Consider the following 230,686-nt stretch of genomic DNA (forward strand, 5'->3'; position numbering starts at 1 on the left):
TGCAAAATTAGTATGATTAGTGGTTAAAGCGTTTATTAATGTAAAGAATTCTTCGCGTAATTCCTTATTTTCATACTGTCCGTTTAGTACTTCAATCCCTCTGCTGGATAGGGAATGTAAATCACCGCTTTGGTCCATCTTTTCATAAATTTCATTATTAACTATATAATGGGTTGATTCAGGATGTTCACGGACCGCTCTTAAAAAATCACTAACCTCTCTGTAAGTTTTTACTGAATATAAGGTTTCTTCTCCTGTCTCTGGGTTTACTGCAATAAGGTCATCATTAGGATGATTTCGATTTTCAAATAAATTAACGTTGTACCCTTTCTCCTCTAGGAACTCTTTTGCTAAAAACTCTGCTTTTTGGCCAGCAAAATGACTTGCATAAGTAGTTTGGGAATTCTCCATTAACCTATTCCCAATACTCATGAGGTCCATATCTCCGAACTCTTTATTGTTTCTATATTTAAGAGTTTCAATTACTTCCTGGTTCGCCTGGATAAGCTGCAAGTCCGAAGCTTCCTTACTATCCAACAGTTTCATCTCAGACTTTTCTTTTAGAAGATTTTTATAATCTTCTAATAGTTGAGCGGTGTCTTTGTCGCCATAAGCTATTAACTGTTCATATAGATTTTTACCATCTTGTGACGAATCAATTTTATTTATACAAGTTTTAAGTTCCTCCTGATTTATATGAATTTGATATATATCGTAAAGGGTATGCCCCCCTGAAACTCCCCCAACCGCACTTGCAAAAAATAAATTTTCTTTGAACGAGTTATTGATTCCAATTACTCGTTCGTGTTTTTTGTTTGCATTAGATTCGATGTCAATATGAATAAATTCCCTTAGATAAGTTAATCGTGCATTTTTAATTTGAATAGATTTGGAATATAATTGTTCTTCAATTTTTTGAATTTTTTTATTTAGTTCTACCACTTTTTCCAACTGTTTTTTCTTTTGAAGTCTTCTATACCTATATAAAATGACTGCTGAAGTGCACAAAGCTATGAACACCAATGTAATAAAAATAACTTTCAATTTAGCTATACCCACCCTTTAGGAAATAGTAAAAAACCAAAATTATTATACCACCCCAAATGGTTGATTGATGGAAAAGATAGAAAATAATAACTGGTTATATATTCCACATGGAGACTAACTACGGATGTTTCGGTTTGCTGAAAGGTTCCGTGTTGGCAATAGGTGCATGGAACCCCTTTTTTATTGTTGTTTCTTCTGAAATAAGGGCTGCTCATGAACTTTTTCCAGATAGACGCATATTCTACACTATATAAAAACCAGGGGATTGGTATGGAATGAGCCGAAATCGAATCAGGAACCGGGTAATCGTTGATCGTATTGATGTGAATTCCATTGATACAGCCTCAGGAATTTTTGTTGGCGTCAATTATGCCAATAACTGGTCCTCCCATCGCAAAACAAATTACGGTTTTGGATCGATATCCAACTCCAGAGTAACCGGCAATTCTAGTTTTTTAAACGACAATGATTTAGTCGATACCCCAATCAACAGCAATGCCGTGACCATTATGGAACGCCAGCCGGAAAGCAGCCTTAATCATGTTGATGTTGTAGGGATTAATGTAAATGTGCTTGATACGTGTGCGGCTCTGGCGGTTGGTGAAAATGACCTTAATGGTTGGAGCTCGCACAGCAAACGGAATAACGGTCAGGGAAGAATGATCGGCAACATAAAAAACGAAAGAAATGCTACCTATATTTCTGACCAGGATATACTTGATTCCCAAATCAATCAATTCACACAATCCTAATTTTCCACTGGCTTTCAAAGGAGGGATGTAGGTGGCAATTACCTTCGGAGTTGGAGCCATTAATATTAATTCCCAGAATACGAATTCAACCGTCTCAGTTGGACAGAACCAACTCCCAGGCTGGGCCGCCCACAGGAAGGTTAACAATGGGCAAGGATTTTTCGCCGGGAATGTGTTTAATTCAGCTAATGGCTCTATTATTAACGACCTCGACTTCATTGATGGCCAAATGAATAACGCAAACATTTCACCAAGCGGGCAAGGCCAGACAATTTAAAAGGAATAGACCGAAAAGCAGCCAAGCTCAGGAACTACTGGGCTGCTGCTTTTTTATAATCTCGGAGTCGTGCGTTTTTTCAATTAAACATCGTATCTATCAGCATGAAGAGCCTTTTTTTACATATAAGTAGTAGTGGAATCTTTTCATTTGAAAGGTTGTGTACGTGTGAGGAAAAAGGGACACCGTTCCCGGATTGAAAAAACACTGGGCAGTGATTTCATGGAGCTCCTGGCGGAAGTCGCTCCTCTGATTGGGCCTCGGATTGATTTTTTCCATACGGTAGATACGTTTTATATTATAGCTGACCTCGCAGGTGTAAAATCTCAGGACGTAAAGCTGGATATGATAGACGGCAGTATGATTATCAGCGGAGTAATTCATCCTTTGTTCGACGAATTGGATTGCAAGTTGCTTCGCCAGGAACGATTCTATGGCCCTTTTAAAAAGAAAATCCCACTCCCGAAAAATTGTTTACCAGAGCAGATGACGGCAAAATTGGAGAACGGCATAGTAAAGATTTCTATCCCTTTTTATATCCAAAAAAGTGATAGCCCGCAAGGAGGATCACGATGACGCTCATTCGATACAAAGGACTTAAAATTAACAGGATCCAGTCTTCATCCGGTTTGTTTATAGGAACAAACATTCAAAATGGCAGGATCAGCAGAAACGAAATCAACGAGGGCTTTGGTTCAATCAATGGTCCGGGAAGCAAGGTTTCCAATAACCATACCCTCTTTCGCCACGATAATAAAGGACTCATAAAAGGATCTGAGGGCAATGAACAGAGAAAAGATCAATAAGAATCTCGATGATTTTGCAGAAAGATTGGACAGGCTTGAAAAGAGTTTGAAAAACTCCACCAACGCCAAATTTCATTTTACTATTCACATAAACGATCTTCATTTAAGTGAGCTGAATCTTGAAGAGCTCGCGTTTCACTTAGAGAAGCTGGATATTAAGGAATTAAGCGGAATGCTGAACCTTGGCAACACCTTCTCCCCGAACGTGCAGACGAAAAAGAAACAGGAGGACCTGCAAGTCCAAACAGCTTTTGAAACAGCGAAAACAGAATCCAGTAAAGAGGATATTCAAATACGAATCAATGGCAAACCGGTTTCATATTCCATCATTGACGGAAAGGAAAAAAACAATGAATAAATTCTCCCCTTCCTTTTTCATCGGCAAAATCAACATCGGAACTGTTGAAGGCGCTTCTTGTGTTAATCTCGGGAACAACCTTCCAAGTGGATTCACCAGCTACAAAAAACATAATCAGGGATTCGGCACAGTAAGCGGAGACAATGCCGATATACACGACCTTTTTGCATCTCTGGAGGAAAAAGAGACAAACGACACATTCAACCATGAATTCGGTGAAGATTCAGGGCTTGATGCCATCAATCAATTCGCCCAGGGAATCATCGAGCATCAGGCCGTTGATATTGAGGAGGTTGCCGAGGAAGACGATGGATAAAGAATAGCAATATGTACTCTTGTTACAAAACAGTAAAAGCCAGCGACTTTTCGACGCTGGCTTCTTCGTATACGTACTATAATCGATGAAATTAAGAACAGGATAATGGCTCTCGTATCTCTGCTCATTTCCGATTCCATTATTCCCTCATCCATTTTCCTCGTTTTTCCTAAAATATCAAACTTTCTTCCCTTCCCTCAGCTATCACTGACATCGAAAAAATTCTAGTTCTCTGATATGAACAACCCGATTTGGGCTAGGAGGGCGCTTCCGACGTAGGTTCCGATGAAAACGAAGATGGCGACAATCGCAACTTTCCACGATGTTTTCCGAAGGTCTGCAAGTCGGTCGACTACAGAGATTCCAGCGAAGGCCAAGATAGGTGTTGTGATTGACAAGAAGTCAACCGCGCCAATTGCTTTAATGAACCAATCACTCATCGAACAAAATACTAATGAAGTAATCGCCACCCAGCCGAGTACAGGAAAGTCCTGCACAAATTTTGCCGGAACTTTTTTAACTAAATCGGAAATCAGAATTCCAATAAACGAAAATAACCATAAGACAGACAAACCAGCGAAGGTCATTATTGAAATCGGAGTCGAATCTGGATTTTTAATCAATTTGATTTGCTGCGTAAACAGGATGAGTCCAATACTGAGCAATAAGATTAAGCCAAATTTAACGTATTTATTTAGTCCAACGGCCATTAGTTTTCACCCCTAACGAATAAACGATACATGAAACGCTGCAACGGAACCGCCAGGAACACCATTGTAAAGGTCCCGATGAAGCTTGTTAATAGCTGGCTGGCGGATGCATAGGCCAATATTGTGCTTTCCATTTCAGGGACTTTTGCCACAAGGCTTGAGGAAGAAGCCGTCATCATACTGGCAGATCCCATTCCTGACGCTATCGCCAGTGCTTCGACACGGAAGCCAAGGTCCAAAAGGATCGGGGCCAAAATGCTGAAGAAAATCGCCCCAAACAATGTTCCGATGATATATAGAGACAAAACGCCGCGGCCTTCTCTTGAATCAAGTGTGTATTTTTCAGTAATGTAGGCAAGCTCCCCTTCACGTCCGAGCCCAAGTGTGGCACCGATTGCCTCTCGCCTTAAACCAAGAAGCAATGCAACTGGTAGGCCAAGCAGAACAGTTCCCAGATTGCCGATTTCCTGAACAAGGAACACCCAGCCAATGCTGAATATTTCCTTCAAGTGAGGCGCAACGTCCGCCCCATACCTTGCCATCAAAGGCAGCATGATAAAAATCAAATAGTTGCTTGAAAATTTAACATTTTCAGGGCTGTATACTTTTTTTAATATCCCTTTTCTTAAAGCAGGAATCCCGAGTACCATCGTTATGACAATTGCAAACACGAGCGGCAAAATACCGATGCTCACTGATCCTATAGTGATTGCCTGGAACCCGATAAACTCCGCTGCAATAATGACCAGCAGGACAAAAACGAGTAGATAGATGAATTTCGATTTCATAATTAGCCTCTCCCGAAGTGAATTTACTCTACAATTGTAGAAATGAGTTTTTCATATTCTTCATATGACCGTTTATACAGCTTGTCACGGTCAATCTTGCCGTTCATTTCCTCAAGCACCTCTGACAGGAACCTTGGAAATACTTCATAAATATACTCAGGGTCGATATCAATAAAATCATCGCCGTGAATTGTACCTGTAAATCCACTGTAGCCAATCTGAATGCATGGGAACATAAAGGAAAGGTCACCAATGTCACCTGCGGCACTGATTGGATTATTATTCTTGCAAGCAGCAATTTCCTGATTTTTTTCAAAAGCAGCAATTACAAATTCTGATAAATACCGGTCCTGTTTAAATGGAAGGTAGCCCATCTGCGTTTCGATCTCTACTTCCCCCTGAAGGGCGTGGGCACTGCCAATAGCAGCATCGTCCATTTTATTGACGATTTCCTTCATATAGTCAACGCTTTGAGTCCGCACATCTGCCCCAACTGTTATCGAATTCGGAATTACATTCGTGGACATATCCGATTCCATGACAATTGGATTGATTCTAACCATCTCGTCATCCTTCAACTGCTGGCGGCTAAGCCCAAGCGCAACATTAAATAACGTCGACATACTGTATGCATTTTTTGCCGAGAATGGGTCGAACCCGGCATGAGTTGCTTTCCCTTTGAATGTGTACTTTTTATATAAAAATCCTGCCAGGTCGCAGTTGACCTCGATTGTCCGCTCGGGAAATTCCCCGCCCATTGCGTGGATGTGAATTGCCAGATCAATATCGTTGAACACACCAAGTTTCATTGCTTCCGGCTTTCCTCCGTAGTAGCTGATTTTGTTTTCAGCCATCAGCTGTGCGCGGTATGATAGGTCCAGATACTCCTCCGCCGGTACAAAAATAAACGTAACCGTATAATCGAAATCCTTGTATGCCTCCGAATTGTAAAGATAACTGTACAGCGCAAGCGCTATGCCTATCTGCGTATAATGTCCGCAGTTATGGGCGGCGCCGGTTGACCGGTCAGACCATTTATGGCTTGGAGCATAGACCGCATCTAGCTCAGCCAGAAAGGCGATATTCAGTTCCTTTTGGTCGCCCAGCGACGTTTTTAAACCAGTCGTACTGAATTCTTCCAGTTCAATAGAGGGATTGACCTTTTTCAGGAATTCAACAACCGCTGCCTTTGTTTTGAACTCTTTGTAACCCAATTCAGGATGATGAAAAATTTGTTTTGATAGATCCGCAATATCTTTGAATTGTTTTTTAAATAGCATTGACATAAGCCCCCGTTTAAAAATTGGAGTATAAAATTTAAGACTTTACTATAGTAATCAATTAACACATTGCAGTCAATGCGAATAATTGGATAATTCGATTATTTATAGTTCGTTTTTAAGGCAATTTCCTTTAGTGAATACTGATATATAAACAAATATACACACCAACCTCTAATTTTAAAAATTGTTCAAAAATATTTTCAGTCATTAAGTGAATGCCTTTTCATTTAGTTTTAACTATATTCAACATTTAATAAGTGATTTTCATATATGAAGTGATACGGATGGGTCTTCCTAACGTCGAAGAAATCGAGAAGCCGCTTTCTAAGGAGGATAGAGTAATTGGAAGAACTTATGATGAAAACTGTGGAAAACAGAATTGAAATCCGATCACCCGAGAGATTTTCAGGAGAGGAATAAGGACTGCCAGCTTGCCCTCCGCAGAAATATTTGTTTCAAGCCCCTCTATTCACATTTCAATATTATGGTAAAATGAAAGAACGTTAGATATACTAAAACCCATCAGGGGGTCAAAAATGGCAGCGATTCTCTACACAGTCATTTTACTAGCTTGTTTCTTTTATTTTGGGAGTAAAAATGAAGAACCAGAGCCTTATTTTCCATTAAAAATTATAGGATACTTAATACTCGGTTCGTTTGCTTTTCACTTCAACCAGGTTTCTTTGCCGCTCGGATTTATAGTGTATCTGGCTTTTTTTCGCCCCAAATTGAATGTACATATTAAGCGGAGGGTTTCCATTTTTGGTTTCTTTACTTTCATTCTCGTTCACTGGCTTTTTCCATTTGCAATTCATGAATGGGAAAGCCGTCCTGTGTCAATTGAACATAATCTAAGTTCAGTCTATTCGATAAACTTCCAAGATGAATATGAACGGATCAGGCAAGAGTTAGCCTTGGAGAATGACAGTTTGAAGCTCGAGGATTTTGCAGTCGAATATAGGAAAAACGGCAATATTCTTGAGTTACACTGGCAATTAGTATCAAGCCAAAATGAAGATGGATATACTCTTTATAAAATCGAATATGACACTGAAAAGAAAAAATATCGGGTTGTTCAAGAACAACTTGATAGCTGGCTTCAATATGACCGTTTAGTTGAGGCTGACCTTTTCTTTAAGAATCTTAGTGTGCTTGATATTCAAGAGATAACAAAATCCAAAGGGGATTTTCCTTATTATGTTGTAAGGAGTTCAGGGGAACGGATCGAATATGATGCTAAAGACCAAGCCGATTTTATAGTAACAAACGGAAAAATAGAAGTATTTGATCAAGAACAGTTACCAGTTGAGTGTTACTATGTGACCGCCTTCGCAATGAAGAAAACTCATGAAGAAAAAACTGAAGAGGGAAACATTATTGAAGAAGGCTATGAAGGTGCCGAATCAACTTTTTATCTATTTGAAGTGAATTTTATAGAAGAATAAAAGAAAACTAGGGACGGTTCCTATCTAATTCAGATGAGAACCGTCCCTAGTTTATACACCTACATTTTGAATTTCCCGAATTTTGTTGGCTAATGCAAGCGTGAATTCTTCCGTTGTTTGAGGAACGAAATTTTTAAATTCTGTTAACCATCGGCGCCTTTGCTCCACGCGCCGTAATATCAAGGCAGCCGGTCATTCTTGTGGAGCCTTCATCCAGCTTTTCCGCTTCAAAATAGCCGTTTCCAGCAAATTTTTCCGACAGCCCTGTCAAATCAAAAGTGACCCGAGTAGGGCTCCTCCCACTTCCTAATCTCCACTTTGAATTCAACAGTTTTCTTCATAAAACCAAGATCTCCCTTAAAGGCCCAGGTAGATTCCCTCTCACTAACAATTTCGTGTTCAAGATACCCTGGGACAAGCGGTGCCCAATTATTAATCGAACTAACAAAACTCCACACTTTTTCAATTGGTACTTGAAAGTCAACGCTATGTACTCCGCTCGGCATGTTAAAACCTACTTTTCTCTTATTATCCCATGCTTACAATATATTCTTAAAACCTCCTTGGCATGTGTTGAACTTACGTTAATAATCTATTGCCTAATTAGATGAAACTTACTCCTAGGTTTTTAATCGAGAACGATGGCCTCACATGATAAGGTTACCTATTAATCTAAAAATACAAATCATTTTAGATAGAAATATTCATATCATTTTTCTCAGTTTCAGTGCCCTTTTTCCTAAAAAATTGCACCTCAATGGGAATTGAATACCATTTTTTCCAAAAATATATCAAATTATTTGTTATTTCGATTTCCTTCCCATAAAATTGTAAACGTTCACAATCTTGATTGAGGAGGAGGAAAACGGATGAAGAAATTTATTGTTTCGATTTTGTCGTTTGCTTTCTTGATGGCGGGTTATGCGAATGCAGCTTTTGCAGATGAGGACAAAGATTGTGGTGATTTTTCAAGCAATCAGGAAGTTATGAACTTCTGGCATTCTAATGGTTACAGTGCAACAAATGACCCTCATGATTTGGACAGGGATAATGACGGTCTTCCTTGTGAAGTTTCTAAGTCGGAATACGATGATTTTGTCGCAACACAGACTTCTAGCAATAATGATAATTCTAATGATACTTCTGGTTCAACAGATTCTGCTGCTGAAGGTGAAGCACTACCAGAAACAGCTTCCAATTCCGTTACAATGATTGGACTTGGGGCAGTGTTAGCCTTAGTGGGCTATCTGTTAGTTTTCCGTAAAAAACAGACAAGCTAAAAATTGTACACAAGGAAAAACGGCAACTGATTATTGCCGTTTTTCCAATGAGGTGACTAAAGATGATTAGGGTAATTCTCGGATATACTCTTATCGCAACTGGAATAGTGATGGGAACTTTTCATTTTTTCGAATGGCATATAGGCAGATCAGCGGCTGAAGAAATGACAGATGAGGAGCTTTCCGCTCTAAATAATCCTGAAACCATCTTACCTATGAACATAAAAGGTGCTGAGGAGGTTCTTCCGAATCCTTCAGGAATTGAGCCAAAAGACAAAGCACCTGCCGTACACGCAACCAATTTTTCAAAAGGTGACAAAGTCGCTTATCTCATGATTCCAAAGCTTAAACAGAAATACTCCGTATTCTTGGGAACCGATGATAGGACTTTAAAAAAGGGTGTTGGCATGTTTACCAGCAAGCTCACCACCACACCTGATGGCGGTGGACATACAGTTCTTAGCGGCCACAGAGATACTGTCTTTTACGGGCTGGACAAGTTAGAAAATGGGGACCTTTTAACCGTTTCATATCATGACTCCATTTACACCTACAAAATCAACAAGATTTTCATTACCGACCCAGAAGATCGGAGTGTCATTGTAAAAAAGGACACTCCCACACTTACATTGACTACCTGCTACCCCTTTAACTATGTAGGCAGCGCTCCCGAACGCTACATTATCCAGGCTGAGCCAGTAAACTAAAAGGGATGGTTCCCGCTTTTCACAAACGGGACCATCCCTTTTTACTATATTGCCTCTTCGATTGGCGTTTCCCCTGATACTAAATCAAATGACTTATTAAAAGTGCTTTCCTTGTCGAGGACAGTGAGGATAGTCTTTGCCACGTCCTCCCTCGGAATTGACCCTCTTTCCAGGTTTTCCGCTATCTTTACCTTGCCTGTTCCTGGTTCATTAAGAAGGCCGCCTGGGCGGATGATTGTGTAAGACAAGCCGCTATTGGCGAGCATCCTATCTGCATAATGCTTTGCCACATAATATGGCTTGATTTGTTGATTCCAATTCTCCCTGTTATTGGCCTGAAGCGCACTAACCATAACAAACCGCTTTACTCCTGCCTTTTCAGCAGCTTCCATCATCTTCACCGCACCATCAAGGTCGATCAGCAGCGTCTTATCAAATCCCGTGTGCCCGCCTGACCCTGCTGTGAACACGACTGCATCACAGCCCTTCACTGTTTCCGCAAGATCATCGACGGAACCTTCGAGATTTCCCAACACCGCCTCTATCCCGGTTTGTTCAAACTCCCTTGCCTGCTCTTCCTTTCGCACAAACGCCTTCACGCTATGCTCACTGCTTTCATTTAATAAAAGCACCACTTGCCTGCCGATTTGTCCGTTTGCTCCAACAACTACTACCTTCATGATAGCTACCCCTCTCTTTAATTTTTACCAATCTATACTAATCTACCCTTAAAGCTATTTTCTAAAATAGTATTTTCAGCCTCGCCTAAACTGATTGTGTAAATTCCGTTCTTTATAAGGATTATTAAAAAGGAAGCAAGTCTTGGAACAAAACTGGGGTTTATGGTACCGTAGATGAATATGTGCAATTTTATACATACATTTTAAGCTACATTTTTAATGCCTGTGGCAGGAAACAGAACCCGAGTTACAAAATTACAGCCTCTTTAAAAGAATGACAATCATCTTATGAAAATCAAAAGAATAAAAACCCTTACAACATTAATAGAAATAGGGACGGTTCTCATTTGCGGCAGATGAGAACCGTCCCTTTTTTACACCCCCATATTTACACTTTCCCGGATTTTATTTGCAACTGCAAGCGTGAATTCTTCGGCTGTTTGGGGAACGGAATTCTTCAGAATACTGTTAATCATTGGCGCCTTTGCTCCACGCGCGATAATATCCAGGCAGCCAGTCATCCTAGTGGAATTTTCATTCAGCTTTTCCGCTTCAAAATAGCCATTCCCCAAAAATTTTTCCGAAAGCCCAGTCAGGTCAAAGGTGACATGGTTAGGCTCCTCCCATTTTGTAATATCCACTTTCAATTTGACAGTTTTCTTCATGAAACCAAGATCGGCCTTAAAGGCCCAGGTCGATTCCTTATCACTTATGATTTCGTGTTCGATATACCCAGGGACAAGGGGCGCCCAATTATTAATCGAACTTACAAAACTCCATACTTTTTCAATTGGTACCTCCAAGTCAACGCTATGTACTCCGCTCGCCATATTAAACCTCCTGCTCTGTATTATTTCGCTGCTTCCACTATATTCATAAACCTTGCTTGAAATGTATTGAACCTCTGTTAAACAATCTATAGCCCAAATAAATGAAGCCTACTCCTCATAGCCGTTTTTGGAGAAGGTTCCGTAATTAGGTGAATCGGTTATAAGTCCATGCCTCCCCTTTTCAAAAATGGTATGATAATGATTAGTATTTTATAAAATTGGAGGACATCATGAAGAAGACAGTTAAAGTTGTAGCCGCCATTATTGAAAATGAACAAAAGGAGATTCTTTGTGCGTTACGCTCCCCGGAAATGTCGATTCCGAATATGTGGGAGTTTCCAGGCGGGAAAGTCGAAGCCAATGAGGATTTATTCCAAGCTCTCACGAGGGAAATCAAGGAAGAACTCCATTGCGAGGTTGAGCCTACGGAACTACATAACGATATCGTTCATGAATATGAAACGTTCATCATTAATTTGATTGCAATCAAATGCAAAATTGTTAGCGGAACACCAATCCCTACCGAGCATTCGAAATTGATCTGGCTAAAGCGTGAAAACTTAAACTCTCTTGTTTGGGCACCAGCTGACATACCGGCAGTCGAAAAGTTGATAACCGAAAAAAGTATAGTCCTTTAACGACTATACTTTTTTCGTAAATTCGATATAAAGATTGTAGGGGAGCTCGTTTTCAAGTTCCATTTGAACCGTAATCGGCTTGTTCCCTTCAAAACCAATCGTGTTGCCTTTTCCAATATAAATGAACGGTTCATTTTTGCCATCGATCACTTTGTATTTCCTGATAAACAAATGCAGATTAATTCCTCTGGCCTTGTTATAGATAATATTCTGCCCGGTATTTGTATGCTGGGAAGTGGTGTGAGGCGTTTGCCACTGGAAATGCCGGGTGTCAACGATTTCATCTTTATAAGCAAGCTTTTCCTCAACGTCTGCGTCCTTATGCAAGTCAATATACAAGAAGTAGTCATTTCCGTTGGTCAGCAGGCCTGACCCTCTAAATGAACTATGGATTTTTCTAAAATTGGACAGCGAGGCTGCATCGGCCATTTTATACTGCTCATACAGCTTAAAGTGGGGAATACCGTAATACTCGTTGTTAAATTCTTTTTCGTAGCGAAAAATGCCGTACATCACAATGTCTTCGATATATTTCCGGTACTCCTTATTTCTAAGTATTTTTTCAAAAATAGCCGTCTTGGCCAAAATTCCATCCTGAAAATGAAACAGCTTCAAATTCCGGCTCATTTCCCCACTGTCATAATAATCCTGATTTAAGGTTTCGAACGCGTGAAGGACACTATCATCGTCCACAAACTGAATCCATTTTAAAATCTCATGTTTCGCGGCCGCTAACGAAATATAATCATGATCCAGCAGATACTTGATTACCACAAACTCATACACTCTTTTAAGCGGCAATTTGCCTGATAGTTCCTTCATTGCCTTCTCAAACGGATCATCGCTCAATAAAGCTTTCAATCGCTCCGTCTTCTCCACTTTGGCCACAAACTGCAAATACGTTTTCTCTTTATCGATGAACTTCACCGGGTCAGGCGCCCCGTCATACTTCAGGTAATCCAATAGAAAATATGGAATCCTCCACTGATTGAGCTTTTTGAACTCGAAGTACTCTTCCTTTAGATACTTCATCGAATTGAAGTTTTCCTGGTCGATTTGCTCAAGGATCCGATCCTGCGAAATTTTGTCCATTTGAATATGCGTGCAGCCAGGAATATTGGCAAAGCCCGTTGCCACTGCCACCTTCAGGCTTTCTTTGTCATAATAACGGCTGCCATTCAGGGCGAGAGCAATCAGGAATGTTTTATTATGATTTCCGATAAAATCAAGCACTGTAAGAAAGCTCTTATTTGCATGCTTCCGCAAACCGCGGCCAAGCTGCTGGATAAAAATGATTGGGGAGTTGGTCGGCCTCAACATAAGGACAGTGTTCACAGAAGGAATGTCCACTCCTTCATTAAAAATATCGACAGTGAAAATAAATTCCAGTTCGTCATGGTCATTTTCTAAACGGTTAATCGCCTGCTGGCGGACATCGGAGGAATCACCGCCATGCAGGCAAGTACTCTTATAGCCTCTCCGATTGAACTCGACAGCCATATACTGGGCATGCTCTATGCTCGCACAAAAACCAAGACACTTGCGCTTCTCTCCATCATGCCCGTAGAATTCCATCTTCTCTATAATAAAATCAACCCGTTCATTCACTTTAAGACGCTTTGTCACCTCGGCAATGTTATCAATGGAAACATCACTCAAATCAATTCCCTCTATATCGGTGATGCCAAAGTAGTGGAACGGAATGACCAACTCGTCATCAAGTGCCTCATGGAGGCGCACCTCAAGCGCGACATTATTATCGAAAAGGTCAAATACATTGTACCCGTCGCTTCGCTCAGGCGTAGCAGTCATTCCGAGCGTAAACTTAGGCTCAAAATAATTCAAAACGGCTTGATAGGTTGAACTCGTCGCATGGTGGGCTTCGTCGATAATAATATAATCGAATTCATCCTTCCTGAACTCATGATAACAATTAGAGATTGTCAGGTTTGTAGTAAAAATATAATCTGCGTGTTTTTCTTTGTGATTACCTGTCAACAAGCCAAATGTGAGATTTTCATTCGGCAGCAGCTTTTCAAACGTTTCCTTCGCTTTTCTAAGAATCTCTTCCCTATGTACAACAAACAGCAGCCTCTTTGGCCGAAAGCTTTTTACATCAAACGCGGACATATACGTTTTTCCGGTTCCCGTTGCCGCAATTACCAAAGCCTTTTTTTCTCCAAAACTGCGGAGTCTGGCAAGATTATCGATTGCACGCCGCTGCATCCGGTTCGGAGTAATGTATTCCGGTTTTTCAAAAATCAATTGCTGTGAAGTTTGGACAGTTTTAAGAGACTTTAAGAATTCCTCATATTCTGCAATCAGTTTATCGTCAGCAACCTGGGACCGTTCCCATAAGGCATCATATTCTTTCAATACTTCTTTTATAAATGAAGCATCACTTTTTGAAATGACCTCCACATTCCATTCAACATTGCTTTTCAATGCACTCTGCGTAATATTGGATGAACCGATGATGACCTTATAGGAATCCTCATACTCAAAAATATAAGCTTTTGTATGGAAGCCAATCTCCTTATCGGTCACAAACACCTTTAACTCCACATTCGTAAACTCTCTGATTTTCTCGAGTGCTTTCGCGTCTGTAAAATTAAGATATGTAGAGGTAATAATCCTCCCCGTTACTCCTTTTTTTCCAGCCTCACCTAACGGATCAAGGAGCAGCTGAAGCCCGCTGAAATTAATAAAGGCAACACTAAAATAGAATCTCCTGCACTCATTCATTGAATCTACCAATTCCTGAAGCAAATTCCCTTTATCTGAATTGACAATCAACCGCTTTTCACCCTGCATAATTCTACTCCTGTCGACAAATTCATTGTTGCTAAAATTTTACTATATTGGCAGGAAAGAAGAAAGATCTTAGTATCTTCCGGGCTGACAACCGGTATTCTCTCCTTTCCATTGATCCTTCAATTGTAAAAATTTCTGGGCAGTCTGCTAAGAAATTGAACTATACTTCTCCTAAAACATTTGATAGGTTTGTAGTATCGAGGTGGAAATAAAATGTCTCTTACAACAGGATTACTATTGCTGGCGGTAGGTATGCTTGCAGGAGGATACGGCACCATAGTCGGTGCCGGTGGCGGATTCATCTTCGTTCCAGCACTTCTCTTGATTTTCGACATGGACCCTGTCATTGCAGCAGGCTCAGGGATTGTCATTGTCTTAATCAATTCGTTATCAGGTGTACTAGGGTACGCTAAACAAAATAGGATTGATTACCGTACGGGTATTATATTGAGTTTGGGTGCCTTCCCTGGTTCCTTGTTGGGTGTAAGGCTGCTTCAAATCTATTCATCGAACTATTTTTACATCGTGTTTGCCACCCTTCTCACTGCACTGGGAGTTTTCCTATTTGCTAAAAACTCGCCTTTTGCTAGTTTTAAAAAGAGAAAGGTGCCAATTGGCGAGGAAAAGGGAAATCGCCTGGCCCAGAAAATGGACCTCCCTGTCAAATGGCTTGTGCCAATTGGTTTCTTTATGGGAATTCTGTCTAGTTATCTTGGTATCGGAGGCGGCTGGCTGCTTGTTCCGATCTTGATTTATGTCTTTAAGGTATCCACTCATTATGCAACGGCGACCTCCCTTTTTTCACTCACACTTTATTCAACGGTTGGCGCCATCTCGCAAATAGTCTATAGCAGTATCGATTGGTCAATTGTTTTTTGGGGCGGCATAGGTGTAATTATCGGATCACAAATCGGAGTTTTCCTTTCACAAAAAATTCCGGGCAAGGTGATTATACAATTGCTATCCGTTCTTCTAGTCGGAATTGGATTTCAGATGTTTTTTTACTAAAATGTCTCCTGCCCACCAAGCCGGTTTACTTCAACGACTAAGCATACGTAGGTGTTGCGAATTTTCATGTTTTCCTTACTTGTCCTTTATGGCTTTCGTAGTTTTCTTTTAGGAAGTATCCTTATAAAGGAAGGTGTTTGTGTTGTCTGCTGGTTTTTTTATAGATCCTTTCACAGGGCTACAAACAATGGGAGCGAAAAATCTGTCAGGGCTTACAAAAAGTCAGGCTGGCACTGTGAAGGTGATGTCCTATAACATTCATCATGGTGAAGGCTATGACGGAGTTTTGGATTTGGAACGAATTGCAAAAATCATTGAGGTTGAAGAGGCCGAGTTGATCGGACTTCAGGAGGTAGACAACCATTGGTCGGAGCGAAGCAATTTTGAAGACCAGGCAAAGTGGCTGGCAGAACGGCTTGGAATGTATTATGTGTATGCAGCTAACCTGGACCTAGAGCCGGCAACTGATGGGGAGCCACGCCGCCAATATGGAACAGCGATTTTAAGCAGCTATCCCATTTTGAAGTTTGAAAATCATCCTCTTACCAAAATCGGAAATACAGAACAACGAAGCCTCCTGGAAGCGACCATTCATGTAAAAGGCAGTCTGATTCGTTTTTATAATACGCATTTGGCTTTAACCGCCGCAGAACGCGAACGACAGATTAAGGAAATCGTTTCAATAACTGAAGTATCCGAAGGCCCGAGGGTCATTGTCGGTGATTTCAACACGGTTCCCGAGAGCAGTGAAATGCAGCACATGTATATCGATTATTTTGACGTTTTTAAGGACAATCCGGAGCCAACATTTTCCGCTAGCAAACCGACGCAACGAATCGATTATATCTTTACTTCAACGTATGTGAAGACCATAGAAGCAGAAGTCATAAAAACAGACGCCTCTGACCACCTGCCAATAACGGCGGAAATCGAAATAGAGTAAAGTGGCTTTAAAAAATGATAGGAATTAAATATGGATTACACTAACCCCGTCCCAAAAAGGAACGGGGTTAATCGTGTTGGGATATTGGAAGGTCCTTCATTCATACTTTAGGAGCTAACGTTAAATGGCAGTGCAACCTCCATTAGTTCGATTTGTCCTGAATCTTGGAAAATCTGTCCTGAAGAGCTTAAAATTTGTCCTAAATAATGCGGGAAATGTCCTATAAACTTGGGAAATTGTCCTGATTGATCCAAAACATATTCAAACCGACCCCGCTCCCATACCTATAATCAATTCAACACAAAGGGACGATCCTCCATTCCATTCAAAAGTGGAGAACCGTCCCGATTTATCTCTATTTCATTCAGCAATAGCGAACTATCCTTGTTTCCATTGCCTAGGCTATTCGGCAAACGGCGTACCGTCCGTCCCTCTATACTATTCCTTCACGACGAGCTTAAGCGGTGCCGGGATGTTTTCTTCAATTTTCTTCCCTTGAACGACGTCGATGCCGGCTTCGACTGCAAGTTTACCCATTAACTCTGGCTGCTGGGCAACAGTGGCTTCCATATTGCCTGCCTTGATTGCATTGAGTGCATCGTCGTTGCCGTCAAAGCCGAGGACCATAATGTCTTTACCTGAGCTGTTTATCGCTTCAATCGCACCCAATGCCATTTCATCATTATGGGCGAATACCGCCTGGATATCAGGGTTTGCCTGAAGCAAGTTCTCCATGACAGTTAACCCTTTGGTGCGGTCGAAATCAGCTGATTGTTTTGCGACGACATCGAGTTTTTCATCAGCGATATTATGGAACCCTTTCCCTCTTTCACGGGTTGCGGATGCGCCAGGGACACCTTCGAGCTCAGCAACCTTGGCATTTTCGCCGAGTTTCTCGACAATGTATTCGGCTGCCATTTCGCCGCCCTTAATATTGTCCGATGCAACTAGCGTTTCGACCTTCCCCTTTTCAGCGGAGCGGTCCAGCGTTACAACCGGGATTCCGATAGCATTTGCTGATTCAACAGCTGTGGAAATTGCTGCGGAATCGGTTGGGTTGATTAACAGAAGATCGACCCCCTGCTGGATTAGATCTTCTACATCGTTGATTTGTTTTGCGGAGTCATTTTGGGCATCGACCACCCTCACTTCTACTCCAAGTTCCTTTGCCTCTTTTTCTACTCCATCTTTTAAGGAAACAAAAAACGGGTTATTCAAAGTGGATACGGAAAGACCAATTTTTATATCTTTTACATCATCCTTTTTTGCAGGCTTCGCCCATTCAGGCGGCTGCATCGAACATGCGCCCAATAACAAAAGTGATAGTGATAGGATAAGCAAAGCTAATTTTTTCATGAACAGTTCCCCTCCCTATGCTTATTTCTTCCGGTCTAGTAACACGGCAATGGCAATGACAATCCCTTTTACGACCATTTGATAGAATGAGGAAACGCCGAGAAGGTTCAAGCCATTATTTAACGTTCCGATGATTAACGCACCAATCAGTGTTCCAACAATCCGTCCCTTCCCGCCGGAAAGGCTTGTCCCGCCCAACACAACCGCGGCAATCGCATCCAGTTCATAGGATGTACCGGCTGTTGGCTGCGCTGAATTCAACCGGGATGTCAAGATTGCCCCTGCCAAAGCAGCCATTAAGCCAGACAGAGCGTAAACCATTACTTTAACATTCGGAACCTTAATCCCCGAAATGAGTGCTGCTTTTTCATTCCCGCCAATCGCATACGTTTTTCGGCCAAACGGTGTTTTGTGAAGAAGGATATATAATAGAACAAACGTAACAATCATCGTAATTGCAGGGACAGGAATTCCAAGGAAATAGCCCCGACCAAATAGTTGGAATAAGTAGTTATCCCCGAGCCCGGTAATCGGATTCCCATCCGTATAAACAAGGGTCAAACCTCTAAAAATCGTCATGGTTGCCAGAGTGGCGATAAATGGAGCCATTTTCCCTTTTGTGATCAAGAGGCCATTAACAGTTCCCATAACCGCGCCGAGAACACAGCCGATGACGATTGCAAAAATCGGGTCCACACCGGAAACGATCATCCCAGCAGTCAATGCACTGGATAAAGCCAGAATCGCACCAACAGATAAATCAATTCCGCCTGTTAAAATAACAAACGTCATCCCAAACGCAATGAGCGCGTTGATGGCTACCTGGCGCAGCAAGTTTAATATATTCAAAGGTTCAAGAAAACTAGGATTGAGTACAGAAACGATCGCAACCAGAATGATAAATCCTAGCAGCGGCCCAAGTTTTTGGGTTACATTATTCACATAATTCCCTTTTGCAGTTTTTACAGGTAAATTGGTTGCATTCATCTTACTGACCTCCTGTTGCCATTGTCATAATTTTTTCCTGGGTCGCTTGATCACGTTCTACTTCTCCGCTAATTTTGCCTTCATGAACGACAAGAATCCGGTCGCTCATCCCAAGCACTTCAGGCAGTTCCGAGGAAACCATGATGATTGCCACGCCCCGGTCCGTCAATTCATTCATAAGCTGGTAAATTTCCCGTTTAGCGCCGACATCTACTCCTCTAGTCGGTTCGTCGAGAATCAGCACTTTCGGGCCAATTCCAATCCATTTGGCGATGACCACTTTTTGCTGGTTTCCACCTGATAGATCCCTGACCGCAACTGACCGGGATTCTGTTTTAACGGTCAGGCGTTTAATCAGCATATCAACAAAGTCATTCTCGCTTCCTTCATTGATGAGGCCTTTTGGAGCAAAACTATATAGAGAAGGCAGCACAATATTGTCTTTAATGGAAAAATTGAGAATCAACCCTTCATCTTTTCGGTCTTCTGTAATAAAACCGATTCCAGCTTTGACTGCCTGGTCAGCTGATTTAATGACTGCTTTCTTTCCATTCAGCAAAATCTCCCCACTGTCAAAGCGATCAAGACCAAAAATGGCACGCATAATTTCCGTCCTGCCGGCACCCATCAGTCCTGAGACGCCAACAATTTCCCCGGAGCGGACTGAGAAACTCACATCTTCGAAGACGCCGCGTCTAGTCAATCCTTTCACTTCCAGGACAACTTCGCCTGGTTTGGATGTCCGTTTTGGAAATCGGTCTGTTAATTCCCGGCCAACCATTTTCCTTACAACTTCATCGAAATTCGTCCCGGATACTGCTTTCGTATCGACTGTCTTTCCATCCCGCATGACTGTAATCCGGTCACAGATGGCAAAAATCTCTTCCATTCGGTGTGAAATATATACAATCGAAACGCCATCCTTTTTGAGAGAAGAGATGATATCGAACAGTTTGCTGATTTCCCTTTCTGTCAAGGCGGCAGTCGGCTCGTCCATAATGATCACCTTCGCATCGGTCATCAGCGCCTTGGCGATTTCAATCATCTGCTGCTCTCCAACCGAGCAGAGGCCGGCTTCTTTTTCCATAGGAATGGTCACATTCAGCCGTTCAAACTGTTTCCTTGCGAGAGTTTTCATTTCTTTTGTATTAAGAAGCCCAAGCGGGGTCCTCAATTCTTTTCCGATAAACAGGTTCTCCAACACCGTCATATCCGGCCAAATATTTAGTTCCTGGTGGATAAAGGTAATCCCGTTTTGCTCAGCTTCTTTTGGATTATTAAAATAGGTCTCTTTTCCATCAATAAGGATTGTGCCGGAATCACGAGAATGAAGCCCTGTCAAAACGTTCATCATCGTTGATTTCCCGGCGCCGTTTTCACCCATTAACGCGTGTACTTCTCCATCGAGCAGTTCAAAATCCACACCCGTCAAAACCTGATTAGCTCCAAAGGCTTTATGAATGTTCTGCATTGAAACTCGCATGTTCTACACCCCTTTTATTAAAAAAACACACCTGATTGTAAAATACAGTTTGCATAAGGTGTAATTTCACCTGTGCGAATGACAGCCTTAGCATTTTTCGTTAACTGCTTAAAATCCTCGTGTGTAACCCGTTCCACATCAATGTCAGCAAATTTTCCGGTAAGATAGTCATTTACTTGGGGATTATGCGCCTCGATTTCCGACGCAATTACACACTTTTCAATTACCATATCATCCGAGACTGCATCGACCACTTCCTGAAAAGAAGGCTGTCCCGGAAGGAGAGCCAAATCAATTTTGGCTACTCCCTCCGGAATCGGCAATCCGGCATCGGCAATCACAATGAAATCAGTATGGCCAAGATCCGTTAGCACTTTCGCAATATGGCTGTTCAATATCCCATGCCGTTTCATGTTACATGCTCTCCTCTACTTCTTTTCGGGCAGGCATTCCACCCTGTGCACCGAACTTTGTAACTGAAAGGGAAGCTGCCCGGTTCGCGAATTTCAAGCTTTGCTCAAAGCCTTTCCCTTCAGCAAGCGCAACTGCCAAGGCTGCGTTAAAGGTATCGCCAGCACCAGTCGTATCAACAGCTTCGACTATATAGGAAGGAACAACAATCTCCTGTTCCCCATCATGGAATCGGACGCCATTTTTGCCTTCAGTGATAAATAATTTGTTTGGATATGCTGATAAAGCTTCATGCAAATCTTTGCCCTCAAATAAAATGGATGCCTCCAGTTCATTCGGTGTAATGAATGCAGCCCTTTCAATTACTTCCTTGCTGATCCTTCGTGCTGGTGCAGGGTTCAATAGAAGTGGAACATCAAACTCCCGGCATTTTTCACTAACATACTCAACCGTTTCTTCAGGGATTTCCTGCTGGATAAGGATAATGTCCGAGTCACGAATCACATCCACTGCCTTTTCTACATAACCAGGAGTTACATAATCATTTGCGCCTTTTACAACGATGATGCTATTGTCGCCCTCGGCAAGCGTAATATGGGCGGTGCCGCTCTCCATGCCTGTAACCGGTTCCACATATGTCGTGTTAACACGATTCTTTTTAAAATTTTCTAGGATCTCTTTTCCGAATGCATCGTCGCCAACACATCCAACCATGTAAACTTCTGCACCTAATCTAGCTGCGGCAACCGCCTGGTTTGCTCCTTTGCCGCCTGGTACCGTTTTGAAGGATTCACCCAAAATGGTTTCCCCTTTTTCCGGCCTTTTAGGAGCGGTTACAACCAAATCCATCGATGAACTTCCGATTACTGTTATTTTAGCCATGGTCCTCCACCTTTCTTGTCGTCTGCCTTTCAACAAATGTAACTGGCAATTGAATATTTTTTTCTTCAACGATTCCTTCTTCAAGTAGTTGAATCAACAGTTTTGCCGCCTCTCTTCCCATATCATAGGCAGGCTGCCGAATCGTCGATAACGGCGGGAACAGCAAACTGCTGAGAGGTATATCATCATAGCCGATAATTTGCAGGTCATCCGGAATTGAAATGCCCCTTTTTAGTGCTTCATGCAAAATCGCTGCGGCACCCAAATCATTTCCGGCAATCACTCCATCTGTTTCAGGAAATTTTTGAAACAATTCCTTTGCTGTTTTCTCAGCATCAGCGAAAGTGAATGAGTCAGTGGTCATCACATTAAAATCGACATTGGAGTTAGTAAGTTCATCCAACGCTCCTTTGAAGCGGTCCTGGGCGGGCCTCATTTCAACAGGTCCCCTTAGCAGCGTGATTCGCCTGCTTCCCCTCTGGATGATTTCTCTTGCTGCCATCTTTCCCCCGGTGAAGCCATCCGCATAAACCGATGGATGCTTGGTGCTTGTCCGGTCAAGAAAGACAACGGGAAACGAAAGATTTTCATACGCACCTGCTTCATTCCGATTGGTTGCCGAAATGATGCCGATTACATTATTTTGTTTAAATGTTTGGATATAATCACTTTCTTTTGCTGGCTTTTCATCTGCATTGCCAATAATCAGCCGAAACCCCTGCTCCTGCATCTCGTCCTCTACACCCCGGGCAAGTTCAGGAAAAAATGGGTTCCGTATATCCGGAAGCAGCAAACCGATGAGCCTTGATTTCTTTTTAAAAAGCGACCTTGCCACTTCATTCGGTTTATAATTCAATTCCTCAATTGCATTGTTTACTAGTTTCCTAGTATCTTCATGCACATATCCTTTGTCATTCAAGGCTCTGGAAACGGTCGCAACCGATACTCCAGCCCGTTTGGCAACATCCCGGATCGTAACCATTTGTTTCACCTCTAATGTGTAACCGTTTACACACCTAGAGTAGCACAGGATATTTTTTCGTGCAACCCAAACGTTTCTCCAAGGAAGTTAAAAAGTTCCATTCGATTTTTTAAAAAGAAATAGCCGCCCGTGGGCAGCCAAGTTCTGTCGTAACTGAGAAGATTCCTAAAATATCTTTTTTTGATTACGTTCTTCTTTTAATAGTTCTACCGCTTCACCGTAACACTACCAGCGGACAAAAACTTGTTACTCCACCCGCTCCAACATACTAAAAGAGCTTTCCGGAAAAGAGCAACTCTTCTTATTACGCCGTTGATTACCACTGAATGAAAGGATGATCATACATTTTTCACTAATCTATTTTTGGTTTTTATAGAGGAAGGTCTTTTTTAAAAAAAATCAATGGAAAGCAGAAACATAAGGATTGATCCAATTAATCCTTGAGAAATTAGTACATTTAACATCTTTGGTCGAATTCTAATTGACCTTGGTAAGGGCGCCATGCATCAAAGAAAATAACAAACTTATAAGTTTCTTGGGAAAGATGAAATCTAGAATTATTTATATTTCAGCTTTGTTTATGTTAACTAAATTTCATGCTAATTTTATGCTTGTTTTATTTAAACTGTCTAGATTGGACAAATTCTTTTTTATTTTCTGTTCAAATAATCCAATGACAGTTCTCAAATTTTAAAATATTATAACAGTTAATATATTGGAAACCCTTACAAAAAAGGGCCACGACAAGGGGGTAGTCATCTTGGCTGAAAATGAACAATTGAAGAAAAAAGGTTTTGAGTTGCCGCATATTTATGTCATTTTGTTTTTATTTAGTGCAATTGCGGCAGTAGCAACTTACTTTGTTCCTGCAGGTACATTTGAGAGAATTCCGGGACCAGAGGGAAGAACGACTATTGATCCAAATTCATACACACAAGTTGAATCAACACCGGTAGGACTGAGCGATTTTTTAACTGTCATACCAAGGGGTTTAATTGATGCCGGGGAAGTTGTTTTCTTTACGTTTATAATTGGCGGAATGTTCATGGTTCTTAGACGTACAGGGATTATTGAAATTGCTGTTGATAACTTATCGAGGAAATTCGCCAATAATAGTGTATTACTCATTCCGATTTTAACCACTGTATTTGCGATTGTAGCAACACTAATTGGCACACCGGAATTATCCTTAGTATATATTCCAGTAATATTGCCGCTTATGATTGCATTAGGATATGATTCGATGGTAGCGGCAGCTATTGCTTTATTCGGTACTGTTATAGGATTTACTGCGGGTGTACTAAATCCGATAAATACAGGACTAGCCCAAAAAATATCCGGTTTACCAGTGTTTTCTGGGATGGGACTCCGACTTATTCTTTTTGTTATAGCTGTAACTATGGGAGTACTCTTTCTTATGCGATACGCAAATAAAGTGAAAAATGACCCAAAGAACAGTTTAGTTTATGAAGATGATAGAGAAAAACGAGAAATGTATCAAAAAGTTGGTAATGTAGAAAAAATTAATGCAACTCCAAGACAGAAATACGCAGCATTAGCTACACTTGTTTTCTTTGGTATTTTAGTATACGGGGTTATCGGGCACGGCTGGTTTATGGTCGAGATGTCTGGATTATTCGTTGTCATGGGAATTGTGGTTGGTTTAATTGCCGGACTTACAACAATGCAAATTTGTGAAGGCTTTAATCAAGGTTTTCGTGATGTGTTAGTAGGTGCGATTATCGTTGGGGTCGCTAGAGCAGTTGCTGTTGTTCTGGAAGATGGACAAATAATGGATACAATTGTTCATACTCTAGGTTCATTGGTTGGGGATTTACCAGCCGTATTCAGTGCTGTTGGCATGTATGTTGTTCAGTTAATGATCAACTTTATTATCCCTTCAGGCAGTGGACAAGCACTTGTGACAATGCCAATAATGGCGCCATTAGCTGATATGGTCGGTGTTACAAGGCAAACTGCTGTACTTGCTTTCCAACTAGGTGACGGATTTGCCCATATTCTATATCCTACCTCAGGATACTTTATGGCAGCATTAGTTATTGCCGGAGTTCCTTATCAAAAGTGGTTTAAGTTCTATATGCCTCTATTTGGACAATTTGTTACATTTTCTATTATTTTGCTAATCATTGCTCAATCTATCCAATGGACAGGCTGATAATAGATAAAGAGGTTTGCCATTATGGATGGTACACCTCGAACATTGTTGAAAATATTTACATACCACGGAAAGCCTCTATTAGATGAAACATGGGAATTACTAACGGAGTATATAGGCCTTCCAGTCCTTTAAATAAAAAGCACGTAGAGAGTAGCCTCTATGTGCTTTTTTGCTTTTTTATTTTTTTGTCCATTTATCCCATAACTCTTTCCACACCGGATTCATTTTTAGCATAACAACCCAGCAAAGTGCCAAAATCATTATACTCAATGTGCCTGGCAATAACCTAAATAAGAGAAATACAACTAAATAAGAAATTGTCAAACCTAAAGTCATAGCAATACTCAGGACAAAAAGATAAAAAGCGAATTTCATAAAAAGCCTCCATGAAGTTTTAGTAGTTACATTAGGTGTAACCCCCTAATTTAATAGGGACTCACTCATCTCGGTGACAACTCATGGAGAATTATGCAATTTGTTAATTTATTCAAATTATATCATGAAACTGGCGAGTTATTATATAAAAAACTAGCATATCTTAATATGTCCATTCACTTAACAAGCGGGTTGCCTTAATATTTCGGCCAGTTTTTTTATTCTTTATAGTCAATACCTCAACAATACCAGCACTCGCCAAAATATCCGAAATTATATTCGCAGTCCTCGTATCTGAGTTCATTGTATTTTTTATCCTTAAATCCAGTCCGTCCGGAGTATGGGCTCTAATTAGATTTCTAGCATGCTGAGGCAGCATCCTGTCCGGAGCATCATTAAGTATTTCAATTGTAGCCTTAATCAGTTCCTTAGAAATCTTAATACCACGACATTTAAATGGAAGCTGTACCCCAAGCCTACTAATTGCTTTCTGAAGAAGTTCATCAGGAATCGTTTTGTGGGAGTATTTCATCTTAATTCCCTAGCCTTTCGTCATGATGTATCTTGAAAATAAATTGTTTTAGCCGACTCTTGGAAGTTTATTTGCCGTTTGCATATAGTAGGTATAAAGCTGAAATGCACCCCAAGAGTTAGATAAGTCTAATACTTGGTGGTGCATTCTTCTTCACATCTTCATTAAGTAACCCTTTGAAAACTTACTTCCTCTTCCCGTTCAAATCAATCCCAATCGCCGCACCATTTCGGCTGGAGTCGGCAACTCCTTTGAAGATTCCTTTTTCATGGTCAATGAGAATGCTTTGCACATTGCCAATAGTGGTTGGTGACGGCCCAAATCTATGGCCCATTCCATTCAGCCGCGAAATAATATCTTGGCCGATTCCCTCTTCATAACGATACGAATTGATGTTGTTCGTGTAAATCCGCGGCTGCTCTACGGCAGCTTTGAGCTCCATGTCATATTCAATCGTATGGAGAATCGTCTGCAGGACGGAAGTGATGATCGTCGGCCCACCCGGTGAACCAACGGTCAAGACCGGCTTGTCATCTTCAAACACGATCGTCGGGGTCATGCTGCTCAATGGCCGTTTGTTCGGCTGGACTTCGTTCGCTCCGCCAGGAACAGCATCAAAATCGGTTAACTCATTGTTCAGCATTATTCCGTAGCCAGGAACCATGATGCCTGTCCCGAAGAGCTGCTCGATTGTCGTTGTATACGAAACAACATTTCCCCACCTGTCCGCTACCGTAAAGTGGGTTGTTTCTCCATATTTTTGGTCATTTGGCTGGCTTGTTGGAGAGTAATTGGCAGAACCATTTTCATATTTCCATGGATTGCCGGCTGTTACATTCTTGTTCACAGTGTTCAAACTAATAAGCGCTTGGCGTTCCTTGATATAGTCAGGATGCAGCAATCCATTGATCGGCACGTTGACAAACTCAGGGTCGCCGGCATACGAAGCACGGTCAGCATATGCGAGATGCATCGTTTCAGCTAGCAAATGATACTTTTCAACTGAATTAACATCGTATTGAGACAAATCAAACCCATCGAGAATTTTCAGCATTTGCAAAAGGAATACCCCACCGGAGCTTGGAGGCGGCATACTGGCAATTTGGTAGCCCTGATAATCTCCCCAGATTGGCTCATCGATTGTTACGTCATATTTTTGCAAATCACTAACCTTCATGGAACCACCGAAATCCTGGACAACATCCGCAATCGCTTTTGCTATTTCCCCTTTATAAAACGCATCGGTCCCCTTTGCGCGGATCAGTTTCAAGGTTTTGGCCAAATCTTCCTGGACTAGTACATCACCTTCCTGGAGTGGCTTCCCACCCGGAAGGAATACATCTTTGGCAGCCGTACGTGACAGCATGGCCTGGTTGTCCGCTATCGCTTCGGCAAGGACAGAATCAATCGGGAACCCTTGATGAGCAAGCTTTACGGCAGGCCCAATCAGTTGCTCCATGTTTTTCGTTCCCCACATCTCAAGAGCTGTTTCAAGCCCCTTCAATGTGCCAGGCACACCTACAGCTGTCCCGCCAGTCGAACGGGTGGCAAACGGAATTGGATTCCCGTTTTCATCGAGGAACATATCAGGTGTCGCACCAGCAGGGGCACGTTCGCGGCTGTTTACGATGGTTGTTTCTTTCGTTTTCCCATCATAGACCATCATGAACCCACCGCCGCCAATCCCAGACATCATCGGTTCAACGACATTTAGAGCAAACTGAATCGCTACAGATGCATCAATCGCATTGCCGCCTTTTTTGAGCACGTCTGCACCAATTTCAGATGCTAGCGGATGGGCTGTTGCTACCATCCCATCCTTGCCAAGGTCAACCTGACTGTAATTGCCATAGCTGAACTTTGGATTTTTCGCTTGGCCGCTGAGCGGCAGTGTCCCAACCAATAAAAGAACAGAAAGTAATGCAAACAAACCAGCTTTCCAAACTCTCTTCATCCTACTCCCTCCTCAAAATTAACTCACTTATATGGTAAGGAAAAGATTAGAAGATTAGCAAATTTTTAACTGAATGTTTCGAATTTTGAATATATAGTCCTAGTGTTTCCTGGAGAATAGGGTATAAAGGCTTGCTTGCCTGCTAGTTGGTTTGTTGGGAAAAAGGTTTCTATCTATTTCTAATTGTCTGGGAATATATATCGCCCTGAATGAACTTTTTTTATCCCTTAATCACATTTTTATCACCCTCAACGAACGATTTATCGCCCCTATTAACAATTCAGACACATCCGGGGACTCGTAAACTCTACAGAATGAATGGAAACACTATTAAAAACCCATCCTCTAGCCAGAACAAAATAAAAGAGACGGTCCTCCTTTTATTTACCAAAGGAGAACCGTCCCTATTCGTTATGAATTTCTTGTTTTCAGGTATGTTTTCCAGAATTCTTTGGCGATTGCTTCATATCCTTCTTGGCTAAGGTGGATATCAGCAGGGTTTGGAACGTATTGCGTTTCGTACTTTTTAATCAGATCAGCCGTCGGTACAAATACATCGCCGTTCGCCAAGGCCACACTTTCAATCACCTGATTAAGACTTGATAGCAGTGGCAGGAGTACAGCCAGCTCTTGATTAGACCGATGTGGGAAGGGATTGTAGTAGCCCATTACATATACCTTTGTTCCTGGCTTAATCATATCGATCTGCATGAGGATCGCTTGCAAGTTTCCGCCAATTGATTGTATCACCCCAGGGGCAAGTGACGGGTTTTGCTGTATTCTTGGTAAGTTGCCCAGAAGATCATTCGCACCAATATCAATAGTTACCAGCTCAGCTTCTTTAATTGATTCCCTTAATGAAGCATACTTTTGATTGGCTGGATTAGTTAGTTCTATTAATATATTCGTAGTCCTATATCCCGAAACCCCAAAATTATCCAGTTCAATATTATATTGTGACTGAGCGAATCTGTCGGCCAGAAAATCTGCATATCCATCTTTCAATTCCCTATAAGGCGTTTGCCCGGCCGCAAGAGAATCCCCCAACGCAACATAATCAAAATCTTGCTTAACAGGATTCTTGGCCGAGGCAGCAAAAGGCAGTGACAAGATTAAAGAACTGATTAATAAACTGCTAGAAAGTAATCTTTTAAACTTCAATACAATCCCTCCTTTTCATCTCATTATATTCTCTATTAAGAACTTTTACCATCTTTAAACGGAACAAAAAGAACTAAATCCAGTTAGATGCTTATCAGAAACTATATAAAAAATACCCCCCACTTCGCCTGGCTCTGTCGAAAGGAACATCGTCAGAAACAGGGAGGCGGGCAGGCATTTATCCTTCATTGTTCTTATAAATCAATTTGTCATTTGGCAAAGGAGAAACCTCCCTCTAGTTTACCGGGATGATTACGACGTTTGGTTTGGTGATTTGGCGGCTCGGCAGATTGTATTTTTTTCAAGATATAACTAATCCCGTTCTCCCTGTTCCTCATTAAGGGCTTTATTATCGAATTCTCTTTCGAGGTAACATCTAATTATAAAATCTGCACTATTATCCTGCCAACATATTAAACTAGTCTTATCTTTTAATTGAAAAAGAATTCTTGTGCTTCACAAACTGTTCAACCTCTGAAAAACTTAAAAGATTTGCATCGCCTTCAACGGTGTGTTTCAGAGCGAAACAAGCAGTTGCAAAATCAACGGCTGCTTGCGGTTCAGTTTGATTTAGTAATGAGTAGATTAATCCTGTTGAAAAGGCATCTCCTGTCCCAACCCGATCAACGATGTCGACATCAATTTCAGATGATTGATAGAACTCCGTGCCATCGGACAGAAGCGCTTTTAGACAGTGACGATTGACTGATAACTGATTTCTATAGGTCATCGCGATATAGTGAACACCAAATCGTTCATGCATGATTTTCATAATCTCTTTATAGTCTTCCGGACCGGGCTGTTCAGGCAGAAGCTGATCTTTCAGGTCTTTCCCTTCACCGTCCAATAATTGAAGAGGTTCGACTCCGATACATACATCCACGTCCTTCATTAGCTCAGTCATCTTCCATCTTGCTTCCTCAAAAGACCACAAAGAACTTCTATAATTAAGGTCGCAGCTTGTTGTTACTCCTAGCTGCTTAGCCGTCGAAAGGGCTCGCCTCGTTAACTGAAAAACTTCCTCATTTAATGCTGGTGAGATGCCGCTAATATGGAACCAGTCCGCATCTTCAAAGATTTTGGCAAAATCATATTCAGATGTTTTCGATTCAGCAAAAGCAGACCCGCTCCGATCATAGATAATTTTCGAAGGTCTGATCGAATAGCCTTTTTCCAAAAAGTAAATTCCAATCCGCTCGCCGCCAAAAAGCATATGCTCTGTTTCAACGCCATAGCGATTTAAAAATTCAGCGGCACTAGTCCCAAGAGCATTATCAGGTAATTTACTAACAAACGAACTGTTTACTCCCAATTGCGATAATCCAATTGCTACGTTCGCTTCCCCGCCGCCATAATGAACATCAAAAATTTGCGCTTGGTTAAACCTCTCGTGTCCAGGGGTTGATAAACGAAGCATGATTTCCCCCATTGTTACAACTTTTTTCATAATCGTCGCCATCCTTGTGAAAATTCCCCGTATTTATTATTGCTACTTTTTCTAGTTCTGCTCATATAAAAAACAAAATAATGCAGATATGTGGAGTAACATATCTGCATCATTTGAACTATAGTGATGGTTCCAAATTAATTCTTATAGCCAAAGTTTGGAATGCTATTCCAGCGTTCACTTAGATAGCGAACCACCATTTTTGGTTCCCTCGATCTAGTAAAGACACCTTTCTTATTCCCTTGAACACGCATAATACCAAATTTCGTTTGGAAATCGGCAAAATTCCATAATTGTTCACCAACAAAGTTTGAAACTTCATCAAATACTTTGCTGTTCATTCGGTAGTAATCCTCTTGATATTCTTCACTGAACGGTTCACCGTACGGACTATGGAAACCTGCTACTGTATCAGCACCATATTCTGTATACATAATTGGTTTTTCCGGGTATTTCTCCTGCCATGCCAGCAGCTCTTTACGCGTCTCTTCTTCTGCTGCCTTTAAATCACCTGTTTGGAAATACCAGCCATAATAACGGTTTAAGGCAATGACATCTACCAGCTCTGTACATCTGTCTTCCTCTGGTGTTGCCATCATAATATTAACAAGCGTGCAAGGACGTTTTTGCGGATCTAACTCACGAGTTAACTTGAATAGTGGTTCAAAATATTCGTAAGCCCCATCAACATGCTGAGCGGATTCATTCGCAATCGACCACATAACGACACAAGCATGATTTTTATCGCGGCCAACTAATTCACGGATAACCTGCTCATGTGCTTCGGCTGTTTGAAGAACGTTCCAAGTATCACTTGTTTTCTTTTCACCGTTTAGATCAAAACCAAAGCCATGGAACAAACCAACTGCAGGCGTTTCATCAATGACAACAATTCCTTCACGGTCACAGAGCCGCATCATTTCTTCAGAATACGGATAGTGGGATGTACGGAAGGAGTTCGCACCCATTTGTTTCATCAAATTAATATCAAGCACATTGTATGCTTCGTTCAAGCCACGCCCTTGTACAAACGTGTCTTCATGTTTACCAAAGCCTTTGAAATAGAACGGTTCTCCATTGATTAGGAACTTGCCGTCCTTCACTTCAACCTTGCGGACCCCAAAGGACTCTTCATACACATCAACTGTTTCTCCACCCTTTATGCCTTCTACTTTAGCAGTATAGAGATAGGCATTTAATGGCTGCCACAATTGTACGTTTTCGATGGAAACATGTAGCTCACTTCCTGAAGATTGAGCGATTTGCTGCCCTTGTTCGTCTAAAATTGTCACTCGTACTTCATCGAACTCTCCGGCTGTTTTTGTATAAATTTGTACTTCTGCCTTTTTAGCAGCCAAATCTACATCCGGAACAATCACAATATCCTCAATGTAGTCACGTGGAGTGGAGTAAATTTTCACAGGACGATGCAAGCCTGCATAGTTAAAGAAGTCAAAGTTTTCATCCACTTTGCGAACAATGCGGCCATTTTCATCTTTCTCTTCGCTATAGTTGCCTACTGGCAGAGTGGAATAATCCAATAAATTGCTTAAACGGACTGTTAAACGGTTTGATCCATCAACTAAAAAGTCATTGATTTCGACTTCAAATGGAGTAAAGCCGCCTTTATGATGAGTGATTTCCTTGCCGTTTAAGTACACCCACGCTTCATGCGTAGCAGAGCCAAAGCGTAACACTAATCTTTCATTGCGCAATTGCTTTGCAACAGTAAATTCTTTTTCGTACCAAATATATCCGTTGTGCTCACGGATTTCTTTTGTCACTGTCTGGTCATTAAATGAAGCAGGAACAGCCACAACATTATTGGTTGATAATGGTTGTGATACTTCAATCGGTTCAACTTCTTTATCAATCATGAATTTCCAAATGCCGCCTAAATCTACAACTACACGACTTTCCGTAGCTACTGGATATAACATATGAATTCCTCCGTTCATGTAATGTAATGAAGATTTTTGCTGTCAAGATAGATTCTGTAGAATCTTTTCATTTAATCCCCTTTTTGAAAAGGCTTTAATTACATTATAATGAACTTAGTTTATTTTTTATCGCATTATTTTTACTTAATTCGCATTTATATTACCTCTTATTTTTTAATTATGAAAATTTTAATTTCCACTTCGCTTCTATTGGTGCTCCACCAGTTCTATGAAGACGGGAATAGCAAGAAAAGAGTGGTCTTTCCCTCCTTCATTGGGTATGAAGACGGGAACAACCGGGAAAAAGAGATCTATCCCTCCTTCACCGGGTCTATGAAGACAGGAACAGTCAGAAAAAAGCGGTCTTTCCTACCTTCATAGGGTATGAAGAAGCGAACAGTCAGAAAAAAGTGGTCTAGCGAAGGATGTCTCTTTGTACAGTTAGCATAAAAGACGGCCCTCCTTTCATTTTGGGAAAGGAGAACCGTCCCTATTAGTTTCCCTTTGCTGAACGTGGATGAGGACAGAGTTTGTGGCAGCTTCGCTGGTTGTATTTCTCTTCACCGACTTTCATGTCATTGCTACACAAGGCGAAAACTATATTAAAAAAGCATTTTCTTTGACTATATTTTTATTTCGGTTTACGATTATCTCAAATACAAGATATTTTAATTTCAATATTATTGTGTTGTTTTTATAGAAAGGGGATTTTATATATGGCAAGATTAGAAGGAAAAGTTGCGATTGTTACTGGCGCAGGCTCAGGAATGGGACGTGCCACTGCAAAGCTGTATGCAAAAGAAGGAGCTAAAGTTGTTTTAGCTGAATATAACGAAGCTTCCATGAACGAAACACTGGAGGAAATCAAGCAAGCAGGCGGTACAGCCGTTGCCATTAAAACAGACGTTTCAAAAGAAGCAGACATTGATGCAATGATCCAAAAAGCCCTCGACGAATACGGAAAACTGGATGTCCTGGCCAATATTGCTGGAATATTTGACGATATGAAATCCGTTGAAAACACAAGCAATGAACTATTTGAACGCGTTATGGGGGTCAATTTAAACGGTCAATTCTATGCAGCCCGTTCCGCAATTAAAGTATTTAAAGAACAAGATACAGGCGGCACAATCGTAAACGTAGCCTCCATCGCCGGTTATCTAGGCGCACGGGGCGGAGCAGCTTACACTATGTCAAAACATGCAGTGATTGGCCTTACAAAAAACATTGCAGCATTTTACGGACGTGATAATGGCAAAATCCGCGCCAACGTCATCGCACCAGGTTCAATAATTACTGGTATGACTGCCGGAATGGGAACATTGGATCCACTTGGTGAAGCAACGTTTGGTGACCTTGGACCATTTAACAGCGGGGAAGCAGAAGACATCGCAGCAACCGCATTATTCCTCGCATCTGATGAATCCAAGTTTATCAATGGTGAAGCTATTACGGTTGATGGAGCCTGGACTGCACGTTAATTAAGGAAAAAAAGAAAACGCACCACACGGGAGAAGCCGCGTGGTGCGTTTTTTCTTTTTGGTATCAAATCCTTACATACTCTCGACTTTTTTCTCCAGCTTCGCCAGATGCCGGTACGTCTTGAACGCAAATTGGATACCTTGTCTGACATAGCTGTTATTGTTGAAATTGCCTATCACATATGCATCCATTTGAGGGTTGTAAAGCATGAAAGACGCGATCGAACCCAAGTGTCCCCAGCTTGTATATTTATCCGTAAACGGCAGCATCCGGATTCTCATTAAACCTTGGCCAAGATCGATTCCGGTTAATCGCTTTTGCCAGCTTTGCATCGAGGCAAGTGTTTCTTCCTTAAGTATCCGCCCTTCCCGCAGTGCCTTCATAAACGTTAATAAATCCTCCGAGGTGCTAACCGTCTGTCCCCCGGCATAAATGCTCTTGAAACTGTGGCACTCACTGAAAACCGTTTCCCGATTGGCAAGTACGATAGTCGCATCAGGCAAAACACTTTCCTGAGCCGGTTTCGAATACTGCGACAAATACGTACGGTCCATGGACAATGGTGTAAATAGATAGTGATGCAATGCTTCGCTGTACTCCATTTTAGTCACATTTTCAATGATCAGCCCAAGGAGGTTATAGCCATAGTTCGTATAATGCGCACGCTTTCCCGGTTCAAATTTTGGACCCAAGTATTCCTTAGAAAAACGGACCGTATCTAAAGCGGTCCATTCCTTCCCTGGCTCTTCCAAAAGAAGTTCAATAAACCGTTTCCCATTCTTTGGCTTTTCCTCATAAAAGTCAGGCAGTCCGGACGTATGCGCCAGCAAATGTTCAATCGTAATATCACTTGTGTAATCCTTATCCTTGTAAACATGCAGGCCTGCTGTAACCTCTTCGGGCAGATAACGGATGATTTTGTCATTCATGTTTAGTAATCCTTTTTCGGCGAGTAGGGCAATGAGGACAGCAGTAAACGTTTTGCCAATACTGGCGGTATGATAGGACTGATCAGGATGAGCTTCATTGTCTCCAGTCCGCCCATAGGCCATATTCCAGTGGATATCATGCCGGTCCGAGTGAACCAGCAGGTACACGTTTTTCAACTTTTCATTCGACAGGACACTCTTCTTTAAACTAGCTTCAATGGCTTCCCTCACAGCTTCTTTCCCCATTTTCTTGCCCCTCTCGCCTCTAAAAGGATTATGAAACCTTAGCTAAATCCGCAAAAAACTCAACATGCCGTTTAATTTTCTCCATTACTTCTTTAGTGCTTTTCCCTTCATTTAGAAGCATATTGTATTCTAGAATCAAAGATATGGATGAATACTGATATTCGGTAGCCATTATCCTTGGATGAATATCCTTCATTTTTCCCTGCTCAATCATCTTCCGGAAAACCAACTCCAGGCAATCGACCGTCTTTTCCATAATGCCGTCACGATAAATCTCCATGGCCATCGGGTTGCGGAAAATCTCGATATACATAATCCGATACACCCTCTGTATCATTATATGATCAATATGGCTAAGAAAATTTTCAGTCCCCCTTTCAAGAAACTCTTTCAAACTCATAGATTCAGCTATCTTATCAAGCAATTCCATTGGTGGAAGCAGCTTTTCCGTCTCTAGTTGGAAGTTAACAAAAATCGTTTCTAAGATTTCATCTTTATTTTTAAAGTGTTTATATAGCGAGCTCTCCTTAATCCCAACTTCCTTTGTAATGTCCCGAATCGAGGAACCACTGAAACCATTCTTGGAGAATAGTTCAATTGCCACTTCAAGTATTTTTATCTTCGTCGTATTTGTGATCACTTTTCCGTCAGAGTCCACTAACCCTGGTTCAGATAAATTGTTCATTCTTTCCTCCTGATTTTAGCTAACAGTCGTTATCCTACTTCCACTATAGGATAACGACTGTTAGTTGTCAACTGAATTTATAAAAAAAAGAAACAGGGAATCCCTGTTTCCGTAAGTTGAACATCAATTACAATTGCAAACTGTCAGTTGTTTAAAAATTGGAACGCTGCAGTAGAATGGACTTTTATTGGCAAACGGTATTTCTGTACCGATCATCCGCACCATCTGATACTCCTGTTCCCTTAGTTGCATCGTCTTTTCGATAACATATACATCCTCGTACATACTATCCTCTCCTTATTTCCTTGATGTCTTTATCATAGTTGTTCTGCCCTTTTTAAACATTGGACCTTTCGGTGAAAAGACATACAACTTTAGGAGTAGTTTTGCTGCTTCCCCGACAGGAATGGGTGCCTTCTTTGACTCTTCCATTCTATAAAGTTCAAAGAAGTTCATGGATGGTCCCGTACGGTTGAATGGGCTTGATGGAATATTGACTATGTATCTTGTTTATTTACCAATGCTTTCGTGTCGCGTTTTCGTTGGAAACGCCATCACGCTGGCTCAAATATAAACATAAACCATCGAGTACGATGTGAACACTTTGGTCGAACAAAGAACTTAGCAATTGGATGGATTTTCTGTTATCCCCCTCGTCCCCTTTTACAGTTCCAGGCACCAATACAGACACATCTGCACTGCCAGCCAGATCGGATTCCAAATTGCTGGTAAACGCTAAGACTCTTGCTCCTTTTTGTTTTGCTTTTTTCGCATCGGATACCACATTTGCACTTTTACCCGAACCCGAAACCGCAACCACTACATCATTTTCTTTAATAGCTGGTGTTATCGTTTCACCGACTACAAATACTTCATAGCCGAGATGCATGAGCCTCATGGCAAACCCTTTCGCCATAAGCCCTGAACGGCCTTCTCCTACCACAAAGATTCTCTTATCCTTCGTAATATCCGCAGCGGCATCTGCCAACGATTGCTCATCGACTTTCGAAACGACCTCATTTATTTCTTTTAAAATGGAATCAAGCAAGTTCATTTTTCTCCCCCACTAACGATTTAAATAGTTTTGCAGATTCACGAATGGACGCGGATTTCGTTATGCTGCTGCCGACAATCGCAATTTCAAAATTTGCCTTCTTAATTTCAGCAACATTTTCAGGCTTGATTCCGCCAGCTACAGCCAATCTTGGAAAATCATGAATCTGCGCTAACGTGCTTTCGATTAAAGCTTGTAAACCTGTGTTTTTATCGGACGGAAGATGAACACAAAGGATCCCGTCTGTAAACTGTTTCAGCTCTATTTGTTTTTCAGGTGACGTCTCAAGCAAGTCTATCATATAATCTTTCTTATATTTTCGGGCGACCTGCTGGCAGATTCTGATTGTTTCCAGCGAAGCAGCGCCAAGAACGGTTGCAATATCGGCCCCAGCCTGATAAATAGCTTCAAATTCATATTCAGCTTCGTCGACTGTTTTAATATCCGCCAAAATGACCTTGTCCGGAAATTCCCGCCTGATTCGCTTGACAGATTCAAGGCCAAAATCCTTAATCAGCGAAGTACCAATTTCGATAATATCAATATCGTTTTCTGCCTCACGGATGATTTCTATCGCCTTTTCAATTGGTACCCGATCCACTGCTAATTGAAGTTTCATTTTCATGTCTCCTAATAAATTGGTCTAATTCTTTCCTCGTTGGAAGGCCTTCATTATCACTAACAAATGTGACTTGAATCGCACCAATCGCATTTGCACGGGTAATCGTATCCTGAATCGATAGGCCCTCCAATTTACCGGTAATGACGCCTACTGCGAAACCATCTCCGGCTCCGACTGTGTCGATTACCTTTTCCACTTTAAACCCTTCTTTATAGAAGCTTTCGGATTGGGTCTTTACGTAAGCACCTTTGCAGCCAAGCTTGATAACGACTTCTTCTGCACCCAGCTCCTGATAAAAGTCAGCAATTTCCTCAGGGACATCCGTGCCAGTCAAAATCTTTCCTTCAGAAACCCCAGGCAAAATCAAATTTGCATGAGCAGCCAATTCGTTTATTACGTTAACCATTACTTCTTTGCTTTCCCATAAGCTCGGGCGAAGATTAGGATCAAACGTAATGTAGATGCCGCGCTCTCTCGCCCGTTCCATTAAACGGAAAGTTGCTTCACGGCAGCTTAATGATAAAGCCGGCGGAATCCCTGTTACATGTACGAGATCAATGCCATCTAAATTGATCTGATCAATATATTCCGCACTTACATGGGAAAAAGCCGACCCCTTGCGATAATAGGCGACGACAGGATCTCCTTCGGTCACTTTACTCTTTAATTGAGTTGCTGTTTTATAAATAGGGTCAAAGGTTACAAATTCAGTACTAATGCCTTCCCGATTTAAAAAGTTCTTAATATAAAGTCCCATGGGATCTTGTCCAAGTTTTGTTACATAAGATACGGTATGGCCTAATCTGGCAAGCCCTGTGCAAACATTCACCTCTGCACCAGCCACTGACTTTCTAAATAAGTCGACCTCTTCCAGCGGTCCTTCAGTTTCCGCTGTGAACATTGCCATAGGTTCACCGAATATCAGAATTTTACTCATTTCGATTAACTCCTTATGATAGTTGTTATTTCTTTGAATAACTGATTGGCTTTCCCTTCATTATGTGGAAACAACATTAATACATCAAAAACGAATGGATTAAAGTGAACCGCCAGCAGGTCTTTTGCAAACTGCATCGCTGCAATCTCACTTAGGGCCGTCAGCTGTGATTTATATTGGAATTTCCCGAGTTTCCAAAGAATTATTTTTGTGGATTTTGTGAAAATATCATCCTCGTGTTCTTCAATAAAATGAAACAATTCATGAGCAATTAATAGCTCTTCGACATCAACCTGATCCAGCATCGACCCGAGATGATGTTCCGGAATAAATTTATTGACTAGTTCAAGATTATCTTTAAATAACGTAATGCTGTTTGGACTGTTATAACAAGCAAACATTATAAAATTTTCTGTGCCATATGACTCTTTAAAACTTATTTTTGTGTTCATCCATGCTGCTATTTCCTTTACGGAATGAACGGGATATTTTTGCCTTACTTGAACAGCTTGCTGTTTGCCGCATTCAATTGCTTTTTCAATCAGTTCTTGTTTTTTAAAATCCGGCACTTTACGGTTGAGGGGGTCTCTGCTGAACGCATATTGACCCCACTCCTGATCCGATATAGTTGTTAAAAAGTTAATCTTTTCGTCGATCATAGATCATTTTTTGCTCCGACAATAATGATTTCTTCATGCGGTTCCATCGTGGCTAATTCTGTATCAACGACCATGAATAACTGGTCTTTATCGAGCATGCCGGTATAATCCAAGACTTTTCCGCCAATACATAGATAAATATCTGGGCTTAATTTAATATCACTCTTGAAGATAGCTAATGTTTCCCACATTTGGGCAATCACTTCTTGCGCCTGTGCGACTGTACATTTTTCAGCGACTGCGTCACCGCGTTGTACCTTAATGAAGCCTTTTTTGTCGATGATCCTGACTTGTTTCGCGCCTTCTTTCTTTCCTTTGGCGGAGAAGACATAGATGACATCGCTCTTCGTAATCAATTCCGCTTCCCCAATTGGAACACCCATTGATTTCGCAGCGATTTCTTTCGCTTCGTCTTCGCTTAAGGCCATTAACAAATCTGTTGCTTGAACTTCCGAAGAACCCATTGCAATCGCAGTCACTTTATTCGTTTGCGAATCGATTTCAATTTGAACCTCGACGGAATCAGGGACGGCTCCGTTGGCAATTGCCATACTTGCCGCTTCTTTCTTGAGATCCGCAATATCTTTTTTCGTTGGTGTTGGGATGACCCTTTCAACGACGTCACGAATCATTGCCAAGGCCACACCAATTGAAGAAATCACTTCGGCGTTTTCCGGAATGCTGTATTCCAGCTCCATATTTTTGGCGGTAAATGGCAGCAGCGAAGCACAGCCTCCCCCGACGCCAACGAGAGAAATCTGGTCTTTTTCCAGCTTATATTTCTCTGCAAATTCTTCAATAACTGGCTTAATTTTTTCATACGATTTTTGCAGAATCTCCAGAGCGACTTCTTCAACTGTCTTATTCATATAGTTGGCGAGCGGCTCCATTGCTTTCCTTGCAGCCTCAGGGTTTCCATATGCATAATGTTCAGGACCTACATATCCCAATACGTTCGCCGCACAGCTATTTGTAATCGTAATCTTCTTGCCGTTTTTAAGTTTGATATAAACATAATCAGCCGGATCGCCATCTTTAGGCGTGAAAAACTCAACTTGCGGGTCGACGATTTCTTCAATCGGTGTAAAGACGGCGTATGGCATCCCGCCAATATGGGCACTTCTTGGCCCGACGTCAACAATACCCTCTTTGGATGCACGGACCATACTCCCTCCGGCTACCCCCAAAACGCGTACATCCAAGGAGCTGATATACGTTGGATGGCCCCCAACGATTGAGTAATCAACAGCCGGACGTCCATTTTTGATAACGCCGATGTTCGTACTCGTTCCGCCTACCTCAAAATAAATACCGTTTGATGCCCTTAAATACATCAAGGCGCCAACCACACTGGCAGCAGGGCCTGACAGCATTGTTAAGACGGGACGCTTTCTCATCTCGTCGATTCCCATAACCCCGCCATCACCACGCATGATCATTAACGGAACCTGAATCCCGGCTTGCCGAACGCTGCCTTCAGTACTGTTTGCAGTTTCCAGCATTTTTGGCAAAATGCTCGCATTAATGGTAGCTGTTCTCGTTCTTCGAGTCAGACCGTACAGTTTACTAATTTCAGAGGCAACCGATACAGGAATGCCATGCTCGTCAGCAAGTTTTTGGATTTCTTTTTCCTCGGTCAGATCATCGACACCGAATGCCTTGGAAGCAACAAAAACCCCCGCACCTTCATCTTTTAATTCCGTGATTGTTTTTTTGACTGTCTCGTGGTTTACCTGTTTTTGTTTCATGTAACGATGGTGTGTCTTAATGATTCGGCCGGTACCTAAATCAATATCATCAATTTTTGTTTGTTTTTTAGCAAGCCAGCCACCAAGGCCGCCACTGCCGATTCCAATTACCCCAACCTCGGCAACGTCGCCCTCTAACAGCGCGTTTGTTGCTTGAGTTGTACTGTGTGCGATAAAAATGACGTCTTCAGGATTAATATTGTTTTTTGTTAAGCATAATTTAAACGCTTCAATAACACCTGCTGCCACGCCACTTGGATGGTCATGGGTGGTCTTGACGGAGCCTTTACCGATGATTTCATGTGTTGCATTATCAATTGCGACTGCTTTTGTGTGTGTTCCTCCAACATCTATACCAACGCGAATAGCTGTTTTCACCATTATTACTCCTCCATCTCTAAAACATTATCATTTGGTTCATCTAACCATCAGTACGATCTTGCTGACGGAAGATTCACTTTATTGAAATCGGCTGTTCCAGCAATGGGAACAACCGATTTCTTGGTATTTCTTAACCGAACATCAAATAGGCAATAGCGATATTTATGATACAAACGCCCCATGCCCATGGTACACCTGAAAGCAAGAAGCTTCTTGTATCTGTTTTCGTATAGTTAATCGACCACAAGTTCCAAGATTGAGTTGGACAAGCTGAAATATTCATTGAAATCGTTGGGATATACATTAATGGGAATAAGAATGCCAATGGGAAGTCGCCTACTCCTGTTAAAATCCCGATTGTTGCAGCACCGGCACCAAATACGGTTAATGGACCACGGAATAGTCCAAGCGGTGCAATGACCATGAAGAGAATCGCAACTGTCAATGTGCTGGTTGGCATGATTCCGCCCAAGATACTTTCAAAGAATGGTGAAACTGCACCTGATACTTTGTTGAACATTGGAAGAATGAATAAGAAACCAAGTAAACCTGCAACGTCCACTACACCATCATAGAACGTTTTCGAAATAACTTTTTCAGCATCTTTATACGATCTGATTTTCCCAGTAACAAATAGTGCAAATAAAGCGGCTACAATAAACGCCGGAATCGGCTGCCAGTCAAATCCGATTGCAAGGACAACCGGTATTAATGGCGTGATAAGGGCAATTGCTGGTACGTTTTGATTATCACTGCTTGAAGCTGTTGCAGCCCAAGCGCGGCTAACTTTTGATTTACGAAGTCTAACAGACAACATAAGAATGACAATGAGGATCTGAACTGCCATCGCTGTAAAACCGAATTTCAAATAGTTTCCATCGTATGCGAAGTCTGTAAAGATCGCTTGCATTTGCTTAAATAACACGATGTTGACATACATACCAGAACCGACTGACATGATGTATGAGGAAACAGCCAGGGATTTCGGCACACCCAAGGATAATAGAATTGGAAGAACAATGACCCCAATGGCTACAACTGCTCCTGCACCAAAGGTACTTGTAAAAATTAGACCGGTAACGACAGACAATAGCACTGTTGTAATGAGAGGCTTATCCCCGCCAAGTTCAACAGTCATTCGGATAATCTTTGAAGCAACACCTGTTTTGACCAACACCTGGCCAAACCAGCTACCAAATACAACGACAACGGCAGTAGGCCCCCAGCTTTCCGGTCCACCCTGGAATATTTGGGTCATCGCCTGATCCCAAGTAATTTCCCCGCCGATCATTCCGAGTGTTGACCAAATAACTGCCATAACAAGGAAACCGATCATGAGGTTTCCGCCTTTAACTGCATAAACGATAAATCCAATAAACGTCAGTAATAAAATGATACCAATCGTTAATGCCATTATGTATTCCTCCTAATAAAGTTTGAATGCTTACAGGTTACATGTCGATAAAAGTATGTGTTGTTTGGAATCACCTCCTAAATTTCTTCTAGTTTATGAATCTCGGAAACTAGCACTTCTTTGGTGGAAATCGGATACTCCAGGGCAACAGGCAGATCCTTTGGCAATATCTCCATGATTTTTTTCCAATCCACTAGTCCGTCATTCAGTAGTGTTGTATTTTTCTCACGGTCAATATCCTTTAGATGAATATAGGTGACAAACGATCGCAGCAGCTTGGCATTTTCAACCGGTTCTTCCCCCTGGAACAGCCAGTTCCCGATATCAAACGTAAACGTAATCGGCCCGCCAAGTCGTTTAACCTCGGTCAAGAACTCAACGATTTTTTTGGATTTCCCATTGGTTTCTGTCTGATCATTTTCAACCGTGAACATAACGTTGTATTGTTCAGCCAGGCTAGTAATCGCTTTCAAATCTTCCTCAGTGATTTGGCCATAGTCGCCAATAGTAAGTTTTATCGCTTGGCCATTCATGTCGTATACTTCCTTGCAATACATTTCCAGCATTTCATAGTTTAGTTGATGATTTTTATAGAGCACATCCGGTACGGAATAAAAGACGTTCATCCCATACAGTTTTGAATTGTTTTGAATATCCTGCAGTTCCTGGCGGTCCTTGATAAACTCTCTTCTAACTTCGATGGTTTTTAACCCAAGTTCATGAACCCATTCGAGCATGTCACTTTGAGGTACACCAGCTTTTAAATCTTCAAGATAGACAAGTGTATTAATGACGATTTGATCCTTTTTCACGTTTCTCCACTCCTACTGCAATGCGTGTAAAATCTTTTCACATCGTTGTTTTAATACATCCAGGTTGCCTGCATGAATGCCTTTGGTTAAATAACCGCCTAATCCGACTGCAAAGGCACCGCTTTTAAACCACTCTTTAATATTCGAATCATCCACTCCCCCGGTCGGCATCATATCAATAAATGGCATTGGCGCTTTAATCCCTTTGATCATCTTCATTGATACGCACTCACCTGGGAATAACTTCACCACATCGCTTCCAGCCAAGTAGGACTGATAAGCCTCGGTTGGGGTGGCAGCCCCCAATGAGCAAAAAATTTCATGCTCTTTGCAATAGGCACCAACCTTTTCAATGACACAAGGAGAAACAACAAAATCTGCACCATGCGAAACAGCGAGTTCAGCTTGTTCCTTCGTTAGAACCGTACCTGCTCCAACGACCGCATCCGGGAATTCCGATTTAAGTATCCTGATTAGTTCCTCTGCGTTCGGAAGGCTGAAGGTAATTTCCAATGTAGTAATTCCCGAGTTTATGAGGGTTTTACTGATTTCCTTTGCCTCTTCAAGGTCATTTCCGCGAATGACAGCAATGATTTTTCCTTCCAGCCGTTCCTTCACTTCCTGTTTATTCATTTATTTTTGGCCTCCATTAAGAACTTCGGATTTGTAGAGCCACGTTTAATAAGTTTAGCCGGCAACTCAATATACTGTGGTTCGATTTCTCCTGAATCTTTAATCCGCTCGAGTAATAGCCTGGCAGATTGAACTCCGCACTCATAGGATTCCTGGGTCAGGGTAGTAATTCCAGGAGGGATCAAAGACGCCCAACCCCAATCATCAAAGCCGCATATGCCCAACTGTGGTGAGATTTCAATATTCAGCCGCTTCATACCATGCAGAACCGATAATAACGTCACACCGTTAATCGTAAAAATGGCAGCAGGCTCATCCTTCGAAGCGCTTACAAATTCTCTTAAACTATCTTCTGTATCCTCGGAATCATCAATATTGATAACATATGTAGTCGAACTTCCATCCTGATTAAAAAACTTTTTCATCGCATCTTTAAAACCGTGATGGCGCTGGTAACGGCTGCTAATAAACGACATATCCTGGGTGAAAAACGCTACTCGTTTGTAGCCGCTCTCGTGCAAATATTTCACCAAATCAAAAGTTGCATCATAATTATTCGTCGCTACCGTATCCAGCATATTAGGAATGCTCAAGCTACGGTCAGCCAGAACAATATTGATTCCTTCATTTTTTACTGATAAAAGATAGTCATCATTTTTGCCGGTTGTGTTAATAATTAAGCCATCTACTTTGTTATCCAATAGTGATTGAATGCTTTCTTTCTCTTTCATCGGATCATTCCCGATGTTTGCGAATAGAACGCCGTACCCCATTTGATTGCAATAATCACTTACTCCTTTTAAAACGATCGAAGAAAAAGGGCTTCCAATATCGGCAATGATACAACCAATCACACCGGAATTCTTCGCTTTCAAGCTTCTTGCGAGATTACTGGGGCGATATCCCATTTGGTCAATGACGGTTGCTAACAGTTCCTTTGTTTCTTCCGACATATACTCATATTTTCCATTTAAATATCTGGATACGGTCGTTTTGGAAACGTTTGCTTCTTTGGCTACATCATTGATTGTAATCCGAATTTTTTCCGTTCTAGCCTTATGGCTCATATCATCCACCCACCTCCTTTCCATAATGTGTATACCGATTTAGTTGACCGGTTAACAAAGAAACAATTCTTTTACTTCCTTCACTACTAAGTAGAGAGGAACAGGAATTTTAAAGGATGCTTGCCAACCTGGATAGTAGAAACGGGTTAACATAAAAATGAAATCTACTTGATTGAGAGTGAGAACTGAGAAGCGATGGTTCGAGTAAAAATGAACAATTACCAGCATGGAACTCAAATGAATGCTGTTTAGAAACCGGTTAACAAAAACGCGAAAAAAAGAAATCTATTAGATGAAAAGTGAAAAGTGAAATCTGAGAAGTGAAGTTTTAATAAAAATGGATGATTACCAGTATTAAACTCAAATGAATGACTGTTTTTAGAAACCGGTTAACAAAAACCCCAGAAAAGAAGTCTACTCGATTGAAGGTGAGAACTGAGAAGTGAAGTTCGAGTAAAATTGGACGATTGCCAGTATTAAACTCTAATTTATTGATCTGTTTAGAAACCGGTTAACAAGAGCGTCAAAAAAATATTCAAGCTTGTTACCGCTTTCATGAATTAAGTTTATCGCTAGAGTTTCGAATAGTCAATAAGAACTATGGAAATTTTGTCTATTTTTTTCTAAGTTTTAGATTTTTTGTCGAAAAGGATAGATCCTAGAAGAAAATAGACTACCTTGCCTTCGGTTTGAGTATCGACTTCTATATAAATTAAACTTAAGTTTCGGCCCTCCGCTTCAATCAATAAATTTTCGACATTGCAGCAAGTCTTTAGTTAACTTAAATAGTAAAATTTCTTACACCTAAACTTCGAAGATAAATCTTTTATTAAGACGAAAGAAAGCATAACCCTTTTTGTGGTGTTATGCTTCTCTTAAAAAGCTATGAACGTCCGTGCAAGTGATGATGAGATGGGCTGTAAGTTCTTAGTTCGTTTGCTCAACTTGCGTTAAAACAGTACTAGCTTATAGCCCTCCACAGTGTGGAGAATTATTCTTATCACCCTCGGCGAAATCTCTGCCTTGTGCAACTGATTGGAGTCCATTAATTGTGTTGTTGATCTCTATAACCGATTCGTCTTGAACGTTGGTTTGGGTATCCCGATGTTTTTCTTTGTTGTCTTTCATTGTTTTTCCTCCAGCGTTTTTTGTAGTTTTCTCTTTGAGGAATATGCTTATTCATTTAAAGAAAATGGGACGGTTCTCTACGCTATCATTAAAACGCGTGAGAACCGCCCCTATTGCTTTATTCTTCAACAAAAATTCATTATTCTGTTCCTCGAGGACAATCCATATAAATAACACCTTACCTAACCAGGCAACGGTCTGCCAACCGATAGATGGCTAATTTTTATTCACCAAATTTATACTTTTGTACTCCATTTGTTTTGCTTCCTCTAACTGTTGCTGGTGAGTTATGCAATGAACCTTCTCCAACCACAAACGGCTCATCTGATTTTTCTCCTCCTCGTATAAATACATCCTTAAGCCCTTCTGAAGATAAATCAATAAATGCTCCTGGTGCAACTAATTTCCCATTGCCAGTCACTTTTAGATTCTCTTCAGTAACTGCGCCTGCACCGCTAGGTTTGTTCGCTACATAGCAATAATGGGCAGATGTTGCTGCTGCAAATGAAAAGGTAAACACTGAGGATAAAAATACCACGCGGATTAATCCTTTCGGCTTTTTAATCATTCCCTTTTCCCCCACAATCGTATTTTTTGAAGAACGTCTGTGTTCTTCTGTAAGAAATATATACTGCGTATTAAACATTAATTCCAACATTATATTTATTAAGCAGAACTGAACTTTTTTACATTTCCTTTAAAATATTTAATTGCTTTAGGTTTTTCTCTGGCTAGTAATGTAAATTTCGACTTGTGAATTTACAAGAACAGACCCGGTTCGCCCACATTACAGTTTTTGTAAATTATTGAGGAAAAAAAGCTTGTACCGTCTTAATATTCAGAATACTATTTGATAGTAGTAATCAAATTTTGGGGGGATAATGTTTGAAGAAGCTTTGGAAAACCAGTTTAACATCCGTACTGCTTGCCGGAACTGTTTTTGCCAGTTCCGCCGGGGCCTATGTTCCGAAGGATTCGGTTCAGCCTAAAGCTGCCGCCTCCAGTTCTTTTGCCAAAAGCACACTTGATTTGGCAATTGTAAACGACGAAAAGTTGATCGAGTCCTTCATTAAAAGAGGCCTACTCTCAAAAGATGCCAGTGATGCAGAAAAACAGCGGTTCCTCAAGAATTACCTGCAAGTGAAGGGTAAAGCAACAGCATCAAAAGGCAGTGATCCTTTAGCTGCGAAAGTGAAAAAGGCAGAGGCCACCAAGCAGAAGAAATTTAAAGGATTCAACAACGGGCTTTTGAATGGTTCCGGTGAGAAGAAGGGTCATCTGAAAGGCAACCCTGATCCGGTGAAGGAAACCAAATATACAGGGACAGCCCGAAAAGACAAGGTGCTTGTACTAAACGTAGAGTATTCTGATTTTACCCATAACAATATTAAACCGGGAGAAACGGACAATTACTATAAAGACTATACTCTTGGACACTATGAAGATATGATTTTCGGCGAAAACGGGGTCAAAGGGCCAAATGGCGAAAACCTCGTTTCCATGAAGCAATTTTACGAACAGCAGTCAGGCGGTACCTATTCAGTTGATGGAAAAGCGTATGGCTGGCTGAAAGTACCGGGAACGGCGGCATTTTACGGGGCGGATGCGAAAAACGGGCATGACAATGTGAGCCCCGGGGGGTCTAAGCAGCTGGTAAGGGATACGCTTGTTGCCGCAATAGCTGCCGGGGTACCGCTTCAGGATTATGACTTTGAAGATCCACATGATCTCAATGGGGACGGAAACCTCCTTGAGAAAGACGGCCTTGTCGACCATTTGATGATTATCCATTCCGGAATGGGACAGGAAGCGGGCGGAGGATCGCTTGGCGACAATGCGATCTGGTCGCATCGTTCCGCAAGTTTCTATGATCCGGATGGTTTAGGCAAAGGTCTTCCCGGATTTTACGACTACACCATGATGCCTGAAGACGGAGCTGTAGGTGTATTCGCCCACGAGTACGGCCATGACCTTGGCCTTCCTGATGAATACGATACGATTTATTCAGGAACCGGTGAAGCGGTTGCCTACTGGTCGATCATGGCGAGCGGTTCATGGGCCGGCAAAATTCCAGGAGCAGAGCCGACTGGGTTTTCTCCTTTTGCGAAGGAATACTTCCAAAGTTACCTTGGTGGCAACTGGTCGAATGATATGGTTGAGTTGGACTTGGAAGATGTGAGCGCAAAAGGAACTCAGTTTATTTTGGACCAGGGCAATTCACCTAATGGCAAAAATCCGAACATGGTGAAAGTCAACCTTCCTCAAAAGTCTATTTTCGTTAACAAACCAGCGAATGGCGAGTATGAGTATTGGGGCGGCCAGGCTGATGAAATGGATACCAATATGGTGACTAAGGTTAACCTGACAGGAAAAACATCTGCCGCCCTTACTTTTGACACCTGGTATGATATTGAAGAGCAATGGGATTTTGCTTTTGTCCAGGTTTCCGAAGATAACGGTAAAACGTGGAAATCAATAGGAAACAACAACACACGTTCCGACGCTACATCTCAAGCATACCCGACCATCCTGGATTCACTGCCTGGTTTCACCGGTAACTCCAATGGCTGGAAGCCTGAGACATTTGATTTAACTTCCTATGCAGGAAAAGATATTCAGCTACGTTTCCGCTATGCTACCGACTGGGCAACCTCTCAGGAAGGTTTCTATGTTGACAACATTAAAGTGGTTGCCGACGGCCAGACACTTGTTGATGATGGTGCCGAGAGCAACTCTCCGTTTACCTTGAATGGATTTAAGAAATCAAATGGGTATAAGTATGGGGACCACTACTATCTCCTTGAATGGCGTAACCATAAAGGCGTTGATGAAGGTCTGGCCCATATCAAACGCGGCAATTCAATAATGAGCTATGATGGCGGGCTGGTTGTCTGGTATGTAGACCCGACCTTTACGGATAACTGGACCGGCATCCATGCTGGTGAAGGATTCTTAGGTGTCGTCGATTCTCATCCGGCAACAAACCTGTTGTGGAATATTGTCGGAAATGATCCGGTCCAGGCATCAACCCGTTTCCATATCGCCGATGCGGCATTTGGACTGAATCCGACATCCGGCCTGGACATATTGTATCCGAATGTTCAATCGCTGAACCTGTCTCCACAGGAAAGAGTCACCTTGTTCGACGACAGCAATTCGTACGAAAATCCATTCATGGATGATGCCGGCCGCAAGCTCGGCAAATACGGCCTGAAAATCCGTGTAAATGGCCAGGCTGTTGACAAATCGACAGGTGGAATCGTTATCTACAAATAAGAAGAGCGCCCCATTGCAATCCTTTACTGCAATGGGGCTTTTATTTTGCTACGATAACGCCAGCCGGCATCCATTTTACATGAAACAGACTGGCAGGTTTCATGAATGGCGAACTTTGTTCGCAAAAAATCCTAAAGCCATTAAGCTTTAGGATTTTTTGATATGATTACTGCTGAGGTCAGACTCAGGAATGTAGTTTTCTTGGGACCAACAATCGCTAATCTTCAACAGAAGTATCCAGAGTTATTGCCATTTCTCCCATCCTTGTCTCCCGCCACTCCAAACGTTCCTTCTCTTCAATTTGCTTTTCAAGCGTTTCATCCCAGCGTCCCAACCAAGTATTCCAGACACGTGCGTAAAATGTATCCTGCTCTTTGTTATAAATCTGAAATTCCAGGCATGGGATGTGTTCGGCTTTCTGCTGGTCGAAGCGATTTACAGCGGTAACGACTGTTTGAAAACCGTCTTCCTCCTCGCCGTTTTCCATCTCGGAAAGAACGGGCAAGATTTTCTCGTCATCAATTTGACTCTGATGATCAGCATAGCGATAAAGAGGCAGTTCTTCATCCGTTTCAGACAAAGGGTCTTTCATCTCTGGCCAGACCTCATCATGGAAAGGACTATATGAAAGCAGTGCCGTCTCTTCTTCCTGTTCCTCTTCCATGATTCCAGTTTTCAGCTGTCCATGCCCTTTCGGTGTTAAAATGTACGTTCCTTTTTCAAGTGTGATCAAGCCCATCCGCTGCATTTTTTTCAGTAAGTCTTCAATGAACAGCTCCTCGACGAGCAGCAGCTCGGATAAATTGGCTGCGCGGCGGATTTGGGTCTGCTCCAAGGTGAGCAGTATCATTTTCATAAGAATGTCCATTTTCGATCGCTTTACACGACTGAACGCAACCGAATACGTAATCACCGGGATATACCAGACCAACGCCTTCTTTATTTGCACAGCTGAATTTTTTAGTAATTCAACACGCAATTTCTTTTTTAATTTATCCAAGCAGACTCACCTCTTCAAGGGCTCGCAGTCCATTATGGTTTTTAACAGACTCGAAAACGTGGGTATACATTTCTCTCGCCCCAGAATGTTTTGTTCGTTCAGTGAACATCGTTGTACTGCCAATCATAACAAGCAGCTCTCTTGCCCTTGACAACGCGACATTTAGCCTGCGGTAGTCTTTGGCAAAACCGATATCATCCTGCTTGTTATCGTGATTGCGCACCATGCTCAGCAAAATCACATCCATCTCCATGCCCTGGAATCTATCAACTGTCCCGGTGCGAATCGTTAAGTGAGGTAAGTGCAATTCCTGTTGAAGAAGGCGGTCAATTCGTTTCACTTGCTCTCCGTAAAAACTGATTACACCAATGCTTTTCTTCTCATCCGGTTCCATTCTTCCTGCCTGCTTCGCTTCAGCTGTCGCTTGATTCAATTCAATCAGCAGCTCTCCAATCCTCTTCAGTTCAGCGGGGTTATACAGGCTTTTGCCGCCTTGCATTCTTTCTTCAAAAAAAGCAGGCTCATTCGGCATATCGAGCCAAAGAAGATGATTGTTGCGTTGAATGAGCGGGGATTCAAGCTTGTGGTCCCGGACCGAATCGGAGTCGATCAAGCCGCATTGAAGCCGCTCGTTTTCCTGCATGTAAAAAGGCGTAATGGTTTCCATAATGGTTTCATGCATCCGGTATTGAATCGCGAGCATCGTTTTATTGCTTTTCGGCAGATTTTTAAACAAGCGCTCAAACAGCGACTCCTGCAACAGCTTCTTCAGTTCAGTAATTCCTTCAAAGTCTTCATTTTCTTTCATCATTTCCTGGAGTGTTTCCTCAAGCGTATCGTTCCCCAAAAGAGGCGGCAGCTGATGATGATCCCCGACGAGAATGATTTTCTTCCCTTTTAGCATCGGCAAAAGGAGTTCCGGTGGCGTAGCTTTTGACACCTCATCAATGATCACAACATCAAATTCCGGATAGTTTTCGATAAAGTCCTTGCGGGCCGATGCCACACATGTCGTTCCAATCACATTGGCATGCTTCACATAAAGCTTGCGGATTTCATTCAAGTCATGGTCCGTTGCTTCCTCAAGCAACGATCGCCACATTCCCTGAACCGACTGGAACAACGGAAGCCGCTTCTTTTCCTGTTTCAACGACTCACGTTTAAAAGAAATACTTGCAAGCTTCTTTAATACCTCTTCATGCTCCAGTTCCGGCTTGGAGGATATGATTTCATTTAATGGAATGAGTTCAGCTTCTCTTTCGTTGAGGATACTGGAGAGTGTTGCAAGACGGTCTCCATTTTCGGTATGTTTCTTCTCTATTTCCTGGAGCTGAAGAGCTTCTTGCTCCCGTTTCTGGCGATTCATTTCAAGCCGATGCCTAGTCTGCTCAACCTGGTCTATTTTGTTCTTCAGTTCAAGCGCTTGGGCTTCTTTTTCAAAAAGCAATTCCTTCGCATTCGGTATCAATTCGGCGGACTCCATCATTTCCTTTTGCTTCGTTTGTAAAAAAGAAACTTTGGCGTCCTGCTCCTCCATCTGTCTCTGATACTTGTGGTAATACTGTTTATATTCATCCTGGACAGGCTTAAGCTGGCCTATCAACTCCTGCTTCAACAGCAGAAGTGCTTCCTGGGCCATTCGTTTATCCGCATCATTCAATTTTAACTTATGCGCCTTAAGCCAAATATACTGTCTTCTGCCATATAACCCTTCAAGGAACCGTACAAGTCGATGAATTGTAGATTTACCCTTTAATTCACTTCTCAGCTGAGTTAAAAATTGATCAATTTCATTGCCAGTCGTCGGCAGTGGGGACGTGTTTTTCAATGGTTCGTACTGGTTCCCCAAAAGCTGTTCAAGATATCCGATCGCAGCTTGTAGTTTCTCGTTATATTTCTGGAGCTTATCAAGTTGGTTCTTTCTCTCACGAAGATGTTCGAGCTTTGCGATAGATGACTCGATTTGCAATGAACGAGTAAAGTTTTGTTCGAGCATGATCCATTTTAGAGAGTCGATTTTCTTGGCCGCGGCGATTCTATTTACCAGGGCAACTTTCTTTTCTGAAGCTTCTCTCCATTTCTCGCATTCGGCAGTGCTTTTATCGATCGCCAATTTCACTTCCTGTATCTCGTTTTCAAGCTCCAGAAGTGCCACACTTTTTTTGAGACCCACAATTTCTTGCTGGATGACTTCTAACTCGGATAGAATTTTATCAACGTCAGGCTCTTCAGCAAGAAATCTTTCATCATTTTCAATAGACTCCTTCAACGAATGAAGCGACTGTTCGATTTTCTGCAAAAGCTGCTGAATCGTTTGCCGTTCTTGCTCAGCAGTACGTATCTCTTTTTTATACTGATCAATAACCGACTGAATTTCGGCAGCCTTCTCCTGGGCTTTCTTTTTTGCTTCGAGCTCAGCCACGACTCGAACTAGCTTCTGCTGGAGTTGCTCATGTTCCTGTTCATTCGCCGTCCATTCCGTTTCGATTTCCTTCTCGCGCAGCTTTCGTGTTTCAACTCCAGTAGAAACTTCCTTAAACGTGTGGTCTTTCCAATACTGGCCGACATTTTCCTCAATGAACTTCTTGCCTTCTTCTTCAATACTTTCGGTACGGCCGACACGGAGAATTCGGATATCCTTATTTGCAAGCAAACGACCAAGGGCATTGTCGACCGCCAAATTCGATTGTGACGCCACAAGAGTACGCAGCCCTGCCTTGGCATTCTGCAGGCAAATTTCCGAAATAACGGTTGTCTTTCCTGTTCCGGGCGGCCCTTGGATAACGTATAAGTCTTCAACAGACATAGCTCCAGTTACAGCTGCCTTCTGGAACTCATTCAGACGGTTGTGGAACTGCAGCTCAACCTTCTTTTTCACCGCTTTAACTGGCGGCTTGTTCTCAAATAAGAGGCGTTCTAGTTCAGGATTGGCTGCCAGGCCGTTTTCCAATTGCTTGAATCCTTGGCGAAGCCTCTTCACCTGGCTTAAGGTCGCAAAATTACTAAAAATCACTTCTCGAGGATGCTGGTCAAGCCGTTGGCTGCGGGCCTGTTCTTCCAAATATGCGGGCAATTCGACTTCAACAGTGGAGGCCGCGCGATTCGCTTTCAGGACTTTGCCGATATCCTGGCAGCTTCCCTTCAGCTTGACGCTCATATCCTTGAGTGACTTCCATTCCTTTTCGCCCATCTGGCAGCCAGTTATTTTCACCCGGCTAAAATCAGCATTGAAAATTAGCGCAGAATAGCGGGAGGTAATATCAGGAATGTCCGCGGACTGCTCCTGAATTTTCAAATAGCCTTCCCAGCTTCCAATCCGCTTCTTCACATACATCGAACTTTCCTGGGCAACCGGCATCGTGTGGATTAAATTCAGTAACTCAAACGGCAGTGGTGTTCCGCCTTGAGCATTCGAGTCAAACGCCAGATTTGCCGGACGCCGCCAATTGGAAGCCAGAGTGATATGTACTGGCCTTGTCGTCACATTCGTTACAACAAACCGGTCCGGCTTCACCAAACAATGCAGGACGATTATAAACTTTCTGTACTTGTCCGCAAGCGTTCCATTCTTCTCACGGTCAAAAAACAAGGCAGCCGAGACAAGCCCGTCTGCCGATTGAGGATATTTTTCTATATAAACATGAAAGGATTTTTCCAATAAAAAAAACGATCGCTCATCCAACCCAAGCTCTCGCATTTTATCCTTCACCTTATTGGTCAAAGTAATCGGACATCGATATGCAGTTTTTTGTGTTTTCATCATATGTCCACCTGCTTTACTTACACATCCAAAAAATTTAACAACTTAGCAATTATAGCACACTATCCTTCCTACACTCGTACCATTTTAAAGTAAAAATAAAAAGAATGTCCGGCTAACTAGGGCCAGTTTGTTTAAGGAAAAACGAAATAGGAAAGATAAATGTATATACTAGTTTCCTGTTGATTCAGAAACTGTTACAAAGGTAGTTCTTACCCTAATACTCGTTCCGGAAATCAAACTATGTTAGACTAAATGTTCGAAAAAAGAAATGAGGTATCCAATGTTTAAAAAAATCTTGAAACAAATTAAGCAACTTTCGCAAGGCAGCAGTGAGCGAAGACATCGCCATTATCGAAGAGGCAGCAGCAGTGAACGAGGCTTTTATCCTCGAGGAAGCAGCAGCAGCCGACGCTATAAACAATCTCCAATGAGTGGAAGCAGCTACTACAAACGGAGAGGTCGAAGCAGCAGTTAATCCCCCTTCCTATCATTTACTTTTTATTTGCTATAAGTGCAGCATGAAGATCGATTGAGATTTCACTACTATTTAAGTAAGGTTCTTTAATTTGCAGTAACCTCTTTAGCAAATTAACAGTTTCTTTTTCTAAAGAAAGTTCTTCCGTCCAAGGAAGAGCTTTTTTGTTTTTGGAAGAGTACGTCGTATAAAGCAAATATAATATTATTTCTCCTAAATCATAGTAGTCCTGTTGTTTCAGCTCCTGGATATTTTTTTGTTTGTTAGGAGAAGGATGGAATGGGTCAACAGCAGTTTCGTGCTTTGCCAAACCAAAATCAATTAAGAATAGTTCCTTGTCCTTTAGCAGGATGTTTGGAATACGTAAATCTTGATGATAAATATCTTTTTCGTGAAGATACTCGACTAATTCAAGCAAGTGAGTAAGAACCAGTAACGACTCTTCCTCATTAAAGGTCTTTTTATGAAAAAAAATCTGTTCTTCCAGGTTATCGCCTTCAATAAAGCTCATCACATAAAAGAACTGCCCGTTAGTTGAAAAGGCATCAAATAGCCTCGGCAAATTTTTATGGTTAACCATACGCAAAACAGAGATTTCATTTTCAAACATTGCCACCTCTTGTTTGTTGCGTCGCTTACTTGGACGAAGCTGTTTCACTACTATAGTCTTGTTTGTCTTTGTGTCTTCACACAGATAAACGATTCCATAGCTTCCAGCCCCTATTACGTTCAAAACTTCGTACTGTTCATTCAAAACTGTTCCTTTTTTAAAAGGTTTGTCCACAAAAAATTGATAAACTTTTCTAATTCTACGGAAAAATGATACGTTCATCTTCCCCTCTCCAGACTATTGTTGTGATTGATACCTATTTAGTTCTATTAATTAGCTCTATATATTGTGAATCCCCGTAGCCTACTTCCGGGAACTGATTAAATAGCTCTTTTAATAAGTCTTTTGTTGATATATCTTTATTTTTTTTGATAAAGTTCACTACTGCATTATCTTCATTTAGCATATCTAAATAAATGTTTATTGCCTGGGACATAACCGGATATAGTTCAGCTGATGGTTTCGTATGGTTAACCAACACTTCTTTATATACAGAGTCATAATGCCCTAATTGAAGTTCGGTATGAGTAACTTTAAATTCAGCATCCTCCCTGAAGCTATTTAAGAACACTTTCCCCTTATAGCCTGACTGTTCGAGATAGGAAAGCATGGTTAGAAGGTTCATGTGACAAAACATATCTTCACCGAACCATAAAACGATGCATTCATACTCTTTATCAAATAGATTGGCTAAAGGAGTAATAACCTTTTCGATATATCCCTCTTTTGGTTCATGATGGCCAGCCGCTCGTGTGTTTATAAACTCTTCATCAAAAGTATGTTCAGTAGTCGCGTTCACACACATTGCTTCATTAAAAGGAGCATAATCAGACTCTCCCATTAGTTTGTTAGCTTTAAACTCTTCAAACATCATTTGACCGTTCAAAATGTGCATTACCTCTATGTCGAACAACTCTCTCTGCGCATGATGTAACTTTTCAACCTCGCTAGAAATATTCATTTACTATCATTCTCCATTTTTATTAAGTAATTTTTACTGTATCTACGTTCACATCAGTACATTCGATTAAACATGGTAACACCTAATCTCTAACTTTCACTTTTTTGTATGTTTTTCTAAACTCTATTTTCTTGTTTATCTTCATATCGAAAAAAACCCCTTCCGAGATTTATTGAAGATTAAAGAACTTTTTTTAGAAAAGGAATATACGTCTGTGAACCAATGCCCCGATCCATTGTTCTATAAAGATATTTCACTTCATGTTCAAACTGGCTAAATACATCAAGTGCATCATAATAAATTCCCAAATCTAATACTTTCTCTCTATTAATATGGTATTCATATAAGATACCACTTATTTTAAATAGCAGCTTGAATTCATCCTCAGTAAAGGAATAATCAATGATTTCCCCTTCTTCGTCTCCCCTTGAAATAATCCTTTCCAGCTTTTCCTTCAACTCAGCCAAACCGCATTCCCCCAAAGTAAAAAGTAAAAAGAACTTGTAAAAAACCGAACCGTTAAACAGGAATCCTGTAATGTCTATTGGATCTATAGGTATTCATATTCCTTTAAATCACATAACTATCCTTACTTCGGATTCAGATAAGACACCAACTTACTATACAATTTTATCTAAATGCCATCACCATTGATTTTCTGAAACCCTGTATTTCATTTATCCTATCGTATAAAGAAGACGCCGTATTATTAGGAACTAATTGCATTCATTACTGATCTTAATTAAACACAGTTACCCAGGAGTTGTACGAACAGGCAAAGAAAAAAAGCACAAAAAAACTTGGCATTATACCAAGTTAGGGGTGCTCTTATGCTTATTTTTAAGTATTCGTTCTGTAATAAATCCGACGATAAAACCAATTATAATAGGAACAGTCGAAAATCCAGCTTCAAAAGTTACACCTTCGGATGGATTCTCTAAATGAAAATTCCAACTTAAAAGTAAAATATTAAATACGTTTCCGATTGTATATAACACAACCATTGACAATATTGACGCTAACAAAGGAAACCAAAATAACTTCTTTTTCACGGATGGCACCTCCCTTTCCTTCATTTTACTATCAAAACCATAAATGTCAATTTTTTCCGATTATATAAGAACTATTGGTTGACTTTTATTTATCGTATCCTACTATTGTTCATATGTAGCGGACAGCTTACTCGGCAAAGGTGAACCGTTCCCCCTTAGCGGACTTCATCAATTGATTTGGCAACAGTGTGGGCGATTGGTTTCCATTCGACGTCTTTAAATAGGGCAACGATGGAAATCGGTATGTAGGTGAACATAAAGATTGGAAAGGTAAACAAGTAGGCGATTTTTTTCAAAGCCGGTGTATGGATTTTCTTCCATTCTGTTATTGTCGTGATCAAGCCTATAACAAAGATGATTCCATACGACCATCCAATCGATTGTAGAAGTTGAATTGTCATTGTCTCAACAATCTCATTACCTTCAATCAATCCAAGTAGGGTTGCCAAATAGACGAATCCGTTTACTAGAATACTAAAGCCTGTCACGACGACGACCAGCATAATCGTCATAGCCATATCGTAGTAGGAGAGTCTGTTTTGTTTCTCCTGAAAAACCTTGCTAATCAGCTTCCCTCCATATTTAGCAAAGACCTGATAAAATCCCTTTGCCCAACGCATTCGCTGATGCCAGGATTGTTCAAAGGTTATTGGCTGTTCGTCAAAGAAAATCGCATCTCTGCAATAGCCGATCTTCTCCCCTTTAAGAATTTGAGCAACTGAGAACTCAATGTCTTCAGTGAGAAGATGATACGTCCAACCTCCATTTTCCTTCATCAACCCCGCATTCACAAGGAAGCCTGTGCCAGAAACAGCACAGCTTGAATTGAGCACCATCCTTGGCAGGTTCAGGTATTCAGCCTCGTGCAGGAACCAAAGAGCATAGCCTGAAGAAATCCAATTCTGGCCAAAGTTCTTTGAATTGCGATAACTGGTGACGATCCGATATCCCTCGTTGAAGGTTTTATTCATTTCCGCAACATAATTTTCACTCAGGAGATTATCTGCATCAAACACAAAATATCCATCGTATTCATTGGCAGAGTACTCACTTTGAATGACTTTTATCATATAATCTAGTGCGTATCCCTTCCCAACCTGCACCTTATTGAAGCGCTCTCTGACAATCGCTCCAGCTTGCCTTGCCAATTGGGCTGTATTGTCGGTGCAGTTATCTGCTACAACAAATATATCAAGCAATTCTTCTGGATATTTCTGATCTTTAATACTGCTAATCAGCTGTCCAATCACAAGCTCTTCATTTCGGGCTGCAATAATAACTGCAAATTTGTGGAGATGCGTATCCTCCACCGCTCGCCTAGAAGTTTTCTTCGCTTTGAATGCAACCAGCATGTAGACGAGATGATACGAATACAACAAAGTGAATAAAAGAAACAAGGTTAAATTGAAATAATTGACGAACTCGACGATGGACAAATCCAAATTCATACCTCCACGGCTATACCTTTATTTTTTCAACAACTGTAAAGCAGGGTTTTTATATGTATTAAAACTTGGAGCTTTGTAAAAAATTAATATTCATTTATTTTTATCCTTCTAATTTAAAAGGATATAGCACGAATACAAACATCCCATTAACATCTGGTAAATCGTTAGTAAATGTTTGTTAAATTTTGTTTTTTATAAAACCAGGCTGCTGTCCACAGGAGTGGCCCTCTTTTGGCTCACTCATTTTTTTTACAAAAATAAAAAGGCGCGGGTTGAGCCACCTCTTTGTCTCATCACAACACCTTAACATTTTTAAATTTAGTAAAAGACTTATAACGATAGTTGAGAATACCGGAGTTTACCGTCGACTCTCTCAATTTAACTAGTATATCGACAAACAGTTACAAGTTTCTGTAATATAGAGAAAAAAGTATCTACCATAGATAAGGAGTGAAAGCCCATGTCCGATTGTTATCCGCTCTTTGGCAAACATTTCGATACTACTGAATATAATTCAGATAAATTATTAGATTTATTCCTTAATAGTACAGTTGACGGTGTTGCAATAGTGGACATGGAAGGCCGCTTCTTACGAGTGAATCCTAAGTATTCATCGATCTTTGGGTACAGTAAAAATGAACTATTGGGGCGTAACTATGAAGAATTCAGTAATTTGGAAAAGGTTAGAGACTTTGTAGAACAAGTTAAAGCTGGGAAAACCTTCTCAAACTTGAACGTCCAATATAATCATAAAAATGGAAAAATCCTTGATATTGCGGTCTCTTATTCTCCGTTTCGAAACACTGCGGGAGAAATCATTGCGATGATCGGTATTTTCCGGGATATAACCCAGCAAAAGAATTTAGAAAGGGAATTGAAGGAGAGCCGGGAACTTTACAAGCTTATTGCAGAAAATACTACTGACTTAATTAATATTGTTTCTAATACTAAAGAAAGGACGATCATTTACGCGTCGCCCTCTCATGAAAAGATTTTTGGGCTGTCTCCTTCTACTATTATCGGAAGAAGTTTATCGGAATTTATTTCAAAAAAAGAATCAAAAATGTTAAAGAGAAAAATAGTTCAGTGGAAAAATACTCGCGATCCAATCCTTTTTGTAAGGGAAATAAAATCTAAAGAAGGTGAAACACTTTTCTTTGAATATAATATCTCACCTATTTTCAATGAGTCAGGTGATATCGGTTCGTACTTGTCAGTTGCTCGTAATATTACCGAACGAGTTAAAAATGAATCTACTATTCGCAATTTGGACAGGCTCTCAATCACTGGCCAGCTGGCAGCGGGTATAGCCCATGAAATCAGGAACCCTCTTACCGCCTTGAAAGGTTTTTCAAAACTGCTCTCCAAAAACACAGACATAGAGAAACAAGGTCAGTATCTTGACATTATCCGAGGCGAACTCGACCGGATTGATATGATTGTCAATGAATTCATGTCGCTGGCTAAACCGCAGGCTGCACAATACGTTAAGGCAGGACTCCTATCAATCATTGAAAGTACGATAAGCATTCTGCAGCCGCAGGCTCTTCTTCACAATGTCCAGATAAAGACAATACTCCCTACTAGGGATATTGAACTTCTTTGCAGTCCGAACCAGCTTAAGCAGGTTTTTGTTAATTTCTTAAAAAACGCAATAGAGGCAATGCCGGACGGAGGCAATGTTTATATAAAGGTAGAGCATCTAAATCCCTCGTTGGTCCAGATAACATTCACAGATGAAGGCATAGGGATTGCTCCGGAGATTATTGGCTATCTTGGCACTCCATTTTATACAACAAAGGATAAAGGAATTGGGCTCGGTCTGACAGTAAGCAATAAAATTATTCAGGAACACAACGGAAAGATGGAAATTGAAAGTCAGGCTGGTATTGGAACAACCATTCGCATCGAACTGGAATGCCTGGTCACTTAAGACAGCCGGGGGATTTTAAAAAAAGCTTGGTAATACATCAATTCAAAATCCATAAGGTCAAATAAAGATAGCTGCCCCTCTAGGCAGCTATTTTTAATATCTAAATAAAGTCACAAATTCTTTCTACCTCAAATAATTCACGCCTATACCAACATCCAATTAAAAAGCGGCGCCATGGTCCTCCAACCAACCATTCGTCCCAGTAAAAGTCTATCGCTCTATGCCTTAAGTATCTTTCAATCCACATACTGAGAACATCATGAATATGGACATAAAAAGAGCCTGCAGGAAATCTCCAGCAAGCTCAAAATTATTAATAGTAAACTTTAATCTTCACCGTCTTGACTCCCCACTGGAGAGCTTTGTTCTTGTCAGAGATGAAAACATCAATTTTGTTTCCGCGCATTGCCGATCCCCTGTCACCCGCGATGGCTTCGCCGTATCCTGGCACATATACTTTTGAACCAAGAGGGATCAGTTTAGGATCAACCGAAATGACTTTTGCGTTCGGGTTCTTTTTCAGGTTGATGCCTGTAGAGGTAATGCCGCTGCAGCCTTTGCAGCTTGCAGTGTAGGCAGTTGCCTTAACGGTGATTTCTTTATATCTCTTTTGTGCCGGTGCTTTATTGGCAACTGGCTTTTTGGCAACCGGTTTTGCTGCAGCTTTTTTAGCCGGTGTCGCATTCGCCGTGCCTGTTAATTTTAAAACCTGATTTGGATGGATTTTGTCTGACTTTAAATTGTTCCATGATTTTAGATGCTGGACGGTTACTTTATTCTTTTTAGAAATGCCCCAAAGGGTGTCACCTTTTTGAACCTTATATGTATTTCCAGCGGCTAAAGAAGCATTCGAAAAACTGAAAAGCACTACAATGGCAGTTACAAAACTTAGAATCGTCTTTTTCAAGTTCTAATCTCCTTTACTTTTTAGCTAGGAACATAATACCAACTCAATGTAACACCCACATTACAGAAGGAAACTATTTCTATTACAAAGAAATGGAGATTATTTCAAGACTGTAATATTTTAAGAGTAAAAGACTAGTAGAGTTTAACTGTACTTTATTAAAATCTCTATGAATGCCAGTTTTCCATAGGCAGCTACTGCTGTATCTCCATTAACGACTGTGCACTTTACTATTTAGTCGCAAGGTCGTTGATTGACGACTGTACACTCTACTTTTTTACACGTAGGGTCGTTAAGAGCTATTGACGACTGTGCACTCTACTTTTTTACCTGCAGGGTCGTTAAGAACCTCTATTGACGACTGCGCACTCTACTTTTTTACCTGCAGGGTCGTTAAGAGCCTCTATTGTCCAACACCCATTCCATTTTCAACCCTTTTGTTCCATTCCGTTCCCCCATTAATCCTGCACATACACTAAATAAAGGCAGTTTTCTTGTATGCAAGAGAGACTTCCTTTTGTTGTTATCCTATCATCATTCGCTTTGAGTCCTGGCGGCACCGATAAGATTTCCAGGTAGGATTCTGCTCACAGTCAAACAATCATTTAGCTATGTTAAATAATAGTGTTGCTAAATGATCATAAAAAAAGGACCCGTTCAGCAGGTCCTTTTTTTCTATCAGTTCATTAAAAACAGACTTGCAAGCTGCCACACTGAAATCGCAAGTGGAATGATGGAAAGGAGTTTTAACCACCTTTTTTTCGTTGCAAAACCAATCAATAACATAAGTAATCCTATTATAAGAACCACAATAATTGATAAAAACGTCATACTTCTTTCCTCCCCATAATTTAAGTTCTAAATGGGTATTTTTTTAAAACTGCTTAAAACAGTCCCAACAGTTTTTTTCTGGGCATAATGGGTTCAAAGACATGGACATCCTTGTTGGCAACAAGAAGTTCACTGTTTTCAAGGAACATCGTATAATAGTCGGTTCCGAATACCCATTTTACTTCATCAAGCGCTTCTTTGAGTAAGAAGGATCGGGATGTTGTGTTGTGGGCATCAGTGGCAATAAAATGGGTAAGGTTGGCTCTAATCAGTTGATGAGAGAATTTTTGAATATTGCGCCCAAACGTACCTTTTACACTTCCTGCAGTAATTTGAGCCAAAGCTCCCTGTTTAACAAATTCATATAGTCTGAGAGGGTTCCGAATCAATTCCCCGTTTCGCTCGGGATGGACGATAATCGGTACATAACCGGCTATAAGAAGTTCAAAAAGGATTTGTTCGGAATATTGAGGTACATGGCCAGTTGGAAACTCGACAAAGAGGTATTTAGAATGATTTAAGGTCAATAGCTCCTTGTTTTTTAACTCTTTTACGATATCGCCATTTAGCCGTATTTCCTGGCCAGGCAGCAGGGTTAGCGGAATTTGTAGGTCTTTCAGTAGTTTATTGAAAATCGAGACATGGAGTTTAATAGTTTCAGGGGTATTTTCATATCTTCCGTTTTTATGATGAGGCGTTGCAATCATAGTTTTTATTCCATTTTCAACAGCAGCGTTCGCCATTGCGATTGCATCTTCTTCCGTCTTTGCCCCATCATCCAAACCGGGAAGAATATGTGAATGGATATCAATCATTGGACTCACATCCTTATGAAGAGACTCAAATTTAACTACTGTTGCGAAGCTTTAACATTTCGAACCCTTTCCCCAACTGCTTTTCCATAAGTTTCAAAGAACAATTTCTTCCATTTGATAATCATGCTTCTCTTCCTTTTCATCGATTATTTCCAACGCGATCTCATCCATGTTCCTGCTCCTGAACCCATATGTTTTTTGCAAAAACAGAAAATGCTCCAAAATAGTCTTCAAGAATGCCAGATTTCCGGTAATATTTTTTCCAAAATCGTGAGGGTGCCACCAGAGGTGATAAACCTTTCCATGTTGTGCAGCGTAGGTCATGTCACTGAGGATTCGTTTTAATCGCAAGCCTTCAAGCCACTTCAACCTTTCCGAGCATCTTGCTAAATACCTGCTTGAGGGAATATTGAGCGGCAAATCTTTAGAAGCATGTGTAGGCAGATCAAATGCCTGGTGGCCAAAAATATTCAAATATCGGTCGAGCAGGCGCAAGGCTCTCTTTACATATCTTTTTCGCTCAGTAGATTGTAAACGATAAACCCAACTTTCCTCATTCCCCCGGTACGACCTCAGCCCCTGCCGCTTACATTCCCGCAAATATTTTTCGTTTACTTGATTACGAGGAAATACGATCGAATTGTTTTGCCGGCCGGTTTGCAGACTAGTCGTGTGGTTGGCCATATATAAATCTGCTGCAAACTGTTCCAACTTTTGCCCCTCTTCGAGACAGTAGTAATGGGAAAATGTATGGGTCGCAATCTCTTGGTTTGGAGTTGAGGAAATTCGTTCAATTAAATAAGGAGCAAAGAATAGTTCCCGGTCTTTTTCAGTGATTGGATTACGGTCCATGTAATGATAAGAAGAAAATTTCTCATTGTTATAGGTTGGTTTCTGTTGTGGAATGGCATATTTTAGCTCTTCCAGGTTTTCAAAATAAATCATGCCGACAATTGCCCACGTCGCATGAATCCCATAGTCGGAGAACATGTCCAATAGCGAAAGAACTACATCATGCGCCCCTCGGACATTTTTCTCGTATTGTTCTCTTGTATACACATCATGAACTCCCCAAAACAGTTCAAAATCGAGGGAAATAATAAACGTACCTGTGGTATTACGTTCCATACTAAAACAGCTCCTTTAATCCCAACCTCAATCTTTACTAGTTCATGCTTCATCAACCAGACACCATTATGTTCCGCCAGGGTATAAACTTTTTCCTATGGCCAGAGCATTCTTACAGTCCATGCATTACCTTAGGCTTTTTCAACCGATTTCCCCTTTAGAAGAAAAAGCTTTTTTATACACTGCCTCATAATAACAAAGAGCGATTAGAACCCAAAAGTGTCTCCAGTGGAGAGCATCAACAACTAAAATATTCACCAGATTACCTGCCAATGAACAGAGGAGAACTAACGATAAATTAAAATCCTTTCGATCATGTAATAGCGTATCTTTGAATAATATGCAGGCCAATAACAGAAAGACCATTAATAACGATAAACTAGCGACCCATCCATATTCGGCAAATAATCTTAAATAAGTATTATGAGTGTCCATGTAATAAATGGATGTGATTTCACCTGGTCCGATTCCAAAAGGATGGTTTTCGGCAACGTTTATAGTAAATAAGTTAGCGTCAAACCTCTCGGTGTCATACGATTGGAGTGTTGTTCTTTCCTTTAACAGTCCCATAAATTGTCCTGTTAAGTCCGGGAATAGATAAGGAACTGACACTAACACAGAAAAAGGAATGGCGATAATCGTAATGAGAAAACTAGGCTTCAACTGGCCCTTTAACAATTTAATAACACCGTAAAGAGCAATCGCGAAACCGAAATTGATCCATCCTGCACGCGACATCGCCAAAATAAGTGCACCTAGCATTAAAACAATGGAAAAAACTTTAAAAAATGTCGATTTGAACAATTTTGGAGATAAACTGTCCTCAATAACTAACAGGATCGCAATGACAATATATGGACTAAAGATATTGGGATCCTGAAAGAAAGCTTCCAAGCGGCTTCCGCCGTTCTGGCTTTTGCCAATTAGATACGCGATCATCCCAAATAAGCTATTCGCAATAGCTCCAAATACATATCCTTTTAAAAATAAAGCCATTTGCTTTTTATTTTTAATGATACATACGAGAAAAATGGCACTAAGAACGAGATAAACTGTGATCATGTGCCATGAAACTGCGTTCTGAAAATCTTTTGCAAAGAAGATTGAAAACGTGCCAAACAAGATAAAGAGAACAAGCATAAAAAAAAGAGTATTATTCAACATGTTTCGATTGAAGGGAATTCTTTTTACCAATAACAGAAAGATCATTAAGCAAAACATGATTTCATACGGGGATGGATCATATAGTTGGAAACCGGTACTAAAGGCAAACAGGAAAAGCAAGTACTCCCATTTTAAAAGAAACAGGATGACCAGCCCTGCTGAGCCGGCCATTAAAACTATGATAACTGCATACATATTTTGAATGGCCAGATTAACTAGTGATGTGAGGGTGAGAGCCATACTTCCAATTAGGAAAGACAACAGACTAATAAGAATCGATTTTGACAGATAGTTTTTCAATGGGTACATGATTTCAACTCCGTTATGAGGACATCCTTTACCATATGTCTGGGTGTGGTTACCTTTGATAAACCTGTTCCAGCCTTTGAATCATATTCTTAATATGAAACCTTTCTTTAAAAAGCTGATAACTGTTTTTCTGGAGCCTTTTCATCTCGGTTTCATCATGAATCAATTTAGTTAACCAAACTGTTGCTTCCTCAGTGTTTCCAGGTGGATAGAGATATCCATTATACCCATGATCAACCAGTTCATTATTCCCCTCCACATTTGATGCTACAATTGGCTTCTTCATAGCCATCGCCTCTAGTATGGAGTAAGGCATTGCCTCATGCAGTGATGTTGACAGGTAGATATCAATCTCTTTTAGGAATAGGTCGATAGAACGAACAAACCCGCAATACTTAATTTGGGGAATATGCCTTATAGCTTCTAAAAACTGCTCTTTAAAAAATTCCCCCTCCCCTGCCCACCATACTTCAACATTAGGATTGCGGCTCACAATCAATTTGGCTATTTCAAGAAAAGATTCGGGATCCTTCGCCTGATCGAATCTCGCTAAAGTCCCAATTACGATTTTTCCATCTTTCTTGTCCGGTTCCTCTAAAGGTTCCTTTTCCTCGACTCCGTTATAAATTACTTCGCTCTTGTGAGTAGCAAAAACATCATAGCGAAGTCCGACAGCCTGCTCCCCCTCTGATACATTAATCGTATAATCTGTAATGTAGCCCAGATATTTTTCAATTAGGCCAAACACCTGTCTTTTTTGCTCCGTAACGTATGGGTATTGCATGATATAACCGTGCGGTGTATAAAAAATCTTCCTGGATTTATAAAAAAGTGCAGCCAGCCTGCCAGCACCCCCTGCCTTTGAGCTATGACAGTGAATAATTTCCGGTTGGAAATCTTTCATAATCCTGTTTAATTGAAGAATCGTCCTTAGATCTTGTAAAAGATTTATTTCTCTAACCAAAGTATCAATCGGGTAAAATGTAAACCGGTGTTTATTTTTATGTTCAAACTCCAGAAAAAGTTGATCCGCCCTCCTTTTCCCGTAAGCTATCGCAATTTCAAATTTCTCCTCCGAAAGATACTGTAAAATATCGATAATATGTTTCCGGACGCCCCCACTCAAGGTTTCACAAATAAGTAGTACTTTTCTTTTCATCATCAATCCTCAACTTCTTTTTTTAATTAGTAGGCACCTTTTTTCGAAATCACAACAAATAAGGTCTGAATTAATATTTTTATATCCAAAAAGAAAGACCGGTGATAAACATAATAAAGTTCAAGATCTACTCTTTCCGGATAACCGACATCACTGCGGCCACACACTTGCCAGTAACCAGTCATTCCAGGTTTTACAGCCAGCAGCTCATGCCGTCTGTGCTTGTACTCTTTCAACTCTTCCTCGACAATTGGCCGGGGACCGACCAAGCTCATCTCCCCTTTTAAGACATTGATGAATTGAGGAAGCTCATCGAGGCTAAATTTTCGTAAAAAAGAACCTGCTTTCGTGATTCTCGGATCCTCATCCTGTTCGAGCTTGTAACTGTTTTGAATGTATTTTTGATATAAAACCTCATTTTGCTTTAGAATCTTATCGGCATTCACTACCATGGATCGGAACTTATAAATGTAAAAAAGCTTCCCATTTTTGCCATATCTTTGCTGTTTAAAAAATAATGGACCTTTGGATTCACCAAAGCAGTACATAAAACTAATAGCGAGAAATAGCGGGGAAGAAATAAGTAAACCTAAAATGGCTCCGATAATATCGATACTACGTTTTCCGAATGAATAAATTGGGGAGACTGTAACGTTTTCTAATACTGAAGCTGGTGTATTGGAAGGAGCGGATTTAATCTTGGAGGTTTCTGCATTCAACTGAAAACTCACCCACTGTCCTGAGTATTTTGCCCGATTAAACTATATGGTTTTACATCAAGGTCTTCTTTGTTGGACGTAAAGAACAATCTGTTTGCTTTTATATAATTTTCATCTTGACGGTTAGGTGAAAATCCTTGAATAGCATCGTGACCTTTTCTTCTGCACCATCGATACGGGTTACCTGCAGCCCGATTCCAGAAGAGCGGTGCCTGTAACAAAAACCATTTGCCTTAATCATCCGCATCCCCCCAATTTAGTTGCTAGGAACATTTGACCATTCCAGTTTATGAAGAAAATTTTCCCAATATGACAACATAACCCTAATCGATAAAAAAGCGACCTCAACAATAGCTGAAGTCACTGCATAGGTAAATGAAGAAGGATTAGTAATAGTAATTGGTTTCTTTGCTGCTTGTACCATTTAAAACCGTCCCGAGCACCTTTCCCTCCGAAGCCTTAAGAACTTCAATGGCTTTTTGGGCATCCTCCAATTGTGTCACTTTATTTCGGACCACGAGAATAGAGCCATCACATAAATTGGCAAGTATTTGGGTGTCTGTTAGAACTAAAACTGGCGGTGTATCAATCAAAACGATGTCATAGTGGCTTTTTGCTTCCTGAAGCAACGTTTCCATTCTTTTTGAATCAAGCAGTTCAGATGGATTAGGCGGAATGGGCCCGGACGTTAAGATATCAAGATTTTCAACCTCGCTTGCAACGACGGCCTCTATCAAGGTTGCCTCACCCACGAGAATATTGCTGAGCCCCCTATAATTCTTGACACTAAACGTATAATGGACAGTTGGTTTCCGTAAGTCAGCATCTATTAATAAAACAGATTTGCCATGCTTGGCAAATACAACTGCAAGATTGGCGGTGGTCGTGGACTTGCCTTCCCCAGGAGATGCCGATGTAACCAGTAAAGTCCGTACATCAGCATCAGCAGAGGCAAACTGGATATTTGTCCTCACTGTCCGATACTGTTCAGAAATATAGGAGCGTGGGTGTAGTTTTGTAATTAAAAAACGGGGGCTTGTTTTAGACTGGGCTTTTTCACGACTCAACAGAAGCTACCACTCCTTTTTTTTCGTTTGCAGAATCCTCATCTTTATACATTTCTTTCTTTCCGACATGAGCAATGACACCCAAAACTGGAGTCTTTAATTTTTGCAGAATATCTTCTTCTGTTTTAATTTTGTTGTTTAAATTTTCAGCCAAAAATCCAATGCCTGTACCTGCCATCGCCCCTAAAATCAATGCAACAGCAATGTTCAGCACTTTGTTTGGTGAAACGGGCTGTGGATTAGAAGGTACTTTCGCCTCGGATATTACCTTTACATTGTCCACATTCATTAACTCGGGCACTTCCGACTGAAAAATGGAAACCGTCGTGTTAGCGATTTTGGCTGCCATTTCCGGATCATGGTCACTTGCCAGGACCGTAACGACCTGTGAGCTTTCCCCACTTGATATCTCGACTTTTTCCGCTAACTTTTCGGTTGAAAGATTTAACTCTAATTCCTCTGCAACACGGTCCAAAATAATCGGGCTAAGCAGTATGGCCTTATACGTATTGATTAACTCCACATTTGTCCGGATGTCGTTCTCTGAGAAAACCTGGCCGGGGACAGGATTCTTCTGGACGACTAAAAACTGCGTGCTGTTTTGGTAAACAGGCTTTAGGACAAAGAAGCTGAGAATTGCTGCAATAATCGCTGAACCAACAGTTAAAGATAGAATTAGCCACATCCACTTCCTGATTATTTTTACTCCCTCTCTTAGGGAAAATCTTTCTTCCATGGATTTACCTCCCTTTAAGTAAGTACGATTTAGAGTGCTATGTTCATAGTTATGTTCGTCCATTTCATTTCATGAATCCTGTGGAAGAAAAGCTCATATTTACCTATTGGGAGGAATAGAAATAAGGTGTGGCATTGGACATTAGCATTGGCGGAATATCCGGAAATGCTTTAAGGAAGGGATATGGAGGATGAAAAAGGCAATAAAAATCTTCATCATACTGTTAGGTGTTATAGCAATTGGAATAGGGGGGTTCGTCTTTTATGTCTATGATTCCGTAAAAGATACAGCGGACCAAATGCATGAAGACATAAAGCTGAACAGACCCGAGAGTAAACCGGTCATCACCCAAAATAGCCAGCCATCAAATCAGCAGACTTCACCATCCCCTCAGCCCATCAGCATATTAATTATGGGGGTAGACGAGCGAGCAGGCGACAGAGGCAGATCCGATACTTTAATTGCCATGACGTTGAATCCTGAAAAAGAAACGATGCAAATGGTAAGCATACCGCGGGACACAAGAACTGAGATTATCGGCCGCGGAACCATTGATAAAATCAATCACGCTTACGCGTTTGGCGGGACAAAAATGTCAATTGAAACTGTTGAAAACTTCACTGGCGTAAAGATGGATTATTTTATCCGAGTGAATATGAGTGCTTTGGAGACCCTTGTTGATGCGGTAGGCGGGGTGACTGTCCATAATGATTTGGACTGGTTTGATGAGGGATATTATGAACAGGAACAGGGATACCATTATAAGAAAGGTGAGATAGAACTCAACGGGGACATGGCACTAGGGTATGTCAGGATGAGATATCTTGATCCTGAAGGCGATTTCGGCAGGAACAGACGGCAGCGGCAGGTTATCGAGGCTTTTATAAATAAGGCTGCTTCCGTAACTTCAATAACCCGGTTTAAAGATATATTGGCAGCTCTCGGTGATAATGTAAAAACAAACATGACATTCGACGACATGATGGCTATCCAAAAGAATTACCGCGCGAGCAGGAACACGATTACCCAGTATCAAATCCAGGGCACAGGCAAAAAAATAAATGGTATCTATTATTTCATTGTGTCCGATCAGGAAAGAGCAAAAGTAACCAGCCTTCTGAAAGGGAATCTGTAGTATATCAATGCGAGAAAAAAGCAAGTACCTGGGAATATCCTGGTACTTGCTTTTTATTATCCTTTTTCCAATGCTCTATTGAATAATGTCACCTAAACCACTGGTTTGTAAATATATAAGAGGAACTTATAAGTTTAGCTTTTAATTTTCACTACAGGCGCTTCGCTTTCCGTGGGGCGGGCGGTGAGCCTCCTCGGCGCAAGCGCCTGTGGGGTCTCACCTGTCCCGCTGCTCCCACAGGAGTCTTCGCGCCTTCCGTTTCAATTAAATTATTTTTCTTTGTTCCTCTTATATATATTAGTTTGAGTGCACTTCGAAGGGTAACATCCAACTCTGGTATTCCGGTTGCAAATCCCCTTGCAATTATCCCCAAAATACGAGGTCTCCCATTTGGATCGACTCTATGCCTCTTTCCATGGCGAAAAGTATGCTGCCCATTCTTAAGACAGATGGCAACCCTCCACACCCTTTCTTATGATTGATTTCAAATATTTGTTATATAAAAGAAAAAGAGAGAAGTGCTGATAACACTTCTCTGGTCGAATACCGGAATTATTATGATCAAATTCGAACTTTTATTTCTTCTTCACCATGATAGTCGATGTTGTCACAGTCGAGTTCCCTGCATTGTCGGTTGTTTTATACGTAATCGTATAAATTCGGTCCCCGCCGCTGCGTTCATCCCTCAAATAAAAGTCAGTATCTGCCGTTCCATATACCGCGCCCTGGATATCCGGTTCAGGTATTTTTCCGCCCTTTATTACATCAGGCTGGCTGCTTGTGATGGATGCGAGTTCAAACGAAGCAATTCCGGATACCGCATCGCGGGCATCGACAGTTGCTTTCACATAGACAAGCTTACCGGTGCCGCCAACAATGACAGATGGATTAAAGGTGACATTCAACACTGGCTTCGTTTTGTCAATTTTCACTTGAACTGTTTTTATGTCCTCTGCATTACCTGCATGGTCCACGCTTCGGTACTCCAGTTTATTGATTCCTTCAGAAGATACAACAATGCCTCCTGTATACGTTGCCCAAGCACCGCCGTTCAGCCTGAATTCAGTCTTGGCCACACCTGAATGGGAGTCACTGCTTATAAGGCTTACCGTTGTGTCACTGTTAGACCAGCCTTCCTTAACGGAAGAAGTGGTCGTTGGTGCGGTTTTATCAACTTTCACTTGCACCTGCTTGGTTGCTTCCACATTGCCTGCCTTGTCGAAGCTTCTATACTCAAGGATATTTACACCCTGCCCGCTCATCGTGACCGGGCCAGTGTATGCAGTCCAACTTCCTCCATTTAGCCTGTATTCCGTCTTGGTTACATCTGATAGTGAATCAACAGCTGTCAGGATTACTTCTGCATCACTGTTGAACCAGCCATCCTTGACGGAAGAAGTAGTCGTTGGAGCGGTTTTATCGATGATGAACTCCACCTTCTTTACATCCTCGACATTGCCCGCGATATCAACACTTCGATAGTCAACTGTGTTTTTGCCTTCCGTTCTAACATAGGTTGGAGTGAGATAGTGTGTCCAGGTTCCGCCATTCACTCTGTATTCTGTTCTTGCTATACCGGACGTTCCATCCTGGGCAAGGAAGGATAGCGGTACATCCACCTTGACAGGATAAGAAGGAATATCACCAATCGCTGTCACCGGTTTTTGGGTGTCAATCTTGATTGTGTTGGATTTAACAATTTCTTCATTGCCGGCTTTGTCGATGCTCATATAGTCAACCGTCGCTGTTCCGTCAATTAAAAGACTAAATGGACCTGTGTATTGTTGCCATTCCCCTCCATTGATTCGGTAAAGAGTTTTTTCAACACCGGCATCATTGTCGTTAGCAGTTAATGAAACCGACACACTAGAACCAAACCATCCGTTCGTTCCAGTTTTGCCCTGGACATCGATCGATGTTACCGTGGCAGAAGTATCCGGCGCCTTCACACTAATGTTGTATTGAGATAAATCCCTGTGTTCAAAGGTTCGGCCTTTTGAATCCTCCAAACTATTATAATAGGTAAAGAAATTACCTTTGTTATCAACCACTTCGATTGCATAGAGCGGCCAGGTGCCGGCTGGGTCGGATACGCTTATCGCCAATACCCCTTCATACCTGGAAGTCTCAGGATTATAGGATAACTCTAAATCCCTTGTAACGTAGCGGCCAAGAGGAGTTGAATAATAAACAAAGACTTGCTCCACCCCGGACAAATCGTCAACAATGTCCGCCGACAGATGTACCTGTTCCCCCAGCATGATAGTAGTTTGAGAAACTGAAAATCCGTTTAACTGCGGCGGTGTCGTATCCCCTACAGTTCCTATAACTTCTATATTATAAGCGCTTAAATCTTTTACTTCGTAGTAACCACCTTGATACGGTGTCTCCCCATTTCGATAAGTATAATGGTTATTTAACTTATCCCCCATTTGGATAGTGCCAATCGACCAAATGCCAGGCAAATCGTAAGGGTCGGCATAGAAGCTGCCTTCAAATTTTCCGGTTTCCTCGTTATAGGCCAGTTCAATCGGTTTGCCGCCTTCACTATCCCCACTCGGCGGTACATAGCTTACGTAAACATACTCAACCCCAGACCCTTCTTCAATAATATCTGCTGATAATGTAATGGACTCTCCGCCATTTGCCCTTGTTGAGGATAGAGAAAAACCACCTAGCCTCGGAGCGGTATCATCGACCAAGGTGCCATACACTTCAATCGTGTAGCCAGATAGATTCCGATATTCATAGGTTGATCCCTTATATGGAGTTTCCCGATGATAAATCCGATATCCATTCCCCTGTCTGTCCTTTAAATAAAGCGATGAAAGTTTCCACTGGCCCGCATCATCATATGTAGAAACATCGAATGTTCCCTCATAGTTTGCTGTCTCTTCATTGAAGTTTAAATAGACAGTTTTTGAGCCGCCTGTTGGACTACTATAATAGGCATACGCATAATCTACACCCGATTCCTCTTCGAACAATTCCGCACTCAGCACAATTGATTCGCCAACAGTAGCTTGGGTCCCAGATAACGATAAACTTGTTAGCTTTGGAGGCGTCACGTCACTTGTTGCAACCCCTTCAGCGACCGGAGATAATAGTGAAACCACCAGAAACAAGATTGTTAACCTAGACAGCCATTTTCCCCTTTTGCTTGTAAAATTCAATTCTCTCCCACACCCCTAATGTAGTATTTAATTACTACTTAATTTTACCTTAATTACCCAATATTGGTATATATAAAATTCTCTACAAAAGAAACTATATGTTCTTTTAAAAGAACATATAGTTCAATGAAGAAACATTAAAGAAAACATCCTAGCACTTCAAGAGCACAAAACTTCCAGATACACCGAAAAACCGGAAGGCTACAAAATTTATCTGACCCCCAGCAGCGGGAAAATTATTCTGAAAATCTATTAAACCGGGTTTAAGGCGAAAAAAATAATCCCCTTCTACTTGTAGAGGGGGATTATTCCGTAATAAGACCATTCCGTAAAAATCAAGTGGCGTCTGGACCTGCTGGAAAACAGTTTCCACGTTAAAGGCTGTTTTCGCAAACTTTGTTGCTAATAGAAAGGACAAAGGTTTACTATCCTGTAGTTGATTGGAGCGGAAGGTGCGAGACTCCTGCGGGAGCAGCGGGACAGGTGAGACCCCACAGTCGCTTTAGCGACGAGGAGGCTCACCGCCCGCCCCGCGGAAAGCGAGCATCCTGGAGTGGAAATCAACTACTACAAAAAACAACAATTTTTTTAGAAAACAGCCTAACTAAAAAAGACCAATGCAATTGCATTGGACTCATTCTTTATCTCTCAAAAAACTTTGAATATGCTTAAAGAAAGTGTATGGATCCACTGTAACAAAGCTGCCCTCCGGAATAAGCAGATTTTTTCTTAGATGGATTTCTAACTCCTCCAGTAGTGGAGCTAAAACCGATCGTTCTGTTTCATCAAATGAGAATTCTACCCCATATTGGTGAATGTTGGACCTCATTTCCCTCATCCATACAACTGATCCAACCATATTAACCTTGCTGCCCAATATCTCCGTTTCAAATTCCAAGATGATATCGCGATGAACGGGCAATCTTATATTTGACAGGAACCGTAAACCTCCCAGTCCTAGATCTTGGATCAACACTTTTGTCTTTCCAAGTTCCACGTTTCTGCCATGAATTCGTATTAAGGCCATCGATGCACGTAAAGGAAAGTCAAGATTAACTCTAGGGAACTTTCGTTTCTCCTCAATAACATGTTTTTCCTTATCGTGATTGTGAAGATCTATTTTCCCCTTTTTTAATAAAGCAGCAAACTCATCCGCAGCGACTGGTTGGGAAAATAAATACCCCTGAATTATGTTACAGTTGTATTCTTTCAATATTTCCAGTTGTTCCACTGTTTCTACACCTTCAGCGACCACATCCATTTCGAGATGTTGTGCCAATTCAATGATCGTTTTTGTAAAAAAATTCGAGTTGTCTACGTCTGTTCTGCTTAATTCGTTAATAAAGGAGCGATCAATCTTTAACGTATCAATTTTTCCTTTAAACTTTTTAAGGGAAGAAAGCGACGAATAACCTGTACCAAAGTCATCCATGAGAACTTTAATGCCTATCTTCCTTAATTCATCCAGCATGGAGAAAACCACTTTCTCATTTTCAAGGAGAGAGGTTTCGACTATTTCAACTTGAAGATAGCGTGGATCAAGCTGGGTTTTTGCTAAAGTTTCTTTAATATTTTCAAGTAATTCCTTTTGTAAAAAGCGATGGGCCGAGAGATTGATTGATACAGGAACCGCCGGCAAACCAGCATCCTGCCATGCTTTATTTTGACTGCATGCCGTTTCTTTAACCCACTTTCCTATCTCCAGAATAAGCCCGGTTTCCTCTGCGATTGGAATAAATTCAACAGGAGAGACGATTCCCCATTCTGGGTGATTCCATCGAATAAGCGCTTCGGCACCAACAATTTCATGAGTAGCCGCGGAAATTTTCGGCTGATAATATAACTCCAACTGATTCATTTCCAACGCTTTTCGAAGGTCAGATTCCAGCATAAATTGTTTATAAGCTTCTGTATTCATGGCAGGGTTGAAAATTTGATATGTATTCCTGCCTTTACCTTTCGCTTTATATAGAGCAGAGTCGGCATGCTTCATGAGGGTTTCAGTGTCCTCTCCATCTTGTGGGAAGGTGCTGATCCCAATACTTGCTGTAATGAATAGTTCATATTGTTCAATATCGAAAGGCTGCTCCAAAGATTCTATCATTGTTTTTGCATATTCTATAACGCGATCGATATGGCCTGTATTTGGCAATAAAACAACAAATTCGTCTCCACCCATCCGGGCAAGGACGCCATCATTCCCAAGACAATGGCTTAATCTTTTAGAAACCTTTTTAATCAATTCATTCCCTATCGTATGGCCAAGTGTATCGTTAACATACTTGAAACGATCCAAATCCAGCACCATGACAGTCACTTGCTGATGGGATGTTAGACTGTTGATTAATTCTTGTTCCAACTTTTCATAAAATAACCTGATGTTCGGAAGGCCCGTCAAAAAATCATGATACGCCAAATGTTCATTCAATGCAGTTGCCTTTTTGTGTTCTGTTATATCTTGAAGTGAAGCTACCATAAATGGCTTCTCCTGAAGATAAATCTTTTTGGAATGGGACTCGATTTCGAGGATCGCTCCATCGTTCCTTATGATCCTGAAGGTATGAGTCCTGCCTCTTTCACCATTCATTAACTCTCTACTGAGAGAGATTAAATCAGACAAATCGTCTGGATGAACATAATCTTGAAAAATGACCTTGGTTCCTTCTGCTATTCCTAACATTTCGTGAAATCTTTTATTTCCATATGAGACAGTTCCGTCTTCCGAAACAATATAAATTCCGGCAAGGGCTTCCTCTACAATACTGCTAAATTTCAATTCAGATTCTGCGAGCATCCGTGCAGATTCGTGGATATCGGTAATATCCTTTGCTATCCCAAAAATACCAATCACTTTTTCTTCAGATTTTACAGGAATGATAGTTAATAGAATCAAAACAGACTGCCCATTTTTATGTACTAACGTCGTGCAAGCAGATTGTTTTTCTCCAGTTAGAGCCTTTCTAAAAAGCTCCTTATAATTTGACATTTCATTTAATGAAACAAATTGCTTTAACGGCTTTACTATCATTTCCTCTTGAGTGTATCCGAGGGTTTCAGAAAATAAGTCATTTATTTTCACAATGATACCAAGATTATCCAAAAAGAAGATCATATCAGGGTTATGTTCAAATAACGAACGATAGAACATATCAACATCCTCGGTTAAATTTGTTCTAGAGGGGACATTCGCTGCGTTATCAATTGATTTGTTATCCATGATCCTCCTCCTCAAAAATCAATTTTTTAATTGATTTCACTATTTTTTCTTTTACCGATTATACCACATTTTACCTTTCCTATAGTAGAATAATTTCATATCTGCATTTTCCTAATTAATCCGATTCCAACAAGAACCCATAGGGGCTGTTGCCAGGCAATTGAAGCTACTAGTCAACGCAACGTAATACATGATATGAAAATGGCTTAAAGAACTGTATCACGTGTTACAGCTATGATCTTCTTATGAAAAAACTGCCACGGATCTGTTCCGCAGCAGTTTTAATTATTTATCCTTAAGCTCCTTAAGTTCGTTCATTAACTGATCGGTACGCTTTGCATTTCCTTCTGCGAAATTTTCGAGCCGATTCTTAAGTTCAGCGTCGTCATGGATATTGTCGGCTGTGATTAAATACGTCCGCATCAGGTCCTCTTCCACTTCGAGTGTATGTGACAGAACTTCCTCCAGCTTTTTCTTATCATCATTCATGCTTCCGCCTCCTTTACAAGTATCATTCTCTAACCTTATTCCCATTATCCGCCACGCAAAAACAGCAAAAGGCACCCAGCTCACGGATGCCCTCTTTTACTGTGCAATATGAAAAAAGACCAGTGCTATCTATTACAGGACATCTTAGATATACACTTTTATGCTATATGTAACAACCGGTGGACATATTATATTTAGGCTGTTTTCGTTATACAGATATATTTAGTCGTTAAATTACCCATCCCAAAGGTTCAAGAAAGTAATAGGGTCGTTGATACATGGTTATCAACGACCAAAAAGCCTGGGAGAGAGTAAAAAGGTCGTTGATACATAGTTATCAATGCCCAAAAAGCCCGTGAGAGAGTAAAAAGGTCGTTGATACATAGTTATCAATGCCCAAAAAGCCCGTGAGAGAGTAAAAAGGTCGTTGATACATAGTTATCAACGACCAAAAAGCCCGTGAGAGAGTAAAAAGGTCGTTGACCACCCAAACCGAAGTCTTCCGCCAGGTCTCATCCATTACTTCCCTGAGAACCAACCGTACTAGCAGGCTCATTTAGCTGTATGGTCGAACGTATCCCCTGGGCATCAAGCAGTTCGATAACCGTCTCGAGCTCCTTCTTTTCAGTAACCACCATAAAATTCGATGTCATAAGCTTCTTATTATATTGAAAACTTAGCTTATATCCATAGTTCGCACGGGAGTCAAGCCCATATAAAGCATGCCAGCGGACAATCCTCTCAACAGAATATTCCTTTATATCCGAAGTAGCGATGAATTTGCTGTCCAGAATGATTCCATTGGGCACAATATAAAAGTTGGCGGGGTGCTTGACTGCGTTTAGCATCAAAAAGAACAGATAAGCAAAACTGAAGAAGGAAGGAGAAAGCCAGTCGGTAAAGAATACAATAACTAGCAAGGCTGCCAAAACAATGAGGGCCGCACCTGTTCCCCATTTAACAATTTGATAAGATCTTGTCCGCTTCGAGAGCCTCGCTGTATTTTTCCATTCCCCAGCAAAAAGAACACTTGAAAAATGCTCTTCTGTCACAGGGAACAACGCATTTTCCGACAGGTCAATCGCCTTCTTAAGATTCACGAAATTCCGTATTAAATAATAAATACCAATTATTAAAATGGCTGAAAAGATTATAGTATTCACAAGGCACCTCCATTTGTTGCTTCGTCTAAGCAGTTGTTCTTTCTTCACAATTTGAATAGTAATCTATATAATGGATATATAAGTAAAGAGAGAAGTGCTGGTAACACTTCTCCCTGCAACCCTACCGTCAGGGTGGTGGTTGTCACCGGTTAAGGCTTATGAGAACCACCCCTTTTGCTTCCGACGGCGCGGGGTGGTTTTCTCGTTTTCAAGAACGTTTTTCCGAAAAAAATGTGCAGATGTCTCCCGCACAATCCCTTTCAGAATTTCACGAATGAATTCAAGAAATATTTCCATGGCATCACCTCCTTTCCGAATTGGAAAGAAGAATGACAACCAACCACCCTCACCATATACAGTTGCAACTCTATGGTACCATATCCCCTATTGCAAAAATGAAATCAATCTTCGACAAAATTCGCAAGCTCCATCCACCCGAGTAGACCCCTTTCACTTCTTTTTAGTGGAACGACTTCGATACTCCTGCTATCTTCCTAGTCTTTCTGACCCTTCCCACATCTGGTAAATGCGTCACCTTTAAAGGCAAATAATTAATCATTAATATCACAGAATTTTATAGTAATAAATTTATATCTTTCGATGTATCATTTATAACAAGGAGGGGTTGTGATGGAAATAAAAGAAATTTTACTTAGTATTGATCAATCATTAAAAAGCATTTCTCAATCAATGGAAAAACTTACTGTTACTATGGCCAATGGTACTTTTCAAAAGAAGCAAGAGCCTAAGCCCGAACGGAATTATGATGGTGAAATTGATTTAAATAGCAAGGAATCATTGCTTTTTATGAAAATTACCGATGTTTATATTGCTGAAGAAAGGGCTCGGATTGAATCAGGAAAAAGTAAAAAAGCAGCGAGAAGACTATCTGTAAATATTGGAGAAGAACTTGTAGAATTCTTTTCAAAGGAACTATTTTCGTTAAGAATCGAAGTTGAACGCTCAAAAATCGGTGGGTTGATTGTTTTTAGCTGGAATGGCACGCCTTTAGCTGTTTTAAAATACTTAACAGACTTAGGCTATTCAAGAAGTGAACGGTTCTATGAATTTATCAATGAAGTTCAAACTCTAGCTGAAGAGGAATTTGCAGTTGATAAGGAAAATGTGTACTTCCTAATTGCCTCCCTGCAGAACGGTGTTGAAAAAAGCTATGTTGAGAATATACTTGGAGAAGCAGTTGAATCCATTCACGACTTTCTAATTAACAAAAAACAGGTCCATAATTTTATAGAATCCTATATCTCCGGTATCCCTACCTACACACATCCCAAATCGAATGTATACATCCTAGCCTCAGACCTCCATCCAAATGTCCTTGCAAACCAAATTTTAGATGACCTTGAAAGAGATTCCGGACTACCAGACTATTATCTTTTTATTGATAACGTCAATAATTACGAATGGCAATCCTGGATTGGCGCATTGGTTCATCAAATTAAAACCCTCTTTAAAAATGAGATTGAGGAGTTGAAAAAATAATGGATACAATACTTTCTCTTGCAAAGGCTTTTAGCGGTTATAAAATCTATCCCAAAGAAAAGTTTACCTCCGGTACACCTGTTGCTGTATTTCAACATTTATATCCAAGCAATTACTTCACAAGGGATGTAAAGGCCATGCTTAACCATCAGAATTACCCCTCAATAAAAAAAGGAGCCGATTTGCCCTGGTGGGGTGAAAATGTTTTTAATGAACAGTGGAAGGGACAGAGAATCATGCTGATTGCACAGGATTCCAATGCATCTGATGCAGGAAGTGTGGTTATGTATTCTCCATTATATACCGAGATAACCAACTATTCGGAGGTTGCCTACAATAGATATATTGATCTGCTAGAGACCAAAGACCTGTTCAAGTATCACAGTTGGAAAAGAGCTCTCCTGCAGATAAAAAGCTGGGGTTTAGATCTAAAATCAATTTACTTCACAGATGCAAAAAAGGTCTACAAGGATCGTATTCCAGGAAAAAAGGATACCTTCGACAACTATCAATCAGCAAAGCTCTTGGAGAAGGAAATAGAAATTGTAAAACCGGACTACATTATTACCTTAGGGAAGCAGGCTTTTGATTTACTGGGTAAAACCACGTTCTTTAAAGATAATAGAACATATGGTGAAGCAGTTGAATGTGGTGAAGTTATTCCCTTAACACATGGAAAACTCATCGTATCCCCTTTTATTACTGGACAATGCCATACTTCAACAAACTTTCAAAAGCGAATAAAAATTGCAACTGAATTAATCCAAAAAGAAATTAGTAATGAAGAGTAACAACACTAGAAATAGACTCATATTAGCTTGGTAAACACAGGGGCGAGCAGTATGAATAAACTGCTCGCCCCTTCCTTCTATAAGCATTTAATATAAATAAATTAATTTTCCTCCACGACTTCCTTTCCAGCTAGTGCCAGTGACAATTCAAGATGATAATCTAGTTTTTCACCTGGCTCTAAAAAACATAACGTCCCTCTTTCTCTTTCTTTTACTCTGCCCTCGACATAACAATTGGATGGTTCAATCCCTAAAACATTCATTCCTTCTGCATTGGCTTTCCATTGTACCAATTTAGGGAGTGTTTTAGCAGACCAGGTTAAGGTAGCGGTTAAAGGCATTTTTTCATTTAATAATGGAAACGTTGGATTCGTAATCGACACAGTTGTGTTACCTCTAACATCCACATTAAGATTTTCATGATAATAGACTTTTTCCCTGCTATTGTTCGCCGGTTTTTCCCAGCGCTGATAATCTGCCAGAGAAGTGTCTGAATCTCTTGGAGTTACTTTATTAGAAGGAAAATCGATAAAAGTCTCTTCATTCATGAATGGAAATCCAAAATTAAAATGATATAGAATCATATGTGGAGCAGGTTCAAAACCTTTATTTTCAACAATATCTCTAATAGTGAGGCGATTTTCTCCCGCGAAACTTGTAATTTCTCTTTTCATCTGGAGATTAACACCGAATATAGAGGTCTCTTCCATTACAGCGGAAGCCTTTAAAACATAGTCATTTTCTACCCATTCTGCACTTGTACAAATGTTTTTCGCTGGAATATGATGAATGTTCCCATGTAAGCCGAGTTCTTCATCACCATCCTTACAAGGGGAACCTACTTGGGTGAGCCCGCATGTCATTAATAATCCTCCAGCAGCAGTTTTGAGCCATCCCTTTCCTTGTTGCTGAAAATATCCTGGATGAGCAGGCCCATTGGGAGAAAGCCATGACAAACTGTTACCTGCAAATTCAGCAGAAACAATATCAAATCCTCTTGAAGGGGAAATATAATACGTAAGTCCAGCTCCAGTTCTAACCTGGATTAATTCAGTTCCAGCTTCTTTGCCCTCCGTATATTTCAGTCTGGCAATCCCGCCAATTTGGTCCATTTTTCCGACAAGAGATTCTAATTCCCGCTTAATCCATCTTTTCCCATAAAGTTTCATTCGGGCACACTACTACACTTCGTTTTCCGCTACAGGAATCCGTACGATTCGCGGGTCAGTGAACACATCGGCCTCGTCGCTGCTTGTACTTGAGAATTCCGAAATGATTGCACCTTCATCTCCTGCCTGGAACCAATGGAGCGTATTAGGTGGAATGGTAAATTGCTCTCCGGGATTTAATTCGATCTCGTGAAAGACGGTATAATATTGTTCACTGCCCTTCGGTACTGTTGCCTTAATGGCTTCTGTCTTTGGCCCCTCAATATATAGCCAAACCTTACCTGACCTGCAGCGGAAAGTTTCCATTTTGCCGGGATTATTTTCTATTGGGGGATGGCGATGTTCCGGACAAGTTTGTCCTGCAAACAAGACTAAATCTTTCGCACAATAACGATCAGTATTAATGTAGGTGAAAAGCTGCAAACCTTGGGTAGTCAGTTCATTTAATCCAAAATCGGCAACTTCCACTTTCTCCTTTTCCTGGTCAGTAAGCAGGATCCCGGCATTTTCAAGAACTTCGATTGTTTTTTTGCGTGCCTCGCTCTTTTTCATAAATTTTCCCTCCAATCAAATAGGGTGGTTATAAAATTTATCCATAATTCCTAAGTAATTACCGTCACGAAACGTAAAACACTCCAAATTCACTTTCGGCTCCAATCTGTTCCAGCCATTGCGAATTCTTTTTTCGACAGATTCCCAGTCCGGTATATTACTGGTTGCATCTGCTTCCTCTACACAAAAGGCACCAACCGCACATGCATATTCGGCTGTTTTTTCCGGCGGCAATCCCTTAATGATTCCTCCTAAAAACCCTGCGATCGTACTATCACCTGCACCTGTGGTACCCTTTACGTTCACATCAAAACAAGGGGCAATGAATTCCCGGCCCAGCCAATTAATTACATTCGAGTTTTCGCCAATGCTTGCCAACTTTAGGCGATTTTCATCACGCGTCGTTTTTACATACAGTCCTGAATCCCCCAGCTTAATCGCAACGATGGCTGCCCCAAACTCAATAAGTTTATCTGCCAAAGCCGCTAACGTTTCCTGATTTACAATCGTCTGCTGTTTCTCCCTAAATAGCGTTAACATGGCCGAATCCATCATAAATAAAATTTCTTCCAGGCTCGGTAAAAAAATATCGGCAAAAGGCAGGGTTTCCTGTAAAAATGCTTTCCAATCAATTCGGCCTGCCTCTGAATCAGGATCAGGGAGTGCCATATCAAGTGAGGTTGTCATTTGGTTATTTTTCATTTTCTGAAAGAGGTCTTTTACCTCTTTTCCGTTATTTTCGTACATCTTTTTCATTAAAGGCGGATAGCCAAAATGAAAAAAGGAATAGCTTTGAATTTGCGAATCATCTATGTCTAAGGCTGAAAACGTATCATTTGCACCGGGACAATGCAGAAATATCCGATCCGATCCTGGTGGATTCAGGACGACTGAATAGGAAGTAACAGAATCGGGATCAACAATCATTCCAGAGCTCAAAGCGGGGTTTTCTGTTTCCAATCTATTAATTATTTCTGCACCAAACGAATCTTCGCCGATTTTCCCTATCAATCTAGTATCAAAACCCAACCGATGAAGAGCCAATCCTGTATTTGAAACCGCTCCTCCAGTTGTCATTAAAGGAGGACCAACATGATATAAGCTTCCTGGTAATAAAGATACTTTTTCTTCAGTTGTAAATGGCGGAATAACATCCAGGCAGATATGTCCGGCTACAATTACTTTTTTTGTCATTTAATGAACAACCTCGGTTTTATTTAAGTGAATCGTCTCTCCCGTTTTATTGGAGCGGAGGGCTGCCGTGAATAGTTGGTGACTTAGCTTTGTCATTTCTGGTGTTGCGCAATAAAATGATTGTTCCTTTTTATCTCTACTTGCAAGTTCATCGCAAAAAGCCGCCCACATTTGTATAATTGAATCCGAGAAACCAAATTCAAAAATGGGGCCTGTAATCGTTTCAAAGGCAGATTTGTACGGGACATCTTCAACACGCCATGCCTGTGATCCGCTTGAATCATATGGCAGATAACGTACCTGCTTTGGATATTTTGTTGAAAACTCAGCCGAAAAGGATGTTCCCGAAATTCGTATAAACCAAGTGTTTGCATGGCCTGGTGCTATTCGCTTCATGGACAAAATCATCGGAAAGGACTGATTCCCAGTTTCGACATCACAAGCTAAAATCGCGTTATCCCACGTTTCGCAAGGCACCATTCTTCCTTCGTGATTTGGCCTCTCCGTAACGATATTCGATAATAATGCCCTAACCGACTTGGGCATCCAGCCGAATGTAAATGGCAGATGGACAACATGCATACCAAGGTCTCCCATGCAGCCGTATTCTCCATTTGTCTCTACTATCCGCTTCCAATTAATTGGTTTATTCGGGTTTAAATCGCTGCTATGGTAAAATCCTGCTTCCACCTCAATAATCGTTCCGAACTTCTCTTCCTTCACCCAATCAGCAATTTGGAGTGCACCTGGAAAAAATGGGAATTCCGAAGAACATCGAACAACAACGTTTGGATGATTCCCGATCACTGTTAGTATTTCTTCATTTGCCTGTTGGTCAATCCCAAAGGGCTTTTCCCCCAGTAAATGCTTTCCCGACTCGATAATATCGATATACATTTGTTTATGAAGGTGGTGGGGTACTGCACAATAAACAGCATCGATTTCATCGCATTCCAGCAATTCCTTATAATTAGTTGTTTGAATCCGTACCGATGGGATATGATCATGAAACCATTTCAGCGCATTTTCATTGGCATCACAGACTCCGACAATTTCAGGTTTAACAGCCATATTTTGAAGATGGCACCAACGGGCAGCTGCACTGGCAAATTCACGTCCCATTAATCCACAGCCAATGATTCCGAATCGAATAACCTGTTGCATTTTTATTATTCCCCTCTCAAAATCGACATGGCCATGTCTGGATCTGCCTCTTGATGGACAATTGCCATAAATGCTTTTGTCATTAATGCCGGATTAGGATGCTGGACAACATTCCGTCCATAAACAATTCCGTTTGCCCCCTGTTGCATAAGCTCATAGGTACGGGAGAGGATTTCTTCATCAGCAGCTCTTCCGCCGCCTCTAGGCAAAACCGGTTTGCCGGAAGCTGCTTCAATCACTAAATGATAATCTTCCAGATTGTCACAAGGGTCTGCTTTGATAATATCTGCTCCCAATTCAACCCCTTGGCGGACGAGCGGAATAATTTTTTCTTTATCCCCATCCACCATATATCCGCCGCTAATTTCGTTTGGCAGCATCACTAAAGGCTCAACCATTAAAGGCATCCCGTACTTTTCACATTCGGGTTTTATTTTGCAAATATTATCGATACATTGGTGATAGATTTCCGGCTGTTCAGGGATAAGAAATAAATTGACCACCACACAGGCTGCATCCAGGGCCAGCGCCTGTTCAACGGGCCGTTCTATCAATTGGCTAAACAGGTATCTGGGCAATTGTTTACCATATACATTCGCAATATCAGTACGAAGTACGAGTGAAGGCTTTTCTTTACCTGGAATCGCTTGTAAAAGCTTTGCTTGCCCGGGACTTAACTGAATCGCATCAGGATTGGATTTTACAATGACTTCTATAGCATCTTTCATATTTTCTATTCCTGCCAGGAATGAAAATTCATTAAACATACCGTGATCTATTGCCACATTAAAACATTTTCCATCCTCGGCAAATAACCGATTGAACCTAGGCAATATTGACATCATCAACTCTCCTTTATTGAACTTGAAAAAGCGATTTTAAACGTTTTAATTTCATATGGCTTAACAAGGACATTCATTGTGCCCGTTTCCTGTATATCTCCAATTGGATTTTCGAGCAAATCGCATTCCTGCCATGAAAGAATGGGTCTCTCACTGTTCAGTTCAACAACCTCTCTTCCTCCGGAGAAATCATGTATTCTTATCAGAACGGAATTGTTATCCTCGGCCTTTTTCAAGGCATCTATCATGATATTTTCATTTGGAGTCGTAAATAATGAAAGCTGTTCTGCTTCCATTTTCCGTTGATAACTTGTTAAAGGTTGGTTTAATGACCAGGCTTCCTGAACAGTACGTCCTTCATACCAATCTCCTTCATGCGGATAAAGTGAGTACGTAAACGTGTGGTTTCCGATATCGGCGTAAGGATCCGGATAGGTACTGGTCTTGATCAGTGTTAACCGCATAACATTGTCTTTTATGTCATAGCCATATTTGCAATCATTCAGCAAACTGACTCCATACCCTTTCTCTGATAAGTCCGCCCATTGATGGCCAACCGACTCAAATCGGGCCCAGTCCCAGCTTGTATTCCAGTGTGCAGGTCTTTTAACATTGCCGAATTGGATGTCATAGGTAGCTTCGGTTGCACGGATTTGAACTGGAAAAGCTGCTTTTACCAGTTTTTGAGGCTCCTGCCAATCAGCGTTTGTTTCAAAATCAATTCTGGTCGAGTCAGCATATAGCCGCATTTGTTGTTCTATGGTGGAATTTTTGTATTTCCAAGTAAACGCTACGGCAATGGACAGCGGACCCTCCTCGACTACCTGGCAGCTGACAAGGTCCGTGATTTCCTCCATTTTTTGCTGATAAAATATGTCAATGTCCCATGCGTCCCACCTGACGGGCTTATCCTCAAAAACTTGAAGAATATTACCTCGTTCATGTTCAGGAATAACCTCCCGTTTGTGTTTTTTATCATACAGTTTTTCAATTTGGCCATGGCGATTCCATTTGATATCCAGCAGCGGTGTTTCAATCCTGTTTTCACCAATAACAAAAGGGCAATCCTGTGGAACCGGGTGTTCCTCCTGTTCAAAATAAATGGTCGTATATCCAACCGAAGGGACAGTTACCCGAATCTGCCATTCATTCTTCACCAATTGTGATTCAAGGATTTCACCTCTGATATCCATCCACTTTCCCCTGGTGTTCGCCAGTGTTTTAGGAATTTTCACGATTTCGTTTCGTTCCCATGGAGCACTATTAAATACTGTGTACACTTCATTTTCATTTTGTTTAAATGCCGTCCAAATCTCATTTGCGATTTTGGCTGCTTCCTGATATTCCAATCTGCTATCTTCATAAACCTCCCTTATCGAGGAGCCAGGAATGATATCATGGAATTGATTACGGAGAATAATCTTCCAGCCTTCTTCGAGCTGCTTCTGCGGATAGTTGCTCCAGCTAGTTGCCAGAACGCTTTCGAGCACACTTGTCCATTCGACTTCGCGATACAACAGCTCCAATTTCCGATTCATCCGCTTATTATAAGCCTGACTCGTATAGGTTCCGCGGTGGTACTCTAAATAAAGCTCTCCATCCCATGTGTGGACATATTCATCTGTATCGCTTACCGTTTGATGAAGGGTTTCAAAATACTCATCTGCACGGCTCTGTTTCACATGCGGCAGTCCAGGGATTTTGTCAAGACGCCTTCTCATTTCAAGCATTTCCCGGTTAACGCCACCACCGCCATCCCCATAGCCATAGGAAAGTAGAAGGTCTTGATTAAACCGCTTATCACGATATGTGTCCCATATCCCTTTTACCGTTTTCGCCGCAATGTGGCCGTTATAGTCATATCTCCATTCACTATTCCCATTGATATAAGGAGTGGTAATAAAATGGGATAATACTTCCGTGCCGTCTATTCCACGCCACCGAAAAGTATCATGCGGCATTCGATTGTATCGATTCCAGCTGATTTTCGTTGTCAGGAATGTATCGATTCCCGATTTCTTCAGAATTTGCGGTAAAGCCCAGCTGTATCCAAACACATCCGGAAGCCATAAATACCGGGAAGTATGTCCAAATTCCTCTTTCATGAACCTTGTTCCATAGAGGATTTGACGAACGAGCGACTCTCCAGAAGGGATATTGCAATCGGCCTCAAGCCACATCCCTCCATCAATCTCCCAACGCCCTTCCTTAATCCGTTTCTTTATTTGCTCATAAATATCAGGGTAATCAGATTTAATATAGTCATATAGCTGCGGTTGGGACTGCAGGAACAAATAATCCGGATACTTCTCCATTAGCCGCAGGACAGTAGAAAACGAGCGGGCAGCCTTTTCTCTCGTATGTTTTAAACGCCATAACCAGGCAACATCAATATGTGTATGCCCAATACAGTGAACGGTGACTGGATGGGTTTTTTCAAGATTGGCCAGCTCATCATGAATTTTCACTGAAGCGATTTTCATGGATTCATAGAATTCCTCTGATCCCGGTTTTGACCAATTTACCGACTTGAACACCCTATCCAAAGCATTCAATAGCTGAAAATATTCAGGTTGGTTTTTATCCAATACATGAAGGGTTTCAATTATTGCTCTGCTCGTAAAATAAAAGTCATCTGTGGCTGGGTCCAGCCATGCAAGCAGGGCTGTTTTAAATTGATGCTCCTGCACTTGCGGTTCCCCGCCGCCTTCAAGCCCTGACCATAAACGAAAATCCAAGTCGATGTTTTTTCCGATATGTTCCTGCCCAAAAAACACTTCCTGATGATTCATATCAACACCCTGATAGGGAATCTTGTTAACATACAGAAGCGATTCAAAGCCTGAATTCGTACAAAAGTCTGTTTTGCCGAAATCGAATAAGCCTATAATTTCTTTGTCTGACCAGTTTTCCGGGATGGTTATTTGGGTTTTCAGCCAAATATATTGGTCTCGCCCTCTCCAATAATCCCCGATCCTCATTTCTTTCCATACACCCTTTACCGGCGGCCGCTCCCCTACGTTCCCATCTTCATCCTCCTGCACGAGAAAAGAACCGATAGTAATAGGGTCCCGATACCGGAATAAAGAAAGTTCATGCACCTGTTTGGTTAGCTTTTCCTCTGTAAAAAACATGTCCGCCCGTCTCCTCATTTTCCTAATCTACTAACCTATTTATCTTAATAGCCTGCGCATCCGCCTGCAGCGTATCCATTGTGGCATCTAAAATCGCCTGATGGGTGATGCTATGGGCGTTCCCTTCTATCCGGTAAATGAAATCCGCGGCTAAGCCTGAATCAGGTTGCTGCAGCGCTATTTTCTGTAACGCTTCCTGATGGCTTCCATACAATAAAAGGCTCTGTTTTTCAATAAATGGATCTCCTTGCAGCCTAAGTTCTGCACAACCCTCCGTACCGGTTATAAAAACTCTGCCATCTCCCCAGGTCCAACTTGATGAAGGGGTATGCCAATCAGCATAGAGCTGGACAGGCAGCCTGTTAGTAAGCAGTACGGAAAAAGAAGCCACATCATAAAAATCCTCATATTCCGGCAGAATATTTTTGGTCATATACCCATTGATTTTTGTTGCCTCCATCCCGGTAAGCCATCGAAGAAGGTCAAAATCATGGATCAAAAGGTCAACAACAATCCCCCCGGATAAGGATTTTGAAAAAAACCAGGGCTCCCGTTTCGCTTTCCCTAAACGATGCGGTTTTTTTACCGATATATGGGTAATGTCTCCAAACCGTCTTTCATCCATTAATCTCTTAAGTGTTTGAAAAACGGGCTGAAAACGTTCAGTGAGCATCATGCCAACTTGAATATGGTTCCTTGACATTACCCGTTCCAAACGTTCATATTGTTCAAAGCTAGTCACAATAGGCTTATCTGCCATAATATGAATTCTATGTTTCTCACACCATTCAACTACATCGATTTTCCTGGAATTTATATCGGAACAAACAACAATATCCAAGTTTTCAGGCAAAAGGTCGTTCAGACTTCCAAACGATTTCACTAAGTATTTATTTGTAATTGTGTCCCGATACGAACTATTTTCAGATTCATAGATTCCTGCAAATTGATGGCCTAACTTTATCATTTCATCGATGAACTCGAGTATATGAAAATGGCGGCACCCTACAACAGCAAATCGGTATGGTTTCACTTTTTGCTCCTTATGTAACTACGTTTCTTTTAATATGGCTCAAAATTCCTTCTTTCGAATACCATGGGTCATTCTTGTCTACTGGAAAGGTGACAGATTGATTGATGCTGGCTGATTTATAAATACCTGTAACCAATTCAATACTTTTTCTGGCCTCCACACCGTTTACAACAGGTTCCCGGTTATTTTTAATCGCGGAAATCATATCCGAAATCGGTGCAAAGTGATCGTCCCTGCCTGCCGGAATTTCCTCGCCTTTCATTTTCAAGGCCTGGAAGCCTTCGTGATCAAGGACGGGGAAACCCCCAGGAGTTTCAGAAACGGCATGAAAAGCCATCGGCCATTCGATTGCTTTTGTTTTTCCTGAGAGGCTAATCTTGACTCCGTTGTTCACTGAGTTGATAGTAGCCAGAATATGAACTCTTACCCCTGCCTCAAATTCAATCACTGCAGTGATAAAATCCTCCACTTCCACATGATGAGAAATGGTATCCATTTCGGCTTTCACGGATTTTACCCCGCCCAGCAGGTCAAGTAATAAATCGAGAGGATGAATGGCCTGAGTCATTAAGATCCCGCCGCCTTCCTTTTCCCATGTGCCTCTCCAATCCTTTTTGTAATAGGCATCCCCGCGCCAATAAAGTCCTTGCATTTGAGCAAATACAATTTCCCCGAGCATTCCGCTTTTTACAATATGCCTGACCCGTTTGAAGTCCTCGCCAAAACGAAGCTGGAGAGTCACACAAAGCTTTCTGTTAAAATGTACTGCCGCGTCAATCATGGCATCACAATCCGCCAGGGACGGAGCGAAAGGCTTTTCACAAATGACGTGCTTTCCTTTAGATAATGCCTCGATGACTTGTTCTTTATGAAGGAATGGCGGCGTGCAAATCGATACTACCCCGATATCTTCCCGCTTTAAAAGTGAGCCGATATCATCATACATATCAATGTGCCCGGGAATTTCTCCAGCCAGCTTCTCTGCACTCCCTGGCTGAATATCTGCCACCGCCCTAATTGTGCAATCCTTCTCCAGTTCCAGGTAGGCTTTAACGTGGGCCATTGAGACGGCTCCGCATCCGATGATTCCTACTCCAATCTTCTGTTCAGCCATCCTTACCCCTCATCTTGATTGGTTTTATACTGAATGAATGCGTTCAAAAGAAAAACCCTCAACAGTTATCTGGAATGGTTTGTTTAACTTTTTATTAAACAGTTCTATTTTCACCTTAGACCCGGAATGATTTAAAACCAGGAGATGATTGGATTGAACATGGATTTCTACATTCATATGTTCAAAATCCTTTGAAGAGAGTACCCATTCACTGACATAGTACCCGCTTTGATAACCTTGAAGGGTGGTTTCCCATCTGTACATTCGCTGGCCTAGTTTATTGACACCTTCGAAAATATAGATCGACTCCTTTGTTATGAGTGTACGCCCACTTACCCAGGCAGGAGCCTTATTGAAATTGATATAAATTAAATAATCCTTAATTATCAGCAGTTGTGTATTTTCGGTTTCGCACGTTAAAAAGTCATGATTTTTATGGGCCTGCCTCGTTTCCTCAATGGTTTGGTTCGGCATGGCCAAGACAACAAACGGCTCGAGTGTGCCAGGCGTTGTCAGCCTATCCGGATCCATATCATTTAAGATCAGCTGGTCTTCAATGCCTTTCCACCGGTCATATTGATGCCGATTGATATAGGTCACTCCGTGTGACCCTTTTAAGATAAAGCCAATTTTCGAATCCAGGTTTACATAGTCTGGGGCTTTCCAGCTCTTTTTCCTATCCGGTACCGCTGCCAGATACCCATCGAAGGTTTCCTCCGTTTCAGGCAAATAGAGCGTCCGTTTGCCTGGAGCTAAATCAGGCATTCCTTTGTAGTTTTCATTTCTTACACCAATAATCCCTGTAGCAGCCCTCTCCAAATCACAGTCTTTAAGGACCTTCACCTTTTCATAATAGGCGGTATATCCGTTCGGCAAGGAAACAACGGCCACCTCCTGGGCAATCTCATCATCTCCCCTTAAGATTACGCCCGTGGCGCCAAAGCCATTTTCATATTGATGAATCCGGCATTCGTCCATATGCCTGATGGATTCCTGATTCGATAGTGCTTTAACAGCCTTTGTCTGTTTGAACGTAAACATACCGGTATAGCTATGGAAGAGCGGAGTGATATTCCACAAGCCTTGCTCAGGTAAAGTTAATAAAGTGACATTGTTTCGCCAGCTGAAGCTCGTAAAAGCATCCTTTGTCCGGTTTATTATGCTGCATCCAAAAGGATAATAATGGACCCCGGCCAGCTCATCAGCCAGTTCTTGATACCGGGCTGGCTCCGCTTCATCACCGCCAAAAATATGTAATAAATAGGAGTTTACTAAGTCAAGGGCAGAACCCGGTTCGAAATCCTTTGATGATTGGGCATGTACAGGATTAAATACATATTCTTCTTCCTCCAATAAACAGCCGGATGGATTGCTCATCTGTATTTTCTCAATGGTCTCCAAGCATCGCCTTTCAAACAGTGCAGCTGATTTGTTCTTATGGACCACGTTCAATACTGCATGGGTAAATTGACGTTCATGATGCCGGTTATACCACCAATCCTGGCCCTGGATCGGAACGGCAAGGCCATCGAATTGCGCCCAGATTTTAACCGTTTTTTCATACAGTTTCTCATTATTAAAAATCGCACTCGAATTGACTGGTTCTCCGCTCATATATGCTAAAATGGCGTGAACGGCACGCAAATTGATTCCTGCACAAAGATAGCTTGGATGAACAAAGGCATGATTTTCTGTCGTGTAATCCGGCAGGAAGTTGATCGTTTTAATTTCATGATTATCTGTTTTTTCAATAAGGCCTGACCTTGACGTCAAACGGTCCCAAGAGGTTGTAATTGTATTGATTCCCCAATTAACAAAGCCGTCCTTCCAGCGCTCATGATGCGGATGTTCCGGAAACAATGCAACTGCTGCGGCAAGCCCCGCTGTGGTCCATGCATCCTCTTCACATTGTGTATCATAAAAACTGCCGCTTCTTGGCGGTTCTTCACAAAAACGGTCAGCATAACTAGAAACCACATTTTGGACGAGAGTTTTTGTTTCATCATCCAAGTCATCCCAAAGCAGCCAGGCGGCAGTTGCAAAAGAAGAAATAGATCGTCCATTTTGGCTGGCCATAAAGAAATGGTCATCTTTACCGCCCCATTTTTTCCCGGCAGTATAGTGATTTCGTCCATTCACCCGTATACAATCTTCTGGTCCAGTATCGTGAGTAAAGCCCATGTAACGAATCGCTTTTATCGCTTTTTCCTTTAATTCATCCCTATCAATCCCGGTGACTTCACGGCTGTATTCACCTAGCTTTGCAGCTACAGCAAATACAAGAGCCGTGGACGCGCTTTCAGAGCTATACCAGAAATCACCGCCAAAAAAATGTCCTGTATCCGGGCGCACATCCCACTCCCTGAATTCCTTATTGGCGTATGGAATCCACTTCAGTAATACATGATAAAACCTTCTGGACATTTCATTTTCTTTGGCCCGGTTCCAGTCAATCTGTTGAATTTTCCACACTTGCCCCTCAAGAGCTGAGTTCATGCTTTTTCACATCCTTATGACACACGGCCTTTATGCACGGAATGCCAAAAACCACTTCAGTTTCAGAATATTGGGCTTCATTATCATGATGGAGTGGAATGTAAACAATGAAATCGTGTATGGTCCCATCCGCATCAAACTCTACCTGGCCATCCGTAACGCTCGTAATAGTGATGGATCTTTTTAACCGTTCCCACTTGTTTACTTCATTTCCTGTCCAAAATTCAAATTGCCGTTTTTTCATTTCCTCAACTACTTTAAAAAAGGCCTCGCGTACTTTTTCATTTCTATGCAAATGAATTTGGTGAAATAAGAAATGGGCTACACCATCCACATTTTTCACCGTTTCCAGGAATGGCACGATGATTGAGGTATCACCCCATTTACCTGTATTGATGTCGGGTGTTAAGAAGGGTAGTTCAACAACATCGTAAAACCGGTTGTGATCGGTCCCCCATGCAATCGGAAAATAAGGGTGGCAGGTACCAAAAGTAAAACCCAAATTACCTTTTTTACTAGGACCAACGGTTTGGTCGGATTTGATTCCACATTGTTCACACCATTCGAACAGTTCTCCCCATCCTTCATACCTGGTTAAATGATTTTTATTGGAAACAATCTCTACACCAGGCAAATCCTTTTGCATTCGGGAAAATTGCTGCTTGAATTCCTCCTCGCCCCAGAAGCCATCGTCTACATCAACAGCATTATAATGAAAGGCCAGTTCATGGCCATCCGCTTTTACCCTTTGATAGACGTCCTGGCTATATCCGGGAACCATCATGCACCATGTTGATCTGACACCAGCTTCTTTTAAGAGACGGAGAGTCGTATAGGCATGTTCATCCTCGTTATAATCACTATCATGGGAAATGACGGCTACACCTTTTACTCCCTCAGGCCAATACCAAACAAACGGCAAGGTCAATTCTTTCGCCAAACTCAGTTCTACTAAATAGTGAACAAATACTTCTTTCCAGAGGTCCGCATAAGGATAGGCAAAATAAGGCTGGTTGGTTTCGGTTCGTTGCCGGTCGTGCTCCCAATCCATCTCACACATATCATCCACTTTTAGCACATAATCATTAATTTCCGCTGTTCCGTCCGGGGCCGGTGTACCGTCATGAAATAGAGGCTGCCCTCCCTGTTGGAGCCTTACGACAGTTTCTGCTATGTCAACCGTACACCTTGAGAAGATACCCTTTTCCAGAGGAAACTGTTGAAATAGCGGTGCTTGACTGTTCAGTAGGCTGCCTGTTTGTTTTTCTGCAGTATTTTCCCCCGCAGCAGAATGCCACGGTTTTGCTTTTAAATAACGGAGCTTTTTGTATTTTTCCTGGTCATACGAGGCATACCCTGCGCCGAGTGTTTCTCCCTTGCGGAAACCGAAATATGGTGCCAGCTGGTCAAGATTTGCAAGGGATAAAACCGCGCCGCCCTTTTTTACAAAATCAAGTATTTTCTCGCCAACAGCCTTAGTATCTGGAACAAAGGCTGCGATAATGATATCGAATTGCCCGGAGTCCAGATGCTCACCGCTCGTAACCATTTCATATGGAATCCTCAACCTGCCTAAAATGTCTTTCAGATACGTTGCAAATACATTTTGGCCATAGCTCCAATACCGTTTAGATAAGTCTTCATCTATATATAAACCTAGTCTTGCTAGTTTCATAACTTCTCACCTCCCTTTTATATCCGGTAAGAATTCATTACCTTTTTAATGGCTCTTGCAATATCATCCATATCTTCTTCTGTTCCAAGCAATACACGCTGCGGAAGCCAAATAATTTCCTGTTCACAGGCAGTTTCACTAACTGGACAGTTATAGATTTTTTCTTTCCCCAGCCATTTTTTCATTTCATTGATCACTGCCCGATTTTGATTTAAAGATACATATCCCCCGGTTACAGGAATCCCTTCCGCATTCATCTTTCGAATAAAGTCTTGTTTATCGACGGTTTCAGTCATTCCTTTTTCAATTCTGAACATGTACATATGGTACGCATGTCTTGTAACCCTTGGATCCCTTCCTGTCGGTGTAACCCCATCAATATGAGATATATACTGATTTAATAGAGCAGCATTATGTTCCCGGGTCTGGCATTGTTCTTCCAGGCGGGTTAATTGCGCAAGCAGAATGGCTGCCTGAAATTCAGACATCCGCAGGTTCCAGCCGATTCGTTCATGCTGATACCAGGCACCTGTTGGGATACGGCCAACATTGGCGAGAGACCAGGCCTTTTCGGCAAATTCCTTGTTATTGGATAAAATCATCCCTCCTTCACCGGAAGTAATGTTTTTGCCTGATTGAAAACTGAAGGAAGCCAAATCCCCCAGTGCTCCTGCTCTTTTATGTTCCCACTCAGCACCGACAGCTTGCGCGGCATCCTCAATCACTACCAACTGATGCTTTTTCGCAATCCTATTGATTTCGGTCATATTAGCCGGTGCACCTGCAATATGGACAGGAAGGATCGCTTTTGTTTTACTAGTGATCGCCTCTTCAATTTTTTCAGGATCAAGTGATAAGGTATCTTCCTCCACATCAACAAAAACAGGAATTGCTCCGAATATAAGCGCAGCGGTAGCAGTTGCTATAAAAGTGTAAGGAGGCATAATGACCTCATCCCCCGGATTTACCCCGGCTGCCTGCAGGGCAACAGTAATCCCTAATGTTCCGTTAACGGTTGAGATTGCATACGCTGCCTGATGTAAGTCGGCAAACTTCCTTTCTAGTTCCGGCAATTTATTGCGGTTGGTGCCTCCCCATTTTCCGGAACGGACAACTTCCAAAATCATTTCCTCTTCTTCCTTCCCAAAGATGGGCCAGTCAGGAAATGGTTTTGTTCTTACCGGACTCCCTCCGCTAATGGCGAGTTTATCCAAACTTGTTTCTGTCATTTCTATTCCTCCATTAGCGTCGAATCGACGACCTTTTTATTCTTGACATCCAATAAAAGTGTTTTTATTTCGAAGCCCTTCATTGAAAGTTCCACTGAGATATTGACTAGCGGAAGATGAATAGAAAATGTTCGACCTTTCCCTGTAGGCTCAAATAACCTTATGAGGTAATCGTCCGTTTTCTCCGCCTTTTTAAAAGCGGATAATTGAATGGACGGATCATCAATTTCCAGTAATGAAAGGGGCAATTCTCCTTCGCCAGATGGAAAATAAGTGAGTGCATAAGGTTTTTCATTATGTATATGGGCTTCCCGGTCAATGTTTTCGAGTCTCTTGTCCATTGATGAACCGTTGAACCAAAACCTAAAACTGCGTTCACCTTGATCCATTCGTTTTGAAAAACGGTCCTGAGGAATGACAGAGGCTTTTTCTCCCCCAAGCAATGCCGAGTAGCCAGCTGAACGAAGCAAGGATAATCGAATCTCTCCATCTTTTTCATCTGATCCATAGGTTCCATCATTAATACAGGAAAACGCCAGTTGCTCGTTTTCAGAAACAACAGCACTCCATTTCTGCGCCACAGCTTCCTTATGGTTCTGAGGAAGTTCTTCCCTGCCAAACGCTACCTGCCCGATATACTTATTGGAAGAAAAAACAGTCGGAACAGACAGCTTTAACATTTTGTCCTTCTCCAGCCAATGGGCAGTAAGTTCAACTTCGATTTCTGTCCCACGCTTAGGAAGATGATAACGCTGGCAAATTTGCGAATCATTGTACTCGAACAACACCTCTATAATTGAACGCACTTCCCCGTCCTCGATGATTCGGACTGCTGGCAGTTTTTCTGTCACACCGGAAACACGGGTTGCCTTTTCGGAATCCATGAGCTTGAACTCGCCAATTTTATCCGGAAAGCTTTTCACATGAGATCCCCATGCATCTTCGTTATCGTTCACCACAATTGGCATGAATGCGTTTGGTTTTAAATAATCCTTCCCGTCTATCCTATATTGATCAACATATCCGGTTTGGCAATTAATAACGACCTCCAAGTCATCTGTCACAAAGTGTATTTTCCCATCTTTTTCAGTGAGGCTTGGCTCCGGTTTACTAGGAATCAACTCAACCGTGCAATCAAAGCGGTTTAATTGTGCGGGCTTTAATTCCGCTGTAAAACTGACCTTTTTTCTCCAATCAATATATAAACTGCTTTCTTCTTCCTCTACTTGAGAAGGAATTCTTTCCCCGTTCGAATAAACGACAGGCAGGGCAAAGTGACCTTTAGAGGATTTAGGAAGCTGAAATTCACATTCAATAATCATGTTTACCGCATAAGGATGAGGGTTATAAACAAAAATCGGAATCTCCCCTTCGCCAGCTTGCTTCTGGCCGCTTGTTAATGCGAAGAATAATTTCAACCTTTCTCTCGCAAGGATTTCCAATCCATGATCCATCATCCGGATCGAGTTCTCCTCCACAGCCTGAATCGAGGTTCCTGCTAAAATATCATGGAACTGGGCAATCATCAGGTCTTCAATTGCTGCATTAATCGACTCTTGAGGATACGTTGCTAATTGCTGTAAAGCTGCGGCAGATGCCATCTTTTCCAGTGAGTAAATTTCATTTTCCAACTGCCGGTGTTTTTGTTTAATCCTGATTTGTGATGTATAGCAGCCAGGTGCCCACGGGTTTAAGTCCCCTTCATGTTTCTCTATCTCCTGATTTCCTTTTAATTCAGCAAAATAGGCTTCCGGAGTGGAATGGAGTACCTCAAAATCCTTCGTTTTTTCCTTAAGTTCCTGCAGGTTGTTTAAGTCAATTTTTGACGGTCCGCCTCCATGGTTCCCGATTCCCCAAAGAACAAGGCCAACCTCTTTTTCCCTATGTAATTCCATCCATTTGGTTACCTTTTCATGGGCTTTGCCCCTCCCTGATAAATAGGCATTAAACGCACGATGGCCCAGGACTTCGGAACCATCATAGCCCACCCAGACAAAGTCATCCCCAGGAAGCGGGCAATCCTGTTGATCAGGTCTGCACACTATATAAGAATCAAAACCGGATTTGTTTAAAATTTGCACTAAACCTCTCGTATGGCCAAATGAGTCAAAATTGATTGCAGTGGTAGGTTTCTGTCCGAATTTTTCTGCAAAGTAGTTTCTGCCGAATAATATTTGCCTTATAAAAGACTCTCCACTAGGCAAATTGCAGTCTGGCTGCAGGTACCATCCCCCCATGATATGCCATTTACCCTCAGCTACTAATTTTTGAATCCGTTTAAAAAGAACCGGATCAAAGGTCTCCACCCATTTGTAGAGAAGTACCTCATTATGATTAAAGATGAAGCCATCAAATTTCTCACAAAAATCTGCGGCAATTCTAAAAGTGGATAATGCTTCCCCTGCGCCTTCCTCGAGTTCCCATAACCACGCAGGGTCTAAATGCGCATTACATACTAAATGTAATTTTTTCACCGTTTTCATCTCCTTCCACTTGATGCAATTCGGCTACCCTAGTGCTGCGATTGTTAAGTTAATCTTTATGTAACAAGCTGTAATCCTTTTTTAAGAAAATAGCCCCCAGATGGTTAGATCCAGGGGCTATTGACTATTACTTGCGGTTTTCCTTATACCATTTAGTAGCTTCATCAATAAGCTTATCTCCGCCGCGTTTCTCCCAATTTGCAACAAACTCATCAAATTTATCTACTGATTCTTTTCCAGTTACTACTTTTGCAGCAAATTCCAGCCACAGGCCATCATAGGCCAGTTCAGGCCGTGCCTTTAATGTTTCCATTGCAGGCATATCCGCACCATCGTCGATTAAACCTTCTTGATTCGCAACCTTCAGGGAGTCATAAATCAACTCTCCATGTACTTTGTTCTTCACGAATTCTTCATTTGTTAAATATTCCTTAGGACCTGTAAAATGGATCCATTGCTGGTACATGAATTGTCTTCCTGCTTCTTCATTGGATGTTGGATACTTATAGTTGATTTCTCCATTTTCCACGGTATGATCTTTTCCCTCTAAACCATATAGGAAAAAGTTATCGGCCTCTTCGTTCCCTTGCTGATAGAACCAATCAAGGAATTTGATTGTTTCCTCCGCATTTTTTGAACCTGCTGGGATCGTCCAAACAAAGTCGGAAACACTTGAACCAAGTGGATAAACTCCTCCAGGTTTTCCACCCGGAATGACTGGTGATGGAATAATGGCAATTTTAGCATCGGGATGACTTTCATTTATTTTGGTCAGCCACGAATCTGGAGCAGCAGATGAGTGTGCCCACATTCCTACAAGTCCGGCTCCGATAATTTTGGCATCCCAGTCTTTCCCCTCTTGAACGAGGAACTCATTATCAAGCAGTTTTTCTTTATAAAGAGTCCTATACACTTTTAGTGCTTCTTTCATTTCCGGCTTAATGAAATTAGGAACCAGTTTACCGTCCTGATAGCTCCATGCTTGCGGCTGTGCATCATATGCACCAAAAAATGAATATCCAAAAGAGAAGTTTTTACGTGCAGAGAAAGGAATTTCATCCTGGATTCCATTTCCATTGGGATCCTTCGTTTTAAAGGCGCGCAACACTTCGATATATTCATCAACCGTCTTTGGAACTTCCAGCCCTAATTTATCTAACCAATCTTTTCTAATATACGTAACGGTCGAATTCAAAACAGGATTCTCTTGCGGGATCCCGAAAATTTGCCCATCTTTACTTACGCGGGGGTTATCCCATGATTCTTTCGGAATGGCCTTCAACAAATTTTTTCCATGTTTTTCAAGAAGATCATTTAATGGCATCAATACGCCTGCATCTAAAGCTGGTGCAATTTCAGGACGATTAATTCCTTTCGTTTGCAATAAGTCAGGCAATTCGCCTCCAGCTAAAAGAAGCTGCATATTTTGCTCATAATTTTCATGAGGGAGGACTTCAAGTGTAAGGTCGACATTCGCCAATTTCTCTAAATTTTTTACATATTCATCATTATTGATATCTTCATTCCCCTGAACATAGGCAGCCCCGCCTGTTTCCAATGCGACCTTTAGTTTAGCTGGTTCTTTTGCTTTTGCTTTTTCGGCGGCTTTCGGGTCTTTTTCAGTAGATGCCTTTTCCCCATTAGATGTACATCCGGCCAGGGCAATGAGAAGTACAAGCAATACGCCAATGAGACTCTTAGAAAATTTAATATTCATTCCTTTTCCCCCTTATTCGTTATTAATATATTCATCCTTTGATCGAACCCAGCATTGAACCTTTCACAAAATGCTTTTGGACAAAGGGATAAATAACTAGAATTGGAACCGTTGCTACTAAAATAGAGGCCATTTTGATTCCTTCAATCGATTGCACGGTAAGTGAGGCTGTTTGCAGCATTTGCTCTGCATCACTTTCGACAATTAGCTGCCTTAGCTTCACTTGAAGCGGAAACAATTTTTGGTCCCTAATGTACAAGAGAGCTCCAAAATATCCGTTCCAATGCCCTACTGCGTAGAATAATCCAATGGTACTCAGTGAGGGTAATGAAAGGGGCAGGACAACACTCCAGAGTGTCCGGTATTCCCCGCATCCATCCATTTTTGCTGTATCAAGCAAATCCCTTGGGATATTTTGAAAGAAGGAAATCATGATGATTAGATTGAATGCACTGATTAATCCCGGAATCATCAGGCTCCATAATGTATTCAGCATCCCAAGCGACTTTACAATCAAATAAGATGGAATCAACGGTGCAGAAAAGATCATTGAAAACACAACCATAAAGATAATGATTTTTCTGCCCTTCAAATCCTGCTTTGACAGGCCATACGCCATCAAAGAGGTAAAAATCAGATTCAATAGGGTCCCAAAAACAGTAATATAGACCGTCACTCCAAATGAACGCCAAATCTCTTTGTCCAACAATACTGCGCGGTAATTGTCCAGTGTAAAATCCACTGGCCATATGGTCACCCGGCCCTCCATAATCGCTTGTCCTGAACTAAATGAACCTGCAAAAATATGTACGAAAGGAAGCAGCATGGACAAACTAAGAATGGTAAGAAATATATAATTGAAGATACTGAAAGTCTTTTGTGCAGGAGTTTGTCTGATCATCCATCTTCTTCCCCTTTCTAATAGATTGAGTTTCCTGTCATTCTTTTACTTAGCTTATTTGCCCCAACTAACAACAGCAGGCCAACAACTGATTTAAATAGACCTATAGCGGTCGTATAACTATATTGCCCGCCAAGTAATCCGACTCGATAAATATACGTGTCAAATACTTCCCCGGTATCCCAAACTAGTGGATTTAAAAGCATATAAATTTGTTCAAATCCAAGATCAAGGATATTGCCAATTCTCAGAAGCAACAGCACAATTATGGTTGGCATGATGCTTGGTAGGGTAATGCTTATTGCCTGTCTCAATTTCCCCGCTCCATCTACCTCAGCGGCTTCATATAATTCAGGATTGACTCCTGCCATAGCTGCCAGATAAATAATCGTACCCCAGCCAATTTCCTTCCAAATTCCTGAGCTGACAACAATACTTCTGAAGAACTGTGGTTCCTGCATAAAGAAAATCGGTTCCCCGCCAAACCACTTAATCACTTCATTCACCATTCCTGAAGTCGGAGATAAAAAACTAATGACCAAACCTCCGACTATTACCCAGGATAGGAAATGGGGCAGGTAAAGAATTGTTTGGATCGTTTGCTTAAACTTCATTTTCCGGACTTCATTTAAGAGGAGTGCCAATATAATCGGTGCCGGGAATCCTAAAATTAATTGATAGAGACTGATCAATACAGTATTGGTTAGAATTTCATAGAACTCAGGGTATTCAAAAAGATTGATAAAGTGTTTTAGTCCCACCCAAGGGCTCTCAAATATTCCCCTATATACGTTATAATCCTGAAAGGCAATGACAATCCCACCGAGGGGAATATACTTAAATACGACAAAAAATATAAATCCCGGCAGAATCATCGAGTATAGCTGCCAGTGCTTTAAAAAGTAATTTTGTTTCTTTTGAATGGGTACCATTTTTATATCCGTTTGTACTAAATCAGGTTTCTTAGCTGATACATTCGGTTGCAGCATCTTATCCCCCCTATATAGGATTGATTTTAGAGAATTTTCAGATAAATATCCATGTCGTTTTTTATGATTTGTTGTGAATTTATTACTCTAATCATTTTTGCAAAGAGCATCCAAGAATAAAAAAGCCCTATATCTTAATCAGATATAAGGCACTTTATCATTTTTAAGAAGGCTTCGATATTCTGATGGCGACATTTTATAGTACTTTTTAAACGTTTTTGTAAAATGCGGATAATCATTATATCCAGCCAATTCAGCAATCTCATATGTTTTTAAACGAATATCCATTAGCAGTTTTTTTGTTTGCTCCATACGCAATTCTGTTAAATATTGAATGAAGCTCTTACCATATTCGTCTTTAAATTGCCTGCTGAAATAGGCTGGGGACATATTCACACTTTCCGCTACGTGCTGCAGTGTTAAATTGGGATCCGTAAAGCGGTCCTTAATAAACTCGACTGCTAAATTTATCTTAACGGAACTTCCCCAATTTTTAGATTCCTGAACATGGTTTGTTATTGTAGTGAACCAACGATTTATATGTTTAATAATATCTTCTATCTCGTGATTAACCGGGCCGGCCTCCAATTCCTCACAGATCAGTTCCCGGCCGAGTCTGCTGCTTATACCCCTTTTAACAAAATGATATAAATTAAGAAATAATTCCTTAACGAGCATGGAATTTACTTTTTTGGCTGTCATCTCCTGATAACAGGCCAGAAGCAATTCCTCACATTCCGACTTTCTGGCTCCCCACAAATATGTAATGAATTCCTCACTATATTCCTTACATTTTAAAAGCCACTCACTTGATTCCTCAGTCAATGACTTCTGGCTTTTTAATTGATTCTCCACTTTTTCCAGCATTTTATAAAATAGTTCCGGCTTTATCGGCTTTAATAAATAATCAATTGCCCCATGCCTTAATGCATGCTGTGCATATTCAAATTCATCAAACCCCGAGACGACAACGATTTTACTGTCAAACCCCATTGTCTCGACAGTTTGAATAAGCTCAATTCCATCCATTTCGGGCATGCGTATATCTGTGATAATAAGATTAGGGCGTAAATTCCTGGTTAATGTTAATGCCTCTTTGCCGTCCTGTGCATAACCAACTACCTTAAAATGAGGAAACTTCATTTCTATCAGTTTAGTTAAACTCTTTTTGATGATTGGTTCATCATCAACAATGATGACAGTAAACATAGTCCTCCTCCTATTCCCCGATCGGCAAAATGACCCGGATGATGGTGCCGTTTTCATTTGATTCCACTAATTTTAAGCCATATTGATCCCCAAAGGTTAACCGAATCCTTGTGTGCACATTCCATAGTCCTATCCTGTTTAAATGGTTCTGTTTGGTTGTAATTTCCTCTGAGCCTTTAAGGGAAAAAGCGTTTTGATACATTTGGAAGATCGTATCTGGCATGCCCTTTCCATGATCGATAATATCCAAAAAGAAAGCATCATTTTCCTTCCTCCCGCTCACGGCCAAAAAGGAAGGTTTAATCTTTTGGTTTTCGTAGCCATGCTCGAAGGAATTCTCGATGATTGGCTGTAAAATTAATTTTACTGCCCTTACTTTTCCTATCAATTCTTCGGGATAATCCAGGTGGACTTGCAGTTGTTCATATCTTTCCTTTTGGATATCCAGATAGGATGTAACATGCTCCAATTCATCATTGAGTGTGACGATATGGTTTAAATCCGATATATTGTAACGGAACATATCTGCCAAGCTTGTTGCCATCTTACTCACAATCATATTCCCTTCAAGAATAGCGTGTGAGTTGATCAGTTCCAAGGTATTGTATAAGAAATGTGGATTGATTTGAGATTGCATCGCCTTTAAGGAGGAATCGCGCTGCTTGATTTCCATTTCTTTTTCTTTTAATTCTGCTTTATGAACCACTTGTACCAGTCTTTCAAGCTCATTAACCATTTTATTGAAACTGCGATTCAACTTCCCGATTTCATCTTTTCTTTTCTCAGAAGCCCTTATTTGAAAATCACCCAATTCAGCTTTTTTCATTAATGCTTGTAAATGCGATAGTGACCTTGTTAATGATAATGAAAAGCCTCCGACTAACATGAGGGCAAGTGTGATTAAAGCGATTGCAATCGCAATGGTGATAGACCGGATTGAAACAAGCTTGCCTATTAAATTTTTCAAGGGAACTTCAGTCATAACCGTTAAGTTCGTTATTGGTGAAGTATGATAGGTTATGAGCCGTTTTTCTCCCTCGACTTCGATAATAAAGGAATCCTGGCTTTTTTTAAAAATGTCCTTTAAATATGCTCTATCCACCTTTGTTCCAAGGCTTTGTCTATCAGGATGATAGAGAATTCTCCCATTTTCATCTGTAATCCATATAAAGCCGGTTTCACCTATATGTTCCTGATCACTGATTTCTTTTAATTTCTGTATTTTTAAATCAATGAGAAACATACCACTGGTTTTATATGTATGATAATCCAAAAAACTGCGGGTCAAGGTTATAACCGGCTTGGAATCTTCATAGTTTATTCCTCTTAATTCAAAACCTAATAATTTTGGAGCATCTTCATTTTTGAATTTTTCAAACCTCTTATATGCCGAAAAGGTGGTTCCAATTTGGTTGTTTGAGGCTACATTAAAGGAAATGACATCTCCCCGGCTATACAGCTCGGGAGCGATTTCCTTTTCAATTCTTTTTGAAAGGAGATAGGTTTCAAAATCATCATCAGGGCTTAAATTAATGTATTCCTGAATAACGGGATGGATAATGACAGGTTTAACTGTTCGTTCCAGTCCCTGAAAATAGTCATCCAAATTATTGTTCTGCTGCCTGACTAATTGTTCACTATCATTTATGGCATTTGTTTCAATAACCTTGGTGGACTGGCTGTACCAGATATAACCGAAAAACAGGAAAGGAAATAATAAAAATAAAATAACTAATAAATACAGCTTTGTCTTAATCGACAAATCAACCAGCCGGCTAATCATGTATATCCACCATTTGCCTGATTTCGTTTTTCTTCCAGCCGTTTGAAACTAAGTTGAGCAAAGTAACTGATTACATAGGCGGGTAGACTGATCCCGAGAAAAGGAAGAAAACCCGGTACGATAGTGAAAAAAATAGTACAAAGTATAAGGCCAAGTACAATCAGCAAGGTTTGTAACGGAGCAAATACAGGAAATAAGAAAGAGTTTTTAAAGGACTCAGATGTTTTCATTTGAAAGTGTGAACAGATTGGAAACACATAACAAAATGCCAGGCCAAACAGAATGAAAAGAATCGTAAAAAAACCTACAAGTATCTCGTAAAACATCCCCTCAAATTGGCTGAAATAGCGGATGTCAAAATAAATGAGCAAGCCAATTCCCGTATAGAGGAAAGACAATTTTATGCCTCTTGAAAAATTCAGTTTGAATTCTTCTTTAAAAGCATGAAAAATCTTTACATCTTCATCAAAAACAATCATTTTCCTTAACACTGCAAACAATGCCAGTGTCGATGCTCCAACACCAACTATCACCAATCCGGCTAAAGTAAATAGAATCCACACTATATTTAAATAGGCAAGCCTTACTACCCACAAGGAAAAGCGATGAAAAACCCCCATGAAGCCGTTCATTTCCATTCTTTAATCCCCCTATTGAAACCAATTATGTATAGTATAGCAATAACAAGAATATTTTGAAATGTCTCATAATATAGAGGTTAATAAGAAAATTGAGAAAACAGAAGATTTTCCAAGCCCGATATGCTATTTAGTTAAACTGGTTTTCCTGTATCCTTATAAAAAACTCCTTGAGATAGAGTATCTAAGTAGACCCCAAGTAAAAAAAGCACATAGGTTTAGCCTTACCGGCTGCCTATGTGCTTTTATTATAGTAATATGAAAGTTTTAGAATCAGTCACTTCTGTTATCTCAATTCATAAGCCTTATCAATACAACTGGTTATTTGGCCTAATTAATCTACCCACTCTAATCTACTATATACCTCTCCAGGAGTGAGCCTTAAATTATCTGCCAGGTTTAGGAACAGTCCGTTCCACGTTGTCTAAAATAGGTTCCTAGTATCTACAACATAGCTCGCTTTCCTTAAAAGAAAAAGTTTATTTCACAAACGTATTAGGTATTAGGTATTAAGATTGCAACTACCTCGCCACGGGCACAAAGAACATCATTTGCAAATACCTCTGTATGTACTCTCCATCTTTAGGATGAATTTCTTCAACAGTTCCAATTGCTTTTGAACGATCTAATACTTCCGCTTTCTACACCATAGAAAGATCCCGCTATAATTTTTAAAATAGTTTGACGTTTTTGTGAGATAATGATATAAAAGCTATTAACAAAGATGGCTACAACTAAGAGGTGGAGGTTATGGAGATGGGAAATAACTGTAAAATTTTGGACTGTACAATTCGAGATGGAGGGCTAGTCAACAATTGGGACTTCAGCGTCGAATTTGTTCAAGACTTGTATAATGGCCTAAGTGATGCAGGCGTTGAATATATGGAGATAGGATACAAAAATTCTCCTAAACTTCTAAACGCAACTGAGCCCAATCCTTGGAGGTTTCTTGACGATAACTTCCTGAAAGAAATCATCCCTGAGAAAAAATTCACGAAACTATCGGCACTCGTTGATATTGGGAGAGTTGACCCAAACGACATCCTGCCGCGTGAAGAAAGTGTATTGGATATGATTAGGGTCGCCTGCTATATTCGCGAAGTGGACAAGGGCCTCGAGCTTGTGCAAATGTTCCATGATTTGGGCTATGAGACTTCTCTCAACATCATGGCTTTATCAAGCGTCCCTGAACAACAGCTCATTAAAGCATTCGAATTGGTGAAAGCAAGCCCTGTCGATGTGGTCTATATCGTTGACTCCTTCGGCAGCCTGGATCCCGCAGACATCGAGCATCAGGTGAACAAGTTCAAAGCCATGCTTCCAGACAAACAGCTTGGAATCCATACCCATAACAACATGCAGCTCGCATTCGCCAATACGCTGGCTGCCTTACAAAATGGGGTAACCTTCCTCGATTCATCCGTCTACGGCATGGGCCGAGCCGCCGGTAACTGTCATACAGAACTACTCGTTGGCTATATACAAAAGACAAGCTATGAGCTTAAGCCTGTCCTTGGCGTGATTGAAAAGCATATGCTCGACATGCGCCAAAGGTGGGAATGGGGCTACATCATCCCCTACATGATTTCCGGTATCCTGAACGAACATCCACGCGTCGCCATGGCCTACCGTGACAGTGCCAACCGGGATAAATTTGTTGATTTCTATGACAAAGTAACAACTCCGGAAGCCACAATAGCATCATCTGAAAGTCGGTAAGATTACATACTGAAGGTGGAAGTAAACACTATATAATGTAAGGTTACAAATGCTGGATTTTATGAGCCAACAGGAACTGTCGACGCACAGTTCCTGTTATTTTTTATGTAATCGGGTTCAATGCTGGAAACATCTTCACCACAAATTCGGTTTCACGACCATGAACCAGAGCATCGACATCAATAATATGATGTAGGTCCAGATGGCGCGCTTCAATTTTGCGGTGAGTGCTAGTTTATTTGTTCCTTCTTCGGCAAATTCGCGAAGTGTTGGAGAGAATGCCCGGGCCAGGAAAAAGAGGGAGGCGAACAGCAGTGCCAGGGTTCCGACAATCCATGGCGTTTTCCATGTCCATGGTCCGAGGATGACGAGCAGCACTCCTGTTCCAATCAGCACATGGCCGGCGTGTTTTGACAGCCGCACGACTGACTTCAGCAAAGCCAAATGGGCATCCAGCTCTTTCTTCTCAGCATCAGGCAGTTTTTTCACAATGGGCATCAAAATGAAGAAGGGCCCTATGGACGCAATCGCGCTTGCGACGTGAAGATAAATAATGATACGGTACAATAAGTCCATTTCTTATTCTTTAACAGGACTAAATTCATGCACCCAGACACGCATTTTCGGAAGCCATGGCATTCCCGGGTGATACGATAGAATCGACTGTTTGTACGCTTCTACATTCTCAAAGCCCTCGCGCTGCGCATCTGCATCTGTCAATTCTCCAAGTGATTGAGAATAGACATTGTCCACGACGAATTTCTTTCCTTTTAACTCCATGATTTCGCCTACATCGGCATAACGGCCGTTACGGCGCGTAGCAGTTTTCTTGTCTGCCAACACTTTATTGACGTCGTCTTCCATTGTGACAAGACGCTCAACCTCACATGTTTTGGGCGGCAAAGCATTGTTCTGTTTTGTCATTGAAAAAAACTCCCTTCCTTTTGCTCCTCTATAATATTACATATAGAAAGAAAGAACTCCAATGCAAACAATCGTACCCATGTCAGGGACACAATAAAAAGAAGATTAAGCAGATATACCAAGAAGCAAATTTCCAGCCTGAGGAGACTTTTCTCAATTTGCCGTGATGCGCGAATAGCTGGTCCCCACAGCCGGCTCCTTTTTTAAAGTCAACTGTCCACTTCTATAGAAAAGTTGCTTACTGATTGATGATTACTACAATAAGTAGCATTCAACAGTTCTCTATGGTCCCCCAGTAAATAACAGAAAGGCCTGCCACATGTAGCATGGGCAGGCCGTCTTATTAGGTAAACGTGACATGTACCGTATAACCAATATTCTCGAAAAATACTTTTAACGCCTTTTCGGCATTTTTCTCTGCAGTATCTAGTAAACCAATAGAGATAGCTTCTTTACGAATTTTATCTTGTGCCTCAGCGGCCTTCTCAAACCCTTCATCCATTTTAATATCAGTACGGAAAAGCCCATTACTGTCAACGGCCTGTATTTTATCCAACTGTACCGCTGGATCCTGGATGAGCTTTGCATGAGGAAGAGTAATATCTATTTCTTTTGTTTCTTTATTAATAACCATGTCCTCAGAAGTAACCTTTTTCAAATCAACACCGGCAATAACCGTCGCAGGTACAACCAATAGAAGTTCTCGCTTTGTTCCTGGCAAATCAAGAGGGATGTCTTTCCCGAAAATCTTATTATCCTTTTCTTTTATAACCGTCTTCATATGTGCTTCAGCTGTTGCCAATGTGGCTAGCTCTTGAACACTTTCAACAAATGTGACAGACTCTTTTTTGGTGTTACCGCCTGCAAATTGCCAAATTACTACTGAAATGATTAAAAGAACAAGGATGGGCAAAATAACTTTAAATACTCCAGCTCTAATAAAGGACTTAGAAATTCGTTTCGGTTCAGATACATATCTTGTGTTTTGACCTACCGCAATTGTTGCAGCACTTTGCTGTCGTGCTTCCTTTAATTCTATTAATAGTCTTTCTAGCTGTTCAATTTTTTCGTCTTTTTCTTCAAAAATTTCTCTATTTGTACCCATATTTCCACCTTCCATTTCACTCATTACAATATTTAAAGTTAAAACTCTTTTCTTTTAGTCTCTTAAAACAGTTTCATCATCACCAATATTTCACTGCGTTTTCATCTTCATCTATTTCGAAAGCAAGTAACACCTGACCGTTCAGGTCCTGCCTATCTATACACTTTTTATCGAGATTCTTGGTATATTCTATTTCCTGTCTAATTGGTAGTTCCAAGTATGCCTTCCATTCGGATATCCATCAATAAAAAGAATTTGATTGCCTTGCATTTCCCTCCATTTCCAATAAATATCAACGAATATAATATGATAAATTTAACATAAACATTTAAGATGATGTAGAAAAATCAGGACTTTTATCTGATATTGTAAAATTTACTAATAAAACAAAAGACTCTATCCTTGTTCACGATGAACTACTCATAGTAGCTCGAGATTCTTTAGAGTTGCCGGACAGGACAAGCTTATGTCCATAAGAGACTAAAAGATGCACCTAACGTTCTCTCCAACCAGAAAAGCCACCAGGATAGTTCCGGTGGCATTAATACGTATTTAATAATATCTTTCTGGTGGGCTAAGCTGTTCATTTTTCAGCCCAGCCTATTAAACACTCTACCGGGACGGTTCTTCTGGCATTTAAGAGCCACCAGAACCGTCCCCATCGCTTCATTTTGTGAAAGTAGCGGGCAATACAACCGCAACGACCTCGTTTCCAATACCCTTCTCATTGTCGTACAATATCTGTAGTAGGATTGGTGCAAGGGCCTTTTTAAAATTTATTGCCCTAAATAACCATCAAATTGCAGTCAAATAACCTTTAATTATTTACAGACGGTATGGATTAGGAATAATAATAAGGTGCTTAGAAACCACACACATTATAACTTCCGTATTACCCCCTCTTTAATTCCAGTAATATAATCCCCGTATATATTCCTTATTAAAAACTCATTTTGTAAACCTAATCTCCATTTTTCATTTGAAGCAGCAATATAATACTTAAACATATCTTCAACATGTAAATTACTAGACTTTTTATGATAATTCTCATAGCTACTAAATGAACTTATATACCTACAAAATATTTCAAAAAGGAGAGTTTCGTCAAAATAACTATCCCCTATGAAACTGTAAGTATTGTCATTTCCAAAAAAGAACTGGCTCATTTTTAAAATTAGGTCAAACTGATGTTCTTCTAAAACAAACCACTCTTTATCAAGATGTTTAGGCTTTCCTGGCTCAGCTTTATCATAACGAATTGCAGATATTAGTTTAGAAATGTAACTACCGGTTATTACCACCAACATATCTGTTATTTGTAATCCAACAAAATCTTTAGAATCCAGGTCTACTAGCACTTTCCCAAATCCAATCTTTTCAAATGGCTCAGAAGGGATACCTTGGTCAAGAATTAACGTTGACTGCTCAGGTTGCCATATATCTTTTAACTTGTTCTCGGACAACCATAAGTCAACATCGAAGCTCACTTTATCCCAATCAAATGATACTTTTTCAAATAGTAAATTATCAGCTAAGTGTTTCCCCTTCCCAATTATATTTATCATATTTTTATAATCTTTTAATTGATATTTCATTCTAGCGTTATTTTTGTGCTTTGCTACGAATCCTTTCAAATCATTTTGAATAGAATATAATATTTCATTAATTTTTTTCTGTGGATCGAAAAGAGTTTTAATGACCTCTTCTGATGCTTCTAATTCACAATATTTTGTGAGAGTATATTTCAACAATATGGCAGATTTAATAAATCTTTTAGATTCAAGTTTTAGAATCCATGGTGTGAGTCTGGCATCAACAACCATTGACATTTTATTTACTGAAAAAAGTAAGTTAGAAACGTTTGCCTCCAGCAGGATATCAAATAACTTAAGATAGAAATCACTATTAACTTTTTTTATACTCGCAATGCCAAATTTGAAATTCCCCTTTAGAATATCAATTCCTTTTAGTTCTTTTTCGACTTTATTTCTTTGTTCTTCTCTATACTCTTCAACAAGTTTAGAATATTTTTTGATAATATCTTCAAGAGAACTTTCAGGGATATAAAGTACATCAGCAACATAAGATCGCATTAAATCATCACCAAGATTTATTCTTCTATCATCACTATAGTTTCTTGAAATTCTAATCGTTTCCTGTGGTCCCTTTTCATCAATAAAAACTTGTCCCATAGTTAATCATCCTCAACTTCAATTTTAATCAAATAAACTTTTTATATTTTAAACTGATATCTGTATCTACTAAATTCCTAATAGGTTCTATCTTTTTAGATTCGATATTTACTGAAATCCCCATCTGTAGATAAATCAATAAAACACCCTTAACCATCTATTTTAGCTATAATTAGTTTTGTGTGACGTTGCCCATCCCATCTTTTATTCCGTTAAATGGCCTGATTGTAGAACTCCTACCCGATAAATAAAACCTTTTTAATAAAGTTGTCATAAACGAAATTATTTGTTGCATAGTAAGATTTTATTGCCCAGTAGTTGTTACAAAAAAAGAGGCGTAAGACAATTTGACTTCCGCCTACTTCATATAATGTTAGCTTTCGAAAAGGAACAATAGATTAAAAACAGACATTACATTTGCTCCATTTGTTTCTTGTAACTCTGTTAGCCTCTTGTTCTAACTCTTTATAATCTATGGAACATATTTTTTCATAATTTGTCCTTGAACCTTGATGTTTTAATGTTTGTAATGTGTAACAAGTAGCATGATGCATTTTAGTCATTTCAGCAGTACCGAAATGATTAAAAACATAACCTGGTTTGTTATCAATTAGCCATTTCTCATATCCGTTTTCGTCCTTATAGAATTTATATATCATTTAACCCCTCCTCCTTTAATTGATTAAAAATTTCTATGAGTATAAATGTTAATATAGAATATATTAATTGCGGTTATATACTATAAGGATCTTTGGATACAATGTTCGACATGTATTGAAAAACCCCTTCAAAACAACCTATAAAATGTAAATATAAAAAGAGTGGTTACTTCTGAAACCACCCTTTATCTGTGTAATATTATGAGTCTAATGACAATCACTCTAATTGAATTAGGTGCCTTTTATGCTGCTCACGTTTCTTCGTGAGTAATCTTGCATATTTAAGTGTGGTATCTGGCGAACTGTGACCTAACAGTTCTTGAATAGCTACGATTTCAGCTCCATTATTAAATGTTAATGTAGCAAATTTATATCTTAAAACATGAGGACTAACTTTGTCTTGTAAACCAGTTTTGTAAGCTATCATTCCTATTTCCCTTTGGATTCCTCGCTTAGATAATCTTCTATAAGGTTTGTACAACTCTTTTAAAGCTGCCACTAAATCTAATAATATTTGCTCTCCTTGATTGATAAAAATCAACACTCCTTAGTTAAGATTGGTAAACTAAGGATTATCCATTCAAACACCCAAAATACAAAGTAGTATGGCTACATCCTTTTTCTATAACATTTAGCCTTATAGTGACAGAAAAAGACGATTACTTTTGGTGTAATCGTCTCCTATTGATTGTGTATTGCAAGTATGGTTGTACTATGTAGTTATAGTTAACAAAAATGAGTTGGAAGCCATATTAATTGTTTATTACACCTAGCTTTTACTACTTCTCGTGATCACGCTTTGGTTTATTTTCTCGATTTCCTTGGTGTAGGGAAACTACCCACTTATTTGGTTCTTTATTTCCATCAGGTCTTGGAACCGTATTGAAGTATTTCATTGTGTTTTGTTGGTAATATTCGTGAGGAAATTCGACTCCTGCAAGAAGGTTATCAAAATATACAAGTCGCTGTGCTACACCCTCTCCTTTAAGATTCCGATCTGCTAGTTGAGGATATTCTTTTATCAATCTTTTTCCAAAGTTGATAGTTATTTCTTTTGTTTTTGCTTTTGTTTCATCCTGGACAAAATAACGATATTCTTTAATATTGTCTATGAAAATTTGGTTTTGCTCATCATTATATGTCTGACCACTCATACTCTTCCCTCCTAAACAACCATTCCTCAGCTTCATATATCTCTAGCTCTTACTTTAGACCCAAATAATATTTTTGATAGTCTTCCGAGCCTCCATACTAAATTCCTCAAACTTAAAGGGCAATTGATTCTACTTCTGGACTTATTGCTGGACCTGTATTTTTATCTCGACGACCTGGCACTACTCAAGCTCGAATAAAATCCATTCAACAAGCTTAAGCAGCGCCAGGCATCACTTTATTTTGTAAAAGTAGCGGGCATTATAACCGCAACGACCTCGCCACGGGCACAAAGAACATCATTTGCAAATACCTCTGTATGTACTTTCCATCTTTTAGGATGAATTTCTTCAACTGTTCCAACTGCTTTCAATGGAACATCCTGCGGAGTTGGTTTAAGGTATTCCACATTGAGACTGGCAGTTACAAATCTAGGAGGTTCTGTGCCATCTCCTATTTCGTTTCCATTCTTGCGGTGCAGTGCAAGTGAGGCAGACCCGGTTCCGTGGCAATCAATTAGTGAAGCGATCATCCCGCCATATATAAACCCGGGAATTCCCATGTATTTGGATTCAGGCGTATAGATTGTAACTGTCTGGTCACCTTGCCAGCCAGTGCGAAGATGATGGCCATCTTTATTTAATCGGCCGCACCCATAACACCAGGCAAAATCATCGGGATAGATATCCTGTATTGCGTTTTCAATTGTTTCTCCCATGTATAAATTCTCATTCCTCATGGCCATCCTCCATTCCAAAACTATGTGAAGATTATCGAAAAAGTCAGGTGCCGCTAGAAGGGGAGTGAAGTTTGCCGCTTATGCATTATTACTTCAACTACTGCTGCACCCACTCCGTCTAATGATGTGCCACACATTAAGCCACCTATAAAGCTTACAGTTTTCATGGCATTCCCCTTCTAGGAATTAATTAAGTTGAGAACGAATAATATTATGCAATCTAGGTCTTAGTCTTAAAATATGTGATTGTCGTCCAAAATGAACTCGATTTGTTAATAGAATTACGTTTAACTCAGCTTCAGGGTCAAACCACATACTTGTACCTGTAAACCCAGTATGGCCATATGATGATTGGGAAAATAAATCACCACAAGAGGACAGTGTAGGACCTTTTAAAAGCCACCCCAATCCCCTATACTCTTTATCAAAAGGGGTATAGTTTCTCTTAGATAATTCAATAACCGACTCAGATAAGATACGTTTCCCCTTATACACACCATTATTTTCAATCATAGATGCATAGTTTTGTAAATCTTGTAATGTTGAGAAAAGACCAGCATGACCACTTATTCCGCCCATGGTTTCAGTATTTTCGTCATGCACTATCCCTCGCTTATAATCCTTTAACTTCTCATTATATTCGGTAGAGGCAAAACGATCTATATCATAAGGAGGATTAAATCCTGTTTCATCCATCTCCATAGGCACAAAAAATTCTCGCTTTAGAAACTGATCGAATGTTTCTCCAGTTACCGTTTCTATCACTCTATAAAGAGTAATTAAACCAAGGTCACTATAAATTACTTTTGTGCCAATCTCATGTTCTAAAGATTCATCATATATTTTTTTTACTATCTGATCCGTATTTAAACCTTCTCGGTAATACTGCCTATAGGAAGGCAATCCCGATGTATGCGTTAACAAATTCCTCAAAGTTACAGATTCTTTTCCGTTTTTAGCAAACTCCGGCAAAAAAAAAGAAACAGCATCATCTAACCTGATCTCCCCATATTCAATAAGCATCAAAAATGCAGGTAATGTCGCAACTACTTTCGTGAGGGAGGCAATGTCAAATATAGTATTTAGTTCCATTGATAGTTTTTCTGGATAAACAGATTTAAAACCTATTGCTTCTTCCAACAATACTTTTCCCTTATGAGAAACGCTAATCGCAGCCCCTGGTATATGTTCTAGATCTATCTCTTTCTGCAGAAAGTCTAGTACCATTTCTCTCATTAATAAAACAACCCTTCAATTTTTAAATATTCTTTTTATAAGAATTATAGCTTTTCCAAACTTCATACCCTAACTTACCATAGAAATCGATCAATCCTGTCCAGTCAATGACAATTGAATTCACGTTACGATTTCTTAAATAAACAATACCTGCTTGAACAATTGCTAGTCCGTATCCGTTTTTACGTTCATTAGAATCAATTCCCAGCGGTCCAATTCCACCTAATTCTTCATTAAACAATGGTGCCCAATAGACATTTTGAGCTATGATTGGAGAATTAGAGTCATTCATTCTACAGAAGCCAATAATTTTATTCTCCTTTTTAAGTACGACAAACTCTCTGCCAGTACCACCCTTTTCAAAATAATGAATAGCTTCATATTCCCACCTTCCGGGAAAACATCGGTTTAGGAACTGTAAAAAGGGATCTTTGTCCTTTATATCTAAGACTGAGAACTCTACGCCTTCAAACTTCGGAAAAGCAGTATCACTACCTGAATTATATTTACACAAAACATCATAGTCACTCCCAAGCTTGTTATACCCCTGCTTCTCAAACCAACTTGATACATCATCATATTGTTGGGGTATACCTGGAAAATAGTGCCACGGGTCTCTACCTAGTACGATCGAGTTGATATTATTATCCATAAAGATTTTTTCAGCATGCTTTAACAAATTTGTTCCTATACTTTGATTACGGAAACGGTGGTCTACTAATAATACCTGAATCCACCCCATATTCGGATTCATTCCTACTTCTAATTTTTCTTGCCACCTCTTTGCAACTAAGAACCCGATAACATTGTTATTTTCATCTAATGCTATACGAGAGGCTTCAAAAAAAACATTATCATCTCTGAAACTATTTTGTTCAAATAACTGCTTACGCATAGGAAAGTCTGTACCTAGTTCTCTGTTCCAAAGTTCTACTAGTTCTTCTAATTTGTCTATACTCCATGAGATAAACCTCATATTCTTACACCGTCCTTAACATTTTATGTAACGGTTGAAAAATTCTATAAAACTATCATCGATTTTTATTTTTTCTTCTAACAAAGCTGCTATAATTGCTCCGCCTACAGGGGGAATCTCAGGAATAACAATGGTATAATTTATCCTATTCTCGCTCAAGACATCCTCAATGCTGTTTTGGAATAAATCAAGTCTATTGAAAAGCCCTCCAGTAAACACGATATTTATACCCATTTGTTTTTCGGTTGTAGAAAAAAGCCGATTAATTAGGCAAGAAATAGATTCTCCTACATATAACCCATTTTTTTCAATAATTTTCATAGCAACACGATCACCCAAATCAGCTGCTTTAACTACAAGTTTACTTAATGAGGCAATTAATTCTTTTGAGTTTTTTGATTGATAAACGGTGTGTACTAAATCTGGTAGTGACTGAACTTGAAAGTGTTCTACAATAAGTTCCTTAATTATTGTTGATTTCCCAAGTCCATCATGTTCCAAAAACGCTGCACGTAAACCTTCACTGCCAAGAGAATAACCACTGCCTTTCTCACCAAGTAAATAACCCCAACCTCCAACACGGTCAAAAATTCCCCTGTCATTCAAACCGTATGTAACCGAACCGGTCCCAGCAATTTGGATAATTCCTGGCTTACCCAAAGTACCAGAATATAATGCTGTAATTGCATCATTATTAACTGTAACATTTACCCCTTTTGGTAATAATGAAGTCAAGATATCTTGCATTTCCTTCCTTGCAGAAGGATGATCAACACCTGACATCCCAGCGTAGACAGTTTTTACTTGTGAAAATAGATTGTCGCTTTGTTTCTTTAATGAGTCTATAAGTTTAGATAACTCAATTTCCAATTCATCATGTGATACACTGTTGGGGTTGGAAGCGCCAGATATAGCTTCAGCAATAATTTCCCCATTTGAATTGGCTATGACTCCTTTGGTTTTTGTACCGCCACCATCGATTCCTAAGACAAACATAAAAAAGGCCTCCACTATAAGCATATTAACCATATATTAAAGAAACCGCCCCATTCCCGAGCCAGCCCCTAAATACTTGTTTTACTTACAACTTTCTTTCTATTATTCCTAAGAAAACCAACAGCCTCTTTTGTTGCATCTAAATGTTTTACTGTTTCTTCATATTGTAAAGAAGCCACACACATAAATAGAATATCAATTACTTGCAATTGAGCAATACGAGAAGATGTAGCACCACTTCTGAAAGTTGGCTCACTGGCTGCAGAAGTATATAAATGAATATCTGCGTTCTCATTTACTATAGAATTGCCATACTTTGTTAAACTGATCGTAGTGGCATTTTGTTGTCTAGCCAGTTGTAATACGTTAGCAACTTCAATCGTTTCACCGGAAAAAGAGATACCTACTACAACATCTGACTCATCAGCATTTGCAACCAGAGTAGATGCCATATGCATATCAGAAAATGTATATGCATCCTTATTAATTCGCAGAAACTTTTGTTGTGCATCCTGAGCAATGATACTAGAAGCTCCTATCCCTATAAAATGGGTTCTTCTAGATCTTCGTAATGCCTCAACTGCTTTCTCCAATTCATCGACATTTAGCAATGCAGCAGTTTCACGTATGGTTTTTATACTATTATTTGTCATCTTTTCGATAACAAATCTAGGTGGCTCATTTGGTTCTATATCCCGGTATCCAGCATCACTTGTCTTTTGAAGGTCTCCTGCAATTCTTAATTTCAAATCTTGAAGCCCTTTCAAATTAAGTGATTTACATAACCTAATAACAGCCGCCCCACTAGTTGAACTCCTCTTTCCAAGCTCTATAGCTGTTAATGAAATTGATTCCTTTGGATTTTCAATAATATATGTAGCTATTTTTCTTTCGGATGGAGGTAATAATGGTAACATTTTGGAAAGTATTAAAAGTCCTCCTGTAGTTGACATGTTATCAGCTCATCTCTAATTAAATCTTCTTCTTCACATAAAACCCTACACAATACAAGCTTTCTCTTTTTCACTTGTTGCAGTTGATATACAACTAGTTATGTTTTGGAGCATATGTTTTTCATCACCTAAATTAAAATAATTAAAGGTTATCATATTCATTACTCTCATTTAATGCAATGTCGATTGCTTTTCTGACATACCCATTTGCTTGTTCTATATACACTTTCGCATCTTGTAGAGTTACTCCTGTTTTTATCATAACTATAGCCGGTTTGATCTCATAATTTGTTTTTTCTAAAACTTCTTCAGCTTTTTGGTATTGTATGTCAGTTATAGCAGAAAGGATATTCTTAGCTCGTTCCTTTAATTTATAATTACTAACTTTCAAATCTATCATTAGATTTTCGTATACCTTGCCAATTTTGATCATTGAAGTTGTTGTAATCATGTTCAAAATTAGTTTGTGAGCAGTAGCTGCTTTCATTCGTGTTGAACCTGTTAATATCTCAGGGCCTGTTATGACTTCTATAATTACATCAGCATACTGGCTGATATCCGAGTTTTCATTACAAGATAGACTAACAGTAGTTGCACCTATACTTTTTGCATATTTTAGTGCCCCAATAACATATGGCGTTCTCCCACTTGCTGCAATTCCTACCACTACATCCAATTCAGTTACGTTTCTTTCCTCCAAATCTTTAACAGCTAATTGCTCGTCATCCTCCGCTCCTTCAACAGCTTTTTCAATTGCCTTAATTCCACCTGCCATTACTGCTTGAACTAGATCTGGTGGTGTACTAAATGTTGGAGGGCATTCTACAGCATCTAAGATTCCAATTCTCCCACTAGTCCCTGCACCAACATAAAATAATTTTCCTCCTTGTTTCAAGGAGTTATATACTGCAGTAACAGTCGTTTCTATTTCAGGCAAAACCTTTTGAACACTATTTGCAACTGTCATATCTTCCCTATTTATCAGGTGTAAGATTTCACCAGTGGACATATTATCTAAATTTATTGAATTCATATTTCTTGTTTCAGTTGTCAATGTTGATATTTTATTCATCTATTATCCATCCTACTTGTATATAAGATATGGTTCTTTTAATTTTTGGAAAGATCCCACCTGTTCTTTGCAGTGCAATAAAAAGCCGGTTGATGTTTTATTTAACACGTGCTTCCTTAATTGCTTTGTACCAGCTAAGAGATCAAAAAAATACTTCCCACTGTCATTTCTAATAAAGTTAAAGTCATTTGGATACATCTCAGCTATGATTTCTAATAATGCGATTCCAGCTTGCAAGGAATTAAGTTTGTTTCGATCAGTTACATGTAATTGTATACCTCCACAAACTTCATCTTTATGCTTTTGATACGTTGGAATAAACGACGTCGTCCGTGCTATCAACCCTGATATTTTTCTATTATTGAATTCCTTTGAAAGTTTTTGGCCATCTATAAAAGGAGCTCCGACCATTTCAAATGGCTTGGTTGTTCCTCTTCCTTCAGATAAATTTGTGCCTTCAATTAAACAAGTTCCGGGGTATAATATGGTCATGTCTAAATTTGTTGTATTTGGAGACGGAGGTACCCAGAATAGAGCAGTTTCGTCAAAATACATATTCCGTTTCCATCCTTCCATAGGGACAACCGTTAATTCGCAATTTATACCAAACTCATATTTATAGAGTTGTGCAAGCTCTCCGACCGTCATTCCATGCCTATTCAATATAGGATATAATCCAACAAAGGAACGAACATCTTCTTCGACCAAATTTCCTTCCACTTTTTCACCTGTAATTGGATTCGGCCTGTCTAAGACAACAAAGTGTTTTTCATTTTCAGCACATGCTTCCATCACATAAGCCATCGTATAAATAAATGTATAGTATCTGGAACCAATATCCTGAAGATCAAAAACAATGACATCTAAAGAATCCAACATTTCTATACTAGGTTTCCTATCTTTTCCATAAAGACTAAAAACGGGAAGACCGGTTGCTGGGTCAATAGAAGATTCTACTAATTGTCCCTCTTTTGCATCACCGCGAATACCATGTTCAGGCCCAAATAATGCTGTTAATTTAATCCCAGGATGCTCAAAAAACAAATCAATAGTAGGTGTAAGCTTCCCGTTGACCCCTGTCATGTTGGTTACTAATCCAATTCGTTTATTTTTAAATTGCCTAAACCCTTTTTCCAGAAAAATGTCCAGCCCAAGCTTCATTTGCTCACTTCCCTTAAGAAAAACACATTCTTTTTAGTTAATAAGAGCTAGCCCAATATAGGGCTAGCCCTCACAATATTACTTTTTTATCTTGTCCAAATTCTCATGCCATTTGTTTGTTTGGAATTTCAATAATTTTTCTTGACCCACATCTTTGGCATCCTTTCGAGCCTGTTCTATTAAATCACTTACTTCATCTTCACCTGCTGCAAAGAGTATTTTCGCAAAAGCTTCATCAAAAATATCTTTAATTCTTTGAGCAATAATACCTTCTTCAGACTCTGGCAGTGGAGACAAGTTAGTAAACTCCGTAACATCTTTAGCTGTTTTCCAAGTAATCTCATTTTGTGCTACTGTAGTCCAGTCACGCTCTCCTTCTGGACGCATATATTCAATTTCAGATTTGGCATTATCGATAAACACAGTATTTCCAGCCCAGTTAAACTTTTCAAATTTAATCATCGTATCACCACGAACTTCGGCTGAATCTGTTTTATATTTTTCATTTGGAACTGGATAACCATTTGCATCAACTTCATCCCAATATAAACCTTTAGGCCCAAAGAATAGCACTCTTTGACCTTCTTCTCCTACAATCCAGTCAAAGTAAGCAAAAATTGCTTCCGGATTATCTGCATTTTTTGTTATAACGTTTACATTCCATCCCAAAGTAACATAATCATCGATCCAAACTTTGTTCTTGTCGACACCTTCTTTATGGATTGGCCAGATCATGTCATATCCAGCTTCAGGATCCTCTGCTTTTAAACTGTTGTTACCAACTCTACCTAAATCTGCAGTACTTGCAGTAAATACTACCGCTACTTTCCCTGTATTAATTTTTTCTTTTACTTGGTCCATTGTCTGAGACATAGCATCTTGTGTAATAAGTTTTTCTTTAAATAATTTATTTGCATAGATCATTGTTTCTTCAAAAATCTTATCTTCAAAAATAGACTTTAATTCATCACCAACTGGATACGCACGATTTCCTATAAAAGTTCTAGATAAATCTTCTCCAAACCCTGTATACAACATTTCAATACCTTGTCCACCCACACCAACTTCTAAAGGTACAACATCTGGATACTTTTCTTTTACCTGTTGAAGATAGGAATGTAAGTCAGCGAAAGTTTCTAGCTTTGGAGATCCCAATTCACTATAAATCTTTTTATTGATCATCCAACCACCGTTACCTCTTGGCTGAGTACTATACCAATTAGGGATTTGGTAGATATGGCCATCTTCACTGCGTAGCATATTAAGAGTTTGTTCTCCAACCCATTTTTTTATGTTCGGATATTTATCGATGTAATCATCTAACGGTACTAATTGTTCAGCTTCAACCAATCTTTGAACATCTGGTCCTCTATTTAAGTGAATAACATCTGGTAAATTTTTCGACGCAATCATCGAATTCAACTTTTGAACAGATTTTCCGCCAGATTGTATTGGTTCTACTTTTACTTTTAAATTTTCATTAATCCATTTTGTCGCTTCATTTTCAGCCCATGGATCAGTAGTCATCCAATCATAGTGTCCATAAAACGAAAATGTTAAATCATCTTTTCCAAAAGCTACTTTTTCTTTGGTACTTGCTTTTTCATCTGAACAGGCAATAAGAACAAAGGCCAAGCTTAGAACAAATAGACCAACTAAAAATTTCTTCATGGTATTTCCCCCCAATTTTTTAATTAAATATTTATTGCTAACGTCTTCATAAATTATTAAATTATAATTTTAGTCAACGGTAGAAATACTAGTTTTGTAGAACCAGCCTAAAAACTTTAATCTTTCAAAGATCCTATTAAAACCCCTTTTACAAAGTGTTTTTGAATGAAAGGATAAACTAAAACAATCGGTATAGTAGCAACCATCATTGTTGCCATTGTCAATGATTTTGTCGTGATGCTTTGTTGTTTTGTCATATGTTCAAGTGCAATTGCATTCCCTTGAGCTGCTTGGGCCATTTGATCGGACATAATGTTAGAATTCATTATTTGCTGTAATAAAGTTTGAATAGGAATGAGATCTGCATCAGATATATAGATACTTGGGAAAAACCAATCATTCCAATGGAACACAGCTGTGAAAAGTGACAATGTTGCTATAACTGGACCTGATACTGGAAGGACAATTCTGAAAAATACTCCGAAGTCAGAACACCCATCAAGCTTTGCTGATTCTTCTAACTCAGCAGGTAATCCATTGAAAAACGTTCTAAATACGATCATATTCCATACATTGATAATAGTTGGAATGATAAAAACCCAAAAACTGTCCAATAAACCTAAGCCTTTAATTAATAAGAAGGTTGGGATTAATCCTCCACTAAAATACATTGTAATGACAAAAAATATCATCATGTATTTTCTTCCTATTAATTCCTTTTTTGTCATACCGTAAGCTAATAAAGCTGTGAAAAATATCGATACAAACGTACCTATAACTGTTCTAAGAATAGTTATCATAAAGGCTTGTGTAAGCCGTGAATCTTCAAAAACGATTTTATAATTATCCAGTGTAAACTCCCTAGGCCAGAAGGTTATGCCTCCCATAGCTGTATCTGCACCAGAGTTAAAGGATATTACAATCGAATTCCAAAAAGGGTACATAGCCACAAATCCCAAAACTATTAAAAAGGTATAAATAAATAGTTGGAGGATTTTATCTTCAAAACTTAATTTCATCATAAACCCCCCTCTTCCATAATGAGCTTCTTACCATAGACTTGAACCCATTCTTCTAGCAAATCTATTAGCAAGTACTAAAAGCCCAACACTAATGATCGCCTTGAATAAACCAACTGCGGTAGCGTAAGAAAATCTATTATTTAAGATACCTACACGATAAACATATGTATCTATTACATCTGCCACATCTCTCAATAAAGGGTTTGATCCTAGTAATAGTAAATCTTCAAATCCAGCACTAAGTAGGCTACCAATCGCTAATATTAAGAAAATAAGTATGACTGGCATGATACTTGGTATTGTGATCAGGAAAATTTGTTTCAGCCTTCCTGCTCCATCAATAGCAGCAGCTTCATACAATTGAGGATTTACACCAGCGATTGCAGCTAAGTACACTATGGATCCAAAGCCTATTTCCTTCCAAACCCCTGTTGTTACAATAATGGTCCAAAAGTATTCAGGTATGGATAGAAAATTGATAGGCTCATCAATAACATTTAATTCTTGCAATAAAATATTTAAGCTGCCATTATCCGTGGATAATATAGAGCCTGCAAATCCAGCTACAATGACCCAAGATAAGAAGTGTGGTAAATAACTAACTGTTTGAATACTTCTTTTAAACAATTGATGACGAACTTCATTCAACATTAATGCGAGAATTATTGGTGCTGGAAAACCTATTAATAGTTTTAATAAGCTAATCACGACAGTGTTTCGCATTACAGTGAAAAATTCTGGAGATTCAAAGAACATTACAAAATGTTTAAAACCAACCCATTCACTATTTAACATTCCTTTAAATATGTTATAGTCCTGAAATGCCATCAAGACCCCATACATCGGTATGTAAGCAAAAATAAATACTAAAATAATGCCCGGCCACACCATTGACTGTATTTGCCACTGATTTGCAATTAACTTTTTTATTTTATTGCCTTTACCTGTTGGAGGCTTTTTCCTAGATAGTTGTTTTTGTTCTGTTACTACTTCATTGATAACTTCTCTTTCAGCAATCATGATTGATTCCTCCTTTCTTTAAGTAATTGAGGGTTTGTTCAAAACGTTATCAATTGATCGTTTTGCGAACCACATCCAAATATATCCAAATACGCTGCCAATAAATAATATCAATATCGGTAAATCATTCAGAAGCGATATACCGAAGTAAATAATAATACCTAAAGTTAAAGAGTAAAGTGGGTTAGCCAATCCAATAAAGCAGCTATATTTTACGGTTTGAAAAACTTTCAATTTATGCTGTGCAATGACTGGAAACACATAAATTAAACTACTAATTGCTAAGATAGATATAGTTATTAAACCTACATACATTAGAATGGAAATAACTCCAGAATTAAGGTTTTGTATATACTGAAAATCAATGTACAACACATACAAAGCCCCTATAAAAATCCACCCAATAACATTAGATTTCAAAAAATCTCCAAAGTATGCTTTCCAAAATAGTCGAGATATGTTTACATCTTTTTCTTCAATCCATTTTCTGGAAATAGACAGAATCGCTACAAAACTAGGAAAAACACCTAAAACTACCCCACCTAATAAAATAGATAAAACCCATAGTAAATTTAAATAGAATAAACGCGGGATCCAATAGGATATTTTATAAAGGCCTCCGGCTAATCCATCTAATTCCATCGTTATCCCCTCCTTCTTTTCTACTTTTGAGAACACCATTTCCTTATTCTTTCTGCAGCAACCTTTATTGCTGCGTATGTATATTCATAGGTTGTAATGGATGCAGAAACCTCTGGAAAACTTTTTTGTCACCGCTTACAAATCTAATAATTATTATCAATATAAATATTCGGATTATTTACCTATTGATGATGCTAATATAAAAATTAAGTATTAATATTTCATTAAACTACATATTTTAATGGAGGATCTTCCCCAGTAAAGATTTATTTAAGTTAAAGTTCCTGCCGTAACAATTCTTCTATAAATGTTTCGGCCAATAGAACCTTCTGGCATTGGATATGGTCCCTCAAAATGAAGACGCTCTTCTTCCAACTCTTCTATTGTTGAAATTGTTCCCTCAAGCCATTCTTGAACACGATGTTTTGCCGTTTCAATTCTAGCCATTAATCCACCATAGCGTAAGTCTATAACCTCCCATCCAAACGGCTTATTCATAGAGAACCATAATTTTCTATGTTTTTGACGCAAATCATTAGTCATGTCTTTTAGTTCTATTAGTTCCATCAGATAAGAATTTACCGTTTCTTTATCATCCACTTCATATGACTTTTTTAAATTAATTCCCATTTCAGATTTAATGCTAAGAACTTTTGCTAACTGTTCATAGAAATCAAACATTAATTTCCATTCCTGATTATTTTGTTTGGCACTATCTAACTGAGATGTTAATCCTTTGTAATGTTGATTCATTGATAGGCCACGAATGTTTTCATCATACAATCCTATAAGAAGATCCTGCCAAAGAAGGAACTTGGATGGATTGGATTCATGTAAATTATCTTTTGATACGCCAGGGGTTTCATCAAACTCATTTAAAATCATAAAGTCAGAAAAATTCCCACCGGTACAGTAATTAAACCGCGCTTCCAAGTGTTCTCTTGTTACAGTTTTGTGGTAGGAATGTTCAGCAAACAACTGAAGTACCGGCAAAGCTGTTACTAATGGGGTCTCTGCTCCATTATCTCCCCACATGGTCGCAAACACCTCTCTTACCCCCTCTTTTTTACATGCCATTAAAGCAGCCTCAGAAGTAACCATTGCTTTCCCGTAGTTAGGAGCAATTCCATTCCAAGTCCAAACTCCTCCGGCAAAAATAGGATTTGAGCCCAGTTCTTTATGTTTTTGTATAAACGTGCGATAGAAATCTTCATCTGCATGATAATAATCCCAATACACAAGTTGAGTATTTGGAATCGAAGAAATAACTTCTTCAGGAATCTCCGCTTCCAGGTCATAGTACCCGCCACTTTTTGATCCTAAGCGAAAGTACATGTCACTCCATATCATAGGTTTGAGACCTTTTTCTTCTGTAATAGAGATGACTTTTTTCAAATGCCCGTTCATAATATTAAATCGTTCTTCGTAACCATTTCTTGATAAATATTTACCTAATCCAAGCTGAAACGCTTCATCCATTCCAATATGTATTCTATTCGTTTTGAATGGTCTCGTAGCTGCAGTAATGATTTTTTCTATAAATTTGTATGTCTCAGGTTCACCAACCAGCAATATGTCAGCAGTGTCTCTGATGTTTGCTGCATAGTTCCATTTAAGAGCTTCTGTAAGATGTGCCAATGTTTGAATACAAGGAATCATTTCTATTCCTAATGCTGAAGCATATTGATCACATGTTTCTATCTCTTTTTCAGTGTACCGGCCACGCATATAGCCGAAATATGGATAATCTTCCACTTCGTATGTATCTTCTGTATAAACCATTAATACGTTTAAACCCATAATGGCCATTTTCCTGAGTAAATCTTGGATACTTGGAACACTTAACACTCCATTTCTAGATGCATCTAACATTGCTCCATTCATATCAAACTGAGGCGATTCTGTGATATCAAAGTCTCCCAGTTTAGTATAGTTTTCAATCCATAATCCTAAAGCACGAAAAAAGTGAATTTTTTCTTTATAAATTATACTTCCTTTTCCATTTTCATTTTTCACTTCTAAATTCCCAACTGCTTTTTTTGTAATATGAATTGGGTAACCATTGTTAGTTAGCTGAAGATCCATTTCATCTGCAATCAGTTTTAATCCTTCTGATAACTCAGCAGTGTCACCAGTAAAATTAATTTTCACATTAAAACCTCCGAGGTTTAGGGATATAATAGCGCTTACAAAAATGTTCAAAAAAATATTTTTGTAATCTTTACCAAATTTTAAATTTAAACCCAATATACCATAAATACCAAATTAATGAAATATAAAATCACAAATTATTTAAAAATTTTGAATTTATATTTTATCACTACTTTTTTCATGGACTTTATTTTATCCTTTTCTTCTATTTCTAATCTACGGTAATTAAAGTAGACTATCCCTAAGCCAATTAATACTTAAAAGAAGCATGGGGTACGTGCTGTACCCATTACAATAAAAACACCCCTCCTTCAACTTATTAGTTAAAAGAGGGGCGCAGTATTTCAATTATTTTATTGGAGAGGGATTTCTCCTAAACACTTCGACTATAAAGTATTCAGCTCAGCTAAAAAAGCTGATAATTCTTCTGTTGATTGAAATTTAATTGGGTATCCATAATGAATGGGCTGCTTCCCGGTGTTCTTCCTTTTGGGAAATTGATTTAAAGCAGTACTATGATAATACTTACCTACTTTGTCTTTAAGCCATCCATTCTGTTCAACAGTTTTAGGATTTAAAACAATAGTAAGTTCTTTATTAGGCAACAAATAAACCACTTCTCTTGTTTCCATATTTTCATACTCATTGCCCTTAGTGGTTTCTTTCGTGACCTTAAAGTTATTTTCTTTTAATGCTTCGGCTCTCTTGTCCATTGATATGCCCCTCGCTTGCTGTATGGTTAATAATTTCAATCACCCGCTCATGAATGACTTTCCAACCTCTATCCAAATCGACTGTAAACCTTTTGTGCGAGCATAACGTCACCCTCTCTTCATTGCCATCTTCACCGATTATAAAGACAAATTTCCCAGTTACATACCCTGTAGCCAATTAGTTAACACTAGTATAATAAGGTTGCCATGTTTTCATAGTTCCCTGCCATTCTTCCGCTTGTATACTTTGCTTCAATTACCCAGACGAATGACGGGGTTTCTATTATAATATCAACCTCTGTTTTACCCTCTATTCCGGTATTTGGGGGAGGGGGAAGCTTTTTCCACAATGTAATAGAAGGCTTCATATTTTCATAAAGGATATCTGTACCAAAGGCTTGGCGAAACAGTATAGGAAGCCAGATTTGGGGATCCAACTGCCCGATAGACTTAAATACATTCCAAGTCATTGCATCTTCACTTTTTTCGCTGCTAATATTTTTTTGCTTTTTCTGTGCGTCAGGATGATGCCGGTCGATAATCAAATGATCCTTGTAGTCATCAAACTTGAACACACCAGTCTGTGAATAAGTTCCTTTTGGAGCAGTATCAGTTCTATTATGACTCAGTAACTCTATATCCTTTTTTAACCATATAATGGCCTCCTCGACACTCTTGATACCCAGCTCATTTTTTGAAGTCCACTTTCCTTTTGAATATAAAATAAAACTGGTCCCATTTGGATTGATATTTCCGATGACGTTTTTCCTCCTGCCACGCTTCCTGGTAATACACTCTCCATTAATCAATTCACTGTTCGGGTGCTTAACCAATCTGATTCCCTTTAATTGTGACAACTTTTCCAGCAAGATTTTATTATCCATCGTTCCACCCCACTTTGTTTAAATTCTGTTCTTTCAATGCTATTATTGTTACTTTATTTTTTAGTCCACTTATCCCATAATTCTTTCCAAACAGGGTTAAATTTCAACATCATAACCCAGCACATGGCCAACAGCATGATACTTGTATTGCCTGGCGTTAACCCGAATAAAAAGAATACAATTAGATAAGAGATTGTCATTCCAACAGTAAAAGCAATACTCAAAACAAAAAGGTAAAATAAAAATTGCATAAAAAAACCTCCATGAATTTGTTGTAATTACATAAAAGTAACCCCTTCTATAAAGGGATTACTTTCCTGATGACAATCTTCATGGAGATAAAAATAATATATGTAATTGTATTTATAATACCATGATATTCTATAGCTTAAAATAACTTATTCCCATTTTTTGAAAAATCCGCCGATTTCTTGTCTGAACTTTTCCCTTTTATCTTCAATCGATACATTTCAGGAGCCACATGCTCAATCACTCGATATTCCTCATGCCCCCCGAAGAATTATTCCCCCAGTCCCTATAGGAACCATCTCAGCAAGGTTAGTACCTGCGAATTTCCCAGAGTTCGGATTTCGCTCCTATTGCAGTTCTTTCATAACTTTTTCAGTAAACGTTATTTTATTTTTGGTGGATTGAGCATTTAATGGTTTAAACTAAAATTGTTTCTCTTTTTAAAAATAGGTCCGGTGATTATTAAACCGAACCTTATTTGGTTGTCACTGTCTTTTCTTACATTAGGTTTAATTTTACTCTATTAGCTTAACTGAACGGCTAAAAAGCTTTGTCTAGAACTTGGGAAGGTGCACTAAAGTCCCAATCTATGATACTTTTTCTATGAATTCCTTCATTTCATGCAAAATTTGTCTGTCAACCATTTCAAACCCTTTTAACATGGATTCATTCTTATCTATTTTCAATAGTAATGAATCATTTTGTATGATACTCAGATGGTCTACACTCCCCCTAAGTTTATTAACACCCTCTTCACTATATAAGGAGCGTTGCTTTCCTTCAAAAGTAAAAGGTACTGTTACAAAAGCCGCTGTAGGCAATTCTTTCTGTTGGGCTGCCTTCGCAATAACATGAGCAGCACCTGTTCCTGTACCTCCACCCATTCCTGCGACTAGTAATACTATTTCCGCTCCTACCAGGAGTTTTTCAATTGAATCTATATCCTCAACTGCTGCTTTTTCACCCAGAGTTGGATTCATGCGGGCTCCAATTCCCCTGCATACATTTTTTCCAATTAGAATTTTGGTTTCTGCCTTTGACATATCTATAGACTCATAGTCTGTATTCACAGCAATATATTCCACGTCCTGAATTGGATCACTAATCACCCTGTTTATAAAATTGTTTCCGCCCCCGCCAACGCCGAATATCTTAATGTTTCCTTTACTCACTAGAGAATGCCTCCTTTTTTTAATATTCTTTATTTAACTCTGATTCTAAACTAGTAGTATTCTTTAAAACTTTACCATACCTCTATATTTGGGTAATTTATTTCCTTTCCATTATCCATAAAAGTTATTGCCCTCACTGTAAAATAATCCTTTATGATATTCTTTAATTCTCTTTTCTTTTCTTCTAGTACATGGTCTTCACTTTCACTTATTTTATCTACTATTAGTTTAAGGGCATTTTGAGCTGGATAATTCTTATAGTTTAAATCATTAATACTAAAATTTACTTTTATATCTCCTAAAAACTCACCATCTTTGAAAAGACTTTTAACTTTATTATTTATTTCAAAGCGTAATTTATTTATTGTTGCATCGTAGCATTGTCCATAAGCCCCTTTTACTATATTTCCAATTTCAGGTGGTGTGTCAGCAAATTTATCTGCTTCATCGTTATATATTTCCAAAAGATTTCTCTCAATCACAGGAATATTCTTAAGTTGATCGATGGATAAATAGGCTATTGGTCTTCGTGTACTTTGGTGGTTAACCAATTGGTTTAATTCTGATACTCTTTTATTTAATTCCGAATAAACCTCATCAAAGCTAAATATAATAGGGCCTAATGCCTTTCCCTTTGTAACTGCTTCTGATATAGAAATCTTATATTCCATATAAAAACCTCCTAAGAAATGTTAAAGATTAATTTCCCTAAATCACTCTAATCTTTCAGTCGACAACTTTTTATCACATAATCTTAAAATTTGTAATATTTAATCTTTCCTTCTAAGAAGTGTTAACTATGTATGTTTAAATTAAAGGACGGTTCCTGTGGTTTTACTATAGAAGTCTACATAGGGTTATGCTGCGCATTTTTGATTCCGGATCATGTCCTGTTCATCTTCTCCGTAAGGCCTGTTAGTCCTATTGGTATTAATAATGTACGCTTTCCTCATATTCGCTCCCCCTAAAATAGACTCTATCTAACTATAAATTCTGTTTAGTAATTGGAAAATCCTTCATAAACAAACAAAAAAGAACAGCCGTCAAGACTGCTCTTCAAAGTGGGAAAACGCGACTTCCCGGTTTATTTTATTTAATTATATTGCAAAGATTTTCATATATATTTCCCCAAGTTTCATCCAGGTTTATTGTAACGACCTGCATCTGAATCCGCTCATCCCATTGAAATACTTCATTTACTTCTTTCCCGTTATAAGGATAGATTAGAACACCCTTAACTTTTAGGTTTGATGGCTGATGCATGAGGTAAGTGTAGAGCTGGTACATGTTGTGGCTGTGAAAGGTTGATTTCCCGTAATTCTCTTGGAATATGTTTTTATAAAACTTGGCATCGATAACAATTTTTTCGTTGCCGGTTTTGTGTGTTAAAGAAACATCGGTTTTCATTGATGGCAAGAGTGCCGGGTTGCCAATCAGGCGCCATTGCATAATTTCAGAAGATATCCGATACTCCCTTTGCTCTATTCGATAGAAATTAAATAGGAATTTCTCAAAGAGCTGGTTAAGGGATTTCTCATCGAGTTCTGCTGTAAACAAGGTCCAATTGCCTTGCTTATGTGATAGAAGGACAAATTCATGCAGAAGCCTGGCAATATGAATCATCCGTTTGTAGTGAATGGTGTGCCTGCCAAATTGCACTCTGTTAAAAATCCCCATCGTCAGTGCAGGAGTTTCTGTTTCAGCCATTGCCTCCATTAATACAAAGCTTTGTTTCCTAATTTCTTGGTTTATAAGGCGATTCAAACTGATTGCCTTTAACGTCGATTTCATTATTTGATTAGACAAGATATCTGGGGAGTAATAATCTTTTTCACATACAACAACAGGTTTTTTCGCAATGATATACGGCATGGATTGGTCCATCAGCATTCTTCCGCTCAAATTCTTCGTAGGTGCTACCCGGGAGACATAATTTCTGACCATTCGATGCTGAATCAACTCTTCTGCCTCTTTTAAAAACTGAGCGGCTATGAAATCATAGGTAATCATTTCTTCATCAATAGCGTTCATGCTTTTAATAAGTTCGGGCATGTCATTCGCATAACTAAGCAGGCAGAACAGATTCCGGATTGGTACCTTAAAGATTTCCTCCATCTTATATTCCTTCCAGCAGATCCCTGGCTACTTCAGGCCGGTCATAAAAATACTCTTCCAAAAGAGGCCTAATTTCAAACGTAATAATTCCTTCATACCAATCGTTTTCGTTCAGTTCAGCGGGTTTAGAAGAAAAGAACGAATGGCCAATGGCATAGCCGGCACCCAATTGATAATCCTCAACAATTTCATTGTTTATTTTCCGGACTGTATAAAGGATTCTATCTATCATTGTTTCAGATATCCCCTGACGGAAAAGTGAAAGCTTCCATTTTTCATTAAAGGCAGGCTCAAGGGATACAAAGGCAAAACGCCTCCGGAGGGCAACTTCAAGTTGTGCTAGTGACCGGTCTGCTGTATTCATGGTGCCAATCAGAAACACATTGGCGGGTACAGTAAATTTCTTTTTGGAATATCCCATTGTTACATATTCATCACGCTTATCACGTTCTATTAGCATGAACAATTCGCCGAAGATTTTGGACAAGTTGCCTCGATTGATTTCATCAATAATGAAATAATAGTTTTTGTCCGGGTTATCCAGAGCCAATTGGCAAAAATCATAAAATATCCCAGTTTGCAGAGAAAATCCTTTTTCATCCGGACGGAAACCCATGACGAAATCCTCATAAGCATAGTTTTGGTGAAATTGAACCATCTGTACTCTCGATTCATCCCTAACTCCCATAAGAGAATAAGCAAGCCGCTTTGAAACAAATGTTTTACCAACACCCGGAGGCCCTTGCAGGATGATGTTTTTCTTATAAAGAAGCAAATTGGCGATTGTATTGTATTTCTCCTCATACATAAAGACTTCACTTAAAAAGTCTTCTTTGGTATATTCTTCAATGGTCGGGACTACTTGAATTTCCTCGATAAGTTCCGCTAGAGCTTCCTTCAATTCAGGCTTCAGTATCCATTTAAACGTACTGTCTTCCAAGTACTCACCGTCAAATGGAACACACCAGTACCATGGATCTCCATTTTCCCTTTTTGGGACAGGAATACCGGTAGCAGTAATTATCCGTTTTGCCAAATATACAACTGGTGTATTAAAGGAGCTGAAGTGCTTATCCAATGCATCGGCCAGCTGTGTAGCGCTTGCTCCCCCACCTAACTCATACATTTTAAAAAGATATTCCAAATCGCTTTTCTTGATTACTGTTTCATCGCGGAGTAACTCCGCCCATCTTTCCACCGTTATTGGAATAGGAATGATATATTTTTTTCTTTTTTCACTATTCTCCTCAAGCTCATCTTCTGGTAATTGATTCTTATACTGATTCATTACAGAGCCCATATTGATACTAAATTCCTCATAAGTAAAAGATTCACTATCAGTGGTATATAATGAATCTTTACCCCTGTCTTGATGTTGGTCGCCGTACAAAAACCCATAACGAACTCCATTTTCATCAATTCTTACAAAGAATTGAGGTGCCGTCCTATGAGTAGCATGACCCTTTTCATACACTGCAAGCCAGGAATCAGGTCCGCCGAAGTTCTGGTTCCAGCTGAATCCATTTAGAGTTTTATCTTCAACAAACTCCAAACCGTGAGCCTCGTCCAATTGCCGGATAGCTTCATGGATTTTTCTCTGCTCTTCACTAACTTTCTTTTTCTTATCAAAATAGAAGATTTGAAAAAGTATGGTGAAATTGTTCCAAGCTTGTAAGATATTTGTTTCGTATCTTTGTTTTACGTCTTCCTTTATTTCCTCCATTTCTTCCAAAGAAATGTGTCCAGCGTCGATGATTTTGTCGATTACCTTATATTTAATTAAGTTGACCTTTTCGGAGTTGTGATACATTTTTCTCAACGTTTGGAGGTTTTCAAGGTCCAAAGCGGAAATAGCTTCAAGCATTCGTTCCGGGTGTTCTTTGTATAAAAAGAGCTCAACTGCAAGTTGATACAAATATTCAACAGCACTTTCCACTTTAATTTTATGATATTGGGTGCTACAGAAAAAAAAGTCCTGGATATCGAGCATAGTTAGTTCGGGATGATTAGTCCGAAGGTGTTCAAGGGCTATTTGACACAAAGTATAGTACGTTTCATAATTGCTTCCAACAGTTCCAAGCTTAAGTTCAATCCCATAACTTCTCTTTAAGTCAGTAAATACTTCCTGCTTATAGAGCGGATATTTTCCATAGTCAACTGCAGCTAATAGATAGCCAAACAACGGAGCTCCAAGCGAAATTTGTAGGTTAAATGCTTTCCCTGCCTCACGAAATGACTCTATCCGCTCTTCCAGGGATAAAGGAGATTCATATAACTGATTCCACAGTTCGGCTACTTCGGCTGGACGCTCATCAGCATACTTTACCAAATCGCCAGTATTGCTCCAATGAACAAAGCTCCCTGAGGAAGGATTCTCCTTTTGAATTTTCCTGGCAAGGTCAGTTACAGTCTCTTCAGTAATTTCCTGCCTATTCATAAATTCGTTCAAGCGTGACAGAATCTCAAGCTTATAGGATTCGTCATACTGATCGGTTTCTTTGAAGGCTAGATATTTTTTATAGGAAATATCCAGGTAATTGTCTTTAAGCAATGTTTTTTTCAATTCGTCATAATCCATAAAGAGGTCAACTCCTTATTCTGCATCAGTTATCGTGAGCCAAATTTGTATTGCTTCGTTATTGCCTAGGGCTTTAGAGGAATTATATAAATTAATCCTCTTAATCTTCCGAGTATTAATCTATTAGGTAATATCTAATAACCTTTGTTGAGCTCTTCCCGCTTGGCGTATCATAGATAATTTCATATCTGTAAATCCCAAGTGATTCCATTGCATTGCAAACTGGAGGCATCCTATTTACCAACCCCATTTGCTTATGAATATCACCGGACCGCAAATCAACATATTCCGCTCCTGCCTCTTTTGCTTGTTGCAAAATTTTTCTTATATAAACTCTGATTTTTTCGGTTAAACCGGAATTGCTCATTTTGAATGACTTTCTAGTTGAAAAGACTTCTTCCCCCTTGTTTAATTGGTTCATCAACGGTTGCTTCTTTACTGTTCCTACAACTCTCCCCTGCTCTTTCAACCATTTCCCAAAGCTCCATAAGGCATTATCGACCTTTTTACTATATTCCAAGTTTTGCTCCCGACCATTGATAAACGATTGAAAGAAACTCTGATATTCAATATAGGAATCAATATTCAAACTGCTGCTGGAAAAATGAATCTGCTGTGCTAGAAACGCTCGCTTAGCCCGCTCAACATGCTGGTCATAAAGTGGATATATTAAAGAATTCAAACAATGAAGTATAAAAGCTGGCATTACGATGGCATTTTCATGGTAGAGTTTGAATCTGCTTCGGAATTCTTCCACCTTGCTTTTATCAAAAGAACTAAGAGTGGTCACTTCCTTTGCCCATTTAAAAAACGCTTGTGAAACAAGAACTTCATAATGTTTCTCAACGTTATATGTATTTGGTTTGATTTGGGATAGGGAGTAACCTTTAGCTGCTACCTTTACCCCACCCGTGTCATCCCGTCTTACTTTGCCATCCTTCCAATAAAGCATAGCGATAATCGCTTCTCCTAGTTCTTTAGGGGTATTCGCATTTCTGATTTTATCTAGATGATAATAATAGTAATCCATCGGATATGTTTCAGAACGGAATTCTGAACTCCAAGAGTCTATAAACAATTCCATTTCTAACACTCCCTTTCAAAATGATGTGACTACTTTTTAATCTTCTTGCTTTTTCCTTAATTCATCTAGTCCTTTCCAGAAAACCCAGCCATTTTGGGAAACACCGGAACAAAGTTCAGCAGGTGCGCTTGGACTAGTATATTCAACATCATCTATGAGTTTGGCAGTGGTTTCATCGATTTTAATAGCTTTACCGGCCTCAATGAGCTGTTTGTATTTTTTTAACGCCCTTTTATAAAATGCACCTTCATTACTCCACTCTTTTGTTCGTTCTTCAGGCATTTTTATTTCAGAGTTTGCCAAAAGAATATACTTACCATCACGTAATGCAATAGATGCATTAAATAGGGGTTTCGCTTCAAATATTTCATTATGTAACTCTTCTTCCTCTCTATCAGCAGAGGCTGGATTAAAAGAAATACCCATGGCTTCCAATAGAAATTGGATTTGCAGAGCAAAGGATGTCAGGGTTGACTTATTAAAGACGTTTACATTTGGCGCTACTGTACGTAAATCACGATTTTCAAGGCTGTACTGAGTACTAGAAAATGCTTGAATAAAATAATACTCCAAATAATCAATGCTTAACTTATCGAAACTATTATTATCCGTTACAAAAAGAATTCCATATTGCCAGAAATCCTTTTCTCTCAAATGAGACTTGATTCGGTTAATTCCATTTACGGACTGTCCTATATAAACACTAGCTTCATCGGCTTCTGAGAAAAGAAAATAAACAGCATGGTTATTTGCATAATCAAGCATTTCAACTTTGTTGAGTTGGCTTTTAGTAAAATAGAACCCCCTAATTTGGCTCGTTGGATCTTGAAAAATCTTTAAAGAAGACGCATGATTTGCGTCGGGGAAATATAGCATTAAAGTACGATCGTTCATCGTTAGTCTCCTCTTTTAGTACATATATTTATGTGTGAAAATTGTGCTAATTATATTTATAGTTTACCATCTACTGAATCTAATTAGGAGAATAAGGAATGGAACACTAAATCTATCTCATTACTATCTAGTAGATCTAGGAGTTATTTATCAGTAAACCTTCTTTTGGGACAAAATTGCCTAAAGGAGAATTCAGCGTTTAATAGTCAAAATACTACAAAACCTCTCATTGATAGCGTTTTCACTGTGTGTATATAATTAACCTGAATCAATATTTAGGAGGGAATTGTATTGAGGAAGATTAGTAAGGTTTTATGTACCTCGGTTTTGATTGGTAGTTTAATGGCTGCATCAGTACCTGCTTTTGCTGAGACAAAAGAAAATCCATCTCAGCAAGCCTTTGACAACAAGATTGTGAAACGGATTGATGTAGAAAAGATTTATAGTAATGTTTCGTATTTGGCAGAAACGATAGGCCCGCGGGTGGCTGGTACCGCAAAAGAAAATCAGACCGTAGAGTACATATCTGCTCAATTTAAGCAATTTGGCTATGATAATGTGGATATTCAGCCATTTCAATTTGTAACAGGATATAAAAGTCCTACTGCCACCTCTTTTAAAGTAGATGGAACCAGTTATCAAGTAACCCACTTTGGCTACTCCCAAAATACCCCGAATGGCGGTTTGACCGGTGATTTAGTTTATGTTGGCCTCGGAAGTGCTGAAGAGGTGGCCGGTAAGGATTTATCCGGAAAAATCGCTTTGGTCCATCGCGGTGGCGGTATACCATTTGCAACAAAAATGATGAATGCTAAAAATGCAGGGGCCAGTGGAATCGTCATCATCAATAACGTAGCGGGGTTACCTCCAACCAATCTATCAGCTACTGATACCAACCTTCCAACTTTATATATGACTAAAACAGAGGGGGATGCATTGGTTTCCTCGCTTGAACAGGCCCCATTAAAGGGTACGATGCAGATTGAAGGTGCGGAGTTTATCAAGGCCACTTCCCATAACGTGGTTGCTACAAAGAAACCACAAGCCAATAAAGATACAAAACAAATTATCATGGTTGGGGCCCACCATGATTCGGTAGCAGCTGGTACTGGTGCAAGTGATAACGCATCCGGCACATCAATAGTACTAGAGTTAGCAAGAGTACTAGCTAATACCCCTACCGATACTGAAATTAGGTTTATTACCTTCGGAGCCGAGGAAAGAGGGTTACTGGGATCCTACCATTATACAAGTCAACTTTCCAAGGATGAAATTAACCGGACAGTAGCCATGTTTAACATGGACATGGTTGGCAGCAAAAATGCCGGCAATTTTGCCATGTTTACAGTAGATGGCAAGCCAAATACCGTTACAACATTAGGAAACTCTGCTGGAACCAGATTATACGAAGCCATCCAATATAATCAAGTCGGACGGAGCGACCACCAGCCGTTTACGGAGGCCGGAATTCCTGCAGCTGTATTTACCTATGCACCTCTTGAACCAGAGTACCATTCCCCTGGAGACAAGATTGAGCTAATCAGCAAAGAGAAATTACTAAAAACCGCTCAAGTACTAGGCGCCGCCATTTATCAGGCAGCACGCCCAGATACACCAGCTCTTGAACGTTCGAAAGTCGCCCCTGTCCCTATTGAAGCAGAATTTGGAGAAGATTTGCACCTTTAAGAAACAAATATTAAATAAGGCTGCTGCTCACTCTAGAACAGCAGCCTTATCTGTTATCCCTCGGAACTATTCCCTCAGGCATTTAGAACCGTAATTCCATAACGTACTAATTTGTAAAATTAAATCGATAAATATTTATTGATGCTAAATATATGATCTCAGCTACTACAAATTACTTTTAAATCAATACCCGTCGTTTCTTTAATATAATTCTCAGTAACACCGAGTAAGTTTAAAATATCATTATTAACATTCTTTTTGGAAATACTAGGTTGGACAATGAATATCTCATATGACATAGGCATTCTTTTTTTTGCTTTATCTTTAAGGATTTCTAATTCTTGTTCTGTTCCCTTCACAATACGACTGCATGAAGATTGGTTATGATGTTTTATCTTTCTTCTCAAGAGATGATTAAAAAATTCTTTTCCATCTTTGTATTTCCATTGGGTTGATTTTTGAGCTTGCCCACAAACCTGGTATAGATTATCTATATCATTAGAAACATTTCCACCTTTAGCATACTTTAGGTGATACATTTGAATCTTTATGATGTTACCCTCTTCCTTTATAGTTAGAACATCGGAAATTTCTCCTTTACCATCATCATCATAAATAATATGGTAGTCTTCTAATTTTAGCTTCTCAATAAATTGATATTGTATTGAATCAGTTCTTAAAGGTTTAACCTGCTGTGATTCTTTTGCAATATCTGTTTGTGACCAATCATATGGTATTAGTAGCTCTCGGTCATATAAATTTATTACGTGTTTTAAATGTACATATTCATTTCCAGTAAGAGCTGAACCATCGGCAAACCAAATAGTAGGTTTATATGTTTCTAAAAATTGAACCAATGAATATATTTTTGTTCCATAATGTACTTCAACCTTTTCATCTGACAAAAGTTCAAATTTAAAATCTGCATATAATACGTCAGACTCTGTACCTTTAAAGACTGTATATTTAATTGGAATCGTAAAGATATCTGATTTCAAGGCTATGTTTATCTCTGATCCTATATTATATTTTTCAATTGAAAGCTCTACTTCACCCAAGTTACGTTTAGAGGATTTTCCATATTTAAACTCACATTTAGTTTCAGCTTCTCTATAAACCTCATAATCCCAATCAACACTTATTGGGACCGTCTTTGGCATTTCAGAAATCATAGTTGGAACAAGGCATTCCTTTAGAACTTCGTTTGAATCAATATTTGGATTTATTAATTTCTCTCCCACATTAATACACCAAGCTTTAAGGTGTTTTATGTTACCTTGTAGCTTTGTCCAGATTCTCCCCTTGTAAGCGCAACCAATATTTACGGGGTTTCCATCTTCATAGCCGGCACCTACTATATACGCTTTCTGACTGCGTTGTTTTTCAGTTAATGGCAATGCTTCACCGATATCACTACCTACACTCATTCGATATCGTATATCTTTTCCAAGGAATAGTTTTAATCCAACATTTTGCAACTTAATACGCTTAATATTATGTAAGGCCTTAAAAACATCCATTTGATTAATTAAAACTGAATTTGGTACTACAGTTTCAGCTAAGTCTTTATATAAACTTTCATTATCTGAACTATTGATAAAGAGTAGTCTATGCTTAGGTTCCCAAATGAGAATTAATAAACTCCATGTTAAGTTGAAGGCATTTTTGTCACTAAGCCAATCTAATTTATTTCTTTTCGCATAAACGATAACAGCTACATTCTCACTTTCATTTAGGTCGAAGAAGGTATATTCAAGATTAGGATTTTCCAAATACTGGTCCTTCAAGACTTTTGGGTTCCATTTGTTTGTTTTGCTTTTATAAACTACTGTACTTAATTTAGGTTTAATGTTTTGAAAGGAGAAGCTGGATGAATTTAAGTTGTTAAAACCTTCTAGAAACTCTTTGTAATTCACTTCACTTTCAATACTCTCATTACTATAGTTAGATAACAGTTCATTCCAGTCAGCATCGCTACTATATAAATATTCTAGCGACCCTGATACATTTAAGTCCGCAATGTTTGCAATAAATGCTGCATTACCTAATTTTCTATCATGTTTAGTTCTTGTAAATCTCCCCGTAAATTGTAATGTAATAGGTAAGCTTTTTTTTATGTCGTGGAGTGCTGCTACCTTTAATTCAGGTAGATCAAATCCTTCTCCTAGCATATCGACACACACAATAATTCGATGTTTCTTTTGTTTAATGTCTTCTAGAATTACTTTTTCATTCTTAATATTTGAATAAATAATTACTGGATTTAAGTATTTATATTTTGTATATATTTGAAACACAGATTCAGCTCTATTTTTATTTTCACATCGAGCCATTAAGATATGCGGTAACCCTTTTTTAATATCAACTTCAAGTCTCTTGACAGCTTCCTCAGCAATCATAAAATCCGCTTTCTGACTATTATATTCTTTCACAGGTATAAATTCGATTTTGGTAAAGTACCCATCCTTTTGTGCTTCACTTAGGGGGAAATTAAATATTATTTTACCGTCTAAATTTTTACCATCGTTTCTAAATGGTGTGGCGGTAAACTGAATTACTTTTCTATTATCAAAACTTTTCCGAAAAGAATCCCATGTCCTTGCTTTAACATGATGAGCCTCATCTATAAACACATTAGTACACTTTTTTGAAAACAACTCTTTCATTTCTTGATTTATTGATGTTAGTAACTGCATTGTAGTAACAATAACATTACAATTATCAAGGAATATTTCTAACTCTTCTAGTTCCCTAAAACCTTCATAAATAATGCCGACTTTAGGATATTTTGCGCTATTCCCTACTATCTCAAAATCTTTTAAAAGACCTAATGTTATAAACTTGTCAGAGGTTTGAGTTCTTAATGCAGCACTTGGTACTGTTACCAATAATCGTTCACATTGAGCTGCAATCATAGTTGACATCATGGTTTCTGTCTTGCCTGTACCAGTTGGCATTACAACTGTGGCAATTTCTTTGGAGACTTTCAGGTGACTAAGAATAGAATATAAAGCAGCAATTTGCGGTCTTCTTAAGCCTTTAATTTCTTCGTCATAAATTTCTTCTTTAAAATTGAATTGGTTCCGCCAACTTTTTAAAATATCTTCGTTAGAATCTATACTTTCATCTTCTGGATGTTTCAGCCATTGCATAACTTCAATGTTCTGAATTATACTTTCGGATAGGTTTATCTTATTTATAAGTAATATATTTGGTACAGTATCATCTACATACTTTTTATCAGTAGTGAAACAATAGAGGTTACCTTCACTTTGTATTGAAAAATATTTTTCATTAGCAAATAGTATATCTCCTTCAATTGTTTTTTCTTTGCAAATAATTTGTTTAATAATATTTTTGTTTCCTGGTTTCTTATAAATAGCCTTTTTGTAAGCAGGAAGATTTACTTTCATAATTCACTACTCCAGTTCGTAATGAAATTAATACTACATTCATTTTACCAAAAATTTCAATTTAAAACGACGAAATATTATGATTCATTTCAATATTTTGGTCATCTGGTCATTTATGGTTAATAGAATGGCGGCTCTCTGAAGAAACATCTGTAGGCACATTAGGTGACTTATCAAAAAACGCAGGAGTCAAATTATTAAGTAAATTTCAATGCTAATGTAAATTTACCAATTGGTATAGTTACCATACAGAAAAACGGCCTGAACTAAGTCCAGCCCGTTACCCTAATTAATAGCTTTCTCCAAGGTTTGTTCCTTCTTTATAACTCCTTCACCCTCTGATCAATTCTTTCAATCTCTGCTAAAGGGTTCTTTCTCCAGTTCTGGCTCCATATGCTCTCAATCGTCCAGCCTCGATTCTCAAGGAATAGCTACCTATAGATATCTGGTTCTTTGGTATTCTTGGATCCTATGGTCCATTGCACCATCACATTCATTCCTAATATATATCTTGATGAATCTTTAGGATGTACAATGGCATATCAATACGATTCCCGAACATTCCGACCTTTGTTGCAACTTCATAGCCCAGGTTGCGCAACTGTTTATAAACTTGTTCTTTAAATGGAAAATCAAAGTACAAATCCAATTTCTGAACATGGGTGTTTGCATTTTCATTAATCTCCTGAATGACAGCGCTAATTTTGCACCTTTTTCTATTCGTCTAGAATCTATCAAATTCCCTTTACTATTCTCGATCACTAAAAAATTCCTGCTTTATATCAAACTTTCAATAAATATGAATACATGATACTTGTAAAAAACAAACAGGTTCATGCCAATTATCTGGACGAAAAGCTCTTGCCAAACTTAATCTTACAAATTTACGTGAATTTTCTCCATAATTAAATGTATTTATAAAATCATTACGATTTTGCCAACCATTTTGTTCGATAGAAACATAAGGAATATTTGAATAAAAATTCCCTAACATATCAGTAAAATCAACTTTTAATTTCCTATTATTAAAATTGTCTTCATATAACCTTACATAATCAACTTCAATTGTACCTAATGACCTTATTCCTTGGTTAGGACGAACATAAAATTTACCTCTATATTCATTTAAATATGGTTGTCCCCAAAAATCATGACCAAAAATATCCAAAACAGAATTTTCAGATATATCCGACAAAAACAATTCTTGTTCTTCTTGGTCTAACCTCCCTATCTCTCTGAATATGGGAGTATTTTGAATATGAACATCCTCTATGTGGGGCAATGTAGCTAAAACGCCCTGTGGAATTGGGACAAGATTTACAATGGAGAATGGTCTTATATTTTGTACCGTATATTGCGTGATTCTTTGTTGAGATATAGGTCTTCGGTAACATTGGGCCTCTGTATCGTAAACACTCATACAAACTCGTTCACCACTCATATTAGTTAAACCGGTTACCACAAACATTAAAACTACCCCTTTTATATATGTTTTACATTAAACCTATTCTCTCGTAAATATTTAGCTACGATACTACGATGGCAGGCTTTATGGTTAGATTCAACACAGAACAAAACTACTTTATGAGCATTAGGTCCTAAAATATCTAAAAAATCATTTAAATTAAAAGACTTTAGACATTCTTGTTCATATGCAGTAATAAAAGCAGCCCCCAGTTCTGTCCTTGTCTGTTTATTAACCCCGGTTTTAATATCTTCTAATTTTTGTTGTTCTCTCACATATTGAGTAGGAGCAAGTTCTTTAATATGAATGTAATTAATATTCAATTGTTGTAATTTATTTTGTAGGTATAAACTGTTTACAAACGAATATTTTTTTCCCCTCATACCTCTCCTAAGCCTTATATCAACAAAAGTATCAATATTATTTTGTTGTAATTGATAGAAAAAGGCCTCCTCGGTATAACCATAAACCCCTATGGTTAAGAAATCCATAAATACACCATCTTTATTTATATTGTTTTCTTGAAGTATAAACTTCATCAAATAAAGCTAATTGTCCACCAGTGAGGCGTTCTATAACTTTTTCTTGACTTAATAAGCGGCCTATTTCATCAATATGTTTAACATTAATATTATTTGCAGTCAGAGTTTCACCAATCAATTTACTTCGGTGACAAGATTCTGGTTTTAATTCGCTGCACATCAGAGCTACTCTTAAGTTCTTTTCATAGGCAGTAGTTAATCGTTTAATACCTTTAAGATAAAAAGGTTGTGTTGCAACTTTCTTGTAGTCAACCTTTCCGTTTGTATAACACTCATCTTCAGGGGGCAAACCACCTAACAAATCTCCCATAAAAACATATCGTATTTTATAATCTTGGAGTACTTCTGATAAATTATTCCTTATAAATGAAGCATCATAACTGGACTTAGGATTAGTTCTAACATCAATTAAAAAATCTATCTCATATTTAACTAACTCGTCAATGAATGTTTTAATAGTACGGTTGCCGTAACCAATTGTGTAAATGGGGAATTTTTCCATAATCGATTTCCTCCTTTGATATCACTCCTCCTTTATATTATAGCATTCAACAAAACCTCATACCTTTATGCCGAAATACTTTAGTGCCAACTTTAATTTTCATAGTAACGGAACAAATTATCCCTTTATTTTTTAAATTTAAACCTATACACAGGAAAGATAAATATTAGTTATAGTTATTACTATTTTTACCTTTTATGTAAATTTTATTTTATTCCAATAAAATAATCAATAGATGATTAAGTTAAATAATGAATTAATGATCAAGTTTTTTTAAAAACTTAAATTAATTTAAAGTACTAGACTAAATTCTAACAGCAATATAGTTAAAGTAATTTAAACGTTATTCGAATATAGCATTGCTTTTTGGCATTAGTTAAAAAGAACAATTCAAGCCAGCAAAACACTATTTTAATTCAAAATGCCAATCCCTTTAACCTTTGATAAAGTAGAATGATTTAAATATTTTTAATCTATTTACATAAAAAGACCCTGTGTAGCGACATTTTTAATGTGTCTTCTACACAAGGTCAAGTTAATAAATATTTTTAATGATAATAAACTAACAATTAAGGTACGTACCTCAAGAAGCATATTTAAGAGTTTTTCCACTATTTTTATTTACTAATTTTTTATTTCTAATTATGGTCTATTTTTTAAAGTTTTCTAATACCTTTATTATTTGCATGTTATTCATTATAAACTTTCCTTTTCCTTATCCTAATATGAGAAGGAGTATAGGATAATGGAAGAAAAGTTTAATTATGAACCATGCGTCAGTATTTTCCTTCTTCACCTATCTGAAAGGCGGATTAGTTTTTCTTGAAAATTTCAGTTTATAGATTCCTACCATCTTCCAATTCATTTTTCAACCTACCCAGTTTAGATAGTAGCCATTATAAGGATACACTGTTATCAGCTTTATTGAAAACAAATTAGTCATATCAACGATAAAAACCAAATCCTGACTTATTACTTTTGATGCCTGTTTTCCTTTATACTTTATTGGATTAATCTCTTGATTCAACAGTGCTTTTCGGCAGAATTGTTTAGCAGCCTTTTTATTAGCAAATGGCTTTATCCTTTCTTCCAGCCTTTCCATAAAATGATCTGTTAATTGGAATTCTGCACTCTCTGGAATACGGAATATATCCCGCCTGTTGAAATGCCTGTTCAGCCTTTCAACTCCTAATTCTAGCACGTTATTGTATTTTCCCATTTTTAAAATTCCTCCATATCTTTCCTCCTTCCATATTCCATTTACTCCTTCTCACAAATAATTATAAGGTTTTTAATGGAAGTTTGTCTATATTCTGTCAAAAGGAATTTTAGACAATAAGCATGCGAATTCGACAATTTTTATCAAATAATTCTTTTCTCGATTTATAGAGAAAAAGCTAAGAACATCGCAATCTTTTTACATTGTTCTTAGCTTAAGTGTGATTTTTCTATTTAATTGTTTCTATTACTTCCCAGCCCTCTTTAAGGGCTTTTTGATATAGATTATAAAGAACTTTTGATTGTTTTTCCGATGGCACTGGTATTTTACCTTCTGTAAATTTTCTCAAAATATCGATTTGAGTAGTAGATAGTGATCTAAAATTATTGTTGCTCATATAATAGCCGAATAACTGAATCCACATTTCAAAATCGCTTTGAATAACAAACATTTGGATTTCAATACCATTGTCCAATTGCTTTTGTTTCTTTTCTGTTCTTTGCTCTACCTTAGCCTCTTCAGTAGTAATAACCATTTTATTTAAAGGTGTTAAATCGATCTCGATATCTCGGACCTCTTTCCAGCATTGCTCTTTTTTACACCACTGGGCTATATTTGCAGAGCCGGGAGGAGGGTTGGTAATATTCTCATAGACTTTTTCTGTAATTACCTTCATAACTTTTTCCAGCTCAAGTGGCAGTCGCCTCTGTTCATTCCATATTGGTCCAAAATCTAAATATAGTTTCCGTTTTTGAAGAGAATAAGAGAGCAATGAAATTGAATAAGCAACTGTTTGGGCTCTAAATGCATTTTCATACCATGGAGCTTTTGAAACAATCTTTTCCGTAGCACGGAATAAGATAACTCGGGAAACAGCATCCTTAAAATAGCTCTCGGTTATTGCTAATTCATTTTTTTCTAGAGTATCTGTTACCGATTTCGCAAACTCCTCAAAACTGTATTGAGCTCCTTTGGAAACAATATGCGGTTTCTGATTCCAGGAATTCTCACTTTTCGCGAGGAATGTCTTATCAATAAGCTGTTCTTTCGGGTTTTCTAATTGGAATTGTTTTTTCTTAGCCGGTGTTAGATAGGCCTGTTCATTTAAATATTCCCCGCGTACCCTTTCATAGAACCAGTGAGTCCGTTTTTGAGCTCCTCCTTGAGCAGCTACCCAAATGCGTTTAGAATAATCTTTCATTTCTTTATGGAAAGGACTATTAGAAAAGAAATCAGATTTATTGACCTTATTTTGTGTGTTAGCATACTCAGATACACTGGAAACAAACTCACTTTTCTTTTCGATGTTGTTTACAACGGATAACTTCATTTGAACAGATACTTTGGAAACATCTAGTTTACCAGTCTTTTTGGCTGCATAAATTGCAGAAGTTGTTTGCCCGCCATTTACAATTTGAAAGTCTGTTATTTTTGTGATATATCCATTTCTGGTTTCAACGTTAGTGGCCGTTGCAGTAATACCATTATTATAGGCGAAAAACATATCCGGCTTATATTGAATGGTATTTCGTATTCCCTTATTAACACCGCCTCTAAATTGCAAAAAAGTACGCACATTTTGCTCAAGTAGTTTTTGCCCGTATTCGTCATAAATTTTATATAATTCTTCTCCGTCTATAATTCCTAAATAGGATTTATATTCAGTCGATGTGTTGTTTACTTCTAAAAAGGGTATGTTAGTCTCAATGGTGTACGATCCTGAACTGTTTTGGGACTTGTAAAAACTAAATAGGTAATCTATATCGATAATTTTATGCTCGCAAGTAATACCTTCAATAGTTTCATTGGGAATATGCGATATATTTTTGGACATCTTCCCATCAGTTAAGATAAGCAAACGGAATTTATCAATCAATTTATTTTGAACGTGGCGATTAATATTAAACGCTAAAGAAAAGGCGTCTGAAGTTTCCTCTAAGTCATAATGAAGTCCTTTGATGCTTAACTCTGCAAATTTCTTTAAGCGATTAAACTTCGTAGATACCAGCTGCTTTGTTAAGGTTTCAATAGTATCTTCTTGAAAGAATTGAAAGTTAATTAAGGTAAATAATTTTCGACCTTCATCAAAATCATATCCATAAACCTCGCAGCCTGTCTTAACAAATTCGGCCATTTCATAATTATGAGTTAAATCACCCATTTGCATTAAATCTTCGCATACTAACTCAAAAAAAGATTGCCCTTTCATTAATCCACGGCTTTCTGAATCCGAAAGTATAGATTGTAAAAAATCCTGATGGAACTCTTCTAGAGTTGCCATAACAATTCCCTCCGTTTAAACCAAAATATCGGTTAAGTTCACTTTAAAATCTTGGCAGCCAGATAAATCAATTTTATAATTTACAGTTCTAATTAGCGGGGAAATATTTTCAGTAGAAATTTTGGGAAACCCTTCCCTAACTTCATACCCACCAACTTCTTCCAGCTGGAAGCTTATCAGTGAATTCTTTTGTATTTCAGGAATATATCCGTACTGTTCCACCTTGTGGTTAAAATCGTTCAAGATTTCCTCTGTTTGAATTTGTTCTGTAATAGATTCTACTAATTCCTTTACCGTTTCCCCTGTTCCAGCTTCGTTCAAAGCACAGGCAAATAAGTATAATGGACTTTTATCTGAATTTAATTGTTCAATAGAGGATATCCATACTGATTTCCCTGATGTTATTCTATAAGACTTCACTTCAATTGCTAATTTTCTTAAGAGAAAATCTTGTTTGTCCCCAAGTGCTCCTACCCAGCTCCGGATACCCTCATCCCACCCATATACAGGAATAATGTAATCTCTTAATATGAGTAATTCACTAAATAAGCCCATCTGCTCCTCTTTGGACATCACTTTAAGTGATGTTCTTTGAAGAAGTTTCTGCCATCGTTCCAGCCTTTTCATAACTTTTCCAATAATATCTCTATCATTATCCCTAATAACAGAGATTAAATCATTGCATAAGACTAAGAACAGTTCCCAATCTTTCATTTCTTTTAGTATCAAAATTAACTGATTAGGTATAGAAGAGTTATCAAGTTTTATATCAATTCCTTTTAACCTGAAATTTCGTATAGAACGAGTAAAATCTTTATCGCACTGGATCATGAGGCCATACTGATTATTGGCATCAATAATCCAAAACACATCATATTTAATATTTTCTCGGACCCGTATCTTATTTAACCGATCTAACCCCTGCCATGGATTATTCATCATATCCACTATCTTCACCAACTTCGTCTTTAAATGCTTCTTCAAGCTGCCGTTTATAAACTGGATTAATTTTGACTTTAATAGTATTTATTTTGGTATCTTTTAAGACTGGGAAACTAATTCCAAAGCCAACAGCGTTAACTTTCCTTCCTTCCTCATCTTTGAGTTCAAGGGCATGAAGCATGAGAAGTGGCTTTTTCAATTTCTTGCGCATTTCAAAAGAATTTAATTTTTTAAATTCCTTTGGCATAATAATGCTCTCCGGCTTCGCACGCGAAAGCTGTCTATTTATAACTTCAAAATAGCCTTGTTTTTGTTTAACTGTACGGAATTGACGTGTTACCTCAATATTATCTTCTTGGAAAGTTTCGTCACCTTTACCGTTGAAAAGAACAACATCCCAGTTCTGTTTGCTGTTTATAATATATTCTTTAATAAATTCTATCGGCATTCTCGATCTTATACCTAATGGATCATGTATATATAAACGATAATTCTCCACGAACTTTTGAATAATATTTTTATCTACATCTTTCCATACATGGCTTTTGTCGTGAAGATGTTTATAACCACCTAGTTTCAAGGTATTAACCGTTTCACGCAGAAGGACTTCATTTGCAGCTAAATCCTCCTTTTGGTTGCTTAGCCATCTAGTTTCTTTTATATGTCCGTCTAAATTCATTTCCAAGTACATATCTTCCGTGTATTTAGATTTATTTCTAGCAGTTACTTGAAGGAGACTATCAGGATGCAGTTGCACAGCTAATCCAAAATCCTTCGGAGTTAAATTTTCCTGTCTCATTTCGTTTAACCTGCTTATTAAATCATTGGTAGCCTCAATAATAAACGCAAATTTATTAAATAAATCATCAGTCAAATACACCCTGCAAATATCCTCATAACCTATCCTATAGCCAAACCAGCGGCCCATCTGCATTAAAGTATCATAATAAATTGTCGTTCTTAAAAAGTAACTTACACTTAAGCCTTCAAGAGTAAAGCCCCTTGATAAACTTAACCCCCCAATAACGATTACATTTGACTGAATATCATCACGATATGCCAAAGGTGTTTTTGCTCTTTGATGTACATCACGAATCAGCACCAAGTCTATTACTTCACATATTTCTTTGAGAATAGCATCGAAATCTAATTCAATCCCATTTAATCTTATCTGGAAGGTTTCCCTCATCGCTTTTAAATGGAATGAGAACCGATATGGATCCTGCAGAGCACCGTATGCTTTTATATCCTTTTTAAGTTCGTCAAAATAATCCTCAACTAGGTCTTTTACCTTCATGTGGACATTAGTAAACCTGGAAATGTGGATCAGCATACTGTTATGTTTTCTTTGATTCCGTAAATTCCTTATTGCAATATTTATAATAAATAGACGAATTGCATCTTTTAAACTTTCGGGAAGCCGTTTTAAATCCGAATCATAATCCTTTTTATGCTTTATTACAAACGGTTCTTCATTTGGCAGGTATTGAACCTTTTCATCCAGTTCATATACAGCCTCTGTTTCAGGTATCTCAACTATAAACTTTTTATTGTCTTGACCAAAAATCTTTTCTGCACCAAAATAATTGGAAGGCGCATCCAACGCATAAATAAAATCACGTGGAAATAAATCACTGCCGACTGTCTCATTTTTTGCCTCATGGTCTATGAAAATATTTGCATAGGGTGTCGCCGTATAAGCAACATAGGCACTCTTTTTAAATTTCCTCAATAAAAGTCGGATTTTTCCATTAATTATTGTTGGATCTTCTTCATTCTTTGTATTGATGGATGCATAATCCGACTCATCATCTATTACTAGCATTGCTTTGTCAATTTCATTCTTATAATGCTTGTCAAGCCATTCCAATAAATTTGACAATGATTTCGGATGTTTTTTGATAACAACCAAAATAGGAAGCTGCATATTTTCAAAGTTGGTAGTACCGCTTGCTTTAGCTGTTTCAATTTTAAAATCGTATTCAGCATTTGTAAGGCTGAACGGCATTTTTTCCCTCAAAAATCCAGGAAGCTTTCCAACACCTTGATAATTTGCTCCAACAAAGACTTCATCTAAACGCTTTTGCGTCTGATCACGAAGGTTATTTAAACCACCAGCAATAACGACAATAAAACGATAACCAGCATCTGCAGCTTTACAAATTAAATGAGCATAGTTAGAAGTTTTTCCGGATTGGACATGACCTACTACCAAACCGTAAATTGCAAAGTCTTCTCCATCGGGGTCTGCCAAATTATTCATTACCGCATCGGTATCTTCATCAGTTGTACTTAGAACATCTGGAGGCAAACTTTTCGCCATATAATTCATATAGTTCTTTGCATAATAATTATCTGATTCCAATTGTTTTTTGCTAGTCCACCAGGTTAAATCTCTAGTCCTTTGCTCTTCACCTGTTACAAGTATCCCCGTTTCAATACGGACTATAAAAGATTGCTCCAGCTCCCTTTGAAGGTATAGCCATGCCTCGTCAGATAATTGTTGTATATCACCGTCATTTTCTATTCCTAAAATGGTTTTAAGCAGAAAGGGAGGTGTCCCTTCAATTACTCTTTTCCATTGCTCGATTTGCTGCTGAATAGTTTCTTCTTTTAAAACGCTTTGTCCTGAAAGATTGTCTGCAATCTTATCTTTAAGATGATTATACATAACATTTTGCTTAGTTTCTCCTGCTATAGACATGCTCAAAATATTCCCCCTTATTTTTAAAGACCTCTGTCTTTAATAGCTCTTTTATAAAATCATCATTAATACTACTCGATTTCCAAGTATCAATCAGAGCTTTTATTTCATCTTCATTGATTAATGATTCCTGTTTAACACTTAGAGGGTTTGTATTCAACTGTGCTACTATTGCATCTAACGGCAAGTACCCTTCCAATCCCATTAGAATCACATTTAAAGAATGCTGCTGTTCATCATTTAAAGAATTTATTAAGTTTCTAATAATCGGATGATTGCGGTTTATAGTAAAGTTTATTTCATTTTTATCGGCGACCAGCTCCCAAAAACGAGTGGTACTCTTGTCTTCAATCTTTTTCCCTCTGCCTGTGAATGGCCTAGATCCCTTTACAGTTACCTGCTGAATTATACGCCGTAAATCCCGTTTGATTTCACTTACTGGATTTGCAGTGGATTTCTTTATATCAATGCCCCAAGCAGAATCTTGGTTATTGGGTATATCAATTTTAATCCTTACAAGCTTATGAGCATCATTTGTTCTATGCATCCCCCACCATGTTCCATATATTAAAAGGCGGTGTGCACGGTATAAATAGAATCCTTGAGATTTGGTATAACCCTCTTTTGTTGCGTACTTTTCAAACTCCTGCTGTGACAATTTTGAATGGTGCGGTAATATAAAAGGCTGTACGATAATTTCTGAATCATAATATTTTATCTTCTCAGGTATTAATTGCTGCGTTGCAATATGCTTTGGATTGAACGGGTTAAACGGTTCTAGCTTATGGCCATTAACTGAAATTTTTAATGCCTTTTTCCCCGGAACTACTCCTTCTAAAAAGCAGTGAAAAACTAAAGATAAATGACTGCTAAGAATATCGATTTTATTAGGTATATCTGATTCTTGAAAAGTATCAATCCCGCGCCATACAACTAGGGTTCCGCTTTCTTGTTCCATAAACTCGTCAAATAGAGGTATATCCTTATATAATTTAAGATCTGGAGTAATTAATAGCCATTCATTCTCTTTAGAAATATATTCAAGGTCCCACTGTTTAATGGAAATTACATCATCTTTTTTTGATAAGACAGTCAAGTCCGTACATTGAGAAAATGAAGCAGTCTTTAAACCTAATCCAAAACGTCCTAAGTCCGATTCTTCTCTTTCTGAATCTGGGTCCTTCGCTGATAAGCGCATCGCATCAATTAGTTCAGAATTCGTCATGCCGGTACCGTCATCTAATAAAGTAAAAACTGTTTTTGGATTTGGAATACAAGAGATTTGTATATTATTTGCCTTTGCTGTAATGCTATTATCCAAAACATCAGCAACCGCTACTTCAAATGTATAACCTATATCTCTTAAAGACTTAATAAAATTTGATACTACTGGCTGTACAACCTCTGTTTTCATTAATTCACCATCTTTATCGTATATATTCTAAGGCTGGGTAAAATTACCCTCTATCCTATTCTATAATAAAAAAAGAATATTCGGTCGAAAATAATGATTTTCCATTATTTTTCCAAAAAAACACAGGGAAATAGAGTACTATATTAAGTTCAAAATAACGGTGTATCTATAAATTCCCTTTAGAATGTTTTATTTTAAATAAATTGGGAAAAATATTATATAATCTCAAATAGGCTGGTTGAAATGACAGATAATTTAACAAAAGAACAAAGAAGAAAAAACATGCAAGCAATAAAATCAAAGTCAGCCTTGGAAAATAAAGTTTCAAAGGCACTTTGGTTACAAGGCTTTCGATTTAGAAAGAATGTAAAACTTTTTGGGAAACCAGACATCGCAATTAAAAAGTTCAAAATTGTAATTTTTATCGATTCATGTTTCTGGCATAATTGTCCACTTCACGGAAATATCCCCAAGTCAAATCAAGAATATTGGATTGGAAAATTAGAAAGGAATAAAAGGCGAGACATTGAGGTCAATGAATATTATATAAAAAATAATTGGAACCTCTTACGAATATGGGAACATGAATTTAAAAATGATTTTGATTCTGCAATAGAAAAAATAGGTAGTTTTATTACTGAAAACAAAAAATAAGCGGTACCCGCTATTAAATGGGGTACCGCTTATAATTTATTCTTTAACTTCAAATTTGTATCCCACACCCCACACAGTAACTATCATTTGAGCAGCATGTTCAGATACCGCATTCATTTTTTCTCGCAGCCTTTTTACATGTGTATCAACCGTACGAAGGTCTCCAAAAAATTCATAATGCCAGACTTCTTTTAGAAGCTGTTCTCTAGCAAAAACCTTATCAGGAGTTTTTGCTAAATAACTAAGCAATTCATATTCTTTAGGGGTAAGATTTACCTCTTTTCCTTCAGCCATAACTTTGTGTGCATCATTATCAATAGTCAGGTATTTATACTGAATAACATCTCTTGCTTCAACATCTGTTGTTAAATAACTTGTTTGTGATGATCTTCGAAGCATAGCTTTAACTCGCAATACTACTTCCCGAGGGCTGAATGGCTTAACAATATAGTCATCCGTACCCACTTCAAACCCCTGAACACGATTTATCTCTTCCCCTTTAGCAGTCAGCATAATAACCGGAGTTGATTTTTTCTCCCTTAATTCCCGGCAAACTTCAATACCGTCTTTACCCGGCATCATTAAATCCAGAAGAATAAGATCAAAATTATTATTTAATGCTTTATTGAGAGCTTCAATTCCATCCTCGGCTTCTTCAATTATATACTCCTCACGCTCAAGGTACATTTTTAGCAATCTACGAATTCTCTCTTCATCATCAACCACTAAAATTTTCGGTTTAGTTTCCAAAGTTCATTCCCCACTTATTACCATTTTAACAGTGAATAGACATCTGATATTTTAAACATAACAAAAAGATGTGAAAAATTAAATAAATATTTAAAATAAAATCTTATAACTGAAAGCATTTCCATACTAATATACATTTTATCTTCTTCACCTTACAAAAAATGAATTAGTTTACTTTTAGTAAACTTATGACTAATACTCGTATTTCTAATGGTAATATATAGCAACAAGGAGGCCTACTATGATTGAGTTCCTAGGGGATAGAATACAAAATGCAAGAGAATTAAGAAACTTAAGCGCTAAAGAAGCCTCTAAGCTTTGTAATGTATCCAAAAGCAGCTGGTCATTATATGAAAGCAATAAAAGAACACCGTCTCTTGATGTTTTAAAACATATCGCCAAAAAACTTAATGTATCTGCCGATTATTTACTCGGTTTATCTGATGATATAGACCTTAAACAACGTATAAAGGAGTAATAATTGATGATATTTACAAACCAGCCAAAGGAATTGCAGAATTTGTATTTAAGAATGCTTCAATCAGCTGGATCATTATCAAATCTTTTTTCAGATAGTGTCATCCCATACATTGTATCTCGAAATGTAGAAAATGCATTTTGTGAAGCTTTTGGAGCTGAAAATTTAGGTAGATCAGATTGTTCCGCAGATGCGTCTTTTAATGGTGATGGTATTGGTATAAAAACTTTTATTCATGGTAATGGGAGAACACTCCAAAAAGTAGCTGAATTTAATAAAGATGCAGATCTATATCGAAATTTAAATCCAAAAGATTTAATAACCACTGTATCTGAACTTAGGAATGAACGGATTGATTTTACGATGCGTACTTATGGATTAAGTTCCATGATTTACCATTGTGTAACACGACTTCCTGGAAAAATATTAATTTTTGAATTACCAATGGATAAGATTGATATATCAAATATTAAAAAAGTCGAAATTAGTAACAAAAATACAATAACCTTTGAGGATGGAAGAAACGAATATAGTTTTAATCTTACAAAAAGCACTTTATATAAACGATTTTTATTAGATAGGCCTGTAGGTGAAATAAATGTAAATATTATTGAAAACCCTTACTTCGTTCTTTCTAATTTTATATCAAGTGAAACCAAAGACCTAAAAAATATTGACTTGATTTATTTCGACCCACCTTATTTTTCCGATTCTTCAAAAGCTATAGATGTATTTAGCGGAAGTGGTACAACTTACTTTACGAAAAATATAAATTATTCAAGGTCACAAAGTGATACTGATAGTTTAGATTACGTAATACTACCTCTTTATTCTGATCGCGGGAACAAGCGGCATGTTCCAGAAAAAAGCGGATTAAATCAATGGAACGCTGGTGGCAGAGCCAGACATCACGATGAAGTTTATATAACAATCCCGAAATGGATTCATGATGTATTTCCCAGCTTCTTCCCTCCTCGTGACCAGAGTTTTCAATTAAAGCTACCTGATAAATCACTTTTATCAGCCAAGGTTTGTCAGGATAACAGTAAAGCTTTAATGAGTAACCCTAACCGAGAACTAGGAGATTGGTTATTACGAAAAGTTCTGTGCTTATCTGAAAGAGAACTATTGACATATGAAAAACTAAAAATATTGGGAATAGATTCTGTTATCATCTATAAAAATTATAATAGCCATTATTCTATTGATTTTTGTAGTATTGGTACTTTTGATGACTTCCAAGCAGAGTATCAGTATGGAAACCAATAATATAGATTTCCGTAAGCTCTTAAGTTAGGATTTCGGAAAAAATAAATAAGGCTTTTTTAAATTTTATCACTGTACACCAAGACCATACATTTATCCCAACTCTCTTGAATTTAAGCTATACCCGGAATAATTAACATTTATTGGTAAGGAGGGTAATGCATTGAAGTTAAATTTCCAAAAACAATATGATTACGCGGATGGACTTTTTAAAGACGTATACTCATTTACTAATACAAAAAAATTTCAACCTTTAAAAAGCATCGATAGGGACTTAGTTGAAGAAGTTTTTAACTTTGCATATGGTATGAGTTTCGGCGGAGAAGGACACCACCGCGTTCATCGTACTGGTGGCAGCAATCGTAGAAGTAATGGTGAATTATTTGCAGATACCTTTCAAGGTAAACTTGCGGAATTTGCCTTATGGAGCACCTTTAAGGACAATAATTTAGATGTTGTAAGACCTGATACGGAAATGTACGGAGAAGGTCTATGGGACTCCAGTGATTTTAATTTCAAAGAAAAAAAAATAGCAGTAAAATCTACAAAATCATACGGGCAATTATTACTTTTGGAATCAGAGGATTGGAATAACGAGGGTCTATATATACCTAATTTAAACACCGGCAGCGAAAGCTATGATTATTTTGTTTTAATAAGATTAGAACCTTTTACCGCTGATATTCTTCTGAAGAATAGATTATATTTTAATAATACAGCAAGTGAAGAAAAATTAAAGGGACTAATTTCGGAATATGAGTATACATTTGATATCCCTGGTTATATGTCTAGAAGGACTTTAATCGAGATGATACGTAGAAATTACTTTATTCCAAAAGGTGCATATTTAAACAAGATATACAAAAAGAACCTCATTGATGCGAATAATTATTATATTCAAACAGGGAATCTGAAAAATATAAAAGGGTTAATTGATGACCTTATACAGTTATAACTTTAAATTTATAAAATTAAATTGAAAAAAGTGCACCCTTTATAGGGTGCACAAAGTTTAAATACGAAAAGCAATTTGGGCTTCATTGTCATTTTGATTATTAACAGTATTAAGAGCTAAAATGAGGTTCTCAGCTATTCGTTTAATTACCGGCACACTTACTGCATTTCCGGCTTGCTTATACAAATGAGATTTTGCCATTCCTTCTGGAATAATATAATCACTATCCACAGGAAATCCTTGGAATCTCAATGCCTCTTTTGGTGTTAATTTACGATATCCCCATTCATCTATAATCAAAGGAACATTATGTCCACCTGTTCCCATATTGGCAGTAAGTGTTGGACACACATTACTTTGGTTTTCTCTAATATACACCCTTCTTAATTGATATACAGTGTCATTTCTCTTCATTTCATCTATTATCATTTTGTAATACTGGCTTGTTGGCTCGTAATAAAAACTAGGGTCTTGTTTTTCATCTCTATCAAGAATGTCATCAATTGATTTGGTTAATTCAATTTTTTCTGGCCACACAAATTTATTAAAAGCTTCTTCCTCTTTAAAACCAACTATAAATATTCTTTCTCTATTCTGAGGTATATTTCCATACTCCATGGTATTCATAACTTTACTATCTATGTGGTATCCACTTTCTCGTAGCATTTGTTCAATAACTCTAAAAGTATTTCCATTGTCATGACCTTTTAAGTTCTTTACATTTTCTAAAAAAATTGCTCTAGGTTCAAGTGCTCGAATAAAACGAACTACATCAAAAAATAAAGTCCCCCGCGGGTCAATTGCCTGTGTTAGTCCACCACATTCTGGACAAACTGCCCCATTAATATATTCGTCGTAAGAAACACTATGTTGGTGTCCGCAATTATTGCATTTATATTTCATCCCATGTCTATTTCCTGCTACTGAAAAAGCCACGCAGGGCCACCCTGCAGTCAATATATCCAGGTTGTGGGGAATATCTTCCTCATTTGGATCTAAACTTCTAATATCAGCTTCTCTTAATGTATGATTAAAATTAGCTCTGTAAGTAATGCATGCATTCCTGTCAATTTCATTTGCCCATACAATATGAGCACCTGCTTGTTCAAATCCCTTGTCTATTCCGCCTATTCCAGCAAAGAGACTTGCTACTGTTGGCATAAAAAAAACCTCCCGCCGAATCGAAAATATGTTCCTATTTATACTAGCTGTTTGTATTTTACCACATAGTTTCATTTCTTGGCAGCCCTAAACATATATATTTTAATATTCTCTGAAAAACAAAAATAGAGCCCTTAATTCTACTATTGGGTGATAGAAGGCTTTGCTTGTTACCGACATAAAAGCCTTTTCCTAACATACTCCACTCCTCATTAATGTGAACAATGAAAACGATGGGGCTCCTTGGTATATGCAATACGCCGTTAAATTAAATTCAATGGCTATGTATTAGTGGCGTGCTTCTCTTTCAAGTCTACACTAATTTCTTCTAGCGTGTCCCTATTCCAAGATATCGTGAGTACTTGGCTTTATATGCATTATGTTTAAGTATAATTCGAGAGGATAGTAGTGGGTATAAGAATTTAGTAAATATTCATATATTTTCTATGCTGAAATAAGTGTCAGAATTATTGCTTCGTTACACTGGGTTATTATATATCAGTGTAAAGTAAAAAATGTTTATAACAAAGTTTTGTACCTATGTTTTCGATTGTTTTTTAATTTTAGTTTATATCCCATCTGTACAATTTTGTGTAGCTCATCTTTGGGACTTGAATTAATTATCCCAATAACTAATTGTTTTGTAATAACTTCTCCATTATGAAGTATGTTATTCTCCTTTGCTTTAACTACTACTTTATTAATACTATTTGTACGGGCATACTCTTTAATAATCCATTTATTCAAATTAATTACTTGGTAGGAATTAAATAGATTAATAAAATGTTGGAGCCATTTTATTTCCATTTCAGCTTTTTTAATTGTCATTAATTTATTCATATTATAACCATCCTACTAATAGTTTATTACGAAAAAGAAACAAGATACCTGATTATTTTAATGAACATTATTTGAAGGTGGGATATAAATAGTTGCAGTCTATTATGGATTGTTTTTTGACATGTTTTTTATTTAGAGCAGCCTTTTCTTCATGATAAACAAAGCAACCAATGGCGTGGATAAGGCTATCGTCCTATCCAACAAAAAGATGTAGGCTATTTTTATCCTTTTTAGTATTTTTTTGAGAGTTAAACCTCATGCCTTTTGTAAAAAACAATTTGAAGATGGATAGGTCCATTATGATGCGGTAAGGACTAGACTCAAAAAGGTCTTATCTAATAAACAGAAAGCCGAGTTCATATGAAGATGGCCGTCTTAGATCAAGTGTTTCCAGTTTAGGAATGTTTAGAGACGTATTAATCTGTTGCCTCTCTTCCCACCTTACTGGAATTTCCTATTTTTCAAAGTACCCTAGAAGCAGGCAAAGAGACAGTTACTTACAGAATAAAACAGTCATTGTCGGTTAAGCAAATAAAACTCTCACCCTTAAGACTGCACCGGATGCCGGGCTGCAGCTTAAAGATCCTCTTCCCTTAGAAGAGGATCTAATCAAATGTTCAATAACTTATACTTTCCAACTGCCAGTCTTTTGGTGAACCACATAAATAATAACTCGTACAATTATTTAGATTTAAATCGTAATGAATATTTTGTACACCCTGAGGAACTCCATTTTTAAGATCATTTATAGTGATTTTTGGAAACCCATCACTGACTAAATACATACGTTCATCGACAATATTAAAACAGAATTCCTCATATTCTGATTCGTATTCTGATAAATAACCAGATTCCAGAATTTTGTTTTCGAATTCTAGCAGTAAGGTTACATTATCTGAAAGGGTATCTTGAATGCTTCTTATCAAAAAAGGAAGAGAGTATTTTGATCTCATATCACTTCTTATTCGCAAACTATAAAGGAATAGTTTTCCATTTATCGGTATCTCTAATTGATTCAAGCCATTTATCTTATGAACATGTCCTGCCATAGATGAGGTGGTTTTTACTTCTACTGAAAAATTACTACTCTCAAAATCATACCTGTTTCTACTTGGACCAAACCAAGTCAAGACTTGGTCCACTCCTTTTGGTAATAACCAATTTTTCAAGAACCATAGTTCCCCGAACAATCCCTTTATTTCATTTTCACTTAAAATCGGTTTCAACCCTCGGAGCCAAAATTTCCGCCATTTATTAAGGGTAGTACTAACTGCTAAGGAGGCGCCGTCCCCGCCTTTTAGTCTATTAAAAATTTCATTTGCTATAACATTGAACAGATTATTATTATCCTTTTGGATGCAACACACATCCAAATATGGGCAAATAGGTTGGTCATCAATTTTCAGATCCCGACCATAGACCAAAATTCCTCTACTCTTATTATCCTTGATTGCCTCAGATATATCATTCAAAGGTAGAAGTATATGTCGGTATCCAACCTGGTCAGATGCAAGCATGAAATTGGATACATAATTAATACGGTGAACATTTAATTTTCCATAGTCAGGGACATTTGCTTCAACTTTGTCCCATGATTCTTCAGTAACAATGGTTTGCATTATTGGATTCCCACCCCTACAGAACCTGTAATGTACTCTTGTGCATCACTGCTTTCGGATGGAGGGAAAATAAAAGCTAACCCAATAATGTGCTCACCCTCTTCAGGATTCTCAAAAATTGCTGTTCGGGAATCACTCTCTATTGTTTGAGAGTCATGGCCGGAGTATTTACTTATGGGGTATATTAATAAAACACCATTTTGAGGTGACCGCAACTTTCTTAGTTCCTCTCCAAGCGTTACTTTTTCTTCTTCTTCATTACGTTCTTTACCTTTTAACCGTTGTTTAATTTCATTAACTTGTTCTTTTGGCAGTCTAATTTCATCATCCCCAGCAGACATAATAGCTCCCAAAGAAGAGCTGTTTGTTCTCAATGTACGCTGAATTAGATTGACCTGCTGATCTGGTATCCAAAGATCTATTGTTCCTAGTCGATCACTTTTTGTTTTTCTTCCCATTACCGCCACAGTCCAGATGTTTAACTCCGGTTCATCTAACTGATTCATACGAGTAATATAATTTGATATTGCATCAGTTCTAACGGTAGTAGCATCTGGATCAGTATTATATACACCAAGGTAATCTAGAATAGATTGTGAATCTATATTATCCCAAATTAGTTCCCCGTCCACTGGTTTACCTAAACTTTGCAAAAAGCTCTTTGTACTATCCAAATTGTTTCGTAAGAACTCAATATCATCAAACGGAAACACCGTCGTTTCTGACACCTGATCTTGATATGAAACATGAACAGATTGAGCCGCTCGCATCTTGGAGGGGCTTGTAACAAGCATGCCCGGGTGTTGTCGGATTCTTACACCTACTTGAAGAGGAGTACGTCCTTCACGTTCATATTTAGCTATATCTCTTCTAAGATGTTCCTCCACGTCTACTAGAGCTCTAAATTTCCTTTCCAATGAGCGAGTTGTGTATATTCTAGTAAGATCTACATATCCATTTCTATAACCAAACCATCTTCCCATTTGCATCAATGTGTCATATGCGTAATTATTACTTGTACGAACAAAGTAACTTATCAAAAGGCCTTCTAGTGTGAGACCCCGTGATAAACGATTGCCACCTATAACTATTGCTTTTAAATCCGGGTCAACCTCATAATTGATTACATCAGTTGAGCGACTATGCAGCTGACGTATTTTAACTTTTTCAAGAAAAATTGAAATATCGTTTATAATATCGCTAAAAGGAATGTCATATTGGGCATCCATTTTGTGTGTTAATGGACGAAATTTATCATCCCATCTTGTCTTAAAAATACCTATTAACTTCCCTTGTTTTCTGTTATATCTCCATTCTTCCTGGATTGAAGTTAATTTTCCTTCGACCAAAGAAGCAAGTTTTTCTTGAATTGATGTACGATAACTGGTGTGAATTAACATTGAAGCAGGTTCATTACCTTGACCTCTACGAATTCTTGCTGCCCCGGCTAGGATGAAATCATGAATAGCATTTTCTAGGCTTTCTGGTATGGTAGGTGTAAATGTTTCTACCTCCGCTCTGCTAGCAGGTACCAATTGAGAAACATCATTTTTGCTTACATGTTTAATAATATCTAAACCTGGATTTTTAGAGTCTCCGAATATCTCTTTAGCCCCAAAATAACCATGAGGACGAGGAAGTGACATAATAAAAGAACTTGGATATAAATCATCCCCTGAAACACGATCTTTAGCTTTATGTTCTATTAAGACATTTGCAAATGGTGTAGCTGTATAGGCTATAAATGCTTTTTTATTAAACAAATCTACTAGCTGTCTAATATAATCATTAATTGCGCTAGGAGATTCTTCTACAGTTTCATCTTCAGGATCTAAATCATAAGGACGGTTTCCGCCAGTATTAACAGATGCTTGATCAGCTTCATCATCTACAATTAGGCAAGGAATTTCACTTAGTGTTTCCTTGTCGGCCCGTCTCAACCAGCCTAGCAAACGGTCAAGTATACTCCCGTGTTTTTTCATAACTATTAGAATAGGTTTATCCCCATTTAATATTGTCGGATTCAAATGTCCAGGATTGAAATCCCCTCTAGTTAAATCCGCTTTAGTTAAAGTAACCCACTCCTTATCTCTAGGTGGCTTCCCTACACCAGCTGGTAAATCGTTTGAGATACCGACTAATTCCTTATCCAAACGTGTTTGTGTCTGAAAACGAAGAGAGTTATGCATTCCAGTAAGTATGATTATTAACTTGTAACCTGCATCCGTTGCCTTTGCAATTAGGCCAGTGTAATTAGCAGTTTTTCCACTTTGAACATAACCCACAACAAGCCCCTTTGTAGTAAACGAACGGCAATTTTTGGGGTCTTCCATCTGTTCTAGAATTTTATCAGTTGATCGATCTATTTGACGAACTACAGAATCAAGCGACCATTGTTTTTTGTCTATTAGATATTCTCTAAGAGTTGGCCAATAATACCATTCTGCCCTATCGACCATTGGTAACCATTCAACATGTTTCCTATTAGGGTCAATTATCATATTAGGATCAACTGCAGTAGTAGGTCGTTCCTTTTCAAAAGCTTCCTTAATCTTTTTAGCAAGATTACTATTTATAGCAGGTAGGTTTTCAATTGCCTCTTCAATTGAACATCCAAAGCTATCAATGAAAGTCCTAATAATCCTTATGTATTTATCTATTTCAGTTGTAGAATACATACTTACCTCCCATATATTAGACACTTGCCTATTTACATATTTTACTAGTTATTTTCAATAAATAATAGATTATTCCTGTCCAGTACCAAATTAATTCCTCTGCTCTTTTTCATTGGCCTTCAGTGTAGAAGATTGCTTAACCTTAGATCTTTGCTAGGACTTCTTGATTGGTTGCTCAGCATACCAGCTATCATATCCTTCGATTCCTTTCATTGAATATTGTAAAGTAAATGTTAAACTACGACGTGCGGAAAAAAACACACTTTGATAATATTTGCATTCGTGCGGATTACGACTTTTTTATCTTTTCTATAAAAAGTCTGTATCATATATTTTTATCCTCAACTGAACCAAATTCTTTCATAATATTTCTCCTTCACTAATCTAATCACATGAAGTTCTAATAACTCTAGGACCAAAAATTCAGTCATTATTAAAACTTCTTGCCAGTGGATTTTCATCTTATTTTTTAACAAGTCATTTTTGCATAATTCTACTTTAAGAAAATTTTAACATATAACTAAAGCAAAGGTTGGAAATCGAATGGAATTTATTGAAATTTCTATATTTAGTATAAGAAAAGTTTTATGGATATATATACACATAAAGGAAATTTAGTATATCTTTAATTATGAATACTTATTATAAGAGTTTTTAAAGGGGTAAGAAAGGTCTATGGAATGGAAAAGGTACGAGACAGAGATTCATAGGAAATTAGGAAACATGTTCCCGGAATTAGAAGTTAAGGGCAGTTCATTTATTACAGGAATACATAGTAAAGTTAGCAGACAAATTGATGTTCTATTAAAAGGAAAATTTGGGTTCACAGAAATAATTGGAGTTGTTGAATGTAAACATTTTTTGGAGAATGTCGATGTTAAAATAGTAGATTCATTCATTGGTTTTCTTGAAGATGTAGGAGCAAAAGTAGGTGTAATTATTACTATGAAAGGTTTCTCTAAAGGGGCAATTAATAGAGCTCGTGGTGCTGACATACAATTAGAAGTTATAAATTATGATGACCTAGGTTTATATGCGTTAAGTTTTGAATTCTGCGATTATTGTGTTCATAGTAAAGGAAAAGATAATTTTATTTGGTATGATGGCACTTATGCTTATATTGACGATTATGGAATCGCTTATTGTTTACACAGGGGTAGATGTAGCACCTGTAACACCATTTATATAAAATGTGACTCTTGTGGAGTAAATACACCGATTCATTATCAGAAATTTGGTAGTACAATACCGTGTGAAGGTGATTGCGGTTTATATTTTAATCTTCAGCATTTCTCCAAAGTTAAAAGTAGAATAACAGAGTATGAAGTTGTTGTTCTAAGTAATTTTTCATCAAAAGTTATAAGTTTTTAAGGTGTTATTATATTTAGGAATCATTAGGAGGATATTTTAGATGTTCCAAAGCATATTCAATAAAGATATTAAAATCTTATCAGCCATTACAGTACAAGATGAAGAAAAATTGGATAACTTTTACAATTCAATTTATAATAATTTATTCGGAATTGGAGTTACTCATAATTTTGAAAAAGAGGATCGCTATTTTGTAGAAGCACTATCGCATTTTATGAAACAGATTCATCTTTTAAGAAGTGCCATGATACTTTTAAAAAATAATTTACCTCTTGAAGCTGGTATCTTAGTTCGATCTGCAACAAACATTTTCTTTGTTATAGAATACTTACTTCAAGATGGAAAGGAAAAAGAAAATTTTAAAAAACTTTTCATCTTATCTGTTGTTGCTGAACTTTTTGATCTTAAGTCAGAAGTAACACTCTTAGAGGAGATTCGCGATGAGGAAAAATACAAACGACTTTTTAACGAGTATATTTTCAATGATTATCAACAAGAACTTAATGAACTTCGGGAATCTTTAAAAGAAAATTACCCAATTGATGCGCCAACCACCGATGATAAATTTGATAATAAAATATCTGCTAAAATAAAAAAAGAATTAAAATTACCTTCTATCAAAGATATGGCTTCTGTCTCAGTTGAAGGACAATTTATATATAATAAAATGTATAATATTTTTAGTATATATGATCATTCTTCCCCAAGAGTATTACACTATTACCGTGAACTTTATAAAACATCTAACAAATATAAAGTTAAATTCTATGAATACTCTCAGGAAAAAACAGATGAACAGTTATTTATTTTTGCAAGTTTTTTAGAGTTGCTTTGTCTAGGCCTCAAAAGGATACTCGAGAAAATACAAAAAAGCGACTCATTATTAAAAAGATATAGAAATAAAAAATTTAATTCATTAGTAGATAGTTTAAATCATTTATCTGATTTTCGAGACGCATTTGCGAGTAAAGTAAATCCATTATTCGAAAAACAGCCCCGGGAAAGAAATGAATAGTTTTTCCAAATATATCCCTAATCGCGCCTGATAGAGTAATAAAAAACTGTTTTACTAACTTCATTTTGCTGGAAATTACCTAGATTCTTTAAGTAATGAAGCATTACTTAACTAAAAATTGGGAGGGTAACACCTGCTAGAATATCAATTTAAGAAAGTAAATATTGAGATTACCGATGAAGACGCAATTGTGGAAGAGGAAAAGGAAAAATTTGAAGAGATGTTTAACGCCAGTAATTAGAATATTCAGGAAAAAGCTTAAAGCTCCAATTCTTTAAGTAGGAACAAACTATTTTTCTTTTAAATTTTTTAAGACATACGGCTCCGTTTGCTGATACGCTTGTTTTTCTTTCAAATAATGTAAACAGATTTCATACTTTTGTGAAAATTGTCGATAAAGTATTCTTTCTTCAAATTAATATCTTTGTGCTTTTGACTCTCGATAATTTTAAATTCGTTACCGGCGGGGAATGGGGCTTTCAACTGAATATGCTTCACCAGTTTTAGCGAATTTTATCAGGAGATTTCACCTTTTTGCTGGACTTACTTTCGGATCCTCAAACCAAAGATGACGAGTAATGCACTTAATACGAATGGCGACTATCCTTTACATTTAAAAAATTTGTGCCTGGCACTATCCGATATAATATATATCATAAAAATCCATTCAACAAGAAACGGGAAGTGACTGGCAGCCTGTTTTTATGCAAACGTCCTATTAAACATCCATCCTCCACCCTGACACCGCAAGCCAGCGTTCATGCTGTTCATAGTCAGGCATGATTTTCCCGACGAGCCGCCAGAAGGAACGGTCATGATTCAAATGCACCATATGGCACATTTCATGGACGACAACATAATCAATCACTTCTAGCGGTGCCATTGACAGTTTCCAATTGAACGTCAACCGCCTCGTGGAGTCACACGTGCCCCAGTTCGTATTGTTGTCCGTGATCCGGATTGACCGCGGCTTTGTTTTGAATTCGCTTTGATAAAATTTGACCCGTTTCTCGATCAAAGCCTTGCACTGCTGATAGTAAAATCGCTTTAAAGCCTGTTTAACGCTCTCATCATTTTGTTCTTTCACGTATACGTGCAGCTTATCTTCCTCGAACAATGCATTGTCTTTTTCGATATCGGCATCCTGGGAAATTAATATCGGATAGGATTTGCCTAAATACAGAAATTGCCCACCCTGACCGTACTCTTTTTCCATGCTGCCTGCGACCCGCTCTTTTATTTCTCTCGCCCTTTGCAGGATGAGGTCCCATCTGTCTTCTATTATTAAAAGCACACTTGCATCAGAAGTCCCCTTTGGAGCCTGTACTTCGATATTTCCATACAAGTCTATATAAATGCCGATCGTTGAACGGTTCTTATAAATCACATCAAATCCAATTGTTTCTCCCGAAAAAGTATGAAGCATGTTATCACCTGCATTTTAATCTATAAATACGCCCCAGCCATCCGCATGGCCGCCGTAAGGCTTGCTAATTTGATTGAGCCTTTCCTGTACCTTTTTTAGTTCGCTATGGTTCAGGAGCATTCTTTTCGAGCAGATGCAGGCCCACTCGTCTGTTTCGTCATCCTGCTCTAGCAAGCCATGGAAGCCTGCTTCCTTCAAAACGGGCAGAAGCTTTTCGCCGGTCTTCTGATCAGGTACCGCGATAAAAAACTCGACTGCCTGCGGCTTCTTAAAACTCACACCTTCTTTGAACAAACTGCACAATGCTTCTCCATCCGCGTCGTTTGGAAATTTCATCATCCATTCCTCCATTTGTGTGCCTTCTATGTTGTCATTATCATGCACTTGCTAAATTTTGGCTAATCATTTAATTATGAATTTGTTGTGTTATAATGTAAATAACCTTTTAACTTTAAACTTTTTTCTTTACCGGTTCCACTACCCTGCTCGTTCGTTGAGCAGGGTTTTTTATTGCACTTTTTTTGAAAATAAAAAAAACAGACTTTTTTGGAGTCTGTTTCGGTATGTTAGTCCAAAATTAAGCTTTTTGAACGTTTGCAGCTTGAGGTCCGCGTGCGCCTTGCTCAACGTCAAAAGTTACTTTTTGACCTTCGTCTAAAGATTTGAAGCCTTCAGATTGGATTGCGGAGAAATGTACGAATACGTCTTCTCCACCTTCGCGCTCGATGAATCCGAAGCCTTTTTCTGCGTTAAACCATTTCACTGTACCTTGTTCCATGTGTGTTGCCTCCTCGTGCTAATGCACATTGTTTGTTACTATCCCTGCCCAAAGTGATCATTAGAACGAAAAGTCGATCTTTACATCGGTCAAAAATAATTCTTCCTTATCATAACTCGGAATAGGAGAAATTGCAAGGGACCTTAGTAGGACGACTTCCTCCTTAATCATGTATAAGTTTGATTTGAACGGAGAACGTTGTAGATCAAGAGAAAATCAGGGCTTAATTTTTGTAAAGGATTTGCCCCATATCCTATCCATCCTACAAAAAAATCTCCTGACCTACATTCATTTCCTTCGCCTTCTCAAATACCCCCTTCGCGACAGCCAAATCAAAATGAGCCGCCCCAACCGATTTAAAAATAGTAATATCCTCAACGCCACGTTCAACCTTATTTACGTGAAGATCAGCTAATGTACCGGAAAGCTTTTCAAAGGACCATTTCCCTCTATGGGCTGCATCTATGAATTCTCCAGCCTCCGCTTTCATCCCCTCATGATCATCAGCGTAAATCAAGGCTGCCTGTTCAATAGCCCTTAACGGGATTTCACGCATTTCCGGTAAATAACTACCCACGCCGATAATATGTGTCCCCACTTTTAAATACTGTGCATCAAACACTTCTTCAGTTGAACGGGTTGCACAACAAATGACATCAGACTGGGCGACGGCTTCGTTCCGGTCGACACCGGTATGAATGCTAGCGGTCACACCGGCCCCTTTAAGCTTATCGCTGAATGTATATGTCTTATCGGTGGAGCGATTGATTAAATAGATGTCTTGAATCGGCAGCACGTTTACTATTCCCAGTACTTGCTCAAAAGCCATTCCACCTGTACCAATGACGGTCAGCACTTGGCTGTCAGGCCTGGCGAGATGGCGTGCAGAAATTGCACTTAATGCGCCGGTTCTCAATCGTGTCAGATAAGAAGCAGCCACTAAGCTTATATGTCTTCCTGTTTCGAGTTCTGTCAGTAATATGGCTCCTTGTGTGGTTGGAAGATCAGCTGAGCTGTTCTCAGGAAAAATAGATACAATTTTGACAGACGCCATTTTCGCCCCATCCGAACTTGGCATATAGAGCACAGAGCCGTTACGTTCGGGGACATTCAGTACCGTCCGATGAGGGTTTTCCACACGTCCTTCATGAATTGCTACTAACATGGCTTGGACATCCCGAATGGCATCTTCCATCTTATAAATGGATTGAATCAGTTGTTCGTTCAATATAAGCATAGAATCTCTCCTTTTTATAGAATAACTCGGCCAAAACTGCCGGCCGAGAGATTGTTAACCTGAAATCGCAGTTTGTTTTTGTTCAACACGGCTTTTCACTGCCCATATGGCAATCAGTGATACAACAGAAGTAAATATAATGTAGAGTGCAACTGGGATATAGGAATTGTCAAATGATGCGAGCAGCGCTGTGGCAACGAGCGGCGCTGTACCCCCAGCGACTGCGGCCCCAATTTGATAACCTAGTGAGACACCAGTATACCGAACCTTTGCATCAAAGATTTCGGAGAACATCGTTCCAAGCACTGCTGTAATCGGAGCCCAGATTATGCCCAAGCCGATGATCGTCGCCAAAACCAGCATAACTACACTGCCTTGATGAATCATCCAGAAATATGGGAAAGCGAAAGCCATCATCGCTAATGTACCGACGATATACATTTTTTTACGGCCAACGCTGTCTGATAACCTTCCCATGACTGGAATAAGGATGGTTGTAATAATCGTTGAAACCATAACCGCCCCTAATACAGCGGAACGGCTAAATCCAAGATTGCTTGTCCCATACGAAACAATGAACGTACTGAAAATATAGAATGGTGCAGTCTCAACCACTTTTGCACCAATCGTAATCAGCACTTCTTTCCAGTAATAGCGAAGTGTCTCGACGATTGGAAGTTTGGGAATCTCGCCTTTTTGCTGGACTTCCTTGAATTCTGGTGTCTCATCGATTCCTTTTCGGATCCATAAACCAAAGACTACGAGTAATGCACTTAGTATGAATGGCACGCGCCATCCCCACGTCATGAATTGCTGCTCGGGTAATAAGTTCATTATCCAAAGAGCTAGTGTACCCATCACCATACCGATCGTAACACCCATTTGTGGAATAGAACCAAAGAATCCTCTGCGTTCTGGTGGAGCGTATTCAGTTGCCAGCAGCAAAGCTCCTCCCCATTCCCCGCCGATTCCAAGACCTTGGATTAGACGAAGTGTAATCAAAATGATCGGTGCAGCTACACCAATCGCTTGATATGTAGGCAGAATCCCCATAGCAAATGTCGCAGCCCCCATCAGGCTTAATGTTAAAACGAGTGTTTTTTTCCGGCCGATTCTATCCCCGATATGACTAAAAATAATTCCCCCAAATGGCCGAATAAAAAACGAAAGTGCAAACGATGCATACGCGAGCAACAATCCTACTGTTGGATCCTCATTAACAAAGAATAATTGGTTGAATACTAGTGCGGCCATTGTTCCATATAAGAAATAGTCAAACCATTCAATGGAGCTGCCCACAAGGCTGGCAACCAAAACACGAAAAGACGTTTTTTTATCCAATTGTTGCATTTTCTCCTCATCCCCTTTTAAAATTGAAGTGTCACTTCAATTAGATTTTAGACAATAGTTAATATTCCGTCAACTTTGATTAATTTGCTACAATATTTATTAATGAGAAAAGTGGGAAGAGGAAGGTAGGATAATATGATTGGTGTCCGACTTAAAGAAATTCGTAAAGAGAAAAAAATGACCTTGAAGGAACTTGCAGAGGGAGCCGGTGTTTCCATCAGTTTTCTCTCACAAGTCGAACGTGGAAAGTCCAGTGTCACATTAGAGTCACTCCGAAAAATCTCTGAAGTTCTAAGCGTCAATCCCAGTATTTTTTTCTCAAGTAACAATGAGCCCATGAGTGAGCCTTCATTTCATTATCAGGACCTGACACAACAAGTCCCAAATCCAGACTTTCATCCAATACTCGTCACACTCCCAGCAAACCAAAGCGACGGACAACCCTTTTCACACAGCGGACATGAATTCATCTATGTATTAGAAGGAACCCTGACACTCCAAATAGAAACAAAGATGATCGAACTGCAGCAAGGAGACTCCTGGTTTTTTTCAGCCAGCGAAACACATTACTGGTACAACCACACAAATCAAACAATCCGATTCTTAGTTGTGTCTTCCAGATAAAATGGTTTAGTGGACACTAGTAAACTGGCATCACCCGAACTATTTATTTATCCAGCCTGGCACTCCGGCCTTAAATATTGCTGAATCCAAGTTCTAATTTATCAAAATAAAAAGGATAGACGAGCTTTTATAGCTCTATCTATCCTAATTTGTTAAAGGCAGAGAAATAGGGTCCTCCTAAATCAGTTAGAGCGGATGATCTACTTTTTAACGACTTTTATATACAACATATAATTCCCTGCTAATCTCGACGAGTCTCTATATTGGATACCAACTATGCCATTACCGTAACCGAAGTTATTTGCAATCACCATATCAGCAAGCTTGCTATTTAAGGCAAGCGTGACGGGTTTAAACACGGCTTGCCCATTTACTTCTTCTGTACCTATAGGCCTGTCTCCTGCTTGCCCTGTAATATAGGTAAGGGTTGTAAATAATGCATTTAAACCAGACTCTACATTCGTCATAACCGCATCACTAAGAACTGCTACAGGCTTACCTCCAACCGCTGTTAGTAAATTGCCGACTGATCTTGCTATTACAGGCCCCTTTTCTACAAGTACTCTCCCCCATGTTTTGAATAAGTCCTGGCCGCCATCCCATTCCCAAATGGTCGGAGTTATTGCAACAGCAGTTTGTTCTGTTAAATCACCGGACCAAAGGACCATAGGTGGCCGGTCAACTTGCAAACCGGTTTTTCTCTGCCAGGGTGCCGCATATGGGACATGGTCTCCAGTTCGTATACCACCGCTACTGCTGGCAGTTCCCGCTTGTACGCGATAAGGATACCCATTCCGATCACCCAATACAGCTGTTTGTTTTTGTCCCCAAAAAAGTTCCCTTCCGGTGTTATCGATCAAGCGAACATCAGAGTGGATATATACTTCATCCCGCTTTCCGTCCACTTGAAAGATATGGTCCCAGGTCTCATTGTGAGCAGTAAAACCTTCAAGAGTCACTTCGTAATTCGGCATGTAATACCCTCCTTGAATAAAAATATGAGTAAACCTTGGTATGTAAGTGTTTTTCCGTAAAAACAGTTAAACACCTTACAAATATAAGTTTATTTCACACTTACTCTCACAAACTATCTCAATTTACTCTCAACATTTTTGAAGTATTCAGTACGTGCCCGCTCTAAAAATAAAAGAATAGAAGAGCATAAAAAGCTCACCCTATCCCTTTAAGTAATAAATCCTCCTATTCCCCTAAAAGCTAACTAGTCGAGGATTTTAGATATCCTTCTGTCCTATAAGACTCCAGTTCTTCAACCTTATCCAAATGCTCAAGAATGTGTGGAAAGACATCACGAACAACATTTTTGCCGATTAAGCAGTCGTTGTGCCCGTAGCCTTTGAGTACATGCCTCTTGCACAGGTGGCTGCCGTTTTCCGCACATAATGCTAAGTAGGATTTCTCCATACCTTCTGGGAGGAATACATTGCTGTCTTCGCCAGAAAATAGGGTAATTGGCATCGCCATGCGATTGAGATGTGGCAAATAAACATCGGCACCATCTGCACGAAGAAGTTTACGTTCACGAAATATCAATGCGAGGTGTTCAAACGTGGTGAGGTTCGCTTCACCGAGTTGTTCACTTAGTGTGTCGTGGGTAAGCTGATTCAGTTGATTGTGTTGGACAATTCGGCCATACATAAAGGTCAAGCGATGACAGGTTGGATTTTTGCAATGTTCGTTGGCACCTTTTGGGTAAAGCAGCCGCAATGCCTTGTTAAAGAAACGATTTTTCCAATTGGCCTTCACATCGGTGTAGGACGTCATTGTTTGAATGCCAATCTTTTTTAGGAAGGTAGGGATGTAGAGTTTTGTCTTCAGATTGTTTAAGAATGGAGGCTGGATATGGGTGGCAACCTGAAATAACATCATTGAACGAACGCCTTCCATCCCCTTCAAGACCGCCATCACAGCCGTTATGGCTCCAACGCAATGGGCAAGAATGTCAATTTTATCAGCACCGGTAATCTGGCGGATTTTTTCTACAGCAGCCGGGTAGTCCTCTTCCGCTATATCATCCATAGTCCACTGGCCGCTTGTATAGGGCGTTTCAATACTCAACCGGTAATCAAGCAGCCAGACATCATACCCTTGTTCATACAAGTATTCGGTTAGGTTGGTATCAATTGTATCCAGGTTATATGTGACAGACGATGTAGCAAAGCCGTGTGACAACATGACAGGGCCTTTGTACCCACCGTTATAGCGCAACAGACGGAGTTGAAGATTTTCAGAAGTAGTAAAGTAGTAGGTTTCAGGTGCAGCAGTTCGAAGAGGCCGCCTTTGGCGTGGCGGTGTATTTGGATTGTACAGATGCTGTTTAGAAAAAATGGCTGCATACGTATTAAACAACTTGCCTGTAAAAAATTTACCGAAGCGTGCCAGGGCTTTTAATTGTTTCGTCATGCTCGGCTGGTTGAGAATACGAATTGTGGACAGCAGTTTAAGGAAATCGGCAGCACTAATTCGAAGTGTCCCTTTGCCAATAAGAGGCCCCTTATCATCCGGTCCCTCATAAACGCTAATAAAAAGAGTTGTCGTGTCAGGCCATAAGTCAAATCCCGAATCGTTGTGGATCAGTTTGTAGCCTTCTATATAATACTTGTTCCCCTCGGCTGATTTTAACGGCAGACGATAAACCATTTTACTAGTTTCAACACGGTCATCGTCCTCGACAAACAGATTGAACATTCCTCCCTTTACTGTCAACGGCTTATCAGAAAGTAGTGGTGCATGGACCGTGCCTTGAATCATGGCTTTATGTTTCGGATCAGAAAGAAATTCTTCCAGGTTGTTTGAATGGATCGTCACTGTAAACTTGCATTCGTCTCTAAGTTGTTTGTTTAATTTTACCCCAGAGGAGATGGTTGAGAAAAAGCCCCTCATTGTCTCGGTGAATTGTATGCCAGTATATTGCATATTGATTTCCTCCTTGGATTTTACCGGTACAGATGGCGCCTCGTAATAAAGTCGCCAGGCATAAACTCTTTGCCGCGCTCTAACAAGCATACTGACAAACCCGCCCGAGCCAGGCGGGAGGCCGCAATTGATCCTCCATAACCGGAACCAATGATGACTGCCTGATAGTATGGTTTCATTTCAAGGATAGACTTGGATAACCGTTTCATTTAGATTCCACACCCTGCCTCCATATAAAAATTACAACTGTTCAGTTCCTATCAGGAAACATTCGTACAAGAAACATACTTTAAAATCACTCTCAAAAACGTCTCGACTTCCTTTCAATTTCCCAATACTTAGGCAGTGGAAATTCAAATATAATGGAAATAAAAAGCTCCATGAGAAAGGTGATAAAGTGCCGGAAAATGTGAAGTTGTCGAAGGAAGCAGTTCATTATTTTGTAGGCCGAGAAGAAGAATTACATTTAATGAGGAAACATGCTGAAGGCGATTGGGATTGGACATGGCTACACATATTTGGCCAAGGGGGAATTGGAAAAACGTCTCTTCTTACTCAATTCAGGCTTAACAGCCAATTTACTTGTTTTTATATAGATGGAAATAAGGGCGTCCAAAATAAAGAAGATTTTTTACATCAATTGGATCATCAAATTTGGGGTGAAGACGAACGTCCATTTGAAACACTTGAAACAGACCAATATATTCAAAGGCTATTATCTCTCTCAACAAATTTTCCCAAGATTATTCTGTTAATCGATGGATTCGAAAAAATGCGCCTCGTTGAGGAATGGCTGATGAACTGGCTGGGAGACATTCTTCCCTTTATTCCAATCATCACTGCAGGCAGGCATCCGCTAACCTGGAAATGGAGGCTGCCTGAATGGGCCAGCCTTATATACTCATTCAAGCTCTCAAGTCTGACCCCATCCCAAGTCTCTCTATACGCATTGAAAAGAGGAATCCTCCCTCGTGACCAACAGCTTCTTCTTTCCCGTTTTTCAGGGGGAATTCCGCTCGCAATGGCATTGACAGCAGAAGTCCTCGTCCGCGGGAGTAGAACTGACGTATTGGACAGAAGCGAGCAGAATCGGCTTATTAGTGTACTCATGGATGAAATTACACGAACTTTACCAGAGCAATTCCAGCTTGTACTAGAAGCTTCTTCTGTCTATTGGCGGTTTAATGAGGATAGGTTGGCTGCCCTTGTTGATATAAGCACAAGTGAGTTTCGTGAGTTAACCCAATTGCCTTTTGTAAAACAGCTTGAAGATGGCTGGGTCCATCACGATGCGGTCAGGGCCTGGATTCATAAAGATTTGATAAGCCGAAAGCCACATTCATATGAAAAGATGCGGAGAAAGGCTCTCCATCAAATCCGAATGGAAGAACAACTCAGTCCCAATCTGGAAGCCAAACTTAGGATGGATAAGATGTTCTTGCACGAACACCCTATCGTCCGTAATACGTGCTGTTTAGGGAATTTGGAAGATGTTGAAATTAGGGAATGCTTGGAGAGCAATTTACCCGCTGTCGAATTGTTATATCTCGATTACCTCAACTCTACTGTATCCGTACATTCGGGTGACCGGCATTTGGCAGATTTAATAAGGCCGATATGGGAGCTTGAACCTTCCTCGTTTTTTACAATTTGGAGGAACGATAGGATGATTGCTTTCTATGCGATGGTACCGCTAGTTGAAAAAATAGTGGATGTTTTGGGGAAAGAGCCGTTGTTACAGCCGTTTTTCGGCAGCTGGAGTCCTGTCCCAAACACCTATTTACTGGCACTGGTCGGAGTTGACCCGGATCTCGAAGAGCAAACCAGGTCCTCCATTACCGACCTGTTAATCAATCACTTTTCTGCGGCTGAATGGATTTTGGATTTCACCTGTCAGAAAGAATGGTTTCCAGTATTCGAATTGCTTGGATTTGAACGTGCAGCCTGGGCTGATGCCATCACCGCACTTGGGACAGAATACCGCGCCTATACCCTAGATTTGCGGACTGAAGATTTCCTTACAAAGCTAGATAGGAGATTATCCGGGCACCTAACTCAAAGCACTTTTCCTCAAACCGATCCTGAGACAGGGATGAAAGATTTAAAGAAGATTTTGAAGGGGTACCACAGCCTCCCGAGCAATCAGTTATTATGTGAGCTTTACAGACAATTGTTCCCGCACAGATTGGATTTTGACGGTTTGATAGAGAATGTTGGAAGGCAGATTCAAAAGGATTTATTACAGTCAATTGAAGTTATTTCGAAAGAGGAAAATGGGGAATCAATCCTGGGACAAGTATTGAAATATACATATATACATAGAATCAAGCCACAGGAACTTGTAGCCCGAAGACTTAATATTTCGCTAGCATCTTACTATAGGTATTTGCAAAAAGCACTGACAAGATTGTTTGATTACTTGGTTCAAAATGATCACTCTACTCAAGGTTAAAGGCAACTTCACTAAGAGATAGTTGCCTTTTATTGCATGCATTTTTGATACAGACACCACATGTGTTGAGTGTATGTGGCAACACATGGGGTGCTGGTGAGTACTTAGGATAGATTAAATATCGTCATCCATCGTAAAATAGGGATTTGGTTTTCCACAATGATTGCATCGTCTCATTAACTCACTAATTTGGTTGTGGCAATAGGGACAGCTCATTTGATACAAATCCCGTTGCCATGGTGGAGTATTGGGATCAAAAAAATCCTTTCTTGTATAAACACCCGCTTTAGGAAATCCATTAAAGGAAACCTTTCCCTCCCAATTGAATAATGCTAAATTGTTTCCTTGACCACGATTACTAGAAAATTTTATACCATCGAATTTACCTGCCATTTTCGCTACATCAGCTACAAATCGAGGAATATAATATTCAGGTTTCCAAACTCTATCTCTCTCTGAATCTTGGTTAATCACACCTTCATAAATTAAGGCAGCAATGAGCAACTTGTGTTTTGGAGAAATACTCTTACTAGGTTCAGTTGTTAAATCTAATACCTGTACATTATCTACAAGAAACTCTTGAAACCATAACAGCTTTGATTCATTTTCCTCCATCATTTCAGCTATACAAGTCTTTTTATCGCTAGCCAAGTATAGTACAGGAATACCTATATGATTATATCTTCCTTCTTTTTTTACATATTCACTCTTCGGAGCACCCAAATCAGCTTGCTCAAACACCCTCGACTGATTGACCTCTCTAGACCTAAAATATATTGATTTCTTGATAGTTGAAGGGTGCATCTCTGTAATTGCTTCAATTATTCTTTTTCCCGTATTATGATATGAGCCTAAACTTGGGTATTTTTTAATATATTCTTGAAATTCATCAAGCTCATTCTTATACGCAATATTAATTAATTCTAAGGTTTTATTCTTTGATTCACTCCACAGCAAATAATTCGATAGAATGAATCCGATTTTCTTATATTCTTCCGTTTTTTCATGAACAATTTTCTTATCTGTATATAGCCTATCATAGGTTCCTCTAATATGAACTTTGCAATTAATATTAGTTGGACCATTAATTAATTGATTAATTGCAAAATCCTCCAACGATTGCTGCCTTTGTGCAAGTTTTCTTTCTATTGGTGCTTCATAGGTATTGTGGTTAAATTTATTTTTCGCAGGGCCATGATTCAGATTAGCAATAAATATAGAAATAAAATCCCGAACTTTATTACTTACCTCTTCCCATGAAATTCTTTCACTTAATATATCTGTACCTTCTTCAATAACGTTTTTATTTGCTGCCAGGTTTTCCAACTCATGATTATCCATTTGCACCGCTACAGTAATAATATCCTTTGTATCTTTCATTTGTTCAACAAATATAAAGTCCGACATCAATTCCTCCCCTTCCATTACTTTCAAATCAACCCTTGACAATCAGATTTACATTTTACAAAACGTGATGGAGTGAACATCTTCCACATAATTCTCTTTAAAATTCCGTGTTGTGTTTTGTGAGGACTTAATTACAATATTGCTTCAACAGATTACTGATAAAAACCAATTAGAAAAAATAAGCTACCCCTTCATAATAGACAAATCCAAGTCCATAGAAATTAACCCATCTGGTCCAATAGAGATATTGTTATTGTTATTATTAATATTGATTTTCGGTAAAATTGAATTGATTTTTTCATGTAACTCAGCATAATCAATTTTATTTTGCTCTTCTCTATAATAACTATTTATAATTTCGTAGATCTCCTTTTGTAATCCTAAACTGCAATTAAATTCAGGAATATCGATTATATAAAAATCCAATCCTTCAATATTTATTAATCTTTTATTTAATTGAACCAATATTAAATATAGATTTTCGTAGTATCTATAAGTTGCCTTGTCAATATCTATAAGTATATTCATATTATTTTCTACTACAGGGTCAACCACTTGTTGAGTTAACTCATTTTTACTATCGGGATGAGTTGCAATCACATATTTTTTTAAATTATGTCCATAATAAAGAGTATCTTTTACATGTCCCCCAGCTACTTGTCTACCAACAACACATCTCACAGAACTTAACTGGTCAAATGCTTCCTTAATTTTTTGGTTTGCTATGAAGTTGCTTTTAGTACAGGAACCCTTCGCTTCAATCAAATAACCTGTACCTGAAGTAGATTCTACTGCCCAAAAATCAGGGAATTTCCCTTTTGTAGAGACTATAATTGTTTTATCCTTAATTAAGTTTTTCAAATGGTGTAAATGTCTTACTCCATACCAATATTGTGCATAACATTGCGCAAATATCATTCCAATTGAAAAGGACACTATCCTTTGTTCACTTTCCTCTAGAAAATCGGTATCCTTTAATCCTATAACTGATGAACCAGAACCAAAGTCAATAAATGCATCTACTAAACTCAATTTCCACCTAAGAATTTCCCATTTAATTGGCTTTTTCCAAGGATATTTTCCAGCGGTTAAGGCACACCTTCTTACTGTATTTTTATTTAAATAAAAATGATCTTGTATCAGGGCATTCTTATTTAAATAATCATTTAAATCTGCAAAGTCATTATAATAAATATCCACCATTTCCCCCCTGTGGTGCATATATTTTCCACCATTAATTATAAACTCCTAATGTGAAAGGTTCAATAAATTATAGCTATATAAAAATAAACCGCAGTTCCCTTTAAATATAAAAAAAGCTACACTAGGAAACAGAATAGTTTAATCTGTAATTATATAACACCCTCTTTACCTAACATAAATTTTATCGAGCTCTTTGGTCAAAAGCAGGCTGGCTCAATAATTTTGTATTACGAAAATAAAATCCCCCTCTCCAATCCGTATTCACCGTCGTAGTCAAAATAAAGCACTCCTACTGAAAAGGAATCTGAGAACCAGAAACCAAGACAGGAAGGATTTATGCAGAAAAAGACCCGGAAATCGGAAATGTTTATTTCACGAAAACCAGGCCTGAATGGGAATTGTTTATTTTAAGTTGGAAGTGTTTACTTTTGGGTTACACTTTCAATACAAGTTTCGTGACCGCTTCAACATGTGTTGAGTGTTTGCAAAGTATGGTTGGCAAGTTCTTTGGATGTTAAAAGTTTCTTTTTAAGAGTAAGTCAGAAGCGGCGACGAATTTATTGTGGGAAACCAATTGTGTCGCACCCACATGGTCACTCAAGGAGAGCTTAACGGCGACTCTTTGAGTCCTTTTTCATTTTGAGGGTTTTTCAATTACACGAGTTCCTTCTATATAAAAAGGGTCTCCAAAACAACTTTTGGTGACCCTCTCTCTTAACCTGTTATTGCTGGTGCGTCGATTTCGTCTTCTTCAATACGTCTTTCTACATATTGAATGTCTTTCCTCGCGTTGAAACGGTCTGCCTTTTCTAGGCTGACTGTAATATTGTAGTCAGGGATGCCCGCATATTTTTCATAACGGCCCCTTGGTAATAGGAAGTTTCCTTCCGGGAAATGGACTTGGACATTTCTGCGGGAGATTTCTACGAACCTTGCCCTTCCCTGGAACACTCCGAATCCGTTGTAAACGACAACGCCTTCTCCTTCAGCAATGCTGAGTTCCTTTGCATCTTCCTCATTCATTAAGACATCATATCGGCCTGCACCGTTCAATGGATCAACTTCATTGTAAACCATCGAGTTGAACTGTTTGCCGCGTCGGGTTGAAACAACAAACTGGCCTTCCTTTTTAGCGAAATCGGGAATATCCACAGCAATCAGATTTCCTCGTCCATCAGGGGTAGGGCAAACACCATCCTCACACAACCAGGCACCGCCCCATTGGAATACATCCCCTGCATTTTTCAGGTGTTGAATTCCATCATAGTTTGGGTTGGCTAATGCAATTTCGTTGCGGATTTCCTGGGCGTCCTTGAAATCGACTGCAGCTGCTCTTTCTGGTTTCACTCGCTTGGCAAGATCGACATAAATTTTCCACTCTTCACGAGCTTCTTCGATTCGATTTTTGTTGCCAGGAATTTCAGGACTGAAGTAGACCATTCGTTCAGTGGAAGTAGAAGTTCCGCCCCCTTCCTGCTCATAACGTGTCTTGGCTGGGAGGACGATAACGGCTTCCTTTGCATCTACCAATGTAGACGTATTAAGGATGATGTCCTGATGAACCCGGATTTCAAGTTCGGACAATGCTTTCTCAATGAATTCAGGATCGGGCATGGTCTCCAGGAAGTTGCCTCCAGACATATAGTAAAGCTTAATCTTCCGTTCGTGGTCTTCAGGAAGAACGATATTTTCCAAGGTTACCCCGACGATGTCACCCTGCCATTCAGGGAGTTTAAAGCCCCACAGTGTTTCAATCCGGTCGATATTCGAACCATAATAATCTCCGCCTGGCAAAACAAACGGGTCTGCGCCCATTTCACCTGAGCCCTGTACGGAAGAGTGGCCACGGAAAGGCATTAAACCTGTATGTTTTCTACCTAAATGCCCGCGTAATAATGCGAGGTTGGCAACTTGCGAGATGTTATCTGTCGCAAAAGAGTGCATCGTCAATCCCATTGCCCATGCGTATACAGCATTTTTGCTCCTTGCAAGCAGCTCTGCCAATTCAATGATCCGTTCCTTCGTAACACCTGAAGAGGCAATGATGTCATCCCATGATTGCTGTTGGACATGTGCTTTTAACTCGATGTAGCCGTTTACGTGCTCTTGGACGAATTCGTGGTTAATGGCCGAGCCTTTCCTGGTTTCCTCCATTTCAAACCAATGCTTCATGATTCCGTGCATAAAGGCTATATCTCCGCCGATATTCACTTGGTAAAAATCATCTGCAAGCTTTGTTCCGAAAAGTGCAGATTCAGGATTGGAAGGAATCCAGTATTTATCCATGGCTGGCTCCCGGTATGGATTCACAACAATAATTTTAGTGCCTTTTTTCTTCGCTTCAAGCATATACTTGGATGATACGGGTGAACTGTTGGAGGCAACACTTCCCCAGAACATAAGCACATCGGTACCAATCCAATCCAGATAATTGGCCGTTGAAGCCCCGACACCGATGGAACGCTTCATTGCCGTCTTTGAAGGGGAATGGCAAATTCGGCTGGCGTTGTCGATATTGTTTGTGCCAAGGAAGCGCGAAACTTTCGCCGCAACATAATACGTTTCATTGGTAATACCGCGTGCAGTCAGGTAAAACGCAAATTGTTTCGGATCCAGCTTTTTCATTTTCCCGGCTATCATATCCATTGCCTCATCCCAGGTCAGCCGTGAGAACTTGCGCTCACCTTTCCTGCGAATCAACGGATAAGGAATCCTGCCGAGCCTGCGGAGCTCGGAGCTGCTGTATTTCCTTAGTTCATCTATATCCGCATGAAGGATTTCCGGTTTAATCGCACCAATTGTATTCAAGCGGAGGACATTCAATCTTGTTGTACAAATATGCGGGCCTGTCAATGTCTGATCCTGAAGCCCGGAAACACCAAGTGCACAGCCATCACAAACCCCTTTTGTGAGGATATTCGTGGCATACCCAAAATTGTCGCGGTTATCCCATAGTGTTTTAACAGTATCACGTATATGTTTCGGCTTTACTTTGCCAAGCCCGAAAGGAATCGGACTAACCCAATGTTCCGGTGCCAGCCTTGCCGATGTTTTCTGTGGTCCTGGATGCTTCGTTTTTCCCATTTAAAACACTCCTATTTACATCTTAATAAAGCCTTTTGAAAAAAAAACCACCGAAAACCCAGGAATTCCATAGAATTCTCAGGTGAACGGTGGTTAGTCTTTAGCAGGAACGCTGCCAAGTGCCATACCATCAAATTAATTACAAAACTTTTTCTCAATGTCCTGGTCAAAAACAAAAACTGACATTCCAAAATCACGGTCGATATCAATATCCACGAACAACTCAACAAAACTGCAGCCTAGAAATTCTTCCATTTCGACCGGACGGTTTTTGCGATACATTTCTTTTACCATTTCGGTTCTAGCCGACCGCAATGCCTGTTTGCCCTCGTTGGCCGATGCAATAAATTTCTCTACTGGTGAAAGGTTTCCTTCCATTTCACAAATGGCCCAGTTTTTGCAGAAAGTTGTCCTAATTTTGCTTGGTCCCTTTCCCATATGTTTTTTTCGAAAGGAACGAACTAGATTGCTAAACTCCGCTTCGTATTTATTCATAATTTCCCCCTGCCCTAGAGGCTTCTGTTGATTGGTATTCTACCATATCCGGCCTCTAACGAAAAGAAATCAGGAAGCGAGCTTTTGTTGCTCGTTTTGTTTGCGCAACTTGCGAATGTCAAATCGGATTACGATTGATACGGCAAGTGCAACAACAAACAATGCTGCGAAATAGGTCAGGCTTGCTGCATAGCTTTGTGTTCTATCAAACATCCATGCCGCAAACATTGGGCCGGCCAACCCTGCCGCTGCCCATGCTGTAAGAATATACCCATGAATTGCGCCAAGCTGTTTTGTTCCAAACAAATCACCGATGTAGGCAGGGATGGAAGCGAATCCGCCGCCGTACATAGTGTAAACAATTGCAAGCATGACCTGGAATAGCAGAGCATTTGTTGTATGTGGCAGCAGCGCAAACAAAACAATTTGAGTTGCAAAGAAAATCGTATACGTATTAGGACGGCCGATATAATCAGAAATGGATGCCCAGCCAAGGCGGCCGAAGCCGTTGAATAATCCCATTACCCCGACAAGCGCAGCTGCACCGGCCGTTGTCAATCCAATACTCTCCTGCGCCAGTGGCTTTGCAGCCGACAGGATTGCGATCCCGCACGTTACGTTAATGAATAGCATTATCCACAGATAATAAAATCGCGTAGTTTTAACAGCTTCATTAGCCGTTAACTGAGATAGATCCTGTCTGACTTTCACTTTTCCGGCTTGGACCTTTGCCTTGAATCCTTCAGGCAGCCAATTCTCTGGTGGCTTTTCCAAATAAAGAGAAGATAATGTCATAAGTGCGAGGTAAGCAGCTCCTAAAATATAAAACGTATTTGCTGTGCCAACAGATTTAATCAATGAATCCATTATGGGACTGCTGATTGCAGCCGCAAAACCAAATCCCATAATCGCAAGTCCTGTTGCCAGGCCACGCCTGTCAGGGAACCATTTTACAAGCGTCGAAACCGGGGCGATATAACCGACTCCCAGGCCGATGCCGCCCAATACTCCATAGGTTATGTACAGCAATGGCAGGGAACCAAGATTTACTGCGAGCCCTGAACCTATAATGCCGGCGCCGAAGAACGCGGCTGCAAGGAGTCCAGCCTTTTTCGGCCCGTGTTTTTCGACAAAGTGTCCAAGAAAAGCAGCAGATAAGCCAAGGAACAGGATCGCAAGGCTGAAGGTGAATTGGACCTGCTTTGCAGTCCAGCCAAATTGCTCCATTAAGGGATTTGTAAAGTTGCTCCAAGCGTAGACAGAGCCAATGGAAATATGAATTCCCACAGCGGATGCGGCAATGAGCCATCGGTTTTTCATTTTCATTTCGTTCCTCCTCGTTATTATTTTTCCGCATGGTCTGCTTGTCTGTTTAGCAAATTGCAGCAAAAAAACCGCCAATCTATCGTGCATGCAAAAAAAGCATGCAGAAAAAGACTGACGGTTAGGTTCCAGCAGGTTCGCTACTTTCAGACTAACAGTAAGTAATCGCTTTCAAATGTTCACAATTTAACCGAGAACAGGGTCGCTATTTCAAATCAAATTGTGACATATTTGTGAATTATTAAAAATATTATCATTTCACAAAATTAAGTGCAACTATTAACCTAATAATTTTTCACTATGTGCATGTTATTTATTTTTCTTGTGTAAATATAAAAAATATGGTTAGATTTTATATATTCAAAATTTTGTCATAAGTTGGGGTGAATATAATGCTGGAAGCTATGAGCCAAAAATATCAAATAACCAAATATGCCAAAGGCCGCTTTCTTGATGTGGAAGATGTGATTGTAAACGAATTCCCTTTAACTGTGTACGTCAATGACGTCGAATTTGCCACCATGGTCATTACTCCTACCCATTTTGAAGAAATGGTTATTGGTTTCCTTGCTTCGGAAGGGGTCATCCGGACATACAGTGACATACTTACACTCAACATTGATGAAACTCGTGGAGTTGCCTATGTTGCATTGAAAGTGAATTCGACTACAAATCAGCAGTATTATTCCAAGCGGTTCATTGGCTCTTGCTGCGGGAAAAGCCGTCAGTTCTATTTCCACAATGACGCCCGGACAGCCAGAACATCCATGTCAAAAACAAAGATAAGTGCATCCCAAAGCATTTATCTCATGGATGAGATGCAAAACAGCTCAGTGGTGTTTCAAGAAACCGGAGGAGTCCATAATGCAGCACTCTGTACACCCGATGAGATCATTGCCGTTCGTACCGATATTGGAAGGCATAACGCACTGGATAAATTATTTGGATATAGTATTTTGAACAATATTTCTGTAAGGGATAAAATTATTGTATTCAGCGGAAGGATCTCTTCTGAAGTGTTATTGAAAGCTGCAAAGATTGGGGTAGGAATCGTATTATCCAAGTCAGCTCCGACCGATTTGGCAATCAAGCTTGCCGAGGATTTAAACATTACAGCGGTTGGCTTCATTCGAGGCGAGTCATTCAATGTGTATTCCTGTCCCGAAAGGATAATTGATTGATTTTCTGCAACAAAATCTTATTTAATCATCAAAACAGTCATCGTTGAAGGCTTTTTGATTCTAGATGATTTTTGCAAAAGGACGACCAGGGGTATGGAATAGCCCAACTGTTATCCTGTTGTGATCCGGCATGACCTTTTCCTTTCTAATCGGTACGAATTACTTTATGGCGTTGCCATTAAAAAGGAATTACTTAGTTATATTGAATTAGGTTGTTCTCTTCGCTGTTTCAGCTTATTTTCTCTTTTACTGGCAAGTGAATTTTAGGACTTGAGGGTTAAGTTTAAGTGATCGGAACTCTATAAGTTTTTTACCTAGTCCCAATGTGTAATTATCAGCGACATAATCTTCAAGTCTTATCTCAAATAAAAGTGTAGTCTGTATGGTAATTACTATTTCAGAATAGACATAACTCATAGGAGTCAGCTTCATTTTGGCGGTATAGTAATTTAATAATGTCCTTAAGAAGATGATTTTTCGAAAGCATCGGAACCTTCCCAGTGGCTTTAAGAGGAACTGGCGAGAATATGTAATTTTCGGTCAAGAAAATAATTATAAAACTAATCAAAGCAATAACTATTAGATAGTTGTCTTAATCCTTTAATATTTTATTCATAATCAATAATATCCCCTCTTATTTGTTTACTGGAATGTTATCTTGGCTTCTATATATTTGTTTAAAGTTATAGTCTATACCTGATTTTCTCAAAATCACATTAGCAAATATGGCTTGAAGAGTTTGACAATGTCGGATTCTGAAAAGCAACCAGTACACTCTTTCCCCTATTAATTGATTTATCCAATTCCAGCACCTCATAATAGTGATCTTCAAGCTCATTGTAATTGGTTTATGTGGTTTTGTAGTTCCATTCTTTCAGCGGTATCCTCAAATAGATTTGCTAATATATTTTCTAGTAAATTTTGGTAGTCCGGTTTATTGTCTAATATTTGCAGTTTGAATTGATATTTTTTGTAAAATTATTCCATACACCTCTTCCCCCCTCTTCTTGCCAAACATCATGTCTTATATCCTCATTCGGTAATAACTTAAAAGATATCATTGTTGTTGTTATTCTGAAAAATTGATGGGTAAAGAATGAGAGGCGGTAAATAATAGAGAGCCATGCTGCGGACAGTCGACTGCAGAAATATAACCGAATCAAAGGTTATAAGCAGCAAACTTCGAAATATTTCTTAGTTAGGTGGTTTGATATGTATGGAATTTGAAAATCAGAAAAAAGAACGAGAAGAAAATCAACTGGAATTTGCTCAGCAGCATTTGGCCAATGAACGGACGTATTTAGCTTGGGTACGGACCGCGTTAAGCGTCACAGGAATTGCTTTTGTAATAGTTTCTTTTCATTTAACCATTGGGGAAAGCGATCGGGTAATTGACTCTCTTGCTGTGCTGCTTACTATCCTATCCAGCGTGGCTGGGTTTGGTGTTATTATAAATTCTGCTGTCCAATATTTTAGAAAACGAAAACAAATTCAGGCGCAACGCTTTCATTCTTCCCATGTGTCCATCATAGCGTCAACACTGGCTTTACTTATGGTGATTCTCGTTGCTATTGTCTATATTTTAATCCAATTTATGCATGTTGAAGAGAGCATATCATAAGGAATTGAATGAAAGAGCAGCCTTATGGGATAAGGCCTGTATGGAAACGCGGAAGCATTTCTTTTATGAAAAAACTAATTCTATTTCAAGATAATATTTCTGATGGATACGGAGGTTTTGGTCTAAACAGATAAAGGCGTCTTCCATCGGTGCCTTCTTCTTAATTACCTTCATGTTTTTGGTCTTCCTCTATCAGAAAGGCATTCAAACAAAGCGCTCCTAAAAGAGCATGTGAAACCCTATTTCAAAATTTGATAAATTAATCTCTAGTCCAGAGATTTTGAAAGGGAGTTAAGAAGTGCTTTGATTGGCATCTTAGCTCCCTTTATTAACTTTATATGCCCAGTCCTCTTTTTCTTTTTAATTACATAGACAACAAACCCGGAAGTCCTGGAAGGATCAATAGCATCAAAACGACATCTTTAACCGCTTCCTTAATCTTTTCATAGTGATCGACAGTTTCAGTCTCCAAATAAGTCATTAGAAGTTCTTATATGTATCCTTGCTACATAGTCGAATGGAGGATTGTTTAAAAGAAGAAAGACCTTGGGTAGAGTCTGTACATAGTAGAAAAAAGAAAGAGGTTGATAGAAATGAAAGAACAAAAATCTACTATATTTGAAACAGTCCCGGAAGGCTTTCGCGTCGTAACAGTTGGATCAGGTAGTCCCAAAACTGAAGTCGGCCGTAATGCACCAAGCACGCTTGTACAGTTTAAAGACAAGTATTTCTTAGTGGACTGCGGTGCCAGTGCAACTAGTACCCTAACGAAAATCGGTCTTCCTGTCGAAAACATCACCAATATGTTGTTTACCCATCAACATGTTGACCACAATGGAGATTTTTGGACTTTTTTCATCGATGGGTGGCAGGGATTGAATGGCAGAAGATCCCTCAATCTAGTCGGCCCACGAGTCCAGAAACTGTATGATACTACCGTTGACTTTTTCAAAGATGACCTGGCGTACCGTGCCCGTTTAGGCACGGCGAGCGACGGGGCGCTTACAAATGTAAATATCATGGATCTTACGGAAGAACAGCATAGCCTGGAGCTTGATGGCGTCCAAATTACGGCAATCCCTGTTCCACATACCGCTCCAACTTATGCATACCGTTTTGAGGCAGACGGCCAGAGTGTCGTCGTCTCAGGGGATTTGGCCTATACAGAAGATTTAGCGCCGTTTGCAAAAGGCGTGGACATCCTGGTGATTGACGGAATGATGACCACTGATTTTTCAGCTCTTTCCGAACAAGGCGCTGAAAATCTGAGAGAAGGCTTAAAAGGATCCCATGCGATTCCCGAAGCACTGGCCAAAATGGCAGCCGATGCAGAAGCCAAGAAAGTCGTTTTGACTCATCTAGGGCTGGGGAAAGAAGATACGAACACAGTCAATAAAGCATTTTCCGACGTTAATTTCCAAGGAGAGATTATCGTAGCTGAAGATGGTCTAGTGATTACGCCGTGAATATGCTTCTGAAATAAAATGGGGATACCCTGAAGGTCATGAAAAATGACCTTTCGGGGCATCCAGATTGTTTAGAAAGTGATTACAAAAACATAGTTGCCTTAATCCTTCTTCACCTATTTTACTTTTACACACTAACATTTAGAATGACGCGCTCTTGAAATTCTATGTAATTCTTTAGTTTGCAGTCAATCCCCGACTTAGTTAATATTACTTTATCAAAAAGTGCTTGAATGATCTTTTCGATATCCTTTTCTGAGAAATTTACAAGAGAACCCTTAACTCTATTAATCGATTTATCCATTTCCAGTAGCTCATAATAGTGATCTTCAAGCTCATTTAATTGGTTTATGTAATTTTGCAGTTCCTGTCTTTCAGCAGATTGAGTAAGATAAAAATCTGCAATGGTTTTCTCCAGGTTAAGAATTTGATTCTTAATTGAGTTTATATCATTTGAGAGTAAGTCCTCGTGAAGAACAATACTCTTGTCTTCAATAACTTTTCGCAATAAATCCACTACCATCTTTTCATGTTTATCTGCTCCAAAATCTCTCTGGCCATGGAATTCTAATTTATTCTTGGAATGCTCGCATACATATCGGCGGTAGATTTTTGGTTCCTTCGTAAGTCCATTCTTTTTCTTAGGCCGGTTCCTGTTCACTTCAGCTTTTAGTCTCCGTTCGCAATACCCACAATAAGCAAGACCATCCAAAAGGAAATCCTTTTTTGTTGGAAAATCAGTATTTCCTTTTGAAGGACGACGGCCATTCATCAGTTCTTGCACTCTATAAAATTGTTCATCACTAATTATAACCAAGCTTTCGTTCTTAGGCTGGAGTTTCCATTCTGTTATGTTTACCTTCTTACCATAAGGCCCATATTTATTAAAAGCTGGCCTGCCAATAAATATAGGATTCCTAAGGAGCCTTGATATTGTATTATAAATCCATGGTTTACCGCTTCTTGTTGAATATCCTACCTTATTAAGCTCCTGAGCAATCCTGCTGCAGCCATAACTTTGATTCTCGGCCATATAAAAAATATGTTTTACATTTTCTGCTTCTTCTTTATTGATTGTTAAGCGGGAATCGGTACTTGCAATAATATATCCAAATGGAGCAGTACCCCCAGTAAAAATTCCTTCTTCATTTAATTGGAGGAGCCTCTGCTTTACCCGTTCAGACGTCTTTTCAACTTCAATCCTGCTGTGGTTATAATACATCTCTTCCTGTTTGGAGAACTTCTTAATCTTTCCTTCAACGACTGACCATACTTCTATTCCTTGACTATGTAGTTCTTTAATAAGAGTCTTCATTTCCTCTGGATTTCTTCCTAAGCGATCCAACATGAAAACGAGAAGGACATCAAATCGACCAGATTGGGCACCTATCCTAATTCTGTGGATACCTTTCCTGTCATCCAAATTGACCTGGTAGCCAGAAACACCTAAATCTTCAATTTCTCGGTACATCTGCCAATTCGGCTTATTCGTAACAAAACTCAAACACGCTTTCCTTTGTAAAGTAACTTCATGATGAAGAACCTGACTTTTAGTAGAGACACGGTAGTACGCCCAAACTCTCTTCATAGCCGGAGTCCCCCTTGTGGATGTTTATACTTACATTATAAAACATATGTTCGGTTAAGTCGAAAATAAAAAAGCCCTAATACAATAAGTATCAGGACTAGTTATGATTCCGACTGGGCTCGAACCAGCGACCCCTACCCTGTCAAGGTAGTGCTCTCCCAAGCTGAGCTACGGAATCGTTATTTTGTTTCCTCTTTGTGAGGACATTTATTACTATACTAGGATTTAGTATAAGAGTCAAGGGATTTTTCATTTTTTAAAATTTCTAATATGTGCTTATTCAAAATGCTTTCAATGTACTTTTGATTTTTCTTCTATACATTCGGTAACCAATCTTAGTAAAACTTTCATTAAATCCATCTGTCTCGCAAAAAAATCTATTGCACTAAGTAAAGTGATCCAAAATATAAAAAACAGCACTACATTAATAGAAGAAGCTAAAGACGAAATATCTTTAAAATTTAAAAAGGTTAAAATGGTCGGAATTATAATAGCAATCAAAATTGCTTGGGTTGAATTTAAAATAGAAATATACTTTTGACTATTAATTCGTAATTCCAGATAATTTTTAAAACCCTTTAAATCATTTTTAGTACTATATTGTTCTTTTATCTTTTGCTTTACAATTTGATAATTATGATTAAATGCTTCTCGGTTAAAATCTTTAATTTTAGTAAGTTCTTCATATAAATTTATATTTACATTTGTGTCCCCTAACCATTCCATCATAGAATAATTTATTTGTTTTCTTTTGTCATACCAATTAAAAAACCTATCGATTACAAAATAAATCGACCATATTATCATGTTTAGGAAAACTAGAAAACCTACTACTGCAATTAATATCGATAGTATATTAGAAAGTTTGACCTCATTAAAATTATATTTCAAAGCAAAAGTTATGAGGAATAGTAAACTCATTATAATGTGGGTCAATCTCTGCATATTTAAACCTTCCTTCTTTCTTATATTAAATGATATTCATCAAATGAATAAAATCCTTTTTAAATTATATCAGTATCTAAGGTAAGGAAGGGGATTATTTTCCCCTTAAACTCTGGGTGAATTTCAAATAGTATACTTGAGAGGAATGAAGACTGGGGTACATACGTTTTCTGTGTTTTAAGAGGATTTTTAAAGGATGAACTCAGGTTAGGGTCGCATGGGATTAATTTTTCTTGAGCGGGGGGGATAAGAGATTTATTGCGCGTTTTATTTCATGAATTAGAATTTCATATGGGGACAACGGAGAAATAAATGAAGTATCACTAGGAGAGTAAGTTAATATGGTTTCTTCAATCTACTAACCAGGAAAAAGAGTTTCCCATATACTTTTGCATCTTTTGAGAATGAGCGGGGAAAACGATTGCTATACTTTGAGTTCCATACGGGACGCTGGGGAACCGGTTGGAGTATTATCATGAGTATTGGGTCATTTATTGACAAAGCATACTCCTTACAAGCATGCTTTGTCACATATTAAAAAGCAGGGTTGATTTTGAAATGAATTGTACAATGGTAAGAAACTCATCGGGATTGGTATCAAACCATTCTTTTCCGAAAGCAGTGTCTATATTTTTCTTTCTATAAATAAGGATATTATGAACTGCCTGCTCCAAAGCATGGGCATTGTCTGTTTTTATTATTATTGCTACTTTGGGTTTTTCGGGGAGCGCTGTTGATGCTTGAGAACTTATTCTTTGTAATGGATCCTTATCCGTTTTCCCGATTTTGCATGCCCATGTATCCTTTTCCCGATTTTTTTCATAGCCTGGCAGATAATATAAGTAAACCGCACTAGTCCCTTTACCTAAAATAAGATCAGCATTGAAATTATCCTTTATCTTTTCTGTATTCTCTGCTGCTTGGTTTGCTTTTTCACCCTCAGAAGCATTAGCTTTTCTTATATTTAAGGCATTTTTTATATGCCAATAACCACGGACAGGGTTAATTGCATTCCCCTCTCTCTTTAAAGCTTCTAACGCCTTTTTTATCTTTCCTTTCTGATTTTTAACGTTTGCTTCCTGTCCACCTCTCAACTGATGCGTCTTAATCACTTCATTAATAATCGTTTTTCTTAACACTAACCTATCATTAAATAATTCTAAAATAAGCTCCTTACTTATTGCAGTCGTGAGAGGAGCATTTATATATTTATATTCCATATTGAGATGAACCCTCCCATTTTAAATAATTTAGCCAATCATTCAACCTATTATCGTTACATCTTGAATTCTTCCCAGTGCAGTCTTCTTTTTTTTCGCTAATACTATGAACAAGATTTTTATTCAGACACTCCATCACTTCAACGACAGAAATTTTCCTACAACTTGCTGTTCTTTTATTCCACCAGCACTGCTGTGATTTGAGTGAAAGCAGATTCCCCATCTTCTAGTTCCCTCAATTTTTCATAGTCGATTGTATACCACTTTGTCTGGTCCAGCTTTGATTTGTTGAAATTGCCTGATATGACATAGCCCAGGTTCTCTAGGGTTTTAAACACACGCTTAATGGTACTCTCCGACCAGAGTGGAAACTGCTGGTTCCATTCCTTATAAGTGTTGTACACCCAGCTGCGGCCTTCGATGATATGTAACTTCTTCTTAAGCCAATAATGGATTTGCTGCAGCACAATTGCTTCATTCAATCCGATCTTTACCGCCAAAGTCGGATTAATCGTCATTGGCCGTTCTGCTATCAATAAATTGCTCTACCCTAACCTCCGTTTTAAAAGTAGAATCCTTGCATCGTCTCAATTCATATCACTCCATCCTCTCATCCTTTATATATAGATGTATTGCTGAAAAGGACATATCGGAATATGACAAATTTTTTACACAAAAAAAACCGGCCGCGATGGCAACCGGATAAAATTAAAAATGTTTCTCTAGCCAACCTTTTTGAAAGAATATGACACCCTCTTATATACTTATTCAAAATGGCCTGACTCTTTCAAAACAATGCACTTGTCATAATCTAATTTCCAGAGTATCTATTTGCTGTTATCGAATAATGGTAGATTTCTATATCATTATCAATAAACCCTCTTCTTTGGGCAGCCTTAAGGGTATGATACATGTTATCACGGCCAACTCCATTATCCGTATGCAGGTATATCTTGTCAGCCCTCAGCCCTCTTTCACAAAAATACTTCACCAGGTCGTAGCCTGTCGGCAATAGTTTTCCTTCCTCATCTTCACCTAAATCATGATCAAGTGAAAGAATATGAACGTCACGATTCTCGATGTAATGAATAGCTTCCTCCATGTTCCGCGCCACTACAAATCCGTTTGGACAATCTCTTAAATCATCAACATACAAATTAATCTTTTCTTTTTTCACTCAATCCACCATTAATCACTTTAAATGCATTCTTTTTGTCATGCCTGGTTCTGTAAAGTGGCAACTTTGGTTCCCCCATAGGCCTCATTGCCAAACTGTTTACCCTTAAGAATAGATCCCTGTCCACCAAAGGGTTCTTTTGTTTTCTTAAAAGAAACTCTATAATTTTTCCTTCAATTTTATAAAAAATATTGAATCCCATATATTCACCTTACCTTTTTCATTATGTGAACCACTAAATCAATCTCTTGGCAAAGTTACATAAGCATAGGTTAAAATCAAGGGCAGCAGTCGGCGTCTCTTTAGTGCATCATTTTGAGTTCTTAACAGTGTCGCTAGTGGATTGGATGGAGTATTATCTTAAGTGTAAGGGGCAAAAGGGGTTTTCTCAATAACGATTTTTCCAAAACATTTTATTACTGTAAATCTAAGCTAGAAAATTATAATAAGGAGATTCTTGAATGAAATTTAGTAAGATCTTATTTTTTATTATTTTTATTATTATTTTTACTCCTCTAATTTTCCTTACTTTAGATATCTATAATATAACCAAATATATCCCTCTTAGTAAGACTTACGATTGGTTAGGATTTTATGGGGGCTTTCTTGGTAGTACTTTAGGGGGTGCCGTAACTTTCTTAGGTGTTTACCTGACCTTGAAATCTCAGAACAATTTAGAACATGAGAAAAATAGATTGTCGGTAATCCCCATACTAGAATATAGAATCAGCTATGATAAAGCTGATTTTGATAATTCTAATGGACAATTAGCAGGAGAAGTTATTCCCCATATTAATATCAATAATGCATCATACCAGGATGAAAATAGTATTGAATGGTATTTCAACTTGATTATTAGTAATGTGGGTATTGGCCACGCTCAAATAAGTGGAATTAAATTTAAATTCTTGGATGCAAATAATCACGACATATTACTACAAGAAGAGAATATTGGATATTCATATAAATTGGTAAAGAAGGATCATGAAAAGAGTTTTAAATTCTTGATTTATGCTCCTGCTACAAAAGATAATCCTGAATCCCTTTATGCTTTGAATTTAATCATTGAGTACAATGACTTATTAGGAAATGTTTATGAGCAACTTATACATGCTTCGATTTCCAGTTCTGATGGTATAAACTCTGTTCACCTGTCATATTATGAAAACTATGAGTTGAAAATGAATAATATAAAATCTTTCAAACTAGTATAGATTAAGCTAACCTCTAATTAAAATGGCGCTAACCAAGTATGAATGGCGCCATTTTTGCTTTATCATTTAATCATGACGCAATTGCACATCTATAATGACTTTCAAGAAATAGTTATTCGAAATTACCCATGGCTCTCGTTCTATTAAAAGGCTGTAGCCATTGTAAAATACCGAACGGTTATTCCTCGTTTTCTTATCGGAGCCAATTGGACAACAGCAATAATCCAAATTATCTATCTTCCAAAGCTTTCTTTACTGCCTCTACTACTTCACTTGTTGTACCAAATTGCAGGGCGTTTTCTGCTAAAGTTTCCATTTCCTTTTTGGAAAGGCGAAGAATTTGGGAACGAGCTTTTAGGATTGATGTAGCACTCATTGAAAATTCATCAAGTCCTAATCCAAGTAATAACGGAATGGCTATTTCGTCTCCAGCCATTTCACCACACATTCCAGCCCATTTTCCTTCTTTATGGGCAGCATCAATGACCATCTTTACTAAACGTAAAATAGCAGGACTATACGGTTGATACAGATAGGAAACTCGCTCATTCATACGGTCTGCAGCCATTGTGTATTGGATTAAATCATTTGTTCCAATACTAAAGAAATCTACTTCTTTTGCAAATTGGCCTGCCAATACAGCTGTTGACGGAATTTCAACCATAATGCCGAGTTCAATTTGGTCGGAAACCCGCGTTCCTTCATTTATTAGCTTTTGCTTCTCTTCTTCTAAAATTGCTTTAGCTGCACGAAATTCATCGAGAGTGGCAATCATAGGGAACATAATTTTTAAATTTCCAAAAGGACTTGCTCGAAGGAGCGCACGTAATTGGGTACGGAATAGGTCCTGCTCTTCCAGACAAAGCCGGATAGCCCGGAGTCCTAGAAATGGATTCATCTCTTTTGGTAAATCCAAATATGGAAGTTCCTTATCTCCGCCAATATCTAGTGTTCTAACAACAACAGGTTTACCATCCATTCCTTCTAGAACAGCTTTATATGACTCGAATTGTTCTTCCTCTGACGGAAGTTCGGTTCTGCCCATGTACAAAAATTCAGTACGATATAAACCGATTCCTTCACCGCCATTGTTGAGTACTCCGTCTAAATCATTAGGAGTACCAATATTCGCAGCTAATTCAACATGGTGTCCATCAGCTGAAACGGTTTTTTCATTCACTAATTTAGCCCATTCCGCTTTTTGTTCCTCAAAACGAACTTGTTCCTGTTTGTATTGCTGTATCACTGCTGGCGTAGGATTAATATGTACTTCACCCTTTAAGCCATCGACAATAATGACATCACCATCTTGAATTTCTGCAGTTGCTGTTTTGGTTCCAACAACCGCTGGAATCTCCATGGAACGAGCCATGATAGCAGAATGGGAGGTGCGACCGCCAATATTTGTCACAAATGCCTTTACATATTGACGATTTAATTGAGACGTATCTGAAGGTGTTAAGTCTTCCGCAACGATGATGGCCCCTTCTGAAATCATACTTGGATTGACCAAGTGTACCCCAAGCAAATGCGAAAGAACACGTTTTGTTACATCACGAATATCAGCTGCCCGTTCTTTCATATAGTCATTATCCATTTGCTCAAACATCGTAATGAACATATCTGTCACTTCTTTTAATGCATATTCAGCATTTACCTGTTCTGTTTTAATCTTTTCTTCTATCGGAGAAATAAGTTCCGGATCATTGGCAATCAGCAAGTGTGCATCAAAGATGGCTGCTTTGTCTGCACCAAGCTTATCATTAGCCTGATCACGTATGACTTCAAGTTCCTTCTTTGAAGTGATTAGGGCATTTTGAAAACGTTGGATTTCTTTGTCTGCTTCCGTTATGACGGTCTTTTCAAAAGAAAGGTCGGGTTGTACTAAACGATACGCCTTTGCAATTCCAATACCACTGGATGCTGCTATACCTTTTAAACTACTCATTTACTCAGCCAACCTTTCTTTATTTAATGTAGTTTCAAAAAAACGTAAAGCTTCTTCCTCATCGTTACCTTCAGCGCTTATAGTGATTTTAGCACCTGGTCCAATTCCTAATGACATGACTCCCATTATTGATCGTAAGTTTACTTTTTTGCCATTACATTCTAGATTCATATCAGAATCAAATTGGCTTGCAGCATGTACTAATACTGTTGCGGGACGAGCATGTATCCCCATCTCATCAATAACCGTAAATTGTTTGATAACCAATTAAATTAACTCCCTTACTTATTTTCCCGGCCAAAACATTACTTTAAAATTAGAAGCAAACATTTTTAAAAACGTTCAGGTCAAAGCACCAGTTCTCCACATCACCTGGAGTGTCATAGTGATGCAAAATTAAATGGTTAATTAATAGTCCGGCTTTTCAATCTGATGACCATTTTAATCCATACAATAGTAAAGGGATATTGAGGTGCAGTTACGCCTATCCTCATATCCCTCCAACTATACGATCAATTTTGAACTCAAATTATCTGCGAAACACGAATTTCAAGGCATAACAGGGACGAACTTTATTTGACTTGAACTTTATCCAACCAAGAACTTGCAGCAGAATTTATAACTTCGTTAAGCTCTTCAATGTTTTTCCTGCCTTGTGTCCTTAGCCATTCCCTACCTTTTTCATCTCCATCCGCACCATAAATGTTTACACTATCTTTCCAAGTAGCGCGGCCACATAGCACACCGTTGAAGGTAGAGCCAGCTTCCTTTGCAAACCGTAAAGTATCTTGGAATAGTTTTGCGGAAACCCCTGCACTAAGAAAAATAAATGGCAGGTCAGTAGCTTCACTTTGTTCCTTGAAAAATTGAAGGGCTTCTTCTCGAGAGTGAACGATTTCTTCCTCCGAATATCCTTCTACAAAGTTCATATTAACCGGAACTTCTACTTTTAGCACATCCACATGATACTGGGGTTTGGAAAATTCCTTCATTGCCTCAATAACCTTGCGTGGTTTCACCTTTGCGTATTCTTTTCCTTTTACATCATCATTTTTCGCATCGTACGTAACAATTTCTAAAAAGAATGGAATGTCTTCTGCCATACATTCTGAGCCGACACGCTCCATATACACATGTTTATATTCATTGATCTTTACATCTTCATCCACGTCATAGTAAAGTAAAAATTTCACTGCATCTGCACCTTGGTCTTTTAATCGTTTAACTGACCACTCCTCCAACAAATCTGGAAGTCTTCCAGGCTCCGAAGCATCATACCCAGTCTTTTCATAAGCCAGGATCAATCCGGAATCTTCGGCCCTCTTTTTGGATGCTGGTAAACCATATTCAGGGTCTAGTAAGATTGAAGATGCAAAAGGTGTTAATTCTTCTGAAATCAGTTCCTTAAAATGTATAATTCCTTCATCGCCAACTTCTTTTGGACTGGACTGAGCTATCATTTTCTTGAGGGATCCACGTTGGTCGATCGCTAATGCACCAATTACATTATTCTCATTCGACAATCGTTTTAAAGCATTGAATTTTGTATGACTAATTTCAAGCATAAGGTCCTCCTATTGTATATCGTGATGGATTTTATAAAGAAGCTTAATTTGATCTGAATCCTTTTCTACCATTTTTTCAAATGGAATCTCTTTATCTTCTAATTTAAACTTCCCGGTTATTAATGGAGTCACATCAATTTCCTTCGTAGCCATATACCTTAAACCAGCGGTCCACTCATATCCTGGAAAGGGACTACTATAAGACATCCATGAGCCAGTGATTTCCAGCTCATTACGAAGGATTTTTTCAAATGACTCTGCCTTGAAAACCACATCTTTCGTACAGGTACCAATAAACACGACTTTTCCTTTTTTCCTTGCAAACTCTACTGCCTGTACCTGTGTTATATTGCTACCCGCTGTTTCATAAACAATTTCAGGTAATTCATGCGATGAAAAATAATTTTCCAGAGATTGATTCTTAGGATTAATCGTTACATCAGCACCAATTTTCTTGGCTAAATCTAATTTTCGTTGATTTAAATCAACAACAATAATTTCGCCGACACCTTTTGCCCGTAAAGTTAACAAGGTCAGTAACCCGATAGTACCTGCACCGAGCACCATAACTTTTGCACCGGCGTGAACATCTACTCGGTCCACTCCATGAATGGCAACGGTTAAAGGTTCTACAAGTGCGGCTTCCTTTAGGGATAAATTCTCTGGGAGTCTGACACAGTTTCTTTCAGGAACCTCCACGAATTCTGCCATTGCTCCAGCTTGCCTGGAACCTATGAAACTATATTTTTTACACATAGCCGGCTCGCCTTTTTGGCAATATTCACATGAACCACAAGGTACTAATGGTGCTACAGCAACTCTATCCCCTACTTTAATTTCGTTGACACTATCTCCAATTTCTTCAACCACTCCGGAGAATTCATGCCCTAAAATTTGCGGAAATGAATGAACACCTCCATTAAAATATCTTGGAATATCGGATCCACATATCCCGCAATACGCTACTTTTATAACAACATTTCCAGCTTTTGCTCGAGGTTTTTCAATCTCTTCTAAACTGAAAGTTTCTATGTCTGTTACACTAAGAGCTTTCAAATCCTCTCACTCCTATTGCTTTAGGTTGATCACCCTGCATTTTTTTGTTGAAAATCCTCCTGCGGTTCCACATAGATCGTTCCTTTTTTATATTTCATAAATGTATATCCGAAACTGAACACATAAATCGCCAAGATAACGAAAAATCCGATTCCCATTTCAAGATTCAGTCCTTTTGCTAGTGCGTAAGTAATTGGACTTCCTGATTGGTCTAATGAGGAAACACGCTCACCAGCATCTACTAAACCTACATTTTGTCCCAGTGTAGTCTGCAATGAAATCATCTGATTTGAAATCCAAATCGTAATAAACATGATCACGGATCCCGAGATTAGTGTTCTAAACAGATTTCCTTTGTGAATTGCAACTGCCATCGCTACAAAGAATCCAATCGTTGCCAGGTCACCAAATGGCAACACTTCATTACCAGGAACGATTGCGGCAATTAATAGGGTTATTGGAATAAATAATAAACTCGCTGAGATAACGACAGAGTCACCTAGTAAAAGGGCAGGATCTAGACCAATGCGATAATTACTATCTTTGAATCTCTTATCGAGCATCTTCTTAGCTGCATCTGAAATAGGTAATAACCCTTGCATAATCATTTTTACAACCAATGGCATCAATACCATAACTGCTGCCATCTGAACAGCTAATTGAAGAGCTTGGCCAACTGTGTAATCCGCCATTAAGCCAATAATAAAGCCTAATATAGCTCCGATAATGGTTGGTTCACCAAAGACACCAAGTTTTTCTTCAATCTTTTCTCCATCAATTTTAATTTTTCTGACTCCAGGGATTTTTTCAATTAAATCATCGATAGGTGTCGCAATAACACCCATGTATGCTGACGTTCCGTGTGGAATCGCAATCCCTTCTAAACCAAAATATTTATCAGTTGCCTGCTGGAACATATCACCTAGTTTATAGGCGATAATTGCGTGCACAATGATTCCAATAATACCGTAAGCAAAACTGCCAGTAGCTACGTGTACGATTGCGCCTGTAAATGCCATATGCCATATATTCCAGATATCTACGTTTACAACTCTTGTCATACGTAGAAGTAACATAATGACATTCACTGCAATGGCAATTGGAATCGCAATTAATCCCATGGTTGAAGCCCATGCCATTGGTGATGTACCTGGCCATCCTAAATCGACTACAGAAAGCCCAAGATTAAAGTTATCAGCCATACCCTGGGCTGCAGGTCCTAGATTTTTATTTAACAGGTCTACCACTAATCCGATACCGATAAAGCCGATACCAATCGTTAAACCTGAACGAAGGGACTTTCCTATACCTTGTTTTAAACACAAACCGATGATGAAGATAACAATAGGAAGCATAACGCTTGGGCCAAGGTCAACTATATATTGAATTACTTCCATGTAATTCCCCTCCTAAAAGACAAGAAATATTATTTTAATGCATCCAATATTGCTTGCTCAGTTTTTTCCACATTAATTCCTGAGATAAATGCAACCCCATGAATAACAGGCACTCCAAAGTCTTTTGTTAATCTGGCAGTTGTAACAATTAAATCGACGCTGTCTTTCTTGGATTCCAATTCATTAACACGACATTGTGAAACTTCTGCCGCAATATTTTCTCTCTTCAATAATTCTCTGATTTTTTCAGCCGCCACGGTGGAAGTTGCTACAGCTCCACCACATGCTACAACGATATTTTTTTTCATGTTAAAACCTCCATTTTATAAGTATTGACGAATAATACTTTCCATTTCTTCTGTATCCTTGCTGTCAACCAACCCTTTGATGAATCCTTCCTTCTGTATAGATCCAATAAGTTTTTGCAATGTTTGTATATGGTTTTGTCCATCTGCAATCGCTAACAAAATAACGACTTGAACATCAACAAAATCTTCTTCACCAGCACCCATTTCGTTAAACTTAATAGGGTTTTTCAGCGTTGCAAATAATAAGCGGTCTTCATTAACCAAGCTTCCATTTGTATGCGGAATCGCTACTCCGGGTACGACTGGTAATCCCGTAGGAAATTCCCTTTCTCTTTCTAAAAGAGCTTCAGTAAAACCCTCTTTCACAATTCGATCCTCAACAAGTTGTTTACCTAACCTTTCCAACAACTCTTTTTGTGAGTTTACTTCAAGGTTTTTTACTATATACTTTTTATCAATCATGAAGTTCCCCCATTTCTATCCTTTCAGCAATGACTATTTCTACATCCTGCTTAGAAATTTCTGATTGAATTTCCTCACTTATCTTTTTGTCTGTGATAATAATATCCACATCAGAAAAATTCGCTGTTTTATTAAAAGCTGTTGTACCAAATTTGCTATGGTCTGCTAAAACAATTCTGTTTTGGCAATGAGTCATCATTTCTTTTGAAATTTCCGTTTCGGCAAAATGATGATTTGTTATACCACTGAAACAATCGATTCCCCCACAACCAAAAAATCCAATATCAACATAAATGTTTTTTATATTGTTAGAAGCAAATGGTCCATATAAAGAATCCTCATTCTTTCGAACCACTCCGCCTAAAATGATCAAATTAATGGAATCATTTCGTAACAATAAATTAACGATCGGAATCGTATTTGTTACGACAGTAATATTTTTTCTGTTTATTAATTCCTCCGCTAACATATAGGTTGTGGTTCCATAATCCAGATAAATGATGTCTCCATCTTCTATATGCTTGACTGCTTCCCTAGCAATCGCTCGTTTAGCAGCTTCTTCTTTCGTTTTTCTCCTTTCATAATCTGATTCCTGATTAGGTTGATCAAGAACGGCTCCCCCATGTATTTTTTTAATTAATCCTTCTTTTTGTAATTCATATAAATCTTTTCTAATGGTTTCTCTTGTAACTTTTAAAGCTTTACTCAGATTTAAAATTTTTACTGATTTGTTTTTTTTGAGAATTTCAACTATTTTTTGCTTTCTTTCCTCAGGGTTCAACGTGTTTTCACCTGCCTTCTTATTGGAACCGTTGTCATTATTCTAGAACAAAATTTCAGAAAGTTCAATAGATTTGTTTGCATTTTATTTGCATTATTTTGCTTTTATTTGGCTTTTACCCTTTTATGAGTTTGCTTTTTGCCAAAAATATTGTGCTTTAAGTTTGCAATTTGGTATATTTGATAAAAAGGAGTGTAACCATGATACATTTAATATGTCCCAATCCAGCAATTGATCGAACACTATTAATGAATGATTTCAATCCAAGTCTTCCTAATAGACCATATGAAGTAAAAGAATTCCCAGGTGGTAAAAGTTTCAATGTTGCCTACGCAATAAAACAAGAAAATCCTAATGCGGAAATATGTATCCATACGATACTAGGAGGGCATAACGGGGAGTATTTAAAGGAATTAACGAAGGCCAGACACATAAACTTAATCGTTACAGAGGTTCAACACAATACCAGACTCTGTAACATTCTTGTTGATACCGAAAAAAATAGTATCTATCCAGTCTACGAAAAAGGATTGGAATTATCAGAGGACATTCTCGAGACTTTTAGCAAAAACATTATTGAGAATATTGATGATCATGATATTTTAGTTTTTTCCGGATCGTTAATGAAAGGTATGCCAGATACCTATATTGCTGATATAAGCAATAAAATAAACAAAAAGAATGTAAAAATTCTTATTGATACAAGTGGCAAACCATTAGTGGAAGCGTATCATTCAAATCCATATTTAATAAAAATCAATGATGAGGAGATCTTGGACTTATTTCCAGAAAAACAGTTAAAAGGAATTGATGATTATCTTCAAGTATTGAGGGATATCCCAACTATTCCTTACTTTATCGTTACTCTAGGTTCAAAAGGTGTAATAGCAAAAATGAAGAATGAATTCTATTATGTTAAAGCTGAAAAAATTCAGGCTAAAAATCCTATTGCTTCAGGTGATTTTTTTCTTGGCATTTTAACAAATGCTCTTCTACAGGAATTAAAACATGAAGAGGCATTGAAGTTAGCAATATCATATTCTACTGCAAACTGCTTAAACTGGTATCCAGAGGTTAATAAATTCGATATAGAAAATATCTACCAAACTATTACAGTGGAAAAGCTGTAATACCATGGAATAGGTTAGTGCATTCATTATCAAGATATAAAAAAGGCGCCAACGATGGCGCCCTCTTTATTGAAGTCTTTCGAATCGGAAGGCAACCGTTTATTTTGATTAGACAATGTAAATATCCTAGAATTAGTTTATGTGAAACTAGTATTGGAGGGTTTGAATTGGATCAATTTATGGAACGGGCAGTCGAACTGGCAGTAGAAAATGTTCGTGATGGTGGACAACCTTTTGGTGCAGTACTTGTAAAAGATAATGCCGTTGTAGCTGAAGGCGTGAATGAGTTGCATAAAAAGCATGATGTTAGCGGACATGCAGAATTGCTTGCTATCCGTCGTGCGCAGGAGCAATTGCAAACGAATGACCTATCAGGTTACACCATGTATGCAAGTGGTGAGCCTTGTCCGATGTGCCTGACGGCGATGTACTTTGCTGGAATTGAAAAGGTTTATTATTGTGCGGCAGTTGAGGATGCCGTTGAAGTGGGATTGGGTACGTCGAAAGTAATCTATGAGGAATTGCAAAAACCAAGAGTAGAACGAACACTTTCAATGATACAAATGCCTTTGAAAGAAGGGCAAGCAAATCCAATGAAGCTTTGGCAGGAGCAATCATAGGCTTTTAAAAGTATGCTTTATCTGGGCATGGAGTTTTATTTTCTAAATAAATAACACAGATGGCGCCAACCGATTATGATTGTCGCCATTTTCTTAGCCTATGAACTGAATAAGGTCATAGCCTTTCCTCATTTAATTTACCGCACTCTTATGATTGCTAATATATTGCTTAAGTGCCTTGAAAATTTCATCATGTTCTTTTTTGGATAATACATAATAGGTTAGGATATTCACCTTTTGTTTATCTTTCGTATACACCGAAAAGCCAGGGACCTTTGTGCCCAATATCCCGGTGGGAAGGGTACTTAATTCTACCTTCCATAAATCGGTCCGTTTCATTTCTTTGCTGTCGATCACGATTTTCTGTGCATCGTAAGAAAACATGGTCGGATTTTTGAATAGCACGAACGTCAATAATATAAGCATCGGGCCAAAGAACCCAATACTTACGAACCCGCCGGCATAGTACATAATTTTTCGATAAAGCAAAGCGTCAGGGTCATCCGCCGCCACAAATATCAGCAGGAGGCCGAGGACGACAGCTCCCAGCGCTATCAAAAAGCGGCTAAAAGCAACAGATTTACGGTATTTAATGACTTTCATTTATGTCACCTCATAAAGCAGAAAGTGAACTACCCACCACTTAATTTCTACGAAATTTGAAGTGGGGGCTTCCAAAGGCTTTCGCCCTTTTCTTTTATTGCTAGGTCTTCCACAAGACTAACGCCTCATGTCACTAGCCTTGAATTCGTGGCGTCCCTGCCACTACTGAAAATGGATACAACCTATACGAGGACAGATAACTCAGCCATAAAACCTAAATCGGAAAGTATCTTGATTCCGTATTGTTTTAGATTACTAGCCGCATTATAGTCTCTATCCATTTTTGTGTGACAATGCTCGCACACATACACTCTCTCCGAGAGTTTCACTGTTTCCTTTTTTTTATTGCATTCACTACAAAGCTTAGTGGATGGGAAGAATTTATCTGCAAAGATAAGATGTTTTCCATTTTTCTTCGCTTTATACTCCAACATGGTACGAAACATGCCAAACCCGTTGTCATGCAATTTCTTGCCTAAGGACAAGCATTGAGCCAAATTACTCAAATCTAAGTCTTCCACCACAATAGCCGCATAATCATTGGTTATCTGATTGCTTCTTTTGTGGAGAAAATCTTTTCGTTGGTTTTTTGCCTTGGTCATGGTTTTTTGATAGTTCTTAACCGTGTTTTGATAATTAATTGAGTAAATGATGTTGCCCTCGGAATAGGCCAGAGCTCTATTCTTTTTTCTAGCTAGGGATTTGTTCAACCGTCTTTGGCGCTTTTCAATGATTTTATGGTACCTTGGATACCCGGCTTTACGGCCCTCGCTATCCACGTATAAATCAGTTTGGTTATAATCCAAAGCCAGCACTTCATCAGCCTTGATGTTACTCCGTAAAGGCTCTTGCTTAATTGGAAAATCTATAGACAACGATACCATATAGCGATTTCCTTCTCGTTTAATGGTCGCCTTCTTTATAATCCCTTCGAATGGCAGTTCTCGATGTAAGGCAATCGGAATTCCATTTCGAAACTTCGGGATACAAAGTAAGAATTGTTCGTTCTTTTGGACGATTTTAATATTTCCATTCGTTTGATTGGTGGTGTAGCTGAACTTTCCTTGCTTCTTACTGTGGAAATTAGGTAGACCTTTAATGTCTCGCAGGGTTGGAACATACCCAATCGTTCGCATTTTTTTCAAGACCGATTTTTTGTACTGCACCGGTTTTTTTGCGAATTCATCATTATATTTCTTCAATGCAGCCTGGAAACGCATTTTCGCATCATTATAAACAAACGAATCGTTAGATTTATCGAGAAATTCATATCGCTGAGTGATAGTGGTGTAGTTAGGTATTTTGTATTGAATGAATCGGCCTTGAAACTCGATTTTTTCCAAGTGTTCGTAGAGTCCAGCTACATACTCATTGTATACTTTTCGTTCGCATCCAAAAGAGCGTTCTAATTGTTTTCTATCTTCTTCAGCCGGGAAAATTGCGTAACGATAACCATACGTAACCCAACCTTCGGGCAGCTCTTTTTTTGTACCTTTGATATGCTTCCCACTCTTATCGGTAGCCATCTTTTCACCTCCTGGTACATGTTAATGTAAAATACTACATAAGAATATTTTACCAAATAGAACACACGTTTGTCTCCTGATACCCATATATATTTTTTATGAGATTTCATATCTAGGTCAAATCAGAAAACCCACGCCATTCATCCCCCACCTAAAATCTTTCGGATTTTTGAGGAAGGGGACTTCTGGCGAAAATTCGTTAAACTCTTCATTAAATCATTCCATTTGGATTCACTTAGTGCTTAACCTCCAAATTATACTATTTCCTCCTATTAACATAGTAGAAAGTTGAAGGAGACCGTTCGGATTATTTTAATAAAATTTGTGCCTAAAATAACGTTTCGCTTCTATAAAAAAGCGGATTCACAGCCGGTAGGTGGAATCCCCTCCTCTTCAATCTCCTACCGCATTCCAGTTGATATCAAAGCTTTGCCATTTTTCGATCAGCGCGGCAAACAAGTTGATGTCCTGGTCTTTAAGAGTGCTATTATTTGTTTTGCGGCTTCCCCAACAAGGGCCCTGCGTTCTTCGTCGTTCGCTCGGTTAATACCTGCATCACCAAAAAATTTATCTTTCCTCTTGTTTCTTATGCGTAAATGAGGCCAATTTGAGGAAACAGCATTAATAATCAAAAGTGGGGTTTTCTATATTAAAAAAACTTTTTGTTTTGTTAAGTGTCTTTATCGTTTTCTTCGCGAATGCAAAGCCTTTTCTCGCTGGAGAATACATTCCGCGGGAAAGACGAATGGTCAGGCCTGGTGGTTTGGGAAGCAGATACAAAGAAAAAGCTAATTGCGCTTACCTTCGATGACGGTCCTGATCCGCTCTATACAACCCAGATCCTTGATACATTGAAAAAATATAACGCAAAAGCAACGTTTTTTGTAATCGGGAAAGAAACGGAAAAGTACCCTGAAATCGTGAGACGGCAGGCGCTTGAAGGCCACGAAATCGCCAACCATACGTACCGGCACATGTTCAGGGATATGAAAAACCCAGAGTCCTAAAGGCGGGAGTTAAAGAAGAACGCGGAGGTTATAGATAGAATTACCGGGAAAACTCCGCAGCTTTTTCGCCCAATTGCAGGTTCTTATGATGACCAAATCATAAAGACATCCATTGAAAGCGGTTATTTTGTTATACTTTGGACCTGGCATCAGGATTCAAAGGACTGGAGCAGGCCAGGAACAGACGCTATAGTGAGGAATGTCCTTTTAGACTCGAAACCCGGAAATATTGTCATTTTCCATGACGCCGGCGGCAGTGACCGCTCACAGACGGTAAAAGCGATTGAACCTATTTTGATGGCACTTCACAAAAACGGCTATGAATTTGTGACGGTCTCTGAATTGTTGTCGAGAGCAAGATCATCAATGCCTGGAATAAAGTGAACCCCTAGATTGTTTTGTAAAAAATTTTAATCAAAAAAAGCCCATGAACCCGAATCAGGCCGATGGGCTTTTCAAATAATTTACTACACTCTTATTTAAACCACGAAGCAATTGCATCCACGATGGCTTTTAGAAAATCGCCAAGTTTTTGGAAGAAGTTCTTTCCCTCTTCACTTTCGGCAAATGCATCCCATTTTTCTTTTGCTTTCGTAAGCTGATCTCCTACTGCATTCCAGTTGATATCAAGGTTTTGCCACTTTTCGATCAGCGAGGCAAACAAGTTGATGTCCTGGTCTGTGAGAGTGATATTAATTTGTTTTGCGGCTTCCTCTACAAGGGCTTTGCGCTCTTCGTCGTTCTTCGGGTTCGTCTCGGCAAGCTTGTCTTTGATGAGAGTGACAAGTTCCCCGGCCTTTTCCTGGCCAACCTTTTCACCGAGTTCTGCAGTGGCGACCATTTCTTCGTTGGCCACCTGTTTCTGCTCTTCGGGGATTTTTTCGCCTGACGCTTTTTCATATGCCTTGATAAGCCCGGTCAACGCTCCTGTCCCGGAAACGGTGAAAGGTGCTGTCACATACACACTGGCATCTTTTACGCCGGCTGTGGTCAACGCGTTCATGTACATTTCGTCCGATACATAGTTGATGTTTTTCGATTCGACTTCAATACCGGAATTTTTGGCACCGATCGTAATTTTGGCACTGGAGATGGCTCTCGTTCCGATTTGTGCTTTTGGAAGGTAAGAACCCAGGTACTTATGTTCCTCTTCGTTTGTTACTTCTACAACCTGGGCGCTGTTCACATCCACTTTCATTTCGGCAAGCAAGTCCTCTTTTTGTTTTGGCGTCAGGTTTGCACCGAGGGTTACAAGTACATCCCCTTCTGCAGCATCGGCAAACGCCATGATTGGCATAGCTATTAAAAGACTCATCATCATAATTGCTGATAACATACGTTTCATTTTGTTCTCCCCTTCCCTATGAAACTACACATATAATACTTTGACATTATAACATTTGTTTCAACTGGCCAGCCAATTTAATCGGGTACCTGCTCTTAGTCCACTACTCAATGGTGTTTATTTATGAAAAAAACGCCAACCGTTTTGGTTTGGCGCCTTTTGAATTATCCAATCTTTTATTTTACTACCTTAATATAAAAGTAAATATCCTGCCCGTATTTCTCAGGGTCAGCCAGTAGCTGATAGCCATGTTTGACGGCTTCTTCAGGGACACTGCGGAACGATTGCGGACAGTCTGCAATAACTTGCAGGACTTCACCTATTTTCATGGTTTTTAGCGCATCCAGCGCATAAATGACGGGATACGGTCAAGGCTCGCCCCGAATGTCTAGTGTATAGTTAACGTCCTCAACTTGTGACATGGATTATGCCTCCTTCGTAACATGAGTAAGCCTCTCGGACTTCTGAAGCTTGATACCTGAGCCGTAACGGAACCTTTTTTCCCACCAAGAGGATATGAGGAACCAGGCAACGAGCATGGCAATGGTTCCGAATAGCGCACCCATTGGTCCCCACTCTTCGATTAGATTTACTTTCGGCCAACCTTCCACAAGGGCACTGTATATGCCAAGATGATCCCAGCCATATGCAAGTGCGGTAGCACCAATGATATTGCCTGCGAACACTGCCCAGTATAACAGCTGACCTTCCATTGCCCTGTACATCATGCCTGTCTCACAGCCGCCTGCAAGGACGATGCCGAAACCGAAGAGTATTCCGCCGATTGCTGTGCTCGGTGCCGCCACTTTAATCAGGGCAAGTGAGCCGCTTTGAATATAGAAGAAAGTCACGACAACACTTATGAGCATTCCTACGGCAATCGCTTTTGACATCATTGCGCGGCCGCTGATCCACATGTCGCGGAATGCGGATGTAAAGCAAATTTGCCCGCGTTCAATGAGGATTCCAAACAAAGCTCCTGCGATACAGGCTACTCCAAGCATGGTTTTACCTACTGCGAAGAAATAAAGGATGAGTGCAAGATATATCAAAGCAACAATCAGGCCGATGATAGGCTGAACCTTTTCGCTTTTGGCTTTAGGTTTCACCGGTTTCAGCGGGCCTTTCATTAACGTCGGTTTTCCGAGCCACCACTTTGTGTTAACAACTTTCACGCCAAAGAAAGTTCCGATAGCAGTTGTCACCATAAAAATCCAGGCATGAAACGAGAATTGTGGAACTCCAGTGAAAAAGGCAGCCAGATTGCAGCCAAGTGCAAGCCGTGCACCAAATCCAGCGATAATGCCTCCAATAAAGCCTTGAACGAGACGCCGCTTTTGTTTTGGCATTCGAATCTTGAAACTGTTGCTAAGCAAAATGGTAATCGCCGCACCAACCAGCATTCCAATAACAATCCAGCCGTCAGTCCTGGTTATCGGAGTACCTTCAAGGCCGACTAGCCCAAAGTATGCCCAATCACCCACATCGACTCCAAACCATTCAAGGATATGGCCCCCAAACCTGGTAAATTCCCCGGTAACCGCCCAAACCGTCCCGGTAATTCCAAAGTACAGGGCACTGACCAATCCTGCAATACTAATCGCAATGTAAGGATTCCAGTAATTCTTAAAGATTTTTTGATAAAGACTCATAAGTCGATCCTCCAACATAGGATTCTTTAAAGAAATAAAAAGCCAAATTTATAGGCTGTACAAATAATGCCACCCCTAACTGTACTCGTTGTTTTTCAAAGGAACAATTTAAATTATCAATACATAGGGTGTTTATTAATCGAAATAATCGATATATTTTTCTCTCTCCAACTACAGTAGCTACATTGTGGGCGTTACTCCCCTACTTCTGGATACTATCTTGGAGCGTTGGCGCTAGCCGGCCAGCCGGCTAGCTTTTTCAATAAAAAAGGTTGAAAGGTTTGGCTGTTACGTGCTTTAGAATTTCATTGAAGGACACTTGAGGCTTGGATGGAGTATTATTGGGAAAGCAAGGGGCAATGGTGTTTTTCTAAAATGAAGACGCAAGGCTAAATAAGTTTCAACCTTGCGTTTTTTCAGATTACTCTATGGTTTCAAGCTTTCGGAACAGAGTTCTATACCGTTGTTGCTTGCCCGCTTGTTTCGATGACTTGAGTCTTTTTCGTCCTTTGGTCCAGTGCAGGAAGGATCCAATACAAGATTGCCACTCCAGCCAGTCCAATCCCCGTTATAAAAATCGTCGTTCCGAAGCTTGACAGGAACGCACTCACGGTAACAGTAACCGAGCAGACGAGCATTGTCATATTATACGACATGCTCGACACAGCCATATAGGAACTTCTTGCATTTTCGGGCGGCAATTCGGCCATGTATTGCTGCTGGACGGGAACCCTCGCCACTTCTGCAATCGTTGCAATCACCATCGCAATTAACAAAATCCATACATTGTTTGAATACGATATGAAAGCATACCCGATGACAAACACAAAACAGCTGCCAAGCAAGACGGTTTGATCTTTGTAGCGCTGGACAAATTTTGCTGCGAATAAGGCCATTACAACTACGAGTATCGTATTTTCCGTCCTCAAAAAGCCAAGCATTTCAATCCCGCCAAATGACCAGCCGAACCATTCGGTAATAGGCATCTCTTTTGCCAGGCGGATAGAAATGTAGTTGGTCAACTGGAACTCCATCGAGAGGACCAAAATTCCTGCCAGTACATAAAGAATAAATAGCTTGTCAACAAGAACCTGCTTGTAGCCGGAAACCATTGTTCTTCCATGGGAAGTTAATGATTTTCCATGTTGATCCGCAGGAAAATAGGTTTCTTTAATAAAGAAGGTGATCAGTACCCAAGTCAATAATGCTGCGACAGACAAGGCCACCAACAGTTCAAAGAGGTATTCTTTGAAAAAGTACCCTCCCAAAAGTCCCCCAAGTGCAATGGATAAATTGTTGGCCCAGTACATGATTGTGAACATTTCCTTGCGTTCTTCAGGCTTGCTGACATCAATCAGCATCGCTTGCCCGGCAGGACCGGCCAGCCCCCAACAAATACTGTTAACGGTCATCATCAAGAACGTAATTTCCGGCGATGTGAACCATGGCGAATTGCTGACCATCATCAAACTAAACGCAATAAACCGCATAAATTCTGCAGCAACCATCACCTTTTTCCGGCCAAAGGCATCTGAAAAATACCCGCCAAAAAAGTTGATTACCAATCCAACCCCTACGTTGACAAGCAGGAGGATTCCGGCTGTCTTGGTCCCAAAATGCTGGGCCAGGTAGATCGCTGCGAATGGAAAAATCATTCCTCCAATCAATGAACTAAGGAACGATTCAGTGATCCTGATTTTGATATTGCGGTGAAACTTCCGAAATCCCACTATCTTTCCCCCTTACAAAAGAACCCTCTGCCCATCCCCATAGTGCAGAGCCGCTTTAACGGATGTCCTTTTTTCTCTTTCATTCTAGAATAATAGGTTCCAATTGTACCATTTATTTCCTACCTATCATAGTGGTTAGACGGAAGAATCTTTAAACTATTTCATTGGTCCTATCTTGTAACGGGCTGACTAATTATTTCTTTTTGACTTAAGGCCAGATAGCTTTTTAATGAAACTTATATTTTATTTGACCGTATTTAAAAAAGGAGGGAAGATTTATTATAGGGAAATATCTTTTTGATTAATGTGCTTCCTTTCTAACGATAGAAACGATACTTGAATGGCTTATTGACAAACTTTGAAGGAGATGAACATACTGAACAAAAAGGTATTTACAAGCATTTCAGTTATTTATGTAGTTCTTGTGATCGCTAGTTTTTTTATTTGGGCATTTTCCGTACAAGAACCTGATGGTACTTTAGATGTCATGAAATATATAGATATTTTGCTACTATACATAATTCTGGGGTTTTTTGGAGTGATTTTAGCCGGAATCTCTTTTGCCGCATTAAAGGAGGAAACAGCTAAGATTGGGAAAAGGACAATTATTTCAGGCTTATTTATAGGATTCACATTTCTTGTTTGGAGAACACTCATGAATTTTTATTAAACATAGCTATCTGAACTAATTATTTTTGGAGATGATTCATCTGAAAAAGAACTATTTATCTTTATTGACAAGTATTTATATACTTTTAGTTTTGGGTTCAATCGTGTTCTGGGGGTTTACTGCTCAAGATGCAAATGGTCTAATCTATCCTAGTGAACATAGAGGAACATTATGGTCATTTGCTGGACTTCTATTACTAGGGGTCATCTTAGCCGGTATTAGTTTTGCGGGAGTTAGGGATAAATCAAAAACAGTGAATAAAAAGACTGTTATCGCAGGTTTAACAATTGGTTTTGGTTTTCTATTGTGGAGAGTTTTAATGAGTTTAACTTAATGGATGTAAAAAGGAATTTCGTTAGCCTTATATTTTTTGCATAATGGCATTGGGACAAACATAAGAAGGAGAGGAAAACCCTGAACAAAAAGTTATTATCATATATTACAGGAATTTATACGGTTCTTATAATCCCTAGTTTTTTTATATGGGCTTTTTCTGTACAAGAACCTGATGGTACCTTAGATATTGGCAAATATAAGGACATTTTCACCATTTTTATTGTGCTGATATTTATTGGAGCAATTCTAGCAGGAATCACTTTTGCCGCTGACAATGAGAAATCGTCTAAAATTGGTAAAAAGACGGTTATATCTGGCCTATCCATCGTCTTTACATTTCTTATATGGAGAGTAATGATAAGTATTTTTTAAATCATAAGCATTGCTTGCCTTGTTGGACCGCCCAGCCCGAACAAATGCTGTTCATAAAAATACCCACCCCCTTCATCGCCGAAGAGAGTGGGTTTTACGCCAGTTATGCTATTGCTATAAGAAAATAGCCTTTATATATGTTTCACCATAGCATTTAAGGAAGCTCTGCGGCTGTATGATCAGGTGTTTTTCCTTCATCCTCTTTACTTCCAGTTATCTCTGTCTCCTTTTTATTCGTATTCCTTTTCTTTCTCTTCCTTTTAGGTTTCTCCGGTTCTTCAACTACCTTCGTCCCTAACAATCGGTCAGTTAAGGTTTCCCCTATACTCAGCAGCAAAATGAAATCTATTAATGTATAAACGAGATAAACGGCCCATGTATAGATCATGGTCATGAGTGGGGCTTCCCATATCACGAAAAGTGGAACTATTCCATACCGTATTACCCATTTTGCTATCAACCGATTTCTTGGTCCTTCCGTCTTCAATCCGCGTTTCCATTTGCCGGTACTCTGACCAAAACTCAGACTTGTGCCTATCATTGTAAGGACAGCAATCCCAATTAATACGATTCTTAATAGTAGCATCAATATAGCCTCAACTACATTTGCTGCTCCGTCCCCCCCTACTGCTTGCACAAACTGTAAAATAAATTCAATTGCCACATACCCGCAATATCCGAACATCAACATAATTAAAATTGAAACGACCGTATCACTTAAATATGATTGTATTCGTTTCTTTATCATTCTTGTCTCCCCCTCATGCCCCATCCCAGGTTTTTGCAAAGTAGATAGTAACACATAAAGGGAAATGTTTCTTTCTTTTTATAGCAAAAGTGGTTAGTAAATTCACACTAACCACTTAATAACCTCACTATTAATTATTGGTTATTTCATCAGCCCAGCCTTGTACCTCTCAGACATCTAGAGTCAAAAATTCTTCCACCTTATTGATCCATGTCCACCGTGGGGATGATCGCAATATTGCGATTTAAAGTACTCGTATTCTAATTCGCACAACGTTAATTCGTATAGTTGTTTTTCGTTTCTTTTATATTTGTCCAATCCTATCAGTTTTGTAATTAACAAATTTCTCTTGTCGTCCGCCGTACTTGTTAATTTCTCCATTTAAAAAATCCTCCTTTTCTTCAGTTTAAAATGGAATCCATTTAAGACGATAAGAAGAGGGGGGATTGATATAGTTATGCCTCAACTTATCTTCCAAGCACAGGGCTTGCAGGATTTAGCACAGTGTTTAAACTGCTGCTGAGGTTTCTTCGGGCCAGTCCCTCCACCTCTCTGGATAAGTAATAGTTTTTGATTTAGAGAATGTTTACACTTTCAGTTTAAACATATTATTCCGAGTGGTCAACTCTAATTTGATTCCGTTGATGCAGTGGTGGAATAATAAACGACTTTAAACCTTTTTTACCAGCCAACAACGCTACCCATATGGAACAAAACAATACAAGTGATAGTTGAATGACAACTCAGGGTACAGAGGTGCCAAGTTGTCATTCATAAAGGTGATGAATGACAACTAAGAGGTGCGGAGTTGCTAAGATGTCATTCATAAAGGCGATGAATGACAACTAAGGGGTGCGGAGGCGCTAAGATGTAATTCATAGAGGCGTGACCATGGGTTTCCACTGAGATTGATTGTTTCACATCCCAAAATTGTCCATAGTTTACGTAGCGTCAATGAATTGATTTAGGTGTTGCTAATAATACTGTTGTTTTCAAGTATAAAAAATGGGAACACCCGATTTGGACGTTCCCGTTCTTATTCCATTAAAGCTTCCTTTTAATGAATTAACAGTAAAGAGAATGAAGTTTTAAAAGCTGCGTTTTTCTGGCCAAGCTCCTTGCAATTTACTTAGCATTACAATTTGCCCAATATGATATGCATCGTGCATTGCTAAACTCTTTAGCTCAAGCACTAATGAATGATCTTCTCCCGGGACCTGTCTATACAAATCTTCATGTTCTGATTTTGCTAGTATTTTCCCAAGTTCACGATGAACATAAGAGTATTCTTGTTTTGTTTTCTCCCAATTTTCTAACGTCTCTGTTGGTATCCGAAAGGTGGAATCATTATTGTCTGCCTGTGGTTCATTCTCTGTCTCGCCAAGAAATCTCATCAGAAATCGCTTTTCATAGAAAAGCAAATGACATACCAGTTCCCAGATGGAATGCATTCCTCCCTCAACTGGCTTCCAAACTGCCAGTTCAAAGGTAACATCCTTTAGCACCTTTTCAAGCGGTGGAAACCAGTCTTCTTTATCTAAGCAGCTTGCCCATTGCTGTAACAAAAATGTCCTAACATCCATTTTCTATCCCTCCCATTTATCCCATTGGTCAAAATTCATATGCGGAGTGTTGTAGAAAACTATTAAGTTGACCCTTTAACAAAGTCTTATTTTAAATAGGTATTCAGAAACTCGAGTACTGCCCCGTATCCTTTAATCCGGTTTTCTTTTTTCATGAAGCCGTGTCCCTCATCCGGGAAAACGATATACTCTACAGGTACATTGTTCTTTTGGAGGGCTTGAACGATTTCGTCCGATTCCACTTGGAGGACACGCGGGTCATTGGCTCCCTGAAGGACAATGAGCGGCTTGTTGATCTTGTCGGCATGGAACAACGGTGAGATGCTCCGGATGTAGTCTGTTTGGGTATACGGATCCCCCATTTTTTTATAAAGGGCATCGCGGAAGCTTTCCCACCAGGCTGGAATGCTTTTTAGTGTACGTTCCCAGTTGGATACACCAAAAATGTCTACACCAACTTTAAACTCGTCTGGCCTGAATGCCAGGGCGGCGAGAACCATGAATCCGCCGTAGCTTCCTCCGATGATGCCGATTTTTTCGCCATCGATTTCTTCTTGTTCCTGCAAGAAGGTTTTTGCCTGGATGCAATCCTCCAGGTCGATTTCCCCATGTTTCAGGTCAGCCGCACTGAAAAATGTTTTTCCGTATCCCGAACTGCCGCGGTTATTGACGGCGAGCACAGCATAGCCATGATTGGCAAGATACTGGAATAGCGGGTTATAATCGGTTGTCGACTGCCCGCCAGGACCACCATGAACATAGACTAGTGCAGGGGCTTTCTCACCAGCTTTTACATTTGGTTTGTAATAAATTGAAGGAATCTCCAACCCGTCAAAGGAAGGATATCGGATCACCTTTGCACCCGCTAAATCAGCCTGGCTGATTTCGGGGTTAAGGGTCTCTGTCAGCTTTTTCATTGCACCTGTTTCGAGTGTATACGTATATAAATTGGTTGGAGAAGTCGGGCTGTTATACAAAAAGGAAATCAGTTTCTCATCGGCCGAAAACTTCAAATTAATGATTTGCCCGCCCTCGAGTTCGGGTAGCTCCAGGTACTGGCCGCTGTTTACATTCAGAACCTTTACAACTGTGCTGGCATCCTGATTCACGCCATAGGTGAGATAGGTTCCCTGTTCGGAAATGCGGGCGAACGTGATGTCCCACCTTTCCTTGACAACTTCCTCTGCAACTCCAGATTCAATATGATATTTTTTCAAATAAAGGAACTCATCATTTTCATCTGTTACATAATAGAGGCTTTCAGAATTCGCGCTAAATGATCGAGGAGAGTTCTGAACATCCCCATCATGTGGGGTGACATGGATGAAATTCTCTTTTTCGCGGTCATAAATGTATACATTCGCATCATTTGTATTTGTTATCTTCCCTAATGAAATATAGCGTTTGTCCGGAGAAACCGACCCGAACTCATACCCTTCATCATTTGTAAAAATGCAGGTTGATTCAAAGGTGGCACTATCCATTTCGTACACATCCATAAACGCCGGATTTCGTTTATTGGAGCCGTAAAAGAAGCTCTCTCCATCCTTGCTCCAATGGTAAAACTGTGCCCGCTCCTGCTCCCCTGGAGTCAGGTCCACCGTTCCCCCGTTTTTATTTTGCACATAGATATGTAAGATTTCATTCCCGCCTTTGTCGCTTAAAAATAAAAAGCGGTCATCTTCCGGAAAAAAGGACGCAACTAGAACTGCATCTTCTTCGGAATGGGAAAGCTGTGTCCGTGTTCCGTCTTCAGTCGAAACCGAATACGCATTATAGATGCCTGTCTTATCCCCTGAAAACAATATCTTTTTTCCATCATAGGAAATAAAATTCCCTGCAATCGATTCCGAACCATAAAACTGTTCAAGCGTATACCGTCTCGTTTCAGTTGCCTTGTCCTCTTTCGCCATAGCCACATTCCTCCCTTTCAGTAAACTATATAATTCTATAAAACAGGAAAGATACCCTTTTTATGCTTAAGAAATTTGGCTATAAGCTATGCAAATTTTTTAAAAAGGGAGTTGCCGTATAATTCTAACGGGTCCTCTTTTCGACGGGAAAGTATATTTATATCGCTTAAATCATCTGTTTTAGCAATATAAATAACACAGTAACTAGCAGAAAAAAGAGCATCGAGATATGTCAATGCTCTTTTACATTAGGTCAAAATCGGCTCCTTCTGGATACAAAGCGATATATTCCTCGTCTTCAGGGTTTAAATAAGCTATTTTTAGTCCTTCAAGCAGGTTGTTGTTCTTTAATTCTTCTATGATTGTTTGTGTTGCCCTCTCAATATTTACAACATAGTTTACTATATTAACTGTACCACTACCTATATCTCCGCCATCACAAGAACCGTTGCCTGTCCAACCTAAACATTCATTCATTAAATCCTCAACGTGATGTCGTTTTTCAAGAGTTGCTTCCATCTGGCCTTCTTCATAGCTGTATTGAACAACAAGCTCGAATAGTTCATCTTCATCCAGATAATCGTACCCCTCATCAGCTTTTTCTTCTGCTAATTCGTCCATCAACTTTTCTGCCTTTTGAAATAGTGATAATTTCTGTTCCTTAGTCTCGCCAGTATCTCCAACAGTACCGTAATGAATTACAAGCGTTTTTCCATCTTGCCAAACTTCCCAATACAAAACCTCATCATCAATCTGTTTAATCATCTTAATCAAGATTAGCACCCCACATTGACATAGACATAGCACTCTAATCAGCAAGGACAATAGCTTTTGTCCGACATTATTATATTTGCTAATTCTCTGTTACTTTTTATCGAATTTCAACTTAAACCTTGTTAGCAATAAAAAAGACAAAACAATACTCTGCTAATTTGTCTGTTTATCAACTTCATGCCTTTACTAGCTGCCCCATTCCCCTTGGAATCAATTCAAATAAAAAGAAGTGGCACTTGATAGTATCCTAATTTCCTTGCTTTTCCTTTATCTCCGCACAGATAGTTCTCACAAACTTACATTTTAACGCCTAGAATAGTAATGTTGAATGGTTCGATACTAGGTTAGTAACCAAACTGTAAACTGTTTGTTAAATAAAAGCATCCAAGTTGAAACCTTCATTGTATACACTAAATACTTGTAAGGAGTGACGGAAGATGAAAAGCATTACAGTAGATAAGTTAAAATTCAAGAAACAATTATCGGTGATTGAACAAATCACACTGAAAGATTTTCTGTATACCTGGGTTGGGGGCTTAAGCAAAGGATTGGAGAAGGAGAAGGAGAACGATATTTTTCACCTAGAATACACTGAAGATGCATTTGCCAAAATGGAAAAAACGACGAATGAGACCGATTTTTTGATTTCTGATGAATTTTATTTCAGGTACATAACGATCACCGAAGATAATAAAATTGTCATAGGTATTTTAGACAGGAATTCAGAATTAAAACATAAAATCATTTCGCTACAAGAAATTAAATAGTTCTAAACTATCCGCAAAGAAGCAGCGTTTTACATAACAGGTTCCGGTTCCGTTACATATCGCAAAAAGTGAATGTATAGCTAAATGCTGTCAAGTAAAATGCAGTTCAATTTACACCGTATTTACCGTGCTTTTTGTATGCGAAAAAATAGAACTTAAGCTACAATCACAGTCGAGGATAGCGTATTTGATATTAAAATCAATCAAAGCGGAACCTTACTATGTAAAGGCACGAAGAACTACTCTTCGTGCCTTTCGTTCATATTGTATTAAAACAGATCCAGCTTTTCAATTCTATGTACTGCCTCAATAAGCCGCTCCTCATCAACGAGCAGGCCAACGCGGACATATCCGTCGCCATGCTCACCAAAGCCGTTTCCTGCTGCGACTGCTACGTCGGCTTTTTCCAGTAGTAAATCAGCAAATTCTTCGCTGGTGAATCCTTCGGGCACTGGAAGCCAGGCAAAAAAGGAACCTTGGGGCGCTTCGACGTCCCACCCTATTTCCCGGCAAGCGGCGATGAATGTATCACGGCGACTTTCATAGCGGTCAACAAGCTCGTCGACGGATGTTTGATCTCCCGTCAATGCTTCCACTGCCGCTTTTTGGACAGCAGGAAAAAGGCTGCAATATAAATGATCCTGGATGAGATTGATTGCTTCAATGATTTCTGCATTTCCAACTGCAAATCCAACGCGCCAGCCTGCCATATTGTATGTTTTTGACAGGGTGTACATCTCAATGCCAACATCCTTCGCTCCCTCTACTTCAAGGAAACTAACCGGTTTTTTCCCATTGTAGCCAATTGCGCCGTAGGCAAAATCATGTACAACTGCGATCTGATTTTCCTTTGCAAACCGGACTGTTTCTTCAAAGAAGGCATGATCTGCAGTTGCACCAGTTGGGTTGTTTGGATAGTTCAAGTACATTAACTTTCCTTTTTCCTTTTGTTCCGCGGTGAACGCCTCATAATCTGGCAAAAAACCATTCTCCGCTTTTAAGGGGAACGTTTCATATTCGACATTGGCAAGGGCAACACCTGATAAATAATCCGGATAACCCGGATCTGGTAATAGCATCGTGTCTCCGTCATTTAATAAACACAGGGGCAATTCTACTAATCCCGCTTTCGTTCCAAATAAAATCGCCACTTCTGTTTCAGGGTCCAGTTTGACGCCGTATTGTTTTTTGTAAAACTCTACTGCAGCTTCCTTTAATTCCGGAATGCCGCGGAAAGGCGAATATTTATGGGTTTTCGGATCTTCTGCAGCCACCTGCAGTGCTTTTACGATATTGGCAGGCGTGGGCTGATCAGGATTTCCCTGCCCCAAGTTGATAACATCCCTTCCCTCAGCTACTGCTTTGTTGACTTTATTGACAAGGGAAGCAAAAAATTGCTGCGGTAACTTCTTCAATCTCTGTGAATATTGCATGGGTATCCTCATTTCTTACACTATTTTATAAACATAAATATTGCGAATTTACTAGAAATTCTATAACTTTAATATAAACTTGTCTAGCGAGGGATAAAAATGAAGATTGCTTGTGTGCAAATGAATATCCAATTTGGAGATATTGAACAGAACTTTACCAGTGTTGAGAACTATATAAAAAAAGCAGCCTCAGAAAAGGCGGATACCATCGTTTTTCCTGAGATGTGGAATACTGGGTACGCATTGGAACGACTGGATCAACTAGCTGATGAAAACGGGCAGAGAACACAGAATTTGCTAAGTGAACTTGCATTGAAATTCAATGTGAACATTGTTGGCGGATCGGTTGCAACCAAACGGGACGGCAGTTTTTATAATACGATGTATGTTGCCAATCGAAATGGAGAAATCGTGGCTGACTATGATAAAGCTCATCTTTTTAAACTGATGGATGAACATCATTTTATGAAGGCAGGCCAAAAGATGAATACGTTTGAATTGGATGGAATCACCTGCGGCGGCGTGATCTGCTATGATATCCGTTTCCCGGAATGGATTCTAGCGCATGTCCTGAAAGGTGCAAAAATTATGTTCGTCCCAGCTGAATGGCCTTCAAAACGAATTGATCATTGGCAAATCCTGCTCCAGGCGCGCGCTATTGAAAACCAGTGCTTCATCGTGGCTGTCAATAATGTGGGATCGAATCCTAACAATGAATTTAATGGGCATTCAATGGTGATTGCACCATGGGGAGAACTGCTCCTCAGCCGACAAACAGAAGAAGGAATCTATTATGCCGATTTAGATTTGAAAGAAGTCGATCGTGTCCGAAACGCGATTCCTGTTTTTCAAGACCGCAGAGCGGATTTATATGCTAAATAAGTGAAATTAATAGTTTCACTTATTTGATTGTAGCCGAAGGGGCGAAGACTCGTTCGAAAATGCAAAAGACGCATTTTCTCCTGCGATGCTTTTCAGGGAAGTTATTTCAACGTCCTGGTGGGAGAAAAGGGACAGTGGGAGACCCCACAGGCGCTTAAAGCGCCGAGGAGGCTCCCCGCCCACGGAAAGCGAAGCTCCTGGAGCGGAAATCCTCAAAAAGTTTAAGTTCCACTTAAATAAAAATAAGGTATTCAAAATTACGAAAACAAAATTTGAAACTATATTATTGACAAATAATAATAACATTTGTAATATTCATATATGCTTTAATAATTGAATAGTTATACTTATCAAGAGTGACCGAGGGACAGGCCCGATGACGTCCGGCAACCTCCTTAAAAGGGAAGGTGCTAATTCCTTCAGAATGATTTTCATTCTGGAAGATAAGTCGAATATAGTTTTTCGATGCTTCTTTCAGTTTGAAAGAGGCATTTTTTATTTTTAGGGTCTGTTATTACTAAATGTGCTGGCTGAAAACTAAACGGAGAAATTCCGGCTATATTGGGAAATAACCATATTCCCCTAAAAATAAGGGGAGTTTTTCCGGTTATATGATTCAAACCATTGAATTTGAGTTGTATTAAGAGCAGATAAGAGGAATTTGTCCGCTAATACTAGCTTCATAAGCTGTCTTTATTTACATTAGGGGAATTTCTCCGCTTATTTATTTTCATACTCAGAGTGATTTTTTAAGAAAAATAGAAATAAGGCCGGGCTCGAACAGTCATCGGTTCCACCATGTTCACTGATTCACTAAAACCGCCTCGTTTCACTTAATTGGAGAGAAGCTTGTATGATTACTATTCGTAATTTATCAAAAACATATCAAACAAAAAGCGGACCTGTTAAAGGTGTCGATGATGTGTCCCTTACTGTTGAAGAGGGCGAAATCTATGGAATTGTCGGTTATTCCGGGGCTGGGAAAAGCTCACTGCTTCGCTGCATCAATTTATTGGAGCGCCCTTCTTCCGGGGAAATCACGGTAGACGGGATAAATTTAACCTCGTTAAACGGTGAACAACTTCGCCAAGCACGTCTGAAAATAGGGATGATATTTCAGCATTTCTATTTAATCAGCCAGAAAACAGTCTATGAGAATATTACGTTTTCCTTAAGGGCAGCCAATACGCCAGCTAAGCTCATTCCCTCCCGAGTGGAAGAATTGCTTGAGATGGTTGGACTCTCAGATAAACGCGATGTGTATCCTGCACAGTTAAGCGGTGGGCAAAAGCAGCGGGTCGGCATAGCAAGGGCATTGGCCAATAATCCAAGTGTTCTCCTCTGCGATGAGGCCACTTCGGCATTGGATCCAACAACAACCCGTTCGATTCTTAGCCTATTAAAAAAAATCAACGAGGAACTGAATATCACGATTGTGTTGATTACCCATGAGATGAATGTCGTCAAGGAAATTTGCGATCGAATGGCGATTATGCAAGACGGGAAAATCATCGAGAAAGGCACTGTCTATGACGTCTTCTCCAATCCGCAAACAGACCTTGCCAAGGAATTTATCTCTAGCGTTGTTTCCTACGATGTTCCTGAAGCTATTTTACAAAAATGCAAAGGAACGATTGTAAAGGTAACCTTTAAAGGTGATGTCGCTGGTGAAGGCGTCATTTCCGATACGCTAAAGACATTTAACGTCAAAGGAAATTTCCTTCATGGGTCGATTGAATATATCGGAGGCGCCCCGCTAGGTGTCTTTGTGATGGAACTCAGCGGCCAAAACGAGGAAATAAACGAGGCGATTCAATTTATTAAAAATCGTACATCCCATGTGGAGGTGCTGCGAGATGGGCTTTGATCTCCAACATTTAATTGAGCTGATTCCTGATATCAATAAGGCGTTTTTCCAAACGATTTACATGATTGCCATCTCGTTATTTGTAGCTGTTGTCATTGGCTTGCCGGTTGGAATTATTTTATATATAACCGACAAAGGTTTATTTATGGAAAATCGAGTCATCCAGAACATACTGGGGTTTGTCGTAAATATGATTCGTTCGATTCCTTTTATCATCCTGTTAGTTGCCTTGATTCCCCTGACAAAAGCTATAGTCGGGACAACGATCGGGCCAACTGCTGCCAGTGTTTCCTTGTCAGTAGCAGCGATTCCCTTTTTTGCCCGGATTGTCGAAAACGCACTTCGCGAGATTGATAAAGGTGTGATTGAAGCTGCTATTGCAGCCGGGGCTACACCATGGATGATCATAAAAGATGTTCTTTTATTGGAAGCAAAGTCAGGAATTATCTCAGGGATTACGCTCACCATCATTAGTTTGATTGGCTTTTCTGCCATGGCCGGGACAGTAGGCGGCGGCGGGATTGGGGATTTGGCTATTCGCTTTGGATATTACCGCTACGACAATACAATCATGATCGCAACTGTCGTCATCTTGATTGTTTTGGTTCAAGTGGTCCAGCTTCTTGGCGATTTCATCTCCAAAGCTGTTAATAAAAGATAAACAAGGTTTCAACTAAAATACTATATATGAAAGCAGGTTCACATCATGAAAAAATGGCTAGTTAGTTTTATTTTACTTTTAACAGTAGCGGCTCTTGCTGCTTGCGGATCAGACAACGCGAGCGAAGATAGTGGCAAATCAGGGGAAACAAAAGAAGTTAAATTCGGTGCAACAGCTGGCCCATACAGCGATATGGTAACAAAAGCAATCAAACCAGGGCTGGAGGAAAAAGGATATAAAGTGGAATTGGTAGAATTCAGTGACTATATTCAACCGAATAATGCGCTTGATAGCGGGGACATTGATGCAAACCTATTCCAACACACCATTTATCTTGAAAACTTTGCAAAAGAAAACAACATGGATCTGACGGCTTTAATCTCTGTTCCAACTGCTCCTATGGGCATTTACTCCAATACGTATAAGTCATTGGATGAAGTAAAAGACGGTGCTACAGTTGCGGTTCCGAATGATCCGACTAATGCTGCCCGCGCCTTCAATACTCTTCAAGATGAAGGATTGATTCAAGTTAGCGAAGATGCAGATCCGCTAAAAGTATCTGAAAAAGATATTACAGAAAACAAGAAAAACTTGAAGTTCCAGCCAATTGAAGCAGGCCAGCTCCCTCGTGCGGTTGAAAGTGCCGATTTGTCTGCAGTTCCTGGAAACTTCGCTTTAGCTGCAAAAATGGATTTACTCAGTGCACTGGCATTGGAAAATATGCTCGATCCATACCGCAATATTGTTGCAGTCAAAACTGATAATGCTGATTCCCAACTCGCTAAGGATATTAAAGAAGTAGTCGAATCAGATGAATTTGAAAAAGTGATTGATGAAGAATTCAAAGGATTTGGAAAGCCTGAATGGATGAAATAATAGTGTAATGTGGCTGACCTTTTATGGGGTCAGCTTCATTACTATCCAGATTTTTAAAAAAGGAGAATCTGCAATGGAAACGATATCTGTACACGGAGCACCAAGCGAATATATTTTACAGGAAGGAATTTTGGACGAGCTTGAAGCAAAACTAGTGGAGCGCGGTTTCAAAAAAGTACTGATTGTCCATGGCGAAAAATCGTGGCAGGCAGCCACCCCGTTCTGGCCACAACTCACAAAAGTTGAGTATAAAGAATACCAGTATCATGGCGAAAACTCTTTATCTGAAATCAACGCCATTGCAACGGTTGTAAGAGACGGGCACTTCGATGCTGTGATTGGTGTTGGCGGCGGAAAAGTATTGGATCTCGCAAAGTCAGTCAGCCATGTCACCCATACACAGGCTGTCCTGATTCCTACCCTTCCATCCAATTGTTCACCGTGGACTCCTGTCAGCGTCGTCTATGACGATAAAGGTACGTTTATTCGCTTCGATGTCTACCCTGTCGGTCCAAGTCTTGTCCTGGTAGAACCGAAAATTTTACTTCATGCACCGGTTAACATGCTGGTCGCCGGCATTGCTGATACCCTTGCCAAATGGTATGAAGCGGATGTTCAACTGGCAGGTATCAAAAACAAATCGGTTCCTCTTGAAATTTGCTACTACACAGCTAAGCGCTGCAAAGATGTATTGCTGCAGCATTCCGAAGGAGCTATACAAGCAGCAAAAAGCAGAGTGCTCAATGATGATTTCATCAAGGTGACCGAAGCCATCATCATGCTTGCCGGAATGGTGGGTGGATTTGGCGACCATTATGGAAGAGTAGCTGGAGCCCATTCTATTCATAACGCGCTGACGGTTCTTAAAGAAACCCATCAAGCCTTGCATGGAGAAAAGGTAGCTTATGGCATTCTGGTTCAGCTTGTTTTAGAAAATAAGTGGGAAGAAATCAAGGACCTTATCGCCTTTTATCAAAAACTCCAATTGCCCCTGTCGCTGTCGGATTTAGGAGTTCACCAAATAAATGAAGAAACTATCTCCACTGTTGCTGAAAAGGCAGTTGCTCCCGGAGAATCCATCCATGTCATGCCTGGGGAAATGACTGCAGATGTGGTCTCTAAGGCAATAACAGAACTGGAAGCCTACATACAAACACAAACTCAGTATTCTTATAATTGAGGAACTTTACAATCTCTTCTAAACACTAATAAGAGGATGTCCCAAAGCCTAACTTTTGGGACATCCTCTTTTTTACCAAATTGTTAATTTGAATTTACAACTAACTAATTGTACTTTAGGAGGTTTCTATGTATTTTGCATCTCACCGAAAGATTATTTAAATGATGGACTTTACAGGAACATGCATTTAAGTACAAATAAATTCTTACTTAGTCACTACTTTCATCATCGCCATCGTCATCATCTACAACTATGCTGTCATCATCAGCATCGTCTGGTTGTTCCGAATACCATGAAATGGATGATACTTTCCCTGTATTCGCTTGAACATATACATAGGCACCCTCTGAATAATCATCTACTGTCACTTTATAGTGCTTTCCATTTTGATTATTTACAAGGGATAAATCTGTGACTTTGCCGTGAATTTGTTGTAATGCAATATCTTTTGCTTTCTGTTCTGATATATTGAGTGGTTTGCTTTCATTACCCTTTATTTCGGTATTAGATACAATGGTTTTCTCTTTCAAATCATATTCAATACGATAATGCTTGTTATCTTTCTCAACCGTTGCTTCTACGAAAGATTGCCCTTCTTTTTTCATTTCTTTCATTTGATTAACCTGGGTACCTAATTGTTTCTCTATATTTTTTTTGGCTTCATCTAAAGTAACCAATTCTTCTTTTTTTTCCACAAGTCGTATATTACTGATTTTCTTCGTTTCACTATCAACTGAAACTTTATAAACCCCTTTTTTATTTTCAAACATCAGTTGATAGTTGCCACTCTCTTGATCTTGCTTTGCCTTTACTACCTTTCCTCCATAAAAATTAGAAACGATTTCTTCAGCTTCTTTTTGTGAAATCGTCGTAGGATTATCTTTAATAAAAATGAAAAACAATGAATAGGATAAGCCTAATATGATAAAGGCAATAAGACAAACTTTTAATTTCATCTTAGCACACCCCCGTTTTTTGGAAATTCGACTGTAAAAGTGGACCCACAACCTTCAACACTTTCAAGGGTGATATGGCCTTTGTGTTGTTCCACTATTCGCTTTCCAATTGATAGTCCTAAACCTGACCCTCCTGTTTTTCGGCTTCTTGTTTTATCAACCCGATATAATCGGTCAAAAACATGTGCCTGGGCCTCAAATGGTATTCCTATCCCTTTATCCATCACCATAATGCACACACTTTCTTCCCGTTCTTTTAACTCTACCTTAATATCATCATCACTATATTTTTTTGCATTATCTAACAAAATAACAAGTACTTGAACAAAACTGGGTTCATGTATATACAAATGGATCTCTCGCTGATTATTTTTTAAATAAATCTCATGCTTAAAAGCTTGCTGTAATCGACGAATCGTCTTCTCGACAATTGGTACAATGTTAACTTTGGATTTTTCATTTTCAATACATTCTTCAGATTTTGCTAATAGCAGCAATTGCTCCGTTAAATATTTCATACGGCTTGATTCAGCCCCAATGGTTGCAATGGCTTCTTCTAATATATCAGGGCGTTCTTTCCCCCAACTTTTTAATATTTTCACATAACTATCAATTACCGTTAAAGGTGTCTTCAGTTCGTGAGAAGCATCTGAGACAAACTGTTCCTGTTTTATATAACTTTTTTGTAACCTTGTAATCATTCGATTAAATGTCATGGCCATTTCTGATAATTCGTCTTTCGTATCATTCGTAATCAATATCTTTTCAAATGATCCATCTTTTTCAATTAAATTCATCGTTTGTGTCAGACGTTTAATTGGAAACAAAATCATGCGCCCTAAAAACCTGCTGGTTAAAGAAAAAATAATAATGACAATCAAGGTTGTATATAAAAACACCCATTTTAACTCATTAATGTTGCCAAATAGAGCATTGACATTCTCAACAATTTGCAAATTTACAATTGCTCCGTTCTCATTAATTGTTGGGATGGAAACAACCACATACATGGAATCTTTATATTGGACTACTTCCTCAAATTGATCATCATCATATTTACTAGGTATATTAAAATAGTCATTGTTCGTTGACACTTGAATAATAGGATCGTGGCTACTATTTACAACACGAATCATTCCATTACTTATTAAATAGGCCTGCAACACTTGTTCCATCGATAAATTGGAATGGGTATTAAGTTCTTTAAGGGTATTAACAGTTTTATAGGTTAATCGATTCATTTCAGAAGTAATAACGGAATTTTTGAAAATAAAATATATCGATATATTAGACATAATGAGTACCATTAATACAACAGCCATCGAAATTTGAATGTGTGTTCGTAATCTCATCATTCATCCTTAATCATATAGCCGACACCGCGAACGGTTTGAATAAATGGTTCGTCCTTCGTGTCAGTTAATTTTTTTCTCAAGTATCGAATATATACATCTACAGCATGTGGATCACCATAATAATCCATTCCCCATACTTCATTTAAAATCTGCTCACGCTCAAGTGCACGATTTTTGTTCTTAACTAAATAAAGCAGGAGATCATACTCCCGCGGTGTCAAAATTACCATACAGCCGTTTTTAAACACTTCTCTCGTATTTGTATGAATCGAAATGGAGTGAATATGGTAAACACTAGAATCATCCTTTTTTTCACGGTTAGGCTTAAACCGAAGATTAGAGCGGATCCGCGCGAGCAATTCCTCGATTTCAAATGGTTTGGTCATATAATCATTCGCACCTAAATCTAATCCGCTTACTTTATCGTAAACGGAATCACGTGCCGTCAGCATAATAATCACTATCTCGTTATTCTCACGACGAATTCGCCTTAACACTTCCATTCCATTTAATTCAGGTATCATCACATCTAAAAGAACTAAATCAATTTCTTCTTTCTCCAAAATGGATAGCCCTTCTTTACCCGTATACGCAATACTTATTTGATAACCTGCATGTTCTAATTCCAGTTGAATCACTCGCGCAATTCCCTCATCGTCTTCAATAATTAATATGTGACTATCCATTCTTTCACCTCCAGATTTATCCTGCATTACCTTGCAGTAAGACCCCTACTTCAAGACTTTGGTAAAAAATAAAAAGGAAAAGTGGGGCTACTCCCAGTAAAAGCCCGTTTGGTTCAACTAACAATCAGTGGGGGGCTGAAGAAAATCCCACTTAACTTATAACTGTAACCCCGCCCATTTCCAATAAGTGAAGTAGAATAACATCATGATCAATATGTAAAGAGGCATGAGTATGGCGCTTATTTTTAATAGATTACTAGCATCATATGAAATTTCACCTTCCTCATAAAAGAGGAGTAATGCTTTCGAACTGACAGGAACGGTCACACAATAGTTCATACCTATTAAACTTAAAAAAACAACCGTCAAAGGGTTAACCCCTATCGTTTCACTAAATAATATTAAACTTGGGATAAAAACGATGGCTCGTGTTGTATGTGATGTAATATACAAATGGCTTGAAACGGTTAACAACAGGATGATCAATACAAGCAGCCATTCTGGTGCACCTATAAACAAATATAGAACATGAATCATCTTTGTTTCGATCCATTTCACTGCACCTGTATCCACTAACACCTTTCCAAGTGCCGTTGCTGCAGCAACAAATAGAATTAAGTTCCAAGATACAGACTTTACACCTTGTTTCCAACTAATCATTCCATAATTCGGTGTCATAACTAGTATTGCACCGATCATCGTAATAAATGCGATATCATAGCCATGTATCCTTTCAGTCGTCCAACCCACAATTAACAATGCCATCAAAATGATGATCTTTTTTTCTTTTCTACTAATCGGCCGTTTTACCATCATTCCTTCTTCCATTTGTACGTTTTCTGTTTTCCCCAATTCATTTTTTGGCCACAAGATCCATTTTATTATAATCAATGATATTAGTGAAATTACTAGGGCAAATGGCACCCCTAAAATAAACCATCTGCTAAATGAAATGGTTTGATCAACCGTGCTTTCAAGTAAACCAATTCCTATTAAATGAGAACCTGCTCCTATTAATGTGGCTGATGTACTCATTAAGATGATAACAGGAGCTAAAATAGCCAACACTTTTTGTTCTTTAGTTGAAAATTTCACACTTAGCTGTTGAATGATTGGAATTGATAATGCAGCCCGGCCTGAGGTGGAAGGAATGAAAAATACGGATGCAAATAATATCGAACTTATCCCAAGGAGCACATTACTTTTTTTATGACACTTTCTCAATATAAATCCGGTTAATCGTTCTGCTAACTGGGACTGCTTAACAGCTTCACCCACAATAAAAGAGCCCAACATTAACCATACAACTTCTTCAGATAACGAATCATATAACAAACTAGGGTTTTCTGCACCCATTATGATAATAAACATAATAAGTGAAATAGCCACAAATCCAGCCGGTATTTTAGTGGTAATCCATAACGTCA

Annotated in this window: 202 protein-coding genes, 1 tRNA gene, 2 pseudogenes and 2 riboswitches (2 of these 207 running past the window's edge); of the genes and pseudogenes, 44 read left to right on the forward strand and 161 right to left on the reverse strand. The window is 39.0% G+C overall.

Translation table 11 applies throughout. From position 1 onward, the window contains the following. Window positions 1-1,044, reverse strand: partial view of a hypothetical protein gene (locus tag A8F94_RS14950; protein WP_066202020.1) — the 5' portion only. Its footprint begins 978 nt before the window's first position; 1,044 of the gene's 2,022 nt are visible here — the first part of the coding sequence; it begins with the start codon at window positions 1,042-1,044; the stop codon falls past the left edge of the window. A 278-nt stretch (window positions 1,045-1,322) separates the two neighbouring features. Between A8F94_RS14950 and A8F94_RS14955 the strand changes: the two genes are divergently transcribed. The 6 genes from A8F94_RS14955 to A8F94_RS14980 all read left to right on the forward strand — a co-directional run bounded on the left by A8F94_RS14955 (window position 1,323) and on the right by A8F94_RS14980 (window position 3,556). After that, window positions 1,323-1,799: a hypothetical protein gene (locus A8F94_RS14955; protein ID WP_066202022.1), complete on the forward strand. Its 477-nt coding sequence runs from the start codon at window positions 1,323-1,325 to the stop codon at window positions 1,797-1,799. A 31-nt stretch (window positions 1,800-1,830) separates the two neighbouring features. Further along, entirely contained in the window at window positions 1,831-2,076 is a 246-nt protein-coding gene (locus A8F94_RS14960; protein WP_066202025.1) for a hypothetical protein, read from the forward strand. A 168-nt stretch (window positions 2,077-2,244) separates the two neighbouring features. Continuing rightward, window positions 2,245-2,652 carry an Hsp20/alpha crystallin family protein gene (locus A8F94_RS14965; RefSeq protein ID WP_066202027.1) on the forward strand — a complete coding sequence of 136 codons (408 nt, stop codon included), beginning with the start codon at window positions 2,245-2,247 and terminating at the stop codon, window positions 2,650-2,652. Next, entirely contained in the window at window positions 2,649-2,882 is a 234-nt protein-coding gene (locus A8F94_RS14970) for a hypothetical protein (RefSeq protein WP_066202029.1), read from the forward strand. Before A8F94_RS14965 ends, A8F94_RS14970 begins: the two co-directional genes overlap by 4 nt. After that, a complete protein-coding gene (locus tag A8F94_RS14975) occupies window positions 2,860-3,240 on the forward strand; it encodes a hypothetical protein (RefSeq protein ID WP_066202031.1) in 381 nt (126 codons plus the stop codon). Before A8F94_RS14970 ends, A8F94_RS14975 begins: the two co-directional genes overlap by 23 nt. After that, complete coding sequence (locus tag A8F94_RS14980) at window positions 3,233-3,556, forward strand: hypothetical protein (protein WP_066202033.1); 324 nt, start codon at window positions 3,233-3,235, stop codon at window positions 3,554-3,556. Before A8F94_RS14975 ends, A8F94_RS14980 begins: the two co-directional genes overlap by 8 nt. Window positions 3,557-3,780: 224 nt before the next feature. Here A8F94_RS14980 and A8F94_RS14985 read toward each other — a convergent pair whose 3' ends face one another. Genes A8F94_RS14985 through A8F94_RS14995 form a run of 3 tightly spaced genes read right to left on the reverse strand, consistent with a single transcriptional unit; the run spans window position 3,781 to window position 6,334 of the window. Next, window positions 3,781-4,266: a hypothetical protein gene (locus A8F94_RS14985; RefSeq protein WP_066202035.1), complete on the reverse strand. Its 486-nt coding sequence runs from the start codon at window positions 4,264-4,266 to the stop codon at window positions 3,781-3,783. Further along, a complete protein-coding gene (locus tag A8F94_RS14990; RefSeq protein WP_066202037.1) occupies window positions 4,266-5,054 on the reverse strand; it encodes a DUF3100 domain-containing protein in 789 nt (262 codons plus the stop codon). Before A8F94_RS14990 ends, A8F94_RS14985 begins: the two co-directional genes overlap by 1 nt. A 23-nt stretch (window positions 5,055-5,077) precedes the next feature. Next, the gene (locus A8F94_RS14995; RefSeq protein WP_066202039.1) at window positions 5,078-6,334 is read right to left on the reverse strand and encodes a M20/M25/M40 family metallo-hydrolase; all 1,257 of its coding nucleotides are present in this window, start codon (window positions 6,332-6,334) and stop codon (window positions 5,078-5,080) included. A 539-nt stretch (window positions 6,335-6,873) separates the two neighbouring features. On the opposite strand from A8F94_RS14995, the gene A8F94_RS15000 reads away from it, so the two are divergent. After that, window positions 6,874-7,782, forward strand: a complete 909-nt coding sequence (locus A8F94_RS15000) for a hypothetical protein (RefSeq protein WP_066202041.1) — start codon at window positions 6,874-6,876, stop codon at window positions 7,780-7,782. A gap of 133 nt (window positions 7,783-7,915) precedes the next feature. Here the strand turns inward: A8F94_RS15000 and A8F94_RS26570 are convergent, their stop codons facing one another. Continuing rightward, on the reverse strand, window positions 7,916-8,110 hold the full coding sequence (locus tag A8F94_RS26570) for a hypothetical protein (RefSeq protein WP_368072788.1): 195 nt from the start codon (window positions 8,108-8,110) through the stop codon (window positions 7,916-7,918). A 541-nt stretch (window positions 8,111-8,651) separates the two neighbouring features. On the opposite strand from A8F94_RS26570, the gene A8F94_RS15010 reads away from it, so the two are divergent. Both A8F94_RS15010 and A8F94_RS15015 read left to right on the forward strand, forming a co-directional pair. Then, window positions 8,652-9,062: an excalibur calcium-binding domain-containing protein gene (locus A8F94_RS15010; RefSeq protein ID WP_066202042.1), complete on the forward strand. Its 411-nt coding sequence runs from the start codon at window positions 8,652-8,654 to the stop codon at window positions 9,060-9,062. Window positions 9,063-9,124: 62 nt separating this feature from the next. Next, window positions 9,125-9,769 (forward strand): class D sortase, encoded by a 645-nt coding sequence (locus tag A8F94_RS15015; RefSeq protein ID WP_066202044.1) that lies wholly within the window; start codon window positions 9,125-9,127, stop codon window positions 9,767-9,769. A gap of 44 nt (window positions 9,770-9,813) precedes the next feature. Here A8F94_RS15015 and A8F94_RS15020 read toward each other — a convergent pair whose 3' ends face one another. Beyond that, window positions 9,814-10,449, reverse strand: a complete 636-nt coding sequence (locus tag A8F94_RS15020; RefSeq protein WP_066202046.1) for an SDR family oxidoreductase — start codon at window positions 10,447-10,449, stop codon at window positions 9,814-9,816. A 374-nt stretch (window positions 10,450-10,823) separates the two neighbouring features. Further along, window positions 10,824-11,279, reverse strand: a complete 456-nt coding sequence (locus A8F94_RS15025; RefSeq protein ID WP_066202048.1) for a CoxG family protein — start codon at window positions 11,277-11,279, stop codon at window positions 10,824-10,826. Between the two features lie 230 nt (window positions 11,280-11,509). On the opposite strand from A8F94_RS15025, the gene A8F94_RS15030 reads away from it, so the two are divergent. After that, window positions 11,510-11,917, forward strand: a complete 408-nt coding sequence (locus A8F94_RS15030; RefSeq protein ID WP_066202050.1) for a (deoxy)nucleoside triphosphate pyrophosphohydrolase — start codon at window positions 11,510-11,512, stop codon at window positions 11,915-11,917. Between the two features lie 3 nt (window positions 11,918-11,920). Here the strand turns inward: A8F94_RS15030 and A8F94_RS15035 are convergent, their stop codons facing one another. Then, window positions 11,921-14,731 carry a DEAD/DEAH box helicase gene (locus tag A8F94_RS15035; protein WP_066202052.1) on the reverse strand — a complete coding sequence of 937 codons (2,811 nt, stop codon included), beginning with the start codon at window positions 14,729-14,731 and terminating at the stop codon, window positions 11,921-11,923. Window positions 14,732-14,944: 213 nt separating this feature from the next. On the opposite strand from A8F94_RS15035, the gene A8F94_RS15040 reads away from it, so the two are divergent. Both A8F94_RS15040 and A8F94_RS15045 read left to right on the forward strand, forming a co-directional pair. After that, window positions 14,945-15,739, forward strand: coding sequence for a sulfite exporter TauE/SafE family protein (locus A8F94_RS15040; RefSeq protein ID WP_066202054.1), 795 nt, complete (start codon window positions 14,945-14,947; stop codon window positions 15,737-15,739). Between the two features lie 187 nt (window positions 15,740-15,926). Continuing rightward, window positions 15,927-16,682: an endonuclease/exonuclease/phosphatase family protein gene (locus A8F94_RS15045; RefSeq protein WP_066202467.1), complete on the forward strand. Its 756-nt coding sequence runs from the start codon at window positions 15,927-15,929 to the stop codon at window positions 16,680-16,682. Between the two features lie 438 nt (window positions 16,683-17,120). On the opposite strand, the gene rbsB is transcribed toward A8F94_RS15045, so the two are convergent. The 6 genes from rbsB to A8F94_RS15075 are packed head-to-tail and all read right to left on the reverse strand — an operon-like array spanning window position 17,121 to window position 22,783. Next, window positions 17,121-18,038: a ribose ABC transporter substrate-binding protein RbsB gene (gene rbsB, locus A8F94_RS15050; RefSeq protein WP_066202056.1), complete on the reverse strand. Its 918-nt coding sequence runs from the start codon at window positions 18,036-18,038 to the stop codon at window positions 17,121-17,123. Window positions 18,039-18,059: 21 nt separating this feature from the next. After that, entirely contained in the window at window positions 18,060-19,025 is a 966-nt protein-coding gene (rbsC, locus tag A8F94_RS15055; protein WP_066202057.1) for a ribose ABC transporter permease RbsC, read from the reverse strand. Window position 19,026: 1 nt separating this feature from the next. Further along, window positions 19,027-20,508: a sugar ABC transporter ATP-binding protein gene (locus A8F94_RS15060; RefSeq protein WP_066202059.1), complete on the reverse strand. Its 1,482-nt coding sequence runs from the start codon at window positions 20,506-20,508 to the stop codon at window positions 19,027-19,029. A gap of 17 nt (window positions 20,509-20,525) precedes the next feature. Next, entirely contained in the window at window positions 20,526-20,921 is a 396-nt protein-coding gene (rbsD, locus tag A8F94_RS15065) for a D-ribose pyranase (RefSeq protein ID WP_066202061.1), read from the reverse strand. 1 nt (window position 20,922) lies between these two features. After that, window positions 20,923-21,801 carry a ribokinase gene (gene rbsK / locus A8F94_RS15070; RefSeq protein WP_066202063.1) on the reverse strand — a complete coding sequence of 293 codons (879 nt, stop codon included), beginning with the start codon at window positions 21,799-21,801 and terminating at the stop codon, window positions 20,923-20,925. Then, the gene (locus A8F94_RS15075; RefSeq protein WP_066202065.1) at window positions 21,794-22,783 is read right to left on the reverse strand and encodes a LacI family DNA-binding transcriptional regulator; all 990 of its coding nucleotides are present in this window, start codon (window positions 22,781-22,783) and stop codon (window positions 21,794-21,796) included. Before A8F94_RS15075 ends, rbsK begins: the two co-directional genes overlap by 8 nt. A 760-nt stretch (window positions 22,784-23,543) precedes the next feature. On the opposite strand from A8F94_RS15075, the gene A8F94_RS15080 reads away from it, so the two are divergent. Next, window positions 23,544-24,959 (forward strand): YfcC family protein, encoded by a 1,416-nt coding sequence (locus tag A8F94_RS15080; protein WP_254660867.1) that lies wholly within the window; start codon window positions 23,544-23,546, stop codon window positions 24,957-24,959. Window positions 24,960-25,500: 541 nt separating this feature from the next. Here the strand turns inward: A8F94_RS15080 and A8F94_RS15090 are convergent. The 5 genes from A8F94_RS15090 to uidA form a co-directional block, all read right to left on the reverse strand. Then, complete coding sequence (locus A8F94_RS15090; protein WP_066202069.1) at window positions 25,501-25,869, reverse strand: hypothetical protein; 369 nt, start codon at window positions 25,867-25,869, stop codon at window positions 25,501-25,503. 184 nt (window positions 25,870-26,053) lie between these two features. Next, window positions 26,054-27,823 carry a gamma-glutamyltransferase gene (gene ggt, locus A8F94_RS15095; RefSeq protein ID WP_066202071.1) on the reverse strand — a complete coding sequence of 590 codons (1,770 nt, stop codon included), beginning with the start codon at window positions 27,821-27,823 and terminating at the stop codon, window positions 26,054-26,056. A 411-nt stretch (window positions 27,824-28,234) separates the two neighbouring features. After that, window positions 28,235-28,984 carry an SGNH/GDSL hydrolase family protein gene (locus tag A8F94_RS15100; protein ID WP_066202072.1) on the reverse strand — a complete coding sequence of 250 codons (750 nt, stop codon included), beginning with the start codon at window positions 28,982-28,984 and terminating at the stop codon, window positions 28,235-28,237. Window positions 28,985-29,408: 424 nt separating this feature from the next. Continuing rightward, window positions 29,409-30,431: a sugar kinase gene (locus tag A8F94_RS15105; RefSeq protein ID WP_175384432.1), complete on the reverse strand. Its 1,023-nt coding sequence runs from the start codon at window positions 30,429-30,431 to the stop codon at window positions 29,409-29,411. 137 nt (window positions 30,432-30,568) lie between these two features. Continuing rightward, window positions 30,569-32,371 (reverse strand): beta-glucuronidase, encoded by a 1,803-nt coding sequence (gene uidA / locus A8F94_RS15110; protein ID WP_066202074.1) that lies wholly within the window; start codon window positions 32,369-32,371, stop codon window positions 30,569-30,571. A gap of 716 nt (window positions 32,372-33,087) precedes the next feature. Here uidA and A8F94_RS15120 point away from each other — a divergent pair. Continuing rightward, window positions 33,088-33,852 carry an SDR family NAD(P)-dependent oxidoreductase gene (locus A8F94_RS15120; protein WP_066202079.1) on the forward strand — a complete coding sequence of 255 codons (765 nt, stop codon included), beginning with the start codon at window positions 33,088-33,090 and terminating at the stop codon, window positions 33,850-33,852. A 72-nt stretch (window positions 33,853-33,924) separates the two neighbouring features. On the opposite strand, the gene A8F94_RS15125 is transcribed toward A8F94_RS15120, so the two are convergent. The 14 genes from A8F94_RS15125 to A8F94_RS15180 all read right to left on the reverse strand — a co-directional run bounded on the left by A8F94_RS15125 (window position 33,925) and on the right by A8F94_RS15180 (window position 46,736). Continuing rightward, window positions 33,925-35,028, reverse strand: coding sequence for a serine hydrolase domain-containing protein (locus A8F94_RS15125; protein ID WP_066202081.1), 1,104 nt, complete (start codon window positions 35,026-35,028; stop codon window positions 33,925-33,927). A gap of 28 nt (window positions 35,029-35,056) precedes the next feature. After that, complete coding sequence (locus A8F94_RS15130; RefSeq protein WP_066202083.1) at window positions 35,057-35,713, reverse strand: TetR/AcrR family transcriptional regulator; 657 nt, start codon at window positions 35,711-35,713, stop codon at window positions 35,057-35,059. Between the two features lie 123 nt (window positions 35,714-35,836). After that, window positions 35,837-35,998 (reverse strand): hypothetical protein, encoded by a 162-nt coding sequence (locus tag A8F94_RS25795; RefSeq protein WP_175384433.1) that lies wholly within the window; start codon window positions 35,996-35,998, stop codon window positions 35,837-35,839. A 229-nt stretch (window positions 35,999-36,227) separates the two neighbouring features. Then, window positions 36,228-36,767 (reverse strand): 6-phospho-3-hexuloisomerase, encoded by a 540-nt coding sequence (gene hxlB, locus A8F94_RS15135; RefSeq protein ID WP_066202085.1) that lies wholly within the window; start codon window positions 36,765-36,767, stop codon window positions 36,228-36,230. Next, a complete protein-coding gene (locus A8F94_RS15140) occupies window positions 36,754-37,386 on the reverse strand; it encodes an orotidine 5'-phosphate decarboxylase / HUMPS family protein (RefSeq protein ID WP_066202086.1) in 633 nt (210 codons plus the stop codon). The genes hxlB and A8F94_RS15140 overlap by 14 nt, the downstream gene beginning before the upstream one ends. After that, window positions 37,349-38,326: a sugar kinase gene (locus A8F94_RS15145; protein ID WP_066202087.1), complete on the reverse strand. Its 978-nt coding sequence runs from the start codon at window positions 38,324-38,326 to the stop codon at window positions 37,349-37,351. Before A8F94_RS15145 ends, A8F94_RS15140 begins: the two co-directional genes overlap by 38 nt. Before the next feature lie 5 nt (window positions 38,327-38,331). Further along, entirely contained in the window at window positions 38,332-38,985 is a 654-nt protein-coding gene (locus tag A8F94_RS15150) for a hypothetical protein (protein ID WP_066202088.1), read from the reverse strand. Beyond that, complete coding sequence (locus A8F94_RS15155) at window positions 38,982-41,114, reverse strand: hydantoinase/oxoprolinase family protein (protein ID WP_066202089.1); 2,133 nt, start codon at window positions 41,112-41,114, stop codon at window positions 38,982-38,984. The genes A8F94_RS15150 and A8F94_RS15155 overlap by 4 nt, the downstream gene beginning before the upstream one ends. 130 nt (window positions 41,115-41,244) lie before the next feature. Next, complete coding sequence (locus tag A8F94_RS15160) at window positions 41,245-42,528, reverse strand: citrate transporter (protein WP_066202091.1); 1,284 nt, start codon at window positions 42,526-42,528, stop codon at window positions 41,245-41,247. Between the two features lie 77 nt (window positions 42,529-42,605). Next, on the reverse strand, window positions 42,606-43,340 hold the full coding sequence (locus A8F94_RS15165; RefSeq protein WP_066202093.1) for a sugar phosphate isomerase/epimerase family protein: 735 nt from the start codon (window positions 43,338-43,340) through the stop codon (window positions 42,606-42,608). 12 nt (window positions 43,341-43,352) lie between these two features. Next, window positions 43,353-43,973 carry a bifunctional 4-hydroxy-2-oxoglutarate aldolase/2-dehydro-3-deoxy-phosphogluconate aldolase gene (locus tag A8F94_RS15170; RefSeq protein WP_066202095.1) on the reverse strand — a complete coding sequence of 207 codons (621 nt, stop codon included), beginning with the start codon at window positions 43,971-43,973 and terminating at the stop codon, window positions 43,353-43,355. Further along, window positions 43,970-45,040 carry a LacI family DNA-binding transcriptional regulator gene (locus tag A8F94_RS15175; RefSeq protein ID WP_066202097.1) on the reverse strand — a complete coding sequence of 357 codons (1,071 nt, stop codon included), beginning with the start codon at window positions 45,038-45,040 and terminating at the stop codon, window positions 43,970-43,972. The genes A8F94_RS15170 and A8F94_RS15175 overlap by 4 nt, the downstream gene beginning before the upstream one ends. Before the next feature lie 966 nt (window positions 45,041-46,006). Next, window positions 46,007-46,168 (reverse strand): hypothetical protein, encoded by a 162-nt coding sequence (locus A8F94_RS25800; protein WP_175384434.1) that lies wholly within the window; start codon window positions 46,166-46,168, stop codon window positions 46,007-46,009. Window positions 46,169-46,391: 223 nt separating this feature from the next. Further along, a complete protein-coding gene (locus tag A8F94_RS15180; RefSeq protein WP_066202099.1) occupies window positions 46,392-46,736 on the reverse strand; it encodes a hypothetical protein in 345 nt (114 codons plus the stop codon). A 317-nt stretch (window positions 46,737-47,053) separates the two neighbouring features. Here A8F94_RS15180 and A8F94_RS15185 point away from each other — a divergent pair, with 317 nt between their 5' ends. Next, window positions 47,054-49,444, forward strand: coding sequence for an immune inhibitor A domain-containing protein (locus A8F94_RS15185; RefSeq protein ID WP_066202101.1), 2,391 nt, complete (start codon window positions 47,054-47,056; stop codon window positions 49,442-49,444). 217 nt (window positions 49,445-49,661) lie between these two features. On the opposite strand, the gene A8F94_RS15190 is transcribed toward A8F94_RS15185, so the two are convergent. From A8F94_RS15190 to A8F94_RS15220, 7 genes and pseudogenes are all read right to left on the reverse strand, one after another. After that, entirely contained in the window at window positions 49,662-50,444 is a 783-nt protein-coding gene (locus A8F94_RS15190) for a hypothetical protein (RefSeq protein ID WP_066202103.1), read from the reverse strand. Then, window positions 50,437-54,204 (reverse strand): DEAD/DEAH box helicase, encoded by a 3,768-nt coding sequence (locus tag A8F94_RS15195; RefSeq protein ID WP_077247738.1) that lies wholly within the window; start codon window positions 54,202-54,204, stop codon window positions 50,437-50,439. The genes A8F94_RS15190 and A8F94_RS15195 overlap by 8 nt, the downstream gene beginning before the upstream one ends. Before the next feature lie 494 nt (window positions 54,205-54,698). Next, a complete protein-coding gene (locus tag A8F94_RS15200) occupies window positions 54,699-55,514 on the reverse strand; it encodes a serine/threonine protein kinase (RefSeq protein WP_254660868.1) in 816 nt (271 codons plus the stop codon). A gap of 34 nt (window positions 55,515-55,548) precedes the next feature. Further along, window positions 55,549-56,253, reverse strand: a pseudogene (locus A8F94_RS15205) (AraC family transcriptional regulator); the annotation flags it as partial. Between the two features lie 179 nt (window positions 56,254-56,432). Next, window positions 56,433-56,720, reverse strand: coding sequence for a hypothetical protein (locus A8F94_RS15210; protein WP_066202109.1), 288 nt, complete (start codon window positions 56,718-56,720; stop codon window positions 56,433-56,435). Window positions 56,721-57,059: 339 nt separating this feature from the next. After that, window positions 57,060-57,305 carry a hypothetical protein gene (locus A8F94_RS15215; RefSeq protein WP_066202111.1) on the reverse strand — a complete coding sequence of 82 codons (246 nt, stop codon included), beginning with the start codon at window positions 57,303-57,305 and terminating at the stop codon, window positions 57,060-57,062. Between the two features lie 155 nt (window positions 57,306-57,460). Next, window positions 57,461-58,747, reverse strand: coding sequence for a glycosyltransferase family 2 protein (locus A8F94_RS15220; protein ID WP_217490916.1), 1,287 nt, complete (start codon window positions 58,745-58,747; stop codon window positions 57,461-57,463). Window positions 58,748-59,213: 466 nt separating this feature from the next. On the opposite strand from A8F94_RS15220, the gene A8F94_RS15225 reads away from it, so the two are divergent. After that, a complete protein-coding gene (locus A8F94_RS15225; protein ID WP_066202115.1) occupies window positions 59,214-60,686 on the forward strand; it encodes a PAS domain-containing sensor histidine kinase in 1,473 nt (490 codons plus the stop codon). 313 nt (window positions 60,687-60,999) lie between these two features. Here the strand turns inward: A8F94_RS15225 and A8F94_RS15230 are convergent, their stop codons facing one another. The 10 genes from A8F94_RS15230 to A8F94_RS15265 all read right to left on the reverse strand — a co-directional run bounded on the left by A8F94_RS15230 (window position 61,000) and on the right by A8F94_RS15265 (window position 69,521). Further along, window positions 61,000-61,593 carry a LysM peptidoglycan-binding domain-containing protein gene (locus tag A8F94_RS15230; RefSeq protein ID WP_066202117.1) on the reverse strand — a complete coding sequence of 198 codons (594 nt, stop codon included), beginning with the start codon at window positions 61,591-61,593 and terminating at the stop codon, window positions 61,000-61,002. Between the two features lie 678 nt (window positions 61,594-62,271). Beyond that, complete coding sequence (locus tag A8F94_RS25805) at window positions 62,272-62,424, reverse strand: hypothetical protein (protein ID WP_175384435.1); 153 nt, start codon at window positions 62,422-62,424, stop codon at window positions 62,272-62,274. A 53-nt stretch (window positions 62,425-62,477) separates the two neighbouring features. Beyond that, entirely contained in the window at window positions 62,478-63,239 is a 762-nt protein-coding gene (locus tag A8F94_RS15235) for a tyrosine-protein phosphatase (RefSeq protein WP_066202119.1), read from the reverse strand. 93 nt (window positions 63,240-63,332) lie between these two features. After that, on the reverse strand, window positions 63,333-64,367 hold the full coding sequence (locus A8F94_RS15240) for a polysaccharide deacetylase family protein (protein ID WP_066202120.1): 1,035 nt from the start codon (window positions 64,365-64,367) through the stop codon (window positions 63,333-63,335). Window positions 64,368-64,508: 141 nt separating this feature from the next. Continuing rightward, window positions 64,509-65,840 (reverse strand): O-antigen ligase family protein, encoded by a 1,332-nt coding sequence (locus tag A8F94_RS15245; RefSeq protein WP_066202123.1) that lies wholly within the window; start codon window positions 65,838-65,840, stop codon window positions 64,509-64,511. A gap of 49 nt (window positions 65,841-65,889) precedes the next feature. Beyond that, window positions 65,890-66,999, reverse strand: a complete 1,110-nt coding sequence (locus A8F94_RS15250; RefSeq protein ID WP_066202126.1) for a glycosyltransferase family 4 protein — start codon at window positions 66,997-66,999, stop codon at window positions 65,890-65,892. A gap of 26 nt (window positions 67,000-67,025) precedes the next feature. Next, window positions 67,026-67,697: a sugar transferase gene (locus tag A8F94_RS15255; protein ID WP_175384445.1), complete on the reverse strand. Its 672-nt coding sequence runs from the start codon at window positions 67,695-67,697 to the stop codon at window positions 67,026-67,028. 121 nt (window positions 67,698-67,818) lie between these two features. Then, on the reverse strand, window positions 67,819-67,959 hold the full coding sequence (locus A8F94_RS25810; RefSeq protein WP_175384436.1) for a hypothetical protein: 141 nt from the start codon (window positions 67,957-67,959) through the stop codon (window positions 67,819-67,821). Between the two features lie 145 nt (window positions 67,960-68,104). Further along, on the reverse strand, window positions 68,105-68,785 hold the full coding sequence (locus A8F94_RS15260) for a CpsD/CapB family tyrosine-protein kinase (RefSeq protein ID WP_066202132.1): 681 nt from the start codon (window positions 68,783-68,785) through the stop codon (window positions 68,105-68,107). After that, window positions 68,775-69,521 carry a YveK family protein gene (locus A8F94_RS15265; RefSeq protein ID WP_066202134.1) on the reverse strand — a complete coding sequence of 249 codons (747 nt, stop codon included), beginning with the start codon at window positions 69,519-69,521 and terminating at the stop codon, window positions 68,775-68,777. Before A8F94_RS15265 ends, A8F94_RS15260 begins: the two co-directional genes overlap by 11 nt. Window positions 69,522-69,711: 190 nt before the next feature. Here A8F94_RS15265 and A8F94_RS15270 point away from each other — a divergent pair, with 190 nt between their 5' ends. Beyond that, complete coding sequence (locus A8F94_RS15270; protein ID WP_066202136.1) at window positions 69,712-70,656, forward strand: LCP family glycopolymer transferase; 945 nt, start codon at window positions 69,712-69,714, stop codon at window positions 70,654-70,656. Between the two features lie 575 nt (window positions 70,657-71,231). On the opposite strand, the gene A8F94_RS15280 is transcribed toward A8F94_RS15270, so the two are convergent. The 5 genes from A8F94_RS15280 to A8F94_RS25815 all read right to left on the reverse strand — a co-directional run bounded on the left by A8F94_RS15280 (window position 71,232) and on the right by A8F94_RS25815 (window position 78,995). After that, window positions 71,232-73,829 carry an OmpL47-type beta-barrel domain-containing protein gene (locus A8F94_RS15280; RefSeq protein WP_066202140.1) on the reverse strand — a complete coding sequence of 866 codons (2,598 nt, stop codon included), beginning with the start codon at window positions 73,827-73,829 and terminating at the stop codon, window positions 71,232-71,234. A 634-nt stretch (window positions 73,830-74,463) separates the two neighbouring features. Beyond that, a complete protein-coding gene (locus tag A8F94_RS15290; RefSeq protein WP_066202146.1) occupies window positions 74,464-77,046 on the reverse strand; it encodes an EAL domain-containing protein in 2,583 nt (860 codons plus the stop codon). 285 nt (window positions 77,047-77,331) lie between these two features. Next, window positions 77,332-77,535: a hypothetical protein gene (locus A8F94_RS15295; RefSeq protein ID WP_066202148.1), complete on the reverse strand. Its 204-nt coding sequence runs from the start codon at window positions 77,533-77,535 to the stop codon at window positions 77,332-77,334. A gap of 512 nt (window positions 77,536-78,047) precedes the next feature. After that, window positions 78,048-78,698: a hypothetical protein gene (locus A8F94_RS15300; RefSeq protein WP_066202150.1), complete on the reverse strand. Its 651-nt coding sequence runs from the start codon at window positions 78,696-78,698 to the stop codon at window positions 78,048-78,050. Between the two features lie 156 nt (window positions 78,699-78,854). After that, a complete protein-coding gene (locus A8F94_RS25815) occupies window positions 78,855-78,995 on the reverse strand; it encodes a hypothetical protein (RefSeq protein WP_175384437.1) in 141 nt (46 codons plus the stop codon). A 333-nt stretch (window positions 78,996-79,328) separates the two neighbouring features. Between A8F94_RS25815 and A8F94_RS15305 the strand changes: the two genes are divergently transcribed. Both A8F94_RS15305 and A8F94_RS15310 read left to right on the forward strand, forming a co-directional pair. Continuing rightward, window positions 79,329-80,198, forward strand: coding sequence for a hypothetical protein (locus A8F94_RS15305; protein ID WP_066202152.1), 870 nt, complete (start codon window positions 79,329-79,331; stop codon window positions 80,196-80,198). Beyond that, a complete protein-coding gene (locus A8F94_RS15310) occupies window positions 80,198-80,989 on the forward strand; it encodes a uracil-DNA glycosylase family protein (RefSeq protein WP_066202154.1) in 792 nt (263 codons plus the stop codon). The genes A8F94_RS15305 and A8F94_RS15310 overlap by 1 nt, the downstream gene beginning before the upstream one ends. Window positions 80,990-81,090: 101 nt before the next feature. Here the strand turns inward: A8F94_RS15310 and A8F94_RS15315 are convergent, their stop codons facing one another. The 19 genes and pseudogenes from A8F94_RS15315 to A8F94_RS26215 form a co-directional block, all read right to left on the reverse strand. Next, complete coding sequence (locus A8F94_RS15315) at window positions 81,091-82,158, reverse strand: aldose 1-epimerase family protein (protein WP_066202156.1); 1,068 nt, start codon at window positions 82,156-82,158, stop codon at window positions 81,091-81,093. 12 nt (window positions 82,159-82,170) lie between these two features. Next, window positions 82,171-82,710 (reverse strand): D-lyxose/D-mannose family sugar isomerase, encoded by a 540-nt coding sequence (locus A8F94_RS15320; protein WP_066202158.1) that lies wholly within the window; start codon window positions 82,708-82,710, stop codon window positions 82,171-82,173. 15 nt (window positions 82,711-82,725) lie between these two features. Next, window positions 82,726-83,904 (reverse strand): carbohydrate kinase family protein, encoded by a 1,179-nt coding sequence (locus A8F94_RS15325; RefSeq protein ID WP_066202160.1) that lies wholly within the window; start codon window positions 83,902-83,904, stop codon window positions 82,726-82,728. Then, on the reverse strand, window positions 83,905-85,068 hold the full coding sequence (locus A8F94_RS15330; RefSeq protein ID WP_066202162.1) for a Gfo/Idh/MocA family protein: 1,164 nt from the start codon (window positions 85,066-85,068) through the stop codon (window positions 83,905-83,907). It abuts the gene before it with no gap. A 5-nt stretch (window positions 85,069-85,073) separates the two neighbouring features. After that, window positions 85,074-85,910: a class I fructose-bisphosphate aldolase gene (locus A8F94_RS15335; RefSeq protein ID WP_139070100.1), complete on the reverse strand. Its 837-nt coding sequence runs from the start codon at window positions 85,908-85,910 to the stop codon at window positions 85,074-85,076. Window positions 85,911-85,912: 2 nt separating this feature from the next. Beyond that, complete coding sequence (locus A8F94_RS15340) at window positions 85,913-89,044, reverse strand: alpha-mannosidase (protein WP_066202166.1); 3,132 nt, start codon at window positions 89,042-89,044, stop codon at window positions 85,913-85,915. A 22-nt stretch (window positions 89,045-89,066) separates the two neighbouring features. Next, on the reverse strand, window positions 89,067-90,077 hold the full coding sequence (locus A8F94_RS15345; RefSeq protein WP_066202169.1) for a Gfo/Idh/MocA family protein: 1,011 nt from the start codon (window positions 90,075-90,077) through the stop codon (window positions 89,067-89,069). A gap of 10 nt (window positions 90,078-90,087) precedes the next feature. Next, window positions 90,088-91,191, reverse strand: a complete 1,104-nt coding sequence (locus tag A8F94_RS15350) for a Gfo/Idh/MocA family protein (protein ID WP_066202171.1) — start codon at window positions 91,189-91,191, stop codon at window positions 90,088-90,090. A gap of 24 nt (window positions 91,192-91,215) precedes the next feature. After that, window positions 91,216-93,687 (reverse strand): hypothetical protein, encoded by a 2,472-nt coding sequence (locus tag A8F94_RS15355; protein WP_066202173.1) that lies wholly within the window; start codon window positions 93,685-93,687, stop codon window positions 91,216-91,218. Beyond that, window positions 93,671-95,362, reverse strand: a complete 1,692-nt coding sequence (locus A8F94_RS15360; RefSeq protein ID WP_066202175.1) for a hypothetical protein — start codon at window positions 95,360-95,362, stop codon at window positions 93,671-93,673. The genes A8F94_RS15355 and A8F94_RS15360 overlap by 17 nt, the downstream gene beginning before the upstream one ends. Window positions 95,363-95,379: 17 nt before the next feature. Next, window positions 95,380-96,591 (reverse strand): DegT/DnrJ/EryC1/StrS family aminotransferase, encoded by a 1,212-nt coding sequence (locus A8F94_RS15365; RefSeq protein WP_066202177.1) that lies wholly within the window; start codon window positions 96,589-96,591, stop codon window positions 95,380-95,382. 2 nt (window positions 96,592-96,593) lie between these two features. Beyond that, entirely contained in the window at window positions 96,594-99,065 is a 2,472-nt protein-coding gene (locus tag A8F94_RS15370; RefSeq protein WP_077247741.1) for a glycoside hydrolase family 38 C-terminal domain-containing protein, read from the reverse strand. A 136-nt stretch (window positions 99,066-99,201) separates the two neighbouring features. After that, window positions 99,202-100,791: an extracellular solute-binding protein gene (locus A8F94_RS15375; RefSeq protein ID WP_066202180.1), complete on the reverse strand. Its 1,590-nt coding sequence runs from the start codon at window positions 100,789-100,791 to the stop codon at window positions 99,202-99,204. Between the two features lie 31 nt (window positions 100,792-100,822). After that, complete coding sequence (locus A8F94_RS15380) at window positions 100,823-101,692, reverse strand: carbohydrate ABC transporter permease (RefSeq protein ID WP_066202182.1); 870 nt, start codon at window positions 101,690-101,692, stop codon at window positions 100,823-100,825. Window positions 101,693-101,709: 17 nt separating this feature from the next. Further along, window positions 101,710-102,681 carry an ABC transporter permease gene (locus A8F94_RS15385; protein ID WP_441294195.1) on the reverse strand — a complete coding sequence of 324 codons (972 nt, stop codon included), beginning with the start codon at window positions 102,679-102,681 and terminating at the stop codon, window positions 101,710-101,712. A gap of 138 nt (window positions 102,682-102,819) precedes the next feature. After that, on the reverse strand, window positions 102,820-103,890 hold the full coding sequence (locus tag A8F94_RS15390) for a response regulator transcription factor (RefSeq protein WP_066202184.1): 1,071 nt from the start codon (window positions 103,888-103,890) through the stop codon (window positions 102,820-102,822). A 10-nt stretch (window positions 103,891-103,900) separates the two neighbouring features. Beyond that, window positions 103,901-105,673 carry a sensor histidine kinase gene (locus A8F94_RS15395; RefSeq protein ID WP_066202188.1) on the reverse strand — a complete coding sequence of 591 codons (1,773 nt, stop codon included), beginning with the start codon at window positions 105,671-105,673 and terminating at the stop codon, window positions 103,901-103,903. Next, window positions 105,670-106,311 (reverse strand): YesL family protein, encoded by a 642-nt coding sequence (locus A8F94_RS15400; protein ID WP_066202190.1) that lies wholly within the window; start codon window positions 106,309-106,311, stop codon window positions 105,670-105,672. The genes A8F94_RS15395 and A8F94_RS15400 overlap by 4 nt, the downstream gene beginning before the upstream one ends. 495 nt (window positions 106,312-106,806) lie before the next feature. Further along, a pseudogene (locus A8F94_RS26215) lies at window positions 106,807-106,925 on the reverse strand (PaaI family thioesterase); the annotation flags it as partial. A 142-nt stretch (window positions 106,926-107,067) separates the two neighbouring features. On the opposite strand from A8F94_RS26215, the gene A8F94_RS15405 reads away from it, so the two are divergent. After that, window positions 107,068-108,030, forward strand: coding sequence for an aldolase catalytic domain-containing protein (locus A8F94_RS15405; protein ID WP_066202191.1), 963 nt, complete (start codon window positions 107,068-107,070; stop codon window positions 108,028-108,030). A gap of 135 nt (window positions 108,031-108,165) precedes the next feature. Here A8F94_RS15405 and A8F94_RS15410 read toward each other — a convergent pair whose 3' ends face one another. The 29 genes from A8F94_RS15410 to A8F94_RS15545 form a co-directional block, all read right to left on the reverse strand. Beyond that, a complete protein-coding gene (locus A8F94_RS15410; RefSeq protein ID WP_066202193.1) occupies window positions 108,166-108,606 on the reverse strand; it encodes a hypothetical protein in 441 nt (146 codons plus the stop codon). 3 nt (window positions 108,607-108,609) lie between these two features. Beyond that, window positions 108,610-108,954, reverse strand: a complete 345-nt coding sequence (locus tag A8F94_RS15415; RefSeq protein WP_066202195.1) for an ASCH domain-containing protein — start codon at window positions 108,952-108,954, stop codon at window positions 108,610-108,612. A gap of 343 nt (window positions 108,955-109,297) precedes the next feature. Continuing rightward, complete coding sequence (locus A8F94_RS15420; protein WP_066202196.1) at window positions 109,298-110,059, reverse strand: DUF4230 domain-containing protein; 762 nt, start codon at window positions 110,057-110,059, stop codon at window positions 109,298-109,300. 878 nt (window positions 110,060-110,937) lie between these two features. Beyond that, window positions 110,938-112,251: a hypothetical protein gene (locus tag A8F94_RS15425; RefSeq protein WP_066202198.1), complete on the reverse strand. Its 1,314-nt coding sequence runs from the start codon at window positions 112,249-112,251 to the stop codon at window positions 110,938-110,940. Between the two features lie 398 nt (window positions 112,252-112,649). After that, window positions 112,650-112,910, reverse strand: a complete 261-nt coding sequence (locus A8F94_RS15430) for a hypothetical protein (RefSeq protein WP_066202200.1) — start codon at window positions 112,908-112,910, stop codon at window positions 112,650-112,652. Between the two features lie 217 nt (window positions 112,911-113,127). Further along, window positions 113,128-113,451, reverse strand: coding sequence for a tyrosine-type recombinase/integrase (locus A8F94_RS26220; protein ID WP_066202201.1), 324 nt, complete (start codon window positions 113,449-113,451; stop codon window positions 113,128-113,130). Between the two features lie 238 nt (window positions 113,452-113,689). Then, window positions 113,690-114,064: a hypothetical protein gene (locus A8F94_RS15440; RefSeq protein WP_066202204.1), complete on the reverse strand. Its 375-nt coding sequence runs from the start codon at window positions 114,062-114,064 to the stop codon at window positions 113,690-113,692. A gap of 236 nt (window positions 114,065-114,300) precedes the next feature. Further along, window positions 114,301-114,780, reverse strand: coding sequence for a PaaI family thioesterase (locus A8F94_RS15445; protein WP_066202480.1), 480 nt, complete (start codon window positions 114,778-114,780; stop codon window positions 114,301-114,303). A 207-nt stretch (window positions 114,781-114,987) separates the two neighbouring features. Then, a complete protein-coding gene (locus tag A8F94_RS15450) occupies window positions 114,988-116,037 on the reverse strand; it encodes a serine hydrolase domain-containing protein (RefSeq protein ID WP_066202206.1) in 1,050 nt (349 codons plus the stop codon). A 22-nt stretch (window positions 116,038-116,059) separates the two neighbouring features. Further along, on the reverse strand, window positions 116,060-117,013 hold the full coding sequence (locus tag A8F94_RS15455; RefSeq protein WP_066202208.1) for a GNAT family N-acetyltransferase: 954 nt from the start codon (window positions 117,011-117,013) through the stop codon (window positions 116,060-116,062). Window positions 117,014-117,028: 15 nt separating this feature from the next. After that, window positions 117,029-118,009, reverse strand: coding sequence for an N-acetylglucosamine kinase (locus A8F94_RS15460; RefSeq protein WP_066202210.1), 981 nt, complete (start codon window positions 118,007-118,009; stop codon window positions 117,029-117,031). Window positions 118,010-118,077: 68 nt separating this feature from the next. After that, window positions 118,078-118,962 carry a MurR/RpiR family transcriptional regulator gene (locus A8F94_RS15465; protein WP_066202212.1) on the reverse strand — a complete coding sequence of 295 codons (885 nt, stop codon included), beginning with the start codon at window positions 118,960-118,962 and terminating at the stop codon, window positions 118,078-118,080. Window positions 118,963-119,104: 142 nt separating this feature from the next. Continuing rightward, window positions 119,105-120,034, reverse strand: coding sequence for an N-acetylmuramic acid 6-phosphate etherase (murQ, locus tag A8F94_RS15470; RefSeq protein ID WP_066202215.1), 930 nt, complete (start codon window positions 120,032-120,034; stop codon window positions 119,105-119,107). 12 nt (window positions 120,035-120,046) lie between these two features. After that, a complete protein-coding gene (locus A8F94_RS15475; RefSeq protein ID WP_066202217.1) occupies window positions 120,047-121,195 on the reverse strand; it encodes an exo-beta-N-acetylmuramidase NamZ family protein in 1,149 nt (382 codons plus the stop codon). 78 nt (window positions 121,196-121,273) lie between these two features. Beyond that, window positions 121,274-122,866: an extracellular solute-binding protein gene (locus tag A8F94_RS15480; RefSeq protein ID WP_066202219.1), complete on the reverse strand. Its 1,593-nt coding sequence runs from the start codon at window positions 122,864-122,866 to the stop codon at window positions 121,274-121,276. 116 nt (window positions 122,867-122,982) lie between these two features. After that, complete coding sequence (locus A8F94_RS15485) at window positions 122,983-123,888, reverse strand: carbohydrate ABC transporter permease (RefSeq protein WP_066202221.1); 906 nt, start codon at window positions 123,886-123,888, stop codon at window positions 122,983-122,985. 27 nt (window positions 123,889-123,915) lie between these two features. Continuing rightward, window positions 123,916-124,779: an ABC transporter permease gene (locus A8F94_RS15490; protein ID WP_139070115.1), complete on the reverse strand. Its 864-nt coding sequence runs from the start codon at window positions 124,777-124,779 to the stop codon at window positions 123,916-123,918. Between the two features lie 147 nt (window positions 124,780-124,926). Then, complete coding sequence (locus tag A8F94_RS15495) at window positions 124,927-125,550, reverse strand: YesL family protein (RefSeq protein ID WP_066202225.1); 624 nt, start codon at window positions 125,548-125,550, stop codon at window positions 124,927-124,929. A gap of 270 nt (window positions 125,551-125,820) precedes the next feature. After that, on the reverse strand, window positions 125,821-127,701 hold the full coding sequence (locus A8F94_RS15500) for a beta-N-acetylhexosaminidase (RefSeq protein ID WP_066202227.1): 1,881 nt from the start codon (window positions 127,699-127,701) through the stop codon (window positions 125,821-125,823). Between the two features lie 386 nt (window positions 127,702-128,087). Then, entirely contained in the window at window positions 128,088-128,414 is a 327-nt protein-coding gene (locus A8F94_RS15505; RefSeq protein WP_066202229.1) for a hypothetical protein, read from the reverse strand. After that, the gene (locus tag A8F94_RS25820) at window positions 128,380-128,592 is read right to left on the reverse strand and encodes a hypothetical protein (protein WP_175384438.1); all 213 of its coding nucleotides are present in this window, start codon (window positions 128,590-128,592) and stop codon (window positions 128,380-128,382) included. Before A8F94_RS25820 ends, A8F94_RS15505 begins: the two co-directional genes overlap by 35 nt. Before the next feature lie 10 nt (window positions 128,593-128,602). After that, window positions 128,603-129,298, reverse strand: coding sequence for a nuclease-related domain-containing protein (locus A8F94_RS15510; RefSeq protein ID WP_066202231.1), 696 nt, complete (start codon window positions 129,296-129,298; stop codon window positions 128,603-128,605). A gap of 53 nt (window positions 129,299-129,351) precedes the next feature. Further along, a complete protein-coding gene (locus A8F94_RS15515) occupies window positions 129,352-129,549 on the reverse strand; it encodes a hypothetical protein (RefSeq protein WP_066202232.1) in 198 nt (65 codons plus the stop codon). Window positions 129,550-130,134: 585 nt separating this feature from the next. Next, window positions 130,135-130,719, reverse strand: coding sequence for a hypothetical protein (locus tag A8F94_RS15520; protein WP_066202234.1), 585 nt, complete (start codon window positions 130,717-130,719; stop codon window positions 130,135-130,137). Between the two features lie 71 nt (window positions 130,720-130,790). Further along, window positions 130,791-131,390 carry a hypothetical protein gene (locus A8F94_RS15525; protein ID WP_066202236.1) on the reverse strand — a complete coding sequence of 200 codons (600 nt, stop codon included), beginning with the start codon at window positions 131,388-131,390 and terminating at the stop codon, window positions 130,791-130,793. A 418-nt stretch (window positions 131,391-131,808) separates the two neighbouring features. Beyond that, a complete protein-coding gene (locus A8F94_RS15530) occupies window positions 131,809-132,834 on the reverse strand; it encodes a 5-methylcytosine restriction system specificity protein McrC (RefSeq protein ID WP_066202238.1) in 1,026 nt (341 codons plus the stop codon). Window position 132,835: 1 nt separating this feature from the next. Next, a complete protein-coding gene (locus tag A8F94_RS15535; protein ID WP_066202240.1) occupies window positions 132,836-135,412 on the reverse strand; it encodes an AAA family ATPase in 2,577 nt (858 codons plus the stop codon). Window positions 135,413-135,527: 115 nt separating this feature from the next. Next, the gene (locus A8F94_RS15540; RefSeq protein WP_066202241.1) at window positions 135,528-136,496 is read right to left on the reverse strand and encodes a hypothetical protein; all 969 of its coding nucleotides are present in this window, start codon (window positions 136,494-136,496) and stop codon (window positions 135,528-135,530) included. A 36-nt stretch (window positions 136,497-136,532) separates the two neighbouring features. Beyond that, entirely contained in the window at window positions 136,533-137,390 is an 858-nt protein-coding gene (locus A8F94_RS15545; protein ID WP_066202243.1) for a GIY-YIG nuclease family protein, read from the reverse strand. Window positions 137,391-137,681: 291 nt separating this feature from the next. On the opposite strand from A8F94_RS15545, the gene A8F94_RS15550 reads away from it, so the two are divergent. Further along, a complete protein-coding gene (locus A8F94_RS15550; RefSeq protein WP_254660869.1) occupies window positions 137,682-139,076 on the forward strand; it encodes a DUF4910 domain-containing protein in 1,395 nt (464 codons plus the stop codon). 158 nt (window positions 139,077-139,234) lie between these two features. Here A8F94_RS15550 and A8F94_RS15555 read toward each other — a convergent pair whose 3' ends face one another. The 9 genes from A8F94_RS15555 to A8F94_RS15595 all read right to left on the reverse strand — a co-directional run bounded on the left by A8F94_RS15555 (window position 139,235) and on the right by A8F94_RS15595 (window position 153,558). Then, window positions 139,235-142,489, reverse strand: a complete 3,255-nt coding sequence (locus A8F94_RS15555; protein WP_066202245.1) for a DEAD/DEAH box helicase — start codon at window positions 142,487-142,489, stop codon at window positions 139,235-139,237. Window positions 142,490-143,279: 790 nt separating this feature from the next. Next, window positions 143,280-143,957, reverse strand: a complete 678-nt coding sequence (locus A8F94_RS15560) for a hypothetical protein (protein WP_066202247.1) — start codon at window positions 143,955-143,957, stop codon at window positions 143,280-143,282. 14 nt (window positions 143,958-143,971) lie between these two features. After that, a complete protein-coding gene (locus A8F94_RS15565; protein WP_066202484.1) occupies window positions 143,972-144,445 on the reverse strand; it encodes a DUF488 domain-containing protein in 474 nt (157 codons plus the stop codon). A 13-nt stretch (window positions 144,446-144,458) separates the two neighbouring features. Continuing rightward, a complete protein-coding gene (locus A8F94_RS15570; RefSeq protein WP_077247747.1) occupies window positions 144,459-144,998 on the reverse strand; it encodes a DUF488 domain-containing protein in 540 nt (179 codons plus the stop codon). 868 nt (window positions 144,999-145,866) lie between these two features. Beyond that, a complete protein-coding gene (locus A8F94_RS15575; protein ID WP_066202250.1) occupies window positions 145,867-146,217 on the reverse strand; it encodes a hypothetical protein in 351 nt (116 codons plus the stop codon). A 229-nt stretch (window positions 146,218-146,446) separates the two neighbouring features. After that, window positions 146,447-148,498: an AIPR family protein gene (locus tag A8F94_RS15580; protein WP_066202251.1), complete on the reverse strand. Its 2,052-nt coding sequence runs from the start codon at window positions 148,496-148,498 to the stop codon at window positions 146,447-146,449. 15 nt (window positions 148,499-148,513) lie between these two features. Then, a complete protein-coding gene (locus A8F94_RS15585) occupies window positions 148,514-149,440 on the reverse strand; it encodes a PD-(D/E)XK motif protein (protein WP_066202252.1) in 927 nt (308 codons plus the stop codon). Then, entirely contained in the window at window positions 149,430-152,144 is a 2,715-nt protein-coding gene (locus A8F94_RS15590; RefSeq protein WP_066202254.1) for a Z1 domain-containing protein, read from the reverse strand. The genes A8F94_RS15585 and A8F94_RS15590 overlap by 11 nt, the downstream gene beginning before the upstream one ends. Then, window positions 152,122-153,558 (reverse strand): ATP-binding protein, encoded by a 1,437-nt coding sequence (locus A8F94_RS15595; protein ID WP_066202256.1) that lies wholly within the window; start codon window positions 153,556-153,558, stop codon window positions 152,122-152,124. The genes A8F94_RS15590 and A8F94_RS15595 overlap by 23 nt, the downstream gene beginning before the upstream one ends. Before the next feature lie 243 nt (window positions 153,559-153,801). On the opposite strand from A8F94_RS15595, the gene A8F94_RS15600 reads away from it, so the two are divergent. Then, complete coding sequence (locus tag A8F94_RS15600) at window positions 153,802-154,212, forward strand: very short patch repair endonuclease (protein WP_066202258.1); 411 nt, start codon at window positions 153,802-153,804, stop codon at window positions 154,210-154,212. A gap of 36 nt (window positions 154,213-154,248) precedes the next feature. On the opposite strand, the gene A8F94_RS15605 is transcribed toward A8F94_RS15600, so the two are convergent. Further along, window positions 154,249-154,962, reverse strand: a complete 714-nt coding sequence (locus A8F94_RS15605; protein WP_066202260.1) for a response regulator transcription factor — start codon at window positions 154,960-154,962, stop codon at window positions 154,249-154,251. A 241-nt stretch (window positions 154,963-155,203) separates the two neighbouring features. Here A8F94_RS15605 and A8F94_RS15610 point away from each other — a divergent pair, with 241 nt between their 5' ends. The 3 genes from A8F94_RS15610 (at window position 155,204) to A8F94_RS15620 (ending at window position 157,661) form a co-directional block, all read left to right on the forward strand. Next, window positions 155,204-155,440: a helix-turn-helix domain-containing protein gene (locus tag A8F94_RS15610; RefSeq protein ID WP_066202262.1), complete on the forward strand. Its 237-nt coding sequence runs from the start codon at window positions 155,204-155,206 to the stop codon at window positions 155,438-155,440. Between the two features lie 6 nt (window positions 155,441-155,446). Next, complete coding sequence (locus A8F94_RS15615; protein WP_066202264.1) at window positions 155,447-156,709, forward strand: NgoFVII family restriction endonuclease; 1,263 nt, start codon at window positions 155,447-155,449, stop codon at window positions 156,707-156,709. A 160-nt stretch (window positions 156,710-156,869) separates the two neighbouring features. After that, window positions 156,870-157,661, forward strand: a complete 792-nt coding sequence (locus tag A8F94_RS15620) for a hypothetical protein (RefSeq protein WP_066202265.1) — start codon at window positions 156,870-156,872, stop codon at window positions 157,659-157,661. 57 nt (window positions 157,662-157,718) lie between these two features. Here the strand turns inward: A8F94_RS15620 and dcm are convergent, their stop codons facing one another. The 4 genes from dcm to A8F94_RS15640 form a co-directional block, all read right to left on the reverse strand. Continuing rightward, window positions 157,719-158,822, reverse strand: a complete 1,104-nt coding sequence (gene dcm / locus A8F94_RS15625) for a DNA (cytosine-5-)-methyltransferase (protein ID WP_066202266.1) — start codon at window positions 158,820-158,822, stop codon at window positions 157,719-157,721. A 519-nt stretch (window positions 158,823-159,341) separates the two neighbouring features. Beyond that, entirely contained in the window at window positions 159,342-159,662 is a 321-nt protein-coding gene (locus tag A8F94_RS15630; RefSeq protein ID WP_066202267.1) for a hypothetical protein, read from the reverse strand. A 617-nt stretch (window positions 159,663-160,279) separates the two neighbouring features. Continuing rightward, window positions 160,280-161,281 (reverse strand): PD-(D/E)XK motif protein, encoded by a 1,002-nt coding sequence (locus tag A8F94_RS15635; RefSeq protein WP_066202269.1) that lies wholly within the window; start codon window positions 161,279-161,281, stop codon window positions 160,280-160,282. Beyond that, window positions 161,281-163,959 carry a Z1 domain-containing protein gene (locus A8F94_RS15640; protein ID WP_066202271.1) on the reverse strand — a complete coding sequence of 893 codons (2,679 nt, stop codon included), beginning with the start codon at window positions 163,957-163,959 and terminating at the stop codon, window positions 161,281-161,283. The genes A8F94_RS15635 and A8F94_RS15640 overlap by 1 nt, the downstream gene beginning before the upstream one ends. A 675-nt stretch (window positions 163,960-164,634) precedes the next feature. Between A8F94_RS15640 and A8F94_RS15645 the strand changes: the two genes are divergently transcribed. Both A8F94_RS15645 and A8F94_RS15650 read left to right on the forward strand, forming a co-directional pair. Then, the gene (locus A8F94_RS15645) at window positions 164,635-165,330 is read left to right on the forward strand and encodes a restriction endonuclease (RefSeq protein ID WP_066202273.1); all 696 of its coding nucleotides are present in this window, start codon (window positions 164,635-164,637) and stop codon (window positions 165,328-165,330) included. Between the two features lie 40 nt (window positions 165,331-165,370). Next, complete coding sequence (locus A8F94_RS15650; protein ID WP_066202276.1) at window positions 165,371-166,345, forward strand: DUF5677 domain-containing protein; 975 nt, start codon at window positions 165,371-165,373, stop codon at window positions 166,343-166,345. A gap of 718 nt (window positions 166,346-167,063) precedes the next feature. On the opposite strand, the gene A8F94_RS15655 is transcribed toward A8F94_RS15650, so the two are convergent. The 5 genes from A8F94_RS15655 to A8F94_RS15675 form a co-directional block, all read right to left on the reverse strand. Continuing rightward, entirely contained in the window at window positions 167,064-167,771 is a 708-nt protein-coding gene (locus A8F94_RS15655) for a M48 family metallopeptidase (RefSeq protein WP_066202278.1), read from the reverse strand. A gap of 15 nt (window positions 167,772-167,786) precedes the next feature. Next, complete coding sequence (locus A8F94_RS15660; protein WP_254660870.1) at window positions 167,787-168,107, reverse strand: ribonuclease E inhibitor RraB; 321 nt, start codon at window positions 168,105-168,107, stop codon at window positions 167,787-167,789. 241 nt (window positions 168,108-168,348) lie between these two features. Continuing rightward, window positions 168,349-168,549: a cold-shock protein gene (locus tag A8F94_RS15665; protein ID WP_026694123.1), complete on the reverse strand. Its 201-nt coding sequence runs from the start codon at window positions 168,547-168,549 to the stop codon at window positions 168,349-168,351. A 262-nt stretch (window positions 168,550-168,811) separates the two neighbouring features. Next, window positions 168,812-169,786, reverse strand: coding sequence for an ornithine cyclodeaminase family protein (locus A8F94_RS15670; RefSeq protein ID WP_066202281.1), 975 nt, complete (start codon window positions 169,784-169,786; stop codon window positions 168,812-168,814). A gap of 54 nt (window positions 169,787-169,840) precedes the next feature. Beyond that, window positions 169,841-171,136, reverse strand: coding sequence for an MFS transporter (locus A8F94_RS15675; protein WP_441294196.1), 1,296 nt, complete (start codon window positions 171,134-171,136; stop codon window positions 169,841-169,843). 135 nt (window positions 171,137-171,271) lie between these two features. Between A8F94_RS15675 and A8F94_RS15680 the strand changes: the two genes are divergently transcribed. Continuing rightward, on the forward strand, window positions 171,272-171,760 hold the full coding sequence (locus tag A8F94_RS15680; protein WP_066202282.1) for a helix-turn-helix domain-containing protein: 489 nt from the start codon (window positions 171,272-171,274) through the stop codon (window positions 171,758-171,760). A gap of 200 nt (window positions 171,761-171,960) precedes the next feature. Here the strand turns inward: A8F94_RS15680 and A8F94_RS15685 are convergent, their stop codons facing one another. The 3 genes from A8F94_RS15685 to A8F94_RS15695 form a co-directional block, all read right to left on the reverse strand. Beyond that, a complete protein-coding gene (locus tag A8F94_RS15685) occupies window positions 171,961-172,734 on the reverse strand; it encodes a hypothetical protein (protein WP_066202285.1) in 774 nt (257 codons plus the stop codon). Window positions 172,735-172,975: 241 nt separating this feature from the next. Beyond that, window positions 172,976-174,694, reverse strand: a complete 1,719-nt coding sequence (locus tag A8F94_RS15690; protein ID WP_066202287.1) for an alpha/beta hydrolase — start codon at window positions 174,692-174,694, stop codon at window positions 172,976-172,978. Between the two features lie 20 nt (window positions 174,695-174,714). Further along, window positions 174,715-174,903: an NAD(P)-binding protein gene (locus tag A8F94_RS15695; RefSeq protein ID WP_066202289.1), complete on the reverse strand. Its 189-nt coding sequence runs from the start codon at window positions 174,901-174,903 to the stop codon at window positions 174,715-174,717. 188 nt (window positions 174,904-175,091) lie between these two features. Between A8F94_RS15695 and A8F94_RS15700 the strand changes: the two genes are divergently transcribed. Next, window positions 175,092-177,146, forward strand: a complete 2,055-nt coding sequence (locus tag A8F94_RS15700; RefSeq protein WP_066202291.1) for a hypothetical protein — start codon at window positions 175,092-175,094, stop codon at window positions 177,144-177,146. A 114-nt stretch (window positions 177,147-177,260) separates the two neighbouring features. Here the strand turns inward: A8F94_RS15700 and A8F94_RS15705 are convergent, their stop codons facing one another. The 5 genes from A8F94_RS15705 to A8F94_RS15725 all read right to left on the reverse strand — a co-directional run bounded on the left by A8F94_RS15705 (window position 177,261) and on the right by A8F94_RS15725 (window position 184,655). After that, window positions 177,261-178,553 (reverse strand): RES family NAD+ phosphorylase, encoded by a 1,293-nt coding sequence (locus A8F94_RS15705; protein WP_066202293.1) that lies wholly within the window; start codon window positions 178,551-178,553, stop codon window positions 177,261-177,263. A gap of 183 nt (window positions 178,554-178,736) precedes the next feature. Then, complete coding sequence (locus A8F94_RS15710) at window positions 178,737-179,753, reverse strand: hypothetical protein (RefSeq protein WP_066202295.1); 1,017 nt, start codon at window positions 179,751-179,753, stop codon at window positions 178,737-178,739. 717 nt (window positions 179,754-180,470) lie between these two features. Then, window positions 180,471-182,840, reverse strand: a complete 2,370-nt coding sequence (locus tag A8F94_RS15715) for an FdhF/YdeP family oxidoreductase (protein ID WP_066202296.1) — start codon at window positions 182,838-182,840, stop codon at window positions 180,471-180,473. 135 nt (window positions 182,841-182,975) lie between these two features. Continuing rightward, on the reverse strand, window positions 182,976-183,335 hold the full coding sequence (locus A8F94_RS15720; RefSeq protein ID WP_066202300.1) for a DUF2294 domain-containing protein: 360 nt from the start codon (window positions 183,333-183,335) through the stop codon (window positions 182,976-182,978). A gap of 69 nt (window positions 183,336-183,404) precedes the next feature. Further along, entirely contained in the window at window positions 183,405-184,655 is a 1,251-nt protein-coding gene (locus tag A8F94_RS15725) for an L-lactate MFS transporter (protein WP_066202487.1), read from the reverse strand. A gap of 395 nt (window positions 184,656-185,050) precedes the next feature. Here A8F94_RS15725 and fdhD point away from each other — a divergent pair, with 395 nt between their 5' ends. The 3 genes from fdhD to A8F94_RS15740 all read left to right on the forward strand — a co-directional run bounded on the left by fdhD (window position 185,051) and on the right by A8F94_RS15740 (window position 188,926). Then, entirely contained in the window at window positions 185,051-185,839 is a 789-nt protein-coding gene (gene fdhD, locus A8F94_RS15730) for a formate dehydrogenase accessory sulfurtransferase FdhD (RefSeq protein WP_066202302.1), read from the forward strand. Between the two features lie 1,216 nt (window positions 185,840-187,055). Further along, a complete protein-coding gene (locus A8F94_RS15735) occupies window positions 187,056-187,460 on the forward strand; it encodes a YidH family protein (protein ID WP_066202304.1) in 405 nt (134 codons plus the stop codon). 593 nt (window positions 187,461-188,053) lie between these two features. Next, window positions 188,054-188,926 carry an MBL fold metallo-hydrolase gene (locus tag A8F94_RS15740; RefSeq protein ID WP_066202306.1) on the forward strand — a complete coding sequence of 291 codons (873 nt, stop codon included), beginning with the start codon at window positions 188,054-188,056 and terminating at the stop codon, window positions 188,924-188,926. A 127-nt stretch (window positions 188,927-189,053) separates the two neighbouring features. Here A8F94_RS15740 and A8F94_RS15745 read toward each other — a convergent pair whose 3' ends face one another. From A8F94_RS15745 to A8F94_RS15775, 7 genes are all read right to left on the reverse strand, one after another. Beyond that, complete coding sequence (locus A8F94_RS15745; protein ID WP_066202308.1) at window positions 189,054-190,514, reverse strand: recombinase family protein; 1,461 nt, start codon at window positions 190,512-190,514, stop codon at window positions 189,054-189,056. 104 nt (window positions 190,515-190,618) lie between these two features. Beyond that, a tRNA-Val gene (locus A8F94_RS15750) sits at window positions 190,619-190,692 on the reverse strand. Window positions 190,693-190,805: 113 nt separating this feature from the next. Beyond that, window positions 190,806-191,459 (reverse strand): hypothetical protein, encoded by a 654-nt coding sequence (locus tag A8F94_RS15755; RefSeq protein WP_066202310.1) that lies wholly within the window; start codon window positions 191,457-191,459, stop codon window positions 190,806-190,808. Between the two features lie 527 nt (window positions 191,460-191,986). Further along, on the reverse strand, window positions 191,987-192,679 hold the full coding sequence (locus tag A8F94_RS15760) for a GIY-YIG nuclease family protein (RefSeq protein ID WP_066202311.1): 693 nt from the start codon (window positions 192,677-192,679) through the stop codon (window positions 191,987-191,989). Window positions 192,680-192,855: 176 nt separating this feature from the next. Next, a complete protein-coding gene (locus A8F94_RS15765; RefSeq protein WP_066202313.1) occupies window positions 192,856-193,197 on the reverse strand; it encodes a hypothetical protein in 342 nt (113 codons plus the stop codon). Window positions 193,198-193,490: 293 nt separating this feature from the next. Beyond that, on the reverse strand, window positions 193,491-193,856 hold the full coding sequence (locus A8F94_RS15770; RefSeq protein ID WP_066202315.1) for a cyclic-phosphate processing receiver domain-containing protein: 366 nt from the start codon (window positions 193,854-193,856) through the stop codon (window positions 193,491-193,493). Beyond that, the gene (locus A8F94_RS15775) at window positions 193,837-194,058 is read right to left on the reverse strand and encodes a hypothetical protein (protein WP_066202317.1); all 222 of its coding nucleotides are present in this window, start codon (window positions 194,056-194,058) and stop codon (window positions 193,837-193,839) included. Before A8F94_RS15775 ends, A8F94_RS15770 begins: the two co-directional genes overlap by 20 nt. 259 nt (window positions 194,059-194,317) lie before the next feature. Here A8F94_RS15775 and A8F94_RS15780 point away from each other — a divergent pair, with 259 nt between their 5' ends. Further along, a complete protein-coding gene (locus tag A8F94_RS15780) occupies window positions 194,318-195,070 on the forward strand; it encodes a hypothetical protein (protein WP_066202318.1) in 753 nt (250 codons plus the stop codon). Window positions 195,071-195,299: 229 nt separating this feature from the next. Here the strand turns inward: A8F94_RS15780 and ptsP are convergent, their stop codons facing one another. From ptsP to A8F94_RS15820, 8 genes are all read right to left on the reverse strand, one after another. After that, a complete protein-coding gene (gene ptsP / locus A8F94_RS15785) occupies window positions 195,300-197,018 on the reverse strand; it encodes a phosphoenolpyruvate--protein phosphotransferase (RefSeq protein ID WP_066202321.1) in 1,719 nt (572 codons plus the stop codon). Continuing rightward, window positions 197,019-197,285, reverse strand: coding sequence for a phosphocarrier protein HPr (locus A8F94_RS15790; RefSeq protein WP_066202324.1), 267 nt, complete (start codon window positions 197,283-197,285; stop codon window positions 197,019-197,021). A 305-nt stretch (window positions 197,286-197,590) separates the two neighbouring features. Next, window positions 197,591-198,583: a tagatose-bisphosphate aldolase gene (gene lacD, locus A8F94_RS15795; RefSeq protein WP_066202326.1), complete on the reverse strand. Its 993-nt coding sequence runs from the start codon at window positions 198,581-198,583 to the stop codon at window positions 197,591-197,593. A 9-nt stretch (window positions 198,584-198,592) separates the two neighbouring features. Continuing rightward, entirely contained in the window at window positions 198,593-199,639 is a 1,047-nt protein-coding gene (locus A8F94_RS15800) for a galactitol-1-phosphate 5-dehydrogenase (protein WP_066202328.1), read from the reverse strand. Between the two features lie 29 nt (window positions 199,640-199,668). Beyond that, the gene (locus A8F94_RS15805; RefSeq protein ID WP_066202330.1) at window positions 199,669-201,036 is read right to left on the reverse strand and encodes a PTS galactitol transporter subunit IIC; all 1,368 of its coding nucleotides are present in this window, start codon (window positions 201,034-201,036) and stop codon (window positions 199,669-199,671) included. 29 nt (window positions 201,037-201,065) lie between these two features. Continuing rightward, complete coding sequence (gatB, locus tag A8F94_RS15810) at window positions 201,066-201,344, reverse strand: PTS galactitol transporter subunit IIB (RefSeq protein WP_066202331.1); 279 nt, start codon at window positions 201,342-201,344, stop codon at window positions 201,066-201,068. 15 nt (window positions 201,345-201,359) lie between these two features. Further along, a complete protein-coding gene (locus tag A8F94_RS15815; protein ID WP_066202332.1) occupies window positions 201,360-201,806 on the reverse strand; it encodes a PTS sugar transporter subunit IIA in 447 nt (148 codons plus the stop codon). Then, entirely contained in the window at window positions 201,799-202,587 is a 789-nt protein-coding gene (locus A8F94_RS15820) for a DeoR/GlpR family DNA-binding transcription regulator (RefSeq protein WP_066202333.1), read from the reverse strand. Before A8F94_RS15820 ends, A8F94_RS15815 begins: the two co-directional genes overlap by 8 nt. Window positions 202,588-202,787: 200 nt before the next feature. On the opposite strand from A8F94_RS15820, the gene A8F94_RS15825 reads away from it, so the two are divergent. Both A8F94_RS15825 and A8F94_RS15830 read left to right on the forward strand, forming a co-directional pair. Continuing rightward, window positions 202,788-203,717, forward strand: coding sequence for a 1-phosphofructokinase family hexose kinase (locus tag A8F94_RS15825; RefSeq protein WP_066202334.1), 930 nt, complete (start codon window positions 202,788-202,790; stop codon window positions 203,715-203,717). Window positions 203,718-203,884: 167 nt separating this feature from the next. Then, on the forward strand, window positions 203,885-204,337 hold the full coding sequence (locus A8F94_RS15830; RefSeq protein ID WP_066202335.1) for a nucleoside deaminase: 453 nt from the start codon (window positions 203,885-203,887) through the stop codon (window positions 204,335-204,337). Between the two features lie 132 nt (window positions 204,338-204,469). Here A8F94_RS15830 and A8F94_RS15835 read toward each other — a convergent pair whose 3' ends face one another. Beyond that, window positions 204,470-204,940 carry a hypothetical protein gene (locus A8F94_RS15835; protein ID WP_066202337.1) on the reverse strand — a complete coding sequence of 157 codons (471 nt, stop codon included), beginning with the start codon at window positions 204,938-204,940 and terminating at the stop codon, window positions 204,470-204,472. Window positions 204,941-205,122: 182 nt separating this feature from the next. Continuing rightward, window positions 205,123-206,466 carry an RNA-guided endonuclease InsQ/TnpB family protein gene (locus A8F94_RS15840; RefSeq protein WP_066202340.1) on the reverse strand — a complete coding sequence of 448 codons (1,344 nt, stop codon included), beginning with the start codon at window positions 206,464-206,466 and terminating at the stop codon, window positions 205,123-205,125. Window positions 206,467-207,164: 698 nt separating this feature from the next. Between A8F94_RS15840 and A8F94_RS25440 the strand changes: the two genes are divergently transcribed. Continuing rightward, entirely contained in the window at window positions 207,165-207,473 is a 309-nt protein-coding gene (locus A8F94_RS25440; RefSeq protein WP_139070102.1) for a polysaccharide deacetylase family protein, read from the forward strand. A 192-nt stretch (window positions 207,474-207,665) separates the two neighbouring features. Beyond that, window positions 207,666-207,857 (forward strand): hypothetical protein, encoded by a 192-nt coding sequence (locus A8F94_RS25445; protein WP_139070103.1) that lies wholly within the window; start codon window positions 207,666-207,668, stop codon window positions 207,855-207,857. 91 nt (window positions 207,858-207,948) lie between these two features. Here A8F94_RS25445 and A8F94_RS15855 read toward each other — a convergent pair whose 3' ends face one another. From A8F94_RS15855 to A8F94_RS15865, 4 genes are all read right to left on the reverse strand, one after another. Further along, window positions 207,949-208,818, reverse strand: a complete 870-nt coding sequence (locus A8F94_RS15855) for a DUF1002 domain-containing protein (RefSeq protein WP_066202342.1) — start codon at window positions 208,816-208,818, stop codon at window positions 207,949-207,951. Window positions 208,819-208,994: 176 nt separating this feature from the next. After that, the gene (locus tag A8F94_RS25825) at window positions 208,995-209,174 is read right to left on the reverse strand and encodes a sulfurtransferase TusA family protein (RefSeq protein ID WP_302621317.1); all 180 of its coding nucleotides are present in this window, start codon (window positions 209,172-209,174) and stop codon (window positions 208,995-208,997) included. Between the two features lie 69 nt (window positions 209,175-209,243). After that, entirely contained in the window at window positions 209,244-210,470 is a 1,227-nt protein-coding gene (gene yedE, locus A8F94_RS15860; protein ID WP_066202343.1) for a selenium metabolism membrane protein YedE/FdhT, read from the reverse strand. A gap of 455 nt (window positions 210,471-210,925) precedes the next feature. Further along, on the reverse strand, window positions 210,926-212,200 hold the full coding sequence (locus tag A8F94_RS15865) for an MDR family MFS transporter (RefSeq protein ID WP_066202345.1): 1,275 nt from the start codon (window positions 212,198-212,200) through the stop codon (window positions 210,926-210,928). A 695-nt stretch (window positions 212,201-212,895) separates the two neighbouring features. On the opposite strand from A8F94_RS15865, the gene A8F94_RS15875 reads away from it, so the two are divergent. Next, window positions 212,896-213,204, forward strand: a complete 309-nt coding sequence (locus tag A8F94_RS15875; RefSeq protein ID WP_139070104.1) for a hypothetical protein — start codon at window positions 212,896-212,898, stop codon at window positions 213,202-213,204. Window positions 213,205-213,732: 528 nt separating this feature from the next. Here the strand turns inward: A8F94_RS15875 and A8F94_RS15880 are convergent. The 5 genes from A8F94_RS15880 to A8F94_RS15900 form a co-directional block, all read right to left on the reverse strand. After that, entirely contained in the window at window positions 213,733-214,326 is a 594-nt protein-coding gene (locus tag A8F94_RS15880) for a hypothetical protein (protein WP_066202351.1), read from the reverse strand. A 183-nt stretch (window positions 214,327-214,509) separates the two neighbouring features. Further along, entirely contained in the window at window positions 214,510-214,707 is a 198-nt protein-coding gene (locus A8F94_RS26395; protein WP_066202353.1) for a Fur-regulated basic protein FbpA, read from the reverse strand. 83 nt (window positions 214,708-214,790) lie between these two features. Beyond that, window positions 214,791-214,889: riboswitch (SAM riboswitch) on the reverse strand. 525 nt (window positions 214,890-215,414) lie between these two features. Beyond that, entirely contained in the window at window positions 215,415-215,909 is a 495-nt protein-coding gene (locus A8F94_RS15890) for a DinB family protein (protein WP_066202358.1), read from the reverse strand. 86 nt (window positions 215,910-215,995) lie between these two features. Next, entirely contained in the window at window positions 215,996-217,822 is a 1,827-nt protein-coding gene (locus A8F94_RS15895; protein WP_066202360.1) for a S9 family peptidase, read from the reverse strand. Window positions 217,823-218,065: 243 nt separating this feature from the next. Further along, on the reverse strand, window positions 218,066-218,596 hold the full coding sequence (locus A8F94_RS15900; RefSeq protein WP_066202362.1) for a WGR domain-containing protein: 531 nt from the start codon (window positions 218,594-218,596) through the stop codon (window positions 218,066-218,068). Window positions 218,597-219,033: 437 nt separating this feature from the next. Here A8F94_RS15900 and A8F94_RS15905 point away from each other — a divergent pair, with 437 nt between their 5' ends. Then, entirely contained in the window at window positions 219,034-219,363 is a 330-nt protein-coding gene (locus tag A8F94_RS15905; RefSeq protein WP_066202364.1) for a hypothetical protein, read from the forward strand. A 269-nt stretch (window positions 219,364-219,632) separates the two neighbouring features. Here the strand turns inward: A8F94_RS15905 and A8F94_RS15910 are convergent, their stop codons facing one another. Further along, window positions 219,633-220,796, reverse strand: coding sequence for a pyridoxal phosphate-dependent aminotransferase (locus tag A8F94_RS15910; RefSeq protein WP_066202366.1), 1,164 nt, complete (start codon window positions 220,794-220,796; stop codon window positions 219,633-219,635). A gap of 99 nt (window positions 220,797-220,895) precedes the next feature. Here A8F94_RS15910 and A8F94_RS15915 point away from each other — a divergent pair, with 99 nt between their 5' ends. The 5 genes from A8F94_RS15915 (at window position 220,896) to A8F94_RS15935 (ending at window position 226,262) form a co-directional block, all read left to right on the forward strand. Continuing rightward, on the forward strand, window positions 220,896-221,678 hold the full coding sequence (locus tag A8F94_RS15915) for a carbon-nitrogen family hydrolase (RefSeq protein ID WP_066202367.1): 783 nt from the start codon (window positions 220,896-220,898) through the stop codon (window positions 221,676-221,678). A gap of 344 nt (window positions 221,679-222,022) precedes the next feature. Further along, a riboswitch (SAM riboswitch) is annotated at window positions 222,023-222,128 on the forward strand. A gap of 403 nt (window positions 222,129-222,531) precedes the next feature. Then, window positions 222,532-223,545: a methionine ABC transporter ATP-binding protein gene (locus A8F94_RS15920; RefSeq protein ID WP_066202368.1), complete on the forward strand. Its 1,014-nt coding sequence runs from the start codon at window positions 222,532-222,534 to the stop codon at window positions 223,543-223,545. Beyond that, entirely contained in the window at window positions 223,535-224,206 is a 672-nt protein-coding gene (locus tag A8F94_RS15925; protein ID WP_066202369.1) for a methionine ABC transporter permease, read from the forward strand. Before A8F94_RS15920 ends, A8F94_RS15925 begins: the two co-directional genes overlap by 11 nt. Before the next feature lie 45 nt (window positions 224,207-224,251). Further along, window positions 224,252-225,082, forward strand: coding sequence for a MetQ/NlpA family ABC transporter substrate-binding protein (locus A8F94_RS15930; RefSeq protein ID WP_066202371.1), 831 nt, complete (start codon window positions 224,252-224,254; stop codon window positions 225,080-225,082). Between the two features lie 73 nt (window positions 225,083-225,155). Then, window positions 225,156-226,262, forward strand: coding sequence for an iron-containing alcohol dehydrogenase family protein (locus A8F94_RS15935; RefSeq protein ID WP_066202489.1), 1,107 nt, complete (start codon window positions 225,156-225,158; stop codon window positions 226,260-226,262). Between the two features lie 209 nt (window positions 226,263-226,471). Here A8F94_RS15935 and A8F94_RS15940 read toward each other — a convergent pair whose 3' ends face one another. The 4 genes from A8F94_RS15940 to A8F94_RS15955 all read right to left on the reverse strand — a co-directional run. After that, window positions 226,472-227,218 carry a PepSY domain-containing protein gene (locus A8F94_RS15940; RefSeq protein ID WP_066202373.1) on the reverse strand — a complete coding sequence of 249 codons (747 nt, stop codon included), beginning with the start codon at window positions 227,216-227,218 and terminating at the stop codon, window positions 226,472-226,474. Then, a complete protein-coding gene (locus A8F94_RS15945) occupies window positions 227,215-228,570 on the reverse strand; it encodes a HAMP domain-containing sensor histidine kinase (RefSeq protein WP_066202376.1) in 1,356 nt (451 codons plus the stop codon). Before A8F94_RS15945 ends, A8F94_RS15940 begins: the two co-directional genes overlap by 4 nt. After that, window positions 228,570-229,259, reverse strand: coding sequence for a response regulator transcription factor (locus tag A8F94_RS15950; RefSeq protein WP_066202378.1), 690 nt, complete (start codon window positions 229,257-229,259; stop codon window positions 228,570-228,572). The genes A8F94_RS15945 and A8F94_RS15950 overlap by 1 nt, the downstream gene beginning before the upstream one ends. Before the next feature lie 156 nt (window positions 229,260-229,415). Next, window positions 229,416-230,686: the 3' portion of an SLC13 family permease gene (locus tag A8F94_RS15955; RefSeq protein WP_077247751.1), read on the reverse strand. The gene runs 181 nt beyond the window's last position; 1,271 of the gene's 1,452 nt are visible here — the last part of the coding sequence; its start codon lies off the right edge, out of view — the gene reads right to left on this strand; its stop codon occupies window positions 229,416-229,418.

It is taken from the genome of Bacillus sp. FJAT-27225 (genome assembly GCF_001685025.1).
GTDB lineage: Bacteria > Bacillota > Bacilli > Bacillales > Cytobacillaceae > Bacillus_D.

Bases quoted from the DNA above. Each gene is read 5' to 3' on its own strand.
- A8F94_RS15895 (WP_066202360.1), bottom strand. From the start codon at position 217,822: ATGGCGAAAGAGGACAAGGCAACTGAAACGAGACGGTATACGCTTGAA.
- A8F94_RS25805 (WP_175384435.1), bottom strand. From the start codon at position 62,424: ATGACGTTTTTATCAATTATTGTGGTTCTTATAATAGGATTACTTATG.
- A8F94_RS15670 (WP_066202281.1), bottom strand. From the start codon at position 169,786: ATGCTTATATTGAACGAACAACTGATTCAATCCATTTATAAGATGGAA.
- A8F94_RS15175 (WP_066202097.1), bottom strand. From the start codon at position 45,040: ATGAGCCATAAGGCTAGAACGGAAAAAATTCGGATTACAATCAATGAT.
- A8F94_RS15455 (WP_066202208.1), bottom strand. From the start codon at position 117,013: ATGAGGTTTATCTCATGGAGTATAGACAAATTAGAAGAACTAGTAGAA.
- A8F94_RS15000 (WP_066202041.1), top strand. From the start codon at position 6,874: ATGGCAGCGATTCTCTACACAGTCATTTTACTAGCTTGTTTCTTTTAT.
- A8F94_RS15565 (WP_066202484.1), bottom strand. From the start codon at position 144,445: ATGGATTTCTTAACCATAGGGGTTTATGGTTATACCGAGGAGGCCTTT.
- A8F94_RS15460 (WP_066202210.1), bottom strand. From the start codon at position 118,009: ATGTTTGTCTTAGGAATCGATGGTGGCGGTACAAAAACCAAAGGAGTC.
- A8F94_RS14970 (WP_066202029.1), top strand. From the start codon at position 2,649: ATGACGCTCATTCGATACAAAGGACTTAAAATTAACAGGATCCAGTCT.
- A8F94_RS15950 (WP_066202378.1), bottom strand. From the start codon at position 229,259: ATGGATAGTCACATATTAATTATTGAAGACGATGAGGGAATTGCGCGA.
- A8F94_RS15610 (WP_066202262.1), top strand. From the start codon at position 155,204: ATGATTGAGTTCCTAGGGGATAGAATACAAAATGCAAGAGAATTAAGA.
- A8F94_RS15705 (WP_066202293.1), bottom strand. From the start codon at position 178,553: ATGTCGGACTTTATATTTGTTGAACAAATGAAAGATACAAAGGATATT.
- A8F94_RS15030 (WP_066202050.1), top strand. From the start codon at position 11,510: ATGAAGAAGACAGTTAAAGTTGTAGCCGCCATTATTGAAAATGAACAA.
- A8F94_RS15235 (WP_066202119.1), bottom strand. From the start codon at position 63,239: ATGATTGATATCCATTCACATATTCTTCCCGGTTTGGATGATGGGGCA.
- A8F94_RS15555 (WP_066202245.1), bottom strand. From the start codon at position 142,489: ATGAAAGTAAATCTTCCTGCTTACAAAAAGGCTATTTATAAGAAACCA.
- A8F94_RS15580 (WP_066202251.1), bottom strand. From the start codon at position 148,498: ATGGCAACTCTAGAAGAGTTCCATCAGGATTTTTTACAATCTATACTT.
- A8F94_RS15200 (WP_254660868.1), bottom strand. From the start codon at position 55,514: ATGAACGTATCATTTTTCCGTAGAATTAGAAAAGTTTATCAATTTTTT.
- A8F94_RS15515 (WP_066202232.1), bottom strand. From the start codon at position 129,549: ATGCAATTTTTATTTTACCTTTTTGTTTTGAGTATTGCTTTTACTGTT.
- A8F94_RS15225 (WP_066202115.1), top strand. From the start codon at position 59,214: ATGTCCGATTGTTATCCGCTCTTTGGCAAACATTTCGATACTACTGAA.
- murQ (WP_066202215.1), bottom strand. From the start codon at position 120,034: ATGAATAAAATATCAACATTGACAACTGAAACAAGAAATATGAATTCA.
- A8F94_RS15780 (WP_066202318.1), top strand. From the start codon at position 194,318: ATGAAATTTAGTAAGATCTTATTTTTTATTATTTTTATTATTATTTTT.
- A8F94_RS15350 (WP_066202171.1), bottom strand. From the start codon at position 91,191: ATGGCTGAACAGAAGATTGGAGTAGGAATCATCGGATGCGGAGCCGTC.
- rbsC (WP_066202057.1), bottom strand. From the start codon at position 19,025: ATGAATGCAACCAATTTACCTGTAAAAACTGCAAAAGGGAATTATGTG.
- dcm (WP_066202266.1), bottom strand. From the start codon at position 158,822: ATGCCAACAGTAGCAAGTCTCTTTGCTGGAATAGGCGGAATAGACAAG.
- A8F94_RS15920 (WP_066202368.1), top strand. From the start codon at position 222,532: ATGATTACTATTCGTAATTTATCAAAAACATATCAAACAAAAAGCGGA.
- A8F94_RS14980 (WP_066202033.1), top strand. From the start codon at position 3,233: ATGAATAAATTCTCCCCTTCCTTTTTCATCGGCAAAATCAACATCGGA.
- rbsB (WP_066202056.1), bottom strand. From the start codon at position 18,038: ATGAAAAAATTAGCTTTGCTTATCCTATCACTATCACTTTTGTTATTG.
- A8F94_RS15540 (WP_066202241.1), bottom strand. From the start codon at position 136,496: ATGGAATTGTTTATAGACTCTTGGAGTTCAGAATTCCGTTCTGAAACA.
- lacD (WP_066202326.1), bottom strand. From the start codon at position 198,583: ATGCTTGAAATTAGTCATACAAAATTCAATGCTTTAAAACGATTGTCG.
- fdhD (WP_066202302.1), top strand. From the start codon at position 185,051: ATGCTGGAAGCTATGAGCCAAAAATATCAAATAACCAAATATGCCAAA.
- A8F94_RS15735 (WP_066202304.1), top strand. From the start codon at position 187,056: ATGGAATTTGAAAATCAGAAAAAAGAACGAGAAGAAAATCAACTGGAA.
- rbsK (WP_066202063.1), bottom strand. From the start codon at position 21,801: ATGGCTAAAATAACAGTAATCGGAAGTTCATCGATGGATTTGGTTGTA.
- A8F94_RS15245 (WP_066202123.1), bottom strand. From the start codon at position 65,840: ATGTACCCATTGAAAAACTATCTGTCAAAATCGATTCTTATTAGTCTG.
- A8F94_RS15665 (WP_026694123.1), bottom strand. From the start codon at position 168,549: ATGGAACAAGGTACAGTGAAATGGTTTAACGCAGAAAAAGGCTTCGGA.
- A8F94_RS15420 (WP_066202196.1), bottom strand. From the start codon at position 110,059: ATGGGTACAAATAGAGAAATTTTTGAAGAAAAAGACGAAAAAATTGAA.
- A8F94_RS15915 (WP_066202367.1), top strand. From the start codon at position 220,896: ATGAAGATTGCTTGTGTGCAAATGAATATCCAATTTGGAGATATTGAA.
- A8F94_RS15725 (WP_066202487.1), bottom strand. From the start codon at position 184,655: ATGAAAAACCGATGGCTCATTGCCGCATCCGCTGTGGGAATTCATATT.
- A8F94_RS15020 (WP_066202046.1), bottom strand. From the start codon at position 10,449: ATGAAGGTAGTAGTTGTTGGAGCAAACGGACAAATCGGCAGGCAAGTG.
- A8F94_RS15575 (WP_066202250.1), bottom strand. From the start codon at position 146,217: ATGGGAAAATACAATAACGTGCTAGAATTAGGAGTTGAAAGGCTGAAC.
- A8F94_RS15295 (WP_066202148.1), bottom strand. From the start codon at position 77,535: ATGAATGATGATAAGAAAAAGCTGGAGGAAGTTCTGTCACATACACTC.
- A8F94_RS15240 (WP_066202120.1), bottom strand. From the start codon at position 64,367: ATGGAACGTAATACCACAGGTACGTTTATTATTTCCCTCGATTTTGAA.
- A8F94_RS15140 (WP_066202086.1), bottom strand. From the start codon at position 37,386: ATGAAACTTCAATTAGCAGTGGATCGGGTACCAATTGAAAAGGCGATA.
- A8F94_RS15840 (WP_066202340.1), bottom strand. From the start codon at position 206,466: ATGGCTACCGATAAGAGTGGGAAGCATATCAAAGGTACAAAAAAAGAG.
- A8F94_RS15685 (WP_066202285.1), bottom strand. From the start codon at position 172,734: ATGCCGAATTACGAAGTGACTCTTGAAGGTTTTACTGCTCACAATGAG.
- A8F94_RS15145 (WP_066202087.1), bottom strand. From the start codon at position 38,326: ATGAGTAAAATTCTGATATTCGGTGAACCTATGGCAATGTTCACAGCG.
- rbsD (WP_066202061.1), bottom strand. From the start codon at position 20,921: ATGAAACGGCATGGGATATTGAACAGCCATATTGCGAAAGTGCTAACG.
- A8F94_RS15035 (WP_066202052.1), bottom strand. From the start codon at position 14,731: ATGCAGGGTGAAAAGCGGTTGATTGTCAATTCAGATAAAGGGAATTTG.
- A8F94_RS15160 (WP_066202091.1), bottom strand. From the start codon at position 42,528: ATGGCATTAACGATTGGTATCATTTTATTACTGACGTTTATTGGATTT.
- A8F94_RS15330 (WP_066202162.1), bottom strand. From the start codon at position 85,068: ATGCAACAGGTTATTCGATTCGGAATCATTGGCTGTGGATTAATGGGA.
- A8F94_RS15090 (WP_066202069.1), bottom strand. From the start codon at position 25,869: ATGAAATACTCCCACAAAACGATTCCTGATGAACTTCTTCAGAAAGCA.
- gatB (WP_066202331.1), bottom strand. From the start codon at position 201,344: ATGAAAAAAAATATCGTTGTAGCATGTGGTGGAGCTGTAGCAACTTCC.
- A8F94_RS15340 (WP_066202166.1), bottom strand. From the start codon at position 89,044: ATGTTTTTTACAGAGGAAAAGCTAACCAAACAGGTGCATGAACTTTCT.
- A8F94_RS15825 (WP_066202334.1), top strand. From the start codon at position 202,788: ATGATACATTTAATATGTCCCAATCCAGCAATTGATCGAACACTATTA.
- A8F94_RS15120 (WP_066202079.1), top strand. From the start codon at position 33,088: ATGGCAAGATTAGAAGGAAAAGTTGCGATTGTTACTGGCGCAGGCTCA.
- A8F94_RS14985 (WP_066202035.1), bottom strand. From the start codon at position 4,266: ATGGCCGTTGGACTAAATAAATACGTTAAATTTGGCTTAATCTTATTG.
- A8F94_RS15660 (WP_254660870.1), bottom strand. From the start codon at position 168,107: ATGAAATTTCCAAACGACGCGGATGGAGAAGCATTGTGCAGTTTGTTC.
- A8F94_RS14990 (WP_066202037.1), bottom strand. From the start codon at position 5,054: ATGAAATCGAAATTCATCTATCTACTCGTTTTTGTCCTGCTGGTCATT.
- A8F94_RS15125 (WP_066202081.1), bottom strand. From the start codon at position 35,028: ATGGGGAAAGAAGCTGTGAGGGAAGCCATTGAAGCTAGTTTAAAGAAG.
- A8F94_RS15270 (WP_066202136.1), top strand. From the start codon at position 69,712: ATGAAAAAGGCAATAAAAATCTTCATCATACTGTTAGGTGTTATAGCA.
- A8F94_RS15645 (WP_066202273.1), top strand. From the start codon at position 164,635: ATGGAATGGAAAAGGTACGAGACAGAGATTCATAGGAAATTAGGAAAC.
- A8F94_RS15060 (WP_066202059.1), bottom strand. From the start codon at position 20,508: ATGCGAGTTTCAATGCAGAACATTCATAAAGCCTTTGGAGCTAATCAG.
- A8F94_RS15405 (WP_066202191.1), top strand. From the start codon at position 107,068: ATGGGAAATAACTGTAAAATTTTGGACTGTACAATTCGAGATGGAGGG.
- A8F94_RS15040 (WP_066202054.1), top strand. From the start codon at position 14,945: ATGTCTCTTACAACAGGATTACTATTGCTGGCGGTAGGTATGCTTGCA.
- ggt (WP_066202071.1), bottom strand. From the start codon at position 27,823: ATGAAGAGAGTTTGGAAAGCTGGTTTGTTTGCATTACTTTCTGTTCTT.
- A8F94_RS15250 (WP_066202126.1), bottom strand. From the start codon at position 66,999: ATGAAAAGAAAAGTACTACTTATTTGTGAAACCTTGAGTGGGGGCGTC.
- A8F94_RS15805 (WP_066202330.1), bottom strand. From the start codon at position 201,036: ATGGAAGTAATTCAATATATAGTTGACCTTGGCCCAAGCGTTATGCTT.
- A8F94_RS15315 (WP_066202156.1), bottom strand. From the start codon at position 82,158: ATGAAACTTTATGGGAAAAGATGGATTAAGCGGGAATTAGAATCTCTT.
- A8F94_RS14995 (WP_066202039.1), bottom strand. From the start codon at position 6,334: ATGCTATTTAAAAAACAATTCAAAGATATTGCGGATCTATCAAAACAA.
- A8F94_RS15525 (WP_066202236.1), bottom strand. From the start codon at position 131,390: ATGGAATATAAGATTTCTATATCAGAAGCAGTTACAAAGGGAAAGGCA.
- A8F94_RS15105 (WP_175384432.1), bottom strand. From the start codon at position 30,431: ATGAAAAAAGTTGTAACAATGGGGGAAATCATGCTTCGTTTATCAACC.
- ptsP (WP_066202321.1), bottom strand. From the start codon at position 197,018: ATGAGTAGTTTAAAAGGTATAGCAGCATCCAGTGGTATTGGAATTGCA.
- A8F94_RS15615 (WP_066202264.1), top strand. From the start codon at position 155,447: ATGATATTTACAAACCAGCCAAAGGAATTGCAGAATTTGTATTTAAGA.
- A8F94_RS15025 (WP_066202048.1), bottom strand. From the start codon at position 11,279: ATGGCGAGCGGAGTACATAGCGTTGACTTGGAGGTACCAATTGAAAAA.
- A8F94_RS15570 (WP_077247747.1), bottom strand. From the start codon at position 144,998: ATGGAAAAATTCCCCATTTACACAATTGGTTACGGCAACCGTACTATT.
- A8F94_RS15445 (WP_066202480.1), bottom strand. From the start codon at position 114,780: ATGGGAGAAACAATTGAAAACGCAATACAGGATATCTATCCCGATGAT.
- A8F94_RS15510 (WP_066202231.1), bottom strand. From the start codon at position 129,298: ATGGATAATAAAATCTTGCTGGAAAAGTTGTCACAATTAAAGGGAATC.
- A8F94_RS15740 (WP_066202306.1), top strand. From the start codon at position 188,054: ATGAAAGAACAAAAATCTACTATATTTGAAACAGTCCCGGAAGGCTTT.
- A8F94_RS15415 (WP_066202195.1), bottom strand. From the start codon at position 108,954: ATGACAAAACAGAACAATGCTTTGCCGCCCAAAACATGTGAGGTTGAG.
- A8F94_RS15890 (WP_066202358.1), bottom strand. From the start codon at position 215,909: ATGGATGTTAGGACATTTTTGTTACAGCAATGGGCAAGCTGCTTAGAT.
- A8F94_RS15195 (WP_077247738.1), bottom strand. From the start codon at position 54,204: ATGAAAACACAAAAAACTGCATATCGATGTCCGATTACTTTGACCAAT.
- A8F94_RS15360 (WP_066202175.1), bottom strand. From the start codon at position 95,362: ATGAAACTAGCAAGACTAGGTTTATATATAGATGAAGACTTATCTAAA.
- A8F94_RS15480 (WP_066202219.1), bottom strand. From the start codon at position 122,866: ATGAAGAAATTTTTAGTTGGTCTATTTGTTCTAAGCTTGGCCTTTGTT.
- A8F94_RS15940 (WP_066202373.1), bottom strand. From the start codon at position 227,218: ATGAAATTAAAAGTTTGTCTTATTGCCTTTATCATATTAGGCTTATCC.
- A8F94_RS15450 (WP_066202206.1), bottom strand. From the start codon at position 116,037: ATGAGAGAAATGGTACTAGACTTTCTGCAGAAAGAGATAGATCTAGAA.
- A8F94_RS15465 (WP_066202212.1), bottom strand. From the start codon at position 118,962: ATGTCAACTACAGGAGGACTTTTAATACTTTCCAAAATGTTACCATTA.
- A8F94_RS15635 (WP_066202269.1), bottom strand. From the start codon at position 161,281: ATGCAAACCATTGTTACTGAAGAATCATGGGACAAAGTTGAAGCAAAT.
- A8F94_RS15745 (WP_066202308.1), bottom strand. From the start codon at position 190,514: ATGAAGAGAGTTTGGGCGTACTACCGTGTCTCTACTAAAAGTCAGGTT.
- A8F94_RS15490 (WP_139070115.1), bottom strand. From the start codon at position 124,779: ATGGTGTGGCCGGGCATTATTTTAGTATTTATTTTTGCTTACATACCG.
- A8F94_RS15835 (WP_066202337.1), bottom strand. From the start codon at position 204,940: ATGAAAGTCATTAAATACCGTAAATCTGTTGCTTTTAGCCGCTTTTTG.
- A8F94_RS15935 (WP_066202489.1), top strand. From the start codon at position 225,156: ATGGAAACGATATCTGTACACGGAGCACCAAGCGAATATATTTTACAG.
- A8F94_RS15690 (WP_066202287.1), bottom strand. From the start codon at position 174,694: ATGCAATATACTGGCATACAATTCACCGAGACAATGAGGGGCTTTTTC.
- A8F94_RS15155 (WP_066202089.1), bottom strand. From the start codon at position 41,114: ATGGTGAAAACAGCTATTCGCGTTGGTATAGATGTTGGAGGAACACAC.
- yedE (WP_066202343.1), bottom strand. From the start codon at position 210,470: ATGAGTCTTTATCAAAAAATCTTTAAGAATTACTGGAATCCTTACATT.
- A8F94_RS15325 (WP_066202160.1), bottom strand. From the start codon at position 83,904: ATGACAAAAAAAGTAATTGTAGCCGGACATATCTGCCTGGATGTTATT.
- A8F94_RS15010 (WP_066202042.1), top strand. From the start codon at position 8,652: ATGAAGAAATTTATTGTTTCGATTTTGTCGTTTGCTTTCTTGATGGCG.
- A8F94_RS15945 (WP_066202376.1), bottom strand. From the start codon at position 228,570: ATGAGATTACGAACACACATTCAAATTTCGATGGCTGTTGTATTAATG.
- A8F94_RS14955 (WP_066202022.1), top strand. From the start codon at position 1,323: ATGAGCCGAAATCGAATCAGGAACCGGGTAATCGTTGATCGTATTGAT.
- A8F94_RS15545 (WP_066202243.1), bottom strand. From the start codon at position 137,390: ATGAACGATCGTACTTTAATGCTATATTTCCCCGACGCAAATCATGCG.
- A8F94_RS15505 (WP_066202229.1), bottom strand. From the start codon at position 128,414: ATGGACAAGAGAGCCGAAGCATTAAAAGAAAATAACTTTAAGGTCACG.
- A8F94_RS15755 (WP_066202310.1), bottom strand. From the start codon at position 191,459: ATGCAGAGATTGACCCACATTATAATGAGTTTACTATTCCTCATAACT.
- A8F94_RS15440 (WP_066202204.1), bottom strand. From the start codon at position 114,064: ATGAGTGGTCAGACATATAATGATGAGCAAAACCAAATTTTCATAGAC.
- A8F94_RS25795 (WP_175384433.1), bottom strand. From the start codon at position 35,998: ATGTACGAGGATGTATATGTTATCGAAAAGACGATGCAACTAAGGGAA.
- A8F94_RS15410 (WP_066202193.1), bottom strand. From the start codon at position 108,606: ATGGACTTATTGTACCGTATCATTATTTATCTTCACGTCGCAAGCGCG.
- hxlB (WP_066202085.1), bottom strand. From the start codon at position 36,767: ATGAACTTGCTTGATTCCATTTTAAAAGAAATAAATGAGGTCGTTTCG.
- A8F94_RS15495 (WP_066202225.1), bottom strand. From the start codon at position 125,550: ATGGAATTAGATGGATTAGCCGGAGGCCTTTATAAAATATCCTATTGG.
- A8F94_RS15595 (WP_066202256.1), bottom strand. From the start codon at position 153,558: ATGAAAACAGAGGTTGTACAGCCAGTAGTATCAAATTTTATTAAGTCT.
- A8F94_RS15560 (WP_066202247.1), bottom strand. From the start codon at position 143,957: ATGTTTGTGGTAACCGGTTTAACTAATATGAGTGGTGAACGAGTTTGT.
- A8F94_RS15425 (WP_066202198.1), bottom strand. From the start codon at position 112,251: ATGGGACAAGTTTTTATTGATGAAAAGGGACCACAGGAAACGATTAGA.
- A8F94_RS15305 (WP_066202152.1), top strand. From the start codon at position 79,329: ATGGAAATAAAAGAAATTTTACTTAGTATTGATCAATCATTAAAAAGC.
- A8F94_RS15880 (WP_066202351.1), bottom strand. From the start codon at position 214,326: ATGATAAAGAAACGAATACAATCATATTTAAGTGATACGGTCGTTTCA.
- A8F94_RS15290 (WP_066202146.1), bottom strand. From the start codon at position 77,046: ATGGATAACAAATCAATTGATAACGCAGCGAATGTCCCCTCTAGAACA.
- A8F94_RS15530 (WP_066202238.1), bottom strand. From the start codon at position 132,834: ATGGAGGAAATCTTTAAGGTACCAATCCGGAATCTGTTCTGCCTGCTT.
- A8F94_RS15655 (WP_066202278.1), bottom strand. From the start codon at position 167,771: ATGCTTCATACTTTTTCGGGAGAAACAATTGGATTTGATGTGATTTAT.
- A8F94_RS15600 (WP_066202258.1), top strand. From the start codon at position 153,802: ATGACAGATAATTTAACAAAAGAACAAAGAAGAAAAAACATGCAAGCA.
- A8F94_RS15335 (WP_139070100.1), bottom strand. From the start codon at position 85,910: ATGTCAATATTGCCTAGGTTCAATCGGTTATTTGCCGAGGATGGAAAA.
- A8F94_RS25815 (WP_175384437.1), bottom strand. From the start codon at position 78,995: ATGGAAATATTTCTTGAATTCATTCGTGAAATTCTGAAAGGGATTGTG.
- A8F94_RS15170 (WP_066202095.1), bottom strand. From the start codon at position 43,973: ATGAATAAACAGGAAGTGAAGGAACGGCTGGAAGGAAAAATCATTGCT.
- A8F94_RS15535 (WP_066202240.1), bottom strand. From the start codon at position 135,412: ATGGATTATGACGAATTGAAAAAAACATTGCTTAAAGACAATTACCTG.
- A8F94_RS14975 (WP_066202031.1), top strand. From the start codon at position 2,860: ATGAACAGAGAAAAGATCAATAAGAATCTCGATGATTTTGCAGAAAGA.
- A8F94_RS15650 (WP_066202276.1), top strand. From the start codon at position 165,371: ATGTTCCAAAGCATATTCAATAAAGATATTAAAATCTTATCAGCCATT.
- A8F94_RS15930 (WP_066202371.1), top strand. From the start codon at position 224,252: ATGAAAAAATGGCTAGTTAGTTTTATTTTACTTTTAACAGTAGCGGCT.
- A8F94_RS15640 (WP_066202271.1), bottom strand. From the start codon at position 163,959: ATGTATTCTACAACTGAAATAGATAAATACATAAGGATTATTAGGACT.
- A8F94_RS15720 (WP_066202300.1), bottom strand. From the start codon at position 183,335: ATGAATAAATACGAAGCGGAGTTTAGCAATCTAGTTCGTTCCTTTCGA.
- A8F94_RS15180 (WP_066202099.1), bottom strand. From the start codon at position 46,736: ATGATTAAAAAGCCGAAAGGATTAATCCGCGTGGTATTTTTATCCTCA.
- A8F94_RS15430 (WP_066202200.1), bottom strand. From the start codon at position 112,910: ATGATATATAAATTCTATAAGGACGAAAACGGATATGAGAAATGGCTA.
- uidA (WP_066202074.1), bottom strand. From the start codon at position 32,371: ATGTTATATCCAGTAGCTACGGAAAGTCGTGTAGTTGTAGATTTAGGC.
- A8F94_RS15585 (WP_066202252.1), bottom strand. From the start codon at position 149,440: ATGATGAATAATCCATGGCAGGGGTTAGATCGGTTAAATAAGATACGG.
- A8F94_RS25810 (WP_175384436.1), bottom strand. From the start codon at position 67,959: ATGATTAAGGCAAATGGTTTTTGTTACAGGCACCGCTCTTCTGGAATC.
- A8F94_RS15630 (WP_066202267.1), bottom strand. From the start codon at position 159,662: ATGAATAAATTAATGACAATTAAAAAAGCTGAAATGGAAATAAAATGG.
- A8F94_RS15910 (WP_066202366.1), bottom strand. From the start codon at position 220,796: ATGCAATATTCACAGAGATTGAAGAAGTTACCGCAGCAATTTTTTGCT.
- A8F94_RS15760 (WP_066202311.1), bottom strand. From the start codon at position 192,679: ATGGAATATAAATATATAAATGCTCCTCTCACGACTGCAATAAGTAAG.
- A8F94_RS15380 (WP_066202182.1), bottom strand. From the start codon at position 101,692: ATGATCAGACAAACTCCTGCACAAAAGACTTTCAGTATCTTCAATTAT.
- A8F94_RS15925 (WP_066202369.1), top strand. From the start codon at position 223,535: ATGGGCTTTGATCTCCAACATTTAATTGAGCTGATTCCTGATATCAAT.
- A8F94_RS15390 (WP_066202184.1), bottom strand. From the start codon at position 103,890: ATGTTTACTGTCATCATTGTTGATGATGAACCAATCATCAAAAAGAGT.
- A8F94_RS15375 (WP_066202180.1), bottom strand. From the start codon at position 100,791: ATGAATATTAAATTTTCTAAGAGTCTCATTGGCGTATTGCTTGTACTT.
- A8F94_RS15590 (WP_066202254.1), bottom strand. From the start codon at position 152,144: ATGTCTATAGCAGGAGAAACTAAGCAAAATGTTATGTATAATCATCTT.
- A8F94_RS26395 (WP_066202353.1), bottom strand. From the start codon at position 214,707: ATGGAGAAATTAACAAGTACGGCGGACGACAAGAGAAATTTGTTAATT.
- A8F94_RS15395 (WP_066202188.1), bottom strand. From the start codon at position 105,673: ATGATTAGCCGGCTGGTTGATTTGTCGATTAAGACAAAGCTGTATTTA.
- A8F94_RS15045 (WP_066202467.1), top strand. From the start codon at position 15,927: ATGGGAGCGAAAAATCTGTCAGGGCTTACAAAAAGTCAGGCTGGCACT.
- A8F94_RS15475 (WP_066202217.1), bottom strand. From the start codon at position 121,195: ATGAAGCTTGGGCTGGACATTTTTCTGGAAAAAGGGTTTAGGCAATTT.
- A8F94_RS15385 (WP_441294195.1), bottom strand. From the start codon at position 102,681: ATGCTGCAACCGAATGTATCAGCTAAGAAACCTGATTTAGTACAAACG.
- A8F94_RS25440 (WP_139070102.1), top strand. From the start codon at position 207,165: ATGCAAAGCCTTTTCTCGCTGGAGAATACATTCCGCGGGAAAGACGAA.
- A8F94_RS15485 (WP_066202221.1), bottom strand. From the start codon at position 123,888: ATGATGAAATTAAGTTTTGAAGATAAAATCCTCCAACTATTTATTTAT.
- A8F94_RS15310 (WP_066202154.1), top strand. From the start codon at position 80,198: ATGGATACAATACTTTCTCTTGCAAAGGCTTTTAGCGGTTATAAAATC.
- A8F94_RS15015 (WP_066202044.1), top strand. From the start codon at position 9,125: ATGATTAGGGTAATTCTCGGATATACTCTTATCGCAACTGGAATAGTG.
- A8F94_RS15075 (WP_066202065.1), bottom strand. From the start codon at position 22,783: ATGGTTACGATCCGGGATGTTGCCAAACGGGCTGGAGTATCGGTTGCG.
- A8F94_RS15815 (WP_066202332.1), bottom strand. From the start codon at position 201,806: ATGATTGATAAAAAGTATATAGTAAAAAACCTTGAAGTAAACTCACAA.
- A8F94_RS15715 (WP_066202296.1), bottom strand. From the start codon at position 182,840: ATGGGAAAAACGAAGCATCCAGGACCACAGAAAACATCGGCAAGGCTG.
- A8F94_RS15905 (WP_066202364.1), top strand. From the start codon at position 219,034: ATGAAAAGCATTACAGTAGATAAGTTAAAATTCAAGAAACAATTATCG.
- A8F94_RS15775 (WP_066202317.1), bottom strand. From the start codon at position 194,058: ATGGGATTCAATATTTTTTATAAAATTGAAGGAAAAATTATAGAGTTT.
- A8F94_RS15365 (WP_066202177.1), bottom strand. From the start codon at position 96,591: ATGACAGAAACAAGTTTGGATAAACTCGCCATTAGCGGAGGGAGTCCG.
- A8F94_RS15150 (WP_066202088.1), bottom strand. From the start codon at position 38,985: ATGATCGACGAAAAGATTAACTTTTTAACAACTATATCGGATCAGGAG.
- A8F94_RS25800 (WP_175384434.1), bottom strand. From the start codon at position 46,168: ATGAAAGACAACAAAGAAAAACATCGGGATACCCAAACCAACGTTCAA.
- A8F94_RS15675 (WP_441294196.1), bottom strand. From the start codon at position 171,136: ATGCAACAATTGGATAAAAAAACGTCTTTTCGTGTTTTGGTTGCCAGC.
- A8F94_RS15400 (WP_066202190.1), bottom strand. From the start codon at position 106,311: ATGGAAATGAACGGCTTCATGGGGGTTTTTCATCGCTTTTCCTTGTGG.
- A8F94_RS15130 (WP_066202083.1), bottom strand. From the start codon at position 35,713: ATGAACAATTTATCTGAACCAGGGTTAGTGGACTCTGACGGAAAAGTG.
- A8F94_RS15695 (WP_066202289.1), bottom strand. From the start codon at position 174,903: ATGAAACGGTTATCCAAGTCTATCCTTGAAATGAAACCATACTATCAG.
- A8F94_RS15265 (WP_066202134.1), bottom strand. From the start codon at position 69,521: ATGGAAGAAAGATTTTCCCTAAGAGAGGGAGTAAAAATAATCAGGAAG.
- A8F94_RS15765 (WP_066202313.1), bottom strand. From the start codon at position 193,197: ATGACGATTAATCCGACTTTGGCGGTAAAGATCGGATTGAATGAAGCA.
- A8F94_RS15680 (WP_066202282.1), top strand. From the start codon at position 171,272: ATGATTGGTGTCCGACTTAAAGAAATTCGTAAAGAGAAAAAAATGACC.
- A8F94_RS15355 (WP_066202173.1), bottom strand. From the start codon at position 93,687: ATGAACTCAGCTCTTGAGGGGCAAGTGTGGAAAATTCAACAGATTGAC.
- A8F94_RS15855 (WP_066202342.1), bottom strand. From the start codon at position 208,818: ATGAAACGTATGTTATCAGCAATTATGATGATGAGTCTTTTAATAGCT.
- A8F94_RS15320 (WP_066202158.1), bottom strand. From the start codon at position 82,710: ATGAAAAAGAGCGAGGCACGCAAAAAAACAATCGAAGTTCTTGAAAAT.